Here is a 227530-nt window from a genome sequence, read left to right as displayed (position 1 = left end):
CGTCGCCGCCATAGCCTTCGGCTTCAAATACGGCTCCATCGACTACCGCATGGGCTTCCTCATGGGCCTCAAGGCGTTCACCGCCGCGGTCCTCGGCGGCATCGGCAACATCTACGGCGCCATGCTCGGCGGACTCGTCCTCGGCGTCGCCGAAACCCTCGCCTCCGCCTACATCGACGGCGTCCCCGGCATGCAACAACTCGGCGGCCAGACCTGGGGCAACGTCTGGGCCTTCTGCCTCCTCATCCTGGTCCTCCTCTTCCGACCACAAGGCCTGCTCGGCGAACGCGTCGCGGACAGGGCGTGACCACCATGACGAACACCACCGACACCATGACCACCACCAACGCCCCCACCCGCGGCCTCGTCCCCCTGCCACCCACCGCGGCCCGCGCCCTCCTCCTCGCCGGCGGCATCGCCACCGCCGCCTCCGCCTTCCTCGCCTGGACCTGGACCGCCGAATTCCCCGGCGACCTCACCATCACCGGCTACCCCGGCGGACTCCAGTGGCTCACCCTCATCGGCGGCGCCCTCGCCGCCCTCGTCGGCCTCGCCCACTACGGCACACCCGGCCTACGCGCCCTCACCACCAGCAACGCACCCGCCGCACTCACCGCACTCGGCGCCTTCGGCACCACCTGGTTCACCGCCATCGCCATCGCCGCCAAACTCGGCGGCCTCGCCAACCTCGAACCAGGCGCCTGGATCGCCGCCGTCGCCTCCCTCCTCCCCCTCCTCGGCGCCTTCGCCCTCCCCCAACAAGGAGCAGGCGAACACAGCACCAAGGAAACGTTCCGCGCCTACCTCGCCAAACCCGACATCCCCCCGGCGCCCCTCCCCACCCCCTGGATCCAGCGCCTCATCATCACCGCCGTCACCATCGTCGGCCTCTTCGTCTTCACCTACGGCATCGACACCGAATACGGCGAACTCTTCATCGGCTACCTCATCGTCGTCGTCTTCGCCGTCTGGGCCCTGCACACCGCAGGCCTCCTCGACCAGTTCTCCCGACTCGTCGCCAAAAACCGCAGCTTCACCCTCGCCATGGGCTTCGCCGCGGCCATCGCCTTCCCCTTCACCCAGACCGACGACCACTACGCCAACATCGGCGTCAACATCCTCATCTTCGGAACCGTCGCCCTCGGCCTCAACATCGTCGTCGGCCTCGCAGGCCTCCTCGACCTCGGCTACGTAGCCTTCCTCGGCGTCGGCGCCTACACCGCCGCCCTCGTCTCCGGCTCCGAATTCTCCCGCTTCTCCGGCGTCCAATTCCCCTTCTGGGCCGCCGCCCTGACCGGCGCCGCAGCCAGCCTCATCTTCGGCGTCCTCATCGGCGCCCCCACCCTCCGACTGCGCGGCGACTACCTCGCCATCGTCACCCTCGGCTTCGGAGAGATCTTCCGCATCGCCGTCAACAACATGGACGGCGACTCCGGACCCGACATCACCAACGGACCCAACGGCATCCCGTCGATCCCCGACCTCCACATCCTCGGCATCGACTTCAGCCAGTCCCACGACGTCGCCGGCTTCACCCTCGGACGCTTCGCCAACTACTACCTCCTGATGGTCCTCATCATGGCGATCGTCGTCCTCGTCTACACCCGCGCCGCCGACTCCCGCATCGGCCGCAGCTGGATCGCCATCCGCGAAGACGAAACCGCCGCCACCGCCATGGGCATCAACGGCTTCCGCGTCAAACTCGTCGCCTTCGCCCTCGGCGCCTCCCTCGCAGGCCTCGCCGGCACCGTCAGCGCCCACGTCACCTACAGCGTCGTCCCCAACCCCTACCAGTTCGCCGGCTCCACACCCCCGAACTCCGCATTCCTCCTCGCCGCCGTCGTCCTCGGCGGCATGGGCACCGTCTCCGGACCCCTCCTCGGCGCCGCCCTGCTCTACCTGCTCCCGGAAAAGCTCGTCTTCCTCCAGGACAAGTCACTCCTCGCCTTCGGCATCGCCCTCGTACTCCTCATGCGCTTCCGCCCCGAAGGCATCATCGCCAACCGCCGCCGCCAACTCGAATTCCACGAGACCGGCCAACTCGACGTACCAGAACAGAGACTGCCCGACGCCGACGAACCGGCCACCACCAAGGCGGGGGCGTGACCACCATGACCAACACCGTCCTCGAAGCAAGCGGCGTCACCATGCGCTTCGGCGGCCTCACCGCCGTCCGCTCCGTCGACCTCACCGTCAACACCGGAGAGATCGTCGGCCTCATCGGCCCCAACGGCGCAGGCAAAACCACCTTCTTCAACTGCCTCACCGGCCTCTACGTCCCCACCGAAGGCCGCGTCGCCTACAAAGGCACCGTCCTCCCACCCAAGCCCCATCTCGTCACCCAGGCCGGCATCGCCCGCACCTTCCAGAACATCCGGCTCTTCGCCAACATGACCGTCCTGGAAAACGTCCTCGTCGGCCGCCACACCCGCACCAAAGAAGGCCTCTGGTCCGCCCTCCTGCGCGGCCCCGGCTTCCGCAAAGCCGAGCGCCAGTCCGAAGAACGCGCCATGGAACTCCTCCAGTTCATCGGCCTCGACCACAAACGCGACCACCTCGCCCGCAACCTCCCCTACGGAGAACAGCGCAAGCTGGAAATCGCGCGCGCCATGGCCAGCGAACCCGGCCTGCTCCTCCTCGACGAGCCCACCGCCGGCATGAACCCCCAAGAAACCCGCGCCACCGAAGAACTCGTCTTCGCCATCCGCGACAAGGGCATCGCCGTCCTCGTCATCGAGCACGACATGCGCTTCATCTTCAACCTCTGCGACCGCGTCGCCGTCCTCGTCCAAGGCGAAAAACTCGTCGAAGGCACCAGCGACGTCGTCCAGGGCGACGAACGCGTCATCGCCGCCTACCTCGGCACCCCCTTCGAAGGCGCCCCCGAAGACGCCGCCATCGAAGACGTACAAGCGGCAGAAGCCCAGGCCGCCGGCACCACCGCGGAAAGGGACGCCCAGTGACCGCACTGCTCGAGGTCGAAGACCTCAAGGTCGCCTACGGCAAGATCGAAGCCGTCAAAGGCATCACCTTCAGCGTCGAAGAAGGACAGGTCGTCACCCTCATCGGCACCAACGGCGCCGGCAAGACCACGACCCTGCGCACCCTCTCGGGCCTGCTCAAACCACTCAGCGGCAAGATCACCTTCGGCGGCAAGCCCCTGACCTCCGTCCCCGCCCACAAGATCGTCGCCATGGGCCTCGCCCACTCCCCCGAAGGCCGACGCATCTTCCCCCGCCTGTCCATCGCGGAAAACCTCCAACTCGGCGCATTCCTCCGCAAAGACGTCGCAGGCATCGAAAAGGACATGCAGCGCGCCTACGACCTCTTCCCCATCCTGGGCGAACGAAGGAAGCAGGCAGCAGGCACCCTCTCCGGCGGCGAACAACAAATGCTCGCCATGGGCCGGGCCCTCATGTCCCAGCCCAAACTCCTCATGCTCGACGAACCCTCCATGGGCCTCTCCCCGATCATGATGCAGAAGATCATGGCCACCATCGCAGAGCTCAAGTCCCAGGGCACGACCATCCTCCTCGTCGAACAGAACGCCCAGGCCGCGCTCTCCCTGGCCGACCAGGGCCACGTCATGGAAGTCGGCTCCATCGTCCTGTCCGGCAGCGGCCAAGACCTCCTCCACGACGAATCCGTCCGCAAGGCCTACCTCGGCGAAGACTGAGCCCATACGTGAATGAGGCCCGCGCCCCTGATGGGGACGCGGGCCTCATTCACGTACCGACGGAAGGGCTTGATCAGCCCTTCGACGCCTTCTTCTCCTCGGCGTCCTCGATGACCGCCTCGGCCACCTGCTGCATCGACAGCCGACGGTCCATCGACGTCTTCTGAATCCAGCGGAACGCCGCCGGCTCCGTCAGCCCGTACTCCGTCTGCAGAATCGACTTCGCCCGGTCCACCAGCTTCCGCGTCTCCAGACGCTGAGTGAGGTCCGCGACCTCCTTCTCCAGCGTCTTCAGCTCCGTGAACCGCGAGACGGCCATCTCGATCGCCGGCACGACATCACTCTTGCTGAACGGCTTCACCAGGTACGCCATCGCACCGGCATCCCGCGCCCGCTCAACGAGGTCACGCTGCGAGAACGCCGTCAGCATCAGCACCGGAGCGATCGACTCCTCGGCGATCTTCTCCGCCGCACTGATGCCGTCCATCTTCGGCATCTTCACATCGAGGATCACCAGGTCGGGCCTGTGCTCACGGGCCAGCTCAATGGCCTGCTCACCGTCGCCGGCCTCGCCCACGACGGAGTAGCCCTCTTCCTCGAGCATCTCTTTGAGGTCGAGGCGGATCAGGGCCTCGTCCTCGGCGATGACGACACGGGTCGTCAGCGGCGGGACGTGCGACTTGTCGTCGTCGACGGCGTCGGCGGGCTGGGGCGACTCGGGGGCGGTCACGGGGGCGCTCCTTGGTTATGCAGGGCGGGGGTACTGCTCCCAAGAGCCTACCTAGCTGCGGTATGGTGGTCGGGCAGCGGGTCAGGGTTAACCTTCGATTCCGCGAGCCCCGGTAGCCCAATTGGCAGCAGGCAATGGATTCAAAACCCATACAGTGTCGGTTCGAGTCCGACTCGGGGCACTTTTCCTTCGAATCGAAGGTTGATCACCCATAGCGGATGCTCACGTTCTCGTGAACATCCGCTTTTTGCTGCGCGTCGCGCCGCGCAATCTCCCAGGCTGCCCACATGTACGACATGAGCACGCGCGAGCGAGCGTTGGCGCTGGTCGCCCAGGGACGCAGCCTGAACTCGGTCAGCAAGGAAACCGGGGTCTCACGCGCAGCGATCCGCGCCTGGCAGACACGTATCGAGCCGCTCCCCCGGATGCAGGGTCACGTACCGCCCTGCGTCAGATGCGCACCGGCCCCCGGGCTGCCGACCGACGAGGCGGCGTACAGCTACCTCCTGGGTCTCTATCTCGGCGACGGCTGCATCAGCCCGGGAATGCGATCTGGCTTCTACCTCAGGATTGCGTGCGCCGACGCCTATCCCGGCCTCATCGACGCATGCGCTGCCGCCTTGACGGCGATCAACCCGGTCAAGAAGTCCTATCGCGTCCAAGCCGTCGGATACGTCTCAGTCGTCGGATACAGCCGCCACTGGCCCTGCCTCTTCCCCCAGCACGGCCCCGGCAAGAAGCACAACCGCAAGATTGCCCTCGAACCATGGCAACAGGAGATCGTCGACGCCTACCCGTGGGAGTTCATCCGGGGCCTGATCCACTCGGACGGCTGCCGCATCACAAACTGGACGACCCGTGTCATCGGCGGCGAGCGCAAGCGCTACAAGTACCCCCGGTATTTCTTCACCAACAAGTCCGAGGACGTCCGGCGGCTCTACACCGACACCCTCGACAAACTCGGCGTCGCCTGGAAGCAAGCCAATCAGCACAACATTTCAGTCGCCCGCAAAGAAGCCGTAGCCCTCATGGACCTCCACGTGGGCCCCAAGCACTGACCCCGCAATATGACCCGTCACATCACCCCCACCCACCCCGTGGGACCTGCCCCAATATCCACGGGAAGCCTTGACCGCCCCTCCCGCCTCGGACGATGTTCAGGGTCGCAAGACCCACCCCGCCCACGTCGTCCGAAGAGGTACGCATGAGCCCCATCAACCGGCGCAGCTTCGTCGCCGCCGCGGCAGGTGCCGCCGCCGCGGCCGTGGCGGTGAGCCCCGAGTCCGCTGTCGCCTCGGAGAGACATGACGGCGGCTCGGGGAACGGCATCGGCGCGACGGGCGAGGGCGACTTGAACTACGACGACACCGCGGACTTCACCAACGCCGACAAGGGCTTCATCGCGGCGCTGACGCCGGGTGTCGTGAAGAACGCCGACGGCAAGGTGATCTGGGACAACGACGCTTACGGCTTCTTGAAGGGAGACGCGCCGAAGAGCGCGAGCAAGAGCCTGTGGCGGCAGTCCCAACTGGTCAGCAAGCAGGGCCTGTACAAGGTGACGGACCGTATCTATCAGGTCCGTGGGCTCGACCTGTCGAACATGACGATCGTCGAGGGTGACACGGGCATCATCGTGATCGACCCGCTGATCTCGGCGGAGACGGCGGCGGCCGCGCTGAAGCTGTACCGGGACAACCGGGGCGACAAGAAGGTGACCGCTCTCCTCTACACGCACCCGCACGTGGATCACTTCGGCGGCGCGTACGGGGTGCTGCCGGGCGGGGCGGGGGACGTACCCGTGGTCGCTCCGGACGGGTTCCTTGAGCACGCGGTCTCGGAGAACGTGTACGCGGGTACGGCGATGACGCGTCGGTCGTCGTACATGTACGGCGCGCATCTGCCCAAGTCGGCGAAGGGGCAGGTCGGTTGTGGCCTGGGGCAGAATGTCTCGCTCGGCTCTGTCGGGTTGATTCCGCCGACCAGGAGCATCTCGAAGACGGGTCAGGTCGAGACGTTCGACGGTGTGAAGATCGAGTTCCAGATGACGCCGGGGACCGAGGCTCCGGCCGAGATGAACTTCGTGTTCCCGGATCTGCGGGCCGCGTGCATGGCGGAGAACGCGACGCACACGATGCACAACATCATTACGTTGCGTGGTGCGCAGGTGCGTGACGCGCGGGAGTGGGCGCACTATCTGAACGAGTCGATCGACATTCTCGACGGTCGTGTCGATGTGGCGTTCGCGTCGCATCACTGGCCGACGTGGGGCGGCGAGGAAATCACTGAACTACTGGCCGTGCAGCGGGACTTGTACGCGTACATGCACGACCAGACCCTTCGGATGATCAACATCGGGATGACCGGTAAGGAGATCGCCGAGGAGATCAAGCTGCCGCCGGCTCTTGAGGTGTGGGCGAACCGTGGGTACTACGGGTCGTTGTCGCACAACGTGAAGGGGATCTACCAGCGGTACATGGGTTGGTTCGATGCGAACCCGGCTCATCTCTGGGAGCACACGCCGGTTGATGAGGCGAAGCGGTATGTGAAGGCGTTGGGTGGTCGTACGGCGACGATCGCCAAGGCGAAGGGGTTCGAGCGGGACGGGGATCTGCGGTTCGCGGCGACTCTTCTCAACCATGTGGTGTTCGCCGACCCGGACAACAAGGTGGCGAGGCGCGAACTGGCCGGGATCTACACCAAGTTGGGTTATGCGTCGGAGAACGCGGTGTGGCGGAACTTCTATCTCACGGGCGCCATGGAGTTGACCGGTGGCGTCAGGACGGGTGAGTCGACGACGGTGAGTCCGACGATGATGATGGCGCTGAGTGTCGATCAGCTCATCGATTCGGTGGCGATCCGGATCGATGGTCCGAAGGCGTGGGACCTGAAGATGCGGATGGACTGGAGTTTCCCGGCGTTGGGTGTGGTGTACCACTTGACGGTGCGGAACGGCGTGTTGACGTACAGGAGTGATGACGAGGCGGACAGTGGTGCCGGTGTCACGCTGACCATGTCCAAGGCGCAGTTGCTGGCGCTGCTGGGTGGCAAGGGGCTTGGGGACATCAAGGTCGAGGGTGATGCGTCGCTGTTGACGAAGTTGCTGGCTGTGGTCGACAAGCCGGATCCGAACTTCGCGATCGTGACCCCGTAGGTACGCGGACGAGGGCCGCACCCCATCGGCCTGGGTGCGGCCCTCAACTATTGATGTGTACCCGGCTACTTGGGGCTGTCGTCCTCGCCGATGTGGTGGACGCGTACGAGGTTTGTGGAGCCGGTGACGCCGGGCGGGGAGCCGGCGGTGATGACGACGATGTCGCCCTTCTGGCAGCGGCCGATCTTGAGGAGTTCTTCGTCGACCTGGGAGACCATGGCGTCGGTGGAGTCGACGTGCGGGCCGAGGAAGGTTTCGACGCCCCAGGTGAGGTTGAGTTGCGAGCGGGTCGCGGACTCGGGGGTGAAGGCGAGGAGCGGGATGGGTGAGCGGTAGCGGGAGAGGCGTTTGACGGTGTCGCCGGACTGGGTGAAGGCGACGAGGAATTTGGCGCCGAGGAAGTCGCCCATTTCGGCGGCTGCGCGGGCGACGGCGCCGCCTTGGGTGCGGGGTTTGTTGCGTTCGGTCAGGGGCGGGAGGCCTTTGGCGAGGATGTCTTCTTCTGCGGCTTCGACGATGCGGCCCATGACCTTGACGGTTTCGATGGGGTATTTGCCGACGCTGGTTTCGCCGGAGAGCATGACGGCGTCGGTGCCGTCGATGACGGCGTTGGCGACGTCGCTGGCTTCGGCTCTTGTCGGGCGGGAGTTGTCGATCATCGAGTCGAGCATTTGTGTGGCGACGATGACGGGTTTTGCGTTGCGCTTGGCGAGTTTGATGGCGCGTTTCTGGACGATCGGGACTTGTTCGAGGGGCATTTCGACGCCGAGGTCGCCGCGGGCGACCATGATGCCGTCGAATGCGGCGACGATGTCCTCGATGTTGTCGACCGCTTGGGGTTTTTCGACCTTGGCGATGACGGGGAGCCGGCGGCCTTCTTCGTCCATGATGCGGTGGACGTCTTCGATGTCGCGTCCGGTGCGTACGAAGGAGAGCGCGATGATGTCGGCTCCGGTGCGCAGGGCCCAGCGGAGGTCTGCTTCGTCCTTGTCGCTGAGGGCGGGGACGGAGACGGCGACGCCGGGGAGGTTGAGGCCCTTGTGGTCGGAGACCATGCCGCCTTCGACGACTTGGGTGTGGACGCGGGGGCCGTCGACTCCGGTGACTTGGAGGCTGACTTTGCCGTCGTCGACGAGGATGCGTTCGCCGGGGGTGACGTCTTCGGCGAGGCCGTTGTAGGTGGTTCCGCAGCGTTGGCGGTCGCCTTGGATGCCGTTTTCGACGGTGATGGTGAACGCGTCTCCGCGTTCAAGGAGTACGGGTCCTTCGCTGAAGCGGCCGAGGCGGATCTTCGGGCCTTGAAGGTCGGCGAGGATGCCGACGCTGCGGCCGGTCTCGTCGGAGGCCTTTCGCACGCGCTGGTAGCGCTCCTCGTGTTCGGCGTAGGTGCCGTGGCTGAGGTTGAGGCGGGCTACGTCCATTCCGGCTTCTACGAGTGCTTTGATCTGCTCGTACGAGTCGGTGGCGGGGCCCAAAGTACAGACGATCTTTGCTCGGCGCATGGTTCGAGCCTAGGCCCTACCGGCGGGTAGGGAATTGGATGGGTATGACTACTCAACGAGCTTTGCGTGAAGGGCTATTGACAAGAGTCGCCAAGTTTTGAATATGCGCGGCATTGCGCTCTGATGAGCAATCGGGAGGGGTGTCAGAGGCTCGTCGGCGGCTCGTCGGCGGCCCTTCAGAGGGTCGGGGGGTGAAGGGTGAAGCGGGCGTTGACGGCGGCGTGGATGTGTTGGCGTGCGGGTTCGAGGTCGAGGGTGGGGGCGGTGTCGTCGGCGGGGCCGGCGAATGCGGCGGAGGTGCGGACCATGGCGCGGTCGAACTGGGCGGTGCGGCCTTCGGCGCCGATGTCGGCGAGTTCGACGAGGGCGGCGAGGGTGGTGCCGAGGGCTTCGGCGTATTCGCGGGCGCGTTGGACGGCTTCGCGGACGGCTTGTTGGCGTGCTGCGGCGTGGACGGGCGAGGTGGGGCGCAGGGACCACCAGGGGCCGTCGACGCGGGTGAGTTCGAGGTCGGCGAGGCGGGTGGTGAGTTCGCCGAGTGCGGTGAAGTCGTTGAGTTCGGCGGTGAGGTGGACGGTGCCGTGGTAGGTGCGGACGCGTTCGCCGCGGCCGTGTTTGGTGAGTTCGGGGGTGAGGGTGAAGGTGCCGGTCTCGAGTGTGTCGACGGCGTCGCCGTAGGTCTTCACGAGGTCGAGGACGGCTGTGTTGCGGTGGGTGAGGTCGTCGAGGGCTGCGCGGCGGTCGGTGCCGCGGGCGTTGACGGTGATGCCGATGCGGGCGAGTTCGGGGTCGGCTTCGAGGTGGGCTTCGCCGCGGACGGCCAGGCGTGGTGCCTCAGGGGTTCCATAGGGCACGCTCAGGTTCTGGTCCTCGTGGGTCATGGGCCCCACTTTGGCATGGTTCGGGTTCGGTGGCAGGACACCAGATCGAAACCTGTGGGGCCTGTTGCGGGGTGGTGTTCCTGGGCCAGAATCTACGCGCGTTGCCAATGTTCCGAGTGTTCGTGTTCGTTGTCCGTAGGTCAGGAGCCTTTCCATGCCGTTGAACCGCAGATCCTTCCTGGGCAAGTCCGCCGCGACCGGTGCGGGTGTCGCGCTGGCCGGTGCGGTGGCCGCTCCGGCGGAGGCCGCTCCGGGTGAGCACGGGTCCAAGAAGCAGAAGCGGTACGCGTTCACCGTGATGGGGACGACGGATCTGCACGGGCACGTCTTCAACTGGGACTACTACAAGGACGCCGCGTACACGGACGCGGCGGGCAACGCGCAGGGTCTGTCGCGGATCTCGACGCTGGTGCAGCAGGTCCGTGAGGAGAAGGGGCGGCGCAACACGCTGCTCATCGACGCCGGTGACACGATCCAGGGCACGCCGCTGACGTACTACTTCGCGCGGGTGGACCCGATCACGGCGGCGAACGGGCCGGTGCATCCGATGGCGCAGGCGATGAACGCGATCGGTTACGACGCGGCGGCGCTCGGCAATCACGAGTTCAACTACGGCATCGACACGCTGCGCAAGTTCGAGTCGCAGCTGAACTTCCCGCTGCTTGGCGCGAACGCGGTGGACGCGAAGACGGAGAAGCCGGCTTTCAAGCCGTACGTGATCAAGAAGCTGCGCACGCCGCACGGCAAGGACGTGAAGGTGGCGATTCTGGGGCTGACGAACCCGGGTATCGCGATCTGGGACAAGGCTTATGTGCAGGGCGTGTTGAAGTTCCCGGGGCTTGAGGAGCAGGCCGCGCTGTGGGTGCCGAAGCTGCGGTCGATGGGTGCGGACGTCGTGATCATCTCGGCGCACTCGGGTGCGTCGGGGACGTCGTCGTGGGGTGACCAGTTGCCGTACGTGGAGAACGCGGCGGCGAGTGTGGCAGCGAAGGTGCCGGGCATCGACGCGATCCTGGTCGGGCACGCGCATGTGGAGATCGAGCAGCAGTTGGTGACGAACGAGAAGACGGGGAGGACGACGGTTCTGGCGGAGCCGTTGTGCTACGCGGAGCGGTTGGCGCTGTTCGACTTCGAGTTGGTGTGGGAGAAGGGCCGTTGGTCGGTCGAGTCGGTGTCGTCGAAGTTGCTGAACTCGGCTTCGGTGGCGGACGACCCGAAGATCACGAAGTTGTTGAAGGCGGACCACGATCTGGTCGTGACGTATGTGAACCAGGTGGTCGGGCAGGCGACGACGACGCTGACGACGGTGGATGCCCGGTACAAGGACGCGCCGATCATCGACCTGATCAACAAGGTGCAGGCCGATGTGGTGACGGAGGCGCTGAAGTCGACGGAGTACGCGTCGCTTCCGGTGTTGTCGCAGGCGTCGCCGTTCTCGCGTACGTCGCAGATCCCGGCCGGGGATGTGACGATCCGGGACCTGTCGAGTCTGTACGTGTACGACAACACGCTGGTGGCGAAGTTGATGACGGGTGCGCAGGTGCGGGCGTACCTGGAGTATTCGGCGGAGTACTTCGTGCAGACGGCGGCGGGTGCGGCGGTCGACGTGGAGAAGCTGACGAACGCGGGCAACCGTCCTGACTACAACTACGACTATGTGTCGGGGCTGGCGTACGACATCGACATCGCGCAGCCGGCGGGGTCGCGGATCAAGAACGTGACGTTCGGTGGTGCGGCTCTGGATGACGCGGCGCGGTTCGTGTTCGCGGTGAACAACTACCGGGCCAATGGTGGTGGCGCGTTCCCGCATGTGGCGAACGCGCAGGAGCTGTGGGCGGAGTCGATCGAGATCCGTACGCGGATCGCGGAGTGGGTGACGGCGAAGGGCGTCCTCGACCCGGCTGATTTCGCGTCGGTGGACTGGAAGTTGACGCGGGACGGGACGCCGGTGTTCTAAGCGGTCCGGTGTCGGCTAGCCCTGGAGTTTGACCATGGTGCCGCGCTCCCCTGCCCGGTTGTGCGCGGGGTGGGGGGCGCGGTGGTCGTGTGGGCCGGCGGGGTGCAGGCCGAAGCTGGTGAAGGCGGTGCGCTGCGGCTGCGGGTAGGGGTCTTTGCCCGTGAGGGAGTTGAGGATGGTGGCGCTGCGCCAGGCGGCGAGGCCGAGGTCGGGGGCGCCGACGCCGTGGGTGTGGCGTTCGGCGTTCTGTACGTAGATGTTGCCTGCGACGGAGTCGTCGAGGACGAGGCGGAAGTTCTCGTCGATGCGGGGGCGTTCGGTGCTGTCGCGGCGGATGTAGGGGTCGAGGCCGGCGAGCATGCGGTCGATGGGTCGTTCTTTGTAGCCGGTGGCGAGGATGACGGCGTCGGTGGTGAGGCGGGAGCGGGTGCCTTGCTGGCGGTGTTCCAGGTGGAGTTCGACCTTGGTGGTGGCGACGCGGCCGGCGGTGCGGACGCTGACGCCGGGGGTGAGGGTGGCGTCGGGCCAGCCGCCGTGCAGGGTGCGCTGGTAGAGCTCTTCGTGGATGGCGGCGATGGTGTCGGCGTCGATGCCCTTGTGGAGCTGCCATTGGTCGGGGACGAGGCGGTCGCGTTCGCGTTCGGGCAGGCCGTGGAAGTAGCGGGTGTAGTCGGGGGTGAAGTGTTCGAGGCCGAGTTTGCTGTATTCCATGGGTGCGAAGGCTTCGGTGCGGGCGAGCCAGTGGATCTTCTCGTGTCCGGCGGGGCGGTGCCTGAGGAGGTCGAGGAAGATCTCGGCGCCGGACTGGCCGCTGCCGATGACGGTGATGTGGTCGGCGGCGAGGAGCCGTTCGCGGTGGTCGAGGTAGTCGGCGGAGTGGATGACGGGCACGGTGGGTGCTTCGGCTAGGGGCCTGAGGGGTTCGGGGACGAAGGGTTCGGTGCCGACGCCGAGGGCGACGTTCTTCGTGTAGGTGCGGCCGAGGGCTTCGGCTTCTCCGTCGGCGTCGAGTTGGGTGAAGTCGACTTCGAACAGGGTGCGTTCGGGGTTCCAGCGGACGGCGTCGACCTGGTGGGAGAAGTGGAGTCCGGGGAGGTTCTCGCTGACCCAGCGGCAGTAGGCGTCGTATTCGGCGCGCTGGATGTGGAAGCGCTCGGCGAAGTAGAAGGGGAAGAGGCGTTCGCGGGTCTTGAGGTAGTTGAGGAAGGTCCAGTGGCTGGCCGGGTCGGCGAGGGTCACGAGGTCGGCGAGGAACGGGACTTGGAGGGTGGCGCCTTCGATGAGCAGGCCGGGGTGCCAGTGGAAGGCGGGGCGTTGTTCGTAGAAGGCGGTGTCGAGTTCGGTGAGGGGGTGGGTGAGGGCGGCGAGGGAGAGGTTGAAGGGGCCGATGCCGATGCCGACGAGGTCGCGGGGTGCTTCGGTGGTGGGCTGGCCGGCAGGGTGCGGGTCGGGCGCGGCGTTCATCGGGGGGTGTGTCCTTCCACCAGTTTCAGCAGTGCGGTGAGGTCGTCGGGGGTGGTGTGGGGGTTGAGCAGGGTGGCTTTGAGGTAGAGCTTTCCGTCCATGCGGGCGCGGCCGAGGACGGCGCGGCCTTCGGTGAGGAGGCTGCGGCGGACGGCGGCGAGGTGTTCGTCGGTGGCGCCGGTGGGCCGGAAGAGGACGGTGGAGAGGGTGGGGGTGTCGTAGAGCTCGAAGTCGGGGTGTACGTCGATGAGGCGGGCCAAGTGGTGGGCGAGGCCGATGACTTGGTCGACGAGGGTGGCGATGCCGGTGCGGCCGAGTGCCTTGAGGGTGACGGCGATCTTGAGGATGTCGGGGCGGCGGGTGGTGCGCAGGGAGCGGCCGAGGAGGTCGGGCAGCCCGGCTTCGGTGTCGTCGTCGGCGTTGAGGTAGTCGGCGGTGTGGGTGAGCTCGTCGAGGTCGGTCCGGTCGCGGACGGCGAGGAGTCCGGCGGCGACGGGCTGCCAGCCGAGTTTGTGCAGGTCGAGGGTGATGGTGTGGGCGCGGTCGAGGCCGTGGAGCTTGGGTGCGTGGCGGGCGCTGAACAGGAGTCCGGCTCCGTAGGCGGCGTCGATGTGGAGGCGGGCGCCGTGGTGGTCGCAGAGGTCGGCGATCTCGGGGAGCGGGTCGATGAGGCCCGCGTCGGTGGTGCCGGCGGTGGCGGCGACGAGTTTGGGTCCTGGCAGGTCGGTGAGGGCTTCGTCGAGGGCGGCCGGGTCGAGGGTGCCGGTGGGGGCGGGCACGGTGATCGGCTCGGGCAGGCCGAGGAGCCAGGTGGCGCGGGCGAGGCTGTGGTGGGCGTTCTCGCCGACGAGGAGTTGGACGGGCTCGGGGTGGGGGTTCGTCTCGCGGGCGAGGAGGACGGCGAGTTGGTTGGCCTCGGTGCCGCCGGTGGTGACGAGGGCGTCGGGGCGGGGGGCCTGGGGGTAGGCCTCGCGGGCGAGGGTGGTGGTGACGTCGGCTTCGAGGGCGGAGGCGGCGGGGGCCTGGTCCCAGGAGTCCATGGAGGGGTTGAGGGCGCTCGCGGCGAGGTCTGCGGCGGTGGCGACGGCGAGCGGCGGGCAGTGCAGGTGTGCGGCGCACAGCGGGTCGGCGGGGTCGGCGGCGCCGGCGGCGAGGGCGGTGACGAGGGTGCGGAGGGCTTCGTCGGCGCCGGTGCCGTGCTGGGGCAGCAACTCTCGTACGTGGTGGTGGAGTTCGGCGGTGACGGTGTCGGGTCCGCCGGCCGGGAGGGGGCCGCCGCGGCGGACGGCGCCCTCGTGCAGCGCGTCGAGGACGGTGTTGAGCAGGGGCCGTAGGGCGTCGGGGCCCTGGGCGCCTCCGGCTAGGGGCGGCAGCGTGCTCATGCGGGTCCTTCGGGGTGCGTGGCCGGTGCGTCGCGGCCAGGTGGCCGTGATGCACCAGATTCTGGCCCTATGGGAATGGGGCCAGTGGCAATTGCGGGAAGGGAACCCGAAAGAGGTACTGCTGTGCGGGGAAAGGGTGTTGGTGGTGTATAGGGGCGGGGGGAAGCGTCCCGTCAGGGGCGCGGGGAACTGCGCGGATCAGCCGCGACGGCTTCGCGGCCGCGGTTGATCCGCGCGCCCGTCCTGCTCAGCGGGGATTCAGGCTCCCCGCACCTTCAACGCCCTGGACAGGTCGTCCAGTTGGTCGGCGAGCTTGCGGCTCAGCGACGGTGTCGGGGCTCCCTCGGTGAGGCACTGCTCGCCGAGGCGGAGCGTGTCGGTGTCGATGGCGTACTCGGGGAACGCGTACCGGCCTGCGGCGGCGGCGATGGCGGGGCCGCGCCGCTCGGCGAGGGTGGGGGCGTCGGTGAAGTAGCGGGGGACGTAGGAGCGCAGGAGGTCGGCCTGTTCGGGTTGCCAGAAGCCCTGGGCGGTGGCGGTGAACAGGTAGTTGGACAGTTCGCCGCCGGTGTCGGGGGTGAACATGGCGTCCCAGGCGGCGGCCTTGGCCTGCGGGTCGGGCAGTGCGGCGTGGCAGCGGGCGGCGCCTTCCTGGCCGACGGCGCTGGGGTCGTGGGCGAGTTCGGCCTCGATGACGGCGTCGTCGACGGCGCCGAGGACGCTGAGCCGGCCGAGGATGCGCCAGCGCAGTTCGGGGTCGAGTTCGGGTCCGCCGGGGACGGCGCCGGAGTCGTACCAGTCGCGGATGACGTCGGCGTACTGGGCGGCGTCGACGAGGTGGCGTACGGCGGTCAGGCGCAGGCCGGGGTGGCTGCCGTCCTCGGTGCGGCGGATGAGGTCCTCGCACAGGCGGGTGATGAGGGTGAGGGCGGCGGGCCGGTCGGCGGGCGTGGTGTAGCGGTCGGCGACCTGGGTGTGGGCGAAGGCGAGGACGCCTTGGACGAGGGCGAGGTCGGTCTCGGCGCAGAGGTGGGCCTCGACGGTGGTGAGGTAGTCGGAGGGCGCCAGTTGGCCGTCGCGGACCATGTCGCGCAGCGTGTTCCACAGCAGGGCGCGGGTGAGGGGGTCGGGGACGCCGGAGAGGCCGCGCAGGGCGGCTTCCTCGGAGGTGGCGTCGAGGCGGACCTTGGCGTAGGTGAGGTCCTGGTCGTTGGGGACGATCAGGGCGGGGCGGGGGCCGTGGAAGGTGAGGGGCCCGCCGGGGACGTCGACGTCGAGGCGCTCGCGGAGCACGAAGGCGCGGCCGTCGACGGGGTCGCGGTCGTAGAGGCCGACGGCGACGCGGTGCGGGCGGCTGCCCTGTTGGTCGACGGTGAGGGTCCAGCCGTCGCCGGTCTCGACGCGGCCGGTGAGCGTGTCGACCCCCGTCGTGCGCAGCCAGGTGTCGGCCCAGGCGTGGACGTCGCGGTCGGTGCCGGAGGCTCCCGAGGACAGGGAGTCGATGAAGTCGGCGAGGGTGGCGTTGCCGAACTTGTGGCGCTGGAAGTGGGTGTTGATTCCGGCGAGGAAGTCCTTCTCGCCGAGCCAGGTGACGAGTTGGCGCAGTGCGGAGGCGCCCTTGGCGTAGGAGATGCCGTCGAAGTTGAGGAGGGCGGAGGCGGTGTCCTCGACGGCTTCGGGGGCGACGGGGTGGGTGGAGGGCCGCTGGTCGGCGTCGTAGCCCCAGGCCTTGCGGGCGACGCCGAAGTCGACCCAGGTGTCCTTGTAGGCGGTGGCTTCGGTGAGGGTCTGGTAGCCCATGTACTCGGCGAACGACTCGTTCAGCCAGATGTCGTCCCACCACTTGAGGGTGACGAGGTCGCCGAACCACATGTGGGCCATTTCGTGGGCGATGACCATGGCGCGGGTCTGGCGCTCGGTGTCGGTGACGGCGGAGCGGTAGACGAATTCGTCGCGGAAGGTGACGAGTCCGGGGTTCTCCATCGCGCCGGCGTTGAACTCGGGGACGAACGCCTGGTCGTAGGAGTCGAAGGGGTAGGGCTCGTCGAACTTCTCGTGGAAGCGGTCGAAGCAGGCGCGTGTGGCGTCGAGGATCTCGTCGGCGTCGGCGTCGAGGTGGGGGGCGAGGGAGCGGCGGCAGTGCAGGCCGAAGGGGAGGCCGCGGTGTTCGGTGCGGATGGAGTGCCAGGGGCCCGCGGCGACGGCGACGAGGTACGTCGACAGGAGGGGGGTGGTGGCGGCGCGCCACTTTCCTTCGCCGAGGTGTTCGGTGATGCCGTTGGCGAGGACGGTCCAGCCTTCGGGCGCGGTGACGGTGAGGTCGAAGCGTGCCTTGAGGTCGGGCTGGTCGAAGGCGGTGAAGGTGCGCTGCACGTCGTCCATGAACAGCTGTGTGTAGACGTACGTCTCGCCGTCGGTGGGGTCGGTGAAGCGGTGCATGCCCTCGCCGGTGTGCGAGTAGCGCATGGTGGCGTCGACGATCAGCTCGTGCTCGCCCTTGGTGAGGCCGGTGAGCGGGAGCCGGTTGTCGTCGAGGGCGGCGGGGTCGAGGGGCGTGCCGTCGAGGGTGGCGGTGCGCAGTTCGGCGGGCTTGAGCTCGACGAAGGTGTCTCCCGCGGTGCGGGCCGTGAACCGGATCGCGGTGCGGGAGTCGAACGTGTCGGGGCCGCGGTTCAGGTCGAGGTCGACGGTGTAGTGCGTCACGTCGATGAGCCGGGCTCGGGTCTGCGCTTCGTCGCGCGTCAGTACGGGCATGGGGCCATGCTGCCGTACGCCTCCGGCGGGGGGCCAGGGTGGTTGTTGTGCCCCGCCCGGGGTGCGGGGCGGCTCCGCCGGGGGGCGGGACCAGCCATGACGGTGCTGGACCCGGCAACGGTGCCGGGGTCATGGGGCTGCGCCCCGGGCCCCGCTCCTCAATCGCCGGAGGGGCTTACTTGTGCGGATCGGGACTTGAACCGGCCGCGATCTGCTCGTGGTGCCGGATGACCTCGCTGATGATGAAGTTCAGGAACTTCTCGGCGAAGGCGGGGTCCAGTTTCGCGTTCTCCGCGAGCTGGCGCAGCCGCTCGATCTGCCGGGCCTCGCGCGCCGGGTCCGCCGGGGGCAGCGCGTGCTCGGCCTTGAGGTGGCCGACCTGCTGCGTGCATTTGAAGCGCTCGGCGAGCATGTGGACGACGGCGGCGTCGATGTTGTCGATGCTGTCGCGCAGGCGGGCGAGCTCGGCGCGGACGGCGGGGTCGACTTCCGACTGGTGGGCGGGCTTGCTGGTGGTCATGACGGGTCAGCCTACGTGGAGCATGGGTGGGTCGTCAGGGTCGGGGATCTTGTCGGACCAGCCGCCGGGTACGGCGCGGCCCTGTTGTTCGCGGAAGCGGACGGGGGCGGTGCCGACGCGGCGGGTGAACAGGCGGGAGAAGTAGGCGGGGTCGTCGTAGCCGACGCGGCGGGCGACGGCGGCGACGGGCAGTTCGGTGGCGGCGAGGAGTTCCTTGGCGCGGCCGAGGCGGATGCCGAGGAGGTAGTCCTTGGGGCTGCAGCCGGCGCCGCGGCGGACGGCGGTGCGCAGTTCGGCGGGGGTCATGCCGTGCCGGGCGGCGTGTTCGGCGACGGACAGGGGCTGGAAGGCGTCGCGGGCGAGGGCCTGGAGGACGGGGTCGCCGTCGGGGGCCATGTCGGCGCGGGCGCGGCGCAGGGCGACGAGGAGTTCGTGGACGGCGGCGCCGGTCTCGACCTCGAGGAGGGGGTTGCCGCGGCGGGCGGCGCGGGCGATGCGGCCGACGGTGGCGCGGGCCTGGGCGGCGTCGGAGAGGGGGACGACGGGCCGCTCGGGGTCGATGTAGCCGAGTTCGGTGTACGTGGTGGTGGCGGGGCCGGTGAAGTCGACGAAGCACTCGTCCCAGCCGGTGTCGGGGTCGGCGCCGTAGTGGTGGGGGCGGCCGGGGGTGAGCCAGATGAGGGCGGGGGCGGTGAGGGTGGTGCGGCGGCCGTCGGGGTCCTGGTACCAGCCGCCGCCGGCGGTGATGACGACGGCGACGTGGTGGTCGAGGGTGCGGGGTCCGACGGCGGGGAGCAGGCCGTGCTGGAGTCCGACGCCGAGGCAGACCAGGCCGAGGCGGTGGTGGACCGGGCTGGGTGTGAAGTAGCGCATCCAGGTGTGGTATGCGGACATGTGTCCCCTCCTGTGGTGGTTCGCGCGGCCTTCCCGTCCCCCGAGGACGGCCCACCGAGAGCCGTCCAACAAGAGCTGATCTTTGTCCATGGACCGTGTCGTCCGCCAGAGGTGACAGTGGCGGCCTGATCGTGAGCGAGAGGGACGTGATGGCCGAGTTCAGGGTGGGCGAGGACGACTTCGAGGTGGACGGCCGGCCGGTGCGGCTGCTGTCGGGGGCGCTGCACTACTTCCGGGTGCACGAGGAGCAGTGGGCGCACCGGCTGCGGATGCTGAAGGCGATGGGCCTGAACTGTGTGGAGACGTACGTCCCGTGGAATCTGCACGAGCCGCGCCCCGGTGAGGTCGACGACGTCGCGGCGGTGGGGCGGTTCCTGGACGCGGCGCGGGAGGCGGGTCTTTGGGTGATCGCGCGGCCGGGCCCGTACATCTGTGCCGAGTGGGAGAACGGGGGGCTTCCGCACTGGCTGACGGGCCCCTTGGGGTCGCGGGTCCGGTCGCGGGACGCGGAGTTCATGGCTTGTGTGGAGCGCTGGTTCCGGGTGCTGCTGCCGCAGATCGTGGAGCGGCAGATCGACCGGGGCGGCTCGGTGATCATGGTGCAGGTGGAGAACGAGTACGGCAGTTTCGGCTCGGACCGTCTCTACTTGCGTGCTCTTGCCGACCTCCTGCTCGAACTGGGGGTGAAGGTGCCGCTGTTCACGTCGGACGGGCCCGAGGACCACATGCTGTCGGGCGGTTCGGTGCCGGGGATTCTGGCGACGGTGAATTTCGGCTCCCGTGCGCGCGAGGGCTTCGCGACGCTGCGCGGGCACCGGGCCAAGGGGCCGTTGATGTGTGCGGAGTTCTGGTGCGGCTGGTTCGACCACTGGGGTGCGGAGCACACGGTGCGCGACGCGCGGGACGCGGCGCGGGCGCTGGAGGAGATCCTGGAGTGCGGGGCGTCGGTGAACCTGTACATGGCGCACGGCGGGACGAGTTTCGGCGGCTGGGCGGGCGCGAACCGGGGCGGGGGCGCGCTGCACGACGGTGTGCTGCAGCCGGATGTCACGTCGTACGACTATGACGCCCCGATCGATGAGTTCGGCCGCCCCACGGAGAAGTTCTGGCTGTTCCGGGAGGTGCTGGGCCGGTACGCGGAGGGGCCGCTGCCGGAGGTGCCGGAGCAGCCGGCGGCGCTCGCGGCGCCCGTCTCGGCGCAGCTGACGTCGTTCACGCCGCTGGAGGGGGTGTTGGAGGCGTTGGGCGGGCCGGAGTCGGAGCACGCGCTGCCGCCGTCGTTCGAGGAGCTGGACGTGGACCGCGGTCTGGTGCGGTACGCGGTGACGGTGCCCGGGCCGCGGCGTGCCTATGAGCTGCGGGCGCGGGGGCTGCGGGATCTGGCGGTCGTGTACGTGGACGGCGAGCGGGCCGGGGTTCTCACCGAGGAGGAGCCGGTGCTGGGTGAGCCGGTGGCCGGGCACGCGCGCGTGGAGCTGTGGGTGGAGTCCCTGGGGCGGGTCAACTACGGGCCGTGTCTGGGTGAGCCGAAGGGAATCGTGGGCGGTCTGCTGCACGAGCGGCAGTTCGTGCACGGGGTGCGGGCGCGGGGGCTGCGCCTGGACGCGTTCACCTCCGGTGCGGTGGCGGAGCTTCCGGTGGCTCCGGCGGTGCCCGGGGCGGGGCGGCGCGGGCTGTACCGGGGGGTGTTCGAGGTGTCCGGGGCCGGGGACGCGGCGCTCGAACTGCCCGGCTGGGCGCGGGGGTTCGTGTGGGTGAACGGGTTCTGCCTGGGACGGTACTGGAGTGCCGGCCCGCAGGATTCCCTGTACGTTCCCGGGCCGGTGCTGCGCGAGGGGGCGAACGAGGTGTGGGTGCTGGAGTTGGACCGGGCTGCGGACGAGATGCGGGTCCACTTGTCCTAGGGAGCTGTGCGAGAGGCCCCGCCGGGCCCGCTGCCGCCGACGCACCGCACCGCACCGCACCCGGTGGACGTACAGGCGCGTGCTGTTCGGCAGCGGCAAGGTCGCCGTACGCTGAGCACGCCGGGTCCGGGGGCGGGCCCCGGGGAGACACGGCCCGGCGGCCCCGGGGGGTACGCGTGGGGAACGGCGGACCGGTGGTGCACGGTTACCCGCACCTGGAGACCGTGCGGTCGGCGATCACCGCGCTGTACAGGCGCCTGTCGTACGACACGGTGCACACGTTCGCGACGAGCGTCGCCCCGGCGGACGTGGCGTTCAGCGATCAGGACGATCTGCACATGGGGGCGCAGCGGGTGGCCCGCGAGCTGGTGCGGCACTATCGACTCCCGGACGCGCGGATGATCGTGAGCTTCCGCGAGATGGAGCACGCGGCGAGTGTCGAACTGGCGGCGGGCCCCGAGTACTTCATCGAGCTGAACGACCGGTTCCGGACGCACCGCAGGGACATCGGGGCGGCCCTGGCGCACGAGGTCATGCATGTGTATCTGCACCGCCTGGACCTGTCGTTCCCGGGGACGCGGGACAACGAGATCCTGACGGACACCGCGGCGACGTATCTGGGCGCGGGCTGGCTGCTCCTGGACGCGTACCGGGAGGACGCGGCGTCGTCGCAGAAGCTGGGCTATCTGACGCCTGAGGAGTTCGGGTACGTGCTGGCGAAGCGGTCGGTGGCGTTCGGCGAGGCGCCGGAGACGTGGTTCACCAGTGCGCAGGCGTACACGGCGTACACGAAGGGCCTGGCGCAGGTGCGCCGGGACGAGCAGCAGCCGCCGCTGACGGCGGCGGGGTGGGCGGGGCGGCGGCGCTATGCGAAGGACCGCCGCTATGCGCAGGACCACGGGATGCGGGGGCCCGCGCCGGCCGGTCCCTACTCGTTCTCGGCGGAGGGGCCGCAGGGGCGCGGCGGGCTGCGGGTGGCGTTCCCCTGCCCGACGTGCCATCAGCGGATCCGGGTGCCGGTGCGGGGGCGGGTTCGAGCACGGTGCGGGTTGTGCCGCACCGTGCTCGAGTGCGATACGTAGGTCGGCGTGTGCGGGCCGGGGCTCCTCGCGGATCAGGCCGAGAGGTGCCAGTCGTACGTGACCTGGTAGTGGCCGCCGTGGCCGTGGAAGCTCGTCTGCGCGGCCTCGGCGAGGGAGCGCGGGCCGCGTGGGCTCGGGCTCAGCGTGACCGGGCGGAAGGTGTCGTCGCCGAAGCGGGCCCTGAGCCGGTCGAAGACCGCGCCGACGACGGCGCACGCGGCACCGGGCACCCCTGGCTCGTCCTGGCCGAGGAGCGTGCCGAGCTTGCGGCGGGCCAGCGCGAACAGCCGCTCGACGTGGTCGGCGAGCGTCTCGCCGTCCCGGGCGCCCTGCGGGTCCTGCGTGGACAGGACGAGGAGGGCGAGCACCGGGTGCTGTCCGGCCTCCGGGATGCCGTGCCCGTCGGCGAGCGTGAAGCGGTGCAGTGGACGTGGCGGCGCGTAGGTGACCGTGTCCCCGTCGTTGAAACGGCCCGCCTCCAGCGGTTCGGTGCGGTGGGCGGCGCCGTCCGGGCCGAGGCAGACCGCCGCGAGCCGTACCGGGTCGGCGCCCCACTCATCGGTCTCGTCGCGGCACCACACGTGATGGATGCGCAGGTCGAGGTGGTGCAGGGGCGGCGCCGTGGTGACCGCGACGGGCGAGGGACCGCCCAACTCCCTTCCCGGGTGAGCGAGTTCGGGCGGTGGCGAGAGCCGGTGGGCCTGGGTCTCCACCGAAGCCGGGGAGCGCAGGTCGACGCCGGCGAGGTCGCCGAGACGCGCGGCGCGCCCCGGCCCGTCCGCGAGGTCGGCGAGTACGGCGGCCCCCGCCCGCTTCTTGCGGTCGTCCGGTACGTCGTAGAACCGCTCGGCGAGCAGGTGCTCGGGCGCCGAACGGTCCGTGGGAAACGGGTACGTGGCCGGATCCGCGTAGTGCGCGGCCACCTTGTCGGCGGCGAGGCCCAGCTCGCGCACGACGTGGTCGACGGCGGCGCGGACCCGTGGATCCGGGAGGCTGTCGGTGGCGGTGGCGGTGTGGTGGGCGTCAGGTGGCGCGTCGTGCTGGGCGTCGTGCGCCCAGGAACGGTCGTGCTGGTCCGGCTCGGTGGACGGTGATGGTCGGAGCGGCATGATGGTGTTTCCCCCGTTGTTCCCCCGTTTGTGCCCCGTGATGGTGCTGCTGTGCGACCGAACGTAGCGCGCGAAGGACGGCGGGCACCCCAGGGTGCGCCCTAGGGATGTCCCCGGTCGGCGCCGAGCCGATCGCGGCCCTCCAGGCGGGCGGCGAGGCGGGTGCGGGAGTCGACGCCGAGCTTCGCGTAGGTCCGGCCGAGGTGGTACTCGACGGTCTTGACGCTGATGACGAGGGCGCGCGCGACCTGCCGGTTGGTCAGACCGGCGGTGACCTGCCGGGCCACGGCCAGCTCCTGCGGCGTGAGCAGCGAGGTGGCGCCCTCGCCCGTCGCACGCTCCTGCCGTTCGCCGCCCGCGTCGCGCCCACAGGCCGCCAACTCCCTGGTGCAGCGCTCCAGATCGGGCCGCGCCGCCAGCGGTACGAGAAGGTTCCTGGCCCGGGTGAGCTGCTCGGCGGCGCGGGTGCGTTTGCCGGTGCGGCGCAGGAAGGCGCCGTACGCGAAGTGGGCGAGGGCACGGTCGAAGGGGGCCTCGACGTGCGGGGCGTACGTGAGGGCGCGGCGGTAGGCGCGGTCGGCGGCGGCCTGGTCGCCGCGGGCCGCCTCCAGGGTGCCGCGGGCCCGGGCCGCGCGCAGCAGGGCTCCGTGGTGGCCGCGCCGGGTGGCGATCACCTCGTACGGGGCGAGGGTCTCGGCGGCGCGCTTGTCCTCGCCGAGCGCGCTCCAGGCGTCGGCGAGCAGGTCCCGCCACGGGGTGAGGCCCGGTTCCTCGATGTCGCCGCGGCGGGCGAGGGCGGGGAGCGGCTCGAGGGCGAAGGCGACTTCTTCCGCGTCGCCGCGGGCGCGGGCGATGTGGGCCTCGGCGAGGGCCGACCACAGGACGGGGTTGGTGTGCCCGAACCGCGCGTACTCGGTGACCACTCGGGTGTGTGCCTCGGCTTTCGCGAACGTGCCCCGCGCCGCGTGCAGTTGGGCCGCCAGCATCCGGCAGAACAGGGCGACGTGCGGCTGGTCGGTGTCGGCCGCGAGGGTGAGGGCCTGGTCGATGTGGGCGAGGGCGTCGTCCCAGGCGCCGCAGCGGTGCTCGGCGGAGGCGAGGCAGGTCGCGGCGACCACCCGGAAGGAGGCGGCGCGGCCGCGGCCCGCCGCGTGCACCCCGGTCAGGTCGCTCACCGCACCGGTCAGATCGCCGACGGACTCGCGGAGCGTCCCGCGGCCGAGGAGTTCCTCCAGCTGGGCGGGCGAGGCGACCGCAGGGTCGGGCAGCGGGCCGAGAGCGTCGAGCGCGGCCCGGGCGCCGCCGCTCATGGCGAGACCGCTCAGGCGCAGATAGCGGATCATGTCGGTGGCGGTGTCCCGCGGGGCGAGGTGCAGGGCGAGCTCGGCCCACTCGGCCATGTCGGCGCCGCGCGCCATGCTCCCGTACAACGCGGCGAACTGGCCGGCGATACGGGCGCCGAGCACGGGTTCGTCGCTCGTGTCGCAGCGCTGCCACGCGTCGCGGAGCAGGGCCTCGGCCCGTCCCAGATCGAACAGGAACAGTCGCCCGAGCAGGTAGCTCCGCCACCCGCTCGCGGTGAACTCCCCTATCTCCGTGGCCACTTCGGCGACGTTCGCCACGTCTCCCGCGAGCAGGGCGCTCTCCACCGACTCCAGGGTGTACTGCTCGCGCCGGTCCCGGCGCGCCGTGAGCCGGGCGGCGTCGGCGAGCTGCCGGGTCGCGCTCGCCCAGGCACCGTGCGCCGCGAACTCCCGGCCCATCGCTGCCAGTTCCCCGGAAAGCCGCTCGTCCGTCCCCGCGGCGGCGAGCGCCCGGTGACGGAGCGCTGCCGCACGGTCCGGGAGGAGGTCGGCGGCGGCCCGGTGCAGTGCGGCGCGCCGGGCGGGGCCGAGCCGGTGGTAGACGGCGGCATGCACCAAGGGGTGCGGGAAGCGGATCTCTCCGGTGCCGGGCGGGGCGGTGAGCAGGCCCGCGGCGACGGCCTCCTCCAACGCGCCGAGCGCCTCCGGCGGGTGCGGGTGGGTGGAGGGCCGGTTCGCTCCTGGGCGGGTCGGGGGTGGTGGTGGCTCGCTGTCGGGTGTGGGCGCGGGTGCGAGTGCGGGCGCGGCGTGGCTGGTGGCGCTGTTCCCCGCGCCCCTTGGAGGCCCACTCGGCGTGGGGGCAGCGGGTGGGTCGTCGAGTGCGGGTGGAGCGTGGTCGCTCGCGCCGCTCCCCTCGCCCTCTGAAGGCTCGTTCGACCGGTTGCGGTGGGACGGTGGGAACGCCAGCTGGGCCGCTGTGGTGAAAGCGCAATGGCTGCCGAGGGCTCCGGCCGCGCTGACCAGTGCTTCCGTGTCCGCGCCGCAGTCGGCCAGGCGGGACAGGACCAGCGCGGTGAAGGACTTCGGGGCCGGGGGCGTGACATCCGGGCGCTCCAGTGCCTGGGCGAGCGTCTCGCCCTCCTGGGCCAGGAGCGCGAGGACGTGCAACGGGTTGCCGGCCGTGTGCGCGTGCAGCCGGACCGCCGCCCGCGCGGTGAGCCGCACGTCGCTCGCCCGCGCCGCCAGGCTGCGCAGTTCGTCGGGCCCGAGTCCATCGAGCCCGATCCGCACGGAGCCCGCCGCCGTGAACAACCGCCGTACCCCGTCCGGCACTTCGGCGTGCTGGAGGTCCCGGGCGACGAGGACGGCGACGACCCGGTCGGCCCGTAACCGCCGCACGGCGAACGCGAACGCGGTCAGCGAGGACGGGTCGGCCCACTGCGCGTCGTCGACGACCACGGCGACCACCCCCGCGTCACCGGGGCCCTGTGCCTCGTCCATCGCTTCGAGCAGAGCGGCCCCGGCCTCGACCGGGTCGGTCCACGCCCGCCCGCCGCGGCCTCCGAGGAGCTGCTCCACGACCCCGAACGCGAGCCCGCGCTCGGCCTCCTCGCCACTCGCGTACAGCACGCTGTCGACGTCGTCGAGGAACCGCCGCACCAGCGCGGTCTTGCCCACCCCGGCGACACCCTCGACGAGCAGCCGCTGCGGCGCCCCGCGCCCACCGTCCCGGCGGACCCGCTCCCACACCGCGAGCACGTCCCCCCGTCCCACCAACTCGAACCGCTCCCCGTCCACACCCCCAACCTAGGCCCGAACCCGACCCTCCGCGCCTCCTGAAGGGGCGCGGGAAACGGTGCGACCAGCCTCGACGCACCCCCACCCGAAAGCGAGCAGCCCGCCCCCCTGCTAGGCCCCGTACACCACCCCCGGCGCGACAGCCCGGCCCAGCAGCTCCCGAGCCGCGTCCCCCGCCCCGGACGGAGTCCACCGCTCGCCCTTGTCGACCGTGGGTCCGGCCCGCCATCCCTCCATCACCGTGATCCGTCCGGCCTCCACCTCGAACACCCGCCCCGTCACCCCGTCACTCGGCGCCCCGGAGCCGAGCCACACCACCAGCGGCGACACGTTCTCCGGGGCCATCGCGTCGAACCCGTCCCCTTCGGGCGCGGCCATGGTCGAGGCGAACGTGGCTTCCGTCATCCGGGTCCGCGCGGCCGGCGCGATCGCGTTGACCTGGACCCCGTACCGCCCCATCTCCGCGGAGGCCACCATCGTCAGACCGAGAATGCCCGCCTTGGCCGCGCTGTAGTTGCCCTGCCCCACGGACCCCAACAGGCCCGCCCCCGACGATGTGTTGACCACGCGGGCGACCGGCATCCGGCCCGCTTTCGCCTCGGCCCGCCAGTACGCGGCGGCATGCTTGAGCGGCAGGAAGTGTCCCTTGAGGTGGACCCGCATCACGGCGTCCCAGTCGTCCTCGTCCAGGTTCACCAGCATCCGGTCCCGCAGGAACCCCGCGTTGTTCACCAGCGTGTCCAGGCGGCCGAAGCCGTCGGCGGCAGCGGCGACCAGCGACGCGGCCCCTTCCGGTGTCGCTATGTCCCCGCCGTGCGCGACCGCCTCGCCGCCCGACGCCCGTATCTCCTCCACCACTTGGGCCGCCGGGCTGTCGGCCGCGGGTGCTCCGTCGAGCCCCACCCCCAGGTCGTTGACCACGACCTTGGCCCCCTCCGCCGCGTATGCGAGGGCGTGTGCCCGCCCGAGCCCCCGCCCGGCCCCGGTGACGGCCACCACCCGCCCCGCGCACAGCCCGCCCGCGCCCGCCGAAGCACCTGTTGCCGAAGTGCCCGTTGCCGAAAGGTCCGACCCCGAAGAATCCGTCATCTCACGCCTCCTTGTTGACCGTTGCCGCGTCCAGGAACGCGGGGCGCTCCCCGCCACCGTGCACGAGCAGGCTCGACCCGCTGATGTACGAGGCCGCGTCCGACGCCAGGAACACGGCCGCTTCGCCGATCTCGGGCGGCTCGGCCAGCCGGCCGAGCGGCACGGTGGCGCCGACCGCGGCGATACCGCCCTCGTCTCCGTAGTGCAGCGCGGAGAGTTCGGTGCGCACCATGCCGAGGACGAGCGTGTTCACCCGGATCTCCGGGGCCCACTCCACGGCCATGGACCGCGCCAGGTTCTCCAGGCCCGCCTTGGCCGCGCCGTACGCCGCGCTGCCGGGCGACGGACGCGTACCGCTGACGCTGCCGATCATCACGATCGAGCCGCGCGCGGCCGCGAGTTGCTCACGGGCGGCCAGCGAGGCGGTCAGCGGTGCCGTCAGGTTCAGCTCGATCACGCGGGCGTGCCGCTCGGCGTCGCTGTCGCCGAGCATCCGGTACGGCGTGCCGCCCGCGTTGTTGACGAGCACGTCCACGCGGTCGAGCCCCGCGAACATCTCCCGCACGGCCGCACCGTCGCGCAGGTCGACGGGTATGAACTCGCACCCTTCGAGGGGAACTTCAGGTGGTCTGCGCGCGCACACCACCACCTTCGCCCCGGCGCGGACGAACGCGCCGGCGATCCCCGCGCCCACTCCTCTCGTGCCGCCCGTGACCACGACGACCCGCCCGCCCATGTCCGCTCCACCCATCCCCGCACCCATTCCCTGGACTCGCGCCGCCTGCTACCGTCATCGTCGTACCAAACAAACGTTAGGTGGAAAGGTAGCTGAACGCCATGGGTGTCTCCACCTCCTCACCCGAAAAGGGGATCGCGGTCGTCACGGTCGACTTCCCTCCGGTCAACGCGCTGCCGGTGCGCGGCTGGTACGACCTGGCCGACGCGGTGCGAGCGGCGGGCCGCGACCCGGACGTCAACTGCGTGATGCTGACCGCGGCCGAGGGCAGCCGGGGGTTCAACGCGGGGGTGGACATCAAGGAAATGCAGCGCGAGAGCGCCGCCAGGCCCACCGGACCGGACGGAACCGGCGGTACCGGCGGGCACACGGCGCTCGTCGGCGCCAACCGCGGCTGCTACGAGGCGTTCTCGGCGGTGTACCAGTGCGAGGTCCCGGTCGTGGCCGCGGTCGCCGGGTTCTGCCTGGGCGGCGGGATCGGGCTCGTGGGGAACGCGGACGCGATCGTGGCGAGCGACGACGCCACGTTCGGCCTCCCCGAGCTGGACCGCGGCGCGCTCGGCGCCGCCACGCACCTGTCCCGGCTGGTCCCCCAGCACCTCATGCGCGCGCTCTTCTACACCTCGCGCACCGCCACCGCCGCCGAGCTGCACGCCCACGGGTCGGTGTGGAAGGTGGTCCCGCGGCCGCACCTGCATGACGCGGCCCTCGAACTGGCCCGCGAGATCGCCAGGAAGGACGGCTACCTCATCCGTCTCGCGAAGGCCGCCCTGAACGGAATCGACCCCGTCGATGTCCACCGCAGCTACCGCTTCGAGCAGGGCTTCACCTTCGAGGCGAACCTCAGCGGCGTCGCCGACCGCGTCCGCGACACCTTCGGCCAGGACCGACAGGAGACCGACTGACCATGTCCGACAAGACGATGACGCCCGAAGAGGTCGTCGGCCGGCTGCGCAGCGGCATGACGATCGGCATCGGCGGCTGGGGTTCGCGGCGTAAGCCCATGGCACTGGTGCGCGCGCTGCTGCGCAGCGATGTCACCGACCTGACCGTGGTCTCGTACGGCGGTCCCGACGTCGGACTGCTCGCCGCCGCCGGCCGGATCCGCAAGCTGATCGCCGCGTTCGCGACGCTCGACTCCATCCCTCTCGAACCGAACTTCCGGGCCGCACGCCAGCAGGGCGCCTTCGAGCTGATGGAGGTCGACGAGGCGATGTTCATGTGGGGCCTGCACGCGGCGGCGAACCGGCTGCCGTTCCTGCCGGTCCGCGCGGGCATCGGCTCGGACGTCATGCGGGTCAACCCGGCCCTGCGGACGGTCACTTCACCCTACGAGGACGGGGAGACGTTCGTCGCGATGCCCGCCCTGCGCCTGGACGCGGCCCTGGTCCACGTGAACCGCGCGGACCGCGCGGGCAACGGCCAGTACCTGGGCCCCGACCCGTACTTCGACGACCTGTTCTGCGAGGCGGCGGACACGGCGTACGTCTCCTGCGAGCGCCTCGTCGACGGTGCGGGCGGTTTCGGGAAGGACGTCGTACCGCAGTCGCTGCTCATCAAGCGGCACGCGGTGACCGGCGTGGTCGAGACGCCGAACGGGGCGCACTTCACGTCCTGCGTGCCCGACTACGACCGCGACGAGCCGTTCCAGAAGCTGTACGCGACGACGCCCTGGCCCGAGTTCGCCGCCCGTTTCCTGCCGCCGGACGGGGACGAGAAGCAGTACCGGTCCGCCGTACAGGCCTGGCACGAGGAGCAGAAGTGACCACCACACCGCGCACCCGGGTGAGCCGGGCCGAGTACTGCGTTCTGGCCTGCGCCGACGCCTGGCGGGACAACGGCGAGGTGCTCGCCAGCCCCATGGGCCTGATCCCGTCGATCGGGGCGCGGCTCGCCAAGCGGACCTTCTCCCCCGACCTGCTGCTCACCGACGGCGAGGCGATGCTGGTCGGCCTCGACGGATCGGCGGAGGGCTGGCTCCCGTACCGGCAGCACCTGGCGATGGTCACCGGCGGGGACCGGCACGTGATGATGGGCGCGAGCCAGCTCGACCGGTTCGGGAACCAGAACATCTCGTGCATCGGCGACTGGGACCGCCCCGACCGGCAACTGCTCGGGGTGCGTGGCGCCCCCGTCAACACCCTCAACAATCCGGTGAGTTACTGGGTGCCCAAGCACAGCACGCGCGTGTTCGTCGAGAAGGTCGACATGGTCAGCGGTGTCGGCTACGACAGCGCGGCCGCGGCCGGCCCCTCCGCCACCCGCTACCACCGGCTCCCCCGCGTCGTCACGAATCTGGCCGTCCTCGACTTCGCGACCCCCGACCACGCGATGCGGCTCGCCTCCGTGCACCCGGGCGTCACGGTCGAGGAGGTCCAGGGGGCGACGGGGTTCGCGCTCACGCTGCCGGAGGGCGGCGAGGTCCCGTTCACGCGCGAGCCGACCGCGGCGGAGCTGCGGCTGATCCGCGAGGTCATCGACCCGAAGACCCTGCGGGAGCGCGAGGTCAAGCCGGTATGAGCGACGACGTGAACGAAGGCAAAGGTGACGACGCCTTCACCCTGTCCACGCCCCTCACCAAGCTGATCGGCATCCGCCACCCCATCGTCCAGACCGGGATGGGGTGGGTGGCGGGCCCGCGGCTCGTCTCCGCGTCGGCGAACGCGGGCGCGCTCGGCATCCTCGCCTCCGCGACCATGACGGTCGACCAACTCCGGTCCGCGGTACGGGAGGTGAAGTCCCGCACCGACCAGCCCTTCGGGGTCAATCTGCGGGCCGACGCGGGGGACGCGCGCGAGCGGGTCAAGGTGATCGTCGCCGAGGGCGTGAAGGTGGCCTCGTTCGCGCTCGCCCCCTCGCGCGAGCTGATCGCCGAGCTGAAGGACGCGGGCGTCGTCGTCATCCCGTCCATCGGCGCGCGCCGGCACGCCGAGAAGGTCGCGGCGTGGGGCGCGGACGCGGTGATCGTGCAGGGCGGCGAGGGCGGCGGCCACACCGGTGACGTGGCGACGTCCGTGCTCCTGCCGCAGGTGGTCGACGCGGTCGACATACCCGTCGTCGGCGCGGGCGGCTTCCACGACGGGCGCGGCCTGGTCGCCGCGCTCGCCTACGGGGCGGCGGGGGTCGCCATGGGCACCCGTTTCCTGCTGACCTCCGACTCCACGGTGCCGGACGCGGTGAAGGCGAAGTACCTCGCGGCGAGCGTCAAGGACGTCACGGTGACGACCGCCGTCGACGGCCTGCCGCACCGCATGCTCCGTACGGAACTCGTCACTTCCCTGGAGGGCGCCGGCCGTTCACGTGCCCTGCTGCAGGCCGTCCGGCGCGCCGCGGGCTTCAGGAAGCTGTCCGGCCTGACCTGGTCGCAGATGGTGCGGGACGGGCTCGCCATGAAGCACGGCAAGGACCTCACCTGGAGCCAGGTCCTGCTCGCCGCCAACACCCCCATGCTCCTGAAGGCCTCCATGGTCGAGGGCCGCACCGACCTCGGCGTCATGGCGTCGGGCCAGGTCGCGGGGCTGATCGAGGACCTGCCCAGCTGCGAGGAACTCGTCGGCCGCGTGATGACCGAGGCCCGGCACGTGCTCGGCACCCTGCCGACACCAGGGTGATGCGCCCTTTCCGAGAGGGAGTTCACGAATGCCAGGCAGCACGCAGACGCACAGTGCCGCACGCGCGGCAGTGACACGTATCAACAGAGGGTCGCCCGAAGGCGTGGCCGCGCTCTCCCGGCGCCGCCTGCTCGGCGCGGCCCTCGGCTCCGCGCTCGGCACGGCCGCCCTGACCACGCTCGCCCCGGGCGCGGCCGCGGCACCGGGGCCGAGGTCGCCGATCCGGCACATCCCCCTCCAGGGCGGCGCGGTGAACGTCCGCGACATCGGCGGCCACCGCGCCGCGGGCGGCCGGGTCCGGTACGGGGCGGTCTACCGCGCCGACGCGCTCAGCAAGGTCACCGACGCGGACGTGACGACCCTCGCCGGGCTGCGGCTGCGCCAAGTGGTGGATTTCCGGATCCCGTTGGAGATCCGGTACGACGGCGCGGACCGGTTGCCCGCGGGGGTCACCGGCACGGCGCGCCCCGTCTCGGACAACGGCCTGTACGCGCAACTGCTCGGCGCGATCGCGGCCAAGGACCCGGTCAAGCAGGAGGAGATGCTGGGCGGCGGCAGGGCGGCCGCGTTCATGCGAAGCGTCTACCCGATGTTCGTGTCGGACGCCGCCAACCGGGCCCAGTTCGGGGCGACACTGCACGACATCGCGTACGGCGGCCGCGGCGCGCTCCTCTACCACTGCACCTCCGGCAAGGACCGCACCGGCTGGACGACGTACGTCCTGCTGCGCACGCTCGGCGTCGACCGGCGCACCGCCGTGGCCGACTACTTGGCGTCCAACACCTTCCGGGCCGCCTACGACGCGAAGGTCCGCGAGGCCCTCGCGCAGGCGGGCCAGATGCAGAACCCGGACCTGCTGATCCCGATCCAGGAGGTGCGCGTCGAGTACCTCGCGGCCGCCCTCGACCAGGTGCGCCACGACTACGGAAGCCTTGAGCGCTACGTCCGTGAAGGACTCGGCGTCGACCGGCGCACCCTCGCGCTCCTGCGGGCCGGACTGATCGAAAGGTAGGACGCCGGAAGGTCGGCCTTGCCCTCGCGTGCGCTCCAAGTCCTAGCGTTCCGGGCATGACCACCATCGCAGCACAGCACAGGATCGGCAGCGGTTTCGGGGCGCACAGCACCGCGGCCGAAGTCGTCGCCGGTATCGACCTGACCGGCAGAACGGCCCTCGTCACCGGCGGCTACTCGGGGCTCGGCCTGGAGACGACGCGCGCGCTCGTCGCGGCGGGCGCGCACGTGATCGTGCCCGCGCGCCGCCCCGAGGCGGCGCGCGAGGCGCTGAGCACCGTCCCCCGCACCGCGGTTGACGCGCTCGACCTGTCCGACCTGGAGAGCGTACGCAGCTTCGCCGACCGCTTCCTCGACTCGGGCCGCACCCTCGACCTGGTCGTCAACAACGCGGGCGTGATGGCGGTACCGGAGCAACGGGCCGGCCGGGACTGGGAGTTCCAGTTCGCGACGAACCACCTGGGTCACTACGCGCTGGTCAACCGCCTGCGCCCGGCGTTCGCGCCGGGCGGGACACGGGTCGTCGCGCTCACGTCCTCCGGCCACTTCCTGACCGGCATCCGCTGGGACGACCCGAACTTCCGTACGGGGTACGACCGTTGGCTGGCCTACGGGCAGGCGAAGACGGCCAACGCCCTGTTCGCGCTGCACCTGGACCGGCTCGGCGCGGCGAGCGGGGTGCGTGCGTACGCCGTGCACCCGGGCTCGATCCTGACGCCGCTGCAGCGGCACATCCCGCGCGAGGAGTGGGCAGGGCGTGGCTGGATCACGGAGACGGGTGAGCCGCCGGCCGGTTTCAAGACGCCGCAGCAGGGCGCGGCGACCACGCTCTGGGCGGCGACGTCACCGCTCCTCGACGCGCGCGAGGGCGCGTACGGGGGCGCCTACTGCCAGGACTGCGACCTGGCGGAATCCGTACCGGACGACGCCGACGACATGCTCGTCGGCGGGGTCAAGTCCTGGGCGCGCGACCCGGAGGCGGCGGCCCGGCTGTGGACCTTGTCGGCGGAGCTGACGGGCGTGGACGCCTTCGCCTGACAGCTCCGGTCGCCCCGCACCCCCACTCTGCCTTGTTACGCGGCGGCCTGGCGCGGCCCGCGCGGCCCGCGACCGCGGCGGTTGCCGGCGCCGACGGTGCTCGCGGCCGAGGCGGCAGCGGCGCCGCCACCACCGGAACGACGCCGTGCGCCACCCGTGCCCCCGCCCGTACCGGCCTTCGCGCCCGTACCGGCGGCCTTCGCCCCACCCGTCGTGGAGCGCGGCTGGCGCGGCTGGCGCTGCTGCTGGCCCTCACCGGCCGGCTTGCCCGCGCCACCGCCACTGCCCGCACCCCGCGAACGGCGCGAACGGCGCGGCTTGGAACCGGCGCCCGACGGGGCCGCCACGGGCTCCGGCACGGCGATGACCACGGCGACACCGGACGGCTCACGCGCGCCGGTGATCTTCACCAGCTCGTCGTCCGTGGAGCGGACCTGGGTGGTGCGCGGCTGGATGCCGGCGTGCCGCATCAGGCTCTGCACCTCCCGCTTCTGCTCGGGCAGGACCAGCGTGACGACGCTGCCGGACTCACCGGCGCGGGCGGTGCGGCCGCCACGGTGCAGGTAGTCCTTGTGCTCGGTGGGCGGGTCCACGTTCACGACGAGGTCGAGGTCGTCGACGTGGATGCCGCGCGCGGCGACGTTCGTGGCGACGAGGGCGGTGACCCGGCCGTCCTTGAACTGCTCCAGGGTGCGGTTGCGCTGCGGCTGGCTGCGGCCGCCGTGCAGCGGGGCCGCGTACACGCCGTCGGCGAGGAGCCGCTTGGCGAGCCGGTCGGCGGAACGCTTGGTGTCGACGAAGAGGATGACGCGCCCCTCGCGGGCGGCGATCCGGGCCGTGACGGCCTTCTTGTCGGTCTCGTCCAGGAGGTGCAGGACGTGGTGCTCCATCGTCGTGACGGCGCCGGCCGACGGGTCGACGGAGTGCACGACGGGGTCGGTGAGGAACTGCTTGACGAGCCGGTCCACGTTCCGGTCGAGCGTCGCCGAGAACAGCATGGTCTGGCCGCCGGCCTCGACCTGCTTGAGGAGCGCGGTGACCTGCGGCATGAAGCCCATGTCGGCCATCTGGTCGGCCTCGTCGAGGACCGTGATGCGGACCCGGGACAGGTCGCAGTCGCCCCGCTCGATGAGGTCCTTGAGGCGGCCCGGGGTGGCGACGACGACCTCGGCACCGCGGCGCAGCTGGCCCGCCTGCCGGGAGATCGACATGCCGCCGACGACGGTGGCCGTACGGAGGTGCAGCGAGGTCGCGTACGGGGCGAGGGCGTCGGTGACCTGCTGCGCGAGTTCACGCGTGGGCACGAGGACGAGGGCGAGCGGCGCCTTCGGCTCGGCCTTGCGGCCCGCGGTGCGGGCGAGCAGCGGGAGGCCGAAGGCGAGGGTCTTGCCGGAGCCCGTGCGGCCGCGGCCGAGCAGGTCGCGTCCGGCGAGGGAGTTGGGGAGCGTCGCGGCCTGGATGGGGAACGGCTCGGTGACGCCCTGCGCACCCAGCGTCTTCAGCAGGGCGGCGGGCATGTCGAGGTCGGCGAAGTCGGCGACCGGAGGCAGCGCGGGAGTGGTGTTCTCCGGCATGGTGAACTCGCGCGGCGGCGTGGGCTGTTGCCTGCGCTGCTGCTCGGGGGCGCGGCGCTTCCCACCGGCTGCGGGGCGGGACGGGCGACGGCGGGACGGGCGGGCTGAGCTGGCCATGCGGCATGCCTTCCGGAGGGACGGGAACAGCAGGAACCGGGGCCCGCACCGTCATCGGTGCGGACCCCGGCCCAGTGGTGCGCAATTAGGCGGGAACGATGTTCTCCGCCTGCGGGCCCTTCTGGCCCTGCGTCACGTCGAACGTGACCTTCTGGCCCTCCTGGAGCTCACGGAAGCCCGAGGTGGCGATGTTCGAGTAGTGGGCGAAGACGTCGGCGCCGCCGCCGTCCTGCTCGATGAAGCCGAAGCCCTTTTCCGAGTTGAACCACTTCACGGTACCGGTGGCCATGTCATTCTCCTTGAACAGGTAGCAGCCCCCATTCCGAGAACGTCCACGTGAACGCCGGATCCCGGGAGAATTCCCCGGAAAACAAAAAGCGCCTGAGGCGGAACATTCCCGTCAGGCGCACATATGTCTATGGGTACCAAAACTGCAACACAAAGACAGTATCACGCTCGGCTCGGGTCGTCGCACCGGAACCACGCGGAGACATCAGAAGTCACCCGGAGTCACTCCCGTCACGCTCACATCCGCACCGTTCCCTTGGCGGTCCGGAGTCCTGCCGGGCCGGTCGGTCCTCGGTCGCGCGAACCGGCCGGCCCCTTCGTCCGGACGGTCTCAGAGTCGCTCGACGATCGTCACGTTGGCCTGGCCGCCGCCCTCGCACATGGTCTGCAGGCCGAAGCGGCCGCCGGTGCGCTCCAGCTCGTGCAGCAGTGTCGTCATCAGCTTCACGCCGGTCGCGCCCAGCGGGTGGCCGAGGGCGATGGCGCCCCCGTTCACGTTCACCTTCGCCGGGTCGGCGCCGGTCTCCTTCAGCCAGGCGAGGACGACCGGCGCGAACGCCTCGTTGATCTCGACGAGGTCCATGTCGTCGATGGACATGCCGGACTTCTTGAGGGCGTACGCGGTCGCGGGGATCGGCGCGGACAGCATGCGGATGGGGTCCTCGCCGCGCACCGAGAGGTGGTGGACGCGGGCGCGGGGCGTCAGTCCGTGTTCCCGTACGGCCCGCTCGGAGGCCATGAGCAGGGCGGCCGCGCCGTCGGACACCTGCGAGGAGCACGCGGCGGTGATGGTGCCGCCCTCCATGACGGGCTTGAGCCCGGCCATCTTCTCCAGGGTGGTGTCCCGGCGCGGGCCCTCGTCGACGGTGACGTCCCCGAAGGCGACGGTCTCGCGGGTGAAGCGGCCCTCGTCGATGGCGCGCAGGGCGCGCTGGTGGGACTGGAGCGCCCATTCCTCCTGGTCGCGGCGGGTGATGCCCCACTTCTCGGCGATCAGTTCGGCGCCGTGGAACTGGTTGACCGGCCGGTCGCCGTAGCGGGCGCGCCAGCCCTCGCTGCCGGCGAACGGCCCTTCGGTGAGGCCGAGCGGCTCGGCGGCCTGCCGGGAGGCGAAGGCGATCGGGATCATCGACATGTTCTGCACGCCGCCCGCGACGACGAGGTCCTGGGTGCCGGACAGCACGCCCTGGGCGGCGAAGTGCAGGGCCTGCTGGGAGGAGCCGCACTGGCGGTCGACGGTCACGCCCGGCACCTCCTCGGGCAGGCCGGCCGCCAGCCAGCACGTCCGGGCGATGTCACCGGCCTGCGGGCCCACGGTGTCGAGGCAGCCGAGGACGACGTCCTCGACGGCTGCCGGGTCGATGCCGGTGCGGGCGACGAGTTCCTTGAGGACGTGCGCGCCCAGGTCGGCGGGGTGGACGGCCGAGAGGCCGCCCTTGCGCCGCCCGACGGGGGTGCGGACCGCTTCGACGATGTAGGCCTCGGCCATGACGGATCCCTCTCCTTGGGCTATGTCTCTCGTACGGCGATCCCGTCCAGCACCATCGACAGGTACTGGCGGGCGATCTCCTCCGGGCTGTGCTGTCCGCCGGGCCGGTACCAGGACGCGGCCACCCACACGGTGTCGCGCACGAACCGGTAGGTGAGGCGGATGTCGAGATCGGCGCGGAAGACCTCGTCCTCGACCCCGCGTTCCAGGGTCGTCAGCCAGGCCTTCTCGAACTTGCGCTGGGACGCCGCGAGGAACTCGAACCGCTCCTGCACGGCGAGGTGCTTGGACTCCTTCTGGTAGATCGCGACGGCGGCGCGGTGCCGGTCGATCTCCCGGAAGGACTCGGTGACGAGGGCCGCCAGGGTCTCCCGGGGGCCGAGGCCGGCGTCGAGCACGGAGTCGTAGCCGGCCCACAGCTCGTCGAGGAAGGACCGGAGGATCTCCTCGATCATCGACTCCTTGGAGTCGAAGTGGTAGTAGAGGCTGCCGGCGAGCATGCCCGCGTGGTCGGCGATCTTCCGGACGGTGGTGGCGTTGTAGCCCTGGGCGGCGAACACCTCGGCGGCCGTGTCGAGGAGTTCACGGCGCCGCTCGGGCGATGCGGTCACCTGGGGCTTCTTCTTCGTAGGCACGCGACCATTGTGGTCCCCGTCGGGTCGCTCATGGGTGCTGGCTGCTCACGGAGACGGTCTCGCCCGTCATGTAGGAGGAGTAGCCGGACGCGAGGAACACGATCACGTTGGCCACCTCCCACGGTTCGGCGTACCGCCCGAAGGCCTCCTTCTCGGTCAGCTCCGCGAGCAGTTCGGCGGAGGTGACCTTCACCAGGTGCGGGTGCATGGCGAGGCTCGGTGAGACCGCGTTGACCCTGACCCCGTACTCGGCTGCCTCCACGGCGGCGCATCGGGTGAGGGCCATGACGCCGGCCTTGGCGGCCGCGTAGTGCGCCTGTCCGGCCTGGGCGCGCCAGCCCACCACGGAGGCGTTGTTGACGACGACGCCTTGGCGGCCGGTGTCGCGGAAGGCGCGCAGGGCGGCTCTGGTGCAGCGGAACGTGCCGTTCAGCGTCACGTCCAGGACGCGGCCCCACTGCTCGTCGGACATGTCGACGAGGGCCGAAGTGCCGCCCAGTCCGGCGTTGTTGACGACGATGTCGAGTCCGCCGTGCCGTTCGTGGGCGAGCGCGAGGAGGGCGGCGACCTGCTCCTCGTCGGTCACGTCGCAGGGCAGTGACGCCACGCGCTCGGCGCCGAACTCCTGCGCGAGGGCCTGCTCGGACTCCTTGAGGCGGCGGGTGTGCGCGTCGCTGATCAGGACCCGTGCGCCCTCCTCCAGGAATCTGCGGGCGGTGGCGCCGCCGATCCCGGCCCCGGCGGCCGCGGTGATCACGGCGGTGCGGCCGGCGAGCAGATCGTGCCCGGGCACGTACGGGGGTGCGCTCTCGGGTCCGGTCATACGCACGCCTCCTGACTCCTCGACGCTGCTCATGCGGCTACGGTAACCTACCAAACACTTGTTAGGGAAGGATGATGCCCGATGCCCGCAGCACAGCCCGCAGCAGACTCCGCCTCCGAGCCGCCCGTGCTGTACGAGGCCAGGGGCCGGGTCGCGTACGTGACGATGAACCGGCCCCGGTATCGCAACGCGCAGAACTCGGCGATGACGTACGCCCTGGACGAGGCGTTCTATCGCGCGGCCGAGGACGGTGACGTGAAGGTCGTCGTGCTCGCGGGTGCGGGCGAGCACTTCTCCGCGGGGCACGACATCGGCACCCCGGAGCGGGACGCGCATCTGGCGTTCGAGCGGCGGGCCGGGCTGTGGTGGGACCACTCCGACAAGCGGGGCGCGGAGTCCCGGTTCGCGCGCGAGTCGGAGGTGTATCTGGGCATGTGCCGCCGGTGGCGCGAGCTGCCGAAGCCGGTGATCGCCTCGGTCCACGGGGCGTGCGTGGCGGGCGGATTGATGCTGGCGTGGGTGTGCGACCTGATCGTGGCGAGCGAGGACGCGTTCTTCGCGGACCCGGTGGTGCGGATGGGCATTCCGGGCGTCGAGTACTTCGCGCACCCCTGGGTGATGCCGCCGCGGATCGCGAAGGAGTTCCTGTTCACGGGCGACCGGATGAGCGCGCGGCGGGCGTACGAGGTGGGGATGGTGAACCGGGTGGTGGAGGACCGCGCCGAACTCGCCTCGGTGACGCGTGGGCTGGCGGAGCGCGTCGCCGACATGCCGCGCCTCGGGCTCGCGCTCACCAAGCGCGCGGTGAACCAGGCGGAGGACCTTCAGGGCCTGCACGCGGGCATGGACTCGGTGTTCGGCCTGCACCACCTGGCGCACGCGCACAACGCGGAGACGGCGGCCGACCCCCTGGGCGGCATGGACGTCCATGCCATGAAGAAGGCGGGTGCGTGATGGATCTGCAATTCACCCCGGACGAGGACGCGTTCCGCGCCGAGGCGCGGGAGTGGCTCGCGGCCCACGTGCCGGCCGAGCCGCTGCCGTCGCTGGAGACGGAGGAGGGCTTCGCCGCGCACCGCGCGTGGGAGGCCGAACTCTCCGCGGACCGCTGGTCGGTGGTGTCGTGGCCCGAGGAGTTCGGAGGCCGGGGCGTCGACATCTTCAGGTGGCTGGTCTTCGAGGAGGAGTACTACGCGGCGGGCGCCCCGGGCCGCGTCTCGCAGAACGGCATCAACCTCCTCGCCCCGACCCTGTTCGATCACGCGACGGACGAGCAGCGGGCGCGGGTCCTCCCGTCGATGGCGAGCGGCGAGGTGATCTGGGCGCAGGCCTGGTCGGAGCCGGAGGCGGGTTCGGACCTGGCCTCGCTGCGCTCGCGGGCGGTCCGCACGGACGGCGGCTGGCTGCTCAGCGGGCAGAAGACCTGGTCGTCGCGGGCGGCGTTCGCGGACCGGGCCTTCGGCATCTTCCGCACGGACCCGGACGCGCCCAAGCCGCACCAGGGGCTCACGTACCTGATGTTCGACCTGCGCGCGCCCGGTGTCACGGTCCGCCCCATCGGCCGCCTCGACGGCAGGCCGGCCTTCGCCGAGCTGTTCCTGGACGACGTGTTCGTGCCGGACGAGGACGTGATCGGGGAGCCCGGCAACGGCTGGCGGATCGCGATGTCGACGACGGGCAACGAGCGGGGGCTCACCCTGCGCTCCCCCGGCCGCTTCCTCGCCTCCGCCGACCGCCTCCACCGCCTGTGGCGGGAGCGTGGCGCGGATCCGGCGGTCCGGGACCGGGTGGCGGACGCGCTGGTCGGGGCGCGCGCGTACCAGCTGTTCACGTACGCCAACGCGTCGCGTTTCGCGGCGGGCGAGCGGATCGGCGCGGAGTCGAGCCTGAACAAGGTGTTCTGGTCCGAGTACGACATCGCGCTGCACGAGACGGCGCTGGAACTGCTGGGCGCGGACGGCGAGTCGGCGGCGGGCGAGTGGGCCGAGGGGTACGTCTTCTCGCTCGCCGGACCGATCTACGCGGGGACGAACGAGATCCAGCGCGACATCATCGCCGAGCGGCTGCTCGGCCTGCCGAAGGGACGCCGCTGATGAGGTTCCTCCTGGACGCGGAGCAGGCCGAGTTCGGCCGCACGCTCGACCGGATGCTGGGCGCGTCGGACACCCCTTCGGTGATCCGGGCGTGGGCGGACGGCGACCCGGCCCCGGGGCGGGCGCTGTGGTCGCGGATCGCCGGGACCGGGGTCTTCGCGCTCGCCGTCCCCGAGCCGTACGACGGGATGGGTCTGCTGCCGGTCGAACTGGCGGTGGCGTACGTCGAGTTGGGGCGGCACGCGGTGCCGGGTCCGCTCGTGGAGACGGCGGCGGTTGCCGCGCTGCTCGCCGGGTCGCCCCATGCCGCGGGGGCCGCCAAGGAGTGGCTGCCGCGGATCGCGGCCGGGGAGGCCGTGGTGACCCTCGGCGCGGGGGCGTACGCCCTGGACGCGGACGCGGCCGACGCGGTGTTCGTGGCGGAGGGCGGCACGGTGCGGCTGACCGGCGGTCACGGGCCGCTCACCGAGTCCGCCGATCCCGCCCGCCGTCTGTTCCGGCCGGACGGATCGGGCGAGGTGCTCGCCCGGGACGCGGCGGGAGCGGTGACCCGGGCGACGGATCTGGCCGCGCTGCTGACCGCCGCGCAGTCCCTCGGTGTCGGTCTGGAGCTGCTGCGCAGAACCGTCGCGTACGTGGGCCGGCGAAGGCAGTTCGGGGTGCCGATCGGCTCGTTCCAGGCGGTCAAGCACCGGCTCGCGGACGCGCTCCTGGGCCTGGAGTTCGCGCGGCCCCTGCTGTTCGGTGCGGCGCTGTCGATGACGTCGGCCGACATCGCGGCGGCCAAGCTCACGGCGGGCGAGGCGGCGTACGCGGCGGCGCGCGCCGCGCTCCAGCTGCACGGCGCGGTGGGTTACACCGCGGAGCTCGACCTGTCGCTGTGGCTCAGGAAGGCGCGGCCGCTGCGGGACGCGTGGGGGACGCCCGCGCAGTGCCGGGAGCGGGTGGCGTCAACGGCAAGGGGCCGGGCGCGGGCCAGGGCCTAGGCAAGGTCGAGGTATGGGCGTGGGCGCGGGAGGGTGCGGGCGTGGGCGAGGTGCGGTGCCTCACGCTCGTCGTCGGTGCGGCGACCGCTCACTCCGCCTGCTCTCCCCCTGGGCCTCCCAGTTCCCGCAGGTCCTTCAGCATCCCGTCCGCCAGGTCCCGCTCGGCCGCGTAGTACCGCTCGGCCCAGCGCAGCATCAGCTGCGGATAGCGCCACGCGGGCTCCCCCGCGGAGTCCCGTGCGTCGGCCTCGGCCTGTTCGCGCATCGTCTCCGCGTACGCGCGGTGCCGCTCCAGGACGTCCCGCGCCTGTTCGGCCTCCAGGAGGTGGCCGAGCCAGAGCCGCATCATCGGGTTGTGCTTCAGCACGGGCGGGTCGACCGGGGCCGTGCGCGCCCAGGTGCGCACGGCGTCCATGCCCTCGTCCGTGATCGTGTAGACGCGCTTGTCGCGGCTGCCGGTCTCCTGGGCGACCTGGCGCGAGGCGACGTAACCGACGCTCTCCAGACGCTTCAGCTCGCCGTAGATCTGGCTGAACGACGGGCTCCAGTAGATGAACCGGAGCGAGTAGTCGGCCCACTTCTTCAGGTCGTAGCCGGACAGTTCCTCACCGAACGACAGCAGCCCGAGCACCGCCCAGCCGGTGGCGGGCAGCGCCGGACGCCCGTCGGACTCCTCCCGCGCCACCGCCCGCGGCGCCTTCCGGACAACGGGCCTCTTCTCGTGCTCCGCCTTCTCAGCCACGGCGGCAGTCTACGAGCCCCTTCCTCCCTCCAGGTATGACTGCTAGACATACCTCCACTCGCGGAGGGGAGCCCTGCCAAGTGAGCACATCAGCACGGTCGTTGGACGGGAAAGTCGCGCTGATCACCGGTGCCGGGCGCGGCCAGGGCGCCGCCGAGGCCCGGCTGTTCGCCGAGGCCGGGGCGCGGGTCGTCCTCACCGACGTACGCGAGGAGGAGGGGCAGGAGGTCGCCAAGTCCCTCGATGGGCAGGGGGTGTTCGTACGGCACGACGTCACGTCCGCCGACGGCTGGGCCGCCGCCGTGCGCACCGCGCTCGACTCCTTCGGGCGGCTCGACGTCCTCGTGAACAACGCGGCGCTGTGGCGCACCGCCTCCGTCGAGGACGAGACGTACGAGAACTTCGAGACGCTGCTGCGGGTCAATCTGCTCGGCCCGTTCCTGGGGATCCAGGCCGTCGTGCCGGCCATGCGGTCCGTGGGCGGCGGGTCGATCGTGAACATCTCCTCGACGGCCGGGCTCGTCGGCATCAAGAACCACGCGGCGTACGGCTCGTCGAAGTTCGGCCTGCGCGGGCTCACCCGGTCCTCCGCGCTCGACCTCGCCCCGCACGGGATCCGGGTGAACTCCGTGCACCCGGGCGCGATCGACACCCCGATGGTGCGACGGACGGCCACCGGGCGCGACTGGTCGCACCTGCCGCTCGGCCGGATCGGCCGCCCGGACGAGGTCGGCGGACTGGTCCTGTTCCTCGCGTCGGACGCGGCGTCGTACGTCACGGGGGCGGAGTTCACGGTGGACGGCGGCTCGACCACCGGATGAGCGCACTCGCGGGCCCCGCCTAGCCTCGGGTGGCCGCCAGGATGCCGGTGAGGGAGGCCCGTGAGCCCTGGAGGTCCTCGATGCGCTCCTCGATCTCCCGCAGTCGGCCGAGGAGCACCGGCGTCAGGCACGGCTCCACCTCGGCCTCGCTGCCGCACACGCAGTCGAGGATCTCCCGGATGACACGGGTGGGCAGACCCGCGCCGAGGAAGGCCCGGATGCGGCGTACGGTGCGGGGCGCCCCGGCGTCGTACACGCGCTGTCCGCCGGCGGTGCGGCCCGCGGTGAGCAGGCCCTGTTCCTCGTAGTACCGCAACAGGCGCACGCTGACGCCGGTCTGTGCCGACAGCTCGCCGATCCTCATCGCCGCGGCCCCTGAACCATCCCCCGAGCTCAATGTGACTCCCCTCACAGGCACTTGAACCTCACATGTATGTGAGCTCATAGCGTCGCCGTCATGACGAACATGACGAACCTGACGCACACAACCTTCGCACTCGGCTCCGATCTTCCCGTCTCCCGTATCGGCTACGGGGCGATGCGCCTCACCGGCGCCCCGGCCGACCGCTCCGGCGCCGGCGCCCCGATCTGGCGGGCCCCCACCGACCGCGACGCCGCCGTCGCGCTGCTGCGCCGGGCCGCCGACCTCGGCGTCACCCTCTTCGACACGGCCGACGCGTACGCGCTCGGCGCGAACGAGGAGCTGATCGCCGAGGCGCTGCACCCGTACCGGGACGGCGTGACGATCGCCACCAAGGTCGGCGTCGTCCGCCCCTCCGTCGGCGAGTGGGTGCCGCTCGGCCACCCGGCCTACCTGCGCCAGCAGGCCGAACTCGCCCTGCGGCGGCTGAAGTCGGACCGGATCGATCTGCTCCAGCTGCACCGGATCGACCCGGAGTACCCCCTGGAGGAGCAGATCGGCGCGCTGCGGCAGCTTCAGGAGGAGGGCAAGGTCCGGCACATCGGGCTGTCCGAGGTGAGTGTCGAGCAGGTGACGGCGGCCGAGGCGATCGCGCCGATCGCGAGTGTGCAGAACATGTACAACCTGGCGACGCGGGAGCACGAGGCCGTCGTGGACCACACGGCCGCGCGCGGCATCGCGTTCCTGCCGTTCTTCCCGATCGCCATGGGTGAGCTCGCCGGACCGGACAGCCCTCTCGCGGCCGTGGCGGGCGAGCTGGGCGCGAGCCCGTCGCAGGTGGCGCTCGCCTGGCAGTTGCACCGCTCCCCGAACATCGTGCCCATCCCGGGCACGTCGTCCCCCGCTCATCTGGAGGAGAACGTGGCGGCGCTCCAACTCGCGCTGACGGAGGACCAGTTCAAGAGGATCAACGGGTAGCGGAGCCGACGGAGATCACGGCGGTGGGTCCCGCGGCACGGAGCGGCGCGGCGCCGGTGACGAGCACGGCGTCGTACCGTCCGAGCACCCGGCCCGCCACCTCCGCGCCCTCCTCGTCCAGCGCGACGACGAGGGAGCGGCCGGGCCCCAGGGGCAACCGGCCGCGCACCACGGCGACGGACGGCGGTACGGCGAGGGCGTCGCGCCGCCACATGACGTTGAGGTTGACGACGTTCCCGGCGCCCAGCAGGCGGCAGTCGGTGTCGACGTCACCGGCGAAGTCCCGTGGCACGTAAGGAGAGTCGACGAGGGCGGTCGTGCCGCCGACGGTCAGTTCCATGCCGTCGCCCTCGACCATGGTGAGAGTGCGGTCGACGCCGGGGAACGCGGAGAACGGCCCGTCGGCCGCGACCTCGGCGAGGCTCACCCGCCACTGGAAGTCCGCCATCCCCGCGCCCTGCGGACGGCAGAGGATCTCGCGGGTGACACCGCCGCCGTTCTTCCAGGGGACGGCGGTCCGGTCCGCGGCGGGCAGGTCCCGTACGTCGAGGTCGATCATGGACGTCGAGCGTACGGGACCGCGGAAGTACCGCTCAGAGGCGGACCCGCGGGCGGACTAGAAGTGGACCTCCACGCAGGCCCGGCCGCGCGGCTGCAGGCCGCCGCTCGTGTGCTCCCAGCCCTCGGCGCAGAGCACCGAGCCGTTGGGCGAGGACGGTGACCCACTCGGCGCTCAACTCCCTTATGGCTTGCGGCGGTGGGGACCCGAGCTCATCGCTCAGTCGTGCCAACGCTTCGTTGCTCACAGGACCTCCTGTGACCTCGAGGGCGGGAACGGCGGCCTCGGCCGAGCCTGACCCTCGTTTGACTTTCAGTCAATAGCGGGAGTGCGCTTACTGTGTGCCGCATGAAACGCGCCGGATGCCTGTTCCTCTCCTTCTTGGCCGTGGCCCCCGTGACCACGGCGGCGTTCTACTTCTTGTCGCCCGACGGCAAGGGCGACGCCTCCTCCGCCCGCCCGGATTCATCGGCGTCCGCGCAGCCGTACGACGACGACAAGTCGGCCGCGGAACGCAAGGCCGACGACGAGCTCATCGCGGACCTGCCGCCCGGCCTCGCCGCCCCGGCGAAGAAGGAGCTGGCCCAGCGGATCGTCGCGAGCGCCGAGAACTCCACTCTCGACTGGCGCAGCGCGTACGGCTACGTGGAGGACATCGGCGACGGTCAGGGCTACACGGCCGGCATCATCGGCTTCTGCACCGGCACCCACGACCTGCTGACCCTGGTCGAGCGCTACACGAAGGCCCACCCCGGCAACGCCCTCGCCGACTATCTCCCCGCCCTGCGCAAGGTCGACGGCACGGACTCCCACCAGGGCCTCGACCCCGGCTTCACCGCGGCCTGGAAGCAGGAGGCCACGCGCAAGGCGTTCCGCGACACCCAGGACGAGGAGCGCGACCGCGTCTACTTCGACCCGGCGGTCCGCCTCGCCAAGCTCGACGGACTCGGCACGCTGGGCCAGTTCATCTACTACGACGCGATGGTCTTCCACGGCCCCGGCACCGGCCCGACCGGCTTCTACGGCCTGCGCGAGGCGGCACTCAAGGAGGCGGACAGCCCGTCGGAGGGCGGCAAGGAGAAGGAGTACCTCGACATCTTCCTCGACATCCGCCGCAAGGCCATGAAGACGAAGAAGGCGGACATCGACACGTCCCGCATCGACACGGCCCAGCGCAGCTTCCTCTACGACGGGAATCTGTCGCTGAAGACGCCCCTGACGTGGCGGGTGTACGGGGAGACGTACCGGGTTCCGTAACTCGGGCCCACATGGCCCCTCGCGCGTACAACCAAACGTGAAGACGGTGTGTCCAACTCGTGCCACACACGTGTGCAACTGGCCTCCCACGCAAGCCCGTTAAGGAACCAACATGCAGATACGTCCGGCTCTGGCCGCCGCTTCCGTCGTCTCCGTCTCCGCGATGGCGGCCGTGGCCCTGCTGGCGGCCGCCCCCGCGTACGCGACCGAGTACAGCTCGGCGCTGAAGGTCCGCGGGGTCCAGTACGACGCCCCCGGCAGCGACGACAACCGCTGCTCCGGCGGCAACACGTACAAGGAGTACGTGACGATCAAGAACTACTCCAAGACCGCGACGGTGAACCTCAAGGGCTACGTGGTCAAGGACAAGACCGGCAACAGGTTCACGTTCACCAAGAGCCACAGCCTCCAGCCCGGTGACTACGTCCGCCTGCGCGGCGGGCGGGGCACGGACTCGGACGCGAAGAACGTCGTCTACCGCGCCAACTGCAACTTCATGTGGAACAACGACAAGGACACGATCTACCTGTACAAGCCGTCGGGCTCGCACGCGGACACCCACGCGTACACGAAGTCCGCCAACGACCGTGACGGCAACGGGTACATCAGCTTCCACAGCTGAGTCGGTACGGAAGCGAGGCGGGGGCCACCATGAACAGCGACAGCAGGACGGCGCGCACGCTGTCCCGGGCCGGTGCGGTCGTGGCCCTCGCCCTGCTCGCGGGCGGCTGCAGTCCGCCCGAACTCCCCCTCGTGGCCGTCGGCAAGGGCCCGGACGGGGACGTACGGGCGCTGCTGCGGCCCTGCTCGGACGACGCCCTCCGGGAGGTCGTGCTCCTCAGGATCGACGAGAAGGGCGACGAGGCGGACCCCGCGGCCCTGGACCACTGGTCGGCCCGGCCGCCCGGTACGGCCACCGGCGAACAGGAGCTCAGCCTCTTCCGCCTCCCGAAGGGGTGGCACGGCAAGGCGGGTTCCGCCACGAAGCTGGCGCCCGGCCGGGACTACTCGATGTGGTTCGTCGTCGGGCCGGACGACACCGTGCGCTACAAGGGCACCGTCGACTTCACACGCGCGGACGTCGAGGGTCTGGCGCCCGGGCGGTGGTGGGCCGACGGAAAGGCCATGAGCCGGACGGAGTTCCGGGCGCGGGCGGACGACGCCTGCTGATGAAACAGGGGAATCGATGCGCAAGGCCGTGATCGTGTCGAAGGCCGTGCTCGCGGTGCTGGGCACCTGGCTCGTGCTCGTGCTGGCGATCGCTCTCCCGGCGCTGCTTCCGGAGCGGTGGGAGCGCGTGGTGCTCTCGCCGGCCGGTGTGGGGCTGTGGCTGCTCGCGATGCTCGTGGGCCCCGTCGTGGTCTGCTGGTGGTTCAGCTCCTGGATCCGGACGGTCCCCGGCGATCCGCGGCGCGGGGACGCCTGACCCCGGACGCACCGCGACGCCCGCCCATGTCGTCCGGTCGGGGACTGTTCGGGCGAGCGTCGCGCTCTGTTCCGTACGCCGTTGTACGGGACGTCTATGGACGGAGCGTCACACCATGAGGGCGCGGTCCGTCGGCTTGATCGGGGCCGGCAGGTCCGAGGCACCGGTCAGGAACCGGTCCACCCCGCGGGCGGCCGAGCGGCCCTCCGCGATGGCCCAGACGATCAGGGACTGGCCGCGGCCGGCGTCGCCCGCCACGAAGACTCCCGGGACGTTCGTCTGGAAGTCGGCGTCGCGCTCGATGTTGCCGCGCGCGTCGAGCTCCAGGTCGAACTGGGAGACCAGGCCGTTCTCCTGGTCGGTGCCCGTGAAGCCCATGGCGAGGGTGACCAGCTGGGCGGGGATCTTGCGCTCGGTGCCGGGCTTCGGGGTCAGCTTGCCGTCGATGAACTCGACCTCGGTGAGGTGCAGCCACTGGACGTTGCCGTCCTCGTCGCCCTCGAAGTGGGTCGTCGAGACGGAGTAGACCCGCTCGCCGCCCTCCTCGTGCGCCGAGGTGACCTTGTAGAGCATCGGGAAGGTCGGCCACGGCTGCGAGACCGGGTTCCGGTCGTCGTTCGGGCGCGGCATGATCTCCAGCTGCGTGACCGAGGCGGCGCCCTGGCGGTGGGCGGTGCCCACGCAATCGGCGCCGGTGTCGCCGCCGCCGATGACGACGACGTGCTTGCCCTCGGCGGTGATCGGGGGCGTCACGAAGTCGCCCTCCTGCACCTTGTTGGAGAGCGGCAGGTACTCCATCGCGAAGTGGATGCCGTTCAGCTCACGGCCCGGGACCGGCAGGTCGCGGGAGATGGTGGCACCGGCGGCGACCACGACCGCGTCGTGGCGCTTGCGGAGCTTGCCCGCGTCTATGTCGCGGCCGATCTCCACGCCCGTACGGAACTTGGTGCCCTCCGCGCGCATCTGCTCGATGCGGCGGTTGATGTGGCGCTTCTCCATCTTGAACTCGGGGATGCCGTAGCGGAGCAGGCCGCCGATGCGGTCGGCGCGCTCGTAGACGACGACCGTGTGACCGGCCCGCGTCAGCTGCTGGGCGGCGGCGAGACCCGCCGGACCCGAGCCGATGACGGCGACGGTCTTGCCCGACAGGCGCTCCGGGACCTGCGGGGCGACGTCGCCCCGGTCCCACGCCTGGTCGATGATCGAGACCTCGACGTTCTTGATGGTCACGGCCGGCTGGTTGATGCCGAGCACGCACGCCGACTCACACGGAGCGGGGCACAGACGGCCCGTGAACTCCGGGAAGTTGTTCGTCGCGTGCAGGCGCTCCTGCGCGGCGGACCAGTCCTCGCGGTACGCGAAGTCGTTCCACTCGGGGATCAGGTTCCCGAGCGGGCAGCCGTTGTGGCAGAACGGGATGCCGCAGTCCATGCAGCGCGAGGCCTGCTTGCTGATGATGGGGAGCAGGGAGCCGGGAACGTAGACCTCGTTCCAGTCCTGCACCCGCTCGCCGACGGGGCGGGTCTTGGCGACCTCGCGCCCGTGGTTGAGAAAGCCCTTGGGATCAGCCATTGGTCGCCGCCTCCATCATCTTCTCGGTGATCTCGGTCTCCGAGAGACCGTCTCGCTCGGCGGCGTCCTTGGCGGCGAGCACTGCCTTGTACGTGCTGGGGATGATCTTGCTGAAGCGGTCGACCGCGACCGGCCACTCGGCGAGCAGCTTCTCGGCGACCGTCGAGCCGGTCTCCTCCGCGTGGCGGCGCACGACGTCGTGCAGCCACTGCTTGTCGGTGTCGTCGAGGGCCTCGACCGCGGACTGGCTCGCGCCGTTCACGTTGTCGGTGTCGAGGTCGATGACGTAGGCGACACCGCCCGACATGCCGGCCGCGAAGTTGCGGCCCGTCTCGCCGAGGACCACCGCGTGACCGCCGGTCATGTACTCGCAGCCGTGGTCGCCCACGCCCTCCGAGACGACCGTGGCACCGGAGTTGCGGACGCAGAAGCGCTCGCCGGTGCGGCCGCGCAGGAACAGCTCGCCGCCCGTCGCGCCGTACGCGATCGTGTTGCCGGCGATCGTCGAGTACTCGGCGAGGTGGTCGGCGCCGCGGTCCGGGCGGACCACGATGCGGCCGCCGGAGAGGCCCTTGCCGACGTAGTCGTTGGCGTCGCCCTCCAGGCGGAGGGTGACACCGCGTGGGACGAAGGCGCCGAAGGACTGGCCCGCCGAGCCGGTGAAGGTGATGTCGATGGTGTCGTCGGGCAGGCCCGCGCCACCGAACTTCTTCGTCACCTCGTGGCCGAGCATGGTGCCGACCGTGCGGTTGATGTTGCGGATGGCGACCTGGGCGCGGACCGGCTGGGCGTCCGTCTGGTCGTTGGCCGCGAGGGCGTCGGCGGCGAGCTTGATGAGCTCGTTGTCGAGCGCCTTCTCCAGGCCGTGGTCCTGGGTGATCAGCTGGTGGCGCACGGCGCCGTCCGGCAGCTCGGGGACGTAGAAGAGCGGCTCCAGGTCCAGGCCCTGCGCCTTCCAGTGGTCCACGGCCCGCTCGGTGTCGAGGAGTTCGGCGTGGCCGACGGCCTCCTCGATGGAGCGGAAGCCGAGCTCGGCGAGGAGCTCGCGGACTTCCTGGGCGATGAACTCGAAGAAGTTGACGACGTACTCGGCCTTGCCGGAGAACCGCTCGCGCAGCGTCGGGTTCTGGGTGGCGATGCCGACCGGGCAGGTGTCCAGGTGGCAGACGCGCATCATGACGCAGCCGGAGACGACGAGCGGCGCGGTCGCGAAACCGAACTCCTCGGCGCCGAGGAGCGCGGCGATGATGACGTCGCGGCCGGTCTTCAGCTGGCCGTCCGTCTGGACCACGATCCGGTCGCGCAGGCCGTTGAGCAGCAGCGTCTGCTGGGTCTCGGCGAGGCCGAGCTCCCAGGGACCGCCCGCGTGCTTCAGCGACGTGAGCGGCGAGGCGCCCGTGCCGCCGTCGTGGCCGGAGATCAGGACCACGTCCGCGTGCGCCTTGGAGACACCTGCGGCGACCGTGCCGACGCCGACCTCGGAGACCAGCTTCACGTGGATGCGGGCCTGCGGGTTGGCGTTCTTGAGGTCGTGGATCAGCTGAGCCAGGTCCTCGATGGAGTAGATGTCGTGGTGCGGCGGCGGGGAGATGAGGCCCACGCCCGGCGTCGAGTGACGCGTCTTCGCGACCCACGGGTAGACCTTGTGGCCGGGCAGCTGACCGCCCTCACCGGGCTTGGCGCCCTGAGCCATCTTGATCTGGATGTCGTCGGCGTTGACCAGGTACTCGCTCGTCACACCGAAGCGGCCGGAGGCGACCTGCTTGATGGAGGAGCGGCGCGCCGGGTCGTAGAGACGGTCGGCGTCCTCGCCGCCCTCACCGGTGTTGGACTTGCCGCCCAGCTGGTTCATGGCGATGGCGAGGGTCTCGTGGGCCTCGCGCGAGATGGAGCCGTACGACATGGCGCCGGTCGAGAACCGCTTGACGATCTCGGAGACCGGCTCGACCTCGTCGATCGAGATCGGGGCGCGGTCGTCCGCCTTGAAGCCGAACAGGCCGCGCAGCGTCATGAGGCGCTCGGACTGCTCGTTCACGCGGTCCGTGTACTTCTTGAAGATGTCGTAGCGGCGCGAGCGGGTCGCGTGCTGGAGGCGGAAGACCGTCTCCGGGTCGAACAGGTGCGGCTCGCCCTCGCGGCGCCACTGGTACTCGCCGCCGATCTCCAGGGCGCGGTGCGCCGGGGCGATGCCGGAGGCCGGGTACGCCTTGGCGTGCCGGGCGGCGACCTCGCCGGCGACGACGTCGAGACCGGCGCCGCCGATCTTGGTGACCGTGCCGTTGAAGTACTTCTCCACGAAGGCCTCGTCGAGGCCGACGGCCTCGAAGACCTGGGCGCCGCGGTAGGAGGCGACGGTGGAGATGCCCATCTTGGACATGACCTTGAGGACGCCCTTGCCGAGCGCGTAGATGAGGTTGCGGATGGCCTGCTCGGCCCCGCCCTCCTCGTCGGCGGGCAGGAAGGTGCCGGCGCGGACCAGGTCCTCGACCGACTCCATCGCCAGGTACGGGTTGACGGCCGCGGCACCGAAGCCGATGAGCAGCGCGACGTGGTGGACCTCGCGGACGTCACCGGCCTCGACGAGCAGGCCCACCTGGGTCCGCTTCTTCGTGCGGATGAGGTGGTGGTGAACGGCGGAGGTGAGCAGCAGCGACGGGATCGGCGCGTGCTCGGCGTCCGAGTGGCGGTCGGAGAGCACGAGGAGGTGGGCGCCGGCCTCGATGGCGGCGTCGACCTCGGCGCAGATCTCGTCGATGCGGGCGGCGAGGGCGTCGCCGCCGCCGGAGACCCGGTAGAGACCGGACAGCGTCGCGGCCTTCATGCCGGGCATGTCGCCGTCGGCGTTGATGTGGATGAGCTTGGCCAGCTCGTCGTTGTCGATCACCGGGAAGGGCAGGGTGACCGAGCGGCAGGAGGCGGCCGTGGGCTCCAGGAGGTTGCTGCCCGGGCCGAGCGAGGAGCGCAGCGAGGTGACGAGCTCCTCGCGGATGGCGTCCAGCGGCGGGTTCGTGACCTGGGCGAACAGCTGGGTGAAGTAGTCGAAGAGGAGCCGCGGGCGCGCCGAGAGGGCGGCGATCGGGGTGTCCGTGCCCATCGAGCCGATCGGCTCGGCGGCGGTCTTCGCCATCGGGGCGACGAGGATGCGCAGCTCTTCCTCGGTGTAGCCGAAGGTCTGCTGGCGGCGCGTGACGGAGGCGTGCGTGTGCACGATGTGCTCGCGCTCGGGCAGGTCGGAGAGCTCGATCTCGCCGGCTTCCAGCCAGTCGCCGTACGGCTGCTCGGCGGCGAGGCCGGCCTTGATCTCGTCGTCCTCGATGATGCGGTGCTCGGCGGTGTCCACGAGGAACATGCGGCCGGGCTGCAGGCGGCCCTTCTTGACGACCTTCGCCGGGTCGATGTCGAGGACGCCGACCTCGGAGCCGAGGACGACGAGGCCCTCGTCGGTGACCCAGTAGCGGCCGGGGCGCAGACCGTTGCGGTCGAGAACGGCGCCGACCTGGGTGCCGTCGGTGAAGGTGACACAGGCCGGGCCGTCCCAGGGCTCCATCATCGTGGAGTGGTACTGGTAGAAGGCGCGGCGGTCGGCGTCCATGGAGTCGTGGTTCTCCCACGCCTCCGGGATCATCATCAGGACGCTGTGCGGAAGCGAACGGCCACCGAGGTGCAGAAGTTCGAGCACCTCGTCGAAGGACGCGGAGTCCGAGGCGTCCGGCGTACAGATCGGGAAGATCCGCGCAAGGTCCTTGCCTTCCTCCGATCCGAAAAGCTCGGAGGCGAGCTGGGACTCGCGGGCACGCATCCAGTTGCGGTTGCCCTTGACGGTGTTGATCTCACCGTTGTGCGCGACGAAGCGGTACGGGTGCGCGAGCGGCCACGACGGGAAGGTGTTCGTGGAGAAGCGCGAGTGGACGAGCGCGATCGCCGACGCGAAGCGGCGGTCGGACAGGTCCGGGAAGAAGGGCTCCAGCTGGCCGGTGGTCAGCATGCCCTTGTAGACGATGGTGCGGGCGGAGAGCGACGGGAAGTACACGTCGGCCTCGCGCTCGGCACGCTTGCGCAGGACGAAGGCCTTGCGGTCGAGCGCGATGTCCTTCGCGGCACCGTCCGCGTCCGCCACGAAGATCTGCCGGAAGACCGGCATCGTCGAGCGGGCGGTGGCGCCGAGCAGCTGCGGGGCGACGGGGACCTCACGCCACCCGAGGACGTTCAGGCCCTCTTCACCGGCGATGGTCTCGAGCTGCGAGACGAAGGACTCGGTGTCGTTCTCCGGCAGGAAGGCGATACCGACGGCGTACGCACCGGCGTCGGGCAGGTCGAAGTCGACCGCCTCGCGCAGGAAGGCGTCCGGAACCTGGGACAGGATGCCCGCGCCGTCGCCCGAGTCGGGCTCGGAGCCGGTGGCACCGCGGTGTTCCAGATTGCGCAGAACGGTGAGCGCCTGCTCGACCAGCGTGTGGCTCGCCTCACCGGTGAGGGTGGCCACGAAACCGACGCCGCAGGCGTCGTGCTCGTTGCGCGGGTCGTACATACCCTGGGCGGCAGGGCGAGCATCCATGTGCGACCAGTTCTGGCCGGTGGAGTGCTGGGACGGCTGGCGCGGCGTACGCATCGGCTCTCCCGTCGTCGTCGTGGCATTTGCAAGTGCCGAGGGACGACGTTGGCCCTCTGCTGAGTACTGCGAAGTTCATGCTGCTGCAAAATTTCGTGCAGGTTACATGATGGAGCGATTCCCGAGAAGTGGATACTTCGTTCCAGCATGCGGACGCCGCGGTGGCGACGGAAGGAGACCCCGGCGGACAGATGGTGACCGGTGGGGGCCGACGTACCGATGTGCGCCGCGGGCCTCATTGCCCTCAGCGCTTACGGCTCATGCCCCGTGGTCAAGTATTCGAAACCGTCCGGTAACGACTACTTATGCAAGGCCCTGTATAGCCATCATCCGGCGGCCACCCGGCGACCGTCAACCTATTGCCGTGCCGAACAGGCTGCCCAGGAGATAGGTCACACCCGCCGCCGCGCCACCCAGGGCCAACTGCCGCAATCCGCTGAACCACCACGAGCGGGCCGTCACCTTGGCCACGACGGCCCCGCACGCGAAGAGCCCGACGAGCGCCAGGACGACGGCGGGCCACAGCGCACTCGCGCCGAGCAGATAGGGCAGTACGGGAATGAGGGCGCCCAGGGCGAACGAGCCGAAGGACGACACCGCGGCCACGGTCGGCGACGGCAGATCGCCCGGATCGATGCCGAGCTCCTCGCGCGCGTGGATCTCCAGGGCCTGCTCGGGGTCCTTGGAGAGCTGCCGGGCGACCTCCGCGGCCAGGCCGGGCTCGACGCCGCGCGACACGTACAGCTCGGCGAGCTCCTTCTCCTCGTCGGCCGGGTGCTTCTTCAACTCACGCCGCTCGACGTCGAGTTCGGCCTCGACCAGCTCACGCTGGGAGGCGACGGAGGTGTACTCGCCGGCCGCCATGGAGAAGGCGCCCGCGGCCAGGCCCGACAGGCCGGTGATGATGACGGTCTGCTGCGAGGCGGCGCCGCCCGCGACACCGGCCATGAGCGCGAAGTTGGAGACGAGGCCGTCCATCGCGCCGAACACCGCGGGGCGCAGCCAGCCGCCGTTCACGTCGCGGTGGGTGTGGTTGTCCCGGTGCGCGTCGTGGAGTGTCGCCTCGGTCTCGATGATGGCCATGCCAGTGATCCCCGTTCCCCTTTGTTCCTGCTTTCTACGGCCTCGAAAGTACGCGCGAAAAAACGCCGCCGCTAGCAAGGAAGGCCGTACTTACCTGCGGTTTTGCGCCCTGCGCAACACCCCCTGCGGTCCGTGACCTCCACCTTCCCGGACTCACCCGTGAGATGGATCACGTGATGCGTCCGTTGACGGTTCGGGAAACATGACCGCAACATCTGTAAACGTTTCCAGTTTCGGGAAACGTTTACAGATACCGGAAGTTCATGGACGTACGGGGGCAAAGAGATGGGCGCAGGAACCAGCACAGGGCAACCGACGATCGTCTCCATCGCCGAGCGCGCCGGAGTCTCCATCGCCTCCGTCTCGCGCGTCCTCAACGGCCTGGGCGCCCGCCGCGACACCGTCACCAAGGTCGAGCGCGCCGCCGCCGAACTGGGCTACGTGCCCAACGCGGTGGCCCGCTCCCTCAAGGGCGGCCGCACCCACCAGCTCACCTTCGCGATGCCCGACATCGGCAACCCGGTGTACGTGTCGATGGTCCGCGCCATCCAGTCCGTGGCGAAGGCGGCCGGATACCGGCTGCTGCTGCACTCCACGGACGCCGTCGTCGAGGACGAGCTCGCGGTCCTGCGCAGCCTCGGCGACCGCACCAGCGACGGCCTCATCCTGTGCCCCATCCGCATCACCGACGAGCACGTCGAGGCGCTGCGCACCGCCGCGGGCCCCGTCGTGGTCATAGGCTCCCTGCCCGACGGCGTACCCGTGGACAGTGTGCGCGCCGACTCCGTCGCGGGCGCCGCCCTCGCCGTACGCCATCTGCACGAGACGGGCCGCCGCCGCATCGCGTTCGTCAACGGCCCCTCGGACACCGTGCCGGGCCGCAACCGCGACGCGGGCTACCGCGAGGCGCTGGCCGGCTGCGGCCTCGTATACGACCCGGAGCTCGTCGTGCACACGGACTTCGGCATCGAGTCGGGCGCCGAGGCCACCGACCGCCTCCTCACGCGGGCCCGCCCCGACGCGGTGTTCTGCGCCAACGACCAGCTCGCGCTCGGCGCCGCCCGCGCCCTGCACGCCCGCGGGCTGCGCATACCCGAGGACGTCGCCGTCGCCGGCATGGACGACAGCGTCCTCGCACAGGCCGGCTGGCCCCCGCTGACCAGCGTCGACCTGGGCTCCACCGAACGCGGCCGGCGCGCCGCCGAACTGCTGCTCCACCGTCTCGACGCCCCCAGCGACACCCCCGCCGAGACACCCGCCCCCCGCAACACCACCGCCCCTCCCCGCCTCGTCGTCCGCGCCTCCACGGGCCGGACGGCGCCCGACAGTTGAGAGTCACGAGGTTCGCACCATGAGTCTCACAGCCTCCCGGGACAGCGCCGTCCCGGGCAGCCGCGGCACACCGCCGCCCCGCACCCCGGACCAGCGCAAGCGCGCGCTCGGTCTGGACCGGGGCGCGTGGTTCCTGCTGCTCCCCGCGCTGATCCCGATCCTGATACTCAGCGTGGGCCCCCTTCTGTACGGCGTCTCGCTGGCCTTCACGGACTCGCAGGCGGGCCGTACGTCGCCCACGCAGTTCGTCGGACTGGACAACTTCTTCGACCTGCGCCACGACGGGCTGTTCTGGGAGTCGTTCCGGATCGGCCTGATCTGGGCGGTCTGCGTCACGGCGCTGCAGTTCGTCCTGGCCCTCGGCCTCGCCCTGCTGCTCAACGAGAACCTGCGCTTCCGCTGGCTGGCCCGCACCCTGGCGCTCGTCCCCTGGGCGATGCCCGAGGTCGTGGTCGGCATCATGTGGCGCCTCGTCTACCACTCGGACGCGGGCGTCCTGAACAAGACGCTGACCCAGCTCGGCCTGATCCACGAGAACGTCGACTGGCTCTCCGACCTGTCCTACGCGCTCCCGGCGGTCATCGTCGTGGGCGTCTGGGCGGGCATGCCGCAGACGACGGTCGTGCTCCTGGCCGGCCTGCAGAACGTGCCGCACGAGCTGCGCGAAGCCGCCCAGCTGGACGGCGCCGGACTGTGGCGCCGCTTCACGACGGTGACGTGGCCGGCGCTCAAGCCCGTCGTCCTGGCCATCACCGCGCTCAACTTCATCTGGAACTTCAATTCCTTCGGCCTCGTGTACGTCCTGACGCAGGGCGGGCCCGGCGGCCAGACCCGGCTGCCGATGCTCTTCGCGTACGAGGAGGCCTTCAAGTACGGCCAGTTCGGCTACGCCGCCGCGATGGGACTCGTCATGGTCGCCGTGATCGCGGTGCTGCTGACCGTGTTCCTGCGCAAGAAGCTCAAGGAAGATGTGGAGGCAGCGGCATGAGCACTCCCCTCCCGCGGGTCGCCGGCCGGGCCGGTCAGTACCTGGCGCTGCTCTGCTACATGGTCTTCCTGGCCTTCCCGTTCCTCTGGCTGCTCTCCACGTCCTTCAAGTCCCCGCAGGAACTGGGCTCGATCGACCCGACCTGGATCCCGGTCCACCCGAGCCTGGACAACTACCGGACGGCCTTCGACGCCCAGCCGCTGCTCCACTCGGCGCTCAACAGCCTGATCGTCGCGGTCAGCGCCTCGCTGATCGCGGTGGCCATCGCGGTCCCGGCGGCGTACGTGATGGTCCGCTACAAGACGCGCGTGAGCCAGGCGGGCACGGCGTGGATCCTGGTCAGCCAGATGTTCCCGTTCGTCCTGGTGATCATCCCGCTGTTCCTGGTGCTGAAGAACCTGCACATGATCGACAGCATCCCGGGTCTGATCCTCGTCTACGTCGTGTGGAACCTGCCCTTCTCCCTGTGGATGCTCCAGGGCTACGTGAAGTCGGTGCCGGCCTCCCTGGAGGAGGCGGCGGCGATGGACGGGGCGAGCCGGCTGCGCACGCTCGTCAGCGTGGTGCTGCCGCTGCTGGCCCCCGGTCTGGTGGCCACGCTGATGTTCAGCTTCGTGACCGCCTGGAACGAGTTCTTCTTCGCCCTCGTGCTCCTCAAGTCCCCGGAGAACCAGACGATGTCGGTCATCCTCACCCGCTTCCTCGGCGCCGAGGGCGTCGCGGACCTCGGTCCGCTGGCGGCGGCCTCGGTCCTGGCCACGATCCCCAGCCTCGTCTTCTTCGCGCTGCTCCAGCGGCGCCTGGTCGGCGGCATGATGAGCGGGGCGGTGAAGGGCTGATGCGCAGGCGCACCTTCCTCACCGCCGCCGCGGCGGGCGTGGCCACCACCGTCGTCGCGGGCTGCGGCGGCTCGGACTCCGAGTCGGCCGACGGCACGATCACCCTCGAATTCCTGAGCCTGGCCTGGCAGAAGGAGTCGGTCGACGCCAACAAGGCGCTCGTGAAGCGGTGGAACGACAGCCACACCGAAGTCAAGGTCAAGTACGTCCAGGGCAGCTGGGACAACATCCACGACCAGCTCCTCACCTCGTTCGAGGGCGGCGAGGCGCCGGACATCTTCCACGACGACGCCTCCGACCTCACGGACTTCGGATACGGCGGCTACCTCGCGGACCTGGCCCCGTACCTGCCCGACTCCCTGAAGCAGGACATCCCGAAGGCCGCCTGGGCGACGACGACGTACGACGGCAAGGTGTACGGCATCCCGTTCCTCCAGGAGCCGCGCGTGATCATCGCGAACACCAAGCTGCTCAAGGAGTCCGGCGTCCGCGTCCCGACCGCCGAGAACCCGTGGACCTGGGACGAGTTCGAGCGCGTGTGCAAGAAGCTGACGCGCGGCAGGAACGCCTACGGCGTCGCCTGGTCCATGAAGGAGCCGGTCAGCCAGTCGGTGAACCTGTCCCTGTCCACCGGCGGCAGGATCTTCTACACGGACAAGGACGGCAAGAACGAGATCCGTTACGACGGCGCCGACTCGGCGATCGCGCAGCTGATCAACCGGCAGGTCAACCAGGACCGCACGGCCCCCAAGTCGGGCCTGGGCATGTCGGGTTCGGACACACTGCCCGGCTTCTTCGCGGGCCGCTACGCGATGCTGCCGCTCAACTTCTCCTACCGGCAGCAGGTCCAGCAGCAGGCGCCCAAGGGCTTCGACTGGACGGTCCTGCCCATGCCGAAGGGCGCGGGCGGCCTCGCCCAGGGCACCGCGCCGCAGACCCTCTCGGTCTCCGAGGACAGCCCCCACAAGAAGGAGGCGGCCGCCTTCATCGCGTACCTCACGCAGGCCAGGCACCAGGTCCAACTGGCGCGCGGCGACTGGCTGTTGCCCACGAGCACCGAGGCGCTCAAGGACCCGTCCCTCACCACCTCGAAGTACGGCTGGCGGACCGGTGCCGACATAGCGGCGTCCCTGCGCCCCTCCCCCGTCCTCGGGGTGCGCGGCTACGCCGAGTGGAAGGACAAGATCGCCACCCCGGCGTACCAGGAGTACTACAACGGCGCGATCGGCATCACCGAGCTCCGCAAGCGCCTCGCGGGGGACGGCAACCGCATTCTCGACCGCTACCAGCGCTGAGCAGCCGTACCGGCGCCGAGCACCCGCACCACCCGGCACGACCCCAGAAATGAGCACGAACACACCATGAGCGTCAGCGTCGACCCGGACCCGTCGGCCCGCAGGCTCCGCACGGTCCCGCAGCCCCCGCCCCCCGCCACCATCTCGCTGCGCGACCGGGCCCGCGGCGCGCTCCTCGGACTCGCCGTCGGCGACGCGCTCGGCGCCCCCGCCGAGAACATGAAGCCGTCCCAGATCCGGGAACGCTGGGGCCGCATCGAGGGGTTCGTGTCGGAGAACCCGGCCGGTACGGACGACACCGAGTACGCGATCTTCTCGGGTCTGCTGCTCGCGGAGCACGGGACCGGGCTCACGGTCAGCCACGTCGAGCGGGCGTGGCACACGTGGATCGCGGACCGCGACGAGGGCCCGTTCAAGGGCGCCGGCTTCAGCGAGCGCGGCACCCTGGAGAACCTGCGCCGGGGTCTCGCGGCCCCCATCTCGGCCCAGCACCGGCACGCGTGGAGCGACGGACTCGCGATGCGCGCGGCGCCGTTCGGTGTGTACGCGGCCGGACGCCCCGCCGAGGCGGCCCGCCTGGTCGCCATCGACGGCACGGTCAGCCACGACGGCGAGGGCATCCACGGCGGCCGGGCCGTGGCGGCGGGCGTCGCCGCGGCGATGGTCAGCCACAACCCGGACGCGGTGGTCCAGGCGGCGCTCTCCGTCGTCCCCGACGACTCCTGGACGGCCCGCTCCCTGCACCGCGCGGTGCAGGCGGCGCGCCGGGCCCGCCGCGACCCGGACGGCACCCAGCTCTCCATGGAACGCGCCGTGCGCAAGGCGGTCGTGATCGGCGGCTACCCCTGGACGGACCTGGCCCCCGAGGCCGTCGGTCTCGCCTTCGGCGCGTTCGCCGTGGCCCGCGGCGACTTCCGCGAGTCGGTCCTCACGGCGGTGAACATGGGCCGCGACGCGGACACCACGGCCGCGGTGGCCGGAGCCCTGGCCGGCGCCCTGCGCGGCGAGTCCGCGATCCCGCAGGCCTGGAACGCGGCGATCGGCCCGGTCCGCGGCAGCTGCCTCCCGTCCATGGCGGGCCGTCACATCCTCGACGTGGCCGACGAGTTGACGCCTACGCCGCCGGACCGCGCGGGGGCGGTGGCGTGATGGGCCAGGCATGCGCTTCGCGCGGCTTTCCCCTGAAGGCCGCAGGCCTTCCAGGGGCGCGGGGAACGGCGCGACCAGCCCCCACCGGAACCGCACCCGGCAACGAAACAGCACCCGGCAGACGCTCTCGAAAGGCCCACCCATGACACCCGACCGCATCGAGGGCCTCCTCCTCGGCATCGCCGCAGGAGACGCAGCCGGGTGGCCGTCGGGACGACACCGCGCGGCCCGCCTCCCCGACTGGACCCGCCGCCTCACCCGCGAGCTGGACACCTTCGCGGAGCAGAACGCGACGACGACGCTCCCCGTCCCGATCGCCCTGAACCAGCCCCCGGAGCCACTGCGCCTCGGCCCGTCCGACGACGCCGAGTGGGCCGCGTTCACGGCGCACTCCATCCTGTCGGCGCACGAGGCCGGCCTCGGCGACCTCCCGACCGACCACCGCGTCCGCTCCTCCCTCTCCCTGGCCTGGAACACCCTCGCCGACGAGATCGCGGCGGCCGCGGCCCGGGCCGACGAGATCGAGTCGGCCCAGATCCCGCTGCGCGCCCGCATCTCGGTGCGCGCGGGTCTCGGCAACCTGGCGGCGGGCCTGCGCCCTCCGGCCACCGGCCACGACAACCCGCACTACTTCGACGACGCGGCCTGCGTCCGGGCGGCGGTCCTCGCCGTCGTCCACCCGGGCAAGCCCGAAATGGCCGCCGATCTCGCCGAGTTCGACGCCCGCTACACCCAGGACGGCGACGGCGTGCACGGCGCCCGCGCGATCGCGGCGGCGGTCGCCGCGGCCCTCGGCGGCGCCGACGTGGACGCCTGCGTGGACGCGGCGCTCGCCCAGCTCCCCGAGGGCACCGAGATCCACCGCAACGCGCACAAGGCCGTCGACCTGGGCCGCGCCACGGCGGCCGCCCGCCCGGGCCTGCCCGGCAACGCCTTCGCCCTCGTGCCGGTCCTGGAGCACGAGATCGTCGACCACGTCTACAGCTACGGCATCGCGGCGGCGGAGACGGTCCCCGTGGCCCTCGCCGTGGCCACGGCCGCGGCGGGCGCGGTGACCGAGGCGGTGCCGTCCGCGGCCTGCCTGTCCCGCGTCGCGGACAGCGCGCCCGCCCTGGCCGGCGCCCTCACCGGCGCGCTCGGCGGCGCCGACGCCCTCCCGGACACCTGGCGGGACGCCTGCCGCACCCTCGCGGGCTGCGCCCTGCCCAGCCTCGCGGGCACCGACCTCATGGACCTGGCCGCACGCCTGGCCGACACCACTTCGCACCCCCACTCCCTCTCCGCAGAAGGAACTCCGGCATGAGCACCGAGACGACGGCCACCCTCACACTCGAAGACCGCACCACCGGCGCCCTGGTCGGCGCGGCCGTGGGCGACGCGCTCGGCGGCCCCGTCGAGGGCTGGACCCCGGAGGCCATCGCGGAGCGGCACGGCGGCCGGGTCCGCGGCATCGTGGAGCCGTTCTACAAGGACGACTGGAAGACGGCCCGGCCCATCGCCCCGTACCACAAGGGCGACGGGCACGTCACCGACGACACCCTCATGACGCACGCGCTGATCCGCGTCTACGAGAAGGTCCGCGACCACCTCGACGCGTACGCGGTCGCCGACCACCTGGTCCCCGACCTGATCACGACCCCCCGCTGGATCCCGGAGCTGGAGGCCGAGGCCCTCCCCCTCCAGCGCATCTTCCTCGCCGAGAAGTGGATCGTGGCGCGTATCCACTACGGCCACATCGACCCGCGCGAGGCGGGCGTCGGCAACATCGTGAACTGCGGCGCCGCGATGTACATGGCGCCGGTCGGCGCGGTCAACGCGGGCAACCCGCTGAAGGCCTACGAGGAGGCGCTCGACGTGGCGGGCGCGCACCAGAGCTCGTACGGCCGGGAGGCGGCCGGCGTGTTCGCGGCGGCCGTCGCGGCGGCGTACCGGCCGGGCGCGACGCCCGAGAGCGTCGTCGAGGACGTCCTGAAGCTCGCCAAGGACGGCACGAAGTCCGCGATCGAGGCGGTCTGCGAAGTCGCCGCCCGCTACGACGACTTCGAGGACGCGCTGAAGCCGCTGCGCGAGGCGGTCGCCCCCTTCGACACGGTCGGCCCGGAGTACCGCAAGCCGTCCCTCGGCGCCCGCCGCCCCTCCCGGCTGCACGCCATCGAGGAGCTCCCGGTGGCGCTCGGCATGCTCCTGGTCGGCCGCGGCGACTTCCGCCACACCGTGCTCGGCTCGGTCAACTACGGCCGCGACTGCGACTCGATCGCCACGATGAGCGGCGCGATCGTCGGCGCGCTGTACGGGGAGCAGGCCGTGCCCAAGGAGTGGAGCGCGGAGATCTCCCGGGCCAGCAAGCTGGACCTGCACGCCCCGGCGGCGTCGCTCGCCCAGATCACACGTGAGGTGTACGCCCGCGACCTGGAGCGCCGCCGCGCCCACGAGGCCACGTTCGCCACGATTGCGGGCCTGTGATGTTGCGTCTGACCTGGGTGCAGCCCGAGGACCTGGTCGGGCACGAGCTGCGTCAGGCGGCGCAGGACGGCCGTGACGCCGCCGCGGTCGAGCGGCGCTGGCTCGCGGCGGGCGGCCATCTGGCACCGGAGCGGGCGGGCGCGTCCGGGACTCCGGCCACACCCGAACTCCGCGCGCTCGCCGAGGAGTTGCTGGCCGAGCTGGCCGGCATGCCGTCCCCGCTCGCTGCGTCGGAACCGGCCGCGTACCGGTCCCCCGAGGCCGCCCCGGCGCCCCCCGCGCCCGGCGCCCCGGAGACGGAACTGTCCCGCCTGCACGCCGCCTGGCTCGGCCGGGCCGTCGGCTGTGTCCTGGGCAAGCCGGTCGAGAAGCTCCCGCTCACCGGCATCAGGGCGATCGCCCGCTCGACCGGCAACTGGCCGCTGACGACGTGGTTCACTGAACAGGGCCTGGACCCGGAGATCGCCGAGGCCTACCCCTGGAACCGCCGCTCCCGGCCCACCTCGCTCGCCGAGAACATCGACGGCATGCCGGAGGACGACGACCTCAACTACCCGCTGCTCGGGCTGCTGTTGCTGCAGCGCCACGGCCACGACTTCACCACGGAGAACGTGGCGCAGCTGTGGCTGGACGAGCTCCCCGCGGGCCGCACCTTCACCGCCGAACGCGTGGCGTACCGCAATCTGCTCGCGGGTCTGGAGCCGCCGCTCACGGCCACGTACCGCAATCCGTTCCGCGAGTGGATCGGCGCGCAGATCCGGGCCGACGTCTTCGGCTGGACGAACCCGGGCGACCCGGCCCGCGCGGCCGAACTGGCTTACCGGGACGCGACGTTGACCCACACGGCCAACGGCGTCTACGGCGAGATGTTCGTGGCGGCGGCGATCGCCCACGCGGCGGGCCCGGCGCCCACCACGGTCCACGACACGCTGCGCGCCGCACTCGTCCACGTCCCGCCGCACTCCCGCTACGCGCAGGCGATCCGCCTGGGTATCGAGACGGCGGCCGCCGAACCCACGAAGACCCCCGCGGGCTTCGCCGAGGTGGTGGACCTCCTGCACCACCACTACCGCGATCACCACTGGGTCCACGTCCTGCCCAACGCGGCGCTCCTCGCGGCGGCCCTCACGCACGCCGACGGCGACTTCGCGGGCTCCGTCACCCGCGTGGTGTCCGGCGGCTGGGACACCGACTCCAACGGCGCGACCGCCGGCTCGATCGCGGGTCTGCTCGCGGGACACCCGGACGCGCTCGGCGCGCGATGGACGGCCCCGCTGAAGAACCGCCTCGCCACCACGGTCGGTGGTTTCGACGGCATCGGTTTCGACGAACTGGCCCGGCTCACCCTGGAGGCCCGCGCATGACGAACCCTCACCAAGCAACCGCGAACGGCCCGTTGACGGGACTCCGGGTCCTCGACCTGGCCACCCTGTTCGCCGGCCCGATCTGCGCGACGATGCTCGGCGACTTCGGCGCCGAGGTCATCAAGATCGAGCACCCGCGCAGGCCGGACCCCTCGCGCGGCCACGGCCCGTCCAAGGACGGCGTCGGCCTGTGGTGGAAGACCCTCGGCCGCAACAAGCGGAACCTCACGCTCGACCTGTCCTCCCCCGGCGGCCGCGAGGTCCTCCTCAAACTGGCCGCCGAGTCGGACGTCATCGTCGAGAACTTCCGCCCCGGCACGCTGGAGAAGTGGAACCTCGGCTGGGACGAGCTGAGCGCCGCCAACCCGCGCCTGGTCCTGGCCCGCGTCACCGGCTTCGGCCAGTTCGGCCCGTACGCGCGCCGCCCCGGATTCGGCACGCTCGCCGAGGCCATGTCCGGCTTCGCGGCGATCACCGGCCAGCCGGACGGACCGCCGACCCTGCCGCCCTTCGGCCTCGCGGACTCCATCGCCGCGCTCGCCACCTCGTACGCGGTGATGGCGGCCCTGCGCGGCCGGGACACCACGGGCCGGGGCCAGGTCATCGACATGGCGATCATCGAGCCGATGCTGGCGATCCTCGGCCCGCAGGCCACCTGGTACGACCAGCTCGGCTACGTCCAGCCGCGCACCGGCAACCGCTCGACGAACAACGCGCCCCGCAACACGTACCGCACGAGCGACGACAAGTGGGTCGCGGTCTCCACCTCCGCCCAGTCGATCGCGGAACGCGTGATGCACCTGGTGGGCCGCCCCGAGTTCATCGACGAGGACTGGTTCGCGACCGGCGCGGGCCGGGCCGCCCACGCCGACGAGCTCGACGCGGCGGTCGGCGGCTGGATCGCCGGCCACACCCGGGACGAGGTGGTGTCGGCCTTCGAGAAGGCGGAGGCGGCCATCGCCCCGATCTACGACGTGCGCGACGTCATGGCCGACGAGCAGTACACGGCCCTGAACTCCATCACCGAACTGCCCGACCCGGACCTCGGCACGGTCAAGATGCAGAACGTGCTGTTCCGCCTCTCCGAGACGCCGGGCGCGATCCAGTGGACGGGCCGCCCGCACGGCTCGGACACGGACGAGATCCTGACCGGCCTCGGCCTCTCGGAGGCGGAAGTAGCCGACCTGCGGGAGGCTGGTGCGGTATGAGCAGCACGTACCTGACCTGGCTGTACGTTCCCGGGGACCGGCCCGACGTGGTCGCCAAGGCGCTCGGCTCGGGCGCCGACGTGGTCCTGGTCGACCTGGAGGACGCGGTCGCCCCCGACCGCAAGGCGTACGCCCTCGACGCGACCGCCGACCTCCTCGCCGACAAGCACGAGGTGCCGGTGCACGTCCGCGTCAACGCGCTGGACGGCCCGCTCGCCGAGCGGGAGGTGCGCCGTCTCGCCCCGCTCCCCGGCCTGGACGCGCTGCGCCTGCCGAAGGTGAACGGCCCGGCGGACCTGGACCGCATCGCCGATTGGGCGGCGGAAGTGCCGCCGCTGTACGCCCTGTTGGAGTCCGCGCTCGGCGTCGAGCGGGCCTACGACATCGCCTCCCACCCCGCCGTGCGCGGCATCGCCCTCGGCGAGGCGGACCTCCGCGCCGACCTGGGCGTCACCGACGCGACGGGCCTTTCCTGGGTACGCGGCCGGGCCGTGGTCGCCGCCCGCGCGGCCCAGCTGCCTCCCCCGCCCCAGTCCGTCTACCCGGACGTCCGCGACACGGCGGGCCTGGCCCGTTCCTGCGCCGAGGGCCGCGCGCTCGGCTTCCTGGGCCGCACGGCGATCCACCCGCGCCAGCTCCCGGTGATCGAGGAGGCGTTCCGCCCCACGGAGGCGGAGGTGGCGGCGGCCCGGGACATCGTCTCCGCGGCCGACCGCGATCCCGGCGCACTGGCTCTGCCGGACGGGCGGTTCGTGGACGCCGCGGTGGTGGCGGGGGCCCGGCGCACCCTGCAACTGGCTGAACGCTGACAGTTCGGCTGACGGCCGGTGGGGCTTCTCGCGCAGTTCCCCGCGCCCCTGAAGCATGCGCTTCGCGCAGCTTCCCCTGAAGCGAGCGGAGCTCGCTCTCAGGGGCGCGGGGAACTGCGCGACCAGCCCCCACCGGCCGTCAGCCGAACGACAACCGGACGTCAGCTCTTCTTGGCCCCTGCATCCTCGGACTCGGCGTCCTCGGACTGACCGGCGTCGGACTCACCGGCGTCGGATTCGGCACCCTCGGACGACGACCCGGGCTCACCCTTCTCCAGGTCAACGGCGGAGCCCTCCGCGCTGGGCTCGACAACCTCTTCACGCCCCGGCCGCACCTTGGCCGACACGACCAGATAGATCACGGCGAGCACGAAGACGAAGAGCGCGGTCCAGTTGTTGAGGCGCAGGCCCAGGATGTGGTGCGCGTCGTCGACCCGCATGTACTCGATCCAGAACCGGCCCACGCAGTACGAGGCGACGTAGAGCGCGAACGCCCGCCCGTGCCCGAGCTTGAACTTCCGGTCGGCCCAGATGACGAGCAGCGCGACGCCGATGCACCACAGCGACTCGTACAGGAACGTCGGGTGGTACGTGCCCGGGACCCGCCCGTCCGTGTCCGAGGTGATCTTCAGCGCCCACGGCACATCGGTCGCCCTGCCGTACAGCTCCTGGTTGAACCAGTTGCCCCAGCGGCCGATGGCCTGGGCGAGCGCGATACCGGGGGCGAGGGCGTCGGCCCAGGCCGGGAGCGGGATGCCACGGCGGCGGCAGCCGATCCAGGCGCCGACCGCGCCGAGCGCGATGGCGCCCCAGATACCGAGGCCGCCCTCCCAGATCTTGAAGGCGTCCACCCAGTCACGGCCCTCGCTGAAGTACAGCTCGTAGTCCGTGATCACGTGGTAGAGGCGCCCGCCGACCAGGCCGAACGGCACCGCCCAGACAGCGATGTCGGCGACCGTGCCGGCCCGCCCGCCACGGGCGATCCAGCGCCTGTTGCCGAGCCAGACGGCCACGAAGACGCCGATGATGATGCAGAACGCGTAGCCGCGCAGCGGGATCGGTCCGAGGTAGAGGACCCCGCGCGACGGGCTGGGAATGTAGGCAAGTTCCATGGCAGGGTCGACGCTACCGTGCCGGGCCGCACACGCATCGGGCAGCCCGGCAACGGCTCCATAACGGCCTACTTGGCGGCGTCCGCCACCTGCTGCTTCAGCTTGTCCGGCGTCAGCGAGTTCAGATCCAGGGTCTTGCCGTTCAGGATCACCGTCGGGGTGCCCGAGAGCTTGTCGTCCTGGAACTTCTTGTAGCTCTGCTGCACCCAGCTGTCGTGCGTGCCGTCGTTCACACACGACTTGAAGGTGTCCGTGACCAGCCCGTCGACCTTGCCGGCCAGGTCGATCAGCTTGCCGTTGCTCGCGAAGGCGTCGTCGGTCTCCTCCGGCTGGTTCTCGTACAGCACGTCGTGGTAGTCGCGGAACTTCCCGGCGTCCTGGGCGCAGCCCGCCGCGTTGGCCGCGCGCAGGGAGCCGGTGCCGCTCATGTTCGCGTCGATGAGCGTGACGAGGTGGTACTCGACCTTCAGCTGACCCGAGTCGGCCAGCTCGTGGATGGTCGAGCGGTACATGTCCTCGAAGGACTTGCACGCCGGGCAGCGGAAGTCCTCCCAGATCGTGAGGGTCGACTTGGCGCTGTCCTCTCCGACGGGGATCGCCAGCTTGTCGCTGCCGGCGGCACCCTTCGGCGCGGCGACCGGGCCGGACGACGTGTCGCTGTCGTCACCGCCGGAGTTGGCGGCGACCACGCCGATCACTGCGGCCAGGCCCAGCACGCAGACGACGGTCGCGCCCACGATCAACGTCCGGCGCCGCTTCTCAGCGGCCTTCTGCTTCTCGCGCTCCACGGCCAGTCGCTCGCGGGCGGTGCGCTTTCCCTCACGGTTCTTCTCACTCACACCCGCGCCAACGAAGCGGGGAGGCACCAGCGTGCCTCCCCGCGACGTATTCCACCCATATGGGGTACGTGACTGCGCGTTACTTCCTTACCCCTCGGGCGAGTTCACCGGCGAGCGCGCGGACCGCTTCGAGCCCGGCCTTCTCGTCCTCGGCGTCCAGCATCCGCTTCACGAACGCCGAGCCGACGATGACCCCGTCCGCGAAACCGGCGACCTCCTCGGCCTGGGTGGCGTTCGAGACGCCGAGGCCGACGCAGACCGGCAGGTCGGTGGTGGCCTTGGTGCGGCGCACCAGCTCCTGGGCCTGGTTGCCGACGGACGCGCGGGTGCCCGTGACGCCCATCAGCGAGGCCGCGTAGACGAAGCCGGAACCGGCCGCCGTGATGGTGGCCAGGCGCTCGTCCTTGCTGCTCGGCGCGACGACGAAGATGGTCGCGAGACCGTTCTTGTCCGCGTGCGCCCTCCACTCGGCCGACTCCTGCACCGGCAGGTCGGGCAGGATGCAGCCCGCGCCGCCCGCCTCGGCCAGCTCGGCGGTGAAGCGCTCGACGCCGTAGATGTAGATCGGGTTCCAGTACGTCATGACGAGCACCGGCTTGCCGGTCGCCTCGTACGCCTCGCGCACCGTGCGCATGACGTCCTTGATCTTGAGGCCGCCGCGCAGCGCGATGTCGTCGGCGGTCTGGATGACCGGACCGTCGAGCACCGGGTCGGAGTGCGGCAGGCCCACCTCGACGACGTCGGCGCCGCCGTCGAAGGCGGCCTTGATCGCCTCGATGCCGCCGTCGACCGACGGGAAGCCGGCGGGCAGGTAGGCGATGAGGGCGGCGCGGTCCTCGGCCCTGGCGGCGGCGAGGGTGTCGGACAGCAGCTGAATGTTCCCGCTCACTTGGAGTCCCCCTCGCTGGAACCGTCGTACAGGCCGAAGTAGCGGGCGGCGGTGTCCATGTCCTTGTCGCCGCGCCCGGACAGGTTGACGATGATCAGCGCGTCCTTGCCGAGCTCCTTGCCGACCTCGATCGCGCCCGCGAGGGCGTGCGCGGACTCGATGGCCGGGATGATGCCCTCGGTCTGCGACAGCAGGCGCAGCGCCTGCATCGCCCCGTCGTCGGTGACCGCGCGGTACTCGCCGCGGCCGCTGTCCTTGAGGTACGCGTGCTCGGGGCCGATGCCCGGGTAGTCCAGGCCCGCCGAGATCGAGTACGGCTCGGTGATCTGGCCCTCGTCGTCCTGGAGGACGTAGGAGCGGGAGCCGTGCAGGATGCCGGGCTCGCCCGCGGTCAGGGTCGCCGCGTGCTCGCCGGTGTCGACGCCGTGGCCGGCCGGCTCGCAGCCGATCAGGCGGACGTCGGCGTCCGGGATGAACGCGTGGAACAGGCCGATGGCGTTGGAGCCGCCGCCGACGCAGGCGATCGCGGCGTCGGGCAGCCGGCCCGCGCGCTCCAGGATCTGCCGCCGCGCCTCGACGCCGATGACGCGGTGGAAGTCGCGGACCATCGCCGGGAACGGGTGCGGTCCGGCCACCGTGCCGAAGAGGTAGTGCGTCTCGTCGACGTTGGCGACCCAGTCGCGGAACGCCTCGTTGATGGCGTCCTTGAGGGTGCGCGAGCCGGACGTGACGGCCTCGACCTCGGCGCCCAGCATGCGCATGCGGGCCACGTTGAGGGCCTGGCGCTGGGTGTCGATCTCGCCCATGTAGATCTTGCACTCGAGGCCGAGCAGCGCGCAGGCGGTGGCCGTGGCGACACCGTGCTGGCCCGCTCCGGTCTCGGCGATGACGCGGGTCTTGCCCATGCGCTTGGTGAGCAGGGCCTGGCCGAGCACGTTGTTGATCTTGTGCGAGCCGGTGTGGTTCAGGTCCTCGCGCTTGAGGAAGATCCGGGCGCCGCCGGCGTGCTCGGCGAACCGGGGCACCTCGGTGAGGGCGCTCGGGCGGCCCGTGTAGTGGACCAGGAGGTCGTCGAGCTCGCGGGCGAACTCGGGGTCGTTCTTGGCCTTGTCGTACTCGACGGCGACCTCGTCCACGGCGGCGACGAGGGCCTCCGGGATGAACTTGCCGCCGAACGCGCCGAAGTAGCCCTCGGCGCTGGGGATCTGACCGTCCGGGTCAGGAATGAAGTACTCGCTGGGCATGCGGAAACCTCACGGTGAGTCGGGTTGATGACCAATCGCCGTGGGGGCACAGGTGGTTACGCGGCCGTGAGCCGTTCGTGGTTGCTCTTGCCGTTCCCCGCGCCCCCGGAGGGGCGCTGCCATCGCATGCCGTTGACCTGACCCGGCTCGTCGCCGATCACGTACCGGACCCGCCTGCCGTGGACACGGCGTGCCGGCGCCCGGCAGCCGCGGGGGCGGCAGCCGGGTGCGAGGCGGGCGGAGATCGACATGGGTCGGGTCAGCCCCGTCCGTGGCGCAGCGCGGGGTGCGCGCCGGCGGCGACCAGGTCGGCGACGGCGGACTTCGGGTCGCGGCCGGTGACGAGGGACTCGCCGACCAGGACCGCGTCGGCGCCGGCGTTGGCGTACGCGATGAGGTCGTGCGGGCCGCGCACACCGGACTCGGCGACCTTGACGATGTGGTCCGGGATCTCGGGGGCGACGCGCTCGAAGGTGCCGCGGTCGACCGTGAGGTCCTTGAGGTTGCGGGTGTTGATGCCGATGATCTTGGCCCCGGCGTCCACCGCGCGCTCGACCTCGTCCTCGTCGTGCGCCTCGACGAGCGGCGTGAGCCCGATGGACTCGGCGCGCTCGATGAGGGACTCCAGGGCGGGCTGGTCGAGGGCGGCCACGATCAGCAGGGCGAGGTCGGCGCCGTACGCGCGGGCCTCCCACAGCTGGTACGAGGTGACGATGAAGTCCTTGCGCAGGACCGGGATGTCGACCTTGGCGCGGACCGCCTCGAGGTCGGCGAGGGAGCCGCCGAAGCGCCGCTGCTCGGTGAGGACGGAGATGACGGCGGCGCCGCCCGCCTCGTAGTCGGCGGCGAGGGCCGCCGGGTCGGCGATCATCGCGAGCGCGCCCTTGGAGGGGCTGGAGCGCTTGACCTCACAGATGACCTTGACGCCGTCACCGCGCAGCGCGGCGACACCGTCCTTGGCCGCGGGGGCCTTCGCCGCGCGCTCCTTGAGCTCGTCGAGGCTGACGCGCGCCTGCCGTTCCGCGAGGTCGGCACGGACTCCGTCGATGATCTCGTCGAGCACACTCACGCGAGCGGACCCCCTTCTGACAGTTCACTGGGCAACCTGCTGGTCACTCAAATGGTATCCGGAGCCGGGCTGAGGCTCCGCATCCGGTTGACGCTGATCCCACTACCTGGACACTTACGGCCGATCAAGGGTGGAGGAAGCCACCGAAGGACAGGTTCCGGACAACCGTGAAGGCGAGCACCACCACGCCCAGCGCCCAGAGGTGGACGCGGCCGAGGCGCAGGCCGAACGGGCTGCCGCGCCTGCCCCGCGCCGCCCGTACGACCCACACGGTCCAGCCCACCGCGAAGAGCGCGTAGGCGGCGACCGCCAGGGCGTTCGCGCCGAGCGCGGCCGTGACGTCGCCGTGCGCGATCGCGTGGGCACTGCGCAGTCCGCCGCAGCCGGGGCAGTAGATCCCGGCGACCTGGAGGAGCGGGCAGGCCGGGTAGTGGCCCGGCTGATTGGGGTCGACGGCACCGACGTAGGCGAAGGCCGCGACGACGCCACCGAGGAGGCCCAGCGGCACGGCGGTGCGGCGCAGCAGGCCTGGGGTGGCGGCGGTGCGGGCGGGCGCGGTGTCGGTCGTCTCGACGGTCACCCGTGAATTCTGCCCCGGAGGCCCGGGTTCCGCCCGCCGGAACGCGCGAGGGGCGGGGCCGCGACACTTTTCGCGGCCCCGCCCCTACGCACGTACGAGGATCAGGCCTCCGAGGTGGAGGGGCTCAGCTTCAGCTCGGCGCGCCGCGGCTTGCCCATGCCGGCCAGGTGCATCGCGCCGCCGACGACGGGGGCGACGACGAGCAGGCCGATGCCGATCCAGAAGCCGGGGATGTTGACGATCACCATGGCGCCGCCCGCGACGATGAAACCGATGAAGGCGATGATGACACCGGTCCAGGCGGCCGGGGTGTGTCCGTGGCTGCTGTCCGCCATGGCTTGCTCCTCGTTGCGTATCGCTCGCTGCTGAAACAGCGCGTTGCTAAGAGTGGTTACGGTTCATTGTCCCGTACCGGCGCGTCGGCCCGGCACGCGGGGTCAGGCCCCGGTAGGGTCCTCGCCGCGGTCGAGCGCCTTCCACAGGTCCTCGGGGCGGTCCGGGTCGATGGGCTTGGCCTTACGGGGCCGGGGGGCGCCCGAGCGCTCGTAGCGGCCGCCCATCGAGGGCCAGGCCGCGCCGTAGATCACGGCGAGGATCCCGGCGATCAGGATGAGGGCGCCGCCCGCCGCCGCGACGTAGGGCCAGGCGGTGTGGGACAGCGCGTCGATGGTGGTCGCGGCGTCGCCGGAGGCCTGGGCCGCCTTGTCGTCGAGGGCGGAGCTGTCGTCCGCGCCGAGGACGGCGGCGGCCACGGCGCCCGCTCCGGAGAGCGCGAGCAGGGCCGCGACCAGGATGCGGCCCGCCTTGCGGACGGCGAACACGGCGACGAGCGCGGCGAGGCCCACCACGGCCAGGGCGGCCGGTACGCCCGTCACGTCGCTGCCCTTGGCGGACAGCGGCAGTTCGCCGCCCGCGACGGCGGCGACGCCCGAGCACCATTCCTGGCGGGAGGCGAGCAGCGCGACCGCGGCGCCGACCGCCCCGAAGAGCAGCGCGATGCCCAGGCTGCGCCGGCTGCGCCTGGCGGCTTCGGCGGTCTCGCCGGACTCGGCGGACTCGGTACGGGGGTGCGGTACGGCAGTCACGTACTCCACTATCACCCCTCTGTACAGGTCCGTGTGCCCCGGGGGCGCGAGGCGTGCGTCACTTCACACGGCGTCGCGTCACCCGAGCCGGTTCGCGGTGTGGACGGCGCGCAGCACGGCGGCGGCCTTGTTGCGGCACTCGGTGTCCTCGGCGACCGGGTCGGAGTCGGCGACGACACCCGCGCCCGCCTGCACGTACGCGGTGCCGTCGCGCAGCAGGGCGGTGCGGATGGCGATCGCGGTGTCGGAGTCGCCGGCGAAGTCGAGGTAGCCGACGCAGCCGCCGTACAGACCGCGCCGGGACGGCTCCAGCTCGTCGATGATCTGCATCGCGCGCGGCTTGGGGGCACCGGAGAGGGTGCCCGCCGGGAAGCAGGCGGTGAGCACGTCGTAGGCGGAGCGCCCCTCGGCCACCTGTCCGGTCACGGTGGACACGATGTGCATGACGTGCGAGTACCGCTCGATGGACATGAAGTCGACGACCTCGACGGAACCGGGTTCGCAGACCCGGCCCAGGTCGTTGCGGCCGAGGTCGACGAGCATGAGGTGCTCGGCGCGCTCCTTGGGGTCGGCGATCAGTTCGTCGGCGTACGCCTGGTCGGCCTGCGGGGTCGCGCCGCGCGGGCGGGTGCCGGCGATGGGGTGGACCATGGCGCGGCCGTCCTCGACCTTGACGAGGGCCTCCGGGGACGAGCCGACCACGTCGAAGCCGTCGAACCGGAACAGGTACATGTACGGGGACGGGTTGGTCGCCCGCAGGACGCGGTAGACGTCCAACGCGCTTGCCGTGCAAGGGGTTTCGAAGCGCTGGGAGGGCACGACCTGGAAGGCCTCGCCCGCGCGGATGCGCTCCTTGATGTCCTCGACGGCTTCCTGGTACTGCTCGCCGCCCCACAGCGCGGTGAACTCGGGGAGCTCGGACGGCGGCAGCGCGGCGGGGGCGGAGTCGACCGCCTTGCCGAGGTCGGCCTCCATGGCGTCGAGCCGGGCGACGGCGTCGGCGTAGGCCTCGTCGACGCCCGTCTCCAGGTCGTTGTGGTTGATCGCGTTGGCGATCAGCAGGACCGAGCCGTCCCAGTGGTCGAGGACGGCGAGGTCGCTGGTGAGCAGCATCGTCAGCTCGGGCAGTTTCAGGTCGTCGCGCTCGCCGGGGCCGACCTTCTCCAGGCGGCGCACGATGTCGTAGCCGAGGTAGCCGACCATGCCGCCGGTGAACGGGGGCAGGCCCTCGTAGCGCGGGGTGTGCAGCGTCTCGACGGTGGCACGCAGCGCCGCGAGGGGGTCGCCGTCGACGGGGACGCCGACCGGCGGGGCGCCCAGCCAGTGCGCCTGTCCGTCGCGCTCGGTGAGCGTACCGGCCGAGCGGACGCCGACGAACGAATAGCGGGACCACAAGAACCCGGCGCGGCCGTTCTCCGCGGACTCCAGGAGGAACGTGCCGGGCCGTTCGGCGGCGAGCTTGCGGTACAGGCCGACGGGGGTGTCGCCGTCCGCGAGGAGCTTGCGGCTGACGGGGATCACTCGGCGGTCGGTCGCCAGCTTGCGGAAGGTCTCGAGATCCATGGCGGCCGACCCTACTGCTTCACGGGGAAGACGTCGGCGTCGAAGCAGGTCCGGGCGCCGGTGTGGCAGGCGGCGCCGACCTGGTCGACCTTGACGAGCACGGTGTCGGCGTCGCAGTCGAGCGCGACGGACTTCACGTGCTGGAAGTGGCCGGAGGTGTCGCCCTTGACCCAGTACTCCTGGCGGCTGCGCGACCAGTAGGTGCAGCGGCCGGTGGTCAGGGTGCGGTGCAGCGCCTCGTCGTCCATCCAGCCGAGCATCAGCACCTCGCCGGTGTCGTACTGCTGGGCGATGGCGGGGACCAGGCCGTCGGCGCTGCGCTTGAGGCGGGCGGCGATGGCCGGGTCGAGGTCGCTGGAGGGGGTTGCGCTGGTCATACGTGCCATTGTGCCGCGCCACTCGGGTCACTCCGGTCCGCGTCCACTGTCCGGACTGCCGGGGGCGGTCGTAGGCTGGCGGCCATGTCGACCCATGCCAAGCGTGAACGACTTCTTCTCGCGGACCTCCTGGAGGCGGCGGGCCCGCAGGCCCCCACTCTGTGCGAGGGCTGGACCACCCGCGATCTCGCGGCCCATGTGGTGGTGCGTGAGCGCCGCCCCGACGCGGCGGGCGGGCTCGTCATCAAGCAGCTCGCCTCCCGCCTGGACCGGGTGCAGGCGGAGTTCGCGGAGAAGCCGTACGAGGAGCTCATCCAGCTGATCAGGACCGGCCCGCCGCGGTTCTCGCCGTTCTCGTTGAAGCAGGTCGACGAGGCGTCGAACGCGGTGGAGTTCTACGTCCACACCGAGGACGTGCGCCGTGCGCAGCCCGACTGGTCGCCGCGGGAGCTCGACCCGGTCTTCTCGGACGCGCTGTGGTCGCGTCTCGAGCGGATGGCCCGGGTGATGGGCCGCAAGGCGCCGGTGGGCCTGGTCCTGCGCCGGCCCGACGGGCAGACCGCGGTGGCCCACAAGGGGACTCCGGTGGTCACGGTCACCGGCGAGCCGGCCGAGCTGCTGATGTTCGCGTTCGGCCGGCAGGACGCGGCGAACGTGGAGCTGGAGGGCGACAAGGCGGCGATCGAGCGGCTCAGTGAGACGAAGGCGCTCGGGCTGTAACGACCTTCACGGGTACGGGAGTTGTGGACGCGGCCGGGGCCCGGCGCGTCCACAGCAGGGCCCCCGCCGCGAGCCCGACCACGCCGGGCAGCCAGGCCGTCGCGCCGGGCGGCAGGGCGCCCGCGATCAACCCGCCGGTGGCACCGGCCAGTTGCAGGGCGAGTGACTGGACGGACAGGGTCGTGGCGCGGCCCGCGCTGTCGGTGCGGCGGTGCAGGAACTCGTTGACGCTGGGGCCTGCCGCGCCGATCCCCACGTAGATGAGCAGGTAGCCGAGGGCGGCCAGGACGGCCAGGTCCGTCGCCGCGGTGACGCAGAGCAGTACCGCGCCGAGCACCGCGGTCAACTCGCCTGCGAGGATGGCCCGTTCCCCGCTCTTGGCGAGGCGGGCGGCCAGGGGCGCGAGCCGGTTGCCGAAGGCGGTGCCGAAGAATCCGGCGCAGGACAGGACCGCGTAGAGGACCGCGCCGTCGGCGGCGGTTCCGCTGAGGTCGGCGGCGCGGCCGGGGGTGAGCAGTTCCACGACGCCGAGGGCGCTGCCGGTGGCGGCGGCGGTCAGCACCACGCGGCGGACGAGGCCGTCGCGGACGCTGAGCCTGATGCCGGCCGCGACGGTGCCGGGGATCCCGGTGAGGACGCCGCGCAGGGTGGCGGGCGGGCGCGGCGGTTCGGGCAGGGCGAGCAGGACGTAGCCGACGTAGAACGCGCTGACGACGGCGCCCGCGAGGAGCGGCAGCGCGAGCACCGGCACGCCGAGGGCCGCCTCGCCGTACCCGGCTCGGTCGAGCAGCCACGGGCCGAGCCCGCCGCACAGGGTGCCGACGGCGAGTGCCACGGCACCGGCGGCGCCGCCGCGGGCGAGGCCGGGGCGCAGTTCCGCGTCCGGTCCTTCGTGGGCGTGCACGGTGTCGACGTACCAGGCCTCCGCCGGGCCGCTGTTGAGGGCGCGGGCCGCGCCCTTGAGCACCATGGCCAGGGCGAAGACCCACACGGCGGTGCCGAACGCGGTCAGCGCGAGGGCGGCGACGGTCAGCACTCCGGAGGCGGCGAGGACGGCGCGGCGGCCGAGGACGTCGGAGAGTCCGCCGGTGGGCAGTTCGAGGGCCGCGGCCGTCAGGGAGTGCACGGCGAACAGGGCGGCGATCGTCGCGAGGGACACCCCGCGCTCGGTCAGCAGCAGCACCTGGACGGGTATGTAGAAGCCGGCCGGCAGCCAGAACAGGAACGAGACGGCGCAGTACCGTCTGCGTGCGGCGAGCGGGTCGAGGGTCACCGCGCTCACCCCCGGACCGGGAACGCGTACAGGTGCAGGGCGACGGTCTCGCGGTCCTCGGCGTCGCCCGCCGGGTCGGCGGCCTTGCCGTGTTCCACGTAGCGCAGGACGGTGGCGTGCAGTTCGGCGCTGAGTTCCTTGAGTTCGGCGGGGGTCAGGCGGGCGATGAAGTCGGAGGCGTCGTGGGCGTCCTGCCACTCCTCGCGCCAGCCGGGGCGCTGTTCCAGGAACTGGTGGTAGCGGTCGCGGCGCTCGTTGTCGATGACGCGTGAGAGCGAGGCGTGGGCGGCGGCGCCCTCCGGGGAGCCGCGGAAGTCGGCGCTGTCGAACCGCAGCGCCTCCTGGGCCGCCTGCCACCAGCGCTCCCGGCCGTCGCCGGCCTGCTCGGCCGGTTCGATGAGGCCGTGCTCGGCGAGTTTGCGCAGGTGGTAGCTGACCAGCGAGACGGCCGTGCCGTCGTCCAGGTCGTCCACCAGTTGGGATGCGGTGGCGGTACCGCGCAGCTTGAGGGCTCCGTAGAGCCGCATGCGCAGGGGGTGGCCGAAGGCCTTGAGGGTGGCGACGTCGGTGATCCGGCGTGACTCGGTCATGCTCCGACCATAGGTACGCAGGGAAAGTTGCGCAATATTTGTTGCGCAACTTTTCCTGCGTACTTTCTCGCGTACTTTCTCGGGGTGCGCCGGGTCAGCTCTGCCGCATCCGGTGCGCGCTCAGGGCGAGGCCGAGCTCCACGAGGTTGCTGGGGCGGGCCAGGCTCCGGCCGGTCAGCTGCTCGCAGCGGCGCAGCCGGTTCAGCACGGTGTTGCGGTGGCAGTAGAGGCGGGCCGCCGCCCGCTGCGCCGAGCCGTCGCAGTCCAGCCAGACCGTGAGGGTGTCGAGCAGGAGGTCGCGGTCGGTCGGGGGCAGGGCGAGCAGCGGACCGAGCACCCGATCGGCGAGGAGGCGGCCGAGCGCGGGCGCGGCGGCGACGAGGGCGGCGGGCAGATCGTCGTCGAGCAGGACGGTGCCGCCGGCGACGGGGCAGATCCGCAGGGCGGTCTCGGCGAGGCGCCGGGCCGCCCCGACCGCGGCGAGCCCGTCGACGGCGGGGCTGATACCGACCCGCACACCTCTCGTACGGTCCGTCAGTTCGCGGTAGGAAGCGGCCAGTTGGGCCGGTTCACGGTCCCCGAGGGCGACGATGGCCCGCTCCACGTCGGGCCCCGGCTGCCAGACCGCCCGCAGCGCGCCCGGCACCGGCTGCCGGACCCCGCGGCCGCCCGCCACCAGGACGACCGCGTACCGCCCCCGCTCGGGCAGTTCCAGCTCGGCGGCCGCGTCGGGCAGGTCGGCGATGCGGGTGGCGCCGTCGAGGAGGGCCGCGGCCATCAGGCGGCGCCGGTTCTCGCGCCGCCAGGTCAGTTCGCGTTCGGCCTGCCGGTAGGCGTCGGCCACGCGGGTGCAGTGCTCGTCGACGAAGCTCCACACGTCGGCGGCGAGATGGACCAGGAGGTGGGCGTCCTCGGGGTGCCGGGTCGTGACCTCGTCGACCAGCGCCTGCCAGATCAGGGCGCCACCGAGCCGGAAGGCGTGCAGCACGGCGTCGAGCGGGAGGCCCCGGGCCGCGCGTTCGGCGCCGATCCGGGCCGAGCAGGCCCGGGCGGCGGCGCGCGAGCGGGCCGGGTCGAGCAGCGAACCGACGCTGTGCCGCAGGGAGCGCTGGATCTCCTGGCGTACGTCGGCGGGGTCGGCCTCGATCGCGGCGCGGTAGGCCGGTTCCCGTTCCGCGAGTTCGGCCATCAGCCGCTCGGCGAGCAGGGGCAGCCGTCCCATGAGCGGGAGCGCCGCGGTGCGCAGCACGGCGACGGCGGCGGGCCCCGCGGGGGCGTCGGCGACCTGGGGGCGGGGGCGTGCGTGTACGAGGTGCGCGGGCATCGGTCCTCCACGGTTCGGCTCGCGCCGGGGCGCGACTGCCCCGCCCCGGGGCCCGAAGAATGGCATACCGTCTGGTCGGTCTCCAGCCCCCGGGAGGAAACGATGCCGTGCGGTGACCGGGCGAGATCTTGCTCAGGAGGCCGCGGCGGGCCGTTCCGCGCGGTGCACGAGGCGGGCGAGCTCGACGCGCGAACGCACGCCGAGCTGCGCGAACACATTGCGCAGATGGTGATCGACGGTGCGTGGGCTCACCGAGAGACGGCGCGCGACCTCGCGGTTGGTGTCACCCTCCGCGACGCAGCGGGCGATGCGCAACTGCTGCGGGGTCAACTCGGCCAGTTCGCCCGGCGGTTGGTGATGGTCGGGGGCCTCGCCGGTGGCCCGCAACTCGGCCGCGGTCTGCGCGGCCCAGACCGTGGCGCCGCACCGCTCGAAGGCGACGAGCGCGTCGCGCAGCAACGCCCGGGCGCGGGCGGGCCTGCGGGTGCGGCGCAGCCATTTGCCGTAGAGAGCGGCGGTGCGGGCCCGCTCGAAGTCGCCGCCGCCCGTGCTGTCGTGCCGGACGAGGGCCTCGGCGAACAGCTCGTCGGACGGGTTCAACAGGGCGTGGCAGCGCGCGAGTTGGGCCGGGGCCTGCGGGTCGTGGCCACGCTCGGTCCACACCGTGAACTCCGCGACGGCGCCCCGCGCCCCGCCTCGCCCGCCCGCCAGGACGGCCGCCTCGACGAAGCACGGCACGGCGAGCATCCGCACCGCGAAGTGCCCGCACCGCGGCCCGGACCCGACCAGCGGCCCGAGCCTGGCCACCGCCTCGGCCGCCAGGCCGCGCGCCAGATCGGTCCTGGCCAGGGCCCACTGGGCGAGGGTCGCGGCCTGTACGAGGCCGTGGCGGGCGGCGATGCCCTGCGCCACCCCGGCGTGCCGGGCGACCGTGTCGGCGTCGCAGTCGAGGGAGGCGACGAGGGCGAGGATCGCGTGCTGGTCGGCCATCAGATTGCGCTGCCCGGTGGCGTGGGCGGTGCGCAGCCCCTCTTCGGCGTGGGCCCGGGCCCGGGCGTGCCGCCCCGAGCGCAGCTCCCCGTACGCGAGCAGCTCCAGGGCCCGCGGCACCTCGGGCGCCGCGTCCCGGGCGCGGGCCGCGGCGAGCGCCCTGCTGCCGAGGCCACAGGCGGCCTCGACGTCACCCGCGACCAGGGCCGCGGCCCCGGCCCGCAGCAACCCGCCCACCTGGGGGTCCTCCGTGCCGCTCGCGGCGCGCTCGACGACCCGGGACAGGGCGGCGCGTCCCGCCAGGAACCGTTCGCCGAGCGAGGCGGACATGCCGAGCCGGTAGTCGAGGACGGTGCCGGGTCCCGGCGGGATCCCCTGTACGCCGACCACGTCCCGGTATCCCTCCGCGTCGCCGAGCGCCCACGCGGCCTCCGCCGCCGCGAGCCTGGCCTCGAGGGCCACCGGGTCCGGGGCGCAGAGGCGGGCGGCGAGCAGGAGGGAGGCGCGGGCGTCGGCCACCGGGCCGTCGCGCAGGGCGAGCAGCCCGTGGACGAGGGCGGCGCGCCCCCGCACCGGGTCCGGGACGGCCAACTCGACGAGGCCGTCGAGGAGTTCGCGGGCCCGTTCCGGCCGGCCCGCGCGCCGCGCGAGGTCCGCCGCGGCGACGAGCCGCTCCGCGCGGACCGCCGGGTCCGTGGCGAGGGCCGCGGCGAGGGCGAGGGCCGTGGCCCGCTCCCCCGTGGGCGGGCCCGGCTCCCCCGCCGCCGCGGCCAGCGCGGCGCCGAGCCGTTCGTCCGGGTACGGCTCCGCGAGCGCCCGGTGCAGCAGGCCCGCGGGCCGCTGCCGCTCCCCCGTGGCGGCCGCGGCCAGCAGGCGGTGCGCGGTTCTGCGGCGGTCCGGCGGCGCCGCCTCGTACACGGCCCGCGGGTCCGGCAGTCGCAGCCGCCCATCGGCGGTGCGTCGCAGGCCCGCCCGCTCGGCGTCGTCCAGGGCCTTGACGCCGAGCCCGGCCGCCGCCGCGGCCCGCAGGACGAGCGCCGCGTCGGCGCCGGACCCCTGCGGGTCGGCCTCGTACGCGGCGGCGGTCAGCAACAGGACGCTTCTACCGGTCACTTACGCCACGGTAGGCAGGAACCGCCTTACGCACAGTGCCGGTTGGGCAGAAACCCAACCGGCACCATGGGACGCTGTGTCACCGCACAGCACCCTCATGTCCCGGACGTCAGGACGTGTGCGGGCAGTTGCCCCGGTACTCGGCGATCGTGGTGCTCGCGCTCGGCAGCGGGCAGAGGAACTGCTCGTACCGGGTGTCGTTGTCGATGAAGCGCTTCAGCCAGGAGATCGAGTACTTGGCGATCGTGGTGTTGGAGGAGTTCGGGGTGAAGTGCGTGGCGCCCCGCAGCTCCAGGTACGCCTTGTCGAGCGAGCTCGGCAGGCTGCTGTAGAACGGCTCGGAGTGCGTGGCCACCGGCGCGATGGTGTCACCGTCGGCGCCCACCACGAGCGTCGGGGTCTTGATCTCGGGCCAGGTCTTGTCGGTGTTCCAGCCGGTCAGCGGGATCGCGGCCTGCAGCGAGGGCCGGCTCTTGGCGGCTTCGAGGGTGCCGCCGCCGCCCATGGAGTGGCCCATGACGCCGAGCCGGCTGGTGTCGATGCGGGTGCGCACCGAGCTCTGCTGGGTCAGGTAGTCCAGCGCGGACAGGAGTTGACGGCCGCGGCTGTCGGGCTGGTCGAGCGTGGTGTTGGTGTCGATGGTGAAGACGACGAAGCCCTGCGAGGCCAGGCGCGGGCCGAGCCAGGCGATCGACGACTGGTAGGCCGTGTAGCCGGGCGAGATCGCGACGGCGCCGAACGTGCCGTCGGCCGTCGACGTCGGGTAGTAGATGGTGCCGCCGCCGAATCCGCTGACGCTCAGCGAGGACACGGTGGTCTGCGAGACCGCGTAGGAGCCGCGGGACGCCTCGATGCTGGAGACGGTGGGGGCGGGCCCGCGCTCGTACGGGTTCTCGGCGGCCTGGGCGGTCACGGCCTGCGAGGTGGCGATGCCGCCGACGGCCAGGAGTGCGGCAAGTCCTGTACGTATCAGGCGGGTTCGTAGCTTCTGCACGACGTTCCCTTCGGGGGGAGGCGGCGCCGTCGTCCCGGGGCGCCGCGGGTGTCATGACGGTCCCCTGGGTGCGGGTTGTCGCGCATCGGCGAAATCACCGGTTCCGCCGGGGAGCTACGGGGGTTGTGTCATGCGTGCGGGCCGGTGGGGGCTTCTCGCGCAGTTCCCCGCGCCCCTGAAAGGCCTGCGGCCTTCAGGGGCGCGGGGAACTGCGCGGGAAGGCGATCAGCGCACGGGGTAAGCCGCGTCCCGGAGAGAAGACTTGACCTCGCCGATGCGGAGGTCGCCGAAGTGGAAGACGGACGCCGCGAGCACCGCGTCCGCGCCCGCCGCGACGGCGGGAGCGAAGTGCTCCAGCCGCCCCGCGCCACCCGACGCGATCACCGGCACGGACACGTGCTTGCGGACGGCCTCGATCATCTCGATGTCGTAGCCGTCCTTCGTCCCGTCCGCGTCCATCGAGTTCAGCAGGATCTCGCCCGCCCCCAACTCGGCCGCCCGGTGCGCCCATTCGACCGCGTCGATCCCGGCGGACCGCCGCCCCCCGTGCGTCGTCACCTCGAAGGACCCGGACGCGGTGCGCCGCGCGTCCACGGAAAGCACGAGCACCTGCCGGCCGAACCGCTCGGCGATCTCACGGATGAGCTCGGGCCGGGCGATCGCGGCGGTGTTCACCCCGACCTTGTCCGCGCCGGCGCGCAGCAGCTTGTCGACGTCCTCGGCGGTGCGCACACCGCCGCCCACCGTGAGCGGGATGAAGACCTGCTCGGCGGTGCGGCGCACCACGTCGTACGTGGTCTCGCGGTTTCCGGAGGACGCGGTGATGTCCAGGAACGTCAGCTCGTCGGCGCCCTCGGCGTCGTAGACCTTCGCCATCTCGACGGGGTCGCCCGCGTCGCGCAGGTTCTGGAAGTTGACGCCCTTGACGACACGGCCGTTGTCGACGTCGAGGCAGGGGATGACACGTACGGCGAGGGTCACTTGCCTTCGCCCCTTTCTTGGCGATACGCCTCGACCTCGACCTCGACGACCAGCGACGGGTCGACGAAACCGGAGACGATCAGCATGGACGCGGCGGGGCGCACGTCGTCGAACAGCTCCTTGTGGGCGCGCCCGACGTCGTCCACGTCCCGCGCGTGGGTGATGTACATGCGGGTGCGGACGACGTCCTCGCGGCCGAGTCCCAGCTTGCCGAGGGCCTCGAAGGCGACCCCGAAGGCGTTCATCGCCTGCTCGTACGGGCCGCCCTCGGAGATCACGCCGTTGACGACGGAGGTGCAGCCGGAGACCAGGACGAGTCCGCCCGGCAGCTCGACGGCGCGCGCGTACCCGAAGGTCTCCTCCCAGGAGACGTCGGACTGCACCCGGCGGACCTCGCCGCTCATACGGAGACCGCCTCCAGCGCCTCCTCGAGGGTGAACGCCTTCGCGTACAGCGCCTTGCCGACGATGGAGCCCTCGACGCCGAGCGGTACGAGCTCGGCGATGGCGCGCAGGTCGTCGAGGGAGGAGACGCCGCCGGAGGCGACGACCGGGCGGTCGGTGGCCGCGCAGACGTTCTTCAGGAGCTCCAGGTTCGGGCCCTGCAGCGTGCCGTCCTTGGCGATGTCGGTGACGACGTAGCGCGCGCAGCCCTCGGAGTTGAGGCGCTCCAGGGTCTCGTACAGGTCGCCGCCGTCACGGGTCCAGCCGCGGCCGCGCAGCGTCGTGCCGCGCACGTCGAGGCCGACGGCGATCTTGTCGCCGTGCTCGGCGATGACCTTGGCGACCCACTCGGGGGTCTCCAGCGCGGCGGTGCCGAGGTTGACGCGGGTGCAGCCGGTGGCGAGGGCGGCGGCGAGCGTGTCGTCGTCGCGGATGCCGCCGGAGAGTTCCACCTTGATGTCCATGGCGGCGGAGACCTCGGCGATCAGCGCGCGGTTGTCGCCCGTGCCGAACGCGGCGTCGAGGTCGACCAGGTGCAGCCACTCGGCGCCGGAGTTCTGCCAGGCGAGGGCGGCCTCCAGCGGGGAGCCGTAGGAGGTCTCGCTGCCGGACTCGCCATGGACAAGGCGGACCGCCTGGCCGTCACGGACGTCGACCGCGGGGAGGAGTTCGAGCTTGCTCATGGTTAAAGGGTTCCGATCCAGTTCTTCAGCAGCTGGGCTCCGGCGTCGCCGGACTTCTCGGGGTGGAACTGCGTCGCCCACAGCGCGCCGTTCTCCACGGCGGCCACGAACGGCTCGCCGTGGGTGGACCACGTCACCCTGGGCGCGCGGATGTGGGGGTTGTGGATCTCCATGTCCCAGTGCTGGACCGCGTACGAGTGCACGAAGTAGAAGCGCTCGTCGCTGCCGACGCCCGCGAACAGCTCACTGTCCTCGGGCGCGTCGACCGTGTTCCAGCCCATGTGCGGGACGACGTCGGCCTTCAGGGGTTCGACGACACCGGGCCACTCGTCGAGGCCCTCGGCCTCGACGCCGTGCTCGATGCCGCGCGCGAACAGGATCTGCATGCCGACGCAGATGCCCATCACGGGCCGTCCGCCGGACAGGCGGCGGCCGACGATCCAGTCGCCGCGCGCGTCGACGAGCCCCTTCATGCAGGCGGCGAAGGCGCCGACGCCGGGGACGAGGAGTCCGTCGGCGTTCATGGCCTTGTCGAAGTCGCGCGTTATCTCGACGTCGGCGCCCGCGCGGGCGAGGGCGCGCTCGGCGGAGCGCACGTTCCCGAAGCCGTAGTCGAAGACGACAACTTTCTTGTCACTCATGGCAGTTGGTCAGTTCCAGTAGTCGAGCCGCAGCACGCCCGCGACCAGGCAGAAGGCGGCGCTGATCGAGAGAAGCGTGATGAGGCTCTTGCCCATGCCCTGCTTGACGAACGAGATGACGCCGCCGATCAGGAAGAGGCCGATGAGGATGAGGACGGTCGCGAGGCCGTTCATGACTAGAGGGCACCCTTCGTGGACGGGAGGATGCCGGCCGCGCGCGGGTCGCGCTCGGAGGCGTACCGCAGGGCGCGGGCGAGGGCCTTGAACTGGCACTCCACGATGTGGTGCGCGTTGCGCCCGTACGGGACGTGGACGTGCAGGGCGATCTGCGCCTGCGCGACGAACGACTCCAGGATGTGCCGGGTCATCGTCGTGTCGTACTCGCCGATCATCGGCGCCATCTTCTCGGGCTCGGTGTGCACGAGGTACGGGCGGCCGGACAGGTCGACGGTCACCTGGGCGAGGGACTCGTCGAGCGGGACGGTGCAGTTGCCGAACCGGTAGATGCCGACCTTGTCGCCGAGCGCCTGCTTGAAGGCGGCGCCGAGGGCGAGGGCGGTGTCCTCGATGGTGTGGTGCGAGTCGATGTGCAGGTCGCCCTCGGTCTTGACCGTGAGGTCGAAGAGGCCGTGGCGGCCGAGCTGGTCGAGCATGTGGTCGTAGAAGCCGACGCCGGTCGACACGTCGACCTTGCCGCTCCCGTCGAGGTCGATCTCGACGAGGACCGAGGTCTCCTTCGTCACGCGCTCAATACGTCCTACGCGGCTCATGCGCCGAACTCCTTCTTCACTTCGCGGGCCGCGTCCAGGAACGCGTCGTTCTCTTCGGGGGTGCCGACCGACATGCGCAGCCGTCCCGGCACCCCGTTGTCACGGATCAGGACGCCGCGGTCGAGGATGAACCGCCAGACGGCGTGGGGGTCTTCGAAGACACCGAACTGGATGAAGTTGGCGTCGGCGACGGTGACGTCGAAGCCGAGGCCCGTCAACTCCGCGACCACCCGGTCGCGTTCGGCCTTCAGCTGCTCCACGTACTGGAGCAGGGTGTCGGTGTACTCCAGGGCGGCGAGGGCCGTCGCCTGGTTCACGGCCGACAAGTGGTACGGCAGGCGCACCAGTTGGACGGCGTCGACCACGGCCGGGTCGGCGGCCAGGTAGCCGAGGCGCAGTCCGGCGGCGCCGAACGCCTTGGACATGGTGCGCGAGACGATCAGGTTCGGGCGGCCCTCGATCAGTTCGAGCAGGGACGAGCCGTGGCTGAACTCGGTGTACGCCTCGTCGACGATCACCACCGCGTCCCGCCCGGCGGCCTCGTACAGCGCGAGGACGTCCTCGCGGGCGACCGCGTTGCCCGTCGGGTTGTTGGGGCTGGTGATGAAGACGACGCTCGGCCGGTGCGTGCGGATCGCCTCGACGGCGCCCGGGACGTCCAGCGAGAAGTCGTCGCGGCGCGGGGCGCTCACCCAGCCCGTGTTCGTGCCTCGGGCGAGCAGCGGGTGCATCGAGTACGAGGGCTCGAAGCCGAGCGCGGTGCGGCCGGGGCCGCCGAACGCCTGGAGGAGCTGCTGGAGGACCTCGTTCGACCCGTTGGCCGCCCACACCTGCTCGTAGGTGACCTCGTGGCCGGTGGTGCGCGTGAGGTACCGGGCGAGCTCCGTGCGCAGCTCGACCGCGTCCCGGTCCGGGTAGCGGTTGAGGTTGCGGGCCGCGTCCGCGACCCGCTCGGCGATGCGCGCGACGAGCGGCTCGGGCAGCGGGTACGGGTTCTCGTTCGTGTTCAGCCGGACGGCGACGTCCAACTGCGGTGCTCCGTACGGGGACTTGCCGCGCAGCTCGTCCCGTACGGGAAGGTCGTCGATGCTGGTCACTTGTCTCCCGGCACCTTCCACTCGAAGCGGGCCTTCAGCGCCGCTCCGTGCGCGGGCAGGTCCTCGGCCTCGGCGAGGGTCACCACGTGGCGGGTGATCTCGGCGAGCGCGTCGCGCGTGTAGTCGACGATGTGGATGCCGCGCAGGAAGGACTGCACGGACAGGCCCGAGGAGTGGCAGGCGCAGCCACCGGTGGGCAGGACGTGGTTGGAGCCCGCCGCGTAGTCGCCGAGGGAGACCGGGGACCAGGGGCCCACGAACACCGCGCCCGCGTTCCGCACCTTTTCGGCCAGGCCCGCGGCGTCGCGGGTCTGGATCTCCAGGTGCTCGGCCCCGTAGGCGTTGACGACCGCGAGGCCGTCCTCGACCGTGTCGACGAGGACGATCGCGGACTGCTCGCCCTTCAGCGCGGGCTCGATGCGCTCCTCGCGGTGCTTGCTCACCGCGACCTGCGCGGTGAGCTCCTGCTCGACCGCGGCGGCGAGCTCCTCGGAGTCGGTGACGAGGACGGAGGCGGCCAGCGGGTCGTGCTCGGCCTGGCTGATCAGGTCGGCCGCCACGTGCACGGCGTCCGCGGTGTCGTCGGCGAGAACGGCGATCTCGGTGGGACCGGCCTCCGCGTCGATGCCGATCTTTCCGGTGAAGTAACGCTTGGCGGCGGCCACCCAGATGTTGCCGGGCCCGGCCACCATGTTCGCCGGGGCGCAGGACTCGGTGCCGTGCGCGAACATCGCGACGGCGGTGGCGCCGCCGGCCGCGTACACCTCGTCGATGCCGAGCAGCGCGCAGGCCGCGAGGATCGTCGGGTGCGGCAGGCCGCCGAACTCCTTCTGCGGCGGGGAGGCCAGCGCGATGGAGGGCACTCCGGCCTCCTGCGCCGGGACCGTGTCCATGATCACGGAGGAGGGGTAGACGGCCCGGCCGCCGGGCGCGTACAGCCCGACGCGGTCGACCGCGACCCACTTCTCGGTGACGATGCCGCCGGGGGCGACCTCGGTGCGCTCGGTGGTCCTGCGCTGGGCCCGGTGCACGATCCGCGCGCGCCGGATGGACTCCTCCAGGGCGGCCCTGACCTCCGGGTCGAGCTGCTCCAGGGCGTCCGTCATGGCCTGGGCCGGGACCCGGACCTGGGTGAGGCGTACGCCGTCGAATTTCTCCCCGTACTCGATCAGCGCCGCGTCGCCGCGATGATGCACGTCCTCGCAGATCGGGCGCACCTTCTCCAGGGCGGCCGCGACGTCGAAGTCGGCACGGGGCAGCAGCGAGCGCAGGGCCTGACCCTCGGGGAGGGCGGCGCCGCGCAGATCGATTCGAGAGATCACGCGTCAATTCTCTCAGACGCTCGTTTGCCGTCGGCGGCCCGTATCAGTGACTGATACACGTCCGGTTTCAGCCGTTGTTCCGGCAACGGAGGATGACCTTCACCACTAGCGTTCAGGCAGTCACCCAGCGGGCATGAACGGTTGTACGAAACCCGCGGGTAGCGGATGCGTATGGGGCACACGGGGGAGGCAGGACAGTCGTGGTCGACGGGACGACGACCGGCAGCGGCAATGGCGACCTGCCGGACGGGCTGACCCCCGCAGAGGCCGGGATGTGGCAGGCGTTCCGCAACGGGACCGTGTACGACCTGCGCACCGGCGACCGGGAGGTGGACGACCCGCACGGCGGCCACCCCTGGGGGCCCGAGCGCAGCGTGCGCGCGCGGATCGTGGCGTGGCTGCTGCTCGACGGGCCGCCCGCCCTCGACGGCCGGGTCTCCTCCCTCAAGCTCCAGGGCGTGCAGATCACGAACGTGCTGGACCTCGCGGGCGGCACGATCGTCCCGTACCTGGAGATGAAGGGCTGCCGCTTCGAGAAGGAGGTGCTCCTCCCGGAGGCGCGCTTCACGACGGTCCGGCTCGTGGACTGCTCGGTGCCGCGCCTCGAAGGGGCCCGCGTGCACACCGAGGGCGACCTGCACTTCCCGCGCTGCCGCTTCCACAACGGCATGCGGCTCACCGACGCCCACATCGGCACGGACCTGCTGCTCAACCAGGCCGTGGTGTTCCGCGACCGGCGCGGCAAGTCGATCATGGCGGACGGGCTCTCGGTCGGGCAGGACCTCCAGGCCGAGCTCCTGGAGACGCACGGCGAGCTGAGCCTGCGCGGCGCGACGGTCGGCGTCTCGCTGTCCTTGCGCGGCAGCCGCCTGAGCAACACGCACGGGCGCCGTGCCCTGAACGCCCCGCAGCTCACGGTCGAGCGCACGCTGTACCTGACCCCCGCGGGCATCGGCAATCAGTTCCAGTCCAGCGGCACCCCGGCCCGCGGCACCCGCGTCCAGCGCTTCGAGTGCGTGGGCGGCATGCGTCTGGACGACGGCCGCTTCGGCGACGCCATCGACCTGGACTCGGCCCGCTTCACCATGGAGAACGACCAGGAGGTGTCGCTGCGCCGCGTCCAGACCCCCGAGCTGCGCTTCACCGGGGAGCGGCCGCAGCGCGGGCTGATCGTGCTGAACGGCATGAAGGTCGTCAACCTGGTCGACAAGTCGACGAGCTGGCCGGCCGCGGGACAGTTCCGGGTCAGCGGTTTCACGTACGAGAACCTGATCCCGATCGGCGCCTTCCCGCTCCACCGCCGCCTGGCCTGGCTCTCCGACGCCACCCCCGAGTACCGGCCCGAGCCGTACGAGCAGCTCGCCACCATCCTGCGCAACAGCGGCGAGGACGCCGACGCCCGCGAGGTGCTGCTCGCCAAGCAGCGCCGGCGCCGCGAGACGCTGCCGGTGGCCGCGAAGGTGTGGGGCTACGTCCAGGACTGGACGGTGGCCTACGGGTACCGGCCGGGCCGGGCCGCGGTCTGGATGGCGGTGCTCTGGGCGATCAGCGCGGTCGCCTTCAGCCACGCCGACCACCCGCCGCTCAAACAGGGCGAGGGACCGAACTGGGACTCGGCCCTCTTCGCCCTCGACCTGCTGCTCCCGGTGATCGACCTCGGCCAGGCGGGCAGCTGGCAACTGCGCGGCGGCTGGCAGTGGATGGCGGCGGTCCTGATCCTCCTGGGCTGGATCCTGGCGACCACCGTGGCAGCGGGCGCCACCCGCCTTTTGCGCCGCGGGTGACCCTCACCATCGGGCGCGGCGCCTCGCACGCGGCGGCGGGCCGGGGGGCTTCTCGCACAATTTCCCGCGCCCCTGAAGCCCGTGCGCTGTGCGAGCGACCCACCACCACCCGCACCTGCGCACGCACCCGCACCCGCGCGCCGAACCGCGACCCGGCAGACGCGAAGACCCCCGCACCAAACCGTTACCCGGCCATGAGCAACCATGGCCCCCCACAGCCCGTCATCCCACCGGACCAGCAGAAAAGGAGGGCGCGGCCCATGCCACTGCTCCGCGCTCTCATCCGCACCGCCCGCATGATCCGCCACACCCCCGCGCTCGCCGAGGGCCTGCCCCCGGACGACGAGGTCCTCCTCGACGCCCCGGACGAACGCCTCGCCCCCGCCCTGGTCGCCGCGGGCCACGCGGATCACGGCCCGGCCGCGAAGGTCCTGGCCCACACCCGCGAGGCGGCGGAGTGGGAGAACCGCGACCGCTACGTCCAGCGCCTCGCCGCGTTCGCCGCCGCCCGCCCCGAGTGGTTCAGGGCCTGGCAGCAGGCCGCCCCGCACGACCCGGACCTGCTCCTGGTCAAGGCGGAGGTGGCGGTCGCCCGCGCGTTCGCGTCCCCGGCCCGCGCCGAGCTCCTGCGCGAGGTCTCCCCGCTGATCCTGGCCGCGGCCGAGGCCGATCCCCGCGACCCGGTCCCCTGGCGCGTCGCCCTGGACCACGCCCGCGGCACGAACGCCCCGCACACTGCCTTCGAGGAGCTGTGGGCGCAGGCGGTGCGCCGCTCCCCGCACCACTACGGCTGCCACGTCTCGGCCCTGCAGTACCTGTCGGCCGCCTGGTACGGCTCGCACGCCGAGTGCTTCGACTTCGCCGAGCGCGCGGCGCAGGACGCGCTGCCCGGCTCGCTGCTCAAGGCGCTGCCGGTCCGCGCGGCCTTCGCGTACCTCACGGCGCAGTCCCCGCAGGGCGTCCCGCGCAGCCGCCTGGACGCGGCGGCCGACCTCGCCGTCGAGCTCTCGGCCACGTACGACACCGCGGACCCCTGGCCCGCGGAGGTGCGCAATCTGCTGGCCTGCGTCCTGATCCACCTGGAGCGCTGGCCGGACGCCCTGGAGCAGCTGCGGCGCATCGGCCCGTACGCGACGTCGTTCCCCTGGGACCGGATCGCGGACGACCCGCTGGGCGAGTTCCTGCACCTGCGCGACGGCGTCCGGCTTGAGGTCGCGGCGGCGCTCCCGCTGCTCGGCGGACCGGCTACCTCCGGCGACCATTACGCTTGAGCGTCGTGACCACCGTCCGGCTTCCGCTCTTCCCGCTCAACTCGGTGCTGTTCCCGGGACTCGTCCTCCCGCTGAACATCTTCGAGGAGCGCTATCGCGCCATGATGCGCGATCTGTTGAAGGATTCCCCCTCCGATCCGATGGACCCGGACGCCGACCCGGCCGTCTCCGACGAGCCGCGGAACTTCGTCGTCGTGGCGATCCGCGACGGCCACGAGGTCGCGCCGAGCGCCGCCGGCATGCCCGACGACGTCACGACGAAGGAGGCGGGCGCCGGCCCGGCCGCCGGGTTCGGCGACGACCCGATCGCCTCCTTCCACGCGGTCGGCTGCATCGCCGACGCCGCGACGATCCGGGAGCGCCCCGACGGCAGCTTCGAGGTCCTCGCCACCGGGACCCAGCGCGTGCGGCTGCACTCGGTGGACGCCTCGGGCGCGTACCTCACCGCCGAGGTGGAGGTGCTGCCCGAGGACCCGGAGGAGGCCGAGGACGCAGGGGCCGAGGAGGGTGACGGGTCGGCCGAGGCGGGGGCCCTGGCCGAAGGGGTGCTGCGCGCGTTCCGCTCGTACCAGAAGCGGCTCGCGGGCGCCCGCGAGCGGTCCCTGACGACGGGCGCGGAGCTGCCGGACGACCCGTCGGTCGTCTCGTACCTGGTGGCCGCGGCCGCCGTGCTCGACGTACCGACGAAGCAGCGTCTGCTGGAGTTCCCCGACGTGGCGTCCCGGCTGCGCGAGGAGCTGAAGCTGCTGCGCGCCGAGACGGCGATCATCCGGCATCTTCCGTCGCTGCCCGCGACGGACCTCACCAGACAGGCGACCAGCCTCAACTGAGCTGAAGGACACGGCACGTTGGCGAAGAAGCCCAAGAAGCAGCAGTCCGGGGGGACACCGGCGACCGTGGCCCTGACGGCCGCGGGCACCCCCTTCACGGTCCACTCCTACGAGCACGACCCGTCCCACCCCTCCTACGGCGAGGAGGCGGCCGAGGCGATGGGCGTGTCCCCCGACCGCGTCTTCAAGACGCTCGTCGCGGACGTGGACGGTCGGCTCACGGTCGCCGTCGTGCCGGTGGCGGGCCAGCTCGACCTGAAGGCACTCGCCGCGGCGGCCGGCGGCAAGCGCGCCACGATGGCCGACCCGGCGCTCGCCGAACGCACCACCGGGTACGTGCGGGGCGGCATCTCCCCGCTCGGCCAGCGCAAGAAGCTGCGTACGGTCATCGACGCGTCGGCCGGGGCGCACGCGACCATCTGCGTCTCGGCGGGCCGTCGCGGCCTCGAAGTCGAGCTGTCCGCACAGGACTTGGCGGCGCTCACGGACGCGGTCCTCGCTCCGATCGGCCGCGCCTGACCCCTCGACGGCCCGCCCCGCTTCGACTAAGCACCAAGGACATGTCGAAGAAGACGCGCAAGCGCAAGTGGCGGATCAAGAAGGGCAAGGCCAACCACGGGCACCGGCCCGCCTGAACGGACAGGATCTGACGGTCAGCGCCTGCTCAGCCGGCCGCGGATGTCGTCGAAGTGCTGATGCACGGCGGCCTCCGCGGCCTCGGCGTCCCCGGCCCGCACGGCGGCCACGATCCGCCCGTGCATCCGGGCCAGTTCGACGCCGTCCGCGTCCTCGGGGGACCGGCCGACGTCCTGCGCCCGCGACTGGTGGAAGGCGCTCCAGAACGCGTCGAGCAGCTCGCTGAGCAGCCGGTTGGCCAGCGGCCCGTACAGCGCGAGGTGGAACGCCCGGTCGGTGGCCGCGGCGATCGCCCCGTCCGCCGCGACCTCCTCGTGCATCCGCCGTACGAGCCCGTCGAGCTCGGCGAGTTCGTCCGCGCCGAGCTTCCCGACGAGGCTGCTCATCAGCCCCGCCTCCAACGCCTCGCGCAGCAGCAGGAGTTCGAGCAGACTGTCCTCTCCCCTGCGGTGCCCGACGACGGTGCGGAAGGCGAGCCCGTCGATCAGCGGTTCCAGGGACATCGACCCGACATACGTGCCGAAGCCGTGCCGGATCTCCACGATGCGCTGCGCCTGGAGCGACTTCAGCGCCTCCCGCAGCGAGTTCCGGCTGACCCCGAACCGCTCCATCAGCTCGGCCTCGGTGGGCAGCGGATCGCCGGGCCCGAGTCCGTGCTCGACGATGAGTTCCTTGATCCGCCGCTGCGCGTCCTGCGCGACCGGAGACCGCATCGCATCCTCCCCTTCAACCCTTGACATCGCTGTCATCGGTGGCGCACTGTCGCCCTTGGACATGGGACATCCTACGTCCTACGTCCGCCTCGCGCATGATCCCTGTGCGCCGCCGACCCGCACCACCGACCCGGGAGACCACCGCCATGCCTCTCCGCACCCCGCTCACCGCCCCGCTCCGCGGCGTCGTCCCGCCGCTGGTCACGCCGCTGACGTCGGAGGGCGAGGTGGACACGGTCTCGGTGCGCCGCCTCGCCACGCACCTCGTCGACGCCGGCGTGCACGGCCTGTTCCTGCTGGGCTCCAGCGGCGAGACGGCCTACCTCACGGACGCTCAGCGCCGCACGGCCCTGGAGGCCGCGGTGGAGGCCGCCGCGGGCCGGGTCCCGGTGCTCGCGGGCGTCATCGAGACGACCACACCCCGGGCCCTGGAGCGGGCGCGGGACGCGGTGAAGGCGGGCGCGGACGCGCTCGTGGCGACGGCGCCGTTCTACACGCGGACCCACCCGGCGGAGATCGCGGACCACTTCCGCCGGCTGCGCGCGGGCGCGGACCTCCCCCTGTTCGCGTACGACATCCCGGTCGCCGTGCACAGCAAGCTGGCCCGGGACACGATCCTGGCCCTGGCCGCCGACGGCACGCTCGCCGGGCTCAAGGACTCCAGCGGCGACGAGGGCTCCCTGCGCCGCCTGCTGGCCCCGCTGCGCGCCGGCACACCCGCCTTCTCCGTCCTCACCGGCTCCGAACTCACGGTGGACGGCGCCCTGCTGGCGGGCGTCGACGGCGTGGTGCCCGGACTCGGCAACGTCGACGCCCACGGCTACGTACGTCTCTACGAGGCCGCGCGGGCCGGCGACTGGGAGACGGCGCGGGCCGAACAGGACCGGCTCGCCGCCCTGTTCGCGATCGTGGACGCGGGAGACCCGGCCCGGATGGGCGGCTCCTCCTCCGCGCTCGGCGCGTTCAAGGCCGCCGTCCACCTCCAGGGCATCATCGACTGCCCGGCGACCGCGGCGCCCCAGATCCCGCTCGGCGAGGCCGAGTTCGCGTACGTGCGCGGCCTCCTGACCGAGGCGGGCCTGCTGTGACGACGTCCGCGCACGCCCCCTGGTACCGGGCGATAGGGCCCACCAGGTGGAAGGCCTTCTTCGCCGCGTGGATCGGCTACTTCCTCGACGGCTTCGACTTCGTCCTGATCACCCTGGTGCTGACCGAGATCGGCGACGACTTCGGCCTGTCGACCGTGGAGCAGGCGAGTCTCGTCTCGGGCGCGTTCATCACGCGCTGGCTGGGCGGCGCCGTGCTCGGCGCGCTCGGCGACCGGTTCGGCCGCAAGGCCGCGATGGTGGCGTCGATCGTCCTGTACTCCCTCGGCACCTTCGCGTGCGGCTTCGCGTGGGACTACACGAGCCTGTTCACCGCCCGCCTGCTGATCGGCATGGGCATGGCCGGTGAGTACAGCGCGAGCGCGACGTACGTCCTGGAGAGCTGGCCCGCGCAGCTGCGCAACCGCGCGTCCGGCTTCCTGATCTCCGGCTTCTCGCTCGGCGGGGTCCTGGCCGCCGAGGTCTACGAGCACGTCGTCCCCGGCCACGGCTGGCGCTGGCTGTTCTACATCGGCCTGTTCCCCGTGGCGATCGCCCTGTGGGTGCGGCGGGCGCTGCCGGAGGCGGAGGAGTGGCAGGAGCGGGTGGCCCGGGCCGGTGCGGGCGAGCGCCCCAACCCGTTCCGCCCGCTGTTCGCCACGCGCCGCCTGGCCATGGTCAACACGGTGCTGGTGGTCGTGGCGACGGCCGCCCTGTTCGCGGTGTTCACTCCGCTGGGCGACGGCGCGGTCCCGGTGCTCTCGGTGGTCGCCGCGGCCTGCCTGCTGGCCTTCGCGGTCCAGTTGGGCGGCCGAAAGCGCTGGCTGCTGTACGTCTCCCTGATCCTGACCGTGTTCTGCGCCTTCCTCTACAGCTGGCCGGTGCAGGCGCTGCTGCCGACCTACCTGAAGACGGAGCTGGGCTACTCCCCCTCGCAGGTCACCGACGCCCTCTTCTGGGCGGGCTTCGGCACGGCGTTCGGCTGCGTCGTGGCGGGCTTCGTCGGCGACCGCTTCGGCACGCGCCGCGCCTACGCGGTGACGCTGCTGATCGGCATCGCCTTCGTCTTCCCCGTGTTCGCGGTCCGCGACAGCCCGCTGGGCCTCGGCGTGCTCCTGTTCTGCATGCTCGCGTGCATGCAGGGCATCTCGGGGCTGCTGCCGAAGTTCATCGCGGGCCACTTCCCGACGGAGACGCGCGCCGCGTCCCTGGGCTTCACGTACAACGTGGGCGCGCTGGGCGGCGCGGTGGCCCCGGTCCTCGGCGCGAAGCTGGCCTCCGGGATGTCTCTGGGCCAGTCCCTGTCGATCCTGACGTTCGGGCTGACGCTGGTGGTCATCGTCCTGATCGGCTTCGACGTCCCGAACCGTCTGAGCCGCTTGGTGGACCCGGAGGGGACGGGCGATTACCTCGCGGAGGACGGAGCGCCCCGTCAGGGGCGCGGGGAACTGGGCGCTCAACCACCGACCAGGTGTCACCCGGCAGCGGACACCCGCCCCCGCGGCGACTAGCCCTCGGCCCCGGTCCCCTCCGCACCCTGCGGCGCGTAGTACTGCGCATAGGGATCGGGGTCCCGGGGCCCGAACAACCCCGTCAGCCCGAGGTGAACGGCCATCGCGGCCAGCGGCCACGCCAGCAGCGCCCCCTTGGCCTTCAGCTCCAGCGGCGCGTCGAACACCACGCCCTTGCCCACTTCCTTGGCGTGCGCGGCGACGTCCTGCGTCGGCCCGAGCCAGACCCCGAACCGCCAGGCGATCACCCCGCCGAGCAGCGCCCCGAGCGCGAGGGCCACCACGATCCCGATGCCTCCGCGCCTGCGCCACAGAAAGACGAGTGCGGCGGTCACGGCACCGAACGCGAGCCCGAGCAGCGTGAACGTTCCGTCTACACCGATGGCCTGCTCGCCCTCGGTGTCCTTGAGGTAGACGGCCGTACTGTCCGACACGAGCGGGACCCGGGGCGCGAGCCACAGCCACAGGGCGCCGAGGACCAGCCCGAACAGGGCGACCCCGACGAACACGACGGCGGCCTCACGCAGCTCGGCCCGCAGTCCGGGCCCGTCCTCCCGCGGCGTGGACGGCGGCGGCAGATGCCCGGCCATGGGGTCGGGGGCCTGCCACGGGTCACTGTGCCCGTTGTGGTTCGGGGGTTGATGAGGCGGCGTCAGCGGTGCGGTCACCCTGCCATCGTGCCAGGCGTCCCTGTCGGCCGCGTCACCGGACGGCCGCCCGGCGGTACGCCCACGTGGCGACGGCCAGCGAAGCGACCCCGACCGCGGCGCAGACGCCCAGGTCGAGCAGGACGACGGCCCAGTCGGGCCGGTCCCCGAAGGTCCGCGCGAAGGCCTCGACCCCGTACGTCGAGGGCAGCAGATCGCGCGCGTACTGCACGACCTCCGGCATCCGGTCCGCCGGCAGGACGCCGAGGAGCAGCGCCGCAGACATGCCCAACTGTCCGAGCAGCGTGGCCAGTTCCGGCCGCGGCGCGAGCAGCCCGAGCGCGGCCCCGAGCCCGGCGAGCGCGGCCCCGGCGAGCGGGATCACGGCGGCGAGCACCCACAGGTGGGTGAGCGGCAGATCGAACATCAGGCACCCGACGACCGCGGTGACCACGGTTCCCGGCACGGTGAACGAGGCGTACGCGCCCGCCGCCCCGAGGACCACGGACGCGGGCGGCACCGGCAGCGTCGCGTAGTGGTCGAGCCCTCCGGCGGCGCGCAGCTGCCCGAAGTACTGGGCCAGCAGGTTCAGCGCCACGAAGGCCACGACCAGCACGGCGGACCCGGCGACGACGGCCCGCGCCTCGCTGCCGCCCCGGTCGACGACGCCCCGCATCAGGATCATGATCCCGATGGACTGGAAGGTCGCGACGAAGAGCAGCGGGATGCGGGCCACGCGGGCCCGCGACAGCTGGGCGCGGTAGACGGCGGCGAGCGACGGCAGGAACCCGGCCCGCGGCGCGAGCGGCCCCTCGTCGGCGGCGGTGACGGCGGGCGGCTCCACGACCCGCACCGCGTCGGCGGACACGACACTCATGCCTTCACCAGGCCCTTCACGCTGCTGCGGCTCCCGCCGAGTGCCAGGTACACGTCCTCCAGGCTCGGTGTGGCGAGCGTGAAGTCGTCGAGATGATCGAAGGCCGGGCCGCCGGTGACGGTGGCGACGGCACGGCGGGCCTCGTCGGGCGCGAGCCGGAGCGACCAGCGCCGCCCGGACTCCACGGCGTGCTCCCGCAGCGCGGCGACCTCACTCAGCTCCATCGGCGCCTTCTCCCGCCACACCAGCTCGACCCGGACCTCTCCGGCGACGCGTTCCTTGAGCCCGGCCGGGGTGTCGCAGGCGATGACCCGCCCCTGGTCGATCACGGCAACCCGGTCGAGGACGGTCTCGGCCTCGATGACGTTGTGGGTGACGAGCAGCACGGTCGTCCCGCGCTCGGCCCTGCGCCGGTCCACGGCGGCCCACACGGCCCGCCGCGCGACGGGGTCCATCCCGGTGGTCGGCTCGTCGAGGACGAGCAGTTGCCGCTCGCCGACCAGCGCGGCGGCGAAACAGGCGAGCCGCCGCTGACCGCCCGAAAGCTTCTTGAGGGGCCGCCCGGCGAGCTCCGCGATCCCCAGTTCGTCGAGTACGTCGTCCCGCGCGTCCCGCGCGGCCTTGAGGCTGAGCCCGCGCAGCCGCCCGGTGGTCTCGGCGGCGAGGGAGACGGTGAGCTCGTCGAGGGCGGTCGACTCCTGCCCGAGATAGGCGAGGATCCGCGAGGCCCGCTCCGGGTACCGCACGATGTCGTGCCCGAGGATCTCCACGCTGCCGGCGTCGGGGCGCATCAGCCCGGTCAGCTGCCGTACGAGGGTGGACTTGCCCGCCCCGTTCGGCCCGAGCAGCCCGAAGATCTCCCCGCGCCGGATGTCGAGCCGCACATCGTCGGTGGCCCGCACTTCCGGCGTCCCGGGCGCTCCGCGCCGCCCGCGCGAGGCGGGGTACGTCTTGCGAAGCCCCCGCACCGAGCACACGACAGCACCCCTGCCATGCTCCATGGCGTCATCACCGGTGCGCGTACTCACGAGGAACGACTCTATAGGGCGTCCATGGTGTCCACCGAGGCACCCCAACGTCCAGAACGTCCGCGTTACTGGGTTTGCGTCCGCCATCACAGACTCAGCCTGTGAGAGAGGTGTGAGACGGGCGCACACGACGGCCCCCTGCCCGACATCACCGGGCAGGGGGCCTTTTGCGTTCCGCCTAACATCACTAGGCGGACGGCCGCACCGGCTCCACGGGCCACTGTGCAGCCGGAGCGCGCTCACCTTTGACGTACTTCGCGCACGGACACTCCGGGACGCAGCAACTGCGCGTGTTCGTGCTGTGCCGAGGTGACGAGTGTCCGCAGCTTGCGCAGTTCGGGATGCACGGAGGAAGCCACGGAGTAGCGATCCGATCTCCCGCCTCGATCACGGCGCGGATCGTCTCGACAGGATCAAGGTCACCGAACTCGAACCACTCTCCATGGGAGCGGATCGGGGCGAAGTGTCGGTGCAGCTTGTTCTCCAGGTCGAAGCTGCCAGGATGCGACCACCGAACCTCAAGCCGGACAGGGCACATCATCTGGATCTCGCGGAGCCGCTTAGCCAGGTCGCCTTCCGTAACGCCGACCTTGACCATGGAGCCGTGCGGTTCTCCGATGACGTAGACCCGGCCATGGTTCACGGCTTCACGCCCTCAACCTGCCAGAGGCCCGGAGCATAAACGTCCTCCCAGACTTCGAGTGGCCCCTCGTCGTCGTGGAAGGTGTTGACGAGCACGAGCACCGGAACGGCCGCGCCCTCCGGCACGTGGACGTCCAGCAGGTCGAGCTCGTTGCTCGACGCGTGGCGGGCCGTCCTCCTCTCGGGAGACTTCGTCGTCTGGTGCCCTGTGCGCTCCTTGTAGAACTCCTGCCAGAACCGGTCGAACGGCTGCGGCTGCAGAAGCTCGGGGACATGTGCGAGGGCCCGCATATGGATGACAGACAGAGCCGCTACGGCCGGCTTGCCGTCACGCAGAAACAGGCGACTACGCACGATGACCTCGTCGCCAAGCTCGACGCCGAGCAGTTCGGCGATCATCGGGTCCTGGCACGAGCGGAGTTCTGACGTGTGGTTGATGGAGGTCTCACCAGGGGCGTAGGCATTGCCAGTGCGCGCGATGCGTTCCAGCCGCGCCGCCGCCGTTGCTGCGACGCCCTGTCGGTCCGCGACAACCGTCTCCGCTCCCGGCCGGGGAGTGGTCAGGCCCTCACTCTTGAGCAGCCTGAAGGCCCGATTGACGGTCGTGATGCTGACGCCGAATTGGTCTTTGACCTGGCTCATCGGCGGCATGGTCGCGCCGGGCTGCAGGTCTCCGTCCTCGATGAGCTTGCGGAAGTGTGCGGCGATGTCGGCGTAGCCGGCGGTGCCCTTCTCAGCCATGGACTACTCCCCCTTCAGGTGTAGCGCTCCGGTTTGTTTCCACCGTACCCGGTAGAGCGCTTGACGTCGCAAGGTAGAGCGCTCTACCTTCTTCGTTGTCGGCACTTTCTGCAAGTGCCGCAGGTTCAGCTCTGCCCCACGAAGAAGGCCCCGACGGTTTCCCCCGGTGCTCGCAACACCGGGTCCGTCGAGGCCCACGCATCAGAGAGATTGGGTCTCCGAATGCAGCATGAGCTTACTGCGCCCGCTCCCGAGCAGGGCGCCTCTGGCGGACCGCTCAAGGTCAAGGACATCGCCGCAGCCTTGCGCGTCGACGCCACCACCATCTACCGCGAGATCAACACCGGTCAGCTCTCCTCGTACCGCATCGGTACCGGTCGCGGCACCATTCGCGTCTCCCGCTCCGCCTTCGCCCAGTACCTCGCCGACCGTGGCATCCCTGCCGCAGAGCTGGCGGTGGCGCTGTGACTGCCATCGTCCAGACACCCCCTGCGACCCGCCCCGGCTTCAAGCTGGTGCCGGCCACAATCGGCTCGCCCACGAAGGGCCAGGCCCTCGTCTACGTCGAGTGCCCCAACTGGTGCACCGAGGACCATGCCGACGAGTGGCAGCACTCCGTTGACGACGTCTCTCACTGGGGCGACTACTTCGGCGCGAGCATCCCGTCCTTCACTCAGGATGACGCCGCGCTGGACCTGTCGGCCCGCGTGTTCGCCGATCCCTACTCTGCGGACGCTCGTATGCGCGGGGCTCACGTCCTCGTCGAGACTGCGGCTGGTGACCGGCACCTCACCTCGCAAATGGCCGACGAGATCGCGGACGACCTCATCAAGCTGGCGGGGAAGATCCGCGAAGCCGCCCGGGTTGCCAGCCAGGCCAACGGCGACTCGGACCCGGACATGGACGAGGCTCTGCGCCGTGTCCGTCAGGGTGGTGTCGCCTGATGCCGCGCCGTAACCACAACGTCGTCACGAACCGCTGCCGGGTCACGCCCGACCAGCTGTCGAAGCGGGACGTTCGTCGTCTCTCCCGCAAGGGTCGCCGCGGGGGTGCCGCATGAGCGAGCTCCGCACGGTCGTCGTGCCGACGATCGACCACGGCACCGTTCGGTTCACCGAGCCGGTGTGGTGCCTCGGCAACCACCCGGCCGGGGGCTACCGCGAGGACATCCAGCACCAGGGCGCCGAGGTGCCACTGCTGCTCGACACGATCTGTCACGGCCAGGTGCAGACGCTCGCCGCCTCCTTGATGCAGCGGCCCTTCAGCACGCACGGCACCACGAGGCCGGTCGTGACCATCGAGACCGACGGCGACCACGAGTTCAACGCCGCGTCCCTCCGGGACGTCGTCGACGCGCTCGTCATCTACGGGCTCGGGCGACTGAAGGCACTCGCCCGCCAGCTGGAAGCCCTCGAAGAAGGGGGCGAGTCATGACCGCCACCGTGGCCCGCATGCCTGCGGACGCGTCCGACGACCTGCTGCGCAAGCTGCACGTCGAGCACGTCACGCAGGTGCCGGCCGAACGACGCTCCACCTGCGCGACCCATCTGCAGTGGCGCGACCTCTGCGCCCAGATGCACGAGCGGGGGGCAGCATGAGTTCCGACGAGACCCGTACATGGATCCGGCGCGCGTCGACCGGGGCCGGGCTGGCGTACACGGCGATCGCCGAGTACGAGCTGGCCCGCCGTCTCGGCGCCGAGCCGTACATCGCGGTCATGCTGCCCATGTCGATCGACTGCTACGTGATCGCGGCCCTGAAGTGGTTCAAGGCTCTCGACGTCGCGATGTCGCTGGTGCTGATGTGCGCGGCGCAGGTGGCCGCTCACGCCCTCGAAGCCGGGGTTGTGGAGGTAAGCCTCGACCTCGTGGTGGTCGTCTCCGTCCTCGTACCGGTGGCGCTGTGGCGTACCCACGCACTGGCCCGCGGCGAGGAAGACCACGCCGACCCGGAGCCTGCCGAGTACATGACGGTGCCCGAAGCCGAGCCCGTACCTGTGGCGCCGGACCCGGTGCGGCCCGTACCCGTGGCTGTACCTGACGGTGCCCGGCTGCTGCCGATCGTGGCTCGGCCGGCGCCCGCCGAGAAGGCGCTCGCACTCGCCGCCGAGGTGCAGCGTGCCCGCGCTGAGGTACGCGCCGAGTACGTACCTGAGGTCCCGCCGTGGGAGTCGTCCAAGCGCGAACTCGGGTGGGCTGCGATGCAGTTCCGTGACGAGATCCTCGGCGGTCAAGTCCCGTCCATCCGCGTCATCAAGGAGCGGCTCGGCGTGGGACAGGACAAGGCCAAGGAGTACCAGGACGGCTTCCGCGACGCCGTGAAGCAGCTGGCGGGGGCGACGCCGTGAGCGACATCGAGAAGGCGGCCCGGGATGCGGTGGCCGCCGCCGAGAACTCGGAAACGACCCGGCAGATCCTCGCGATCCTCGCTGCTCAGCAGCTGCTCAACGCACAGCAGCAGCCCGCCCAACCGCAGCCGGTGAAGCAGGAGTTCAACCCGACGAAGTGGCTCGTCATCGGCGGCGTGGTCGTGTCCGTCGGCCTGGTCGCCTCGCTGTTCGCCGTGGCCATCGCGATCGGCGCAACCTGCGCCACCGTCTGCCTGCTGATCCTGCGGAGCATCTGGCGCGACCTGCAGAGCAAGGGCTGACCTGCCCTTCCGTCCTCCGTGTGATGACTCCAATTGGAGTCATCGGCGGGGGTGCGGTGGGGCCGGCCAACCCGGCAGGCCACCGACCGAGGAGAGCCCCATGACGAGCCGGAAAGCCCTCAACCCGCCCCGCGGCCAGTGCAGGCGGTGCTGGTTCCACGCCTACGCCTCGAAGGAGGCGCACAAGGGCCTGGGGCCCGGCGAGGACTGCCAGGCGTGCATCAACTGCGCCGCCTCCCAGCACAAGGGCCAGATCGTCACCTGAGGAGAAGCACATGACCCGTGAACAGGCATTGATCGAGGCGGAGAACGCCGCGAAGAGCGCAGCCCAGCTCGCCGTCCGCGCCGAGGACTACGCCCGCAGCAGCAACCGCGACGACCAGTACCGCATCGAGCGGTACGCCGCGGCCGGCTCCCTGTGGGCCGACACCTCCCGCGCCTTCACCGCACTCGCCGACCAGCTGCCCGAGACCGCTGAGGAGACCAGCCGTGGCTAAGCCCAAGCCCAAGTACACCGCCACCGAGATCGCCTTGAACGGGCTCACGATCGGCGTCGCCATGGTGCGCGGCGGCAACCTCACCGACCGGCAGAAGCGGCGCCTGGAGCGCATCAAGGACAACGCCCAGCTGCGCGGCGAACGCGCCGCCGAGAAGTAGGTACGCCACGGGGCGGCCGTACCCGGCCAGGTACACCCGGCCGCCCCGTGCTCCCGATCACCCTGACGAGCAACCGGAGAGACCAGCATGACGGACACCTTCGTACCCGCCACTACCGAGCCCCCTGACACGCCCGTACTCGCCGTACCCGAAGCGGCGGAGACACCGAGTACGCCGGTACCCGTCGACAACCCGAACCTGCCCAAGCCTGGCGTCGTCAAGGAGAAGCGCCGGCCGATCCTGCCCGCATGGCTGAAGGGCCGCACCGAGTTCGCCGCAGCCGCCAAACACACCAGTGCGCGCGCCGGGTACGCCTCGCTGTACCACGGGCTGCGCCTGCCCTGGTACAGCCTCCAGTTGACCGCCATGTCGCCGCGTGGCGCCTGCCGGTTCGTGGCGTCGACGAACAGGTGGCTGTGGGACCGGGAAGCCGCACCGCTGCGCGACTACGCCGTGCGCAAGGAAGACGTCGACGACTACCTGCACCTGGCCCGCCTGCGCGGCAACCGGGTACGGCTGCGCGGCCTGGTCACGGTCGTCGCCATGATCTTCGGCCTCGGCTTCGCCCTGTTCCTGTACGTCATCGCCCCCGAGTTCCTGTGGGTGTTCGCCGCCGGCGGGGTGCTCACCCTCGGCTACTTCGGCCAGCAGCCCGACGCGCCCGTCATCGGCCCGGCCGTGATGCGCACCGAGCTGCAGAAGCTGACCGGCACGATCGTGCTGCGCGCCCTCGACAGCATCGGCAACCCGAAGGTCTCGGCCGCCATCAAGAGGGGCGGCGACATGGACGGGATGCGCTTCACCAGCGAAATCACCCGGGACGGGCCCGGCTACCGAGCCGACCTCGACCTGCCTTACGGCGTCACCCCCGACGACGTGATGGAGAAGCGGGAGCAGCTCGCTTCCGGTCTGCGCCGCAAGGTCGGCTGCGTGTGGCCGTCCGGCGACGAGGACGAGCACGAGGGGCGCCTCGTCCTGTGGGTCGGTGACAAGCCGATGAACGAGCAGTCGAAGCCGGCCTGGCCGCTGCTGAAGGACGGCCGCGTCGACCTGTTCAAGCCGGTCGTCTTCGGCAACGACCAGCGGATGCGGTGGGTTGAGGTCACCCTCATGTTCGCGTCGATTGTCATCGGCGCTGTCCCCCGCATGGGCAAGACGTTCCTGCTCAGGCTGCTGATGCTGATCTGCGCCCTCGACCCGCGGGCCGTGCTGCTGGCGTTCGACCTGAAAGGCACAGGCGACTTCGGCGCCCTGGAACCGGTCTGCCACCGCTACCGGGCGGGCGAGGAGGACGAGGACATCGAGTACATCCTGCACGCGCTGCGGGAGATCAAGGCCGAGCTGCGGCGCCGAGCGAAGGTCATCAAGAGCCTGCCGCGCTCCCGCTGCCCCGAGTCGAAGGTCACCCCGGCTCTGGCCAACGACAAGTCCCTCGGCCTGCACCCGATCGCCATCAGCATCGACGAGTGCCAGGTGCTGTTCGAGCACGACAAGTACGGCGCCGAGCTGGAATCCATCTGCACCGACATCACCAAGCGCGGCCCCGCGCTCGGCATCATCGGCATGTACGCCACCCAGCGCCCGGACGCGAAGTCACTGCCCACGGGCATCAGCGCGAACGCGATCCTGCGGTTCGCGCTCAAGGTCATGGGCCACACCGCGAACGACCTCATCCTCAGCACCGGCGCCTACAAGTCCGGTATCCGCGCCACCATGTTCAGCCGCCGAGACCTGGGCATCTGCTGGATGGCCGGCGAGGGCGACGAACCCCGCATCGTCTCGTCCGCGTTCATCGACGCCCCGAAGGCCGAACTGGTCGTCGCTCGAGCCCGGAAGATGCGCGAGGACTACGGCAACATCACCGGCCACGCTCTCGGCGAGGGGCCCGCGAAGGTGGCCGGCCTCGACGTCCTCGGCGACGTCCTCAAGTCCATCGGTGTCGACGAGAAGGCCGTCTGGTGCGAGCGCATCGCCGCCCGTCTCGCCGACCTGAGGCCGGACGTCTACGGCGAGTGGAAGGGCGAGAACGTCACGACCGCGCTCAAGCCGTGGGGCATCAAGACAGGCCAGGTGTGGGGGCAGACCGACGAAGGCGAGGGCGCCAACCGGCGCGGCATCCAGCGTGCCGACATCGCCGCCGCCATCACTCGCCGTGACGCCGACCGGAGCGCCGCATAGCCCAGTACGGCCGCTAGACCTAGCACCCCCACCCGCTAGGTCTAGCAGGCCCGCTAGCACCAAAAAGCGCCCCTGAACAGGCACCTAGCGTCTAGCAGGGGCGGCCCCAGGAAACGGGAAACACCCACTTCAGCAGGAGGACACCCATGTTCTGGCTCGCTATAGCCCTCGGCCTGACCGGATGGGCCGCTGGTTACGCAGTGTTGTGCTGGGTCAAGCCGTTCGCCCCGTGCCGCAAGTGCGAGGGCATCGGCAAGGTGCAGCGCCGCGGCAAGCTCCGCATGTGCTCGCGCTGCCACGACGCCAAGCTCCGGCTGCGCGTCGGCCGGCGGGCACACAACGCCTGGCGTCGCACCCGCGCCGACGGCATGCGCCTCACGCCGGACCGGTTCGGGGCAGACCACTGAGACCACCTGAGCTCGCCCCCAGGGCCCCGCCACGATCGCCGTGGCGGGGCCCTTCTTTGCGTTCAGGGTGGGGCGGTTCGGCTGTTGACGGTCTGCGCGCACGGGGCCTGTACTCGCTAATCCACTGAAGCCAGCGCCAGCGGATTAGCGGACGGGCGCCTTCAAGATCAGCTCAGCGTGCATCACGCAGAGTGACAGCCGCTAAATCGCTGGAGCCGAGCTCGCCGGATTAGCGGATGATTTTTGGCCGCGCAAAAAATCGGGCGAGAAGGGCGTTTGGGTCGCCCATCTGCACTCTTAAAAAGTGGTCCGGCTCTGCTCGGCGCCTCTCGTGTGCTTCCGCTCGACGGCGGACGCACCGACGACCCGCCACGCGTGGTGACGGGTCGTGATGTGGCAGGGCGCAGGCAGGTCATGGGCCTGGAAGCGGGCCTCACTGCCTTGCCGCGTGCGCTGACATCGCGGTTTGACGCCCTGCCGGGTCTAGAACACCGGGGGCACCAGGCCGGTTCCACCGATGACGCTGACGGCCTTGGGGTACCGCTCGGCGTGGATGGCCGCGTAGTTGAACACGCGCAGCAGCACGGACAGCTGGCCGGCCAGGGTCTCGCGGAAGGCTTCGGCCCTGAGCACGCCCTCGTACAGCAGCACGTCGTTGGTGCGCGCGACGATGATGCGGTCCTCGTTCGTGCCTGCTCCCAGGTTGGTGGGGATGTTGGGGTCGACGTAGACGGGCAGGCCCTGGAAGGTGCCGACGAACCCTTCGGAGACGACGTCGCCCATGGCGGCCAGGACGTTCTGCGGCATGTTCGCGGTGGGTACGACGAGCGGCCGGCCCTGGGTGTCGAGGCTGGCGGTGAACCAGGCCCACCGGCGGGGGTGCATGAACACCTTGTCGGGCGGCAGGAACCGCCCGGTGTGGATCTGCTGGATGGCGTCGGCACCCTTGGCGTACAGCTCGCCGACGGTGGGGGTGGCGTCGGTGTAGGTGATGGCGTTGATGCCGGACACGTTGAGGATGCCGCGCTTGTTCGCCGCGTTGTTGCTGATGACGAACGTGTCGAGCTTGACGGCGTAGTCGGCGACGAGGTCGGCGAGCAGGACGTCGTCCATGTTGACCGGGCTCTGGTCGAGGAGCTGCTGCGAGACGGTCTGCTTGCCCGCGATGGTCGCCACGTTGGCGCTCACGCTGTTCGTGGTCGCGTCGGTGTCCTGGACCGCGGTGTTCTGGCTGGCCTGCTCGGCGGTCGCGGTGCCGGTCGCGATGCGGGGAAGGCTGATCGTGTCGGTGCCCGGGGGCAGGGGCAGCTTGCGGACCTGGTCGGCGATGACGCGCCCGGCGCGGGCGAGGGTGACGGCTTCGTTGATGAGCCACAGCGGGGGCACGAACTCGCCGCCGGATCCGTCGGTCGTCGACAGGGCGCGGGTTTCCAGGGCGACTTCCCGCGTGTTGCGGTGCAGGCGGCCGGCCGCGTCGGCGTCGGCCCGCAGCGCCACGGCGGTCATGTCGCGCACCCAGGAGTGCCCGTGCACGTCGCCCTTGCGGTAGGTCGTCTCGTTGCTGGTGACGCTCAGGGAGGCCGTCTTGGGCGCGTACCGGGCGCGGAGCTCGGCCGCGGCGTCGGAGCGCTGCTCCGCGGCTTCTGCGCTCTCGATCTGCTCGTCGAGTGCGCGGATCTCGTCGCGCTTGGCGGAGAAGTCCGTCTGCTCGTCGGTGGAGAGGCTGGAGCGCTTCTCGGCCTCGACGGTCGCCAGGATGGCGTCCATGTCGGCCTTGGCCTGGGAGCGGGCGGCGCGGAGGTGGGGCAGGGAGACGTTGGGGGTCATGAGGTACGCCTTTCGGGAAGGGCGACGCAGCCCGCCTTGGGCGGGGCGTCGAATCTCAATCCCGGTAGGTGGTGGCCCAGGTGGTGGCGTGTAGCTCGTGCCCCGGCGTGGGCTCCGGCGTACCGGTGGCGGCCGTGTGCCGCCTCTTCTGTTGTGTGGTGCGACCCAGCACCGTTCCCATCAAGGGGAGTTGGTCACATAGTGCCACAAACTCCTACGGAGTAGGGCGTGTTCTGTGGGCGGGTGATCTAGCTGTCGGGGAGGCTGGCGAGTTCGCAGCCGAGGAAGCCGAGGACGACGTCGATGTCCGTGTCGGTGGCCGTGGCGAACAGAGACGCGATGCGCACCCCGAGGTAGGCGACGGCGCGCACGGCGTCCTGCGGGGTGTCTGCCCAGTGTTCTGTGGTGGTCTCGTCGACGAGGCGCGCGTACTGCGGGCCGGTGAGGCTGCCGTCGAGCATCTGGTGGGTGGCGGTCAGGAGGGCGAGGCCGGCGCGGAGTTCTGCGGGGCCGTCGATGTCGCGCAGGGTCACTGGGGGCTCCTCGGTGGGTGGGGTGAGGTGGGGGCACTGGCCGCCGTGTACGTCGTTGCAGGGCGGGGTGTGGGGTGTTCGGCAGAGGTGGGCGCCGCAGCCGCGCACGCACGGCCTGCCGCGCTTCCCGGGCAGGGGCCGGTCGCAGGTGGCGCAGCGGCGGCGGGCGGTCACGGCCGGCCGTCCTCGTCGGCCCAACTCATGTGATGGCCGGGCAGGTCGAACGCCCGGATGCCGTCTGGCCGTGTGCGTCCGGTGAGCGCGTAGTAGAGGTCGTGGCTGGCCTCGACGCGGTGCTCGTCGCAGACGGGGAGGCGGACGAGTTCCCCGCGGCCGTCGCGCTCGAATCGGAAGCCGATGGCGTCGCCCTCGTCGGTCACTTCGGCGAGCGCCACGGTCAGGAGGGTCGCTGATCGGGTGCATCCGTCGGGTTCGCCACAGCGGGTGCTGCGGAGACGGGCGGGGGCGCGCTCGATGCGGGTCTGCACGATGGCGTACCCGTGGTCGCGGACGTCGTCGGTGAGTGCGGCGAGCGGGCCAGGGGTGAGGGTGCGGTCAGGCATTGGTCCTCCTTCAGGCAGCGTCACGGCAAGCGCCGCAAAGGGGTGATCCGAGGGCGTTCCACTGCATTCGGCTGCAGCGCTCGCAGGGGGTCTGGGGGCGTAGTTCAGAGAGTGGGCGCATTTCAGCGTCCATAGCGTCCCCAGCGTCCATCAGCGCGGGAAAGCCCTGCTCAGACGGTGCGTCCGGGGTGGACGCTGAGAAGAGGGCAGCGTCCATGCCAGCGTCCACAGCGTCCATGTCCGGAGTGGGGGTGGACGCTGTAGCGTCCACCCCAGCGTCCACCCCGTTTCCGCTGGTCAGGCCCTCGTTTTCGTCCAGGGTGGACGCTGTGGACGCTGTCGCGCACCTTCTATCTGCTGTTGCCGTCAGCTTGTACAGGCGCTGCCGCTTCGGGGCGGGGCCGCGCTGGGAGTCGTCGACTTCGATGCCGATGGTCCGAAGCGCGGGGGCGAGCCGCTTCAACTGACCGCCGGCGCGCGTGGAGTCCTTCGGCCACTTCTTCGGGAGCTTGTCCGGGGTGTCGACGGTGTCGAGGATCTGCTGCGTTGTGAGCGTCAGCCCCTCCGGCCCAGCGCGGTCGACGAGCGCGACGACGGCCTGGGCGAACGGCTCGCCGTCGAGGACGTCTGCAACGGCGTCGCGTGCGCTGGCCCGGTAGCTCTCCATCGTGTTCCAGCCCTGCACCTGGTCGACCGCGGCAAGGACCCGCGCGAAGTCCGCCATGCGCGGGCGCTCGCTCAGCACGATGTCGGGCAGTACCTTCAGCACTCGGGCGAGCAGGTCGAACAGGGAGGCCAGGATGGATGCATGCGCCTCGGCATAGGCCGCATCCATCTCGTTCTCCTCGCGCCGCTTGGCGTCGGGGATGGTGTGCAGCTCGATGGTTACGAGGCGCTCGGCCAGGTCTCCCGCGAGCGCTCCGGCGTCGATGGTGGTCATGGCGAGGACACGCCGGAACTCCAGGACCACCACATCGTCGTCGGTGTACAGGGCGCGGTCGACGATGCCGTCTCCAGTCACCGCGCGGCACAGTGCGTCAGAAAGCCAATCTGGAATGATCGAGACGTTGTCGAGGCACAGGGCCCAGGAGTTGAACGCCTGCGTGGCCCACGCCTTGATGTCGCGCGGCGCGGTCCGCTTGGGTGCTCCGGACGGGTCGACGATGCCGATGACCATCTTGGCGGCGTAGGACTTGCCCGTGCCTTGCTCCCCACGGAACGTCAGGATCGGGTGGGGCAGATCAGGGATGAAGCAGGCGACCAGCCAGGCGACCAGGAGCTGAAAACCTTCCTCCCCGGTGTTGAGAAGGTCTTTCAGCTTGGCCAGCCCGTCGCCGTCGCTGATCGGTTCGGGCAGCGGCTTCATGGCTCCAGAGCGTCGGAACAGGACCGGTGACGATGCCTCCCGACGCCAGCCGTCCGGACCGATGGAGACGCAGCGGCCTTCGGGCGTCGCCAGGTCGACGACGATGCGCTCCTTGTGGCGGGCGACCCGGATGTGCAGCTGCTGCGGCTCGGCGTCGGCAGCGACGCCTTCCAGGACGGTCATAGCGTCGGTCAGCGCGGATTGGGAGGGGACGGACCCGCCGTGCGCGTCGGCGTACATGCGGGCCAGGTGAGAGCGAAGTCCGGCCCGGCCGCGGAGGGCGTACACGGTGTTCCCTCCGTCCTTCCTCACACCGTAGGGGCGACCGTCCTCGGACATGAACAGCTCGTACCGTTCACGCGCCAAGGCAGCGAGTTGGGACGCCTGAGAGGGCCCGCGGCCCTTCTCAACGTCGACTCCCGCGTCCTTCACGATGTCCTCGGCGCGGTCCTTAGTGGTCTTGCTGTCGTCGGTCATCAGGCGGCTCCCAGCACCTCGTCGCGGGCAGACCGGAGCGTCGCCTCGGCTTCCTTGTCCGGCAGGCCGATGTCGAAGGCGGCCCGGGTGAGGGCGTCCTCGGCCTGGTTGGCGTCGAGCCGTCCGGCTGCGGCGTGCTCGAACGCTTTGCATGCCGCCCAGTACAGGCGGTTGTTGCGCTGCCCCTCTGCGGCATCGAGGACGAACTTGACCAGCGCGACGAGGGCGCGGCCGCCGCTCGCCGGGGCCGCCGCTCGTGCGCCGACGATCCGGCGCGGCTGCTCCTTGGTTGCGGTCATCAGCGTGAGCAGCTGCTCGGGGATCGGGTGGACGGTGACGGCGTCGGGATCGGAGGCGAGCGTGTACAGGCCGCGCTCGCCGCGCGACCCGGGGCCGACGAGGTAGCCGCCCGAGTGCCGCACGTCGACCCCGGGGGCGATCTGTCCGGCCCGGTTGGGCACCTTCACATCGGATGGGCCGGTCCACCAGGCGTGATAGCCGCCGCGGGGGGTTCGGATGATGACGGTTCGGGGTACGGCGATGCCCTTACGGGCGCACAGCTTCCGCAGCTCCCATACGCCGTCGACCTGCTTTTCGGCGTCGCGATCGAGGTCGAGGCCAATCAGGTAGTGCGGCGGCCGGCCGCAGGCGATGCCGTAGCCGGTCGCGTGCCGCGCCGCCTCGAACATGGCGCGGATGCGGTCGGGGTCGCTGGTCGCGTCGTGCACGCCGTGCCCGAACCGCCCGCACTCACCACGGCACTTGGGCGTACCCGGAGGGTCGACCTTGTGCGGTGACGCGAGCGCCGGCAGCTTGCGCAGAGAGAGGGGGATGACGCCGAACTCGTGCGTGGCCGCGGCCTGTAGAGCGTTGTCGAGGGCGTTCTGCCAGTCACTCATGCCGCGGCCCCCTTCGCGCGTCGGGGCTGAAGGTCGTACTCGGTGCCGCAAGGGCCGGTGACCAGGCCGAGGTGTACGTGCCTGTGCCAGTCGGCGCAGCGGGGGCAGTGCGCCAGGAACTCGACGCGTCCGCGAGTGATGAGCACGAGCGGTCGGGCGACGGGAGTGCGCTCCTCGGCCGGGAACAGTCCGCCCTGGTGCGCCTCGTCGGCGTGGTGTGGCAAGCTGGCCGTAGTCGACCCGCTCGCCGCGGAGACTTTCTGAAACGCCCCGGATTCGGCCCGGGGCGTTTCTGCGTTCATGGTCATGCCGCTCCTTGCTCCTGCGCGGTCGCGGGGGGCTCTCCGGAGAGAAGCCGGATCAGGTCCGCAGTGACGACGACATGGCGTCGACCGAGCGGGAGGGTCTTGACGGGCGCTTCGCCCCGGTTGATGAGGTTGTGCAGGTGGGACCGACTGCAGCCGAGCGCGTTAGCGGCCTGGGTGACGGGCACCGTGGCGGGCCATGCCTTGCGGATGTCGGCGAGCGTGGGGCGCGAGGGCTTGGTCATGCCGCGCTCCGCGGTGTGACGGTGGCACTATCCAGCCACTTCTCGATTTCGGTGCGCCTGTAGAAGACGCGACCGGACCGCCCCTCAGCGGTCTTGATGTACGTCGGCCCATCCCCACGCCACCGACGCTCGGCCAGTGCGGCGACCGTGCCCAGCAGCGGGTACTCATCGGCGACTTGCTTGGGCGAAAGGAACTCGTCCCCCATCCCAACCTCCTTATGCGAACCATGCGTTGCTAATAAGGACCAAACGGTTCTATGCTGCACCCGTGAAGACCATAGCACTCAACACCGGCCCCACAACAAGGAGATCGCCGTTGCTTACGCTGTTGCCTATGACCGAGCACCAGCGCGGACGTCGCGCCATCGAGGTAGGACCGACCGGGCGCACTGTCGCGGAAAACATCGCCCGCCTGCGCGAGCGCTGCAGCATGACGACGCGCCAGCTGTCGGGGGCCCTGGAGCGCGCAGGGCGAGCCGTTCCCGCGTCGGGCATCACGCGCATGGAGAAGGCCGAGCGCGTCGTCACCGCTGACGAACTGGTCGCGCTTGCAGTCGTGTTCGGCGTGAGCCCGACGGCCCTCCTCCTGCCGCTCACGGATCGTCCGGGAACGATGGTTGAGGTGACCGGGGCCGGTGAAGTCGATGCCGCCGAGGCGTGGGATTGGGCAGAAGGGCGCCAGCCGCTCAAGAGCACGGGTCGCGATCCGCATGCTGCCGAGCTGGAATTCCTGGTGAACGGAGTGCCGCGCCTTCGCAGGATCTTGCGGCAGCATCCCGCCGGCCGCGCGCTCGCTGCTCTGCAGCAGCGCATTGATGCGCTCATCGCGCGCTCCGCGTACATCGACGACGGTGACGCCGAAGAAGTACAGGAAGTCGCGGAAGAGGCCCGCCGCGCTACCGAACGCGTCGTAGCCGAGGTGGATTACCTGAACGCGGCGAACGCCAAGGCGCGGCTGGCGCCGCGGGCAGGTGGCGGTGATGGCTGAGCCGAAGCGCATCGTCCTCCGGAGCGGGAAGGTGCGCTACCGCCTCATGGTGGACGCCGGCCGCGACGAGATGGGCAAGCGCAAACAACTGACGATCACGAAGGACACGGCGAAGGAGTGCCGGGCCGAACGAGACCGGATCATGCACCAGCGGTCGGCCGGGACGTACATCGCCCCAAACAAGATCACGCTTGCCGAGTGGCTGGATCAGTGGCTGAAGCACAAGGGGCGGGACGTCGAGGAGACGACGATCGCCAACTACCGCATGAGCCTGGTTCAGGTCTACGAGCGCCTGGGGCACGTGCGCCTTCAGGAGCTCACAGAGGAGATGGTGCAGGACTTCGTCGACTCCCTGGTCGCGGAGGGCCGGCGCAGAGGCGGCGTGCCAGGCACGCGCCTCGCGGTCTCCACGGTCGACGGCATCCTCCTTCGCCTGCGCAGCGCCCTCCGTCGCGCAGTCATCCGCAGGCTGATCCCCGTGAACGTGGCCGCCGAGGTGCGGCCGTCACTCGCCGACAAGAAGACCGACAAGCGGGAGCGGCAGCGGGCGAAGCCGTGGACTGTAGCCGAGGTGCAGACGTTCATCCGCGGCATCGCCGATGACCGTCTGTACGCGCCACTTCTGCTGAGCTTGATGGGGCTACGCCCCGCGGAGGTCTGCGGTCAGCGCTGGATCGACATCGACCTCGAGAAGCGTCTGCTGCTGATCGCGGTGACGCGGACCATGGTCGGCAATCGCCGGGTGCTGGAGAAGGACACGAAGACCGCGGCCGGGGAACGGGGCCTGCCGCTGCCGCGCGGCCCGTGGGAGGCGCTCGTGGCGTTCCGGGAGCTGCAGCGGGCGGAGAGCGAACGGGCGGGAGAGGGCTACACGCTCAGCGGGTACGTCGTCGTCGACGAGCTAGGCCGACCGATGAACACGCGGCAGCTGCGGGAGTACGCCTACCGCCTCATGGCGGATCTCGGGCTGCGGAAGGTGCGCCTGTACGACGCCCGTCACGCCGTGCTGAAGGCGCTCGCCCTCTCCGGGGTGCCTGACGTCATCCTGGCGGCTTGGGCGGGCCACACGAACGCGGCCTTCACGAAACGTAAGTACGTGTCCATCGAGCCGGAGGACATGCGGGGCGCCGCAGACGCTCTCGATGTCTTCCACGGCGTAGATCAAAAAGCCGTCCAGTGAGAAATTGTGAGATTTGATCTCCCGCAAGCGTTCCTAAATAGCGGTTGACCTGCACAAATACTGTCGCTGGTATAACAGAGGAACGAGAGTACGGGGTCAAGGCCCCAGCTTTGCGCCCGGGGCCGGACAAATGAGGCGACGCGCCGTCTCGGGCGCCCTCCGCAGCCCGGCCACCTGCGCCCTTCAGTCCCCCGCGGCAGCGTGCTCGACGCCGGTCCGCACACCGACCTCGCGCCAGAACCCGGCCCGGATCGCATACCGGTCGTGCTCGTCGATCTGATCGTCCTTATGGGCGAGCAGCCCGAACCGTGCCGCGTACCGGAGCAGCTCACCGTCGATCCGGTGCGGGACCCGCGGGTACATGGTCGACAGTTTCTGCAGCTCCGCCTGGTCGGCGAGCCGCTCCATCCACCTCCGCGCGAACACCTGACCCACCTCGTAGGGGTCACCGCCGACCGTGGTGATGTCCTCCTCCCGGTCGGCCCACCGCTGCTCGGCGGTGGTGAGCTGCGCCAGCGTCGGCAGCGAGGCCGACTCCGCGGTCTCCCCGCCGCCACCGGGGCGCTCGACCCACCCCTTGTCGGAGGACCACCGCAGCGTCGCGTTGGCCGGATGCTGGGTTGCCTGCGCGCCGGGCCCGCGCAGCGCGGCCAGGTCCTTCGGCGTGGGCACGCCCCTGCCCGCGCCCGACCGGTCCTCGGAGTCGCTCTCGGACCGCGCCGCGGGGGCGTGCTGCACCGGCGGCGCGTCCGCGGCCTCGTCGGCGGGGCGGCCCGCGGCGGCGAGCGCCGACTCGGGCAGCGGCGCGGAGAGGATCGCGGCGATCTCGGGGCGCGGTACGGGCGGCGGGGCGCAGATGCCGCCGAACTCCTTGGCGCGGACGGCCTTGGTGATCCAGGTCCGGTCGAGCACACGCCGCTCGTCGGCCTCGGCGACCAGGTCCTCGGACTGGTTGTAGTCCCCGTCGGCGGCCTGCACGGCCCACAGGTGGACGGCGACGCCGTGCTCCTTGGCGGCCATCATGCCGGGCAGCAGGTCCCCGTCGCCCGTGACGAGCACGACGTCCGAGCAGGCCCGGTTGCGCGCCAGCTCGGTCAGCTCGGCGTGCATGGCCGCGTCGACGCCCTTCTGCGCCCAGCGCCCGTCGGAGCGGGTCAGTGCGCCGAGCCGGACGGTGACGCGCGGCATGACGCGCAGCCTGCGGTGTTCGGGCTGCGGGACGCGGTCGGGGGCGCCGTCGAACCAGTAGATGCGCAGGAGCTGGCGCCCGGTCTCGGTCTCGGCGCGTTCGCGCAGCCCTTGGATGAGGGCGGCGTGGTCGACATGGATCCGGGACCGGGACGGCTCGCCCGCGAGGAGACTCGCGGCAGCACCCAGCAGATACCCGGCGTCCACCAGGACGATGCAACGGTCCACGCGATCCACCCTCTTTCGCCGACACGCCCGTGCGTTCGCTTCGGGTTTCCTTCGAGTCTGCCCGACAGCACGGGGCTTAACGGCCCGAACTCGATCTTCGGCGTGGCGGATGCCGTGAAGGAGGGACGAACACGGACCGATCCCCCTTGTTACTCACGGTAATTATCCGAAATGCGGTCTTGCGCACCCTATGTGAATCTGAATGCGGCCCTGGCCCCTAGTTCCCCCGCAGGAGGCAATCACCATGGCCAAGAACCGCAAGCAGAACCGCAATCAGCAGCAGAAGTCGGCGCAGGCTCAGGAAGAGGCCCGGTCGTCCGCCATGGAGGCCGAGGCGAAGTCGGCCGTCCAGGCCACGCCGGGGGATGTGGCCCGCAAGCACCGCGAGCGCCGCTTCGGTCACAACTGACCTATGGCGTAAGGCACATGACGCACGGCGAGGGCCGCACCCGGAATTCCGGGTGCGGCCCTCGCACATGGTCCGCCAGTCGCCGATGAGACCCGGCTCAGCCCGCCAGGCAGGACGGGCCGAGCAGCACCTTCAGGTCGCCGAAGAGCGCCGGGTCCGGCTTCACGCGGTGCCGGTCGAGCCGGAGCACCGTGGTCTTGCGCGGCCCCTGGAGCTTGATCCGCACCTCGCTGTCGCCCCGGTGGTGGCTCAGGATCTCGCCGAGGCGGCTGACCATCGGCGGGGTCACCTTCAGGGCGGGGATGGTGAGGATCACCGGCGCGTTGGTGCCCGCGTTCGACAGGTCGGGGACCTGCATCTCCATGGCGACCAGACGCGGCACGTCCTCGCGCTTGTCGAGGCGTCCCTTGACGAACACCACGGCGTCCTCGACGAGTTGGGTCGACACCAGCTGGTACGTCGCCGGGAAGAACATGCACTCGATGGAACCGGCGAGGTCCTCGACGGTCGCGATCGCCCACGCGTTGCCCTGCTTGGTCATCTTGCGCTGCAGGCCCGAGATGATGCCGCCCACGGTGACGACCGCGCCGTCCCCGAAGTCACCGCCGGTGAGCTGGCCGATACCGGCGTCGGCCTTGTCGCTGAGCACGTGCTCCAGGCCGAAGAGCGGGTGGTCGGAGACGTACAGGCCGAGCATCTCCCGCTCCTGGGCGAGCAGGTACGTCTTGTCCCACTCATCCGTGGAGAACTCGACGTCGAGCCCGAAGCCCGGGGCGTCGCTCTCCTCCTCGCCGCCGCCGAAGAGGTCGAACTGCCCCTCCGCTTCCTTCCTCTTGACCGCGACCACGTTGTCGATCATCGGCTCGTACTGCGCGGTGAGGCCCTTGCGGGTGTGTCCCATCGGGTCGAAGGCGCCCGCCTTGATGAGGGACTCGGTCGTCCTCTTGTTGCACGCCGCGGCCTCGACCTTGTCGAGGTAGTCGGGGAACGAGGTGTACTTCCCCTTGGCCTTGCGCGAGCGGATGATCGACTCGACCACGTTCGTGCCGACGTTGCGGACGGCCTCCAGGCCGAAGAGGATCACGTCGTCGCCCTGGGCGGCGAAGTTGTGCACCGACTCGTTCACGTCCGGCGGGAGGACCTTGATCTTCATGCGCCGGCACTCGTTGAGGTAGACGGCCGACTTGTCCTTGTCGTCCTTCACGGACGTCAGCAGCGCCGCCATGTACTCGGCCGGATAGTTCGCCTTCAGGTAGGCGGTCCAGTAGGTGACCAGGCCGTACGCGGAGGAGTGCGCCTTGTTGAACGCGTAGCCGGCGAACGGCACCAGCACGTCCCACAGGGCCTGGATCGCCGCGTCGGAGAAGCCGTTCCTGCGGGCGCCCTCCTGGAAGATGGTGAAGTTCTTCGCCAGTTCCTCGGGCTTCTTCTTGCCCATCACGCGGCGCAGGATGTCGGCCTCGCCGAGCGAGTACCCGGCGACGATCTGGGCGGCCTTCTGCACCTGCTCCTGGTACACGATGAGGCCGTAGGTCAGACCCAGCGTCTCCTTCAGGGGCTCTTCGAGCTCCGGGTGGATCGGCGTGATGTCCTGCCGGCCGTTCTTGCGCTCGGCGTAGTTCGTGTGCGAGTTCATGCCCATCGGGCCCGGCCGGTACAGGGCCGAGACGGCGGAAATGTCCTCGAAGTTGTCGGGCTGCATCTGGCGCAGCAGCGAACGCATCGGGCCGCCGTCGAACTGGAAGACGCCGAGCGTGTCACCGCGGCAGAGCAGTTCGAAGGTCTTCGGGTCGTCCAGCGGGAGCGACAGCATCTCCAGGTCGACGCCCTTGTTGGACCGCACCATCTTGACGGCGTCGTCCATGATCGTCAGGTTCCTGAGGCCCAGGAAGTCCATCTTGATCAGGCCGAGCGACTCGCACTGCGGGTAGTCCCACTGCGTGATGGTCACGCCGTCGGTGTGCCGGGTCCACAGCGGGGCGTGGTCGACGATCGGCTCGCTGGACATGATGACGCCGGCGGCGTGCACGCCCATCTGCCGGACCAGGCCCTCGACGCCCTTGGCGGTGTCGATGACCTTCTTGACGTCCGGCTCGTTCTCGTACATCCCGCGGATCTCGCCCGCCTCGCTGTAGCGGGGGTGCGAGGGGTCGGTGATGCCGGAGAGGTCGATGCCCTTGCCGAGGACGTCGGCGGGCATCGCCTTGGTGAGGCGGTCGCCCATCGCGTACGGGTAGCCGAGCACGCGCGCGGAGTCCTTGATCGCGTTCTTGGCCTTGATCTTTCCGTACGTGCCGATCATGGCGACCTTGTCGGCGCCGTACTTCTCGGTCACGTACCTGATCACTTCGACGCGCCTGCGCTCGTCGAAGTCGATGTCGACGTCGGGCATGGAGACGCGCTCGGGGTTGAGGAACCGCTCGAAGATCAGGCCGTGCGTGATCGGGTCGAGGTCGGTGATGCCCATGGCGTACGCGACGATCGAGCCGGCCGCGGAGCCTCGGCCCGGGCCCACCGCGATGCCGTTGTTCTTGGCCCACATGATGAAGTCGGCGACGACGAGGAAGTACCCCGGGAACCCCATCTGGATGATGATGTCCATCTCGTACTCGGCCTGCTTCTGCCGGTCGTCGGGGACACCGTCCGGGTAGCGCCGGTTCATGCCGCGGCGCACTTCCTCCTTGAACCAGGTGGTGTTGGTGTAGCCCTCTTCCGGGATGTCGAACTTCGGCATGAGGTCGCGCTTGTCGAACATGCCGGTGGTGTCGATCTGTTCGGCCACCAGGAGGGTGTTGCGGCAGCCCTCCTGCCAGGCGTCCGAGGAGTCGACGGCGTACATCTCGTCCGTCGACTTCAGGTAGTAGCCCGTGCCGTCGAACCGGAAGCGGTCCGGGTCGGAGAGGTTCTTGCCGGTCTGGATGCAGAGCAGGGCGTCGTGCGCGGTCGCCTCGTGGGCGTACGTGTAGTGCGAGTCGTTCGTCACCAGCGGCGGGATGCCGAGCTTCTTGCCGATCTCGAGGAGGCCGTCGCGGACCCGGCGCTCGATCTCGATGCCGTGGTCCATCAGCTCCAGGAAGTACCGGTCCTTGCCGAAGATGTCCTGGTACTCGGAGGCGGCCTTCAGGGCCTCGTCGAACTGGCCGAGGCGCAGCCGGGTCTGCAGCTCACCGGAGGGACAGCCGGTGGAGGCGATGAGGCCCTCGCTCCACTGGGAGATCGTCTCCTTGTCCATGCGCGGCCACTTCTGCAGCCAGCCCTCGGCGTACGCGTCCGAGGACAGCTTGAAGAGGTTGTGCAGGCCCGTCTTGTTCGCCGCCCAGATCGTCTTGTGTGTATAACCACCCGAACCGGACACGTCGTCGCGCTTCTGGTGCGGCTGGCCCCACTTGATCTTCCGCTTGTCGCGCCGCGACTCGGGGGCGACGTACGCCTCGATGCCGATGATCGGCGTGACGCCCGCGCTCTGCGCGGAGTGGAAGAAGTCGTACGCCCCGTGGAGGTTGCCGTGGTCGGACATGGCGATGTGCGTCATGCCCATCTCGTTGCACGCCTTGAACATGTCCTTCAGCCGCGCGGCACCGTCCAGCAGCGAGTACTGGGTGTGGACGTGCAGGTGCGTGAAGGGCGGCTTTGACACGGTTGGGGCCTCCGATGGAAAACGCGCGGCGACGGTCTGGGGACAGCTTGGAAGTCTACGGCCGACCGCTGACAACCGACGGGCACTCCGGAGTACGGTCGGGCGTTGGACAGGTCAGAACACCTGTCCTGCGTGTCACACAGCTCACGCACCATCCGCACCAGGAGGCACCCCGCGATGTCGGACCCGCAGCCCACCGCTGAGCAGCGCGGCGAGCAGATCCTCACCGTCTTCGACACCGCGTTCGGCGAGCTGCTGGCCGCGGACCCCGCCGCGTTCCGGGTGAAGTTCCGCAAGATGGCGGCCTCGGCGTTCGCGTTCTACCGCGGTACGGCGTGCCTCTTCTACCAGGACATCGAGCGCGAGCAGCACGGCGGCCCGTACCTGGACGACCGCACCAGCCGGGTGTGGATCCACGGCGACCTGCACGCGGAGAACTTCGGCACGTACATGGATGCGAACGGCCGGCTGGTCTTCAATGTGAACGACTTCGACGAGGCGTACGTCGGCCCCTTCACCTGGGACCTCAAGCGCCTCGCCGCCTCCTTGGCGCTGATCGGCTACGCCAAGGCGCTCAGTGACGAGCAGATCACCGACCTGGTGCGCACGTACGCGGCGGCCTACCGCGAGCGCATCCACTCCCTCGCCACCGGCGCCAAGAGCGACGAGGTGCCGCCCTTCACGCTGGACACGGCGCAGGGCCCGCTGATCGACGCGCTGCGCGACGCCCGTTCGCGCACCCGCTTCGAGCTGCTCGACTCCATGACGGAGATCCGCGACTTCGAGCGGCGCTTCGCGTCGGGCGGCGGCTCCGTCGAGCTGGACGCGGCGACGCGCTACAAGGTGCTGGCCGCCTTCGACGGCTACCTGGAGACGTTGCCGGAGTCGTCGCTGACCCGCCCGGACTCGTACCGGGTGAAGGACGTGGTGGGGCGCCGCGGCATCGGCATCGGCTCGGCGGGCCTGCCCTCGTACAACATCCTTCTCGAAGGCAACAGCGACGCCCTCGAGAACGACGTGATCATCTACATGAAGCAGGCCCAGACCCCGGCGGTCTCGCGGCACATCACGGACCCGGCGATCCGCGAGTACTTCCAGCACGAGGGGCACCGCACGGTCATCTCGCAGCGGGCGCTGCAGGCGCACGCCGACCCGTGGCTGGGCTGGACCGAGCTCGACGGCTCCGGGCAGCTGGTCGCCGAGGTCTCGCCGTACGCGGTGGACCTGGACTGGTCGGACATCGACGACACGGAGGAGATCGCGGCGGTCGTCGCCGACCTCGGCAGGGCCACCGCGACGATGCACGCGGCGGCCGACGACCAGTCCGGGGAGTCGCTGGTGCCGTTCTCCACGGAGCGCGCCATCGACGCGGCGATCGCCGCCGACGAGGACGGTTTCGCGGACCTTCTGGTCGATTTCGCGCACGAGTACGGCGCACGCGCGCGTGCCGACCACCAGATCTTCGTGGACCTCTTCCGCAACGGCCGGATTCCGGGCCTCTGACTCATAGCGACCCTTTAGGCATCGCTTACAGGAAGCCATGGCACACTCCTCGGCGATGGACGACATATCCGGGACCCAGCTCAGAGCCGTGCGCGCGGCGCTCTTCACGGCGGTTGTCGTGACGCTCTCCGCCGCGTCGCACGTGCTGCTGTCCCGGGTCCCGCTGCCGCTGCCGACGGTCGGCGCGATCGCCGCCGCCGTCTTCGTGATCGCGTACGCGCTCGCGGGGCGTGAGCGCGGCTTCGGGCGGATCGCGGCGCTGCTGATTCCGCTGGAACTGGCCGCGGACACGGTCTTCACCACCGGCCAGCACGTCTGTTACGGCGAGGCGGGCGGGCCGGTCGCCGGCACCCTGCGCTCGTTCGGCTTCGACGTGCTGTGCGCGGGCAACGTGGGCACGCCGCTGGCGCGGATGACCGGCGGCGGCACCGACCGGGCCGCCGCCCTGCTCGCCCACACCGACCCGGCGGCCTCCTGGCTGCTGCTCGGCGCGCACGTCACGGTCGGACTGGTCGCGGCCGTCTGGCTGCGCCGGGGCGAGCAGGCCCTGGCCCAACTGCTGCGCGCGGTGGCCGCGTTCGCGTTCCGGCCGCTGCTGATCGCCTGGGCCACGGTCACCGCCCACCTGGAGCCGGTGGCCCGCAGGCCGCGCCCCGCGGCCCGCGTACAGGCCGCGCACACCCGGATCTGGGTGCACTCCGTGGGACGGCGCGGACCGCCGTGCCCGGCCGCCTGAGCCCTCGTACAGCCGAGAGCCGCGGCCGCGAGCACGACAGTCCCCCGAACCACTTTCATCACCCCACGGAGTACAGATCATGAGCAAGCGCAACAGCCAGCAGGCGAAGACCGCGGCCCGCGAGCGGCTGCGCATCGAGCGCGAGCGCCAGGCCAAGAAGGCGAAGACGAAGCGGCAGGCGATCGTCGCGGGCTCCATCGTCGGTGTCCTCGCGGTGGTCGGCGTCGGCGGCTACCTCGTGGTGCAGGCCATGAAGCCCTCCCACTGGGAGACCGCGATGGACGCCAAGAGCGCCGACGTCGTGGCGCCCGCGAACACGTCGGGCACGAACGGCACCACCGTCACCATCGGCAAGGACAGCGCGAAGAAGACCCTGAAGCTGTACGAGGACTCGCGCTGCCCGGTCTGCGCCGCCTTCGAGCAGACGGTCGGTTCGACGGTCCACAAGGACGTCGAGGACGGCAAGTACAAGATCCAGTACATCGGTGCCACGTTCATCGACGGTGACGGCGGCGGCAAGGTCGGCACCAACGGCGAGGGCTCCAAGAACGCCCTCAGCGCGCTCGGCGCGGCCCTGAACGTGAGCCCGGACGCCTTCCTCGACTACAAGACCGCGCTCTACTCGAAGAAGTACCACCCCGAGGAGACCAAGGACGAGTTCAAGAGCGACGACTACCTGATCAAGGTCGCGAACACCGTCGACGCGCTCAAGGACAACAAGGCGTTCCAGAAGGCCGTCAGGAACGGCACCTATGACGACTGGGCGATGAAGATGTCCAAGACGTTCGACTCGAACAAGGACGACGTCACCGGCACGCCCAGCCTGGTCATGGACGGCAAGAAGCTGACCGGCTCGGACGGCCAGAACGCCCCGATGACGGTGGCCGAGTACCAGACCGCGATCGACAAGGCCCTCAAGGGCTGACTCGCCCGGCCCACCTGACGCGCCGCTGAAGGGCGGGCGAACTCTTCGGAGTTCGCCCGCCCTTTGCATGTACCGGTCAGTAGGGTGATCACCCGTGACCAGTCGACCTCTTTCCGTACCCTCAGAATCCCCGGCCCCCAGCCGCCGTACGGTCGTCAAGGCTGCGGCCGCCGGTGCCGCCCTCGCCGCGCCGCTGCTCGGCGCGCAGACCGCCCACGCGACCGAGGCGCCCGCCTTCCTGCACGGGGTCGCGTCCGGCGACCCGCTGCCCGACGGCGTCCTGCTGTGGACCCGCGTGACACCCACCGCCGAGGCCGTGCCCGGCTCCGGCAAGGGGCCCGACACGCAGGTGAGTTGGGAGCTGGCCGAGGACCAGGCGTTCCGCACCGTGGTGAGCCGGGGCAGCACGACCGCGAGCGCCGCCTCCGACCACACCGTGAAGGCGGATGTAAGGGGCTTACGCCCTGCGACCGCCTATTACTTCCGCTTCTCCGTGGGTGACACGTACTCGCCCACGGGACGCACCCGCACCACGCCCGCCGCCGACGCCCGCGAAGACCTGCGCTTCGGCGTCGTCTCCTGCGCCAACTGGGAGGCCGGCTACTTCTCCTCGTACCGGCATCTGGCGGCCCGCGGCGACCTGGACGCGGTCCTCCATCTCGGCGACTACCTCTACGAGTACAGGACGGGCGAGTACCCGGCCGCGCGGTACACCGTCCGGCAGCACCAGCCCGCCCACGAGATCGTCTCGCTCGCCGACTACCGGATCCGGCACGGCCTGCACAAGACGGACGACGACGTCCGGGCGATGCACGCCGCGCACCCGCTCGTCGCCATCTGGGACGACCACGAGTTCGCCAACGACGCCTGGTCGGGCGGCGCCGAGAACCACTCCCCCGACACCGAGGGCGACTGGGCGGCCCGCCAGCAGGCCGCCCAGCAGGCCTACTTCGAGTGGATGCCGGTACGGCCGTCCATCGCGGGCACGGTCTACCGGCGGCTTCGCTTCGGCGCGCTCGCCGATCTGCACCTGCTCGACCTCAGATCGTTCCGCTCCCAGCAGTCCGGCATCGGCGACGGCGCCGTGGACGACGCGGACCGTACGATCACGGGCCGCGCCCAGCTCGACTGGCTCAAGTCCGGGCTCGCCGCCTCCGACGCGCGCTGGAAGCTGGTCGGCACCTCGGTGATGATCTCGCCGGTCGCCTTCGGCTCGCTGCCCGCCCATCTCCTCGCTCCGCTGGCCGAGTTGCTGGGCCTGCCCCAGGAGGGTCTGGCCATCAACGTCGACCAGTGGGACGGCTACACGCACGACCGCAAGGAGCTCATCTCCCACCTGCGCGAGCGCGGCATCCGCGACACCGTCTTCCTGACCGGCGACATCCACATGGCGTGGGCCAACGACGTACCGGTGACGGCGGGCACGTACCCGCTCTCGCCGTCCGCCGCCACGGAGTTCGTGGTCACGTCGGTGACGTCGGACAACCTCGACGACATCCTGCACGTCGCGCCCGGCACCCTCTCCACGGTCGCCGAGGGCGCCGTCAGGGCCGCCAACCGGCACGTGAAGTGGCTGGACATGGACTCCCACGGCTACGGCGTCCTGGACGTCACGGCCGAGCGGGCGCAGATGGACTACTACGTGATCTCCGACCGCGCCGACAAGAACGCCACGGCCGCCTGGAAACGCTCGTACCGCACCCTCAGCGGCACCCAGAGGGTCGAGCGCGCCGAAGCGCCTGTGCGTTGAATTCCGGCCATCCGCAGGAACGTTAAGGGCGGATGACAGCGCTCACGGTGGGTGGTGCGCACGCGGACGGGCGCAAGCCCTAATGCGGACAACACCACCCGCCGCGACGACCGGTGCTGTTACGTCCGTGTCCCAAACTCCGGACGGGCACCGAATTTCTTCTCCCGCTTGCCCCGCTTTGCCGGGCACAACTCCGCGATCAACGCGGCCAGTTCACCGCTCTTCCCGGCATGGCATGACCACGTAATCTCCCCGCGGCGGCGAGGAAATCCCTCCCCGCCCGCATCCGCGAGGAGCCCCACCATGACCTCTTCCGCCCGTACGTCCCCCCTGGCCCCGCGCCTGCGCCGCCGCCTTCTCGGCACCGCGGTGATGGCCGGAACCCTGGCCCTGGTCCCGCTGTCCGCCCCCACCGGCAGCGCCGCCGCGAAGACCACGGCCGCGGAGAACTGCGCGACCGACGCGAACGCGGTGGCCCGCGTGAAGGAGGGCGCCCACACCGACAACGAGCCCAACCAGCTCAGCACGACGCAGGCCAAGGCCATGGACGCGGCCCTGCAGAAGAGACTCGACGCGATGCGCGCCGACGGCACCCTGCGCAAGGGCCTGGCCGCGGCCGCGTCGACGACGATCCCGGTGTACTTCCACGTCATCCACTCCGGCACCACCGGCAAGCTGTCGGCGTCGGCGATATCGGCGCAGATCAGTGTCCTGAACGCCGCCTACAGCGGTCAGGGCACCGGCAACAACGACTCGGGCTTCCAGTTCCAGCTGGCGGGAACCGACTACACGGACAACGCCTCCTGGTACAACGGCATCACCCCGGGCTCCTCCGCCGAGAAGTCCATGAAGTCCACGCTGCGCAAGGGCGGCGCGAACGCGCTGAACTTCTACACCGCCGACCTCGGCCAGGACCTGCTCGGCTGGGCGACCTTCCCGTCCTCGTACAAGTCGAACCCGTCCGACGACGGCGTGGTCGTCCTCGACACCTCGCTGCCCGGCGGATCGGCGACGAACTACAACGAGGGCGACACCGGCACCCATGAGATCGGCCACTGGATGGGGCTCTACCACACGTTCCAGGGCGGCTGTAACGGCAACGGCGACTACGTCTCCGACACCCCGGCCGAGAAGAGCGCCGCGTTCGAGTGCCCGACCGGGCGCGACACCTGCACCAACAAGACGGGCGTCGACCCGATCCACAACTTCATGGACTACACGTACGACTCCTGCATGTACCAGTTCACGGCGGGCCAGGTGACGCGCATGAAGGACAGCTGGACGGCCTACCGCGCGGGCTGACGTCCGGCTAGAGGGACTCGATGAAGCCGAGCGCCACCCGCCAGGTGGCCTCGGCGGCCTCCTCGTCGTAGTCGGGCAGGTCGGGGTCGGTGTAGAGGTGGCCGGCCCCGGCGTACCGGTAGACCTCGACGTCGGCGCCCGTGCGCCCCATCTGGAGGTACCAGGTGTTCAGCCAGTCGTCCGTCTCGAAGGCGTCGGGCGAGGCGACGTGCAGCTGGACGGGCAGCTCGTCCACGGACGCGCTCTCGGCGATGTCGGACGTCCCGTGCAGGAGCAGCAGACCACGCGCCTTCTCGTCACCCAGCGCGAGCGTCTGCGCGATCGAGGCGCCCAGCGAGAAGCCCGCGTACACGAGGCCGCGCTCGGAGTAGGGCGCGGCCGCCAGCACGGCCCGCTTGAGCAGTTCGTCCTTGCCGATCTCTTCCTTGTGGTCCATGCCCTCCTCGACGGTGTCGAAGGTGCGGCCCTCGTAGAGATCAGGGGTCCACACCTCGTGGCCGGCGGCGCGCAGCCGGTCGGCCGCGGCCTCCACCGCGGGCCGCAGACCGTACGACGAGTGGAAGAGCATGATGTTCATGGGGTCCATGGTGCCAGGAAGCTCTGAGGTTAGTCGTGGCCGATCCCGGTTACGGTCGAGAGCATGGAGATGGAGAACGTCCTGCGCCCACTGATCGTCGTCGGTGGCTCGGTCGTCATCACCCTGCTCGTCGGGTGGGGCGTCGACCGTCTGCTGCAGCGCGCCGACCGGCGACACCACGAGACGCCACTGTGGGGACTACTGCGCCGCTGCCGGCTGCCCCTCCAATTCGTGCTCTGCACGGCCTTGCTCCGGGGGTCGTACGACCAGACGAAGGTCGCCAAGGAGCACTCCGCCGGGATCGGCCAGACCCTCAGTCTGGTCCTCATCGGCGCCACCGCCTGGCTGGTCATCCGGATCGCCGCCGCCATCGTCGAGTCGTCCTACGCCCGTTACGCCAACGCCCACCGCGATCCGGCCCGGGTCCGCCGGGTGCGCACCCAGGTCACCCTGATCCAGCGGATCGTGACGGCGATCGTCGGCGTGGTGGCGGTGGCGGCGATGCTGCTGACGTTCCCCGAGATGCGCGCGGCCGGCGCCTCGCTGCTGGCCTCGGCCGGCATCCTCGGCATCGTCGCCGGTGTCGCCGCCCAGTCCACGCTCGGCAACCTCTTCGCCGGACTGCAGATCGCCTTCGGCGACATGGTGCGCATAGGGGACACCGTGGTCGTGGACGGCGAGTGGGGCACGGTCGAGGAGATCACTCTCACCTTCCTCGCCGTCCGCACCTGGGACGAGCGCCGGATCACGATGCCGGTGTCGTACTTCACGTCGAAGCCGTTCGAGAACTGGTCGCGCGGCGGCGTCCAGATGACCGGCACGGTCTTCTTCCACCTCGACCACAGCGCACCCGTCACCGAGATGCGCAAGAAGCTGCGCGACATCCTCGGCGAGTGCGCCGCCTGGGACGGCCGCGACTGGGGCCTGGCCGTCACCGACACCACGCCGTCCACGCTCCAGGTCCGCGCCCTGGTCACGGCCAAGGACGCGGACGACATCTGGACGGTCCGGGTCACGGTCCGCGAGCAGCTGATCCGCTGGCTGACCGATCAGCACCCGTACGCGCTGCCCCGGATCAACACCGCGCCGGCCCTGTCCGCGCCGGACGACGGCACGGTGTCCCTGTCCAGGGAAGGCCGCGCGCCGCGCACGGGTCGGGGCTAGCCCTTTCTCCTAGCGCCCCAGCATCTCCCCACCGTTGACCTGCACGATCTGTCCGGTGACATGCCCGGCGCCCGGGGATGCCAGCCACACCAGCGTGGCGGCGATGTCGTCGGGGGTTCCGGCACGGCCCGTCGGGATCGCGCCGACCCGGCGCCGGTACTCCTCCTGGGGCATGGACGGGCCGAAGAACTCGGTGTCCTCGACATAGCCGGGCGCGACGGCGTTCACCGTGATGCCGCGCGGCCCGAGGGCCTTGGCCAGGTCGAAGGTGTACGGGTGCAGGGCCGCCTTGGCGCCGCCGTACGCACCTGTGCCCGAGCCGCGCAGCGCGGCGACGGAGGACAGGAAGAGGATCCGGCCGCCGGGCGAGGTCAGATGCTCGCGCAGGGCCTCGGTCAGCAGGACCGAAGTGAGCGTGTTGATGCGGAAGTTGGTGGTCCAGGCGTGGGCGACGGCGTCGAGCGGATCGTCCCCGACGCCTTCGGCGGGTTCGAGCCGGCCGCTCCCGCCCGCGCTGTGCACCAGCACGTCGACCGTACCGCCGAACGCTTCGCGCGCGAACTCGGCGGCACCGCGCGCGCCCTGGACCGTACCGAGGTCGGCGGCATGGGTCAGGACGCCCGCCACATCAGCCTTCTGGAGCACCTCGGCTCGCCGCCCGACGATCAGTACCCGATCCCCTTCGGCCGCGAAGGCATGGGCCGCGGCGAGCCCGATTCCCGTACCGCCACCGGTGATGATCACATTGCGTGCCATATGCACGAGCCTAGATCATCGAGCGGGCCCGAACCATGGAATCCCCTAACGAAGGCTCCGCACGTCCAACTGCCGCAGCACCCGGTCCACCACCTCGGGATTGCCCCCGGGTTCGCTCCGCGCGGCCAGCACCTCGTGCCGCGCCGCCGACATCATCTCGGCCTGGATGCGCCGGATCCGCTTGATCCGCTTGTACCGCTTGGCCTGTGACTCGCGCCGCTCCTCGGCCCCCATCTCGGGGTTGATGCGCAGGCCGATGTCGTAGGCCCGGCGCAGCATCTGCTCCTGCACCTCCTCCGGCAGCTCCTCGACCTCCTCGATCTCCTTGAGCCGCCGCTTCGCGGCCTTCGCGGCGCGCAGGGCGAGATCCTTCTCGTACTCCTGCTCGGCCTCGGTGTCGGCGGTCACGTTCAGCTTCTTCACCAGCCAGGGCAGGCTCAGCCCCTGGAGCACGAGGGTCGCCATGATGACCCCGAAGGCGATGAAGACGATCTCGTCGCGGTCGGGGAACGGGGAGCCGTCGTCCATGGTCAGCGGAATGGCGAGGGCGAGCGCCACCGACGCCACCCCGCGCATCCCCGCCCACCACATGACGACGGTCTCGCGCCAGCTCACCGGGATCTCCTCCTCGACGTCGCGCCGCGCGTGCAGCCGTTGCGTCACCCAGGTCATCGGCAGCAGCCACAGCAGTCGTACGACGATGACGACGCCGACGACCGCGCCGGCCCAGCCGAGCATCTCGCCCCAGCGGCCCTCCGCCGTGCGCACCACGTTGTGCACCTCCAGGCCGATGAGGCCGAAGGCGACGCCGGTGACGAGTGTGTCGACGACGTCCCAGAAGGCACGTCCGGTGAGCCGGGTGAGCACGTCGTCGGCGTCGAAGGCGTGCTCGGCGAGGAAGATCGCCGTGGTCAGGACCGCGAGCACGCCCGAGCCCTTGAGCTCCTCGGCGAGGACGTAGGAGGCGTACGGGATGAGGAGGGTCATCCCGATCTGGAGGGTGGCGTCGCCGAGGTAGCTCATGAGCTTGTTGGCGGCCCAGCCGAGCGCGAGTCCGACGGCGACCGCGACGACCGCGGACAGGACGAGGTCGAGCGCGGCCCGCGGCAGCGAGAACGTACCGCTGACGGCGGCCGCGATGGCGACGTGGTACAGCACGATCGCGGTCACGTCGTTGAACAGACCCTCGCCCTCCAGGATCGACACCATGCGCCGGGGCAGCCCGAGTTGACCGGCGACGGCGGTCGCGGCGACCGGGTCGGGCGGCGCGACGAGCGCACCGAGCGCGACCGCGGCGGCGATCGGCAGCCCCGGCACGACAGCGTTCGCGACGACGGCGACGGCGGCCATGGTGACGAAGACGAGGGCGACGGCGAGCAGGAAGATCGGCCGCTTGTTCGCCGCGAACGACCGCCAGGACGTGCGGTGCACGGCCGCGTACAGGAGCGGCGGCAGGACGAGCGGCAGGATCAGATCAGGGTCGATGTCGACGTTCGGAACGGCCCGGATCAGGGCGAGGACGATGCCGAGCAGGGTCATCAGGACGGGCGCGGGCAGCTTGAGCCGGTCGCCGAGCGGCACGCTCAGGACAGCCCCGAGCAACAGCACGAACAGCAGGGCCAATTGATCCACGGGGGCTCCGACCGGGCTCGACGATCACGTACGTATCGCCCCCAGGGTGCCACGCGTTCCCGGGCAAATCGGTCTCTGCGGTCGGCCGCCCCTCCGACGTCCACGGCTTTTGTGACATCCGGCGCCGCTGCCGGCGGAGCTCAGTCGAGGCTCTTGCGCATCGCCCGGTGCGGAATCCCGGCATCCGGGAACTCGGGTCCGTAGACCACGTACCCTAGCCGCTCGTAGAACCCCAGCGCATGCGTCTGCGCGTGCAGATCGACGGCGGTGAGTCCGCGCTCGCGAGCCGCCTCCTCGATGGCCAGGACGAGCGCGGCGCCGACCCCGAGGCCCCGCGCGGCCTTGGCCACGGCGAGCCGGCCCAGGGCGCCGACGCCGGCGTCCCCGCCGTTCTTCACGGCGGCGGCGTCACCGGTCAGCAGCCGGCCGGTCCCGAGCGGCAGCCCGTCGTCCCGGACGGCCAGGACGTGCACGGCGCCCGGGTCGTACGCGTCGTACTCAAGCTCCTCCGGCACGCCCTGTTCCGCGACGAAGACGTCGCGCCGCACGGCGAAACAGGCCTCGCGGTCCGCGTCGGACTCGGCGACGCGGAGCACGAACGCGGCGCTCACGAGCTCTCCGCCCGCACCCGGTCGAGCGCCGTCTGCAGGTCCTCGGGGTACTCGCTCTCGAACTGCACCCACTGGCCGTCCGACGGGTGCTCGAACCCGAGCCGCACCGCGTGCAGCCACTGCCGGGTGAGCCCGAGCCGCTTGGCGATCGTCGGGTCGGCTCCGTAGGTCAGGTCGCCGACGCAGGGGTGCCGGTGCGCGGACATGTGCACCCGGATCTGGTGCGTGCGCCCGGTCTCCAGCTTGATGTCCAGCAAGGAGGCGGCGCGGAACGCCTCGATGAGGTCGTAGTGCGTGACGGACGGCTTGCCCTCGGCCGTGACCGCCCACTTGTAGTCATGGTTCGGATGCCGCCCGATGGGGGCGTCGATCGTCCCGCTCATCGGGTCGGGGTGCCCCTGGACCAGCGCGTGGTAGCGCTTGTCCGGGACGCGCTCCTTGAACTGGCGCTTCAGCGACGTGTACGCCCGCTCGGACTTGGCGACGACCATCAGACCCGACGTACCGACGTCGAGCCGGTGCACGATGCCCTGCCGCTCCGCGGCGCCCGACGTCGAGATCCGGTACCCGGCGGCGGCGAGGCCGCCGATCACGGTCGTCCCGGTCCACCCGGGGCTCGGGTGGGCGGCGACCCCGACGGGCTTCACGATGACGACGATGTCGTCGTCGTCGTGGACGATCTCCATGCCCTCGACGGGCTCGGCGACGATCTGGACGGGAGCGGCCGCCTGCGGCATCTCCACTTCCAGCCAGGCCCCGCCGTGCACCCGCTCGGACTTGCCCACGACCGAGCCGTCGACCGTGACCTTCCCGGCGGCGGCGAGCTCGGCGGCCTTGGTGCGGGAGAAGCCGAACATGCGGGAGATGGCGGCGTCGACGCGCTCGCCCTCCAGGCCGTCGGGCACGGGCAGGGTTCGGATCTCGGGAATCGTGCTCACCCGTCGAGTATGCAGGAGCGCACCGACACTCCCGAACCGCAGCCCCTCGCCCCGGGGGCGCTCAGTCCTTGTGGACGGTGCCGTCGGGGTCGATCCCGCGGAACGACAGCAGCACGATCAGGATGCCGCCGCACACGATCGCCGAGTCGGCCAGATTGAAGACCGGGTAGTGCTTCGGCGCGATGAAGTCGACGACCGCGCCCTCGAAGACCCCCGGCGCCCGGAAGATCCGGTCGGTCAGGTTGCCGAGGGCCCCGCCGAGCAGCAGCCCGAGCGCGATCGCCCAGGGCGTGCTGTAGAGCTTCTTCGCGAGCCGCACGATGACCACGATCACGGCCGCCGCGATCACGGTGAAGACGATCGTGAAGGCCTCGCCCATGCCCCAGGCGGCACCCGGGTTCCGGATCACCTCGAGCTGCAGCCAGTCGCCGAGGACCTGGATGGAGTCCCGGTGCTCCAGCTTCGCGACCACGATGAGCTTGCTGACGAGGTCGAGGGCGTACGCGAGCGCGGCCACCGCGAGCAGCACGACGAGCCGCCGCCTGCCCTTGGGCCGCTCGGCGACGGCCTCCTGCTCAGTGGCGGCCTCGTCGGCCTTCTCCGGCTCGACTGCGCCCGAATCAGGGGAATCCGGCGTACCGATGACGCGCTCCGCTTCTGCCACGTGAGTCCCTCAACCTAGGTACCTGACTGGGGACGAGAGTACGGCACGCGCGCGGGGCGGTACGAGGACGGTGCGGCCTGTACGGGCGGCGCACGGCCTTCAGTAACGGCGCTCCTGCTTCTGCTTGCACTCCACGCACAGGGTCGCCCGCGGGAAGGCCTGCATCCGTGCCTTGCCGATCGGGTTGCCGCAGTTCTCGCAGAGCCCGTAGGTGCCCGCGTCCAGCCGCTCCAGGGCGCGCTCGGTCTGGAGCAGCATCTCGCGCGCGTTGGCGGCCAGCGCCATCTCGTGCTCACGCGTGATGTTCTTCGTCCCGGTGTCCGCGTCGTCGTCGCCGGCCCCGTCCCCGGAGTCCCGCATCAGTCCGGCGAGCCCTTCCTCCGCCGTGGCGATCTCGCTGCCGAGCCGCAGCACCTCGCTCTGCAGCTCGGCGCGCGCCTCCTCGACCTCGTCCGGAGTCCAGGGGTCCTCGCCGGGGCGTACGGCCAGCTCGCCGGGTTCGGCGGCGGACACCCGCGCCTTGGGAACCGCGCCGGGCTTCTTCGCCGCCGTGGCCGTGCCCTGAGTCTTCTTCGCAACCACTGTCGTGGCTCCCGTCGTCTTCGCGGCCTCCGCCGCGTCCGCCTTCTTGGCCGCGCTCTTGCGCCCAGCGGCCTTCGTACCGGCACCGCGCTTCCCGGCGTCGTCCCCGTCACCGGTCTTCTTGCTCGTACGTTTCCCCGCCGCCGGCGCCTCGGCACCCTCGACGGCGCTCTCCCCCGCCGCTGCGTCCTCGCCCTCGGCGGACGCGGGCCGGCCGGCCGCGCGCTTTGCGGGCGCCCGCTCGGCGGTCGCGCCCTTCGGAGCCGCTGCCGTGCCTGCCGCGCCCACGGTCTCGGTGTCGTCGGCGCCCTTCTCGGCCGCGGCCTTCTTGGCCACGGCCTTCTTGGTCACAGCCTTCTTGGTCACAGCCTTCTTGGTCACAGCCTTCTTCGCCGGGCTCTTCTTCGCCGCCGGTGCGGCCTTCGAGGGCGCCGCGGCGCCCTCGGCCGTGACCGACTGAGTGCTCTTCTTGCCCCCCACGTCCTTCCCGGCACCGCCGGAGGCAGTGGCGCGGGCCGCCCCGCCGGAGGCACCCGCGCCCGTGGGTCTGTCGGACGTCGACTGCTGAACGGCGGTCTTTTTCGCCACCATGGCCGCGGCCCCTTCACAAATTGTGATCTTGCTCGCGAATCGTGCTGGGACGATAAATCGACTCACGGCCCGCGGCAACGGGACACCCGCCCCGATCCACCCCCTCGGCCCCGGCCCGGCCACCGCCGAGCGACGAACATGCAAGCGTTGTGCCCAGCTCCCCGCCCGGTTATCCGTCCCCCGCACGCCCTCCGGGGGCCCACCGCGCGACCAGGAGGGATCGGACACCGTACGTATCGCCATTCGGGTCACCGGACGCAGTCCCCGCCGCCCCTCACGGACCCCGGAAAAACCGGTCGGCCGCCCCCTCCCGGGCGCCGTACACTGGGCGGAGCGAGAAGCATGGATGGGGACGAGTAGCGGCGTACGCAGCCAGGAGCGACCCGGGGTCGGTGGAAGCCCGGGGGCGAGCGCGACGCGAAGATCACCCCGGAGCCGCCGGAAGAAAGCCGCAGCACACGCAGAGCGGCGAGTAGACCCGGCATCGCGACCCCAATGAGGGGGCTCACCGGAGCGCACCACGCGCCGGAGGGCCAAGGAGGGTGGTACCGCGGGAGCGCGCCGCACACGGCGTACAGCACGACAAAGGCTCTCGTCCCTCCGACGGAAGAAGGCACATCCGCCGGAGGAAGACTGATGACGCAGTACCGCCAGGTGCCCGCCCAGGTCGACCTGCCCGCCCTCGAGCACGCCGTGCTCGACTTCTGGAGCGAGCAGAAGATCTTCGCCAAGAGCCTGGAGCAGTCCGAAGGGCGCCCCGAGTGGGTGTTCTACGAGGGCCCGCCCACGGCCAACGGCATGCCGGGTGCCCACCACATCGAGGCCCGCGTCTTCAAGGACGTCTTCCCCCGCTTCCGCACCATGCGGGGCTACCACGTGGCCCGTAAGGCGGGCTGGGACTGCCACGGCCTCCCGGTGGAGCTGGCGGTCGAGAAGGAGCTCGGCTTCAACGGCAAGAAGGACATCGAGGCGTACGGCATCGCCGAGTTCAACGCCAAGTGCCGCGAGTCCGTGACCCGCCACACCGACGCCTTCACCGACCTGACGACCCGCATGGGCTACTGGGTCGACCTCGACGACGCGTACCGGACCATGGACCCCGAGTACGTCGAGTCCGTCTGGTGGTCCCTCAAGGAGATCTTCGACAAGGGTCTGCTGGTCCAGGACCACCGCGTCGCCCCCTGGTGCCCGCGCTGCGGCACCGGCCTCTCGGACCACGAGCTGGCGCAGGGCTACGAGACGGTCGTCGACCCCTCGGTCTATGTCCGTTTCCCCCTCACCTCCGGTCCGCTGGCGGGCCAGGCCGCGCTCCTGATCTGGACGACGACCCCCTGGACCCTGGTGTCCAACACGGCGGTCGCCGCGCACCCCGAGGTCCGCTACGTCGTCGTGTCGGACGGTACGGAGAAGCTGGTCGTCGCCGAGCCGCTCGTCGAGAAGGCGCTCGGCGAGGGCTGGGAGACGACCGGCGAGTCGTTCACCGGCGCCGAGATGGAGCGTTGGACGTATCAACGTCCGTTCGAGCTGGTGGAGTTCCCGGCCGGCGAGGCGCACTTCGTCGTGAACGCCGACTACGTGACGACCGAGGACGGCACCGGCCTCGTCCACCAGGCCCCGGCCTTCGGTGAGGACGACCTCAAGGTCTGCCGCTCGTACGGCATGCCGGTGGTGAACCCGGTGCTGCCCGACGGCACCTTCTCACCGGAGCTGGACCTCGTGGGCGGCGTCTTCTTCAAGAAGGCGGACGAAGCGCTCACCGAGGACCTCAAGACCCGCGGCCTGCTCTTCAAGCACCTCCCGTACGAGCACAGCTACCCGCACTGCTGGCGCTGCCACACGGCGCTCCTCTACTACGCGCAGCCGTCCTGGTACATCCGCACCACGGCCGTCAAGGACCGTCTCCTCCAGGAGAACGAGAAGACCAACTGGTTCCCGGAGACCGTGAAGCACGGCCGCTTCGGCGACTGGCTGAACAACAACATCGACTGGGCGCTCTCCCGCAACCGCTACTGGGGCACCCCGCTCCCGATCTGGCGCTGCGAGGAGAACCACCTCACGTGCGTCGGCTCCCGCGAGGAGCTGTCACGGCTGACGGGCACGGACCAGTCCCGGCTCGACCCGCACCGCCCGTTCATCGACGACGTCACCTTCACCTGCACCCACGAGGGCTGCACGGAAACGGCGACGCGCGTGCCCGAGGTCATCGACGCCTGGTACGACTCGGGTTCGATGCCGTTCGCGCAGTGGGGCTACCCGTACAAGAACAAGGAACTGTTCGAGTCCCGCTACCCGGCGCAGTTCATCTCCGAGGCCATCGACCAGACGCGCGGGTGGTTCTACACCCTCATGGCGATCGGCACCCTGGTCTTCGACAAGTCGTCCTACGAGAACGTGGTCTGCCTGGGCCACATCCTCGCCGAGGACGGCCGCAAGATGTCCAAGCACCTGGGCAACACCCTGGACCCGATCCCGCTGATGGACCGGCACGGGGCGGACGCGGTGCGCTGGTTCATGGCGGCCGGCGGCTCCCCGTGGGCGGCCCGCCGCGTCGGCCACGGCACCATCCAGGAGGTCGTCCGCAAGACGCTCCTCACGTACTGGAACACGGTCGCCTTCCAGGCCCTGTACGCCCGTACGTCGAACTGGGCGCCCAGCGCGGCGGACCCGGCCCCGGCCGACCGCACCGTCCTGGACCGCTGGCTGCTGTCCGAGCTGCACCAGCTCACGGACGAGGTCACCAAGTCCCTGGAGGCGTACGACACCCAGCGCGCCGGCAAGCTGCTGTCCGCGTTCGTCGACGACCTCTCGAACTGGTACGTGCGCCGCTCGCGCCGCCGCTTCTGGCAGGGCGACAAGGCCGCGCTGCGCACCCTGCACGACGTGGTGGTGACGATCACTCAGCTGATGGCGCCGCTCACGCCGTTCATCGCGGAGCGGGTCTGGCAGGACCTGGTCGTCCCGGTCACCCCGGACGCTCCGGAGTCGGTCCACCTGTCCGCGTGGCCCGAGGCCGACCTGTCGGCGATCGACCCGACCCTCTCCACGCAGATGGCGCTGGTCCGCCGCCTGGTCGAGCTGGGCCGTGCCACGCGCGCGGAGTCCGGCGTCAAGACCCGTCAGCCGCTGTCGCGCGCGCTGGTCGCGGCGTCCGGCTTCGAGACCCTCTCCCCCGAGCTGCACGCGCAGATCACGGAGGAGCTGAACGTCTCGTCGCTCGCCTCGCTCTCCGAGGTGGGCGGCTCCCTGGTCGACACGACGGCGAAGGCGAACTTCCGGGCGCTCGGCAAGCGCTTCGGCAAGCGCGTCCAGGACGTCGCGAAGGCGGTCGCCGGCGCGGACGCCGCGGCGCTCTCCCTGGCCCTGCGCGAGGGGAACGCCTCGGTGGAGGTCGACGGCGAGACGGTCACGCTCGCCCCCGACGAGGTCATCATCACCGAGACCCCGCGCGAGGGCTGGTCGGTGGCCTCCGACTCCGGCGCCACGGTCGCCCTGGACCTGGAGATCACGGAGGAGCTGCGCCAGGCGGGCCTGGCCCGCGACGCGATCCGCCTGATCCAGGAGGCCCGCAAGAACAGCGGCCTGGACGTCGCGGACCGGATCGCCCTGCGCTGGACGTCCACGGACCCGGCGGCGATCTCGGCCCTGTCCGAGCACGCGGGCCTGATCGCCGACGAGGTCCTCGCCACGGACTTCGCCCAGGGCGAGCCGGACACCACGTACGGCGAACCGTTCACGGACGAGGGCCTGAGCCTGGTGTTCCGCCTCCGCAAGGCGTAGGCACAGCCCACGAAGGGGTCGGCCCCCGCCGGAGGATTCCGGCGGGGGCCGACCCCTTCGGCATTGCGTCCGCGCACACACGCCCGCCACCCCGAAAACCCGTACGCAAAAGACCTCGGCCCGGATCGCAGAAACGATCCGGGCCGAGGCCTGAATGAATGCCGACGCCTAGCCAGTACTACCGGGCGCTACACGCAGACGCGCCGCTCAGTTGTCGTCCTCGTCGATGAGGAAGCCGCGCATCGGCGACGGGGCCTGGCCCATCGGCTGCGGGCCCTGGGGCCGCACCGGAGCCATCGGCTGCGTCATCGCGGGCGACATCTGCTGCTGGCCGCCGTACGACGGGCCGCTGGGGCCCTGGTTGCCACCCATGGTCTGGTTGCCGCCGTAGGACGGGGCACCAGCGCCGGCCGGGGCCATCGAAGGCGCCGGGGACGGCGGCAGCGAGGCGGTGGCCGGAGTGCGCGGCGGGGCCAGCGAGTCGTCGGCCTGGGTCTCCAGCTGGCGCAGCTGCGACTCCAGGTACGACTTCAGACGCGTGCGGTACTCGCGCTCGAAGCCGCGCAGGTCCTCGACCTTGCGCTCCAGCGTGGCGCGGGCGGACTCCAGGGAGCCCATCGCGACGCGGTGCTTCTCCTGCGCGTCCCGCTCCAGGGCGTCGGCCTTGGCACGGGCGTCACGCTCGAGACCCTCGGCGCGGCTGCGAGCCTCGCCGACGATCTTGTTGGCCTCGGAGCGGGCCTCGGCGATCGCCTGGTCGGCGGTCTGCTGGGCCAGCGAGAGCACACGGGCGGCGCTGTCGCCACCGGGGCCCTGACCGGGCTGGGGCATCTGCGGACCGCCGTGGCCGCCCATGGGGCCACCCATCGGGCCGCCGAGCTGCGGCTGCTGGCCCATCGAGCCCTGGCCCATCGGACCCTGGCCCATGGGGCCGGGACCCTGCGGGCCGCCCTGGGGACCGTGTCCACCGGGACCGGCCGGAAGCTGCGGGGCACCGCTCGGCAGCTGCGGCGGACCACCCATGGGGCCGCCCATCTGCTGCTGCGGCGGGCCCGATATCCCGGCGGGCACCGGGGCGCCCGGGCCTCGCATGCCCTGCGGGGGACCCTGCTGGTCCTGGGGGCCACCGGGGCCGTCCGGGCCACCGGGGCCCTTGCGCATGCCGCCCTGCTGCTGGTTCTGGGCAGCGGCGCGGGTGGCAGCGGCGAGCTTGGCTCGCAGGTCCTCGTTCTCACGCAGGAGACGGGTCAGTTCGGCTTCGACCTCATCGAGGAAGGCATCGACCTCGTCCTCGTCATAGCCTTCTCGGAGGCGGACGGTCGTGAACTGCTTGTTCCGCACGTCCTCGGGGGTCAGCGGCATCTCTTCACCTCAACGTTGTCGTCGGCATTCGGCAAGACCGTAGTTGACATCGCGCTCACAGCCGGCTCACGACGGAGATCAGGATGTAGACGATGATCATCAGTACGAAGAAGGACAGGTCGAGCGCCACGCCCCCGAGACGCAGCGGCGGAATGAACCGCCGCAGAAGCTTGAGCGGTGGATCAGTGACAGTGTAGGTGGCCTCCAGAACGACCACCATCGCCTTGCCGGGTTGCCACGAGCGGGCGAACTGGAAGACATAGTCCATGACCAGCCGGAAGATCAGCACGATGAGGAAACACATCAGCGCGATGTAGACCACATCAAAAACCACGCCCATGATCGGTGGTTCCCTCTCCCCTGTGTCTCGTGCCTTCGTGACTAGTACATAGCTAGCCGTTGAACTAGTGCTGCGTCTCAGCTCTGGTTGAAGAACCCGCCCTCTGCGATGCGGGCCTTGTCCTCCGCCGTGACATCGACGTTAGCAGGCGACAACAGGAACACCTTCTGAGTCACCCGCTCGATGCTGCCGTGAAGACCGAAGACGAGACCGGCGGCAAAGTCGACAAGTCGCTTCGCGTCGGTGTCGTCCATCTCCGTCAGATTCATGATCACCGGAGTGCCCTCGCGGAAGTGTTCCCCGATGGTACGGGCCTCGTTGTAGGTCCGGGGGTGCAACGTGGTGATGCGGTAGGGCTCCCGCTCGGACACGACCTTGGGCATGATCACCGGTGCGTTCTTCTCCAGGCTCTGACGTTCAGGTGTGATGGATGCCACGGGGGCGATTCGCGCCGGACGTCCGGATTCAGCGGGGAGCGAAGCGGGTGAGCGCACCGGCTCACGCTGTGCGGGCGGCTGCACCACTCGCACCGATTCGTCCTCTTCGGCCACCGAACGCGCATTGTGTGACTGATGTGACGGTTCATGCCGTCGGCGGTCACGCTCGGGCTCCGGGTCGAGCTCGGGTTCGAAGTCGTCGTCGGGGTCGAATCCCCGACCGTCGTACCCATCGTCCTCCACGAGGCCGAGGTAGACCGCCATCTTGCGCATCGCGCCGGCCATGCTCTGAGTCCTCCGCTCTGTGGTGGATCGGCTGACGTCAACCAAAGTGCCCGCGATCCACGTGGTCTCCCCGCCCATCAGCGAGAATGACCATATTTTCTGCTGTGGTCCGACTTCTTGGCGACGTTACCCGAGCCTGGGTCGGACTCCGAGTACCGCCGTACCGACGCGCACATGTGTCGCTCCGGCCGCCACAGCCTGCTCGAGGTCCGAACTCATCCCTGCCGAGACCATGTTCGCAGCCGGATGAGCCGCGCGCAGGGCAGTCGACAAATCCATGAGGCGCTCGAACGCCGCCTGTTGCCGCCCCGCGTAGGTCCCGGTGAGCGGCGCGACGGTCATCAGTCCGTCGAGCCGCAGCCCCGGGGCCTCGGCCACGCGTGCGGCCAACTCCTCCACCGCGCCCACTCCTACGCCACCGCGCTCGCCGCGCCCGTCCTCCTCGGCGTCGAGCGCGACCTGGATCAGGCACCCCAGCTCGCGCTCCGCGCGCACGGCGTCCTTGGACAGTGCCGTGACGAGCTTCGCCCGGTCCACGGACTGCACGACGTCGGCGTAACCGACCACGGAGCGCACCTTGTTGGTCTGCAACTGACCGACGAAGTGCCAGGTGAGGGGGAGGTCAGCGCAGTCCGCCGCCTTGGGGGCGGCGTCCTGGTCCCGGTTCTCGGCGACGTGCCGCACGCCGAGCTCGGACAGGATCCGCGTATCGCTCGCGGGGTAGGTCTTGGTGACCACGATGAGGGTCACGTCGTCCCGCTTGCGCCCGGCCGCCGCACAGGCGGCGGAGATACGTTCCTCCACCTGGGCCAGGTTCGCGGCGAGTTCGTCTCTGCGTCCTCGAAGGTCCTGAAGGTCCGTCATGTCGTTTCAGTCCAGCCAGACATAGCTCGCGAGGCGCCCCGTGGTGCGCTCGCGGCGGTACGAGAAGTGGTCGTGCGACTCGAGCGTGCACACCGGCGACTGCTGCCGGTCGCGCACCCCGAGCCTTTCCAGTTGCGCCTGCACACCGGCGGTCACATCGACGGCCGGAGTGCCCCAACTGGTCTCGGCGTACGCCGCGGGCTCGACCGCGGCGACGTCGGCGCGCATGTCGGCCGGCACTTCGTAGCAGCGCCCGCAGACCGCGGGTCCGGTACGGGCGACGATCCGCTCCGGCCGCGCGCCGAGCTTCACCATCGCCTCCACCGCGGCGGGCACGACCCCGGCGACCATGCCGGGCCGGCCCGCGTGTGCGGCGGCAACGACCTCGGCGACCGGGTCGGCGAGCAGTACGGGGGTGCAGTCCGCGGTGAGCACGGCGAGAGCGAGGCCCCGCCGTGCGGTGACGAGGGCGTCGACGCACGGAAGGTCGGTGTCCGTGGCCCACGGCCCGTCCACCACCGCGACGTCGGGCCCGTGCACCTGGTTCATCCAGACGACCTGGGTCGGGTCGAGGCCGAGCGCCTCGGCGGCCAGCTCCCGGTTGCGGAGCACGGCCTCGCGGTCGTCGCCCACCGCCCCGCCGAGATTGAGCTCCTCGTACGGAGCGGCGCTCACCCCGCCCCACCGGTCGGTGAAGGCGAAGTGCGCGCCGCTCACGTTGTTGCGCTGTCCTATCACTTCAGTGATCCGAACTTCTCCGTGATCACTTCAGGAAGTCCGGGACGTCCAGCTCCTCGGCCTGGCTGTCCGGGTAGGACGGCCGGGGAACCTGCGGCGGTGCGGTCGGCGCCGACGGCGCCTCGTTCACCGGCGCGGCCGGGGCCGGCTCCGGCTTGAGCTCCTCGCGCGGCGTGACGCTGCCGAGGCTGCCGAAGGTCGGGCGCGAGGGCTCGGGGGTCGGCGCGGGGCGCGATGCCGGTGCCGGTTCCTCGCGCTTGACCGACGACGAGCCGATCACGTTCTCCCGCTTGGCCGGCGGCTGTCCGCCGTCGAAGCCGGCGGCGATGACCGTGACCCGTACCTCGTCGCCCAGGGCGTCGTCGATGACGGCGCCGAAGATGATGTTCGCCTCGGGATGGGCGGCCTCACTGACCAGTTGCGCGGCCTCGTTGATCTCGAAGAGACCGAGGTCCGAGCCACCGGAGATGGAGAGCAGCACACCGCGCGCTCCGTCGATGGACGCTTCGAGCAGCGGCGAGGAGATCGCCATCTCGGCCGCGGCCACCGCGCGGTCGTCGCCGCGGGCCGAGCCGATACCCATGAGGGCCGAACCCGCCTCGGACATCACGGACTTGACGTCGGCGAAGTCGAGGTTGATGAGACCCGGGGTGGTGATGAGGTCGGTGATGCCCTGCACACCGCTCAGGAGCACCTGGTCGGCCGACTTGAAGGCGTCGAGCACGGAGACCTGGCGGTCCGAGATGGACAGGAGCCGGTCGTTCGGGATGACGATGAGGGTGTCGACCTCTTCGCGGAGCTCGGCGATGCCGTCCTCCGCCTGGTTGGCCCGGCGCCGTCCCTCGAAGGTGAACGGACGTGTGACCACGCCGATCGTGAGGGCGCCGAGCGAGCGCGCGATGTTGGCCACGACGGGTGCGCCGCCGGTGCCGGTGCCGCCACCTTCACCGGCGGTGACGAAGACCATGTCGGCCCCCTTGAGGACCTCCTCGATCTCCTCGCGGTGGTCCTCGGCCGCCTTGCGTCCGACGGCCGGATTGGCTCCGGCGCCGAGTCCGCGGGTGAGTTCACGGCCGACGTCGAGCTTGACGTCCGCGTCGCTCATCAACAGGGCTTGCGCGTCGGTGTTGATGGCGATGAACTCGACGCCCTTGAGACCGACCTCGATCATCCGGTTGATGGCATTGACACCACCGCCGCCGACACCGATGACTTTGATGACTGCGAGGTAGTTCTGCGGTGCTGCCACGTCGAAGGCCTCTCGCCTCGAGTTACGTGTCGTCGCCGCGCCTTCTGCGCCGCTACGACTGATGCCGAATTGGGACGGTCCGGACTACTAGTCGACTGCCGACCCGAACCCTAACGCTGAAGTTTAGGGTTACCAGTGTGTCTGTTTCCTGGACTCTTCCGAACCTGACACTAAGTCGACAAGTGGCGCCCGTTCAACGAACACGCCGAACCTCCCGTTTTTCTTTTCACCCTATGTGATCAGCCGTAGCGCTGCCCAACCAGGGTGCTGGCCTGCACTGATGCGCGTCAACTCCCCGCTGACGCAGGGGCGGTGGGAACACTCACGTCGAAGTGCCGTGCCTTTGGAGCGGCTTTCAGGAGAGCGGAGAGAGCACGAACCTTCTGGGCTCCCTGCTCGCCACTTCCCCAGTCGACGGTGCGTCCACCGGTGAGCTCCAGCGAGATGTCGTCGTACGAACGGACCTTGACGGTACGGGTGTCCCGCGCGACCGCCTTCGGGAGCCGGCCCGCCACCCGCACCGCTTCCCGGGTCAGCCGCTCGGGGCCGAATCGGCGCAGGCTGGCCGCCGCGCCGTTCCGATCGGGCGTCAATTCCAGTCGGGGAACGTCCTTCGGGGCCTTGTCGACGGTCGCGAAACGCACACCCTCGCGGTCGACTTCGACGAACTTGCCCGAATTTCGCTCGTCCTCGGCAATCAGAACCGGCTTGCGTTCCGTCACTTTCAACCCGATTCCGTGCGGCCAGGAACGCACCACGTCAACCGAGTCAATTCGGGGCAATTCCCGGCGGAGTCGGTCCTCAATGGCGCCTGTATCGACGGAAATCAGCGGAGCGCCGACCGGTACGGCGGCCGCGTCACGCACTTGAGCGGGCGTCAGAACGTCGGTCCCGGACGGCGTGACGCGCTCCACGCGCAGCCACTGCGATCCGTAGAACAACCAGATGCCGCCCGCCCCGATCAGGACGAGCAGCACTCCGGTCACGATGAGCGTGCGGATGCTCGGCATCCGGAAGCGGGGCGGGGGCGGGCCGGCCTCGGACTCCTCGGTGTCATCTCGGTCCGTCACAGCCGATCCGGCCACGCTCGCTCCTCTTTTTCGCGGCTCACTCGCCGCTACGTCACTGGTGACGCGAGTTGATCGCCTCGTACACCATGCCGACGAGCAGGTCGTCGGCGTCCCGGCGGCCGAACTCCGAGGCTGCGCGGGACATCTCGTACAGCCGGTGCGGGTCGGCGAGCACGGGCAGGACGTTGCCCTGGACCCACTCGGGGGTCAGCTCCGCGTCGTCGACCAGCAGGCCACCGCCGGCCTTGACCACCGGCTGGGCGTTGAGCCGCTGTTCGCCGTTGCCGATGGGCAGCGGGACGTACGCGGCCGGGAGCCCGACGGCGGAGAGTTCGGCGACGGTCATCGCGCCCGCGCGGCAGAGCATCATGTCGGCCGCGGCGTACGCGAGGTCCATCCGGTCCACGTACGGTACCGGGATGTAGGGGGGCATTCCCGGCATCTGCTGGACCTGCGGCAGTTCGTTCTTCGGGCCGACCACGTGCAGGATCTGGATGCCGGACTGCTGGAGCAGCGGCGCGACGCGAGTGACGACCTCGTTCAGGTGCCGGGCACCCTGCGAGCCCCCGGAGACGAGGAGCGTCGGCAGGTTCGGGTCGAGGCCGAACGCGGCGCGGGCCTCGGGTCGCATCTGCGCCCGGTCGAGCATCGCGATGGTGCGGCGCAGCGGGATGCCGATGTAGCGGGCGCCCCGCAGCTTGCTGTCCGGCGTGGAGACGGCGACCGCGGCCGCGTACCGCGAACCGATCTTGTTCGCGAGGCCCGGCCTGGCGTTGGCCTCGTGCACGATGATCGGCACCCCGAGCCGCTTGGCGGCCAGGTAGCCGGGCAGCGCCACGTACCCGCCGAAGCCCACGACGGCGTCGGCCTTCGTGCGCTCGAGGATCTGCTCGGCCGCCTTGATCGTGCCGCGCAGCCGCCCCGGGACGGTGATCAGTTCAGGGGTGGGCTTGCGCGGCAGGGGTACGGCGGGGATCAGCGCCAGATCGTAGCCACGCTCGGGTACGAGCCGCGTCTCGAGCCCCTTCTCCGTACCGAGGGCCGTGATGCCCACGGTCGGGTCCTGCCTGCGCAGGGCGTCCGCGAGGGCGAGCGCCGGCTCGATGTGGCCGGCGGTCCCCCCACCGGCGAGTACGACATGCACCGAAATTCACCGCTCTCCGGACGTACGCGCCGAGGCGCGCCGTCGCATCGTGTTCCATCTCATCCCGCGCTCCCCCAAGGTTCGCCGCATGGCGAGGGCCGCCCGCGCCGCCGGTTCGTCCCGCGCGAACGCGATCAGAAGTCCTACGGCGAACATGGTCGGCAGCAGTGCGGACCCCCCGTACGAGAACAGCGGGAGCGGGACGCCGGCGATCGGCAACAGGCCGAGCACCGCACCGATGTTGACCACGGCCTGCGCCGTGATCCAGGTCGTCACGCCACCCGCGGCGTATCGAACGAAGGGGTCCTCCGTGCGTCCGGCCACGCGGATACCCGCATAGCCTAGAGCCGCGAACAGGGCGAGCACCGACAGCGTCCCCGCCAGGCCCAGTTCCTCACCGGTGATGGCGAAGATGAAGTCGGTGTGCGCTTCGGGAAGTTGACCCCATTTTTCCACACTGGCCCCGAGGCCGGAACCGAAGAATCCGCCGGAGGCCAGGGCGTAGATCCCGTGCAGCCCCTGCCAGCACATGTCACCGGGCCCGGCGTCGGAGCTGCCGAGGCAGGCGAGGCGGGCCATGCGGTTCGGGCTGGTCTTGATGAGCATGACACCGATCGCGGCGGCGACGGACAGCACCCCGACGAAGAGCCGCGTGGGCGCCCCGGCGAGCCACAAAAGGCCGAAAAGGATGGCTGTCAGCAGGATCGCCGTGCCCATGTCGCCGCCGAGCATGATGAGCCCGAGCAGCAGGAAGGCGACCGGAACCAGCGGCACCAGCATGTGTTTCCACTGGGTCAGCAGGCGCTTGTCGTGTTTACGCGCCAGCAGATCGGCGCCCCACAGGATCAACGCCAGCTTCCCGAACTCACTGGGCTGCAGCATGAAGGGGCCGCCGAGCGAGATCCAGTTCTGGTTGCCGTTGATCGACACCCCTATCCCCGGCACCTGCACCAGGACCATCAGGAAGACGCTGCCGGCGAGGATCGGGTACGCGAGCGCGCGGTGCAGCTTGATCGGCATCCGCATCGCGACCAGGAGCAGGATCGTGCCGAGGACGGCCGCGACGAACTGCTTGCGGAAGAAGTACGAGCTCGAGAGGCCCATCTGGAGAGCCGTGATCATCGATGCCGAGTACACCATCACCAGGCCGAGGGCCGTGATGAGCAGTGCGGACCCGAGGATCAGGTAGTACGCGGTGAGCGGCCGGTCCCAGGCGCGGCGGGCCTGCGCGTACAGGCGGCGCACGGGATTGACGCGTGCCCGGTAGACCTTGCTGGTCTTCCTCGGCGGTGCGGCCGGGCGTTTGGTGGTGCTACCGGCCATCACGGACCCCCGCCCCGCAATCGGTATGCGCTGCCACGTTCCCCTCCCGAAGGGTGCCCGGCGTCACCGGGCACCCGCGGGTCCCCTCAGACGCTGGTGGCGCCGAGTTCGCGGACCGCTTCCGCGAACGCATCGCCACGCTTGTTGTAGTTGGTGAACATGTCCATCGACGCGCAGGCCGGGGCCATCAGTACGGTGTCCCCCGGGCGAGCGAGCCGCGCCGCCTCCTGGACCGCCGCCGACATCGCCCCAGTGTCGGTCCGCTCGAGGTCGACGACGGGTACTTCCGGGGCGTGTCGCTCCAGGGCTTCCCGGATCAGGCCACGGTCGGCGCCGATCAGGACGACCCCGCGCAGCCGCTTCGCCGCGCCCGAGACCAGCTCGTCGAAGGTAGCTCCCTTGGCGAGCCCGCCCGCGATCCACACGATCGACTCGTACGACGCCAACGATGCCTGTGCGGCATGGGTGTTGGTGGCCTTGGAGTCGTCGATGTACGCGACCTCGTGCACGTCGGCGACGTGCGCGATGCGGTGCGCGTCCGGCCTGAAGTTGCGCAGCCCCTCGCGTACGGCCTGCGGCTCGACGCCGAAGGCACGGGCGAGGGCGGCGGCGGCGAGGGCGTTGGCGATGTTGTGCGGCGCGGGCGGGTTGACGTCCGCGATCTCGGCCAGCTCCTGCGCGCTCTTCTGCCGGTTCTCGACGAAGGCGCGGTCCACGAGAATGCCGTCCACGACGCCGAGTTCGGAGGGTCCCGGCGTGCCGAGCGTGAAGCCGATGGCGCGGCAGCCCTCCTCGACGTCGGCCTCACGGACCAGGTTCTCGGTGGCCTTGTCGGCGACGTTGTAGACGCAGGCGACCTGATTGCCTTCGTAGATACGGCCCTTGTCGGCGGCGTACGCCTCCATGGAGCCGTGCCAGTCGAGGTGGTCGGGCGCCAGGTTGAGGACGGCACCGGAGTGGGCGCGCAGCGAGGGCGCCCAGTGCAGCTGGTACGAGGACAGCTCGACGGCGAACACGTCGTACGCGTCGTCGCCCTGGAGGACGACGTCGATGATCGGCGTACCGATGTTGCCGACGGCCGCGGTGCGCAGGCCCGCCGCCTCCAGGATCGACGCGAGCATCTGCGTGGTCGTGGTCTTGCCGTTGGTGCCGGTGATGGCGAGCCAGGGCGCCGCGTTCGGACCGCGCAGCAGCCAGGCGATCTCGACGTCGCCGACGACGTCGACGCCACGCGCGCGTGCCGCCTCGAACAGCGGGCTCTCCGGCTTCCAGCCCGGCGACGTGACGACGAGTTCCGTGCCGTCCGGCAGCGTGGCCGCGTCTCCGAGACGTACGGAAATGCCCGCCTCTTCAAGAAGGGCGGCCTTTTCGCGGTGGGTCTCGCTGTCGCCGCCGTCCACGACGGTGACCGACGCGCCGAGGCCGGCCAGGGCGCGGGCGGCGCTGAGGCCGCTCACGCCGAGACCGGCGACGGTGATGTTCTTGTCCTGCCAGGCGGGGGGCGTCGTCACTTCTTGGCTGCCCATCCTGCGTAGAAGAGGCCGAGTCCGACGATCACGCACATGCCCTGGATGATCCAGAACCGGACCACGACAAGGACTTCGGACCACCCCTTGAGTTCGAAGTGGTGCTGCAGTGGCGCCATGCGGAAGACGCGCTTGCCGGTCATCTTGAAGGAACCGACCTGGATGACCACCGACATGGTGATCATCACGAACAGACCGCCGAGCAGCGCGAGCAGCAACTCCGTGCGCGAGCAGATCGCGAGACCGGCGAGCGCGCCGCCGAGGGCCAGCGAGCCGGTGTCACCCATGAAGATCTTGGCCGGCGAGGTGTTCCACCACAGGAAGCCGAAGCAGGAGCCCATCAGGGCCGATGCGACCACCGCCAGGTCGAGTGGGTCTCTGACCTCGAAACAGGCGCCCGGGTTGGTGAGGGTCTGCGCGTTGGCGCAGGACTCCTGGAACTGCCAGACACCGATGAAGGTGTACGCGCCGAAGACCATCACGGAGGCGCCGGTGGCGAGGCCGTCGAGGCCGTCGGTGAGGTTCACGCCGTTCGACATCGCGAGAATCATGAACAGCGCCCAGACCACGAAGAGCACGGGGCCGATCGTCCAGCCGAAGTCCTCCACGAAGGAGAGCTTGGTGGAGGCCGGGGTGTTGCCCCGTACGTCCGCGAAGTTGATGGCGAGCAGCGCGAAGGCGACGCCGACGGTCAGCTGACCCGCCATCTTCGCCTTGGCGCGCAGACCGAGCGAGCGCCGCTTGACGATCTTGATGTAGTCGTCGAGGAAGCCGACCAGGCCCATGCCCGCCATCAGGCCGAGGACGAGCAGGCCCGACAGGGTCGGGGCCGCGCCGGTGATCAGCTTGCTGAGGAAGTACGCGATGAGGGTCGCCAGGATGAAGGCGATACCGCCCATCGTCGGCGTACCGCGCTTGGCATGGTGCTCGCGCGGGCCGTCGTCACGGATGTACTGCCCGTAGCCCTTGCGCGCAAGGAGCTTGATGAGCAGGGGCGTTCCGATCAGGGTCAGGAACAGACCGATGACGCCCGCGAAGAGGATCTGCTTCATCATCGGGCATCAGCCCCGCCCTCGATCAGCGCCTGTGCGACGCTCTCCAGGCCCACCGCCCTCGAGGCCTTCACGAGCACGACGTCTCCCGGGCGCAGCTCGCTGCGCAACAGGTCGACCGCCGCCTGTGCGTCGGACACGTGCACCGACTCCTCACCCCACGAACCCTCGTTATAGGCGCCCAGTTGCAACCAGGACGCTTCCCTGCCCCCGACTGCCACGAGCTTGCTGACGTTGAGCCGGACGGCGAGCCGTCCGACCGCGTCGTGCTCGGCCAGCGCATCGTCGCCGAGCTCGGCCATCTGGCCGAGCACCGCCCACGTACGACGCCCCTTGCCCATGGCCACGAGCGCCCGCAGGGCGGCTCGCATGGACTCGGGGTTCGCGTTGTAGGCGTCATTGACGATCGTGACGCCGTCCGGGCGCTCGGTGACCTCCATCCGCCAGCGGGACAGGGTGCCCGCCTCGGAGAGCGCGAGGGCGATCTCCTCCACGGACATGCCAAGGTCATGGGCGACGGCGGCCGCGGCGAGCGCGTTCGACACGTGGTGCTCACCGTACAGGCGCAAGGTCACTTCACTGCACCCGGAGGGTGTGTGAAGGCTGAAGGAGGGCTGCCCGTTCTCCGTGAGCCGGACATTCTCGGCACGTACGTCGGCGTCGGCGGCCTCTCCGAAGAAGAGCACCTTCGCCTTCGTGCGCGAGGCCATCGCCTTCACCAGCGGGTCGTCCGCGTTCAGGATCGCGGTGCCGTCGGCGGGCAGCGACTCGACCAGCTCGCCCTTCGCTTCCGCGATCTGCTCGCGGCCGCCGAACTCGCCGATGTGCGCGGTTCCTACGTTGAGGACGACGCCGACCTTCGGAGGCGTCAGGCCCGTCAGGTACCGGATGTGGCCGATGCCGCGGGCGCCCATCTCCAGGACGAGGAACTTCGTCTCGTCGGTGGCGGAGAGGGCCGTGAGCGGCAGGCCGATCTCGTTGTTGAACGACTCCGGCGTGAAGACCGTGGGCGCCGCGCGGCGCAGCACCTGTGCGGTCAGGTCCTTGGTGCTGGTCTTGCCGGCCGAGCCGGTCAGCGCGACGAGCGTGGCGCCGAGCCGCGCGACGACGTGCCGGGCGAGCGCGCCGAGCGCCGTCTGGACGTCGTCGACGACGATGGCGGGCACGCCGACGGGGCGGGACGCCAGCACGGCGGCCGCACCCTTTTCCACGACATCGCGCGCGTAGTCGTGGCCGTCCACGCGCTCGCCCACAAAGGCGGCGAACAGGCTGCCGGTCTCGACCTTGCGCGAGTCGATGACGACCGGCCCGGTGACGTGGACCTGCGGATCCGGTATGTCGTACGTCTGCCCGCCGACGACTGAGGCGATCTCGGCGAGGGAGAGGGCGATCACAACTTCATCCCTGGGTTTGCTCGATGGCTTCGCGAAGCACCAGGCGGTCGTCGAAGGGACGCACCACCCCGGCGATGTCCTGTCCCTGCTCGTGGCCCTTGCCCGCGACCAGCACGGTGTCGCCAGGTTCGGCGCGCGCGACGGCGGCGGCGATGGCGGCGGCCCGGTCCTCGAAGACGGCGACGTCGCCGCGCTCGTGCGCCGGCACGTCGGCCGCGCCCGCCAGCATCGTGGCGAGGATCGCGAGGGGGTCCTCGCCACGGGGGTTGTCGGAGGTGAGGATGGCCGTGTCGGCGAACCGGGCCGCGGCGGCACCCATCGGCATCCGCTTGGTCCTGTCCCGGTCGCCGCCGCAGCCGAGCACGATGTGCAGCTTGTTCTCGGTGACCTTGCGCAGCGCCTTGAGGACGGACTCGACGGCGTCGGTCTTGTGCGCGTAGTCGACGACGGCGAGGTAGTCCTGTCCGGCGTCCACGCGCTCCAGGCGGCCCGGCACGCCCGGCACGGCGGCGACGCCGTCGGCCGCGGTCTGCGGGTCGATCCCGGCGACGGCGAGGGTGACGATCGCGGCGAGGGTGTTCGCGACGTTGAAGGGGCCGGGCAGCGGCGCCTCGGCGGTGATCCGCTCGCCCTTGGGGCCGACGACGGTCAACGTCGAGCCGAGCGGCCCGACTTCGACGTCCTCGGCGCGCCAGTCGGCGTCCGGGTGGCCCTCGGCGGAGAAGGTGACGACGGGGTACCCCGAGGACGCCGACTCGTCGATCAGCCGACGTCCGTACTCGTCGTCGAAGTTCACGACGCCCTGTTTGCTGCGTGCGCGCGTGAACAGCTGCGCCTTCGCCCGGAAGTAGTCCTCCATGTCGGAGTGGAACTCCATGTGCTCCGGGCTGAGGTTGTTGAAGACGGCGACGTCGAAGACGCAGCCGTCGACCCGGCCGAGCACGAGGGCGTGGCTGGAGACCTCCATGGCGACGGCGTCCACGCCGCGCTCGCGCATGACCGCGAACAGGGCCTGGAGGTCGGTGGCTTCGGGGGTGGTCCGCTCGGACTTGATGCGCTCGTCGCCGATACGCATCTCGACCGTGCCGATCAGGCCGGTGGAACGTACCGACTTGAGACCGCCTTCCACGAGGTACGCGGTCGTCGTCTTGCCGGACGTACCCGTGATGCCGATCTGCAGCAGGTCCTTGCCGGGACGGCCGTAGATGGTGGCGGCCAGTTCGCCCATGCGTGCGCGCGGGTTCTCGACGACCAGGGGCACGAGCCCCGCCTCGGCGACGCGGTCGGCGCCCGCCGGGTCGGTGAGGGCGGCGACGGCCCCGAGGGTCGCGGCCTGCGCGGCGAAGTCTGCGCCGTGGGCGCGGGCTCCGGGCAGCGCCGCGTACAGGTCGCCGGGACGCACCGCACGGGAGTCGTGGGTGATGCCGGTGACCTCTACGGCCTTCTGGGGCGCGGGAACACCCAGCTGAACGGCGAGTTCCGCGAGGGGTGTGGCGGAGACCTCGGCCGGTCGCGGCGGCCCGGGATAGGTCACGGGTGCGCCCTTCTGGGTGGTTTGGGACTGATCAGCGTGTGGCACGGCGGTGAGCGTACCGGGCGCAGCCCCCGGCGGGCGAAGCGAGGGGCGTGGCGCGGGCTGGTTCCCTGGATCGGGGGTGATGGTTGTCACGAGCTCTTCAAGGTGTCTTCACTGTGTGTGGTGATCATGGTCACGGCTCGTCCGGCCGTCATGGCTTGAAAGAGACGGGCAGCTTGGCGGACTTGGCGCCCGTGGGCGGCACTTGAAGGGTCTTGAGGGCGAACTCCATGACCTTCTTGTAGATGGGGCCACAGATCTGGCCGCCGAAGTAACTCCCCTTCGTGGCGTTCTGGATGGCGCAGTAGACGGTGACCCGCGGCTTGTCCGCGGGTGCGAACCCGGCGAACGACGACGTGTAGCCCTTGTAGCGGCCGGTGGCCGGATCGACACGGTTGGCGGTGCCCGTCTTGCCGGCGACGCGGTAACCGGGGATGCGGGCCTTGGTGCCGGTCCCCTCCTCGTCGTCGACGACGGACTCCAGCATCTGCGCGACCGTCTTCGCGGTCTTCTCGCTGACGACGCGGGTCTGCTTGGGCTTCGGCGCGGCGGTGAACTTGCCGTCGGCGCCGGTGGAGCCGCGCACCAGCGTGGGTTCGACCCGTACGCCGCCGTTGGCGATGGTCGAGTACACGGAGGCCGCCTGCATCGCGTTGATGGAGAAGCCCTGGCCGAACGGGATCGTGTACTGCTGCGACGTCGACCACTTGTCCGGCGCCGCGAGGATCCCGGACGTCTCGCCGGGGAAGTCGAGTCCGCTCGCCGAGCCGATGCCGAACCTGCGCAAGTACGAGGAGAGCGTCCGGTTGGCCTCCGGCTGGGTCTTGCCGAGCTGGCCGGTCGCGAGGATGGTGCCGATGTTGCTGGACTTGGCGAGCACGCCGTTGAGCGTGAGGTGCCAGGTCTCGTGGTCGATGTCGTCCTGGAAGAGACGGTCGCCGCGGTGCAGCCGGTTGGGCACGGTGACGTGGGTCAGCGGCGTGGCCGCGTTCTCCTCAAGGACCGCCGCCATCGACATGACCTTGGCCGTGGAACCGGGCTCGTAGGCGTCCTGGAGCGCGGCGTTGCCGAGGGCCGCCGAGTTGGCGTGCGCCAGGTCGTTCGGGTCGAAGCCCGGCGCGTTCGCCATGGCCAGGACCTCGCCGGTCTGCGTGTCCTGCACTATCACGTAGCCGCGGTCGGCCCCGGACTTCTTGACCTGCTCGCTGATCGCGTTCTGCGCGGCCCACTGGATGTCGCGGTCGATGGTCAGCTCGACGTCGGAGCCGGGCGTCGCGGGCTGCTCGGTACTGCCCGCGGTCGGCACCTGCTGGCCGCCGGACTGGGCGTACCGGATCTTGCCGTCCTTGCCGGACAGCTCCTTGTTGAGCTTCTGCTCCACACCGCCGCCGCCCTTGCCGTCGGCGTTGACCCAGCCCAGTATCCCGGCCGCGAGATCGCCGTTCGGGTACACGCGCTTGCTGCTGGGGTCGGCGAGCACGCCGGAGAGCACGCTCGCCTCCCGGCCCTCGGCGTTGGCCTTGTCGTTCAGCGCGGACCTGAGGTCCTTGATCTGCTTCCAGACCTGCGGCGTCTGCCGTGCGGCGAGGCGCACGTACCGGGTGTTCCTGGTCTTCAGCTTCTTGGTGAGGGTGGCCGCGTCGACGCCGACGATCGGCGCCAGGAGCGCGGCGGCCTGCTCGGGCGCGTCCGGCACCTTGGTGGCCTTCCGGGTGAACAGCGTCGGGTCGGCCGTGATGTCGTACGCGTCCACGCTGGTCGCCAGCGCGACGCCGCCGCGGTCCGTGATCCGGCCGCGCTCGGCGGCGATGGTGTGGCTGACGTAGCGGTTCAGCTGGGCCTTGGCGGCGTACGCGCTCGCGTCGACGCCCTGCACCTGGAGGAGCCGCACGGTGAAGACCATGAGGACGAGCGTGAGGCCCAGACTCACCATCCGCAGGCGTGGCCGCGGGCTGCCCAGGCGCAGTGGTGCGGAGGCCTTCGGCGATGCGGGGCGCGGGCGCCGTGCGGCGGGGCGCGCGCCGGGGCCGGGGCGCCGCTGGGCCACGGGCCGGGCGGGCCGCGCCGTCCTGGCCGGACGCGCGGGGCCGGGCACGCGGCGGCGCGGGGGCTGCCTGTCGGTCATGGCGTCACCTGCCGGAGCTGGAAGGAGCGGGGGCCGTGGGGGTGGTGGAGGGCGCGGGCGGCGCGGGCTTCCCCGAGGTGAGGGGACTCGGCCGCCCGGACGGTCGGGCGGAGGGCCTGGCGTTCGCGGACGGGGTGGCGGTCGCGGAGGGGGTCGTACGCACCAGCTCCGGCTGCGGCGCCTGCTGACGCGGCGGCGCGGGCAGCGAGGCCGGGCTCGGCATGCCGCGGACGGTGCCGTCGGGGTTCAGGAACGCGGGGTCACCGCCGGGGACCATGCCGAGTTCACCGGCTCGCCGCTGGAGGGCGTCGGGCGCGGAGTAGGAGTCGACCTTGCGCTGGAGTTCCTGCTCGTCGTCGGTGAGCTCGGTGGTCTGCTTCCTGAGCTTGGTGAGCTTGAACGATCCTTCATTGAGCGAGGAGTTCAGCAGCAGCAGCGTGATGAGCCCGCCGCCGAGCAGGAGCACGACGAGGAGGACGAACGGGGTGCGCGCGGCCTGTGAGCCGCCGGAGGGCGTGACGGGGAAGAAGCGTGCGAACCGCGCCGCCCGGCCCCGTAGTTCGCCTTTGGTTCCCTGGGTTCCTTTCGAGCCGCCCTTGGCGCTCATGACCACCCCTCCACGCGCGCGTGCCTCACTCGAATTCGCCCCTCATCCGTTGACGTCCTCGCGGATGCGCTGTGCACCCCGCAGCCGTGCCGGGGCGGCCCGGCGGTTCTCGGCGACCTCTTCCTCCGTGGGGAGTTCGGCGCCGCGCGTGAGCAGCTTCAGGCGGGGCTGGTACTGCTCGGGGACGACGGGCAGGCCGGGCGGCGCCGTGGTGGCGGCGCCGGCCGCGAACACCTGCTTGACCAGGCGGTCCTCGAGCGACTGGTAGGACAGGACGGCGATCCGGCCGCCGACGGCCAGCGCCTTCACCGCGGCCGGAACGGCCCGCTCCAGGACGCTCAGCTCGCCGTTGACCTCGATGCGCAGGGCCTGGAAGGTGCGCTTGGCCGGGTTGCCGCCGGTGCGCTTGGCGGCCTGCGGCAGCGCGTCCCTGATCAGCTCGACGAGCCGGGCGCTGTTGCTGAACGGCTCCTTCTCGCGCTCGCGCACGACGGCCGAGACGATGCGCTTGGCCTGCTTCTCCTCGCCGTACTGGCGAAGGATCCGCACCAGCTCGCCCGCCGGGTACGTGTTGAGGACCTCGGCGGCGCTCATCCCGGTCGTCTGGTCCATGCGCATGTCGAGCGGCGCGTCCTGCGCGTACGCGAAGCCGCGGTCGGCCTCGTCGAGCTGCATGGAGGAGACGCCGAGGTCGAACAGCACGCCCTGGACGCGCGGGATGTCCAACCGGTCCAGGACCTCGGGCAGTTCGTCGTAGACGGCGTGCACCAGGGTGGCTCGGTCGCCGAAGGGAGCGAGGCGCTCGCCCGACAGGCGCAGCGCTTCCTTGTCGCGGTCGAGGGCGACGAGGCGGCAGGACGGGAAAGTGGAGAGCAGGGCCTCGCTGTGGCCGCCGAGGCCGAGCGTGCAGTCGACGACGACCGCGCCCGGCTGGGCGAGCGCGGGGGCCAACATGTCCAAGCAGCGCTGGAGCATGACCGGGACGTGTCGCTGGCTCAAGGGGCCCTCTCAGGTCCGGCGGCGGGCTCGCACGCACTGCCGGGTCCCCGCCCGCTCGTGAAGGGGATGGTGGTCCGTCGGCGCCGGGGAAGTGACGCCGGCCGACCGGAGCGGGAGGAGGCCGAGCCGTACGTACGCGCCGCGCACGCGGGGAGTGTCCGGCGGCGCCGGGATCTCCGTGTTGCTTCGTTCTTGGGGTTCGGCGTCACTTTAGTCCACCGTGACCCTCGGTCAATCAACCGGCCTGCGCGTCGCGGACCGCGTCTTGGCGAAGCCGCCCGCCCGCCGAATTCACCTGTTCGGACGCGGTCGCAACCCCCTGTGGGTTAGCTCACAACAAGGCCCGATGACGTTCTTTGTCCCGTCTCACAGCGGGCCACCGCACGCGGTGACCATTAACGTCATCACCATGACGACTTCCGCATCTCTCCCCTCCGAAGACGCCATATCGGCCGACGGCACGGTCACCGACCGCCTCGTCGAGGCGAACGGGCGATACGCAGCAGCCTTCACCGACCCCGGCATGGACGCCCGTCCCGTGCTGAAGGTCGCCGTCGTCGCGTGCATGGACGCCCGCCTCGACCTGCACGCCGCCCTCGGCCTCGAACTGGGCGACTGCCACACCATCCGCAACGCGGGTGGCGTCGTGACCGACGACGTGATCCGCTCGCTGACCATCAGCCAGCGCGCGCTCGGCACCCGCAGCGTGGTGCTCATCCACCACACGACGTGCGGCCTGGAGTCCCTCACCGAGGAGTTCCGGCACGAACTGGAGCTCGAGGTCGGACAGCGCCCGAGCTGGGCCGTCGAGGGCTTCCGTGACGTCGACCAGGACGTGCGGCAGTCGATAGAGAAGGTGCGCACCTCGCCCTTCCTGCTGCACACCGACGACGTGCGCGGTTTCGTCTTCGACGTGAAGACGGGTCTGCTGCGGGAGATCGCCCCGGCCTGATGGCCCGGCGGATCCCGTCGGCCCGGGGTTCCCGATCGATCAGCCTTCCCGTCAAAAGGTTGTAAGCCCCGACATATCGCGGCCAGTTATCCACAGGCGAGTGACACGAACCGGTAACGCCAACAAGAATGCGTGTGTGGCACCCCGCGCGAGCGACGGAACTTTTCGCGCGTGGTGTCCGTGTTTCGGGGTGGGCCGGTCCGCGTCACAGAGCGTCGGCCCGGAAAGTACGGGCCGAGGAGGGCCGGGTGACGACCTATGACGATCGAGCGAGCCTCACTGATCTGACCACCACTGCGGAGCGTGTCCGCAGGTCGGTGGAGGGTGTGATCGAGGGCAAGCCGGAGGTCGTACGGCTATCGCTGACGGTGCTCCTCGCCGAGGGGCACTTGCTCATCGAGGATGTGCCGGGCGTCGGCAAGACGATGCTCGCCAAGGCACTCGCGCGGTCCATCGACTGCTCGGTGCGCCGCATTCAGTTCACCCCCGACCTGCTGCCGTCGGACATCACCGGCGTGTCCATCTGGGACCAGCAGCGGCGGGACTTCGAGTTCAAGCCGGGGGCGATCTTCGCGCAGATCGTGATCGGCGACGAGATCAACCGCGCCTCGCCGAAGACGCAGTCCGCGCTCCTGGAGTCCATGGAGGAGCGCCAGGTCACCATCGACGGGAAGACGTACGAACTGCCCAGCCCCTTCATGGTGGTGGCGACGCAGAACCCGGTCGAGATGGAGGGCACGTACCCGCTGCCCGAGGCCCAGCGCGACCGCTTCATGGCCCGTGTCTCCATCGGCTATCCGAGCCCGGAGGCCGAGTTGCAGATGCTGGACGTCCACGGCGGGGTGTCGCCGCTCGACGACCTGCAGCCGGTGGCGCACGCGCACGACATCGTGAAGCTGGTCGACGCCGTGCGCACGGTCCACGTCGCCGAATCCGTACGGCGCTACGCGGTCGACCTGGTCGCCGCCACCCGCACCCACCCGGACCTCAGACTCGGCGCGTCCCCGCGCGCGACGCTGCACCTGCTGCGCGCGGCCAAGGCGTCGGCGGCCCTCAGCGGCCGTGAGTACGCGCTGCCGGACGACGTGCAGGCGCTGGCCGTCGCGGTCCTGGCGCACCGTCTGCTGCCCACGGCGCAGGCCCAGTTGAACCGCCGCACGGCCGAGCAGGTCGTCCTGGACATCCTGCAGCACACCGCGGTCCCGGCGGCCGAGTCCCGCGCGCCCCAGGGGTACAACAACGCGACGCCCCCGATGTACCCGCAGCAGCCGCCCGGCGCCCGGAGGCTATGATGGCCTCAGGGGGGTATTACGCGGCGGACCCGGGGGGCGGGTTCACGGACGGCGACGGCGCGACGAACGACAAGGGCGACAAGAGCGGAGTGCGCACCGCGCTGGCCGGTCTCACCACCCGAGGACGTTCGTTCCTCGCGGCCGGCATCGCGGCGGCCATCTGCGCGTACGTCCTGGGGCAGAGCGATCTGCTCCGGGTCGGCCTGCTGCTCGCGGTGCTGCCGCTGGTCTGCGCCGGCGTCCTGTACCGCACCCGCTACCGGGTGGCGGGCAGCCGCCGCCTCTCCCCCGCGCGCGTGCCCGCGAGTTCCGAGGCGCGCGTGCATCTGCGGATCGACAACATCTCCCGGCTGCCCACCGGCCTGCTGATGCTGCAGGACCGGGTGCCCTACGTGCTCGGGCCGCGGCCCCGCTTCGTCCTCGACCGGGTCGAGGCGGGCGGTCGCCGCGAGGTGTCCTACCGGGTCCGCTCGGACCTGCGCGGCCGCTATCCGCTGGGCCCGCTGCAGCTGCGCCTCACCGACCCGTTCGGCATGTGCGAACTGACCCGATCCTTCTCGACGTACGACACCCTGACGGTGATCCCGCGGGTGGAGCCGCTGCCTCCGGTGCGCCTGTCCGGGGAGGCCAAGGGGTACGGCGACGGGCGGCAGCGCTCGCTCGCGCTGGCCGGCGAGGACGACGTGATCCCACGCGGGTACCGCTACGGCGACGATCTGCGCCGCGTCCACTGGCGCTCGACCGCGCGCTACGGCGAGCTGATGGTGCGCCGCGAGGAGCAGCCGCAGCGGGCCCGGTGCACGGTGCTGCTCGACACCCGCGACGGCGCGTTCGCGGGCGCGGGTCCCGACTCGGCCTTCGAGTGGGCGGTGTCCGGCGCGGCCTCCGCGCTGGTGCACATGCTCGAACGAGGCTTCTCCGTAAGGCTGTTGACGGACACGGGCACCTCAGTGCCCGGTGAGGGCACCGACGGTTTCGCGGGCGCCAGCCAGGAGTCGGCGGACGCCGCGGGTCTGATGATGGACACGCTCGCCGTCGTCGACCACTCGGACATGGCGTCCCTCTCGTCCGCGTACGACGTGCTGCGCAGCGGGAACGAAGGACTGCTGATCGCCTTCTTCGGCGATCTGGACGAGGGGCAGGCCGCCGTGGCCGCCAAGATGCGTCAGCGCAGCGGCGGTGCGGTCGCGTTCGTGCTGGACAGCGAGACCTGGGCCCAGGGCCCCGGCATGCCGCCGACGCCGGGCTGTGAGGAGCGGCTGCGGATGCTCCAGGAGGCGGGCTGGACGGCGGTGGCCGTACCGGCGGGCGCGTCCCTGGTGGACGTGTGGCGGCAGGCGGACCGGGACCGCTCGGGGGCGCAGCCGTCGGGCACGAGTACGGGTGGGGGCTGGTCATGAGCGGCGGTGCCCGACTGTCGATCTGCGCGACGCTGGCCACGTTCCTGGCCTCGTGCGCCTTGCTGCCGCTGGTCGATAGATCCACGTGGCTGATCCAGGCCGCGATCCTGCTGGTGATCCAGGCGGGGGTGGGCGCGGCGGCCCGCAGGGTGCCGCTCGCCCGGCCGCTGACGATCGCCGTGCAGGCCCTGGTGTCGCTGCTGCTGCTCACGCTGATCTTCGCCCGCGAGCAGGCGCTCGGCGGGATCGTCCCCGGCCCGGAGGCCTTCCGGCACTTCGGTCTCCTCCTGGAGGCGGGCGGCGACGACGTCAGCCGGTTCGCCATCCCCGCGCCGCTGTCCCACGGCATCCGCCTGATGCTGGTGGGCGGCACGCTGGTCATCGGGCTCGCGGTGGACGCGCTGGCGGTGACGTTCCGCAGCGCCGCCCCGGCCGGGCTGCCGCTGCTCGCGCTGTACTCGGTCGCCGCCGGACTCTCCGAGGGCGGCGCCGACTGGCTGTGGTTCCTGCTCGCGGCCGGCGGCTATCTTCTGCTGCTGCTCGCCGAGGGGCGCGACCGGCTCTCCCAGTGGGGCCGGGTCTTCGGCGGCACCGGGCGCGGCTTCGGCAATGTGCCGGCCCCCGACGGTCCGGGCGGCGCGACCGCCCCGGTCCGCACCGGTCGCCGCATCGGGGCGGTGGCCCTGGGCATCGCCCTGGTGGTGCCGCTGGCCCTGCCCGCCCTGGACGGCGGCATCCTCGGCCCGTCCGGTACGGGGGTGGGCACGGGCACGGGCGGTGGCGGCATCATCTCCGCGGTCAACCCTCTGGTCTCGCTGCAGGACAGCCTGAACCAGCCGGAGGACCGGACGGTGATGACGTACCGGACGAACGCCGAGCAGACCTCCGAGCTGTATCTGCGGATCGTGGCGCTCGACGACTTCGACGGCACGGCCTGGCGTCCTACGGTGCGCAGCATCACCGACGTGCCCTCGCAGCTGCCGAACCCGCCGGGCCTCGGCTCGGACGTCCGCAGGACCGAGGTGCAGACCAACATCAAGGCGGCCGACTGGTACTCCCAGGACTGGCTGCCCATGCCGTACCCGGCGTCGCAGGTGTCGATCGACGGGCGCTGGCGTTACGAGGGGATCGGCCGGACGCTGGTGGGCGACCACGGGCAGACGACGCGGGGCAAGCAGTACAGCGTCAAGAGCCTGGTCGTGCAGCCGACGGCGCAGCAGCTGGCCAATGCCGGGCAGCCGCCCGACGACCTGGCGAAGGAGTTCACCAAGGTGCCCGCCTCGCTGCCGGACGTGGTGCGGACGACCGCGCTCCAGGTCACCGAGGGCGCGTCGAACAACTACGAGCGCGCGGTGAAGCTGCAGGACTACTTCGCGGTCAGCGGCGGCTTCACGTACAACACCGACGTGACGGCGGGCAGCGGTTCCGCCGCCATCGCCCGGTTCCTGAAGGAGAAGGAGGGCTTCTGCGTCCACTTCTCCTTCTCGATGGCGGCCATGGCCAGGACGCTGGGCATACCGGCGCGGGTCGCGGTCGGTTTCACCCCCGGCTCGCCCTCCGGCGACGGCACGTACACGGTGGGCCTCCGGGACGCGCACGCCTGGCCCGAGCTGTACTTCGAGGGCGTGGGCTGGACCCGCTTCGAGCCGACCCCGAACCGGGGTTACACCCCGGAGTACACACAGGACAACACCCCGGCGGGCGGCTCGACCGACCCGGCGGCGCCCAGCGAGTCCGCCTCGGCGCAGCCCTCGGCCTCGCAGCCGTCGGCGTCGGAGAGCTGCTCCGTGCAGCAGCGCAAGGAGGGCGGCTGCGGCAGCACGGCCCCCGCGCTCGTGACCGGTGCGGCGGACCACGGACCGCCGTTCGGCACGATCCTGCTGGTGGCGCTCGCGGTCCTGCTGATTCTGGTGGTGCCGCTGCTGCCGATGCTGTGGCGGCTGCGGACCAGGGCGCTGCGCCTCGGGTCCGGCGGGCGCACGGACGCCGACGTCGCCGGGCGCACGCTGGCGGCCTGGCGCGAGGTCACGGACACGGCGTGGGACCACGGCATCCTGCCGGACGACTCGCAGACCCCGCGCAAGGCGGCGGCCCGCATCGTGCGGCTCGGCCATCTGGAGACCGCTGCCGCCGAGTCGGTGCAGCGGGTGGCGGCGGCGGTGGAGCAGGTGCTGTACGCGCCGCGGCCGCAGCCCGCGGCGGGGCTCGGTGACGACGTACGGCGGCTGCACGCCGGGCTGCACGCGAAGGTGAGCCGGGCGACCAGGCTGCGGGCGACACTCGCGCCCCGCTCGGCCGTCCGGGTGGCCTGGGCCCTGGCGGAGCGCCGGGAGGCGTTCACGGCGGGGCTGCGGGCCCGCTGGACCGCGGCCCGCGCGGCTCGCTCCCGGCCGTCGGGCCAGGAGGGCTGAGGTTCACCGCACGGCCGAAGGCGCCGGTCCCCTCTCGGGGGCCGGCGCCTTCGTCGTCCGCGGCTTCTTCGTCCGTGCCTTCGTTCGCCGCCAAGGCCGTCAGCCGAGAGACCTGTTGGGCCCCGATCAGGACCGCTCACAACTCATCGCCCGCATTACGCACAAAGGGTGACCGCACGAAGCAGTCACCCTTCACACCTGTACGTACTACGGCTCGGCGCGGAGGCGCTCAGCGACCACCCTGCTCGTCGCGACGGCGCTGCCAGCGCTGCTCGATCCGGTCCATCATCGAGCGCTTCTGCTTGCTCTGCCGCCGGGCGGCGGCCCCACCGGGCACCGCTCCCGCCGGCTGTTCGCCGGGCTTGGGCGCTTTGCGCCATCCGGTGACTGCGAGCACGGCACACCCCAGCATGACGAGGAACCCCACCACACTGACCCAGATCTGCTTAGCGACCATTCCAGCCATGAGGAGCGCGATACCCACCAGGAAGCCGGCAACGGCCTGGTAGACCCGACGTCGGGTGTATGTACGCAGCCCGCTTCCCTCAAGCGCTGTCGCGAACTTGGGATCTTCGGCGTACAGCGCTCGCTCCATTTGCTCGAGCATTCGCTGCTCGTGCTCCGAGAGCGGCACGGAGTCCTCCTCATCGTGCAGTCGCCGGGGCGACCGGGGGTCCCCTTCAGGATAGGCAGGGAATCGCCCCCGTGAAACCCGCCCCTCTACGCCAACTTCACCATTCCGGACCGCGTCACGCCGCTCCGGCTCACTGAGGCGTCATTCCCCGGTGGCCGACCCGTCATGCCGGTTGGTCTACCCCGATCATACGGCGCCGGGCGCCGGATCGGGGGGCCTGTGGCGTACTCCATCTGCCGCTGCGCCGCTGATCAGCGGCGGATCCCGGCGGCCGCTCAGGACCCTTCGGGCACCTGCTTCTCGCCGAGCACATGCAGCTGGGTCGCCACGGAGTGGAAGGCGGGCAGTTCCGCGGCCGCCGCCTCCAGCTTCAGGAGCTCCTGAAGGGCGCCGGGCTCGGTGTCCACGAGGACGCCGGGGACCAGGTCGGCGAAGACCCGCACCCCGTGCACCGCGCCGACCTCCACACCGGCGTCCCCGACCAGCTGGGAGAGCTGATCGGCGGTGAAACGCCGGGGCACCGGGTCGCCCTCGCCCCAGCGTCCCGCCGGGTCGTCGAGCGCCTGCCGGGCCTCCTTGAAGTGGCCGGCGAGGGCCCGCGCGAGCACGGCGCCGCCGAGGCCCGCGGCGAGCAGGCTGAGCACTCCACCGGGACGCAGCGCGCCCACGGCGTTGCGCACGCCCTCGCCCGGCTCCTCGACGTACTCCAGGACGCCGTGGCACAGCACCGCGTCGTACGCGTCGCGCTCGGCGACGTCGAACAGGCCCGAGACATCGCCCTGGACCCCGCGCACCCGGTCGGCGACGCCGGCCTCTGCGGCGCGGCGCTCCAGCGCGAACAGCGCGTTCGGGCTGGGGTCGACCACGGTGACGTGGTGGCCGAGGCGGGCGACGGGCACCGCGAAGTTGCCGCTGCCGCCCCCGGTGTCGAGGACGTCGAGCGTCTGGCTCCCCGCGGCCTTGGCGCGACGGTCGAGGGCGTCCTTGAGGACCTCCCAGACCACAGCGGTACGGAGGGACGCTCGGGGGCGCATCGGGTCCGACACGGCGGCTGACTCCTCGGAGCGGCTCCGGCGGGCGTCCGGTCGGAGCGTGAACTGGTTCGGGCTCCTCCACCCTAATGGGCCCGGACGAGGGCCCATGCCAGCGCTCACCCGGCGTCGGGCACTCCTCGCTCCGCGTCCTCCTGACGCCGGTCCTGCCGCTGCTTGAGCCGCTCTTCCTGTCGGGGCCTCGGCAGGACCGGCTGCAGGACGAGCATGCGCTCGACGAGGCGCAGGAACATCGCCACGTCGCGCAGCAGATCGTCGGCGTCGCGGGCGCTGGCCGCGTCGCGTATGCCGGCCTCCGCGCGGGCCCGGCGGCCGGCTCCGGCGGCGAACAGGGCGCTCCACTCCGCGAGTTCGGGCGCTATCTCGGGGAGCACTTCCCAGGCGCTCCTGATCCGGGCGCGGCGCTTCGGTGTGGGCTCGGGGCGGCCGCGGGCGGCGAGGACGGCGGCGGCGGTGCGCAGGGCGGCGAGGTGGGCCGTCGCGTACCTCTCGTTCGCCGTCTCGAGCACCTCCGCCTCGTCGAGTCCGGCGCGGGCCTGGGCGAGCAGGTCGAGGGCGGCGGGTGGCGCCCCGGCCCGGCGCAGCACCGGGTGGACGTCGCTCGCCGGTCCGGTCGGTGAGGGGGCCGGGCCGGTGGCGGCGCGGCGGTGTGCGGCAGCGGCTGCGGTGGATGCGTGATGTCCAGCCATGACGAGCCTCCTGTCGTCTGCGTGACGGCGCAGTGGCCGTATGTGCCCATCGTGGAGTACGCCACTGACAATCGGCTCTGACCTGGGACTTTGCTTCGATCGAAGGTTCGGGCTAACTTTTTGCACTGACCAGTCAGTTTAAAAGAGGGGGTCCGTCGCGCAGGCGCCGGCGGGCCCGCCGAGGGGGAGGGCCATGGACGGGCCGGAGGGCGGCGCCGCCGTCGCCGTCGCGGGGTTCGGGGTGAAGGGGCCGCGGGGCTGGGCGTTCCGGGGTGTCGACGTCGACGCCGCGCCGGGCGCGCTCGTCGCGGTCGAGGGGCCGTCGGGCAGCGGCCGCACCTGTCTGCTGCTCGCGCTGACGGGACGGATGCGCCCGGCCGAGGGCGAGGCCCACGTGGCCGGTTTCCGGCTGCCGAAGCAGATGAGCGCCGTACGGCGGGTGAGCGCGCTCGCGCACGTGCCGGGGGTGACCGATCCGGATCCGGCGCTGACCGTCGCCGAGCATCTGCGGGAACGGGCGCTGCTGCAGCGGCGGTTCGACGGCTCGTGGCGCGGGCTGCTGCGACCGCGGGCCGAGCGCGCCGCCGAGGCGAAGCGGCGGATCGACGTGGCACTGGCCGGAGCGGGGCTCGACCTCGACGCCCTGCCCAAGCGCGCCCGCACCGCCGTGCGCGACCTGGAACGCGTCGAGGCGCTGCGCCTGTCCCTGGCCCTCGCCCTCATCGGCCGGCCGCGCCTGATCGCCGTCGACGACACCGACCTGAAGCTCTCGGACAGCGAACGGGCCCAAATCTGGGGCCAGTTGAGGGCCGTCGCCGACGCGGGCACCACGGTGGTGGCGGTGTGCAGCGAGGCGCCCGAGGGCGCGCTCGTCGTGTCCACCGCTCCCCCGCGGACCGCTGATCCGTCCACGACCGACAAGGAGACGGCCGATGCGTTCGCCGAAGCTGGCCGCGCTTGAGCTCAGGCGCTTCGGCAGGGGCAAGCTGCCGCGCGCCGCGCTCGTCGCCCTTCTGCTGCTGCCGCTGCTCTACGGGGCGCTGTACCTGTGGTCCTTCTGGGATCCGTACGGACGGCTCGACAAGATCCCCGTGGCACTCGTCAACGACGACAAGGGGGCGAGTGCCGCCGGGCGGAACATCACCGCGGGCGACGACATCACCGAGGGGCTCCACGACAGCCACACCTTCCAGTGGCACGAGGTCAGCTCCGCACAGGCCGCGAAGGGCGTGGAGGACGGCACGTACTACCTGTCGCTGACCATGCCGAAGGACTTCAGTGCGCGCATCGCGTCCAGTTCCGGCGACTCCCCCGAGACCGGCGCTCTTCAGGTGCGTACGAACGACGCGAACAACTACATCGTCGGGCAGATCTCCCGGACGGTGTTCTCCGAGGTGCGCTCCGCCGCGTCCACGAACGCGTCGCGTTCGTTCCTCGACAAGATATTCATCTCCTTCTCGGACATCCATGACGCGACCGAGAAGGCGGCCACGGGCGCGGACCAGCTCGAAGGGGGCATCGGCAAGGCGAAGAAGGGCTCGAAGGATCTGGCCGACGGCCTCAAGGACGCCAAGAAGGGCAGCGGTGACCTGGCGAGCGGCTTGAAGAAGCTCGACCAGGGGGCCGGCGACCTGGAGTCCGGGTCCCGGCAGGTCGCCGACGGCACGCAGTTGCTGGCCGGCAAGGTGAACGGTGCGGCCGATCAGGTGCTGCCCTTCCTGAAGGACAACAAGAAGGCGATCGGTGACACGGCGCGGTTCGTCGCCGACTCGGCGGCGGGCGTCCGGCACAACCTGGACGACCTGGTGAAGCTCGCGCCCACCGCGCGCGAGGGCGCCCACGCGGGTTCCGACATCCTTGCCGCGATCTACGAACGGCGCTGCGAGAAGGCGCTCATCGACGACCCGGCCTGTCCCGACCTGAAGAAGGCCAAGACGGCGGCCGCGGACGTCGCCACGGTCTCGGACGACCTGAACACGCTCATCCAGGACGAGAACGGCGACCTGGGTGCCATGGACCAGCATCTGGCGACGCTCCAGAAGCAGTCCGAGGCGCTGGCGGAGCGCGCCCCGACGCTCGACAAGGACGTCGCGAACGCCGTCGCCCGGATCAACCAGCTCGACAAGGGGGCCGGACAGGTCGCCGCGGGCGCCGCGAAGCTGCACACAGGGCTCGGGACGGCGTCGTCAGGTTCCACCGAACTCGACTCCGGTGTGGGCAGGTTGAAGACCGGGGCGAGCGACCTCAACGGCGGCATGTTCAAGCTGGCCGACGGTTCGGGCAAGCTCGCGGGCGGACTGCACGACGGGGTCGAGAAGATCCCCGACTACGACAAGAAGGACCGCGACCAGCGCACGAAGGTGATGGCGGACCCGGTCCGGCTCGCCTCCCAGTCGCTGCACCAGGCGCCCAACTACGGGACGGGCTTCGCCCCGTACTTCATCCCGCTCTCCTTGTGGGTGGGCGCGATGGTCGCCTACATGCTGATCGCGCCGCTCAACCGGCGGGCGCTCGCCGTGGGCGCCTCTTCCTGGCGCGTGGCGCTCGCGGGCTGGCTGCCCGTGGCCGCGCTCGGCCTCCTTCAGGTGGCGGCCCTGATGTCCGTACTGCACTGGGCCCTTGGCCTCCAGATGCTGCACGCGGCGGGCACCGTCGGCTTCCTGTGCCTGGTCACGGCGTGCTTCGCGGCCATCGTGCAGTGGCTGAACGCGCGCTTCGGGGCGGCGGGCCGCATTCTCGTCCTCGCCTTCCTGATGCTCCAGCTGACATCGGCTGGCGGCACGTATCCCGTGCAGACGAGTCCCGGCTTCTTCAACGCGATCCACCCGTTCCTGCCGATGAGCTACGTCGTCGAGGCGCTGCGCAGGCTGATCTCGGGCGGCGGGCTCGGGCCCGTGTGGCAGGCGTGCGCGGTGCTCGTGGCGTTCACGGCGGGCGCCCTCGCGCTCACCGCCCTGACCGCGCGGCGCAAGCAGGTGTGGACGCTGGACCGGCTGCACCCGGAGCTGAGCCTGTGACAGCGCCCACGGGGCGGCCTGTGAGAATCAGGGGCATGGAAAGCAGCACACGGCGCCAGGCCACCCGGCAGAAGCTCTACGAGGCCGCTGTCACGCTCATCGCGGAGCAGGGTTTCTCCGCGACGACGGTCGACGAGATCGCCGAGCGCGCCGGGGTCGCGAAGGGCACGGTCTACTACAACTTCGCCAGCAAGTCGGTCCTCTTCGAGGAGCTGCTCCGGCACGGCGTCGGGCTTCTCACCGCCTCCTTGCGGGATGCGGCACAGAAGGCCGACGAAAGAGGCGGCAGCAAGGTCGACGCCCTGGACGCGATGATCCGCGCGGGGCTCGTCTTCATCGACGAGTACCCGGCCTTCACGCAGCTGTACGTGGCCGAACTGTGGCGCACCAACCGTGCCTGGCAGTCCACGCTCGCCGTGGTCCGCCAGGAGGCGGTGGCCGTCGTGGAGGGTGTGCTGCGCGACGCCGTGGAGGGCGGCGAGCTGAGCGAGGAGATCGACGTACCGCTGACGGCGGCCGCCCTCGTGGGCATGGTGCTGGTGGCCGCCCTGGACTGGCAGGCGTTCCAGCCCGAGCGCTCCCTGGACGATGTGCACGCCGCGCTGTCGCTGCTGCTGCAGGGACGGGTGGGCGGCGGTCAGCCGCTGACCGGAAAAGCGTGACCCGTACGTGAAGCGCCGGTCCGGCGGGGCCTGTGGCTGTTCTCAGGCCTCACCGGACCGGCGCATCCCCCGTTGTTCCCCCGTTGGACCCCCGTCGGTCTCCCCCGGGTCCCCCGTGCCTCGCTCCCACCCTGGCGGGTGAGAGGAGCGGCCAAGGGCGCTGATTCCGTTCCGCCGCCCCGTGTCGGCGGTACCGGGCACCGCGCCCCTCTCCGTGGCCTCCACTCTTCCGTCTACGCAGGTAGAACCCCATCCGCGCATCTACTCATCTCCCTCCCTAGGTACGGATACTCAGACGTGCGCACTCACCCCCAGGCACGGAGAGTGCGCCACTGGTTACGATCATCCCCGTGTCCGTACTCCCCCTGGTCTTCACCAGTGGCTGGGCGAGCGGCATCAACGCGTACGCGGTGGTCCTGCTGCTCGGCATCTTCGGCGCGACCGGGCTGACCGACGAGGTCCCCGAGTCGCTGCAGCGCCCTGATGTGCTGATCGCGGCGGGAGTGCTCTTCCTGTGCGAGGCCGTCGCCGACAAGATCCCGTACGTGGACTCGGTGTGGGACTCGGTGCACACCGTGATCCGGCCGGTGTCGGGCGCCGTCGTGGGCGCGCTGCTCGCGGGACAGAGCGGTTCGCTGTCCGACCTGGCGGCGGGCGCGGTCGGTGGTTCGACGGCGCTGGCCAGCCATGCCGTGAAGGCCGGCACCCGGATGGCGATCAACACCTCGCCGGAACCGGCGTCGAACTTCGTGATGAGCACCGCCGAGGACCTCGGTGTCGCCGGCATCGTGACGTTCGCGATGTTCTATCCGGTGGCGGCCGCGGTGATCGCGGCGGTCCTGCTCGTTCTCGGCCTGGTGATACTGGTCTTCCTCATCCGGCGCATCCGCAGGTTCCTGCGCAGACAGGCGCAGCGCCGGGAGGAGAAGCGGATCGCCCGCGAGGCACAACCGCCTCCCTGACCTGGCGGCGGCGTTGTCGGTGGGGGCCGCTACAGTCCCTGACATGGCACGAATTGCGGTGATCGGCGCGGGGATGGGCGCCATGGCGGCCGCCGCTCGGCTGGCCGTGGCGGGCCACCGACCGGTGGTCCTCGAGCGCGCGTCGACGTACGGCGGGGCGGTGGGCCGTATCGAGCGCGACGGCTTCGCGTTCGACACGGGCCCGGCGCTGCTCCCCCTGCCCGCGGTCTACCGCGACTTGTTCATCAAGACCGGCAAGGAGCCCCTGGAGGACCTGGTCGGGCTCACGCAGGTGGAGCCCGCCGTGCGGCACGTCTTCGCGGACGGCACGACGACGGACCTGCCGAACGCCCGGCGTGCCGGGGTCGCCGAGGCACTGGACGCGGCGGTCGGCGCGGGCGCGGGCGCACGCTGGTCGGCGTTCATGAACCGGGCCCGGGAAGCCTGGGACCGCACCCGGCGCCCCCTGCTCGAAGAGCCCCTGTGGCCGAACTGGCAGGTGCTGGCCGACCGTGAGCCGTACCCCGCCGCCCCGCGGAAGCGGCTGCTGCGCGCGGCGCGCACGGCCACGACGCTCGCCGAGATCGGCGTCCTGGAGCTGGGCGGTGACCCGCGCCTGGTGGCGCTCCTGGAGCAGTACGCGCTCGCGTACGGCCTCGACCCCCGTACGGCACCGGCGAGCGCCGCCGTGTTGCCGTACATGGAGCAGACCTTCGGGACCTGGGCCGTGACGGGCGGCATGCGGGCGCTGGCGGACGCCGTGTACGCGCGCTGCCTGAAGCGGAAGGTCGAGTTCAGGTTCGGTGCCGAAGTCACCCGGATCGTGGAGAAGGACGGGCGCGCGGCAGGCGTCGAGCTGGCCGACGGTACGGTCGAGGACGCCGAGTTCGTGGTGGCGGGGGTCGCGCCCGGCGTGCTCGATCGGCTGCTGCCCGAGCGCTCCGTACAGGGCGAGGTACCGGCCCGGAGCGAAGCAGAGGTGCCCAGTCGGCTGACGGTGCACCTCGCGCTGCGCGGGGCGCGCCCCGAGGGGACACCGCACCGCACGGTCGTGCACGGGGCGGACCGGGGCGCCGAGTTGGCGTGGCTGTTCGACGGCGGCCCGCTCGCGCAGAGACCGACCGTCACGGTGCTGCGCTCCGGTGACGCGTCGCAGGTGCCGGATGCCGAGCACGAGGCGGTGTCGGTGACCGTCACGGTGCCTCCGCACGCGCGCGTGGCCGAGGGCGACGTCGAGCAGGTCCTCGCGGCGGCCGAGCGCGCCGTTCCCGGCCTGCGCGAGCGCCTTCTGTGGCACGAGGTCCGCACCCCGCGGGACATCGCCGAGGCGACCGGTGCGGACGGCGGCGCCGTGCCCGCGCCCGCCCTCGCGGCGGCCCGGGGAAATCTGCTGCAGGCGGCGAACCGGACGGCGTTGCCGGGCCTGTTCGCGGTCGGCGGCTGGTCGCACCCCGGCGGCGGGCTGCCGCACGCGGGCATGTCGGGGGCGCTGGTGGCCGGACTGATCGTGGAGGGGCCGGAGTTCCGCGGCTCTCAGTGAGCCGCGGTCACCCGGCGCCCCGGGCCCTCAGTACCGGTACTGCTGCTCCTGCTGGTACCCCGTGTCGTACCCGTTGTTCGGGTCGTGCTGCGGGTACGTGGGGTACGGCTGCTCGGGCGGCAGCTCTCCGCCGTACTCGTCGCCGTTGCGCTGCTGCGGCACCCAGACGCCCCCGGGCGGGGTCTCCGAGCCGTAGCCCGCGGCCGTCGCGTAGGGGTCGCCGTACTGCTGCTGGCCGGTGGCGTACGGGTCGCCGTACTGGGGCTGCTCGGGATACGACTGCGCACCGATGTACGGGTCCGAGTACGGAGCCGCGTACGGCTGCTGCCCGGTGTCGTAGCCATAGGTGTTCTGGTCGTAGCCGTAGGTGCCGGTGTCGTAGCCGTACCCCTGGGCGCCCTGCGCGGCCTGCGCGTACGCGGCGTCGCTGTAGACGCCGTACTGGCCGGTGTCGTCGGGCATCGGTTCCGGGGCGTACACCGAGGTCGTCTCGGCCGCGCTCTCCGGCATCGGTGGGTACGCGTCGGAGGCCGCGCCCTGCTCGTACTCCAGGTCGGAGACCTCGAGCGTGGGGTCCTGCTGGACCGGTTCCCGCTTGCGGCGCTTGCTGCCGCCGAGGTTCTCGCCGACCGAGCCGCCCTTGAGCGCCCAGCCCGCCGCGAACCCGCGGCGGAACGACAGCGTGACGTACGTCTGTCCGATCGCGAAGGCGATGGCGCCGGCCCCGATGACGTAGACCGACGGCATCAGGACGCCGAGGACCACCCCCAGGAAGCCGCCGAAGGCGAGCAGCCGCCAGCGCAGCCGTGCCTTGTACTGCAGCAGCACCTCACCGAGGAGCCACAGTGCCACCAGTCCGAACGCGACATAGAGGACCGCCCAGCCCATGTACGCCCCTCTCGTACGGCCGCGGCCCTCTGGGGGTACGGCGCATCAGGCCTGCTGATCGTGCAGGCCCAGGTTTTCGTAGATTTCCAGCGTCGCAGTGGAGTTGTTCAGCGTAATGAAGTGCAGACCGGGCACTCCCTCGTCAAGCAGCTTGGCGCAAAACTCCGTAGCGAACTCGATGCCAATGGAGCGTACAGCGGCTGGATCGTCTTTCGCTGTGAGGATCCGCTCTTTCAGCGCCGGAGGGAAGTCCGCGTTGCTCAGCTTGGGCAGCCGTTCGAGCATCCGCACACTCGTCACGGGCATGCATTCCGGGATGATCGGGGTGTCGCAGCCCGCGGCGGCGACGCGGTCGCGCAGTCGCAGGTACTCCTCCGGGTCGAAGAACATCTGCGTGATCGCGTAGTCGGCGCCCGCGCGGCACTTGTCGACGAAGTGCCGCACGTCGGTGTCCCAGTCCGCGGAGCGCGGGTGCATCGAGGGGAACGCGGCGACGCCGACGCAGAAGTCCCCGGACTCCTTGATCAGCTCGACGAGTTCGGCCGCGTAGGTGAGACCTTCGGGGTGCGCGATCCAGTCGCCCATCGGGTCGCCGGGCGGGTCGCCGCGGACCGCCAGCATGTTCCGGATCCCGGCGTCGGCGTACTGGCCGATGATGTTGCGCAGCTCGGCGATCGAGTGCTCGACGGCGGTGATGTGGGCGACCGGCGTGAGCGTCGTGTCGGCGACGATCTGCTGGGTCTCCTTGACGGTGCCCGCGCGTGTGGAGCCGCCCGCGCCGTACGTCACGGAGACGAAGTCGGGGGCGACGGCCTCGACCCTGCGCAGCGCGTTCCACAGGTTGCGCTCGCCCTTCGGGGTCTTCGGCGCGGAGAACTCGAACGAGTACGTCGTCTTGCCGGGCGCGAGCATGTCGCTCACCCGGCGGGCGCGATCAGTCCTGGTGGAAGCGGTGCCAAGGGCCATACCGGCAGGTTACTGACGGAATCCGGTAGTCCCTAATCCCCGTCCACCCTGCGGACAGCGGCCCGGCGAAGGACGGAACAGCTGTTCCCCGTGGGGTCAGAGTGACCGCACGCGCTTGGCGAACTCGGCTGCCGCGGCGCCCGGATCGTCGGCCTCGGTGATCGCCCGGACGACCACGACGCGGCGGGCGCCGGCCTCCAGGACCTCGTCCAGATTGCCGAGGTCGATGCCGCCGATGGCGAACCAGGGGCGGTCGGTGCCGAGGGCCGCGGTGTGCCGTACGAGGTCGAGGCCGGGCGCGTGGCGGCCGGGCTTGGTCGGCGTCGGCCAGCAGGGGCCCGTGCAGAAGTAATCCACGCCCTCCTGGACGGCGGCCGCCTCGGCCTCCGACTCGGCATGCGTGGAACGGCCGATGAGGACGTCCTCGCCGAGGACGGCGCGGGCCGCGGGCACGGGCAGGTCGCCCTGGCCCAGGTGCAGCACGTCCGAGCGGGTCGCGTGGGCGACGTCCGCCCGGTCGTTCACCGCGAACAGCTTGCCGTGGCGGCGGGCCGCCTCGGCGAACACCGCGAGGTGCTCCAGTTCCTCACCGGCCTCCATGCCCTTGTCGCGCAGCTGGACGATGTCCACGCCGTTCGCCAGCACGGTGTCGAGGAACTCCGGCAGGTCTCCCTGGCGCTTGCGCGCGTCGGTGCACAGGTACAGCCGCGCGTCGGCGAGCTGTGCGCGCTTCGGGTCTGCCATGGAAGTCCCCCCGTGGGTGGTGCGGTGTCGGTGGCGTGCGCGCCCCACGGGACGCGGGGCGCGCACGCCGGACGGTTGTCAGGTCAGACGGCGAGCGCCTGGGCGCGGCGCTTCACCTCCGTGCCGCGATTCTCGCTCAGGGCCTGCGCGGGCGTCCCCGGCAGGGTCGGGTCGGAGGTGAAGAGCCACTCCAGCATCTCTTCGTCGGAGAAGCCGTCGTCCCGCAGGACCGTCAGAAGGCCGACGAGGCCCTTGACGATCTTGTCGCCGTCGATGAAGGCGGCGGGCACGTGCAGTGCCCGGTTCTCCCCACGACGTACGGCGATCACCTGGCCGTCCTTCACCAGCTGGCGCACGCGTGTCACCTCGACATCCATCTGCTCGGCGATGTCGGGGAGGGTGAGCCACTCGGGGACGAGAGCATCGATCTTTGCGTCAATCTCGGTCACACGACAAGCGTGCCATCCCGGACTGACAGTCGGAAGCCGGGCCGGTCCGACCAGGTGTTCCACCCGGGCGGCAGCCCGTGTTCCGGACCCCGGTCAGGCCACGGCGGACTTCAGGGGGCGCGCGGGATCGGCCAGCTGGTCCGCGTTCAGCGGGGTTCCCGCCTCGATCAGCTTGCGTCCCTGGGCCAGGTCGCGGGGCTTGCCGACGGCCAGGACGGCCACCAGGGCGCCGTCGCGCAGCCAGCAGACCGACCAGGCCGCGCCCGCCGGGTCGCCGCGCCACACGGCGGTGTCGGCGCTCTCGTGGTGGCCCACGTACTGCACGAACCGGCCGAACTGCTCGGACCAGAAGTAGGGCACCGGGTCGTACACCGCGGGGGTCTCGCCGATGATGTTCGCCGCCACGGTGCGGGGGCCCTGCAGGGCGTTGTCCCAGTGGTGGACCATCAGGCGCTGCCCGTAGCGCGCCGAGGGGAACGACGAGCAGTCCCCCACCGCGTACACGCCGGGCACGGACGTGCGGAGCCTCTCGTCCGCCACGACTTCGCGGTGGGCGCCGAGTTCGACGCCCGAGCCGGCCAGCCAGCGGGTGGCGGGGCGGGCGCCGATGCCGACGACGACGGCCCCCGCGGGCAGCCGCGTCCCGTCGTCGAGGACCACGGCCCCCGGTTCGACGCGCTCCACGCGCGCGCGGGTGCGCAGTTGGGCCCCCGCGTCCGCGTACCAGGCCGCCATGGGGGCGGCTACCTCCGCGGGCAACGCCCCGGCCAGCGGCCGCTCGGCGGCCTCCACGACGGTGACCCGGCAGCCCGCCTCGCGGGCGGCGGTGGCGAACTCGGCGCCGATCCAGCCCGCGCCCACGACCACCACGTCGTGCTGCTCGGCCAGGACGGGCCGCAGCCGCTCGGCGTCGTCGAGGGTGCGCAGCAGGTGGACCCCGGGGACGGCCTCCGTGCCGGGCAGCCGCACCGGTTCGGCGCCGGTGGCGACGACCAGCACGTCGTACGGGACCGGCCCTTGGGCCGTGTCCAGTTCACGGTCGCCGGGTCGCAGGCCGGTCACCTCGCGGCCCAGCTCCAGGGTCACGCCGAGCGCCTCGAAGTCGATGTCGAAGGCGGAGCCCTCGGCCTTGCCGAGCAGCACCGCCTTGGACAGCGGCGGCCGGTCGTAGGGCTGGTGGGACTCCGCCCCGATCAGCGTGACGGTGCCGCCGAAGCCCTGTTCGCGCAGCGCCACCGCCGTCTGCACACCGGCCATGCCCGCGCCGACGATGACCACTTTCCCGCTCTGCTGCTCGCTCACAGGGATCACCTTAGGCATCTGATCTTGCGCGGGTCAGCGGCCCGGACCACTCCCGCGCCGTGACGTCCTGCACACGTGTCACCGGTTTAGCGATCAAGCCCCTTCCCGGAGCTCCTCGACCACGCTGGTGCCGTTGCCCGTCTGCGACTCCCACTCCCAGGTCTCGTCGAGCCGCACCCGGCCGTCGGGCAGCTCGGACACGACGGAGACGCAGTGCCCGGAGGAGGTGGTCCCGTCGGTCTTCAGTTGTACGTAGCGGAAGTCGAGCCGGTCGCCGGAACGCGTACCCACAAGGTGCCCCTGGACGACATCGCCGCCTTCGTAGTGGGCCCAGATCCGGTCGTCCTTCTCGTGGTACGCGAAGCGGGTCCGCGTACCGACCTGGCCCGGGGCCTGGTCGGCCACAGGGGCGAGAAAGAGTCCGTCCAACGAGCGGGTCACGGGCGAGGGCTCCCTTACTGGCGCTGAGGGCGAAGAGCTAGGGTGGCCAACGTAAAGCACTCGCGGGAGCCCGTACGCAGCGGGCTGAGAGGGAGGCTGGGACGGCCTCCGACCGTACGAACCTGATCCGGGTCATGCCGGCGAAGGGAGGGGCTGGACGCCCATGTCGCGTACGCCACCCGAAGCGTCACCCGAGGGACCCGAGACGCCCACGGCACCCACCACCGACGTCCTCGTCGTCGGGGGCGGCATCATCGGCCTGGTCACCGCGTGGAGGTCCGCGCAGCGCGGCCTGTCCGTCGCGGTCGTGGACCCCGAGCCGGGCGGCGGGGCCGCCCAGGTGGCGGCCGGAATGCTGGCCGCCGTCACCGAACTCCACTACGGCGAGCACACGTTGCTCGCCCTGAACGTCGAGTCCGCGCGCCGCTACCCGGACTTCGCGGCCGAGCTGTCCGAGGCCACGGGCCAGGACCTCGGCTACCGCGCGTGCGGCACGCTCGCCGTCGCGCTCGACGCGGACGACCGGGCGCACCTGCGGGAGCTGCACGCGCTGCAGACCAAGTCGGGCCTGGAGTCCGAGTGGCTGTCGGGCCGTGACTGCCGCCGCCTCGAACCGATGCTCGCGCCGGGCGTGCGCGGGGGCCTGCGGGTCGACGGTGACCACCAGATCGACCCGAGAAGGCTCGCGAGCGCGCTCGTGACGGCCTGCGAGCGCTCCGGCGTGACCTTCCACCGGACGTGGGCCGAACGGCTGTCCGTCGTACGGGACCGGGCGCGCGGCGTCGTCCTGGCCGACGGCACGGAGCTCGCCGCCGGTCAGGTCGTCCTGGCCGCGGGCAGCCGCAGCGGGCAGCTCGCGGGCGTCCCCGACGAGGTGCTGCCGCCCGTCCGCCCGGTCAAGGGCCAGGTGCTGCGGCTGACGGTGCCGAAGCGGTACGCGCCGTTCCTGAGCCGCACGGTGCGGGCCGTGGTCCGGGGCAGCCACGTCTACCTGGTGCCCCGCGTCAACGGCGAGCTCGTCGTCGGCGCCACCAGCGAGGAGCTCGGCTGGGACACCACGGTCACCGCGGGCGGCGTCTACGAGCTGTTGCGCGACGCCCACGAACTGGTGCCCGGCATCACGGAGTTGCCGCTGACCGAGACCCGGGCGGGCCTGCGCCCCGGCTCCCCCGACAACGCGCCGCTGCTCGGCCCGACCACGCTGCCGGGCCTGCATCTGGCCACCGGCCACTACCGCAACGGCGTGCTGCTCACTCCGGTCACCGGCGACGCCATGGCGCACGTCCTGGCCACGGGTGAACTCCCGGAAGAGGCAAGCCCGTTCACGCCCCGGCGCTTCGGCGCCGCCGCATCCGTGGAGCAGCCCGCATGAACGTGTCCCTCAACGGCGAGCCGCACACCGTGACCGCCGAGACCACCCTCGACGCCCTGGTGGCCACGCTCACCACCGCGCACTCGGGTGTCGCCGCCGCGCTCAACGAGACCGTGGTGCCGCGCGCCCAGTGGCCCCGTACCGCGCTCTCCGAAGGAGACCGCGTCGAAGTCCTCACCGCCGTACAAGGAGGCTGACTCATTCATGGCTGACGACGCTTTCGTCCTCGGCGGCACCACGTACTCCTCGCGCCTGATCATGGGCACCGGCGGTGCGCCGAGCCTCGACGTCCTCGAGCGCTCTCTCGTCGCCTCCGGCACCGAGCTCACCACGGTGGCCATGCGGCGCGTCGACGCCGACGTCCACGGTTCGGTCCTGTCGGTCCTCGAAAAGCTCGGCATTCAGGTGCTGCCGAACACCGCGGGCTGCTTCACCGCGGGAGAGGCGGTCCTCACGGCCCGCCTCGCGCGCGAGGCGCTCGGCACGGACCTGGTCAAGCTGGAGGTCATCGCCGACGAGCGCACGCTGCTGCCCGACCCCATCGAGCTGCTCGACGCCGCGGAGACGCTGGTGGACGACGGGTTCACGGTCCTCCCCTACACGAACGACGACCCCGTCCTGGCCCGCAAGCTGGAGGACGTGGGCTGCGCGGCGGTCATGCCGCTCGGCTCCCCCATCGGCTCCGGGCTCGGGATCCGCAACCCGCACAACTTCCAGCTGATCGTCGAGCACGCGCGCGTGCCGGTGATCCTGGACGCGGGCGCGGGCACCGCGTCGGATGTGGCGCTCGCCATGGAACTGGGCTGCGCAGGTGTGATGCTCGCCTCAGCCGTGACCCGGGCGCAGGAGCCGGTCCTCATGGCCGAGGGCATGCGGCACGCGGTGGAGGCGGGCCGGCTCGCACACCGCGCGGGACGCATCCCCAAGCGCCATTTCGCCGAGGCTTCCTCGCCCGTGCGGGGGCGCGCGCACCTCGATCCCGAGCGCCCCGCCTTCTGATCCGTCCGCCGGTCACAGGTCTGCTGCAGTACGGGTCCGGTCCCGTCGCACGGGACCGTGCTGTCGGTCGCTCCTCGTACACTCGCCTGCGTGGACACGACCCTTCAGGACCCGTTGCTCGGGCACGTGCTCGACGGCCGGTACCGCATCGACGCACGTATCGCGGTCGGCGGGATGGCCACGGTCTATCGGGCCGTGGACACCCGCCTCGACCGCGTGCTCGCGCTCAAGGTGATGCATCCCTCGCTGGCGGCCGACGTCTCGTTCGTCGACCGGTTCATCCGCGAGGCCAAGTCGGTGGCGCGTCTCTCCCACCCCAATGTGGTGGGGGTCTTCGACCAGGGCACCGACGGTCCGTACGTCTATCTCGCGATGGAGTACATCGCGGGCTGCACGCTCCGCGACGTGCTGCGCGACCGCGGGGCGCTGCGTCCGCGTGCGGCGCTCGACATCCTGGAGCCGGTCCTCGCCGCGCTCGGGGCGGCGCACCGCGCGGGCTTCGTGCACCGCGACATGAAGCCGGAGAACGTACTCATAGGGGACGACGGCCGCGTCAAGGTGGCGGACTTCGGCCTCGTACGAGCGGTGGACACGGTGACCAACACCACCGGGGCCGTCCTCGGCACGGTGTCGTACCTGGCGCCCGAGCAGATCGAGAACGGTACGGCGACACCCGCGGTGGACGTCTACGCGTGCGGGGTCGTCCTGTACGAGATGCTCACGGGCGGCAAGCCGCACTCGGGCGAGTCCCCGGCGCAGGTCCTCTACAAGCACCTCAACGAGGACGTGCCGCCGCCCTCGGCGGCCGTTCCCGGGCTGCCCTTCGAGCTCGACGAGCTGGTCGCCTCCGCGACGGCGCGCACCCCCGAGGTCCGGCCGTACGACGCGGTGGCCCTCCTCGGCCACGCCAGGGCGGCCAGGGCGACACTGACCGACGCCCAGCTGGACGCGGTGCCGCCGCAGGCCCACGAGGCGGAGCACGTGGGCGCCGACGACCGTACGAGCGTGATCCCGCGCGCGGTGCGCACGGACCCCGTACAGCTTCCGCTGCCGACGCAGGACGAGGAGCGGTTCCACCGCACGAGCCTGCTCGAGACCCCGCCGCCGCCACCGCACGCGCCCGGGCACCGCCCCGGTGGCAATCCGCGCCGCCGGCTGTTCGTGATCATCGCCGCGGTCGTGCTGGCCCTCGGGATCGGCACGGGCGTCTGGTACATCAACTCGGGCCAGTTCACGAAGGTACCGACGATCCTGAGCCAGCCGAAGGGCGAGGCCGAGCGTCGCATCGAGGCGGCGGGCCTGCGGGTCGGCGCGGTCACCGAGAAGTACAGCGACACGGTCGACCGGGGCGAGGTCATCGGCAGCGACCCGGACCCCGGCTCCCGCATCCGGGACAACGGCACGGTGACTCTGACCGTGTCCAAGGGCCCCGAGACCGTGAAGGTCCCCGATCTCAAGGGCACCGCGCTCGCCAAGGCGAAGAGCGAGCTCAAGGACGCCGGGCTCGAACCGGGCATGGTCACCAAGGCGTTCAGCGAGGAGATCCCCAAGGGCTCCGTGATCAGCACGGACCCGGGCGCGGGCACGACCCGCACGTCGGGTTCGGCGGTCGCCCTGGTCGTCTCCAAGGGCGCACCGGTCGACGTCCCCGATGTCACCGGCGAGTCCGAGCAGGACGCGATCGCCGACCTGGAGGACGCGGGCCTGAAGGCGAAGATCGCCTCGGCGCGGGTCAACTCCGACGAGGACAAGGGCGACGTGGCCAAGCAGTCCCCCGGTGAGGGCGCACAGCTCGCCGAGGGCGACACCGTGACGCTGACGATCTCCAAGGGCCCCGTGATGGTCGAGGTCCCGGACGTCACGGGCATGAAGGTCGACGAGGCCACGTCCACGCTTGAGGACGCCGGGTTCCAGGTCGACGAGGACCGCGGGCTGCTCGGACTGTTCGGCGACACCGTGAAGAGCCAGTCCGTGGAGGGCGGCGACGAGGCCCCCAAGGGCTCGACCGTCAAGATCACGATCCGCTAGGAGTCCGGGTCGAGAGGGGTTCCGGGCCGCGGTGCGGGACCCGTCCGGGCCGCATGGCACCCTTGCCCGGTGAACAGCAGCATCCGCAATCCGATCGGCGGCCATGTCCCCGTGGCCGGCGGCCTCGCCTCCATAGGGCTGTCCTACGCGCGTGAGCTCGAGGCCGAGACCGTGCAGGTCTTCGTGGCCAACCCGCGCGGCTGGGCCACGCCCACCGGCAACCCGAAGCAGGACGAGGAGTTCCGCGCCCGGTGCGCCGCCGAGAACATCCCGGCGTACGTCCACGCGCCGTACCTGATCAACTTCGGCTCGCACACCGAGGCCACCGTCGAGAGGTCCGTCGAGTCGATGCGGCACTCCCTGCGGCGCGGCCGGGAGATCGGCGCCCTGGGCGTCGTCGTGCACACCGGGTCCGCCACCGGCGGCCGTGAGCGGGCCGTCGCGCTCGCCCAGGTCCGCGCGCATCTGCTGCCGCTGCTCGACGAGCTGACCCACGACGACGACCCGTTCCTGCTCCTGGAGTCCACGGCCGGGCAGGGCTCGTCGCTCTGCTCCCGCACCTGGGACTTCGGGCCGTACTTCGACGCCCTCGACCACCACCCCAAGCTGGGTGTCTGCCTCGACACCTGCCACATCTTCGCCGCGGGCCACGACCTGACCGGGCCCGCCGGGATGAAGCAGACCCTCGACCTGCTGGTGGACACCGTCGGCGAGGGCCGCCTCAAGCTGATCCACGCCAATGACTCCAAGGATGTCGTCGGCGCCCACAAGGACCGCCACGAGAACATCGGCTCCGGCCACATCGGCGCCGACCCGTTCCGCGAGCTGATGGCCCATCCGGCGACCGAGAACGTGCCCCTGATCATCGAGACGCCCGGCGGCAAGGAAGGGCACGCCGCGGACGTGGCCCGCCTCAAGGAGCTGCGCGCGTAAGATCCCGACCCCATGAGGGAATACCCCTAGGGGGTATACGGTTCTCATCGATGACAGGAACCGCCCACCGAGGTTGGGGGACCCATGCGGCACGACGCGCACACCGAGCACCACACCCACCACCAGCACCACGGCACCACCAAGGTCAGCTGGTCCATGGCCGCGCAGGCGACCCTGCACTGCCTCACCGGGTGCGCCATCGGCGAGATCCTCGGCATGGTGATCGGCACCGCGCTCGGCTGGGGCAACGTACCGACGATGGTCCTGGCGATCGCGCTCGCGTTCGTCTTCGGCTACTCGCTCACGCTGCGCGGCGTCCTGAAGGCGGGCGTCGACTTCCGCACGGCGTTCCGGGTCGCGCTCGCCGCCGACACCCTCTCGATCGCCGTGATGGAGCTGATCGACAACGGGGTCATCGCCCTGTGGCCGGACGCCATGGACGCGCACCTCGACGACGCCCTGTTCTGGGGCGCCCTGGCCGCGTCGCTCGCGCTCGCCTTCGTGGTGACGACGCCGGTCAACCGCTGGATGATCGGCCGCGGCAAGGGACACGCGGTGGTGCACCGGTACCACCACTGACCCGGAGACCCGGGATGCCGGGAACCCAGGAACTAGAGCTCGGGGCCTTCCCCGGGCTCTTCCTGGTACGAGTAGCGCTGCTCGCGCCACGGGTCGCCCACGTTGTGGTACCCGCGCTCCTCCCAGAAGCCGCGGCGGTCCGCGGTCATGTACTCGACCCCGCGCACCCACTTCGGCCCTTTCCAGGCGTACAGGTGGGGCACCACGAGACGCAGCGGGAAGCCGTGCTCGGCGGTGAGCAGTTCACCGCCCTTGTGGGTGGCGAAGATCGTGCGGTCGGAGGCGAAGTCCGTCAGCCGCAGGTTCGAGCTGAAGCCGTACTCGGCCCAGACCATCACGTGCGTGACGCCCGGCGCGGGCGGGGCCAGCTCCAGGATCGTGGCGGCGCACACGCCGCCCCACTCGGCACCGAGCATGCTGAACTTGGTGACGCAGTGCAGGTCGCCTTCCACGGTCCCGTACGGCAGCGCCGAGAACTCCTCGTGGTTCCAGGTGTGCTTCTCGCCGTCGGCGGTGGCCCCGAAGACCCTGAACTCCCAGCGTTCGGGCCGGAACTTGGGGACCGGGCCGTAGTGGGTGACCGGCCATCCGCGCTGCAGGCGCTGCCCCGGCGGAAGCTCCGGTTGCACCGCTCCCCCAGACTCGCTACCCACCGGATGACCCATGCCTCCATCCTGACAGACCGGAAGCAGTGGACGTGACCACGTACGTCCCGGCCGGTCCCGATTCGGGCAACTCCTACTAAGCCTGCACTTACTGGACGCGTTTCGGCGCCGGTGCAAGGATGCGCGAAACCTGCCCAGTCACCCGCTTGGAAGGAGCCTCTGCGATGCAGGGCGACCCCGAGGTCATCGAATTTCTCAACGAGCAGCTGACCGCCGAGCTGACCGCCATCAACCAGTACTTTCTGCACGCGAAGATGCAGGAGAACTTCGGTTGGACCAAGCTCGCGAAGTACACGCGGTCCGAGTCGATCGACGAGATGAAGCACGCGGAGGTACTGACCGACCGGATCCTCTTCCTGGAAGGTCTGCCCAACTACCAGCGGCTCTTCCACGTCCAGGTCGGCCAGACGGTCACCGAGATGTTCCAGGCCGACCGGCAGATCGAGGTCGCGGCGATCGACCGGCTGAAGCGGGGCATCGAGGTGATGCGCGGCAAGGGCGACATCACGTCCGCGAACATCTTCGAGTCGATCCTCGAGGACGAGGAGCACCACATCGACTATCTCGACACGCAGCTGGAGCTGGTGGAGAAGCTGGGTGAGCCGCTCTACATCGCGCAGCTCATCGAGCAGCCGGAGAGCTAGACCGCGAGCGGGACCGAGAGCTAGGCCGCCTCGGGCAGCTCGACCCGCGGCGCGAGGGCCACAGCCGCCTCGCCCTGCTCGACGAGTTCCCGGCGGGGGCAGGCGCCCCTGCCGAGCAGCGCCTGAATGCGCCGCACGCACCCACCGCAGTCGGTGCCGGCCTTGCAGGCCGAGGCTATCTGCCGAGGAGTGCAGGCGCCGTCCGCCGCATGCTGCTTGACCTGGGCTTCGGTGACTCCGAAGCAGCTGCACACGAACATGCGGTCCACCTCCCCGGCGATGACGATCGGGATCGATAAGGGTTGCCTGTCCCGATTGATCGGTGAGGCTAGCCTAACCATACCCAAGTCGCCAGATGCACAAAAGTGCCGTGGGGCGCGGATCCTTGTGATCCGCGCCCCACGGCGTTTACCTACAGCGAGTGACGCCTACTGGTCGCGGTACATCTCCGCGACCAGGAACGCCAGGTCGAGGGACTGGCTGCGGTTCAGACGCGGGTCGCAGGCCGTCTCGTAGCGCTGGTGCAGATCGTCGACGAAGATCTCGTCGCCGCCGCCCACGCACTCGGTGACGTCGTCACCGGTGAGCTCGACGTGGATGCCGCCCGGGTGCGTGCCGAGCGCCTTGTGCACCTCGAAGAAGCCCTTGACCTCGTCGAGCACGTCGTCGAAGCGGCGCGTCTTGTGGCCGGAGGCCGCCTCGTACGTGTTGCCGTGCATCGGGTCGGTGATCCAGGCGACGGTCGCGCCGGACGCGGTGACCTTCTCGACCAGCTCGGGCAGCTTGTCGCGGACCTTGTCGGCGCCCATGCGGACGATGAAGGTCAGGCGGCCCGGCTCGCGGTCGGGGTCGAGGCGCTCGATGTACTGCAGCGCCTCCTCGGGCGTGGTCGTCGGGCCGAGCTTGATGCCGATCGGGTTGCGGATCTTGGACGCGAACTCGATGTGCGCGTGGTCGAGCTGGCGCGTGCGCTCGCCGATCCAGACCATGTGGCCCGAGACGTCGTACAGGTTGCCCGTACGCGAGTCGACGCGGGTCAGCGCCGACTCGTAGTCGAGCAGCAGCGCCTCGTGGGAGGCGTAGAACTCGACCGTCTGGAACTCGGCCGGGTCGGTGCCGCAGGCGCGCATGAAGTTCAGCGCGTTGTCGATCTCGCGGGCGAGCTGCTCGTAACGCTGGCCGGACGGGGACGACTTCACGAAGTCCTGGTTCCAGGCGTGCACCTGGCGCAGGTCCGCGTAGCCACCCGTGGTGAAGGCGCGTACGAGGTTCAGCGTCGAGGCGGACGCGTGGTACATCCGCTTCAGGCGCTCGGGGTCCGGGATCCGGGCGGCCTCGGTGAAGTCGAAGCCGTTGACGGAGTCGCCGCGGTAGGTCGGCAGCGTCACGCCGTCGCGGGTCTCGGTCGGCTTGGAGCGCGGCTTCGAGTACTGGCCGGCGATGCGGCCGACCTTCACGACCGGCACCGAGGCGGCGTACGTCAGCACGGCGCCCATCTGGAGCAGGGTCTTGAGCTTGTTCCGGATGTGATCTGCGGAGACGGCGTCGAAGGCCTCGGCGCAGTCGCCGCCCTGGAGGAGGAACGCCTCTCCCTTGGCGACGGCCGCCAGTCGGGCGCGCAGCTGGTCGCACTCGCCCGCGAAGACGAGCGGCGGATACGACTCGAGGTCCGCGATCACATCGCGCAGAGCCTCGGCATCGGGGTACTCGGGCTGCTGCGCCGCGGGCAGGTTTCGCCAGGTGTTGCCAGCGCTCGCGCTGGTCTTAGCGTTCACGGTCACCTCGCCAACATTACGGGGTCATGTCGCGCGTCCATTCCGCCGCTCATCTTTTGAGACGGAGTCGACACGGTTGAGCCACCCCTCGGGTATGGTTCCGCACATGTTCGCGCAGCTCGAGGAAATCAACACCCTCAACAACACCTGGTGGTGGACCGCACATCCGGCGGCCCACTGACTGCGCGTATCCGAATCCGCGAAGGCCGCCCGAGGGGCGGCCTTCAGTGTTTTCCGGCACCGGCTGTTCCTCCCCGAACGAACTCTGGAAGGAACAGCCGTGTTGGACACCGTGCTGGACACCCTGCTCACCGACGACCGCCCCTTCGCCCTTCTGCGCCGCCGCGCCCCCGGCCACGACCACGACACCGTCGAGGTCCTGATCGGGCGCGTCGGCGCGTACGAACGGCTCGCCGACATCCCGGAGGGCCTCGCCCTCGTCCCCTTCCGGCAGATCCGCGAGCGCGGCTTCGACGTCCGGGACGACGGCACGCCCCTCGCGGTGCTCACGCCCGAGGAGTCGTACGAGATCCCGCTCGCCGAGGCGCTCGCGCAGCTGCCGCGCCACGACGTCGACGTCCGTGACGGCGCCTTCGACGTCGACGACGACGCGTACGCGGAGATCGTGGGCCGGGTCCTGCGCGAGGAGATCGGGCAGGGCGAGGGCGCGAACTTCGTGATCCGGCGGACGTACGAGGGTGAGATCCCGGGGTTCTCACGGGCGGACGCCCTCGCGCTGTTCCGGCGACTGCTGGACGGTGAGCGGGGCGCGTACTGGACGTTCGTCGTGCACACGGGAGACCGGACGCTGGTCGGCGCGAGTCCCGAGGTCCACGTCCGCATGTCCGGCGGCACCGTCGTCATGAACCCGATCAGCGGGACCTACCGCTATCCGGCCGCCGGCCCCACCCCCGACGACCTGCTCGACTTCCTCGCCGACGGCAAGGAGATCGAGGAGCTGTCGATGGTCGTCGACGAGGAGCTCAAGATGATGTGCACCGTCGGCGACATGGGCGGCGTCGTGATCGGGCCGCGGCTCAAGGAGATGGCGCATCTCGCGCACACCGAGTACGAGCTGCGCGGCAGGTCCTCCCTCGATGTGCGGGACGTGCTGAGGGAGACCATGTTCGCCGCGACCGTCACCGGGTCGCCCGTGCAGAACGCGTGCCGGGTGATCGAGCGGCACGAAGTGGGCGGGCGCGGGTACTACGCGGGGGCCCTGGCACTCGTCGGGCGGGACGCCGGCGGGGCCCAGACGCTCGACTCGCCGATCCTGATCCGGACCGCCGACATCGACGCCGCCGGGCGGCTGCGCGTCCCGGTCGGCGCGACGCTCGTACGGGGCTCGGACCCGAGGAGCGAGGTCGCCGAGACGCACGCGAAGGCCGCCGGGGTGCTGGCCGCTCTGGGGGTACGTCCCTCGCGGCCGCGCGACGAGGGCACCCGGCCCGCGCTGGCCGACGACCCGCGGGTGCGGGCGGCGCTCGACGGGCGCCGGGCGGCCCTGGCCCCGTTCTGGCTGCGGATGCAGGACCGCGGCGACCAGTTGGAGGGGCACGCGCTGGTGGTCGACGGCGAGGACACGTTCACCGCGATGCTGGCGCATGTGCTGCGGTCCTCGGGGCTCGACGTGACCGTGCGGCGCTACGACGAGGAGGGGCTGCGGGAGGCCGTGCTCGGGCACGAGGGGCCCGTCGTGCTCGGTCCCGGTCCCGGCGATCCGTCCGACGTCGGCGACCCGAAGATGCGGTTCCTGCGCGCTCTGGCCGCCGACGTGATCCGGACGCACGAGCACGGCGTGCTCGGGGTGTGCCTGGGGCACGAGCTGATCGCGGCGGAGCTGGGCCTGGAGATCGTGCGCAAGGACGTGCCGCACCAGGGGGCGCAGACCGGCATCGAGATGTTCGGGCGGGCCGAGACCGTCGGGTTCTACAACAGCTTCGTGGCGCGCTGCGACGACGCCACGGCGCGCGAGCTGGCCGCGCACGACGTGGAGGTCAGCCGGGACGCGGCGGGCGGCGAGGTGCACGCCCTGCGCGGCCCGGGCTTCGCGGGGGTCCAGTTCCACCCGGAGTCGGTGCTGTCGCTGCGCGGCGCCGGGATCGTACGGGAGCTGCTGGCTCAGCTCGTCGGCGGAGCCGCCGGGACCAGGACGTTCTCGGAGCGGCGGCCCGCCTGATAGTCCAGGACGTTGTTGACCGTGGTCTCGATGATCTGGCCGACCGCGTCCACGGTGTAGTACGCCTGGTGGGACGTGACCATCACGTTCGGGAAGGTGACGAGGCGGGCCAGGGTGTCGTCGTCGACGATCTCCAGGGACTTGTCGAGGAAGAACAGGCCCGCCTCGGCCTCGTAGACGTCGAGGCCGACGCCCGTGAAGCGGCCCTCGCGGAGCTCGGCGACCAGCGCCTTGGTGTCGATGAGGCCACCGCGGCTGGAGTTGACCAGGATCGCGTCGTCCTTCATCGAGCGCAGCGCCACGGCGTCGACGATGTGCTCGGTGGTGGGGAGCAGCGGGACGTGGAGACTGATCAGGTCCGCCTCCGCGAAGAGCTGCTCCTTGTCCACGTACTTCATGCCGAGGGCCGCGCAGTTCGGGTTCTCCGCGACGTCCCAGCCGAGCAGGTTCATGCCGAAGCCGTGCGCGATACGGGTGAAGGCCTCGCCGATCTTGCCGGTGCCGAGGACGCCGACCGTGCGGCCGCGCATGTCGCGGCCCATCAGGCCGTCGAGGCGGAAGTCGAAGTCGCGGGTGCGGGTGGAGGCGCGGACGATGCGGCGGTTGACGGCCATCGCGAGGGTCCAGGCGAACTCCGCCACGGAGTACGGCGAGTAGTACGAGACCCGGGCGACCGTGAGGCCCAGGCGCTCGGCCACCTCCAGGTCGATGTTGTTGAAGCCGGTGGAGCGCTGGGCGATCATCTGCGTGCCGCCGGCCGCGAGGGTCTGCAGGACGCGGTTGTTCAGGGTCGCGTTGACGCTGGTGGAGACGATCTCGTAGCCCGCCGCGATGGGGGCCGTGTCCTCGTTGAGGAAGACGTCCAGGCAGCGGACGTCGAGGTGGCCCTCGAAGGCCTTCTCGATGAGGGGCTTCTCGTCGGATTGCACGCCGAACGCGAGGATCTCCATGGCTGGAGTTTATGTACGGCTTCGCGCCCCGGCACTCCGAACCGGACGGGTCCGGGGCACGCGGCCCGGGACCTCAGCCGAAGAAGACCCCCACCTCCCGGTACAGAGCCGGGTCCACGGTCTTCAAGCGGGCCGTCGCCTCCGCGATGGGCACGCGCACGATGTCCGTGCCGCGCAGGGCGACCATCTTGCCCCAGTCCCCGTCCCGTACCGCGTCGATCGCGTGCAGGCCGAAGCGGGTGGCCAGCCAGCGGTCGAAGGCCGAGGGGGTGCCGCCGCGCTGGATGTGGCCGAGGACCGTGGTGCGGGCCTCCTTGCCGGTGCGCTTCTCGATCTGTTTCGCGAGCCATTCGCCGACGCCGGAGAGGCGGACGTGGCCGAAGGAGTCCAGGGACTCGTCCTTGAGGACCATGTCGCCGTCGCGCGGCATCGCGCCCTCGGCGATCACCACGATCGGGGCGTACGACGCCTTGAAGCGGGAGGTGATCCAGGCGCAGACCTGGTCCACGTCGAAGCGCTGTTCCGGGATGAGGATGACGTTGGCGCCGCCGGCCAGGCCGGAGTGGAGGGCGATCCAGCCCGCGTGGCGGCCCATGACCTCGCAGACGAGGACCCGCATGTGCGACTCGGCCGTGGTGTGCAGCCGGTCGATGGCCTCGGTGGCGATGCCGACGGCCGTGTCGAAGCCGAAGGTGTAGTCGGTGGCGGAGAGGTCGTTGTCGATGGTCTTCGGCACCCCGACGGCCTTGATGCCGTACTCGTCGGTGAGGGTGGCCGCGACGCCGAGGGTGTCCTCGCCGCCGATCACTATGAGCGCGTCGACGTCCTGCTGGGTGAGGTTCTCCTTGACGCGGCGGATCCCGTTCTCCGCCTGGAGAGGGTTGGTACGGGAGGAGCCGAGGATGGTGCCGCCGCGGGGCAGGATGCCGCGTACCGCGGAGATGTCGAGACGGACGGTGTCGTTCTCCAGGGGGCCTCGCCAGCCGTCCCGGAAGCCTACGAAGTCGTAGCCGTACTCCTGCACGCCCTTGCGGACGATGCCCCGGATGACGGCGTTGAGCCCGGGGCAGTCGCCGCCGCCGGTCAGTACTCCGACCCTCATCGCGTAACTCCCTTGTCACGGTGAGCAGTTGGGGCAACTGTCCCGCGCGGGGTCACTCGTCGTCCAGACCCCGCTCGATCGCGTACCGGACGAGCTCGACGCGGTTGTGCAGCTGGAGCTTGCCGAGGGTGTTCTGCACGTGGTTCTGGACCGTGCGGTGCGAGATGACCAGCCGCTCGGCGATCTGCTTGTAGCTCAGCCCCTTGGCGACGAGCCGGAGCACCTCGGTCTCGCGGTCGGTGAGTTCCGGCGCCTTCGGCTCGTCGGCGCCGGCGGCGGGCGCCGGCTCCGAGGCGAGGCGGCGGTACTCGCCGAGGACGAGACCCGCGAGGCCCGGGGTGAACACCGGGTCGCCGACGGCCGTCCGGCGCACCGCGTCGATCAGCTCGTCCGTGGACGCGGACTTGAGGAGGTAGCCGGTCGCGCCGGACTTCACGGCCTCCAGGACGTCCGCGTGCTCGCCGCTCGCGGAGAGCACCAGGACCCGCAGCGCCGGGAAGGCGGCGACGAGTTCCTTGCAGACCTGGACGCCGGGCTTGGCCGGCAGGTTCAGGTCCAGGACGAGGACGTCGGGGGCCGCGGCCCGCGCTCGGCGCACCGCCTGCTCGCCGTCGCCCGCCGTGGCCACGACGTCGAAGCCGGCGGCCGCCAGGTCGCGGGCGACGGCGTCCCGCCACATCGGGTGGTCGTCGACCACCATGACCCGGATCGCGGCCGCCCCGCTCTCGGTCTGCTGTTCACTCATCGCTGTCCTGCCTTCCCCCGTGCGGCCCGGCTCGCGGGCCGCCTCACCACTTCTTCGGTACGTGCAGTTCGACCTCGGTGCCCTGGCCGGGAACCGAGATCAGCTCGGCGGTGCCGCCGATGTCGCGCAGTCTGCCCCGGATGGACAGGGCGACACCGAGCCGGCCCTCGCCCTCGGCCTGGGCGAGACGGCCCTCCGGGATGCCGGGTCCGTCGTCCCGTACGGTCACGATCACCTCGCCCGGCTCGTCCTCCACCAGGATCCACGCGTGCGCGTCCGCGCCCGCGTGCCGCCGCACGTTGTCCAGGGCGGCGCCGACGGCGGCGGCCAGTTCGCGGGCCGCGTCGGACGGCATCGGGACCGGGGTGCCGGGCGCGGCGAAGGTGACCTGGGCGGTCGCGTGCCGGGACAGCAGGGGGCGCAGGTCGCCGCGCCCGGCGTAGGTGCCGTCCGCCTCGTCGAGGTCCACGGCCCGGACGACCGCGCCCTGCGAGGCGTCCTCCGACGCGTGGGAGGGCAGCGTCAGGCCCTCGGCGACCAGGGTGCGCAGCGCGATCTCCTGCTCGCCCGCCATCCGGCCGAGCTCGGCCGCCTCGCCGCCCAGGGCGGTGCCGCGCCGCTGCACCATGGCGAGGACCTGGAGCACGCTGTCGTGGATGTCGCGGGCCAGGCGCTCCCGCTCCCGGGTGGCGGCCTCGATCTCCAGGGCGCGGGCGAGGGTGCGCTCGGAGGCGCGGGCCACCTCGACGACGTAGCCGATGGCGATGCCGGCGATGGTCACCAGGAGGAGGTTGTGCATCAGGCTGCGGCTGAGCGAGGCGCGCTGCACCACGTTGGCGACGCCGATGATCAGGGACGCGGAGGCCGCCCACCGCCAGCCGCCCTTGAGGGCCCAGGCGAGGACCGCGCCCGCCGTCCAGATCGACGGCAGCGTGGAGCCGCCGGTGACGGCGCGCTCGTGCCCGGCGACCGGGGAGAGCAGGATGCCGACGACCGCGACGGTGAGGTCGAGGGTGAGGAACCGCTTGGTGCAGCGCCGGGCGCCCGACACCTGCGGCAGCGTCGCGAGCGTCCAGGCGGTCAGGACGACGCAGTAGGCGATGCCGACCCAGGGGCGCTCGTAGAGGTCGTACGCGGAGGCGAAGAGCCCGATCGCGTACAGCATCGTCAGGATGCGGTAGCCCGTCAGGGCGCGCCACAGCGGCTGCTCCACCGACATCCGCACGACGCGTTCCCGCCGGGTCGCGTTCCCCATGTCCCCCACCCCCTGGCCCCCCACAAGGACGACGCGGCTACGTGCCGCTGCGTTCCTTGTCCCTCTCGGCGTCCTTCTCGGCCGCCTTCTGCGCTTCCTTCTGAGCTTCCTTCTCGGCCTTCGCCGCGTCCGCGAGCTGCCGCTTGGCGGCGGTCGCGTACATGTCGACGTACTCCTGGCCGGAGAGCTTCATGATCTCGTACATGACCTCGTCGGTCACCGCCCGCAGCACGAACCGGTCGCCCTCCATGCCCTGGTAGCGGCTGAAGTCGAGCGGCTTGCCGATGCGGATGCCGGGGCGCATGAGCTTCGGCAGCACCTTGCCGGGAGGCTGGATCTTCTCCGTGTCGATCATGGCGACCGGGATGACGGGGGCGCCGGTGGCGAGCGCCACGCGCGCGAGGCCGCCCGGCTTGCCGCGGTAGAGCCGTCCGTCGGGCGAGCGCGTGCCCTCCGGGTAGATGCCGAAGAGCTCGCCGCGCTCCAGGACCTCGATGCCGCTCTTGATGGCGGCCTCGCCCGCGCCGCGCGAACCGGAGCGGTCCACCGGGAGCTGTCCGACGCCCTTGAAGAAGGCGGCCGTCAGCTTGCCCTTCACGCCGGGCGTGGTGAAGTACTCGGCCTTCGCGATGAAGGTGACCTTGCGGTCCAGCATCGTCGGCAGGAAGAACGAGTCCGAGAAGGAGAGGTGGTTGCTGGCGAGAATCGCCGGTCCGGTGTCCGGAATGTTCTCCAGACCCTCCACCCACGGCCGGAAGCCGAGCTTCAGCGGCCCTCCGATGGCCACCTTCATTGCGCCGTAGATCAACCCTCTGCCTTCCCTCGTGCTCGGACCCGTACGCGGACCACGTACACGGGTCGGCCCGCCGTTCAGTCCGAGGATCAGACCTTAACCCGCAGGGCCGGTACCGGGCCCGACGACCCTGGTCGGTGTCAGTCCGGTCGCGTACGGTGAGGACCACATCCCATGCCCCTTTCGTACCCACGAACAGGAGACCGAAGGTGCCGGTCCTTCCTGGAGCCGAGCCGTACCGCCACGAAGGCGGCGAGGTCGGCGTCCTCCTCTGTCACGGCTTCACCGGAACGCCCCAGTCGCTGCGCCCCTGGGCGGAGTACCTGGCCGAGCGCGGTCTGACGGTCTCGCTCCCGCTGCTGCCCGGACACGGCACCCGCTGGGAGGATCTGGCGGTCACCGCGTGGCAGGACTGGTACGCGGAGGTGGACCGCGCCCTGCGCGACCTCACCGGCCGCTGCTCCCAGGTCTTCGTCTTCGGCCTGTCGATGGGCGGCGCGCTCGCGCTGCGCCTCGCGGCGCGGCACGGGGACGAGGTGGCGGGCCTCGTCCTGGTGAACCCGGGGAACAAGGTGCACGGCGTGGCCGCGCACGCGCTCCCCGTCGCCCGGCATCTGGTCCGCACGGTCAAGGGCATCGCCAGTGACATCGCCAAGGAGGGCTCGGAAGAGGTCGGCTACGACCGGGTGCCGCTGCACGCGGCGCACCAGCTGCGCGGCTTCTTCCGCGTCGTGGACCGTGAACTGCCGCAGGTGACACAGCCGTTGATGGTGCTGCACAGCGTGCAGGACCATGTGGTGCCGCCCGCCGACTCCGCGCGCGTGCTCAGCCGCGTCTCGTCCCGGGACGTCACGGAGATCCTGCTGGAACAGAGTTACCACGTCGCGACGTTGGACCATGACGCGGACCGGATCTTCGACGAGAGCCATGCGTTCATCGACCGGCTCGCCCCCAGTGTCGGCAAGACTCCCAGCGAGGGCGTGACCAGCCCCGGCGAGGGCGCGGAAGGGACGGGCAGCGGTGGCTGAGCAGGAGGAGCGGCGGGAGCCCGAGAATCCCGAACCGCACGAGCCGGAGCAGCCGGACCAGGCGGGCACCGATCCCGTGCTGCCGGTCGACGAGGACGCGGTCTGGGCCGCGATCGTCGCCGGGTACGGGGACGAGCCGCCGGACCCGCCGGGCGCGAAGCCGTTCAAGTCGGTGGAGGACCTGGCGCTCCTGGACCCGGAGACCAACGACTCCCCGGACACCGAGACGCCGCAGCGGAGCGGGGAGCAGGAGCAGTCCAAAGGCGCCCTCGGCTCCTCGGTCTCCTTCGCCCCCGGGGTCGCCGCGGCCCCGGGCCCGCGCGACTACACGGCGCCCGAGCCCGCGGACGACGACCTCGGGGACGACGACGAGGGCCACTTCGTGCCGCCGGACCCGGAGCTCCCGGAGGCCGATGTCACGGCCAAGTTCGCCTGGCTGGCCGTGGTCGGCGGCCCGGTGCTGCTGCTCCTCGCGGTGCTGCTCGGCTGGGACATGACGTGGTGGCTGGCGACGCTCTGCATCGGCGGCTTCCTCGGCGGCTTCGCGACGCTGATCGCCCGGATGAAGCCGAGTGACGACGAGGACGACGACCCGGGGCGCGGCGCGGTCGTCTGACAGCGCGTACGTCCATACGTCTGTACGTCCATCAGGGCCCGGCCGGAATCCTCCGGCCGGGCCCGACGCACGCACGGGCAGGGAACCCGATCGTGGGCAACGGCGAAGTACCGGTGAACCGACCCAAGCCTTCAAGGCGTTCATACGGACGAAAGGAGCCCCGATGACCGTCAGACCCCGGGAGCACCTCGGCGAGAGCGACACCCGGGCGATCGAGCGGTCGCGGGAGGAGCCCGAGCATTTCGCCGCCCTCTTCAACCGGTACGCCGACGCCGTGCACCACTACGCGGCGCGGCGGCTGGGCCCCGAGGCGGCGGAGGATCTGACGGCGGAGACCTTCACCACCGCCTTCAAGCAGCGCCACCGTTACGACCTGAGCAGGGCCGACGCCCGCCCGTGGCTCTTCGGGATCGCCACCAACCTCATCGGCCGGCATCGCAGGGCGGAGGCGCGTCGCTTCAAGGCGCTGTCCCGCATACCGGGGCCGGTCGAGCACGAGGAGCCGGTGGCCGATCGCGCGGTGTCCCGGGCGGGTGCGCACGGCCTGCGCACGGAGCTGGCGGCGGCGCTCGCCGCCCTGCCGGCGCGGCAGCGGGACGTGGTGCTGCTCGTGGCCTGGACCGACCTCAGCTACGAGGAGGCGGCCGAGGCCCTGGGGGTGCCGGTGGGCACGGTCAGGTCCCGACTGAGCCGGGCTCGCAGCGCATTGCGTGAAGCACTGGGTGGTACCGATCCGACCGCTCCGACCGCCCTCCGGGAGGCACACGCCCATGACTGACCGCATCATCGACGACCGCGAACTCGACCCTGTACTGCGGGAGTTGAGCGCCTGGGACGACACCCGGCCGCTCGACCCCGGCGCCCGTCACCGTGCCCGTACCCGCCTGCTGTCCGCGATGGAGGGCCGCCGTCGCCCGCTGTGGCAGTGTCCGGGGCTGCGCATCGCCGCGTCGGGCCTCGCCACGGCGGCGATCGCCGCGACCGTCCTGGTGGCGGTGCGCGAGGACGGCGGCTCGGCCACGGCGCAGCAGCCGGCGCGCGCGGTGACCGCCAGCACGGTGCTGGCCGAGGCGGCGGCCTACGACCGCGAGCACCCGCAGCCGGTCACGACGCCGCCGCGCGACGACCAGTTCATCTACACGAAGGAGATCATCAAGGAGACGAACAGGGCGACGGGCGAGACCAAGGCGTACGTCGACGAGAACTGGCATTCGGTGGACGGCAAGCAGCGGTCCTGGGTGATGGAGGTCGGCAAGGGCTGGTGGTCGCCGCCCCTCGCCAAGAACGAGGCCAAGTGGCCGACCCAGGAGTGGGCGAGTCTGAAGAAGCTGCCGACCGAGCCGAAGCAGTTGATCTTGGCGATGGCGAGTCCGTTCGGCTCGGCGAAGATCCACTCGCTCGACAAGCTCACGGACCAGGACTGGTGGATGGCCCAGACCAGTCTCACCAGCCTGCTCAAGTCGATCCCCGTGCTGCCCGACGGCCTGCGCGCCGCCGCGTACGAGGCGCTCGGCATGATCCCGGGAGTGAAGGCGGTGCCGGGCGAGCAGGACGCAAAGGGCCGCACCGGTGTGGCGATCGTCTGCACCCTGCACCCGGACGGCGGCCGGACCGACGGCCACCTGGCGTTCATCTTCGACCCGAAGACCTACGAGTTCCTGGGCTTCCGGGACGTACGCACCTCGGGTGACGGCGCGAAGAAGAAGACGTACACCCAGCTCTCCTACCTGGACAGCTGGGCGATCACCGACAAGGTGAAGCAGCGCCCGTAGTCACACGGCGGGAATCCTGAGGGCGGCCAGGACCGGCAGATGGTCCGTGGCCGCCCTCAGTTCGTCCTCGTCCAGGAAGGGCGGCACCCCGCAGCCGAGCACCTCGATCCCCTTGGTCGCCAGGATCGCGTCGATCCGTTGATGCGGGTCGTCCGGCGTGGACGTGTACTCGCCGCCCCAGGGTCTGCTCGCCCAGCAGTCGGTCAGCACGCCCGCGAGCCGCCGGAACGTCCGCCCGCCCGGCCGCTCGTTGAGGTCGCCACCGGCGACGACGTGCTCCACGCCCATCCCTGCGACCCGGTCGAGCAGCATCCCGCCCTGCGCGTACCGCTCGTCCTTCTGCAGGCTCAGGTGGCAGCTGACGACGCCCAGCCGTGGGCCTTGTGCGCCGCCGAACCGGACCACCGCGGTCGCGAAGCCGCGCCGGTGCAGCCCGGGCGTGAGCGGCAGGAGGACGTCCTCGGTACGTTCGACGGTCGCGCGCAGGGAGCACAGCAGCGCGGGCCCGGCCGCACTGCCGCCGCCGGAGAGGATCACCAGGTCCGCGGCGCGGGCGAGCCGGGCGAGCTGCTTGCGCCAGCGGAAGAACCGGGGCGCCTCCTGGATCAGCACCAGGTCGGGGGCGCAGGCCTTCATCACCCGGGCGAGGGCGACCGGGCTGTCCCGCATCGAGCGGATGTTGTAGCTGAGGACGCGGATGACGGCCGAACCGTCGGATTCGGTGCGGGAGTTGGGGAGTTCGGTGAGCGAGCCGGAGTCCATGACGATCAAGATACGCCGATGCCCGCCGCCCCCGAGGGGAACGACGGGCACCTGACACGTATCGGTGTCACATCACCGGGTCGGGCTCCCGCGCCAGGTCGGCGGCGCCGACCATGCCCGCCTTGTTGCCCAGCTGGGCCGCGATGACGTCCGCGACCGGCCGCCAGTTCCCGCCGACCAGCCAGCGCTTGTACGACTTGCGGATGGGGTCGAGAACCAGCTCGCCCTCGTCCGAGAGGCCGCCGCCGACGATGAACGCCGACGGGTCGAAGAGCGAGGCCAGGTCGGCCAGGCCCGCACCGGCCCAGCGGGCCAGCTCCCGGTAGGAGTCGACAGCCACCAGGTCGCCCTGACGGGCGGCCATGGAGATGTGCTTGCCCTCGATGCCCTCGGGGGTGCCGTCGCCGAGCGACAGCAGGTACTCGGCGTTCTCCGGCGTGGCGTTGGCCCGCTGCATCGCGTAGCGCACGAGCGCGCGGCCCGAGGCGTACTGCTCCCAGCAGCCCTGCGAACCGCAGCCGCACAGCAGCCCGTCCGGCACCATGCGGATGTGACCGAACTCGGCGGCGACGCCGAAGTGGCCGCGGCGCAGCTTGTTGCCGATGATGATGCCGCCGCCGAGGCCGGTGCCGAGCGTGATGCAGATGACGTTGCGGTGGCCCTTGCCCGCGCCGAACTTGTACTCGCCCCAGGCCGCCGCGTTCGCGTCGTTCTCGACGACGACGGGCAGGTCGACGCGTCCCTCGACCTTCTCCTTGAGCGGTTCCTGGCGCCAGTCGATGTTCGGCGCGAAGTAGACGGTGGAGCGCTGACGGTTGACGTAGCCGGCCGCACCGATGCCCACGCCCACGATCTCGTGCCCGGCCCTGGCACCTTCCACGGCCGAGGCGATCGCGTCGACGATCCCGTCAGGCGTGGAAGGCGTCGGCACCTTGAACGTGGAGAGGATGTTGCCTTCCTCGTCGACCACGCCCGCCGCGATCTTCGTGCCGCCGATATCGACGCCGATGGTGAGTCCCATGAATCCCTCAGTTCGGTCGAGCCCCGCTAGGGCCCACCGTACCCGAGGGTGGTTCAGTCCAGGTCGATGTGCTCCCCGCCGGGGCCTTCGTCCCCGGGCTTGCGGGGCTCGGGAGGCGTCGCCTCCTGGGAGCCCTGGGTCCAGCGGCGCTCCTGCTGCTCGACCGCCGAGCGGTAGGCGGCGAGCAGCTCGGACCCGGCGGCGGCCAGGTGGTCGAAGACGTCCGCGTTGCGCTCGATGACCGGCTCGACGACGCTGCGGACCTGCCGGACGACCTGCTTGGCGGCCTGCTCGGCGGTGCCCTGCGCGACGGCGCCCAGGAACGGGGCCTGCACGGAGGAGAGCTTGTCCGTGACCGCGTCGACGAGCTTCTTCAGCTCCTCGGCGGCCGAGCCGGGCGGCGGCCCGTACCGGGCACGGCGGCGGGCCTTCTCCTCCGCGAGATCCTCGGCGCACGCCGTCTCCCACGCGTCGGCGTCTACGGGCTTCTCGGTGGCGTCGCTCATGGCGGCTGACTCCTGCGGAGAGCTGAGGTTTCCTGAACCGGTTGCACCTTCGACGTTACCCGAACGGGTGCAGATGCTTCACCGTGCTTGCGGCCACAGATCCGGGTCGGGCGCGAACCGCACGCACAGTTCGCCCTCGACGAGGCCGGCCCCGGCCACGGTGCAGCGCCGTGGCGCGGAGGGCAGCGGCACGATGCGGCGGAACGGTCCCGCGCCGACGACGAGTTCGTCGCCGCGCCGCACCAGGCTCAGCTCCTCGCGCACGGCGCCGGGCAGCGGGATCCGCCAGACCAGGACCCCGTCGTCGGCGAGCCGGTCGTCGACGGGCCAGGGCGCGGGGCGTACGGGTTCCGCGGGCGCCGGCACGTCGAGGTCGCCGGCGCGCGGATCACGCCCCAGGTGCGCGATCTCGTACGTCGGGTGCTCCCACTCGGCGATCACCTTGCGCTGCCGGACCGCGGCGTCGGCCAGCCACGGGTCGGTGGAGCCGTCGGGCAGGACCCGGTTGGCGAGCACGGACTCGACCGTGAGCCCGTGCAGGGCGAGCCCGGCGACGGTGGTGCGCAGGTTCTCGGCGGCGGCCGCGGTGGGTTCGGCGACGAGTCGTACGGAGGTGGTGGGGGCGTCGATCACGGCCTGTGCGGCGGCGAGTTCGGTGTCCCAGCGGGCCGCGGTCTCGTACAGCCACTCCGCGGGCATCGGCACTCCGGCGAGGCGGCCGAGGACGGGCCGCAGCGCCCGCGCGGCCTGCCGCTCGGCGGGCAGCATCCGGCGCAGATAGCGGCGCAGCTGCTCGGGCAGGGCGAGGACACGGACGGCGCGCGGGGTGGCCGGCAGATCGACGACGACCACGTCGTACCCCCCCTGCGCGCTGTCCCGCAGCGCCCGCAGCAGGGCCAGCTCCTCGGCTCCGGGCAGCGGGGTCAGCTCGTCCCCGTCGAGCCGCGAGGCGCCGAGCAGGTCGAGCCCGGTGGCGGCCCGCTCCTGCAGCGCGAGCAGATCGTCACGGAAGTCGTCGGCCGGGGTGAGCCGGGCGACGGCGACACCGGGCAGCTCGTCCACGGCGTCCGCGCTGATGAGGAGCGTGCGCGACCCGTCCCGGGCGGCCTGGAGGGCGGTGGCGGAGGCGACGGCCGTCTTGCCGGAGCCACCGGGGCCGGTGACGAGAAGGGTGCGCATGGGGCGCCAGGCTACTTGGCGCCCGACTCCACCCACTTCTTCAGGCCGGCCAGCGCACGGTCCGTGATGACCTTCTCGGCCTTGCGCTTGATCATTCCGAGCAGCGGGATCTTCACGTCCACGGTCAGGGAGTACGTGACCTCGGTGCCCGTCCCGGTGGGCTTCAGCACGTAGGACCCGTCGAGCGAGCGCAGCATCTGCGACTTCACGAGGGACCACGACACCTCGTTCTCCCCGGCCCAGGTGTACTTCAGCACCTGGTCGTCCTTGATCGCACCGGCGTCCATGACGAGGCGGACCTGCTCGGCGCGGCCGGCGTCGTCGGAGCTGAGGACCTCGGCCTCCTTCACCTCGCCGGTCCAGTCCGGGTAGCGGGCGAAGTCGGCGATCACCCCCATGACGTCGGCCGGTGCCGCCTCGATCGTGATGCTCGAGCTGGTGTGTTCCGCCATCGCCGTGGCTCCTCCGGATACCGGTCAGGGGTAGGTGCGCCGTGCTTACGTGCGTGCATACGTGCGTGTCGCGTGCAGGCTATCGCGCATGAGCGGCCGCGCCGTCACCACTCCAGGGCCCAGGGCCTGCCCGATCCCGCGAAATGGCCGACGTTGACGCATTCCGTGGCACCGATCCGCATGCGCCGGGCGAGCGGCTGGTGGACGTGGCCGAACAGCGAGTACCTGGGACGTGTCCGGCGAATCGCGTCGAGCAGGGCCCGGCTGCCGCGCTCGAAGCGCCGCGCCACGGTGTCGTACACCAGCTCGGGGACCTCTGGCGGAATGTGGGTGCACAGCACGTCCACCTCCCCCACGGCCTCGATCTTGGCGGCGTACTCCTCGTCGTCGATCTCGTACGGGGTCCGCATCGGGGTGCGCAGGCCGCCGCCGACGAATCCGAAGACGCGGCCGCCGATCTCGACCCGCTGGCCGTCGAGCACGGTGGTGCCCGGTCCCGCGTACTCGTTCCACAGCTGGGGCATGTCGACGTTGCCGTACGTCGCGTACGTAGGAGTGGGGAACGCGGCGAACATCTCCGAGTACTGCTTGCGCACTGCTTTTTCGATGGCCGGTCCGCGGTCGATGCCCGCCCACAGTCGCGCCCCGAAGGACCGCGCCTCCTCGAAACGGCGGGCGGTGCGCAGCTCGACGATGCGCGTGGCGTTCTCCTTTCCGAACAAGTCGGGGAAAATGCCGCGCGAGTGATCCGCGTAATCGAGGAAGAGCACCAGGTCACCGAGGCAGACGAGAGCGTCGGCTCCGTCGCCGGCCCGTGCGAGGTCGGTGGAGTTTCCGTGCACATCGCTGACTACGTGTACGCGCATGCGGATCACCCTAGGACGACCGGCCTAAGGTGGGTAGAGCCCGCCGGACCTGCAGTTACTTCCGCGTCGGGAAATGCCTGGACTACTGTGCGCAGAGCACCGCCGTGACGTGTGACGCAGCGAACATCTGGCCGGGACCCCCTACCGAAAAAGCAGTACCGGTGGGTAACGTCCGGGCAGTCCAGTCGTGCTCAGTTCAATCAATCAGGCGCTGAGCACCTGCCCGATCTTGGACCGCACCGACGCAGCACACAGAGTCGTGGCGCCGGCGCCCTACGAGGAGCAGCAGTCTTGCGCGAGTTCAGCCTTCCGGCTTTGTACGAGGTCCCAGCGGACGGCAATCTGACCGACATCGTCCGCAGAAACGCCGCGCAGCATCCTGACGTCGCCGTCATCGGCCGCAAGATCAACGGCACCTGGCAGGACGTCACCTCGACCGTCTTCCTCGCCGAGGTGCGCGCGGCGGCCAAGGGTCTGATCGCCTCCGGCGTGCAGCCGGGCGACCGCGTCGGCCTCATGTCCCGTACGCGCTACGAGTGGACGCTGCTCGACTTCGCGATCTGGAGCGCGGGCGCGGTCACCGTCCCCGTCTACGAGACCAGCTCGCCGGAGCAGATCCAGTGGATCCTCGGCGACTCCGGCGCCGTCGCGATCCTGATCGAGTCGGACGTGCACGCCGCGGCCGTCGAGTCCGTGCGCGGCGGGCTGCCGCACCTCACGCACGTCTGGCAGATCGACGCCGGCGGTGTCGAGGAGCTGAACCGCACCGGCGCGCAGGTCCCCGACGAGACCGTCGACGAGCGCAGCGCGTCGGCCAAGGCCGACGACCCGGCGACGATCGTCTACACCTCCGGCACGACGGGCCGCCCCAAGGGCTGTGTCCTCACGCACCGCAGCTTCTTCGCGGAGTGCGGCAACGTGGTGGAGCGCCTGAAGCCGCTGTTCCGCACCGGCGAGTGCTCGGTCCTCCTCTTCCTGCCGGTGGCGCACGTCTTCGGCCGCCTGGTGGAGGTGGCCTCGCTGATGGCCCCCATCAAGCTGGGCCACGCCCCCGACATCAAGAACCTGACGGACGAACTCGCCGCCTTCCGGCCCACGTTGATCCTCGGCGTCCCGCGCGTCTTCGAGAAGGTCTACAACTCGGCGCGCGCCAAGGCCCAGGCCGACGGCAAGGGCAAGATCTTCGACAAGGCCGCGGACACGGCGATCGAGTACAGCCGCGCGCTCGACACCCCCAAGGGTCCCTCGCTCGCCCTCAAGCTGAAGTACAAGACGTTCGACAAGCTCGTCTACAGCAAGCTGCGCGCGGTCCTCGGCGGGCGCGGCGAGTACGCGATCTCCGGTGGCGCCCCGCTCGGTGAGCGCCTCGGTCACTTCTTCCGCGGCATCGGCTTCACGGTCCTGGAGGGCTACGGCCTGACCGAGTCCTGCGCCGCGACCGCCTTCAACCCGTGGGACCGGCAGAAGATCGGCACGGTCGGCCAGCCGCTGCCCGGCTCGGTCGTCCGGATCGCCGACGACGGTGAAGTCCTGCTGCACGGCGAGCACTTGTTCACCGGGTACTGGAACAACGAGGGCGCGACCGAGGAGGCGCTGGCCGACGGCTGGTTCCACACCGGCGACATCGGCACCCTCGACGAGGACGGCTACCTCCGGATCACCGGCCGCAAGAAGGAGATCATCGTGACGGCGGGCGGCAAGAACGTCGCCCCGGCCGTCATCGAGGACCGCATCCGCGCGCACGCGCTGGTCGCCGAGTGCATGGTGGTCGGCGACGGCCGCCCGTTCGTCGGCGCGCTGGTCACGATCGACGAGGAGTTCCTCGCGAAGTGGCTCGCCGACCACGGGAAGCCGGCGGGCGCCTCACCGGCGTCGCTGCGGGAGGACCCCGATCTTCTGGCGGCGATCCAGTCCGCGGTCGACGACGGGAACGCGGCCGTCTCCAAGGCCGAGTCGGTGCGCAAGTTCCGCATCCTGGGCGCCCAGTTCACCGAGGAGTCGGGACATCTGACTCCGTCGTTGAAGCTGAAGCGGAACGTCGTGGCGAAGGACTACACGGACGAGATCGAGGCGATCTACCGGGGCTGATCGCGCCTCGGCGCCGTAGGGGCTGTTGTGCGTGGGCGACTGCGGGTGCGTCGTGGTTGCTCGCGCAGTTCCCCGCGCCCCTGTGCGCTGCGCGCAGCTTCCCCTGGGCGAGCGAAGCTCGCATCCAGGGGCGCGGGGAACTGCGCGACCAGCCCCCACCCACCCGCGGCCGCCCGACAAGCGCCCCCCGGCACCCCGCTGGGCGCTACAGCAACCCCCGCAACCGCTCAGCCAGCAGATCCCAGCGCCAGCGCTCCTCGACCCACTCCCGGCCGCGCTCCCCCATGCGTCGCCGCAGCTCCGGGTCCAGCAACAGCGGCACCACGCGATCCGCCGCCTCCTCGGGGGACCCGCCGCGGACGACCCAGCCGGTCTCCCCGTCGAGCACCGCGTCCGGCGCGCCACCGGAGTCCCCGGCGACCACGGGCAGCCCCGTGGCGGAGGCCTCCAGGTACACGATGCCGAGCCCCTCGACGTCCAGACCCCCGCGGCGCGTCCGGCACGGCATGGCGAAGACGTCCCCGGCCCCGTAGTGCGCGGGCAGCTCCTCCCACGGCACGGACCCGGTGAAGCGCACGGAGTCGCCGACCCCGGTGTCCTCGGCGAGCCTGCGCAGGTCCTTCTCGTACGGCCCGCCGCCCACGATCAGCAGCACCGCGTCCGGCACCGAGGCGAGGATCCGCGGCATCGCGAGGATCAGCGTGTCCTGCCCCTTGCGCGGCACGAGCCGCGAGACGCACACCACGACCGGCCGGTCGGAGAGCCCGAGCCGCGCCCGCACCGCCTCCCCGCCGGAACCGGGATGGAAGGTCTTCTCGTCGACCCCCGGCGGGAGCTGGACCATCCGCGCCGCCGCGTCGGGCGTGAGCGCGGCCGCGATCCGGGACCGCGTGTACTCCCCCAGATACGTGATGGTGTCGGTCGACTCGCCGATCCTGCGCAGCAGTTGGCGGGACGCGGGCAGCTGCGCCCACCCCGCCTCGTGCCCGTGAGTCGTGGCGACGAGCCGCTCCGCGCCCGCCTTGCGCAGCGCGGAACCCATCAGCCCGAGCGGCGCGGCCGCCCCGAACCACACCGACGTACAGCCGTGCTCCTTCAGGAGGCCCACCGCGCGCCGGGTCACGCGCGGCGTCGGCAGCAGCATCGTCGTACGGTCGCGTACGACGGTGAACGGCTGCTCCGCGTCGAAAGCCGCAGTCGCCTCGGCGCCCTCCCGGCCGCGCTTCCAGGTCGAGGCGTACACGACGATCTGCTCGGGATCGAGCCGCAGCGCCATGTTGTGCAGAAATGCCTGGATGCCGCCGGGGCGGGGCGGGAAGTCGTTGGTCACAATCAAGGTCCTGTGCATCGCCGCAGACAGTACCGAACCCTCCCAACGGGACGCGCCACGCCGCCTCGGTCCATGGCCAGGGCACAGTTCTCCCCGGCATGATGAGTCGAATGAAGACGCGAAACCCCGCACTCCTGCTCACCTGGGCCCTGACCAGGACCCTGCTCCTGCTGTGCGTCTTCAAGGTCGTCGTGGTCCCCGGACCCGACGTGACCAGCGACGTCTCGGTGATCTACCACGGCTGGTTCGACGTCCTGCGCACCGGAACGTTCCCTCTGGACGACGTGACGTGGCAGTACCCGCCGGCCGCGGCGGTCGCGATCCTCTCCCCGGTCCTGCTGCTCCCCTTCCTCTCCTACACCTCCGCCTTCTTCCTGCTCGCCTTCCTGGCCGACGCGGTCGTCTTCCTGATGCTGCTCCACGTGTCCGACCGCCAGGACACGTCACGGCGCGGCGTGTGGGTGTGGGTCGCCGGTCTGCCGCTGCTCGGGCAGACGGTCTACGCGCGCTACGACGTGATGGTCACCGCCGTCGCGGTCGCCGCGCTGCTGGCCGCCGCCCGGCACCCGAAGGCGGCGGGCGTCATGGCCGCGATCGGCGCGATGCTGAAGGTGTGGCCCGCGCTGCTGCTGCTCGGCACCCGGCGCGGCCGGGCCACCCTGGAGTCGTGGGGCGCGGCCGCGCTGACCGCGGGCGGGCTGCTCGTCGCCTTCACCGTCGCGATGCCGGGCGCCCTGGCCTTCCTGACGTTCCAGCGGGACCGGGGCACGGAGGTCGAGTCGCTCGGCTCGCTCGTCTTCCATGTGGCGCGGCAGTTCGGCTGGTCGGGCACGGTGCAGCTGAACTACGGCTCGGTGGAGTTCCTCGGCCCGTACGTGGACGTGGTGAGCCTGTTCGCGCAGGTGCTGACCGCGCTCGCCCTCGGCTGGCTGGTGCTGTGGCGGCTGAGGGCGCGGGCCTGGGGACCGAGCACGGTCGCCGACGCGGCCCTGACCGCGGTGCTCCTGTTCACGACGACCAGCCGGGTCATCAGCCCGCAGTACATGCTGTGGCTGGTCGGCCTCGCGGCGGTCTCCCTGCTGTTCCGCGACAGCCGGATGACGCTGCCCACGTGGCTGGTGCTCGCGGCGACGTTCGTGACCTTCCTCGAGTTCCCGATCTGGTTCTCGCACGTGGTCGCCAGCGACTCGCTGGGCCTGGCCCTGCTGCTCGTCCGCAACGGCCTGCTGGTCGTGGCGTCGCTGTCCGCCTGCCGCCGCCTGTGGCGGGCGACGGTGACCGAACCGCGCCTGGCCGAGCGCCGGCCGGTCCCCTTTCAGGCCGCCCGCGAGAACTCGGTGATCGGTTCCTGAGCGACGGCCCGCCGCGCCAGGAGCACCAGCGCCGCGCACTGCACGGCCATGGCAGCCCCCAGCGCGGCGCACACCCCGGCGAGCCCCCACAGCCCTGACAGCCAGTAGGCGCACGGCAGTTGGAGCGCCGTGCCGAGCAGCGTCACGCGCAGCACCCGGCCCGCGCCCCCGCTGCCCTCGAAGGCACCGCCGAGCGCGATGAATCCGGCCAGGAGCACCAGGTAGGGGCCCACGCAGCGCAGGAACAGGGCTCCCTGCGCGGTCACGTCGTCCGGCGCCCCGAACGCCCGCATCAGCCACGGTGCGAGGGCGAGGAAGAGCCCGGCGGCGGCGAGCCCCGCCGCCCCGGCCACCAGGACCGCCTGCCGCCCGACGGCGCCGCGCTCGTCGTGGCCCGCGCCGCGGCGGTGCGCGGTGTGGATGGAAGCGGCCTGGCGCACCGCGTAGAAGGCCATCGTCGCCACGTAGAGGACCTTGTACGCGACGGCGTAGGCGGCCACCGCCGTCACCCCGAGCCGCGCCACCACAGCGACCGTCGCGAGGGCCCCCGCCTGCCGCACGGTGAAGTCGGCGGACATGGGCAGACCGGTGCGCAGGGTGCGCCGCACGGAGACGCGCAGCCGCTCTCCGCGGCCGCGGCCCGCCGCCGCGCGCAGTACGGGGTTCCGCCGCGTCACCCACACCCCGACGCCCAGGGCGACCAGCCGCGCCGCCACCGTCGAGACGGCGGCGCCCACCACGCCGTACGCGTGGATGAGCAACGGGTCGAGGGCGAGGATCAGCCCGTTCGCGAGGAGCGCGAGCCGCATCGGGGTGCGGGTGTCGCCCGCGCCCTTGAGGATCCCGTCGACGAGCTGCTGCGCGAAGAAGACGGCCGTGCCGGGCATGGAGACGGCGAAGTACGAGACGGCGAGCCGCAGCGCCCCCTCGTCGCCCCCGCCGAGCACGAGCCGCGCCACGTCCGCCCGCAGCAGCCAGCCGCCGGCCACGACGACCGGCACGACGAGCGCGCACAGGCCCAGGCCGCCGCGCACAGCGGCCCGCACCGCGCCCGGGTCCTCGGCGCCGCGCGCGTGCGCGACCAGCACCGTCGTGCCGGAGCCGAAGACGAGGGCCACGCCGAGCAGCAGGTTCTCCACGTTCGTGGCGACGGCCACGGCCGCGACGGCGTCACCCCCGAGCCGGGCGACCCACACCGTGTTGATGATCCCGGCCGCCACGGAGGCGAGCAGCGAGAAGTAGACCGGCCGTGCCAGCCCGATGAGCGTCCTGCGGTGTTCGGCGCCTGTCATGTCCGACCACTCCCCCATGCCTCGATTCGAGGTACTCAGTACCTCGAAAAGAGGTAGCATGGCGTCGCCCGCCCCGCAAGCCCCTGGAGCCCGCATGCTGGAGCTGCCGATCCTCGGCTTCCTCTACGAACAGCCGCTGCACGGCTATGAGTTGAAAGAGCGCATCAAGGCGCTCAGCGGGCACGTCCGCCCGGTCAGCGACGGCGCGCTCTACCCGGCGATCACCCGCCTCGTGAAGGCCCGCAAGCTCGACGAGCACGCGGCACCGGGCGCGCGAGCGGCCCAGCGCCGCGTCCTCACGCTCACGTACGCGGGCCGCACCGATCTCCTCGACCACCTGCGCCGGCCGAAGGACATCGAGATCACCGACCAGACCCGCTTCAACACGGTCCTGGCGTTCCTGCGCCATCTGTCCGACCCGGCCGAGCAGGCCGCGGTGCTGCGCCGCCGCCTCGACTTCCTGGAGACCCCGGCCAGCTTCTTCTACGACGGGGAGGGCAGGCCGGTACGCGCGGAGGAGCCCGCCGACCTGTTCCGGCAGGGCATGCTGCGGGTGGCGCGGGCGACGGGACAGGCCGAACGGGCCTGGCTGCGGGAGGCGCTCGCCGAGCTCGGCGAGCGGTGAACCCGGTTCAGCTCAACTGGTCCCGCACATAGGCACGCCAGCGCGCCAGGAACTCCTGCTCGTCGATGCCGAGGACGCTCTGCAGCGCGCCGTCGACGGCCCCGGACCGCTGCTGGTGCCCGCCGACCGCCTTGTAGAAGGCGTTGAGCTTGGCCTCGCCCCAGTTGTCGGCGATCATCCGGCAGGCCAGCCATCCACTCTCGTACGCCTGTGCCAGCCGGGCCGAGTCCCCGCTGAAGCCGAAGTCGGCGTCCTCCGGCAGCCGGGCGGGCGCGGAGCCCGACCGCACCGAACGCTGCAGCTCAGGGGCCGCCTGCCCCGCCGAACGGCCGCTCCCCCGGTACCCCGCCCAGTCCGCGTACCCCTCCGAGAGCCACAGCGGGGTCGCCGCCGAGGTGACCGCCCGCGTCGCCACGTGCGCGGTCTCGTGGGTGAGGACCACCTGCTTGCCGAACCAGCCGAGCACGGCGTAGGCCTCGGGGTTGATGATCACCCGGTCCGCGGGCGCGGTCCGCGAACCGCCCGCCTCGCCCGTCGTCACGGCCGCGATCCCCTGGTAGCCGGAGGCCGGCGCACCCAGCAACTCCCCCATGCCGTCGAGCGACTTGGGCACCAGGACGACCACGCGCCGCGCCCAGTCGGTGCCCCACGCGCTCTCCACCGCGGGCACCGCGTCGTCGGCGTCGTCGGCGTAGGAGCGGAGCGTGGACCGCTGCTGCCCGACACCGAGGACGAGACTGTGCGCGCCCTTCACCGCCGTCACCTTCCCCTGCTCCCACAACTGCTCGACGGACTTCTCGGCGGGCCGGTCATCGGTGACGTACCAGCGTCCGCCCTTCTTCCGGAGCTTCAGGGTGCGCTCGGTGACGACGGGGGCCTTGTCGTAGCCGTCGACGCGGTAGCGCAGTTCGGCGGTGGCGCTCGCCCGTGCCCCTTCCGTGCGGCCGAGGCGGGTGAGCCTGTACGTCCAGGAGTCGAGCGGCACCTCGGCGAGGTCGGACAGGAGCGTCGGGTCCGCGCCGCCGGTGGCCCGGTACGCCGAGGCGTCCCGGGCGAGGACCGCGTCCGCCCGCCGGTCCAGGACGCGCTGCACGGCCGACGAGCGGGAGTCCACCGGCATTTTGTCCGTGCCGCACCCGGACAGGCCGACGAGCAGGGCGCCGAGCGCCACGAAGGACCCCGCCCTGCTCATCGCACGCCGTCGACCAGCCATCTTTCCGATCGTACGGCGCACCGCACGAAAGGTACCTAGGGCCTGGTCACCGATGAGACGGGCATCATGCCCACGGGGTCGTAACGGACCGGTGCGCCGGGGTAGGGCGCGTGGATCACCTGGCCGTTGCCCGCGTAGATGCCGATGTGGCTGGCGTCGTCCCGGTAGGTGACCAGGTCGCCGGGCCGGGCCTGGGAGAGGGACACCTGCTGCCCCGCGTACCGCTGGGCCTGCGAGGTGCGCGGCAGGCCGACGCCCGCCTGTGCGTACGACCACTGGGTCAGGCCCGAGCAGTCGAAACCGGAGGGGCCGTTGGCGCCCCAGATGTAGGGCTTGCCGAGCGCGGACTGCGCGGCGGCGAGGGCCGCGGCGGCGCGCGAGGAGGACGCGGGGCCCGCGCCCGCGAGGTCGGGGCGTTCACCGGAGCGCGAGGCCCGCTCGTACGCCGCCCGCTCGGGGGCAGCCATCGAGTTGAGCAGCCGCCGCGCCTTGGCCAGCTTCGTCTCGACCGTGCGCTTGTGCTGGGCGACGGCCTTGCGGCTCTTCTCCAGCTCGGCGAGCTTGCGCTGGGCCTCGGCCCGCTGCTGCGCCAACTGCCGCTGGGCGTCCTGCAGGTCGCTCAGCTCACCGGCCTGCCGCGCGCTGATCCGGTCCATCGTGCTGGCCCGGTCGAGATAGCCGTCCGGGTCGGAGGAGAGCATCAGGGCCAGCGAGGGGTCCAGGCCGCCGGAGCGGTACTGGGCGCCGGCCACCATGCCGAGCGCCTGCCGCATCCGGTTGATCCGCTCCTGCCCGCGGGCCACCTCGTCCTGGGTCCTGGCGAGGTCCTCGCGGAGCCGGTCGGCGCGCTCGTCGGCCTTGTTGAACGACTCGGTGGCCTGCTCCGCCTGCTCGTAGAGGCGGTCCACCTCGGCCTTGGTGTCGGCCGGCTTGTCCTGCGGCGCGGCGCCCGCAGGGGCGGCGCCGAGAGCCGCGGCGGCTCCCGCCGCGGCCACGGTCAGGACGGTTGCGCGCGTGCCCAGGTCACGCCCTGAGTGCGCGATACGGCGATGGGACCCCACGGGTGGCCGCTCTCCCTTCCGCTGACGATCCCCCAGCTCGTGCTCGGGGGAATGCGGGCCGACAGTAGCCGCGCGACCACCCCCCGGCCAACGACCGTTCAGGGGACGCACACACCTGCGCCCCGCCTATGACGCAGGTCATGGGCGGGGCGGAGGGTCAGCGAAGGATGCCGGAATTCGCCCGAACGGGCGCGTTTCCCGATGCCGTTGGTACGAGGATCGGATACCGGCGCGATCAGCCCGCGATGCGGACGCCGAACTGGAAGCTGCCGATGGTGCTCATCGACTCGTACCGGACGACGGCGCCGGGGTGCGGGGCGTGCAGCACCTGGCCGTTGCCGGCGTACAGGCCCACGTGCGCCAGGTTGTTGAAGAAGACGAGGTCGCCGGGCTTGAGCTGGCTCATGCCGATCTTGGTGCCGTCGTTCTGCTGGGTGTAGGTGGTCCGGGTGATCCCGACGCCGGCCTGGTTGTACGCGTACTGCGTCAGACCCGAGCAGTCGTAGGAGTTGGGGCCCGTGCCGCCGGAGACGTACGGCTTGTTGAGCTGGGTGGCGGCGGCGCTCAGGGCGGCGGCACCGAACCGGGAGGCGGCCACCTCGTTGCCGAGGTCGACACGGCTCGCGGAGGAGCGGCTGGCGCGCGCGTCGGCGGCGGCCATCTCCTGACGCTCGGCGGCGGTCAGGGAGTTGAGCAGCTTCTGCGCCTTGCTGAGCTTGCTCTGGACTTCCTTCTTCTTCTTGCCGAGCTCGGTGCGCGTGTCGGCGAGGTCCTTGAGCTTCTCGGAGGCCTCGGAGCGCTCCTGGGCCAGCTCGCGCTGCTTCGCCTGGACCTTCTTCAGCGACTCCAGCTGCTGCGCGGAGAGCGCGTCGAGGGTGGACGCCTTGTCGAGGTAGTCGTCCGGGTCGGAGGAGAGGAAGAGCTGGACCGAGGAGTCGATGCCGCCGGAGCGGTACTGCTCGCTGGCCATCGTGCCGATGCCCGTGCGCAGTTCGTTGAGCTCGTCCTGCTCGCGGGCGACCTTGTCCTGAAGGTCGCCTATCTCCTTCTCGAGCTTCTTCTGCTTCTCCTTGGCCCCGTTGTAGAGGTCGGTGGCCTTCCCCGCCTCTTCGTAGAGCTTGTCGACCTTGGCCTTGACCTCGCTCTTGTCCGGCTTGGGCGCGGCGCTGGCCGCCTGCGAGGTGAGAGCCACGGCAGCGGCTGCGGTCGCGGTGAGCACGGTCACACGGGTGCGGCTCGGCTGCTTGGGTCGACGGTGGGACGCCACGAAGGCGAGCTCCTTCTTCCTCCAGCCGCCCACGTGAACACCCGGTGGGCGGTGACCCTCCACCGTCACTCACCTCATGTGAGTGATCACCCGAGCGGAGGTTCGAGGCTCGACCCTAGTGACCTTCTTGTGATCAGTTCAAATCCTGACGGGAAAAATCTCGGTCACCCACTGCATTCTTTGCACTCAACTCACATGCAGTGATGTCCCTTTGACGCTACGTTGCGTGAAGGTTTCGCCAATTCGGGCAAGTGGAACGGAGGTTGCGGTTCCGTCAAACCGGACATTAGCCGTGAGAGAGCCGCTTCAGGAGCATCACGGACGCAACCGGACGCGCGCCCGCCTTCGCGACGCCGTCGGCGACCTCCCGGTCCGTCGAGACCACGATCACCGGCCGGCCCGGCGGCTCGGCGCGCACCAGCTGACGGATCAACTCGTCGGCCGTGACACCGGCCTTGGAGAACAGCACCCGCACCCCGCGCGGCGGCGCGAGCAGCACCGGCGCCGCCAGCTCGGCCCCGTCGAAGACACAGGTCACCTCGGCGCCCGTCTGCGCCGCGAGCTGCGACAGCGAGCCGAGGAGCCGGAGCCGCTGCTTCTCCAGCGGCATCGTCGGATACCCGGTCTTGGTCACGTTGTAGCCGTCGACCACGAGGTGGGCCTGCGGCAGCGCGAGCAACTGGTCGAGGATGGCCGGGTCGTGCTCGTGCAGGGCGCGCGCCGCGATGTCCTTCGGCGTCATCCTGCCCGGCTCGACGGCGTCCACGGAGTCGGCCGGCCGCGCGGACACCGGCGGCAACGCCAGCTCCCTGCGCAGCCCCTGGGCCGCGTCGAGCACGGTGTCCAGCAGCAGCCGTACGCGCATGTCCTCGACGCTGCGCCCTTCGCGGGCCGCCCGCCGGGACGCCTCCAGAGCCGCCTCCGCCTCGCCGAGCCGCCCCTTGAGCCGGCGCGTCTCGCTCTCCGCGGCGGACACCTGCGCCTGCGCGTCGGCCCGTACGGACTCGATCTCGGCCTGCGCCTTGCGCACGGCGGCCTCACCGCGCTTCACGTCGCTCACGGCGGACCGCAACTTGCGCTGCGTGGCGTCGGTCTCGCGCCGGGCGGCCTCCAGCTCCGTGCGCAACCGTTCCGTCTCGGCCCTGGTCTGTGCCTGCGCCTCGGCGAGCTGCGCGCGCAGCCGGTCCAGCTCGGCCCGGGTCTCCTCGTCGGCGCGCTCGGCGTCGGCCCGCTGCGCCTCCTCGCCCGCGGCGGCGACGAGCTTGACCCACCCCGCGGGCCGCAGCACGTACGCGGCGGCGGCGACGTCCAGCGGATCGGCGGCGGGCGGCGGCGAGCCGGCCTCCAGGGCGCCCGCCAACTCGGGCTGCGCCTCCCGGAACCGCTCGGCGATCCGCTGCCGGAAGAGCGTGTCGCTCTCCACGGCGGCAGCCATGGCGTTACCGGCGAACTTGGTGCGCCGCGTGGGGGTGAAACGGGCGTACTGCCGCAACTGGGGAGGAAGTTCGCCCACCGTCAGGCCGCCGAAGCCGTCCGAGACGATCTGCACGACCCGCCGCCGTACGCCTTCGGGCAACGGCCGGTCGAGCACCTCGGCGGCGGCCTGCTCAGCGTCTGTGGCCTCCCCGCCCGTGCTCTCCACCATCCGTCACCCCAAAGTCTGTGGGGCCCGCTCCCTCAGGAGTCGGAGCCCGGCCTGTCCACGAGTTCCACCTGATCCACGGCGTTGCACCAGCGGCAGCGCACCGACTCGATGGTCTCACTGACCACGTCGCGTTCCTCGACCTTCGGCTCACCGGCCAGGTCGAGGTGAACGTACTCGACGACCTTCGAGGAGCGCGTCACGTCGAACCGCGTCAGATTGCCGCACAGCGTGCAGCGCCAGCGGGTGGTGGCGGTCGGCAGGGGAACCGTCATCTCAGAGCGTCTCTTCCTCGCGTGCACGGCGTGGTCCGTGGTGCTTGCTGTATTGCCCGTAACCCTACGGCCTGCCGTACGCCGCCCGCTCCCCGCCTTGCGTCATGCTCTCCCCATGATCGGCAACGGGCGCGACACGACCGGAAAAATCGGCAAAGTGACCGCATTCCTCAAGAGCCACCCCGCCCCGGTCACGTACGGACTCATCACGGTGTGCTGCGTGGTCTTCGTACTCTCCCCCGCCTCGGGCCTGAACCCCGCTTACGGCACCGGCCCCCGCCTGCTCACCGCGCAGACCGCCTACTTCGACCACTGGGGCGTGATCCCCGCCGAACTCTTCGCGGGATCCCCGCGGGCCCTGCTCACCCCGTTCACGGCCCTGTTCGTGCACGGCAGCTGGCTGCACCTGCTGGGCAACATGCTCTTCCTCTACGTCTTCGGGGCGATGGTCGAAGAGCGCATGGGCCGCGTCCCGTACGCGCTGTTCTATCTGATCAGCGGCTACCTCGCGCTGCTCGCCTACGCGGCCGCGCACTCCGACTCCGGCCAGAGCCTGGTCGGCGCGTCGGGAGCGATCTCGGCGGTCCTCGGCGCCTTCCTGTACCTGTTCCCCGGAGCGCGCGTGACGAGCGTGTTCCCGTTCCTTTTCTTCCTGCCCCTGCGCTTCCCCGCGTGGGTGGTGCTCCCGTTCTGGGTGGCACTGCAGTGGGCGGCGGCGGGCCAGGACACCCAGGGTCCCGCGGTGGCGTACCTGGCCCACCTGGTCGGGTTCTCGGTGGGCTTCCTCTACGCGTGGGCCCGGTACCGGGGCCGGGCTAAGGTTGAGGCGACCCATGCCACGGCCACCGAGGGAGACAGCCAGCCGTGATCACCGCGATCGTGCTCATCAAGACCAGCGTGGACCGGATCCCCGAGATCGCCGAGTCGATCGCGGCGCTGGAGAGCGTCAGCGAGGTCTTCTCCGTCACCGGTACCTACGACCTGATCGCCATGGTCCGCGTCGCCCGCCACGACGACCTGGCGGACATCATCCCGGGCAGCATCAGCAAGATCCCGGGCGTCGAGGCGACGGACACGCACGTCGCCTTCCGCACGTACTCGCAGCACGACCTGGAGGCCGCGTTCGCGATCGGCCTCGACGGCTGACCTCTCGGTCGGGCCGCGACGGGCGCGTCAGACGGCGGGAACGCAACGCCCTTCCTCGGTGCGGTAGTTCCACTTCGCGCCGTCCTTGACGAGCTCCGTCACCGCGGACACGAACCGCTCCACGTGCTCGTCGGGCGTACCGGCGCCGAAGCTGACCCGGATCGCGTTCAGCGACTTCTCGCCCGGCGCCGCCTCCGGCGCCCCGCACTCGCCCTGCGTCTGCGGGTCGGAGCCGAGCAGCGTACGCACCAGCGGGTGGGCGCAGAACAGGCCGTCGCGGACACCGATGCCGTACTCGGCGGAGAGCGCGGCGGCGAAGTGCGAGGAGTTCCAGCCCTCGACCACGAAGGAAATGACGCCGACGCGCGGGGCGTCGTCCCCGAACAGGGAGAGCACCTTCACCTCGGGCACGGCGGCGAGGCCCTCGCGCACCTTGCGGATCAGGTACTGCTCACGGGCGACGAGGCTGTCGAACCCGGCCTCGGTGAGCGCCTTGCAGGCGGAGGCGATGGAGTAGACGCCGATGACGTTCGGCGAGCCCGCCTCGTGCCGGGCGGCGGTGGTGTGCCACTCCACGTCGACGCCGCCGTCGGCGCGCCGCGCGACCTTCCGGGAGGCGCCGCCACCGGCGAGGTACGGCTCGGCCTCCGTCAGCCAGTCGGAGCGGCCCGCGAGGACGCCGGAGCCGAACGGCGCGTACAGCTTGTGGCCGGAGAAGGCGACCCAGTCGACGTCCAACTCCTGGACGGAGACGGGGTGGTGGGGCGCGAGCTGGGCGGCGTCGAGCACGATGCGGGCACCGTGCGCGTGAGCGGCCGCCGCCAGCTCGCGCACCGGCCAGAGCTCACCGGTGACGTTCGAGGCGCCGGTGACGCAGACGAGGGCGGGGCCGTGGGGGTCACGGTCGGCGAGGGCGCACTCCAGGGTGGCGACGGCCTCGTCGGGGGTGCGCGGCGCGTTCAGGTAGGTGACGCGGGCGTCGCGCCACGGAAGCAGCGAGGCGTGGTGCTCGGTCTCGAAGACGAAGACCTGGCAGTCGGCGGGGAGGGCGTCGGCGAGCAGGTTCAGCGAGTCGGTCGTCGACCGGGTGAAGACGACCTGGTCGCCCTCGCGGCAGTCGAGGAACTCGGCGACGGCGACCCGGGAGTTCTCGAAGAGATCGGTCGACAGCTGCGAGAGGTACCCGGCGCCGCGGTGCACGCTGCCGTAGTACGGGGCGTACGCGGCGACGTCGTCCCACACCCGCTGCAGGGCCGGCGCGCTGGCGGCGTAGTCGAGGGCCGCGTAGGTCACTTCACCACCGGTGACGAGCGGGACGGTGACGTCCCGGCCGAGCACGGGCAGCGGGGCCGCGATGCCGGAAGGGGTCGAGGTACAGGTGGCGGCGTCGACGGAAACAGACATGAGTGAACTCCCTGGCGAGTCAAGCGAATTGACCATGCCGAAGCCACGACCGACCGCTACGGGACAGGGCTCGACGGCATGGAAAGAAAGATGAAACGGGTACGCAGAGGCGGGGCCGAAACGCCCTATCGCATTCGCTTGCTCACGAGACTGCTCCCTTGAGGACCAGGACCCCAGGGTGTGCAGGGGTCCGCGCTTGCCATGAGCCTTGCTGCTCACGGCCTGGTCTTCACCCAGGGCACCCCGCCACGGACGGAGGGTTGCCGGACAGCGGGCTGGGGCCTCGATCGCTGTCACTCATGACCTTGAAAAGCATCCTGCCACAGGATCCGGATACGGCAAGGGCGCAGTCCACGTTCTGGACTGCGCCCTGCGTCACATCTGCCGTACCGTCACCGGTTGCTGGCGAGGACCCACCGCTCCAGGGTGGCCTTGGCCGCGCCGGAGTCGATCGACTCCGCGGCCCGCTCCATACCGGCCCTGATCTGCTCGACGAGCGTCCCGCTGCCGGGCCGTACGGCGACGAGTGCGGCGGCCGAGTTCAGCAGGACGGCGTCACGGACCGGCCCCCGCTCCCCGTCGAGGAGCCGCCGCGCGACCTCGGCGTTGAACGACGGGTCGCCGCCGCGCAGCGCCTCGATGCCGACCGGCTCGATGCCGACGTCGCGCGGGTCGAAGACCTCCTCGCGCACGGCACCGTCCCGCACGACCCAGACCCGGGACGTCCCGGTGATGGTCAGCTCGTCGAGTCCGTCGTCGCCGCGGAACACCAGGGAGGAGTTGCCGCGCTCGGCGAAGACCCCGGCCACGACGGGCGCCATCCGCGGGTCGGCGACCCCGACGGCCTGGGCGCGGACCCGGGCCGGGTTGGTCAGCGGACCGAGCAGGTTGAACACGGTCCGGATGCCGATCTGGCCGCGGGCCGCGCCCGCGTACCGCAGCGCCGGGTGGAACTTGATCGCGAAGCAGAAGGTGATGCCGGCTTCCTCGGCCACCTGGGGGACGCGGGCCGGCGACAGGTCCAGGTTGACGCCCAGCTTCTCCAGGACGTCCGAGGAGCCCGAGGCGGACGAGGCGGCCCGGTTGCCGTGCTTGACGACCTTGGCGCCCGCACCGGCGATCACGATGGCGGACATGGTGGAGATGTTGACGGTCTTCGCGCCGTCCCCGCCGGTGCCCACGATGTCGACGGTCTCGCCGGGCACCTCGATGACGTTCGCGTGCTCGTACATCGTCCGGACGAGTCCGGTGACCTCGTCGACGGTCTCGCCCTTGGCCCGCAGCGCGACCACGAACGCGGCGATCTGCGCGTCGGTCGCCGCGCCGCTCATGATGCGGTCCATCGCCCACGCGGTGTCGTCGGCGCTCTGGTCGCGGCCCTCCAGCAGGCCGTTCAGCACGACGGGCCAGGAACGCGCCGCCGCGGTGTCGCCTCCAGCGGGGGTCAAAGCGCTCATGGCCGCTCCTGTTGTCGTCCGTGGGAAGTCCGCGCGAGAAAACCGCGCGACCCCACCTTATCGAGCCCCGGGGACGGCAAAGAGCCCCCGTCCAGTGCCTGGACGAGGGCTCCTGCCGTGGCGAACAGCGTCAGAGTTCGAACCTCAGAGATCAGTGATGGCCGTGGCCGCTGGTGATCTCCTTGTACTCCTCGGCGGTGGGCTTGGGGATCTGGTTGTTCTCCCCGTAGTAGCCCTTCGACAGCTTGGCGCGCAGCTTCTGCGCACGCGACACCTTGCGCTCCACCCCGTTCTCGTCGACCGACGGGCCGATCTCGGCGGGCTGGTACTGCTCGTGCGCGGTGAGCGTGTGCAGGGCCTCCGCGTCGAGCGGCTCGTGGACCTCGATGAACTCACCGTGCGGCAGGCGCTTGATGATGCCGGACTCGCGTCCGTGCAGCACCTTGTCCTTGTCGCGGCGCTGGAGGCCGAGGCAGATCCGCTTGGTGGCGATGAACACGAGGATCGGCACGACGAAGAAGCCGACCCGGACGAACCAGGTGATCGTGTTGATCGACAGGTGGAAGTGCGTGGCCCAGAGGTCGTTTCCACCACCCACGAGGAGGACCAGGTACCAGCTGATCCACGCGGCACCGAACGCGGTACGCGTCGGGGCGTTGCGCGGGCGGTCCAGGATGTGGTGCTCGCGCTTGTCGCCGGTGACCCAGGACTCGATGAACGGGTAGACGGCGATGGTCGCGAGGACCAGCGGGAAGATCACCAGCGGGATGAACACACCCAGGACGAGCGTGTGGCCCCAGAGGTTGATCTCCCAACCCGGCATGACACGGATCAGGCCTTCGGAGAAGCCCATGTACCAGTCGGGCTGGGCACCGGTGGACACCTGGTCCGGGCGGTACGGGCCGATGGCCCAGATCGGGTTGATCGAGGCGATCGCCGCGACGATCGCGATGACACCGAAGACCAGGAAGAAGAAGCCACCCGCCTTGGCCATGTAGACCGGGAGCAGGGGCATGCCCACGACGTTCTTGTTGGTCTTGCCGGCACCCGCGAACTGCGTGTGCTTGTGGTAGAAGACCAGGATCAGGTGGGCCACCATCAGGCCGAGCATGATGCCCGGCAGCAGCAGGATGTGGACCGAGTAGAACCGCGCGACGAAGTCGCCGCCCGGGAACTCTCCGCCGAAGAGGAAGAACGACAGGTACGTGCCGACGATCGGCACGGACAGGATCGCGCCCTCCATGAAGCGGACACCGGTTCCGGAGAGCAGGTCGTCCGGGAGCGAGTAACCGGTGAAGCCGGTGAACATGCCCAGGACGAACAGCAGGAAGCCGAACAGCCAGTTGACCTCACGCGGCTTGCGGAACGCACCCGTGAAGAACACGCGCATCATGTGCACGAACATGCCGGCGAGGAAGATCAGCGCGGCCCAGTGGTGGATCTGCCGGATCAGCAGACCACCGCGCACATCGAAGGAGATGTGCATGGTCGAGTTGAACGCCTCGGACATCAGCTGTCCCTGCAGCGGGACGTAGCTGCCGTGGTACTCCACCTCGTTCATCGACGGGTGGAAGAACAGCGTCAGGTACACACCCGTGAGGATGATGATGATGAAGCTGTACATGCAGATCTCGCCGAGCATGAAGGACCAGTGGTCCGGAAAGATCTTGCGCATGTTGGACTTGGCCAGGGAGTAGATCCCGAGGCGTCCGTCCGCCCAGTCGGCGACGCGCTCGCCGGCCGGTGCCTTCTCGCGAGAAGGCGCGTCGTTCGTGGTTGCAGTACTCATCCGCGCTCCCAGAAGGCAGGACCGACGGGCTCCGCGAAGTCGCCCTGCGCCACGAGGTAACCCTCTTCGTCAGCGGCGATGCGCAGCTGCGGAAGGGCGTGACCGGCGGGGCCGAAGATGACCCGGGCACCGTCGGAGAGGTCGAAGGTGGACTGGTGGCAGGGGCAGAGCACGTGGTGCGTCTGCTGCTCGTACAGGGAGATCGGGCAACCGACGTGGGTGCAGATCTTCGAGTACGCGACCACACCTTCGTGCGACCACTCGAGCTCCTGCTTGTCCTTGATGTTGTCCGGCTGGATACGGACCAGCATCAGAGCCGCCTTCGCGATCTCCTTCTGGAAGTCCTCGTCGTGCTCCTCCAGGCCCTCGGGCTTGGCGAAGGTGAGCGAACCGACCGCGATGTCCGAAGCACGCAGCGGCTCGTTCGTGTTCATGTTGACGAGCTTCAGGCCCTTCTTCCAGGCCGTGGTGCGCAGTTTCTTCTCGGGCAGCGGACCCAGGTCACGGAGAAGGACGACGCCGGAGAGCGGCACCAGGGCCAGCGCGCCGAACATCGTGTTGCGGATCAGCTTGCGGCGGCCGAACTGCGACTCCCGCGCACCGTCCGCGAAGTCGGCCAGAACCTTGGCCTTGACCTCGGGCTCGGCCTCGATCGGGTGACGCTCGGCAGCGACCTCGACGTCCGACATCAGGGTGCGGGCCCAGTGGACCGCGCCCGCGCCGATGCAGAACAGGGCCACACCGAGCGTGGTGCCCAGAGCGAAGTTCAGCCCGCTGATGTGACCCAGCGGGAAGATGTAGACGCTCTTGTGGGGGTCGATCGCCACGTACGAGGCGATGAAGCCGACGGTGGCCAGCATCGAGACCGTGAACAGCATGGCAACGACGCGCTCGGACCGCCGGGCGGCCCGCTCGTCGATGTCCTGGATCCGGTGCTCGTGCGGCGGCAGGCCGGGGTCGGCGAAGGGGTTGTCCTTCGTCGGCTCGACGGAACCGTGTCCGTCACCCTGCTCAGCGGGCAGGTTCTCTTCTGGAATGTCTTGGCTACTCATGACTTCTTGGCCTTTGCGGTCCGAGCGGCGACCCAGATGGCGGCGGCGATCAGCGCGCCGAGACCGAAGATCCAGGCGAACAGACCCTCACTGACCGGGCCGAGCCCGCCCAGCTTGAGACCGCCGGGGCTCTCGGTCTTGTCGCCGTTGACCGCGTCGAGGTACGCGATGATGTCCTTCTTGTTCTGCTTGGTCATCGTCGTGTCCGGGAAGGACGGCATGTTCTGCGGGCCGGTCTGCATGGCCTCGTAGATGTGCTTCGGGTCGACGCCCTCGAGGCTCGGCGCGAACTTGCCGTGCGTCAGCGCGCCACCTTCACCGGTGAAGTTGTGGCACTGCGCGCAGTTGGTGCGGAACAGTTCGCCACCCTTCGCGATGTCGGCGCCGTTCGGGTCGTAGTCCTCCTTGGTCGGTGCGACCGGACCGGCACCGAGGGAGGCGATGTACGCGGCGAGCTGGTCGATCTCGGCCTGCGAGTAGATGACCTTCTTCTTCGGGACCTGAGCGCCCGGCTGCTGGGCCGGCATACGTCCGGTGCCGACCTGGAAGTCGACGGCGGCGGAGCCGACGCCCACGAGGCTCGGCCCGTCGGTGGTGCCCTGACCGCCGGTTCCGTGGCAGCTGGCGCAGCCGACGGAATAGAGCTTCTTGCCCTCGTCGATGGCGAGGGACTGGGCGGTTTCATCGGCCTGCGCCTTGCTCGCGGGCGCGAACGCGGCGTACAGCCCCCCGGTGGCCGCCAGCGCGAGGAGTAGGACGACGACCGCCGCCAGCGGATGGCGTCGTCGTGCGGAGAGCTTTTTCACGGATTACCCCGGTGTCAGGATCTTCTGCGTCGGTGCTACGGGAATGTTTCGGGTGCTTCGCCCGATGCTGCGATCTGCGAACTACTTGATCAGGTAGATCGTGGCGAAGAGGCCGATCCATACGACATCGACGAAGTGCCAGTAGTAGGACACGACGATGGCCGCGGTCGCCTGCTCGTGAGTGAACTTCCGGGCCGCGTACGTCCTGCCGAGGACGAACAGGAAGGCGATGAGGCCACCTGTCACGTGCATGCCGTGGAAGCCGGTGGTCAGGTAGAACACCGAGCCGTACGGGTCGGAGGAGAGCGAAAGCCCGTCCTTCTTGACCAGCTCGGTGTACTCGAAGACCTGACCGCCGATGAAGATCGCACCCATGATGAAGGTGACGATGAACCACATCCGGAGCTTCTTCACGTCCCCGCGCTCGGCGGCGAACACGCCGAGCTGACAGGTCAGTGAGGAGAGCACCAGGATCGTGGTGTTCGTCGCGGAGAACGGAAGGTTCAGGCTGGACGCCATTTCCTTCCAGTGATCCGGTCCTGTCACCGATCGCAGGGTGAAGTACATCGCGAAGAGGGCCGCGAAGAACATCAGCTCGGAACTCAGCCAGATGATGGTTCCGACGCTGGTGAGGTTCGGTCGATTGACCGACGGGTGCGCGTGCCCGGTTTCTACTGTCGTTGCTGTCGCCACGACCGACATTATGTCGGTCGCTTATCTCGCCCTCACTCCGGGGGGTGCCGTTCGGAGTGTCTGAGGGGTGTGTCCAGCCCATATGGCCCATCGGAGCCGTGCGCGAACCGGTGTTGACGGGGTGTCGGGAGGAGTAGGCTCCGCGCCAACGACGCCCTACAGACACTGATGTCTCGGAGGAACGATGCAGTCGACCGCGACGGTCCTGGTCTACAGCGACGACGCCAACACTCGTGAGCAGGTCCGGCTCGCGACCGGACGCAGGCCCGCATCCGACGCCCCCGAGGTCCAGTTCATCGAGTGCGCGACGCTCCCGGCGGTCCTCAAGGAGCTGGACCGCGGCGGCATCGACGTCTGCGTCCTGGACGGCGAGGCCGTGCCGGCCGGGGGCATGGGGGTCTGCCGCCAGATCAAGGACGAGATCTTCCGCTGCCCGCCGGTGCTGCTCCTGATCGGCCGCCCCCAGGACGCCTGGCTGGCCACGTGGAGCCGCGCGGAGGCCGCGGTGACGCTTCCGGTCGAACCGGTCGAATTCGCGGACGCACTGGCGTCCCTGCTGCGTTCACGGCTCGCCGTGCGGGCCTGACACGCGCCGACTCCCGTACGTGGATCACGTACGGGAGTCGGAAGTCTCACACTCGGTGCGCTCAGATCTCGGGGCTGAGCCTTGCCTGCTGCACCGGATCGACCTTCTTGGAGTCGGTGAGGGCGCTGCCCTCGCGCCACTCCTTCCAGCCGACGTTCCAGTCGCCGAACCCGTTCCCGAACGGGTCCATGTCCTCGCCGTAACTGTTGACGACCTTGACGATGTCGCCCTTGCGGAAGGTGTCGAAGAACCACTCGGCGTTCCCGGTGCTCATGCCGGTGCAGCCGTGGCTGACGTTCTCGTAGCCCTGGGAGCCCGTGGACCACGGGGCGGCGTGCACGTATTCACCACTCCAGGTGACGCGCGTCGCGTAGTAGACGGGCAGGTTGTACGAGTCCGAGGACCCCTCGGCGATGCCGATGCTGGTGCCCCGCATGCGGACGTAGTACTCCTGGCCGAGGACCACCTTGGTGCCGTTGCGGGTCTCGAAGCCCGCCTTCCCGGTGGTGATCGGGATGGAGTTGATCTCCTCGTTGTTGCGGTAGACCGTCATGTAGTGCGAGCCGGCGTCGGTGATGGCCACCATGCGGTCGCCGGTGGTGAGGGTGAGCGGCTTGGACGCGCCGCCCCACAGCCGGTCGGTGACCTTGATGCCCTGCAGGGTGCTGCGGGCCGTGATGGTGGCGTGGGCGGGCCAGTACTCCTTGGGGCGGTAGTGGAGTTCCTTGCTGTCCACCCAGTGCCAGGAGCCCGACACGGCGGGCTTGGACTCGACCTTCAGGGCGCGCTCGACGATGGCGCGGGCCTTCTTGTCCTTGACGGGCTTGTTCAGGGTGGCGACCAGGGGCTGGCCCACGCCGTACTTGCCCGCGTCGGGGCCGAAGGTGACCTTGAGGGCCTTCTGGTCCCGCGGGTTGCCGGTCTCGAAGTTGAGGACCTTGCGGCCCGGCGCCCCGTCCCCGTCCTCGGTGCTGACGCGGACCGTGTACTGGGCCTCTGCGGCCAGCGGGGCGGTGGAGTGCCATCTGCGTCCGTCGGCGGCGAGTTCGCCCGCGACGTAGCGCCCCATGGCGTCCGTGGCGGTCACGTCGGTGATGCGGGCTTCGTCACCCTGCGCGGTGACTTCCAGAGGCTTGTCCGGATCCGCCTTCTTGGCTCCCACGGGCCCGCTGAAGGTGATCTGTCCCGCCGCGTCGTACGGCTTGGCGGAGAGCGGGTGGGAGGAGCTTCCGCAGGCCGTCAGGCCCGCACCGAGGGACGCCACCAGGAGGGTGCAGCCCAGAACCGTACGGATGCGCGGTGAGTGGTTCATGAACAGAACCGTATGAAGGTTCATCAGGTCCGGCGCGGTGAGTAGGCCGCACGGGGCATGTCGAACACACGAAAGGGCCCGGACGCTCCCTCAGGAGTGTCCGGGCCCTTCGGCGTACGGAAGTTCAGAACCAGGGTTGCGCTACTGGGTCTGGTTCTCGCCGCGGTAGTACTCGAAGACCCAGCCCCACAGGCCGAACATGATGATCGGGGCCGAGAAGTACAGCAGCCACCAGCCGATCGCGATCGACAGGAACGCGAGCGCGCCACCGACGGCCAGCGAGAGCGGCTGCCAGGAGTGCGGGCTGAAGAAGCCCACCTCGCCGGCGTCGTCCGCGACGTCGGCCTCCTTGTTGTCCTGCGCACCGGTGTCGACCCGCCGGGCCGTGAAGGCCAGGTAGTAGCCGATCATGATGCACAGGCCGAACGCCAGGAAGAGCGCCGTCGTACCGGCGGGCTCCTTCGACCACACGCCGTAGACACCGGCCATGATCAGGACGAAGAGGCTCAGCCAGATGAACATCTTGCCTTGGACCTTCACTTGCCGGCCTCCTTGCCGCCAGCGAGGGCTGTGTCGCCCTTGGCCCCGTGCCCAGCGTTCTCCAGCTGGTCGAGGGCCGCGATCTCAGGGTGATGCAGGTCGAACGCCGGCGATTCCGAGCGGATGCGCGGCAGGGTGAGGAAGTTGTGCCGCGGCGGCGGGCAGGAGGTCGCCCACTCGAGCGAACGGCCGTAGCCCCACGGGTCGTCGACCTCGATCTTCTTGCCGTACTTGGCGGTCTTCCAGATGTTGTAGAAGAACGGCAGGATCGACAGACCGAGCACGAAGGACGAGATCGTCGAGATCGTGTTCAGGGCGGTGAAGCCGTCGGCCGCGAGGTAGTCCGCGTAACGACGCGGCATGCCCTCGACGCCCAGCCAGTGCTGCACCAGGAACGTGCCGTGGAAGCCGCAGAACAGCGTCCAGAAGGTGATCTTGCCCAGGCGCTCGTCCAGCATCTTGCCGGTGAACTTCGGCCACCAGAAGTGGAAGCCGGAGAACATCGCGAAGACGACCGTTCCGAAGACGACGTAGTGGAAGTGCGCCACCACGAAGTACGAGTCGGAGATGTGGAAGTCCAGCGGCGGGGCCGCCAGGATCACGCCGGTCAGACCACCGAAGGTGAAGGTGATCAGGAAGCCGATCGCCCAGAGCATCGGTGTCTCGAAGGACAACGAGCCCTTCCACATCGTTCCGATCCAGTTGAAGAACTTCACGCCTGTTGGGACGGCGATGAGGAACGTCATGAAGGAGAAGAACGGCAGAAGCACGCCACCGGTCACGTACATGTGGTGCGCCCACACGGTCACGGAGAGACCGGCGATGGCGATCGTCGCGCCGATGAGGCCCGAGTAGCCGAACATCGGCTTTCTCGAGAACACCGGGATCACTTCGGAAATGATTCCGAAGAATGGCAGGGCGATGATGTACACCTCTGGGTGTCCGAAGAACCAGAAGAGGTGTTGCCATAGGAGCGCGCCACCATTTGCGGCGTCGAATACATGGGCACCGAACTTGCGGTCCGCCTCCAGGGCGAACAGCGCGGCCGCGAGGACCGGGAAGGCCAGCAGGACCAGGACACCGGTCAGCAGGACGTTCCACACGAAGATCGGCATACGGAACATCGTCATGCCCGGAGCGCGCATGCAGATGATCGTGGTGATGAAGTTGACCGAGCCGAGGATCGTGCCGAAGCCGGAGAAGGCCAGACCCATGATCCACATGTCGGCGCCGATGCCCGGCGAGCGGACGGCGTCCGACAGCGGGCTGTAGGCGAACCAGCCGAAGTCGGCGGCGCCCTGCGGGGTGAGGAAGCCACCCACCGCGATCAGCGAGCCGAACAGGTACAGCCAGTAGGCGAACATGTTCAGTCGCGGGAACGCGACGTCGGGGGCGCCGATCTGCAGCGGCATGATCCAGTTCGCGAAGCCCGCGAACAGCGGCGTCGCGAACATCAGCAGCATGATCGTGCCGTGCATCGTGAACGCCTGGTTGAACTGCTCGTTCGACATGATCTGCATGCCGGGACGGGCCAGCTCGGCGCGCATGAAGAGCGCCATCAGACCGCCGATGCAGAAGAACGCGAACGACGTGGCCAGGTACAGCGTGCCGATCGTCTTGTGGTCAGTGGTGGTGAGCCACTTGATCACGGTCGCGCCGGGGCGCTTGGGCCGCGCCGGCAGCTCGTTCTCGTACGAGTCGTCAGCTGCGGCGGCACCCTGGGGTTCGTTGAGGATGCTCACAGGTTGTTCGTCTCCCGGTTCTTCTCGTGTTCCGTCTGGGCGATGCCAGCCGGGACGTAACCGGTCTGCCCCTTCTTGGCCAGCTTCTCCAGGTGCTTCTGGTAAGCATCGGGAGAGACGACCTTCACGTTGAAGAGCATCCGGGAGTGGTCGACGCCGCACAGCTCGGCGCACTTGCCCAGGAAGGTCCCCTCGTGGTTGGGGGTCACCTCGAAGGCGTTGGTGTGGCCCGGAACGACGTCCTGCTTCATCAGGAACGGCACCACCCAGAAGGAGTGGATGACGTCACGCGAGGTCAGGACGAAGCGGACCTTCTCGCCCTTGGGGAGCCAGAGGGTCGGACCCGGGTTGTTGGTGTCCGGGTTCCGCTCGCCGGGCGTGCCGACCTCGTAGACACCACCGGCGTCGGCCGGGAAGTCGTCCTTGAAGCGCTGCGGGATCGCGGAGAGCTCCTTGGAGGTCTTCGCGTCACCGGAGACACCGGGCACGTTCTCGACGTAGTTGAAGCCCCAGCTCCACTGGTAGCCGACCACGTTGATGGTGTGCGCGGGCTTGTCGTCGAGCTTCAGGAGCTTCGACTCGTCGCGCGCGGTGAAGTAGAAGAGGACCGACACGATGATGAGCGGAACCACCGTGTAGAGGGCCTCGAGCGGCATGTTGTACCGCGTCTGCGTCGGTACCTCGATCTTGGTGCGGCTGCGCCGGTGGAAGATGACACTCCACAGGATCAGACCCCACACCAGCACGCCCGTGGCGAGCGCTGCCGCCCACGAGCCCTGCCAGAGGGAGAGGATCCTAGGGGCCTCCTCCGTCACCGGGGTGGGCATACCAAGACGAGGGAAGTCCTTGTATGTGCAACCGGTAGCGGTTACCAGGATCAGGCCCGCAGTCAGCACCTGCGGCAGCTTCCGCCGCATCGGGCGCCGCGACGAGCGGTCGGAGCCGTTGGGACTCACGTAGCGCCTTCCCGAGAGTCTCGCCCGCGCTCTTTGGTTGGCTACGGCCGTCGTCTCGCTGGTCGCTCGCCGCCCTGGCACACGGGCAGGGGTTTGGATGTTTATGCGGACCAAACCCTACTGGACGCTATTTGGGGTCGCGCGGGGAGGGTGCCTAACGCGCCGCGGGTCACTCCGAAGGGTGGGATGTGCCTGCTCCGGGGGGTTTCTGACGGGGGGTCGGGGGCGCCATCTGGAGTGGGGTGGTTTGTCCGTTTGCGGGTACGGGTTTCGTCGTGGTTGCTCACGCAGTTCCCCGCGCCCCTGAGGGGCGCTTCCCCCGGGCCGCGTTCTAGCCTCGCCGTGTGTCGTACTTCGATGTGGCCTCGTCCGCTCCCCTTCATCCCGTTGCCCGGCAGGCCCTGCAGGCCTCCCTTGACGAAGGGTGGGCCGATCCTTCGCGGTTGTACCGGGAAGGGCGACGGGCGCGGCTGCTGCTTGACGCCGCCCGGGAGGCGGCCGCCGACGCGGTGGGATGCCGGGTCGACGAGCTGGTCTTCACCCCCTCCGGAACGGCCGCCGTGCACTCCGGGATCGCCGGCGCACTCGCGGGACGTCGGCGTGTCGGACGGAACTTGGTGGTATCGGCGGTGGAGCACTCGGCCGTGCTCCATTCGGCGGCGGCCCACGAGCGCGTCGGCGGTTCGGTGCGCGAGGTCGGCGTGGGGCGGTCGGGCGCCGTCGACGTGGACGCGTACCGGAACGCCCTGCGGGACGACACCGCGCTGGCCTGTCTGCAGTCCGCCAACCACGAGGTGGGGACCGTGCAGCCGGTCGAGGAGGTCGCCGAGGTCTGCCGGGCCGCCGGGGTGCCGCTGTTCGTGGACGCCGCGCAGTCGCTCGGGTGGGGGCCGGTGGCCGGCGCCTGGTCACTGCTGGCCGGGAGCGCCCACAAGTGGGGCGGACCGGCGGGGGTCGGCCTGCTCGTCGTACGTAAAGGGGTGCGGTTCGCCCCTCAAGGGCCCGCTGACGAGCGGGAGTCGGGGCGGGCGCCCGGCTTCGAGAACATTCCGGGCATCGTGGCGGCCGCGGCGTCGCTCCGCGCGGTGCGGGCCGAGGCCGACGCGGAGGCGGCGCGGCTGCGGGAGTTGACGGACCTGGTGCGGGCGCGGGTGCCGGAGCTGGTGCCGGACGTGGACGTCGTCGGGGATCCGGGGCGGCGGCTTCCGCATCTGGTGACGTTCTCGTGCCTGTACGTGGACGGGGAGAGCGTGCTGCACGGGCTGGACCGGGCCGGGTTCTCGGTGTCCTCCGGGTCGTCGTGCACCAGCAGCACGCTGACGCCCAGCCATGTGCTGCGCGCGATGGGCGTGGTGAGCGAGGGGAACGTGCGGGTTTCGCTGCCGCTGGGCGTTCCGGCGGCGGAGGTCGAGCGCTTCCTGGAGGTGCTGCCGGGGGTGGTGCGCGAGGTGCGCGAGAAGCTCGGGGTGACGGTGGCGGGGGGTGCCGGGGACGCCGACGCCGTCACCGTGGACGCCCTGGGGATGACCTGTCCGCAGCCCGTCATCGAGCTGGCCCGGGCCATCGGGCGGGTGCGGGTGGGGGGCGTGGTGACGGTGGTCGCCGATGACGAGGTCGCCGCCGTCGACATCCCCGCGTGGTGCTTCACGCAGGGCCATGAGTACGTGGGGGCGTCCCCGAGGCCCGACGGAGCCGCCGCGTACGAGGTGCGGAGGGGTCACTAGGGCCTGTCTTCACACTCCCGTCGTCGCCCGGAGGGCGGCCTCGCGGCGTCAATGGGGTCTCCCCTGCTCGAACGGAGTTGAGAGCTTGGGGAAGCGTGCTCTCGGCGTGCCGGGTGCACGACACCCACGATGGACCGGACGCACTTGGCCTTGTGCCCGGTGCGGCGAGAGCGGGTGCCAGGCGTCGCGGGGCAGACGGGAGTTTGAAGCCAGGCCCTAGGGGTGCGGGGAACTGTGCAGCTCCCCGCGCCCCCGGACCGGCCTCAGCTCAGGTAGGACTCGACCTCGGCGGCCGCCTCGTCGCCGTACGCCTTGCGGAAGCGGTCCATGAACGGGGCCCGGCGCAGCTCGTACTCCTGGGTGCCCAGGGTCTCGATGACCAGGGTGGCGAGCATGCAGCCGACCTGCGCCGCACGCTCCAGGGAGACGCCCCAGGACAGGCCGGACAGGAAGCCCGCGCGGAACGCGTCGCCGACGCCGGTCGGGTCGACCTTGGCGTCCTCCTCCGGGCAGCCGACCTCGATCGGCTCGTCGCCGACCCGCTCGATGCGCACGCCGCGCGAGCCGAGCGTGGTGACGCGGTGGCCGACCTTGCCGAGGATCTCGGCGTCGGTCCAGCCGGTCTTCGACTCGATGAGGCCCTTCTCGTACTCGTTCGAGAAGAGGTACGTGGCGCCTTCGAGGAGCGTGCGGATCTCCTCGCCGTCCATGCGCGCGATCTGCTGCGAGAAGTCGGCGGCGAACGGGATGGACCGGCTCCGGCACTCCTCGGTGTGGCGGAGCATCCCCTCCGGGTCGTCCGCGCCGATGAGGACCAGGTCGAGGCCGCCCACGCGGTCGGCGACGGTCTTCAGCTCGATGAGGCGGGCCTCGCTCATCGCGCCCGTGTAGAAGGAGCCGATCTGGTTGTGGTCGGCGTCCGTGGTGCACACGAAGCGGGCGGTGTGGAGCGTTTCGGAGATGCGGACCGACTCGGTGTCCACGCCGTGGCGGTCGAGCCAGGCGCGGTACTCGCCGAAGTCGAAGCCGGCCGAGCCGACCAGGACCGGGCCGGTGCCCAGCTGGCCCATGCCGAAGGCGATGTTGGCGCCGACGCCGCCCCGGCGCACGTCGAGGTTGTCGACGAGGAAGGAGAGGGAGACCGTGTGCAGCTGATCGGCGACGAGTTGGTCGGCGAAGCGGCCGGGGAAGGTCATCAGGTGGTCGGTGGCGATGGAGCCGGTGACTGCGATTCGCACGGCGTGAGCACGCTTCCTGAGTGGAGGGGATTGACAGTTCACGCTACCCGGTCCAGGCCCCTGCGCT

At 70.9% G+C, this 227530-nt stretch carries 217 protein-coding genes, 1 tRNA gene and 2 riboswitches (1 of these 220 running past the window's edge); of the genes, 91 read left to right on the top strand and 127 right to left on the bottom strand.

Annotated elements, in window-relative coordinates:
- The 4 genes in view from B072_RS0127610 to B072_RS0127595 are tightly spaced (at most 5 nt apart) and all read left to right on the top strand, a layout consistent with a single transcriptional unit that may run on beyond the window.
- On the top strand, positions 1-307 hold the 3' portion of the coding sequence (locus B072_RS0127610; RefSeq protein ID WP_018533193.1) for a branched-chain amino acid ABC transporter permease. Its footprint begins 620 nt before the window's first position; the window shows 307 of its 927 coding nt (coding positions 621-927); its start codon lies beyond the left edge, outside the window; its stop codon occupies positions 305-307.
- A 5-nt stretch (positions 308-312) separates the two neighbouring features.
- Positions 313-2106, top strand: a complete 1794-nt coding sequence (locus tag B072_RS0127605) for a branched-chain amino acid ABC transporter permease (RefSeq protein WP_026246363.1) — start codon at positions 313-315, stop codon at positions 2104-2106.
- 5 nt (positions 2107-2111) lie between these two features.
- A complete protein-coding gene (locus tag B072_RS0127600) occupies positions 2112-2963 on the top strand; it encodes an ABC transporter ATP-binding protein (protein ID WP_043244863.1) in 852 nt (283 codons plus the stop codon).
- Positions 2960-3676 (top strand): ABC transporter ATP-binding protein, encoded by a 717-nt coding sequence (locus tag B072_RS0127595; protein ID WP_018533190.1) that lies wholly within the window; start codon positions 2960-2962, stop codon positions 3674-3676. The genes B072_RS0127600 and B072_RS0127595 overlap by 4 nt, the downstream gene beginning before the upstream one ends.
- A gap of 73 nt (positions 3677-3749) precedes the next feature.
- Here the strand turns inward: B072_RS0127595 and B072_RS0127590 are convergent, their stop codons facing one another.
- Positions 3750-4406, bottom strand: coding sequence for an ANTAR domain-containing response regulator (locus B072_RS0127590; protein ID WP_018533189.1), 657 nt, complete (start codon positions 4404-4406; stop codon positions 3750-3752).
- Positions 4407-4512: 106 nt separating this feature from the next.
- On the opposite strand from B072_RS0127590, the gene B072_RS0127585 reads away from it, so the two are divergent.
- The 3 genes from B072_RS0127585 to B072_RS0127575 all read left to right on the top strand — a co-directional run bounded on the left by B072_RS0127585 (position 4513) and on the right by B072_RS0127575 (position 7557).
- Positions 4513-4587: transfer RNA gene (locus B072_RS0127585), tRNA-Leu, on the top strand.
- A 106-nt stretch (positions 4588-4693) separates the two neighbouring features.
- On the top strand, positions 4694-5464 hold the full coding sequence (locus B072_RS0127580; RefSeq protein WP_026246362.1) for a helix-turn-helix domain-containing protein: 771 nt from the start codon (positions 4694-4696) through the stop codon (positions 5462-5464).
- Positions 5465-5610: 146 nt separating this feature from the next.
- Complete coding sequence (locus tag B072_RS0127575) at positions 5611-7557, top strand: alkyl/aryl-sulfatase (RefSeq protein WP_018533187.1); 1947 nt, start codon at positions 5611-5613, stop codon at positions 7555-7557.
- Positions 7558-7622: 65 nt separating this feature from the next.
- Here the strand turns inward: B072_RS0127575 and pyk are convergent, their stop codons facing one another.
- On the bottom strand, positions 7623-9059 hold the full coding sequence (gene pyk, locus B072_RS0127570; RefSeq protein WP_026246361.1) for a pyruvate kinase: 1437 nt from the start codon (positions 9057-9059) through the stop codon (positions 7623-7625).
- A 176-nt stretch (positions 9060-9235) separates the two neighbouring features.
- Positions 9236-9940 carry an SIMPL domain-containing protein gene (locus tag B072_RS0127565; RefSeq protein ID WP_018533185.1) on the bottom strand — a complete coding sequence of 235 codons (705 nt, stop codon included), beginning with the start codon at positions 9938-9940 and terminating at the stop codon, positions 9236-9238.
- Positions 9941-10094: 154 nt separating this feature from the next.
- Here B072_RS0127565 and B072_RS0127560 point away from each other — a divergent pair, with 154 nt between their 5' ends.
- Entirely contained in the window at positions 10095-11897 is a 1803-nt protein-coding gene (locus tag B072_RS0127560; RefSeq protein WP_018533184.1) for a bifunctional metallophosphatase/5'-nucleotidase, read from the top strand.
- 15 nt (positions 11898-11912) lie between these two features.
- On the opposite strand, the gene B072_RS44205 is transcribed toward B072_RS0127560, so the two are convergent.
- The 5 genes from B072_RS44205 to B072_RS0127535 form a co-directional block, all read right to left on the bottom strand.
- Positions 11913-13361, bottom strand: a complete 1449-nt coding sequence (locus tag B072_RS44205) for a lysine N(6)-hydroxylase/L-ornithine N(5)-oxygenase family protein (RefSeq protein ID WP_018533183.1) — start codon at positions 13359-13361, stop codon at positions 11913-11915.
- Entirely contained in the window at positions 13358-14743 is a 1386-nt protein-coding gene (locus B072_RS0127550) for a pyridoxal phosphate-dependent decarboxylase family protein (protein ID WP_018533182.1), read from the bottom strand. The genes B072_RS44205 and B072_RS0127550 overlap by 4 nt, the downstream gene beginning before the upstream one ends.
- A gap of 258 nt (positions 14744-15001) precedes the next feature.
- Positions 15002-17497, bottom strand: a complete 2496-nt coding sequence (pepN, locus tag B072_RS0127545) for an aminopeptidase N (protein ID WP_018533181.1) — start codon at positions 17495-17497, stop codon at positions 15002-15004.
- A 175-nt stretch (positions 17498-17672) separates the two neighbouring features.
- On the bottom strand, positions 17673-18017 hold the full coding sequence (locus B072_RS0127540) for a chorismate mutase (protein WP_018533180.1): 345 nt from the start codon (positions 18015-18017) through the stop codon (positions 17673-17675).
- A 6-nt stretch (positions 18018-18023) separates the two neighbouring features.
- Positions 18024-18911: a helix-turn-helix domain-containing protein gene (locus tag B072_RS0127535; protein ID WP_018533179.1), complete on the bottom strand. Its 888-nt coding sequence runs from the start codon at positions 18909-18911 to the stop codon at positions 18024-18026.
- Positions 18912-19060: 149 nt separating this feature from the next.
- On the opposite strand from B072_RS0127535, the gene B072_RS44200 reads away from it, so the two are divergent.
- Entirely contained in the window at positions 19061-20815 is a 1755-nt protein-coding gene (locus B072_RS44200; RefSeq protein ID WP_018533178.1) for a glycoside hydrolase family 35 protein, read from the top strand.
- Between the two features lie 176 nt (positions 20816-20991).
- The gene (locus B072_RS0127525) at positions 20992-21897 is read left to right on the top strand and encodes a hypothetical protein (protein ID WP_026246360.1); all 906 of its coding nucleotides are present in this window, start codon (positions 20992-20994) and stop codon (positions 21895-21897) included.
- Positions 21898-21929: 32 nt separating this feature from the next.
- Here the strand turns inward: B072_RS0127525 and B072_RS0127520 are convergent, their stop codons facing one another.
- The 4 genes from B072_RS0127520 to B072_RS0127505 form a co-directional block, all read right to left on the bottom strand.
- A complete protein-coding gene (locus tag B072_RS0127520) occupies positions 21930-23006 on the bottom strand; it encodes a hypothetical protein (protein WP_018533176.1) in 1077 nt (358 codons plus the stop codon).
- A 101-nt stretch (positions 23007-23107) separates the two neighbouring features.
- Positions 23108-26107: a LuxR C-terminal-related transcriptional regulator gene (locus B072_RS49665; protein ID WP_018533175.1), complete on the bottom strand. Its 3000-nt coding sequence runs from the start codon at positions 26105-26107 to the stop codon at positions 23108-23110.
- A 111-nt stretch (positions 26108-26218) separates the two neighbouring features.
- Positions 26219-27196, bottom strand: coding sequence for an SDR family oxidoreductase (locus B072_RS0127510; protein WP_078506599.1), 978 nt, complete (start codon positions 27194-27196; stop codon positions 26219-26221).
- 1 nt (position 27197) lies between these two features.
- Entirely contained in the window at positions 27198-27947 is a 750-nt protein-coding gene (locus B072_RS0127505; protein WP_234018930.1) for an SDR family oxidoreductase, read from the bottom strand.
- Positions 27948-28033: 86 nt separating this feature from the next.
- Between B072_RS0127505 and B072_RS0127500 the strand changes: the two genes are divergently transcribed.
- The 6 genes from B072_RS0127500 (at position 28034) to B072_RS0127475 (ending at position 33592) form a co-directional block, all read left to right on the top strand.
- On the top strand, positions 28034-28837 hold the full coding sequence (locus B072_RS0127500) for an enoyl-CoA hydratase family protein (RefSeq protein WP_018533172.1): 804 nt from the start codon (positions 28034-28036) through the stop codon (positions 28835-28837).
- A gap of 2 nt (positions 28838-28839) precedes the next feature.
- Positions 28840-29697: a CoA transferase subunit A gene (locus B072_RS0127495; RefSeq protein ID WP_018533171.1), complete on the top strand. Its 858-nt coding sequence runs from the start codon at positions 28840-28842 to the stop codon at positions 29695-29697.
- Positions 29694-30452 carry a CoA-transferase subunit beta gene (locus B072_RS0127490; RefSeq protein ID WP_018533170.1) on the top strand — a complete coding sequence of 253 codons (759 nt, stop codon included), beginning with the start codon at positions 29694-29696 and terminating at the stop codon, positions 30450-30452. The genes B072_RS0127495 and B072_RS0127490 overlap by 4 nt, the downstream gene beginning before the upstream one ends.
- Before the next feature lie 41 nt (positions 30453-30493).
- Positions 30494-31543 (top strand): NAD(P)H-dependent flavin oxidoreductase, encoded by a 1050-nt coding sequence (locus tag B072_RS0127485; RefSeq protein WP_043244861.1) that lies wholly within the window; start codon positions 30494-30496, stop codon positions 31541-31543.
- Between the two features lie 103 nt (positions 31544-31646).
- The gene (locus B072_RS0127480) at positions 31647-32555 is read left to right on the top strand and encodes a tyrosine-protein phosphatase (protein ID WP_018533168.1); all 909 of its coding nucleotides are present in this window, start codon (positions 31647-31649) and stop codon (positions 32553-32555) included.
- A gap of 56 nt (positions 32556-32611) precedes the next feature.
- A complete protein-coding gene (locus tag B072_RS0127475) occupies positions 32612-33592 on the top strand; it encodes an SDR family NAD(P)-dependent oxidoreductase (protein WP_018533167.1) in 981 nt (326 codons plus the stop codon).
- 35 nt (positions 33593-33627) lie between these two features.
- Here the strand turns inward: B072_RS0127475 and B072_RS0127470 are convergent, their stop codons facing one another.
- The 5 genes from B072_RS0127470 to B072_RS0127450 form a co-directional block, all read right to left on the bottom strand.
- Positions 33628-35283: a DEAD/DEAH box helicase gene (locus B072_RS0127470; RefSeq protein WP_026246359.1), complete on the bottom strand. Its 1656-nt coding sequence runs from the start codon at positions 35281-35283 to the stop codon at positions 33628-33630.
- A gap of 85 nt (positions 35284-35368) precedes the next feature.
- Positions 35369-35572 (bottom strand): cold-shock protein, encoded by a 204-nt coding sequence (locus tag B072_RS0127465; RefSeq protein WP_004985680.1) that lies wholly within the window; start codon positions 35570-35572, stop codon positions 35369-35371.
- A gap of 330 nt (positions 35573-35902) precedes the next feature.
- A complete protein-coding gene (locus tag B072_RS0127460; protein ID WP_018533165.1) occupies positions 35903-37060 on the bottom strand; it encodes an acetyl-CoA C-acetyltransferase in 1158 nt (385 codons plus the stop codon).
- Between the two features lie 20 nt (positions 37061-37080).
- Positions 37081-37695 carry a TetR/AcrR family transcriptional regulator gene (locus tag B072_RS0127455; protein WP_018533164.1) on the bottom strand — a complete coding sequence of 205 codons (615 nt, stop codon included), beginning with the start codon at positions 37693-37695 and terminating at the stop codon, positions 37081-37083.
- A 28-nt stretch (positions 37696-37723) separates the two neighbouring features.
- Positions 37724-38518 carry an SDR family oxidoreductase gene (locus B072_RS0127450; RefSeq protein ID WP_018533163.1) on the bottom strand — a complete coding sequence of 265 codons (795 nt, stop codon included), beginning with the start codon at positions 38516-38518 and terminating at the stop codon, positions 37724-37726.
- Between the two features lie 81 nt (positions 38519-38599).
- Between B072_RS0127450 and B072_RS0127445 the strand changes: the two genes are divergently transcribed.
- Genes B072_RS0127445 through B072_RS0127435 form a run of 3 tightly spaced genes read left to right on the top strand, consistent with a single transcriptional unit; the run spans position 38600 to position 41597 of the window.
- Positions 38600-39472, top strand: coding sequence for an enoyl-CoA hydratase (locus B072_RS0127445; protein WP_018533162.1), 873 nt, complete (start codon positions 38600-38602; stop codon positions 39470-39472).
- Complete coding sequence (locus B072_RS0127440; RefSeq protein ID WP_018533161.1) at positions 39472-40611, top strand: acyl-CoA dehydrogenase family protein; 1140 nt, start codon at positions 39472-39474, stop codon at positions 40609-40611. The genes B072_RS0127445 and B072_RS0127440 overlap by 1 nt, the downstream gene beginning before the upstream one ends.
- Complete coding sequence (locus B072_RS0127435) at positions 40611-41597, top strand: acyl-CoA dehydrogenase family protein (protein ID WP_018533160.1); 987 nt, start codon at positions 40611-40613, stop codon at positions 41595-41597. The genes B072_RS0127440 and B072_RS0127435 overlap by 1 nt, the downstream gene beginning before the upstream one ends.
- 88 nt (positions 41598-41685) lie before the next feature.
- Here B072_RS0127435 and B072_RS0127430 read toward each other — a convergent pair whose 3' ends face one another.
- Positions 41686-42339, bottom strand: a complete 654-nt coding sequence (locus tag B072_RS0127430) for a PadR family transcriptional regulator (RefSeq protein ID WP_018533159.1) — start codon at positions 42337-42339, stop codon at positions 41686-41688.
- A gap of 80 nt (positions 42340-42419) precedes the next feature.
- Between B072_RS0127430 and B072_RS0127425 the strand changes: the two genes are divergently transcribed.
- Positions 42420-43160, top strand: a complete 741-nt coding sequence (locus B072_RS0127425; protein ID WP_051127306.1) for an SDR family NAD(P)-dependent oxidoreductase — start codon at positions 42420-42422, stop codon at positions 43158-43160.
- A gap of 19 nt (positions 43161-43179) precedes the next feature.
- On the opposite strand, the gene B072_RS0127420 is transcribed toward B072_RS0127425, so the two are convergent.
- On the bottom strand, positions 43180-43524 hold the full coding sequence (locus B072_RS0127420; RefSeq protein WP_018533157.1) for a MerR family transcriptional regulator: 345 nt from the start codon (positions 43522-43524) through the stop codon (positions 43180-43182).
- 93 nt (positions 43525-43617) lie between these two features.
- Here B072_RS0127420 and B072_RS0127415 point away from each other — a divergent pair, with 93 nt between their 5' ends.
- Positions 43618-44499 carry an aldo/keto reductase gene (locus tag B072_RS0127415; RefSeq protein ID WP_018533156.1) on the top strand — a complete coding sequence of 294 codons (882 nt, stop codon included), beginning with the start codon at positions 43618-43620 and terminating at the stop codon, positions 44497-44499.
- On the opposite strand, the gene B072_RS0127410 is transcribed toward B072_RS0127415, so the two are convergent.
- Positions 44489-45058, bottom strand: coding sequence for a HutD family protein (locus B072_RS0127410; RefSeq protein ID WP_018533155.1), 570 nt, complete (start codon positions 45056-45058; stop codon positions 44489-44491). The two genes, B072_RS0127415 and B072_RS0127410, sit on opposite strands and share 11 nt — an antisense overlap.
- 348 nt (positions 45059-45406) lie before the next feature.
- Here B072_RS0127410 and B072_RS0127405 point away from each other — a divergent pair, with 348 nt between their 5' ends.
- The 4 genes from B072_RS0127405 to B072_RS0127390 all read left to right on the top strand — a co-directional run bounded on the left by B072_RS0127405 (position 45407) and on the right by B072_RS0127390 (position 47741).
- A complete protein-coding gene (locus tag B072_RS0127405; protein WP_018533154.1) occupies positions 45407-46315 on the top strand; it encodes a chitosanase in 909 nt (302 codons plus the stop codon).
- Between the two features lie 112 nt (positions 46316-46427).
- Positions 46428-46937, top strand: coding sequence for a lamin tail domain-containing protein (locus B072_RS0127400; RefSeq protein WP_018533153.1), 510 nt, complete (start codon positions 46428-46430; stop codon positions 46935-46937).
- Positions 46938-46966: 29 nt separating this feature from the next.
- Positions 46967-47485, top strand: a complete 519-nt coding sequence (locus B072_RS0127395) for a hypothetical protein (RefSeq protein ID WP_018533152.1) — start codon at positions 46967-46969, stop codon at positions 47483-47485.
- 16 nt (positions 47486-47501) lie between these two features.
- Positions 47502-47741: a hypothetical protein gene (locus B072_RS0127390; RefSeq protein WP_018533151.1), complete on the top strand. Its 240-nt coding sequence runs from the start codon at positions 47502-47504 to the stop codon at positions 47739-47741.
- Positions 47742-47849: 108 nt separating this feature from the next.
- Here the strand turns inward: B072_RS0127390 and B072_RS0127385 are convergent, their stop codons facing one another.
- The 3 genes from B072_RS0127385 to B072_RS0127375 all read right to left on the bottom strand — a co-directional run bounded on the left by B072_RS0127385 (position 47850) and on the right by B072_RS0127375 (position 55005).
- Entirely contained in the window at positions 47850-49313 is a 1464-nt protein-coding gene (locus B072_RS0127385; protein WP_018533150.1) for a glutamate synthase subunit beta, read from the bottom strand.
- Positions 49306-53922 carry a glutamate synthase large subunit gene (gltB, locus tag B072_RS0127380; protein ID WP_078506597.1) on the bottom strand — a complete coding sequence of 1539 codons (4617 nt, stop codon included), beginning with the start codon at positions 53920-53922 and terminating at the stop codon, positions 49306-49308. Before gltB ends, B072_RS0127385 begins: the two co-directional genes overlap by 8 nt.
- 351 nt (positions 53923-54273) lie before the next feature.
- Positions 54274-55005 carry a VIT1/CCC1 transporter family protein gene (locus tag B072_RS0127375; RefSeq protein WP_018533148.1) on the bottom strand — a complete coding sequence of 244 codons (732 nt, stop codon included), beginning with the start codon at positions 55003-55005 and terminating at the stop codon, positions 54274-54276.
- 285 nt (positions 55006-55290) lie between these two features.
- Here B072_RS0127375 and B072_RS0127370 point away from each other — a divergent pair, with 285 nt between their 5' ends.
- The 10 genes from B072_RS0127370 to B072_RS0127325 all read left to right on the top strand — a co-directional run bounded on the left by B072_RS0127370 (position 55291) and on the right by B072_RS0127325 (position 66452).
- Positions 55291-56337 carry a LacI family DNA-binding transcriptional regulator gene (locus B072_RS0127370; protein ID WP_018533147.1) on the top strand — a complete coding sequence of 349 codons (1047 nt, stop codon included), beginning with the start codon at positions 55291-55293 and terminating at the stop codon, positions 56335-56337.
- 19 nt (positions 56338-56356) lie between these two features.
- On the top strand, positions 56357-57325 hold the full coding sequence (locus tag B072_RS0127365) for a carbohydrate ABC transporter permease (protein ID WP_018533146.1): 969 nt from the start codon (positions 56357-56359) through the stop codon (positions 57323-57325).
- Positions 57322-58164: a carbohydrate ABC transporter permease gene (locus B072_RS0127360; protein WP_018533145.1), complete on the top strand. Its 843-nt coding sequence runs from the start codon at positions 57322-57324 to the stop codon at positions 58162-58164. The genes B072_RS0127365 and B072_RS0127360 overlap by 4 nt, the downstream gene beginning before the upstream one ends.
- On the top strand, positions 58164-59459 hold the full coding sequence (locus B072_RS0127355) for an ABC transporter substrate-binding protein (RefSeq protein WP_018533144.1): 1296 nt from the start codon (positions 58164-58166) through the stop codon (positions 59457-59459). Before B072_RS0127360 ends, B072_RS0127355 begins: the two co-directional genes overlap by 1 nt.
- 66 nt (positions 59460-59525) lie before the next feature.
- Positions 59526-60608, top strand: a complete 1083-nt coding sequence (locus tag B072_RS0127350) for an ADP-ribosylglycohydrolase family protein (protein WP_018533143.1) — start codon at positions 59526-59528, stop codon at positions 60606-60608.
- Between the two features lie 142 nt (positions 60609-60750).
- Positions 60751-61911, top strand: coding sequence for an ADP-ribosylglycohydrolase family protein (locus B072_RS0127345; RefSeq protein WP_018533142.1), 1161 nt, complete (start codon positions 60751-60753; stop codon positions 61909-61911).
- Complete coding sequence (locus B072_RS0127340) at positions 61908-63071, top strand: ADP-ribosylglycohydrolase family protein (protein WP_018533141.1); 1164 nt, start codon at positions 61908-61910, stop codon at positions 63069-63071. Before B072_RS0127345 ends, B072_RS0127340 begins: the two co-directional genes overlap by 4 nt.
- Entirely contained in the window at positions 63071-64435 is a 1365-nt protein-coding gene (locus tag B072_RS0127335; protein WP_018533140.1) for an ADP-ribosylglycohydrolase family protein, read from the top strand. Before B072_RS0127340 ends, B072_RS0127335 begins: the two co-directional genes overlap by 1 nt.
- The gene (locus tag B072_RS0127330) at positions 64432-65643 is read left to right on the top strand and encodes a CaiB/BaiF CoA transferase family protein (protein ID WP_018533139.1); all 1212 of its coding nucleotides are present in this window, start codon (positions 64432-64434) and stop codon (positions 65641-65643) included. Before B072_RS0127335 ends, B072_RS0127330 begins: the two co-directional genes overlap by 4 nt.
- Entirely contained in the window at positions 65640-66452 is an 813-nt protein-coding gene (locus tag B072_RS0127325; protein WP_018533138.1) for an HpcH/HpaI aldolase/citrate lyase family protein, read from the top strand. The genes B072_RS0127330 and B072_RS0127325 overlap by 4 nt, the downstream gene beginning before the upstream one ends.
- Before the next feature lie 161 nt (positions 66453-66613).
- Here the strand turns inward: B072_RS0127325 and lgt are convergent, their stop codons facing one another.
- The 11 genes from lgt to hisI form a co-directional block, all read right to left on the bottom strand.
- Complete coding sequence (lgt, locus tag B072_RS0127320; protein ID WP_018533137.1) at positions 66614-67564, bottom strand: prolipoprotein diacylglyceryl transferase; 951 nt, start codon at positions 67562-67564, stop codon at positions 66614-66616.
- A gap of 68 nt (positions 67565-67632) precedes the next feature.
- On the bottom strand, positions 67633-68403 hold the full coding sequence (locus tag B072_RS0127315; protein WP_018533136.1) for a DsbA family protein: 771 nt from the start codon (positions 68401-68403) through the stop codon (positions 67633-67635).
- 79 nt (positions 68404-68482) lie between these two features.
- Positions 68483-69292: a tryptophan synthase subunit alpha gene (gene trpA / locus B072_RS0127310; protein ID WP_018533135.1), complete on the bottom strand. Its 810-nt coding sequence runs from the start codon at positions 69290-69292 to the stop codon at positions 68483-68485.
- Complete coding sequence (gene trpB, locus B072_RS0127305; protein ID WP_018533134.1) at positions 69289-70536, bottom strand: tryptophan synthase subunit beta; 1248 nt, start codon at positions 70534-70536, stop codon at positions 69289-69291. The genes trpA and trpB overlap by 4 nt, the downstream gene beginning before the upstream one ends.
- Before the next feature lie 56 nt (positions 70537-70592).
- On the bottom strand, positions 70593-70787 hold the full coding sequence (trpM, locus tag B072_RS45735) for a tryptophan biosynthesis modulator TrpM (protein WP_018533133.1): 195 nt from the start codon (positions 70785-70787) through the stop codon (positions 70593-70595).
- Between the two features lie 8 nt (positions 70788-70795).
- Entirely contained in the window at positions 70796-71605 is an 810-nt protein-coding gene (gene trpC / locus B072_RS0127295; RefSeq protein ID WP_018533132.1) for an indole-3-glycerol phosphate synthase TrpC, read from the bottom strand.
- A 124-nt stretch (positions 71606-71729) separates the two neighbouring features.
- Complete coding sequence (locus B072_RS0127290) at positions 71730-72185, bottom strand: DUF2752 domain-containing protein (RefSeq protein WP_018533131.1); 456 nt, start codon at positions 72183-72185, stop codon at positions 71730-71732.
- A gap of 101 nt (positions 72186-72286) precedes the next feature.
- The gene (locus tag B072_RS0127285; RefSeq protein WP_018533130.1) at positions 72287-72520 is read right to left on the bottom strand and encodes an HGxxPAAW family protein; all 234 of its coding nucleotides are present in this window, start codon (positions 72518-72520) and stop codon (positions 72287-72289) included.
- Positions 72521-72622: 102 nt separating this feature from the next.
- A complete protein-coding gene (locus tag B072_RS0127280; protein WP_018533129.1) occupies positions 72623-73279 on the bottom strand; it encodes a TIGR02234 family membrane protein in 657 nt (218 codons plus the stop codon).
- Between the two features lie 69 nt (positions 73280-73348).
- On the bottom strand, positions 73349-74833 hold the full coding sequence (locus B072_RS0127275; protein WP_018533128.1) for an anthranilate synthase component I: 1485 nt from the start codon (positions 74831-74833) through the stop codon (positions 73349-73351).
- 11 nt (positions 74834-74844) lie between these two features.
- Positions 74845-75219, bottom strand: coding sequence for a phosphoribosyl-AMP cyclohydrolase (gene hisI, locus B072_RS0127270; RefSeq protein WP_420707579.1), 375 nt, complete (start codon positions 75217-75219; stop codon positions 74845-74847).
- Between the two features lie 75 nt (positions 75220-75294).
- Here hisI and B072_RS0127265 point away from each other — a divergent pair, with 75 nt between their 5' ends.
- Entirely contained in the window at positions 75295-75930 is a 636-nt protein-coding gene (locus B072_RS0127265; RefSeq protein WP_018533126.1) for a TIGR03085 family metal-binding protein, read from the top strand.
- On the opposite strand, the gene B072_RS44195 is transcribed toward B072_RS0127265, so the two are convergent.
- From B072_RS44195 to hisD, 13 genes are all read right to left on the bottom strand, one after another.
- A complete protein-coding gene (locus tag B072_RS44195; protein WP_018533125.1) occupies positions 75902-77203 on the bottom strand; it encodes an MFS transporter in 1302 nt (433 codons plus the stop codon). The genes B072_RS0127265 and B072_RS44195 overlap by 29 nt on opposite strands.
- 5 nt (positions 77204-77208) lie before the next feature.
- Positions 77209-77793 carry an ArsR/SmtB family transcription factor gene (locus B072_RS0127255; RefSeq protein ID WP_018533124.1) on the bottom strand — a complete coding sequence of 195 codons (585 nt, stop codon included), beginning with the start codon at positions 77791-77793 and terminating at the stop codon, positions 77209-77211.
- A gap of 94 nt (positions 77794-77887) precedes the next feature.
- Positions 77888-79117 (bottom strand): PucR family transcriptional regulator, encoded by a 1230-nt coding sequence (locus B072_RS0127250; RefSeq protein ID WP_018533123.1) that lies wholly within the window; start codon positions 79115-79117, stop codon positions 77888-77890.
- A gap of 132 nt (positions 79118-79249) precedes the next feature.
- The gene (locus tag B072_RS44190; RefSeq protein ID WP_158689251.1) at positions 79250-81220 is read right to left on the bottom strand and encodes a helix-turn-helix domain-containing protein; all 1971 of its coding nucleotides are present in this window, start codon (positions 81218-81220) and stop codon (positions 79250-79252) included.
- Positions 81221-81329: 109 nt separating this feature from the next.
- Complete coding sequence (locus B072_RS0127240) at positions 81330-82214, bottom strand: dienelactone hydrolase family protein (RefSeq protein ID WP_018533121.1); 885 nt, start codon at positions 82212-82214, stop codon at positions 81330-81332.
- 225 nt (positions 82215-82439) lie between these two features.
- Positions 82440-83195: an imidazole glycerol phosphate synthase subunit HisF gene (hisF, locus tag B072_RS0127235; RefSeq protein ID WP_018533120.1), complete on the bottom strand. Its 756-nt coding sequence runs from the start codon at positions 83193-83195 to the stop codon at positions 82440-82442.
- Positions 83192-83599, bottom strand: a complete 408-nt coding sequence (locus B072_RS0127230) for a RidA family protein (protein ID WP_018533119.1) — start codon at positions 83597-83599, stop codon at positions 83192-83194. Before B072_RS0127230 ends, hisF begins: the two co-directional genes overlap by 4 nt.
- A complete protein-coding gene (gene priA, locus B072_RS0127225) occupies positions 83596-84321 on the bottom strand; it encodes a bifunctional 1-(5-phosphoribosyl)-5-((5-phosphoribosylamino)methylideneamino)imidazole-4-carboxamide isomerase/phosphoribosylanthranilate isomerase PriA (protein WP_018533118.1) in 726 nt (241 codons plus the stop codon). The genes B072_RS0127230 and priA overlap by 4 nt, the downstream gene beginning before the upstream one ends.
- A 2-nt stretch (positions 84322-84323) precedes the next feature.
- Positions 84324-84962, bottom strand: a complete 639-nt coding sequence (hisH, locus tag B072_RS0127220; protein ID WP_018533117.1) for an imidazole glycerol phosphate synthase subunit HisH — start codon at positions 84960-84962, stop codon at positions 84324-84326.
- A gap of 9 nt (positions 84963-84971) precedes the next feature.
- The gene (locus tag B072_RS48795; RefSeq protein ID WP_018533116.1) at positions 84972-85136 is read right to left on the bottom strand and encodes a hypothetical protein; all 165 of its coding nucleotides are present in this window, start codon (positions 85134-85136) and stop codon (positions 84972-84974) included.
- Positions 85137-85138: 2 nt separating this feature from the next.
- Positions 85139-85732: an imidazoleglycerol-phosphate dehydratase HisB gene (gene hisB, locus B072_RS0127210; RefSeq protein ID WP_026246354.1), complete on the bottom strand. Its 594-nt coding sequence runs from the start codon at positions 85730-85732 to the stop codon at positions 85139-85141.
- On the bottom strand, positions 85729-86829 hold the full coding sequence (locus tag B072_RS0127205; RefSeq protein WP_018533114.1) for a histidinol-phosphate transaminase: 1101 nt from the start codon (positions 86827-86829) through the stop codon (positions 85729-85731). The genes hisB and B072_RS0127205 overlap by 4 nt, the downstream gene beginning before the upstream one ends.
- Positions 86826-88151 carry a histidinol dehydrogenase gene (gene hisD, locus B072_RS0127200; RefSeq protein WP_018533113.1) on the bottom strand — a complete coding sequence of 442 codons (1326 nt, stop codon included), beginning with the start codon at positions 88149-88151 and terminating at the stop codon, positions 86826-86828. The genes B072_RS0127205 and hisD overlap by 4 nt, the downstream gene beginning before the upstream one ends.
- A 272-nt stretch (positions 88152-88423) precedes the next feature.
- On the opposite strand from hisD, the gene B072_RS0127195 reads away from it, so the two are divergent.
- The 4 genes from B072_RS0127195 (at position 88424) to ybaK (ending at position 92555) form a co-directional block, all read left to right on the top strand.
- Positions 88424-89935, top strand: a complete 1512-nt coding sequence (locus B072_RS0127195; protein ID WP_051127309.1) for a hypothetical protein — start codon at positions 88424-88426, stop codon at positions 89933-89935.
- 260 nt (positions 89936-90195) lie between these two features.
- Positions 90196-91206, top strand: a complete 1011-nt coding sequence (locus B072_RS0127190) for a hypothetical protein (protein WP_018533111.1) — start codon at positions 90196-90198, stop codon at positions 91204-91206.
- 5 nt (positions 91207-91211) lie between these two features.
- Entirely contained in the window at positions 91212-92036 is an 825-nt protein-coding gene (locus tag B072_RS0127185) for an LON peptidase substrate-binding domain-containing protein (protein WP_018533110.1), read from the top strand.
- An 18-nt stretch (positions 92037-92054) separates the two neighbouring features.
- Entirely contained in the window at positions 92055-92555 is a 501-nt protein-coding gene (gene ybaK / locus B072_RS0127180) for a Cys-tRNA(Pro) deacylase (RefSeq protein WP_018533109.1), read from the top strand.
- A 134-nt stretch (positions 92556-92689) separates the two neighbouring features.
- On the opposite strand, the gene B072_RS0127175 is transcribed toward ybaK, so the two are convergent.
- Positions 92690-93385, bottom strand: a complete 696-nt coding sequence (locus B072_RS0127175) for a FadR/GntR family transcriptional regulator (RefSeq protein ID WP_018533108.1) — start codon at positions 93383-93385, stop codon at positions 92690-92692.
- 146 nt (positions 93386-93531) lie between these two features.
- Here B072_RS0127175 and B072_RS0127170 point away from each other — a divergent pair, with 146 nt between their 5' ends.
- Positions 93532-94473, top strand: a complete 942-nt coding sequence (locus B072_RS0127170) for a dihydrodipicolinate synthase family protein (protein ID WP_018533107.1) — start codon at positions 93532-93534, stop codon at positions 94471-94473.
- Positions 94470-95981, top strand: coding sequence for a sialate:H+ symport family MFS transporter (locus B072_RS0127165; protein ID WP_018533106.1), 1512 nt, complete (start codon positions 94470-94472; stop codon positions 95979-95981). Before B072_RS0127170 ends, B072_RS0127165 begins: the two co-directional genes overlap by 4 nt.
- On the opposite strand, the gene B072_RS44185 is transcribed toward B072_RS0127165, so the two are convergent.
- The 5 genes from B072_RS44185 to B072_RS0127145 form a co-directional block, all read right to left on the bottom strand.
- Positions 95978-96649 (bottom strand): DUF2567 domain-containing protein, encoded by a 672-nt coding sequence (locus B072_RS44185; protein ID WP_078506596.1) that lies wholly within the window; start codon positions 96647-96649, stop codon positions 95978-95980. The genes B072_RS0127165 and B072_RS44185 overlap by 4 nt on opposite strands.
- Positions 96650-96683: 34 nt before the next feature.
- Positions 96684-97505, bottom strand: a complete 822-nt coding sequence (locus B072_RS0127155) for an ABC transporter permease (protein WP_018533104.1) — start codon at positions 97503-97505, stop codon at positions 96684-96686.
- On the bottom strand, positions 97502-98506 hold the full coding sequence (locus tag B072_RS0127150; RefSeq protein WP_199791105.1) for an ABC transporter ATP-binding protein: 1005 nt from the start codon (positions 98504-98506) through the stop codon (positions 97502-97504). The genes B072_RS0127155 and B072_RS0127150 overlap by 4 nt, the downstream gene beginning before the upstream one ends.
- A 214-nt stretch (positions 98507-98720) precedes the next feature.
- Entirely contained in the window at positions 98721-99176 is a 456-nt protein-coding gene (locus B072_RS50000; RefSeq protein WP_078506595.1) for a GIY-YIG nuclease family protein, read from the bottom strand.
- Positions 99173-99916, bottom strand: a complete 744-nt coding sequence (locus B072_RS0127145) for a GntR family transcriptional regulator (RefSeq protein ID WP_018533102.1) — start codon at positions 99914-99916, stop codon at positions 99173-99175. The genes B072_RS50000 and B072_RS0127145 overlap by 4 nt, the downstream gene beginning before the upstream one ends.
- Before the next feature lie 222 nt (positions 99917-100138).
- On the opposite strand from B072_RS0127145, the gene B072_RS46850 reads away from it, so the two are divergent.
- From B072_RS46850 to B072_RS0127090, 11 genes are all read left to right on the top strand, one after another.
- The gene (locus B072_RS46850) at positions 100139-100384 is read left to right on the top strand and encodes a helix-turn-helix domain-containing protein (RefSeq protein WP_078506594.1); all 246 of its coding nucleotides are present in this window, start codon (positions 100139-100141) and stop codon (positions 100382-100384) included.
- The gene (locus B072_RS0127135) at positions 100381-100860 is read left to right on the top strand and encodes a DUF6907 domain-containing protein (protein WP_018533100.1); all 480 of its coding nucleotides are present in this window, start codon (positions 100381-100383) and stop codon (positions 100858-100860) included. Before B072_RS46850 ends, B072_RS0127135 begins: the two co-directional genes overlap by 4 nt.
- A gap of 112 nt (positions 100861-100972) precedes the next feature.
- Positions 100973-101350, top strand: coding sequence for a DUF6907 domain-containing protein (locus B072_RS0127130; protein WP_018533099.1), 378 nt, complete (start codon positions 100973-100975; stop codon positions 101348-101350).
- Positions 101347-101514 (top strand): hypothetical protein, encoded by a 168-nt coding sequence (locus tag B072_RS48370; RefSeq protein WP_018533098.1) that lies wholly within the window; start codon positions 101347-101349, stop codon positions 101512-101514. Before B072_RS0127130 ends, B072_RS48370 begins: the two co-directional genes overlap by 4 nt.
- Entirely contained in the window at positions 101511-102263 is a 753-nt protein-coding gene (locus tag B072_RS0127120) for a hypothetical protein (protein WP_018533097.1), read from the top strand. Before B072_RS48370 ends, B072_RS0127120 begins: the two co-directional genes overlap by 4 nt.
- Positions 102260-102565, top strand: a complete 306-nt coding sequence (locus B072_RS0127115; RefSeq protein ID WP_018533096.1) for a hypothetical protein — start codon at positions 102260-102262, stop codon at positions 102563-102565. Before B072_RS0127120 ends, B072_RS0127115 begins: the two co-directional genes overlap by 4 nt.
- A gap of 100 nt (positions 102566-102665) precedes the next feature.
- Complete coding sequence (locus tag B072_RS0127110; protein WP_018533095.1) at positions 102666-102830, top strand: hypothetical protein; 165 nt, start codon at positions 102666-102668, stop codon at positions 102828-102830.
- 10 nt (positions 102831-102840) lie between these two features.
- The gene (locus B072_RS0127105; RefSeq protein WP_018533094.1) at positions 102841-103062 is read left to right on the top strand and encodes a hypothetical protein; all 222 of its coding nucleotides are present in this window, start codon (positions 102841-102843) and stop codon (positions 103060-103062) included.
- A complete protein-coding gene (locus B072_RS48365) occupies positions 103055-103222 on the top strand; it encodes a hypothetical protein (RefSeq protein WP_018533093.1) in 168 nt (55 codons plus the stop codon). The genes B072_RS0127105 and B072_RS48365 overlap by 8 nt, the downstream gene beginning before the upstream one ends.
- A gap of 87 nt (positions 103223-103309) precedes the next feature.
- Positions 103310-105400: an FtsK/SpoIIIE domain-containing protein gene (locus B072_RS0127095; RefSeq protein ID WP_018533092.1), complete on the top strand. Its 2091-nt coding sequence runs from the start codon at positions 103310-103312 to the stop codon at positions 105398-105400.
- 146 nt (positions 105401-105546) lie between these two features.
- Positions 105547-105807 (top strand): hypothetical protein, encoded by a 261-nt coding sequence (locus tag B072_RS0127090; RefSeq protein ID WP_018533091.1) that lies wholly within the window; start codon positions 105547-105549, stop codon positions 105805-105807.
- A 483-nt stretch (positions 105808-106290) separates the two neighbouring features.
- Here the strand turns inward: B072_RS0127090 and B072_RS0127085 are convergent, their stop codons facing one another.
- From B072_RS0127085 to B072_RS0127050, 8 genes are all read right to left on the bottom strand, one after another.
- The gene (locus B072_RS0127085) at positions 106291-107634 is read right to left on the bottom strand and encodes a phage major capsid protein (RefSeq protein ID WP_018533090.1); all 1344 of its coding nucleotides are present in this window, start codon (positions 107632-107634) and stop codon (positions 106291-106293) included.
- Positions 107635-107882: 248 nt separating this feature from the next.
- A complete protein-coding gene (locus tag B072_RS0127080; RefSeq protein WP_018533089.1) occupies positions 107883-108167 on the bottom strand; it encodes a hypothetical protein in 285 nt (94 codons plus the stop codon).
- Between the two features lie 170 nt (positions 108168-108337).
- Positions 108338-108730, bottom strand: coding sequence for a hypothetical protein (locus tag B072_RS0127075; protein WP_018533088.1), 393 nt, complete (start codon positions 108728-108730; stop codon positions 108338-108340).
- A 10-nt stretch (positions 108731-108740) separates the two neighbouring features.
- Entirely contained in the window at positions 108741-110573 is a 1833-nt protein-coding gene (locus tag B072_RS0127070; protein ID WP_018533087.1) for a hypothetical protein, read from the bottom strand.
- Complete coding sequence (locus B072_RS0127065) at positions 110573-111472, bottom strand: bifunctional DNA primase/polymerase (protein WP_018533086.1); 900 nt, start codon at positions 111470-111472, stop codon at positions 110573-110575. The genes B072_RS0127070 and B072_RS0127065 overlap by 1 nt, the downstream gene beginning before the upstream one ends.
- Positions 111469-111696: a hypothetical protein gene (locus B072_RS0127060; RefSeq protein ID WP_158689250.1), complete on the bottom strand. Its 228-nt coding sequence runs from the start codon at positions 111694-111696 to the stop codon at positions 111469-111471. Before B072_RS0127060 ends, B072_RS0127065 begins: the two co-directional genes overlap by 4 nt.
- A gap of 80 nt (positions 111697-111776) precedes the next feature.
- The gene (locus tag B072_RS44175; protein WP_018533084.1) at positions 111777-112022 is read right to left on the bottom strand and encodes a helix-turn-helix transcriptional regulator; all 246 of its coding nucleotides are present in this window, start codon (positions 112020-112022) and stop codon (positions 111777-111779) included.
- Complete coding sequence (locus B072_RS0127050) at positions 112019-112228, bottom strand: hypothetical protein (protein WP_018533083.1); 210 nt, start codon at positions 112226-112228, stop codon at positions 112019-112021. Before B072_RS0127050 ends, B072_RS44175 begins: the two co-directional genes overlap by 4 nt.
- Positions 112229-112356: 128 nt before the next feature.
- Here B072_RS0127050 and B072_RS45730 point away from each other — a divergent pair, with 128 nt between their 5' ends.
- On the top strand, positions 112357-113010 hold the full coding sequence (locus tag B072_RS45730; protein ID WP_018533082.1) for a helix-turn-helix domain-containing protein: 654 nt from the start codon (positions 112357-112359) through the stop codon (positions 113008-113010).
- On the top strand, positions 113003-114190 hold the full coding sequence (locus B072_RS0127040; RefSeq protein ID WP_018533081.1) for a site-specific integrase: 1188 nt from the start codon (positions 113003-113005) through the stop codon (positions 114188-114190). Before B072_RS45730 ends, B072_RS0127040 begins: the two co-directional genes overlap by 8 nt.
- A gap of 183 nt (positions 114191-114373) precedes the next feature.
- On the opposite strand, the gene B072_RS0127035 is transcribed toward B072_RS0127040, so the two are convergent.
- Complete coding sequence (locus B072_RS0127035; RefSeq protein WP_018533080.1) at positions 114374-115606, bottom strand: NYN domain-containing protein; 1233 nt, start codon at positions 115604-115606, stop codon at positions 114374-114376.
- A gap of 244 nt (positions 115607-115850) precedes the next feature.
- Between B072_RS0127035 and B072_RS48790 the strand changes: the two genes are divergently transcribed.
- Complete coding sequence (locus B072_RS48790) at positions 115851-116015, top strand: hypothetical protein (RefSeq protein WP_018533079.1); 165 nt, start codon at positions 115851-115853, stop codon at positions 116013-116015.
- A 97-nt stretch (positions 116016-116112) separates the two neighbouring features.
- Here B072_RS48790 and dnaE read toward each other — a convergent pair whose 3' ends face one another.
- Positions 116113-119652, bottom strand: a complete 3540-nt coding sequence (gene dnaE / locus B072_RS0127025; protein WP_018533078.1) for a DNA polymerase III subunit alpha — start codon at positions 119650-119652, stop codon at positions 116113-116115.
- Between the two features lie 177 nt (positions 119653-119829).
- Here dnaE and B072_RS0127020 point away from each other — a divergent pair, with 177 nt between their 5' ends.
- The 5 genes from B072_RS0127020 (at position 119830) to B072_RS0127000 (ending at position 125868) form a co-directional block, all read left to right on the top strand.
- Complete coding sequence (locus B072_RS0127020) at positions 119830-121155, top strand: DUF2252 domain-containing protein (protein WP_018533077.1); 1326 nt, start codon at positions 119830-119832, stop codon at positions 121153-121155.
- 55 nt (positions 121156-121210) lie between these two features.
- A complete protein-coding gene (locus B072_RS0127015) occupies positions 121211-121891 on the top strand; it encodes a hypothetical protein (RefSeq protein ID WP_043244850.1) in 681 nt (226 codons plus the stop codon).
- Positions 121892-121970: 79 nt separating this feature from the next.
- On the top strand, positions 121971-122816 hold the full coding sequence (locus B072_RS0127010; protein ID WP_018533075.1) for a DsbA family protein: 846 nt from the start codon (positions 121971-121973) through the stop codon (positions 122814-122816).
- Positions 122817-122910: 94 nt separating this feature from the next.
- Positions 122911-124566, top strand: coding sequence for an alkaline phosphatase D family protein (locus B072_RS0127005; RefSeq protein ID WP_018533074.1), 1656 nt, complete (start codon positions 122911-122913; stop codon positions 124564-124566).
- 303 nt (positions 124567-124869) lie between these two features.
- The gene (locus B072_RS0127000) at positions 124870-125868 is read left to right on the top strand and encodes a zinc metalloprotease (protein ID WP_018533073.1); all 999 of its coding nucleotides are present in this window, start codon (positions 124870-124872) and stop codon (positions 125866-125868) included.
- A 7-nt stretch (positions 125869-125875) separates the two neighbouring features.
- Here the strand turns inward: B072_RS0127000 and B072_RS0126995 are convergent, their stop codons facing one another.
- Positions 125876-126445, bottom strand: a complete 570-nt coding sequence (locus B072_RS0126995; RefSeq protein WP_018533072.1) for a dienelactone hydrolase family protein — start codon at positions 126443-126445, stop codon at positions 125876-125878.
- A 69-nt stretch (positions 126446-126514) separates the two neighbouring features.
- Here B072_RS0126995 and B072_RS0126990 point away from each other — a divergent pair, with 69 nt between their 5' ends.
- Positions 126515-127609 carry a mechanosensitive ion channel family protein gene (locus B072_RS0126990; RefSeq protein WP_043244847.1) on the top strand — a complete coding sequence of 365 codons (1095 nt, stop codon included), beginning with the start codon at positions 126515-126517 and terminating at the stop codon, positions 127607-127609.
- Between the two features lie 9 nt (positions 127610-127618).
- Here B072_RS0126990 and B072_RS0126985 read toward each other — a convergent pair whose 3' ends face one another.
- From B072_RS0126985 to B072_RS0126960, 6 genes are all read right to left on the bottom strand, one after another.
- Positions 127619-128365 (bottom strand): SDR family NAD(P)-dependent oxidoreductase, encoded by a 747-nt coding sequence (locus B072_RS0126985; protein WP_018533070.1) that lies wholly within the window; start codon positions 128363-128365, stop codon positions 127619-127621.
- A gap of 45 nt (positions 128366-128410) precedes the next feature.
- Positions 128411-129997 carry a Na+/H+ antiporter gene (locus B072_RS0126980; RefSeq protein ID WP_026246352.1) on the bottom strand — a complete coding sequence of 529 codons (1587 nt, stop codon included), beginning with the start codon at positions 129995-129997 and terminating at the stop codon, positions 128411-128413.
- Positions 129998-130137: 140 nt separating this feature from the next.
- Positions 130138-130608 carry a GNAT family N-acetyltransferase gene (locus tag B072_RS0126975; protein ID WP_018533068.1) on the bottom strand — a complete coding sequence of 157 codons (471 nt, stop codon included), beginning with the start codon at positions 130606-130608 and terminating at the stop codon, positions 130138-130140.
- Positions 130605-131546 carry an RluA family pseudouridine synthase gene (locus B072_RS0126970; protein WP_018533067.1) on the bottom strand — a complete coding sequence of 314 codons (942 nt, stop codon included), beginning with the start codon at positions 131544-131546 and terminating at the stop codon, positions 130605-130607. The genes B072_RS0126975 and B072_RS0126970 overlap by 4 nt, the downstream gene beginning before the upstream one ends.
- A 61-nt stretch (positions 131547-131607) precedes the next feature.
- Positions 131608-132210, bottom strand: coding sequence for a signal peptidase II (gene lspA, locus B072_RS0126965; protein WP_018533066.1), 603 nt, complete (start codon positions 132208-132210; stop codon positions 131608-131610).
- Positions 132211-132309: 99 nt separating this feature from the next.
- The gene (locus tag B072_RS0126960; protein ID WP_018533065.1) at positions 132310-133383 is read right to left on the bottom strand and encodes a TraR/DksA family transcriptional regulator; all 1074 of its coding nucleotides are present in this window, start codon (positions 133381-133383) and stop codon (positions 132310-132312) included.
- A 636-nt stretch (positions 133384-134019) separates the two neighbouring features.
- On the opposite strand from B072_RS0126960, the gene ileS reads away from it, so the two are divergent.
- Positions 134020-137160: an isoleucine--tRNA ligase gene (gene ileS / locus B072_RS0126955; protein WP_018533064.1), complete on the top strand. Its 3141-nt coding sequence runs from the start codon at positions 134020-134022 to the stop codon at positions 137158-137160.
- Positions 137161-137367: 207 nt separating this feature from the next.
- Here the strand turns inward: ileS and B072_RS0126950 are convergent, their stop codons facing one another.
- From B072_RS0126950 to rsmH, 16 genes are all read right to left on the bottom strand, one after another.
- A complete protein-coding gene (locus B072_RS0126950) occupies positions 137368-138522 on the bottom strand; it encodes a DivIVA domain-containing protein (protein ID WP_018533063.1) in 1155 nt (384 codons plus the stop codon).
- A 55-nt stretch (positions 138523-138577) separates the two neighbouring features.
- Entirely contained in the window at positions 138578-138862 is a 285-nt protein-coding gene (locus B072_RS0126945) for a YggT family protein (RefSeq protein ID WP_026246351.1), read from the bottom strand.
- Between the two features lie 77 nt (positions 138863-138939).
- Positions 138940-139584: a cell division protein SepF gene (locus B072_RS0126940; RefSeq protein ID WP_018533061.1), complete on the bottom strand. Its 645-nt coding sequence runs from the start codon at positions 139582-139584 to the stop codon at positions 138940-138942.
- 126 nt (positions 139585-139710) lie between these two features.
- Complete coding sequence (locus tag B072_RS0126935) at positions 139711-140448, bottom strand: YggS family pyridoxal phosphate-dependent enzyme (protein ID WP_018533060.1); 738 nt, start codon at positions 140446-140448, stop codon at positions 139711-139713.
- A gap of 6 nt (positions 140449-140454) precedes the next feature.
- A complete protein-coding gene (gene pgeF / locus B072_RS0126930) occupies positions 140455-141186 on the bottom strand; it encodes a peptidoglycan editing factor PgeF (RefSeq protein ID WP_026246350.1) in 732 nt (243 codons plus the stop codon).
- Positions 141187-141211: 25 nt separating this feature from the next.
- Positions 141212-142435: a cell division protein FtsZ gene (gene ftsZ, locus B072_RS0126925; RefSeq protein ID WP_018533058.1), complete on the bottom strand. Its 1224-nt coding sequence runs from the start codon at positions 142433-142435 to the stop codon at positions 141212-141214.
- Between the two features lie 287 nt (positions 142436-142722).
- Positions 142723-143445: a cell division protein FtsQ/DivIB gene (locus B072_RS0126920; RefSeq protein WP_086020413.1), complete on the bottom strand. Its 723-nt coding sequence runs from the start codon at positions 143443-143445 to the stop codon at positions 142723-142725.
- A gap of 112 nt (positions 143446-143557) precedes the next feature.
- Positions 143558-144649, bottom strand: a complete 1092-nt coding sequence (gene murG / locus B072_RS0126915) for an undecaprenyldiphospho-muramoylpentapeptide beta-N-acetylglucosaminyltransferase (RefSeq protein WP_018533056.1) — start codon at positions 144647-144649, stop codon at positions 143558-143560.
- 6 nt (positions 144650-144655) lie between these two features.
- Positions 144656-145972: a putative lipid II flippase FtsW gene (ftsW, locus tag B072_RS0126910; RefSeq protein ID WP_026246348.1), complete on the bottom strand. Its 1317-nt coding sequence runs from the start codon at positions 145970-145972 to the stop codon at positions 144656-144658.
- 86 nt (positions 145973-146058) lie between these two features.
- Positions 146059-147498, bottom strand: a complete 1440-nt coding sequence (gene murD / locus B072_RS0126905; protein ID WP_043244786.1) for a UDP-N-acetylmuramoyl-L-alanine--D-glutamate ligase — start codon at positions 147496-147498, stop codon at positions 146059-146061.
- On the bottom strand, positions 147480-148553 hold the full coding sequence (gene mraY / locus B072_RS0126900) for a phospho-N-acetylmuramoyl-pentapeptide-transferase (protein ID WP_026246347.1): 1074 nt from the start codon (positions 148551-148553) through the stop codon (positions 147480-147482). Before mraY ends, murD begins: the two co-directional genes overlap by 19 nt.
- Positions 148550-149944: a UDP-N-acetylmuramoyl-tripeptide--D-alanyl-D-alanine ligase gene (locus B072_RS0126895; RefSeq protein ID WP_018533052.1), complete on the bottom strand. Its 1395-nt coding sequence runs from the start codon at positions 149942-149944 to the stop codon at positions 148550-148552. The genes mraY and B072_RS0126895 overlap by 4 nt, the downstream gene beginning before the upstream one ends.
- A 4-nt stretch (positions 149945-149948) precedes the next feature.
- Entirely contained in the window at positions 149949-151613 is a 1665-nt protein-coding gene (locus tag B072_RS0126890; RefSeq protein ID WP_078506593.1) for a UDP-N-acetylmuramoyl-L-alanyl-D-glutamate--2,6-diaminopimelate ligase, read from the bottom strand.
- 58 nt (positions 151614-151671) lie between these two features.
- Positions 151672-153645 carry a peptidoglycan D,D-transpeptidase FtsI family protein gene (locus tag B072_RS0126885; RefSeq protein WP_026246346.1) on the bottom strand — a complete coding sequence of 658 codons (1974 nt, stop codon included), beginning with the start codon at positions 153643-153645 and terminating at the stop codon, positions 151672-151674.
- Between the two features lie 4 nt (positions 153646-153649).
- Entirely contained in the window at positions 153650-154252 is a 603-nt protein-coding gene (locus tag B072_RS0126880) for a hypothetical protein (protein WP_018533049.1), read from the bottom strand.
- Positions 154253-154294: 42 nt separating this feature from the next.
- The gene (gene rsmH / locus B072_RS0126875; RefSeq protein WP_078506592.1) at positions 154295-155251 is read right to left on the bottom strand and encodes a 16S rRNA (cytosine(1402)-N(4))-methyltransferase RsmH; all 957 of its coding nucleotides are present in this window, start codon (positions 155249-155251) and stop codon (positions 154295-154297) included.
- Between the two features lie 346 nt (positions 155252-155597).
- Between rsmH and B072_RS0126870 the strand changes: the two genes are divergently transcribed.
- The 4 genes from B072_RS0126870 to B072_RS0126855 all read left to right on the top strand — a co-directional run bounded on the left by B072_RS0126870 (position 155598) and on the right by B072_RS0126855 (position 161306).
- A complete protein-coding gene (locus B072_RS0126870; RefSeq protein WP_078506591.1) occupies positions 155598-156203 on the top strand; it encodes a beta-class carbonic anhydrase in 606 nt (201 codons plus the stop codon).
- A gap of 248 nt (positions 156204-156451) precedes the next feature.
- A complete protein-coding gene (locus tag B072_RS0126865) occupies positions 156452-157495 on the top strand; it encodes an AAA family ATPase (protein ID WP_026246345.1) in 1044 nt (347 codons plus the stop codon).
- Positions 157495-158895 (top strand): DUF58 domain-containing protein, encoded by a 1401-nt coding sequence (locus B072_RS0126860; RefSeq protein ID WP_018533045.1) that lies wholly within the window; start codon positions 157495-157497, stop codon positions 158893-158895. The genes B072_RS0126865 and B072_RS0126860 overlap by 1 nt, the downstream gene beginning before the upstream one ends.
- Positions 158892-161306 carry a transglutaminase TgpA family protein gene (locus B072_RS0126855; protein ID WP_026246344.1) on the top strand — a complete coding sequence of 805 codons (2415 nt, stop codon included), beginning with the start codon at positions 158892-158894 and terminating at the stop codon, positions 161304-161306. The genes B072_RS0126860 and B072_RS0126855 overlap by 4 nt, the downstream gene beginning before the upstream one ends.
- A gap of 229 nt (positions 161307-161535) precedes the next feature.
- Here B072_RS0126855 and B072_RS0126850 read toward each other — a convergent pair whose 3' ends face one another.
- The 3 genes from B072_RS0126850 to B072_RS0126840 form a co-directional block, all read right to left on the bottom strand.
- A complete protein-coding gene (locus B072_RS0126850) occupies positions 161536-161940 on the bottom strand; it encodes a DUF3040 domain-containing protein (RefSeq protein WP_018533043.1) in 405 nt (134 codons plus the stop codon).
- Positions 161941-162215: 275 nt separating this feature from the next.
- A complete protein-coding gene (locus B072_RS0126845) occupies positions 162216-162986 on the bottom strand; it encodes a methyltransferase (RefSeq protein WP_018533042.1) in 771 nt (256 codons plus the stop codon).
- Between the two features lie 104 nt (positions 162987-163090).
- Positions 163091-163681 (bottom strand): SAV_6107 family HEPN domain-containing protein, encoded by a 591-nt coding sequence (locus B072_RS0126840; protein ID WP_026246343.1) that lies wholly within the window; start codon positions 163679-163681, stop codon positions 163091-163093.
- A gap of 193 nt (positions 163682-163874) precedes the next feature.
- On the opposite strand from B072_RS0126840, the gene B072_RS0126835 reads away from it, so the two are divergent.
- The 5 genes from B072_RS0126835 to B072_RS0126815 all read left to right on the top strand — a co-directional run bounded on the left by B072_RS0126835 (position 163875) and on the right by B072_RS0126815 (position 169862).
- A complete protein-coding gene (locus tag B072_RS0126835) occupies positions 163875-164642 on the top strand; it encodes an ATP-binding cassette domain-containing protein (protein ID WP_018533040.1) in 768 nt (255 codons plus the stop codon).
- A complete protein-coding gene (locus B072_RS0126830; RefSeq protein ID WP_018533039.1) occupies positions 164614-166698 on the top strand; it encodes a YhgE/Pip family protein in 2085 nt (694 codons plus the stop codon). Before B072_RS0126835 ends, B072_RS0126830 begins: the two co-directional genes overlap by 29 nt.
- A 35-nt stretch (positions 166699-166733) precedes the next feature.
- Positions 166734-167360 (top strand): TetR/AcrR family transcriptional regulator, encoded by a 627-nt coding sequence (locus tag B072_RS0126825; protein WP_018533038.1) that lies wholly within the window; start codon positions 166734-166736, stop codon positions 167358-167360.
- A gap of 350 nt (positions 167361-167710) precedes the next feature.
- On the top strand, positions 167711-168322 hold the full coding sequence (locus B072_RS0126820; protein WP_018533037.1) for a DUF4126 domain-containing protein: 612 nt from the start codon (positions 167711-167713) through the stop codon (positions 168320-168322).
- A gap of 43 nt (positions 168323-168365) precedes the next feature.
- Positions 168366-169862 carry a phytoene desaturase family protein gene (locus tag B072_RS0126815; RefSeq protein WP_026246342.1) on the top strand — a complete coding sequence of 499 codons (1497 nt, stop codon included), beginning with the start codon at positions 168366-168368 and terminating at the stop codon, positions 169860-169862.
- A gap of 27 nt (positions 169863-169889) precedes the next feature.
- On the opposite strand, the gene B072_RS0126810 is transcribed toward B072_RS0126815, so the two are convergent.
- From B072_RS0126810 to B072_RS0126785, 6 genes are all read right to left on the bottom strand, one after another.
- The gene (locus B072_RS0126810; RefSeq protein ID WP_018533035.1) at positions 169890-170750 is read right to left on the bottom strand and encodes a hypothetical protein; all 861 of its coding nucleotides are present in this window, start codon (positions 170748-170750) and stop codon (positions 169890-169892) included.
- Between the two features lie 45 nt (positions 170751-170795).
- Complete coding sequence (metF, locus tag B072_RS0126805; RefSeq protein ID WP_051127304.1) at positions 170796-171716, bottom strand: methylenetetrahydrofolate reductase [NAD(P)H]; 921 nt, start codon at positions 171714-171716, stop codon at positions 170796-170798.
- A 96-nt stretch (positions 171717-171812) separates the two neighbouring features.
- On the bottom strand, positions 171813-172460 hold the full coding sequence (gene thiE, locus B072_RS0126800) for a thiamine phosphate synthase (RefSeq protein WP_018533033.1): 648 nt from the start codon (positions 172458-172460) through the stop codon (positions 171813-171815).
- Between the two features lie 83 nt (positions 172461-172543).
- Positions 172544-172909 carry an Rv2175c family DNA-binding protein gene (locus tag B072_RS0126795; RefSeq protein WP_018533032.1) on the bottom strand — a complete coding sequence of 122 codons (366 nt, stop codon included), beginning with the start codon at positions 172907-172909 and terminating at the stop codon, positions 172544-172546.
- Positions 172910-173002: 93 nt separating this feature from the next.
- The gene (locus B072_RS0126790; RefSeq protein WP_199791101.1) at positions 173003-174229 is read right to left on the bottom strand and encodes an NAD(P)/FAD-dependent oxidoreductase; all 1227 of its coding nucleotides are present in this window, start codon (positions 174227-174229) and stop codon (positions 173003-173005) included.
- Between the two features lie 75 nt (positions 174230-174304).
- A complete protein-coding gene (locus B072_RS0126785) occupies positions 174305-174652 on the bottom strand; it encodes a hypothetical protein (RefSeq protein ID WP_018533030.1) in 348 nt (115 codons plus the stop codon).
- 52 nt (positions 174653-174704) lie between these two features.
- A riboswitch (TPP riboswitch) is annotated at positions 174705-174818 on the top strand.
- Here B072_RS0126785 and thiO point away from each other — a divergent pair.
- The 6 genes from thiO to B072_RS0126755 all read left to right on the top strand — a co-directional run bounded on the left by thiO (position 174816) and on the right by B072_RS0126755 (position 180563).
- Positions 174816-176024 carry a glycine oxidase ThiO gene (gene thiO / locus B072_RS0126780; RefSeq protein WP_018533029.1) on the top strand — a complete coding sequence of 403 codons (1209 nt, stop codon included), beginning with the start codon at positions 174816-174818 and terminating at the stop codon, positions 176022-176024. Its footprint overlaps the riboswitch before it by 3 nt.
- Positions 176021-176221: a sulfur carrier protein ThiS gene (gene thiS / locus B072_RS0126775; RefSeq protein ID WP_018533028.1), complete on the top strand. Its 201-nt coding sequence runs from the start codon at positions 176021-176023 to the stop codon at positions 176219-176221. Before thiO ends, thiS begins: the two co-directional genes overlap by 4 nt.
- Before the next feature lie 7 nt (positions 176222-176228).
- On the top strand, positions 176229-177023 hold the full coding sequence (locus B072_RS0126770; RefSeq protein ID WP_018533027.1) for a thiazole synthase: 795 nt from the start codon (positions 176229-176231) through the stop codon (positions 177021-177023).
- Positions 177024-177113: 90 nt separating this feature from the next.
- Positions 177114-179051, top strand: a complete 1938-nt coding sequence (gene pknB, locus B072_RS0126765; protein WP_018533026.1) for a Stk1 family PASTA domain-containing Ser/Thr kinase — start codon at positions 177114-177116, stop codon at positions 179049-179051.
- Between the two features lie 69 nt (positions 179052-179120).
- Positions 179121-179984 carry a deoxyribonuclease IV gene (locus B072_RS0126760; RefSeq protein WP_018533025.1) on the top strand — a complete coding sequence of 288 codons (864 nt, stop codon included), beginning with the start codon at positions 179121-179123 and terminating at the stop codon, positions 179982-179984.
- Positions 179985-180068: 84 nt separating this feature from the next.
- Positions 180069-180563 (top strand): DUF4396 domain-containing protein, encoded by a 495-nt coding sequence (locus tag B072_RS0126755; protein ID WP_018533024.1) that lies wholly within the window; start codon positions 180069-180071, stop codon positions 180561-180563.
- A gap of 32 nt (positions 180564-180595) precedes the next feature.
- On the opposite strand, the gene B072_RS0126750 is transcribed toward B072_RS0126755, so the two are convergent.
- On the bottom strand, positions 180596-181228 hold the full coding sequence (locus B072_RS0126750) for a sulfite oxidase-like oxidoreductase (protein ID WP_026246341.1): 633 nt from the start codon (positions 181226-181228) through the stop codon (positions 180596-180598).
- Positions 181229-181392: 164 nt separating this feature from the next.
- Here B072_RS0126750 and bfr point away from each other — a divergent pair, with 164 nt between their 5' ends.
- Positions 181393-181872: a bacterioferritin gene (bfr, locus tag B072_RS0126745; protein WP_018533022.1), complete on the top strand. Its 480-nt coding sequence runs from the start codon at positions 181393-181395 to the stop codon at positions 181870-181872.
- 20 nt (positions 181873-181892) lie between these two features.
- Here the strand turns inward: bfr and B072_RS0126740 are convergent, their stop codons facing one another.
- Together B072_RS0126740 and B072_RS0126735 are read right to left on the bottom strand one after the other, a co-directional pair.
- Complete coding sequence (locus tag B072_RS0126740; protein WP_043244838.1) at positions 181893-182132, bottom strand: (2Fe-2S)-binding protein; 240 nt, start codon at positions 182130-182132, stop codon at positions 181893-181895.
- Positions 182133-182300: 168 nt separating this feature from the next.
- Positions 182301-183653 carry a class II 3-deoxy-7-phosphoheptulonate synthase gene (locus B072_RS0126735; RefSeq protein WP_018533020.1) on the bottom strand — a complete coding sequence of 451 codons (1353 nt, stop codon included), beginning with the start codon at positions 183651-183653 and terminating at the stop codon, positions 182301-182303.
- 277 nt (positions 183654-183930) lie between these two features.
- Between B072_RS0126735 and B072_RS0126725 the strand changes: the two genes are divergently transcribed.
- Complete coding sequence (locus B072_RS0126725) at positions 183931-185826, top strand: anthranilate synthase family protein (protein ID WP_018533019.1); 1896 nt, start codon at positions 183931-183933, stop codon at positions 185824-185826.
- Here B072_RS0126725 and B072_RS0126720 read toward each other — a convergent pair.
- The 5 genes from B072_RS0126720 to B072_RS0126700 all read right to left on the bottom strand — a co-directional run bounded on the left by B072_RS0126720 (position 185769) and on the right by B072_RS0126700 (position 190683).
- Entirely contained in the window at positions 185769-186776 is a 1008-nt protein-coding gene (locus tag B072_RS0126720; RefSeq protein WP_018533018.1) for a 2-hydroxyacid dehydrogenase, read from the bottom strand. The genes B072_RS0126725 and B072_RS0126720 overlap by 58 nt on opposite strands.
- A gap of 73 nt (positions 186777-186849) precedes the next feature.
- Positions 186850-187878, bottom strand: coding sequence for a 6-phosphofructokinase (locus B072_RS0126715; RefSeq protein WP_018533017.1), 1029 nt, complete (start codon positions 187876-187878; stop codon positions 186850-186852).
- A 52-nt stretch (positions 187879-187930) separates the two neighbouring features.
- On the bottom strand, positions 187931-188623 hold the full coding sequence (locus B072_RS0126710; RefSeq protein ID WP_018533016.1) for a response regulator: 693 nt from the start codon (positions 188621-188623) through the stop codon (positions 187931-187933).
- Between the two features lie 43 nt (positions 188624-188666).
- Positions 188667-189878: a MacS family sensor histidine kinase gene (gene macS / locus B072_RS0126705; protein WP_018533015.1), complete on the bottom strand. Its 1212-nt coding sequence runs from the start codon at positions 189876-189878 to the stop codon at positions 188667-188669.
- A gap of 37 nt (positions 189879-189915) precedes the next feature.
- Positions 189916-190683: a lysophospholipid acyltransferase family protein gene (locus B072_RS0126700; RefSeq protein ID WP_078506615.1), complete on the bottom strand. Its 768-nt coding sequence runs from the start codon at positions 190681-190683 to the stop codon at positions 189916-189918.
- A 197-nt stretch (positions 190684-190880) separates the two neighbouring features.
- Here B072_RS0126700 and B072_RS0126695 point away from each other — a divergent pair, with 197 nt between their 5' ends.
- The 4 genes from B072_RS0126695 to B072_RS0126680 all read left to right on the top strand — a co-directional run bounded on the left by B072_RS0126695 (position 190881) and on the right by B072_RS0126680 (position 194087).
- Positions 190881-191699 (top strand): alpha/beta hydrolase, encoded by an 819-nt coding sequence (locus B072_RS0126695; protein ID WP_018533013.1) that lies wholly within the window; start codon positions 190881-190883, stop codon positions 191697-191699.
- Entirely contained in the window at positions 191692-192315 is a 624-nt protein-coding gene (locus B072_RS0126690) for a hypothetical protein (RefSeq protein WP_018533012.1), read from the top strand. The genes B072_RS0126695 and B072_RS0126690 overlap by 8 nt, the downstream gene beginning before the upstream one ends.
- A gap of 163 nt (positions 192316-192478) precedes the next feature.
- A complete protein-coding gene (locus tag B072_RS0126685) occupies positions 192479-193093 on the top strand; it encodes an RNA polymerase sigma factor (protein WP_018533011.1) in 615 nt (204 codons plus the stop codon).
- Positions 193086-194087, top strand: coding sequence for a CU044_5270 family protein (locus B072_RS0126680; protein ID WP_018533010.1), 1002 nt, complete (start codon positions 193086-193088; stop codon positions 194085-194087). Before B072_RS0126685 ends, B072_RS0126680 begins: the two co-directional genes overlap by 8 nt.
- On the opposite strand, the gene B072_RS0126675 is transcribed toward B072_RS0126680, so the two are convergent.
- The 6 genes from B072_RS0126675 to B072_RS0126650 form a co-directional block, all read right to left on the bottom strand.
- Positions 194088-194849 carry an endonuclease/exonuclease/phosphatase family protein gene (locus B072_RS0126675; RefSeq protein ID WP_018533009.1) on the bottom strand — a complete coding sequence of 254 codons (762 nt, stop codon included), beginning with the start codon at positions 194847-194849 and terminating at the stop codon, positions 194088-194090. It abuts the gene before it with no gap.
- Positions 194850-194916: 67 nt separating this feature from the next.
- Positions 194917-195870 (bottom strand): ROK family glucokinase, encoded by a 954-nt coding sequence (locus B072_RS0126670; protein ID WP_018533008.1) that lies wholly within the window; start codon positions 195868-195870, stop codon positions 194917-194919.
- Positions 195871-195923: 53 nt separating this feature from the next.
- Complete coding sequence (locus B072_RS0126665; RefSeq protein WP_018533007.1) at positions 195924-196376, bottom strand: DUF5304 domain-containing protein; 453 nt, start codon at positions 196374-196376, stop codon at positions 195924-195926.
- A 78-nt stretch (positions 196377-196454) separates the two neighbouring features.
- Entirely contained in the window at positions 196455-197555 is a 1101-nt protein-coding gene (locus B072_RS0126660) for an ArsA family ATPase (protein WP_018533006.1), read from the bottom strand.
- A gap of 11 nt (positions 197556-197566) precedes the next feature.
- Positions 197567-198007, bottom strand: a complete 441-nt coding sequence (locus B072_RS0126655; RefSeq protein WP_018533005.1) for an SRPBCC family protein — start codon at positions 198005-198007, stop codon at positions 197567-197569.
- A 104-nt stretch (positions 198008-198111) separates the two neighbouring features.
- Positions 198112-198873, bottom strand: a complete 762-nt coding sequence (locus B072_RS0126650) for a metallophosphoesterase family protein (protein ID WP_018533004.1) — start codon at positions 198871-198873, stop codon at positions 198112-198114.
- 291 nt (positions 198874-199164) lie between these two features.
- On the opposite strand from B072_RS0126650, the gene B072_RS0126645 reads away from it, so the two are divergent.
- Entirely contained in the window at positions 199165-200961 is a 1797-nt protein-coding gene (locus tag B072_RS0126645) for an AMP-dependent synthetase/ligase (protein ID WP_026246337.1), read from the top strand.
- A 205-nt stretch (positions 200962-201166) separates the two neighbouring features.
- On the opposite strand, the gene B072_RS0126640 is transcribed toward B072_RS0126645, so the two are convergent.
- Positions 201167-202309, bottom strand: a complete 1143-nt coding sequence (locus B072_RS0126640) for a glycosyltransferase family 4 protein (protein ID WP_026246336.1) — start codon at positions 202307-202309, stop codon at positions 201167-201169.
- A 92-nt stretch (positions 202310-202401) separates the two neighbouring features.
- On the opposite strand from B072_RS0126640, the gene B072_RS0126635 reads away from it, so the two are divergent.
- Entirely contained in the window at positions 202402-203643 is a 1242-nt protein-coding gene (locus B072_RS0126635; protein ID WP_018533001.1) for a glycosyltransferase family 87 protein, read from the top strand.
- Here B072_RS0126635 and B072_RS0126630 read toward each other — a convergent pair.
- Entirely contained in the window at positions 203607-204935 is a 1329-nt protein-coding gene (locus tag B072_RS0126630) for an MATE family efflux transporter (protein ID WP_043244784.1), read from the bottom strand. The genes B072_RS0126635 and B072_RS0126630 overlap by 37 nt on opposite strands.
- 94 nt (positions 204936-205029) lie before the next feature.
- On the opposite strand from B072_RS0126630, the gene B072_RS0126625 reads away from it, so the two are divergent.
- Positions 205030-205560, top strand: coding sequence for a PadR family transcriptional regulator (locus B072_RS0126625; RefSeq protein WP_018532999.1), 531 nt, complete (start codon positions 205030-205032; stop codon positions 205558-205560).
- Positions 205561-205567: 7 nt separating this feature from the next.
- Here B072_RS0126625 and B072_RS0126620 read toward each other — a convergent pair whose 3' ends face one another.
- The 5 genes from B072_RS0126620 to B072_RS0126600 form a co-directional block, all read right to left on the bottom strand.
- Entirely contained in the window at positions 205568-206773 is a 1206-nt protein-coding gene (locus tag B072_RS0126620) for a hypothetical protein (RefSeq protein ID WP_026246334.1), read from the bottom strand.
- A gap of 35 nt (positions 206774-206808) precedes the next feature.
- On the bottom strand, positions 206809-207834 hold the full coding sequence (locus B072_RS0126615) for a C40 family peptidase (RefSeq protein ID WP_018532997.1): 1026 nt from the start codon (positions 207832-207834) through the stop codon (positions 206809-206811).
- A gap of 235 nt (positions 207835-208069) precedes the next feature.
- On the bottom strand, positions 208070-209101 hold the full coding sequence (locus tag B072_RS0126610; RefSeq protein ID WP_026246333.1) for an NlpC/P60 family protein: 1032 nt from the start codon (positions 209099-209101) through the stop codon (positions 208070-208072).
- 286 nt (positions 209102-209387) lie between these two features.
- Positions 209388-210746, bottom strand: a complete 1359-nt coding sequence (locus B072_RS0126605; protein WP_018532995.1) for an NYN domain-containing protein — start codon at positions 210744-210746, stop codon at positions 209388-209390.
- 32 nt (positions 210747-210778) lie between these two features.
- Entirely contained in the window at positions 210779-211018 is a 240-nt protein-coding gene (locus tag B072_RS0126600; protein WP_018532994.1) for a hypothetical protein, read from the bottom strand.
- 115 nt (positions 211019-211133) lie between these two features.
- Here B072_RS0126600 and B072_RS0126595 point away from each other — a divergent pair, with 115 nt between their 5' ends.
- Together B072_RS0126595 and B072_RS0126590 are read left to right on the top strand one after the other, a co-directional pair.
- The gene (locus B072_RS0126595) at positions 211134-211886 is read left to right on the top strand and encodes a rhomboid family intramembrane serine protease (protein ID WP_051127302.1); all 753 of its coding nucleotides are present in this window, start codon (positions 211134-211136) and stop codon (positions 211884-211886) included.
- A complete protein-coding gene (locus B072_RS0126590) occupies positions 211883-212164 on the top strand; it encodes an Lrp/AsnC family transcriptional regulator (RefSeq protein WP_018532992.1) in 282 nt (93 codons plus the stop codon). Before B072_RS0126595 ends, B072_RS0126590 begins: the two co-directional genes overlap by 4 nt.
- Before the next feature lie 27 nt (positions 212165-212191).
- Here B072_RS0126590 and B072_RS0126585 read toward each other — a convergent pair whose 3' ends face one another.
- The 6 genes from B072_RS0126585 to B072_RS0126560 all read right to left on the bottom strand — a co-directional run bounded on the left by B072_RS0126585 (position 212192) and on the right by B072_RS0126560 (position 219374).
- A complete protein-coding gene (locus tag B072_RS0126585; RefSeq protein WP_018532991.1) occupies positions 212192-213568 on the bottom strand; it encodes an aminotransferase class V-fold PLP-dependent enzyme in 1377 nt (458 codons plus the stop codon).
- 187 nt (positions 213569-213755) lie between these two features.
- Positions 213756-213873: riboswitch (SAM riboswitch) on the bottom strand.
- An 87-nt stretch (positions 213874-213960) separates the two neighbouring features.
- Positions 213961-215025, bottom strand: coding sequence for an anthranilate phosphoribosyltransferase (gene trpD, locus B072_RS0126580; RefSeq protein WP_018532990.1), 1065 nt, complete (start codon positions 215023-215025; stop codon positions 213961-213963).
- 151 nt (positions 215026-215176) lie between these two features.
- A complete protein-coding gene (locus tag B072_RS0126575; protein WP_018532989.1) occupies positions 215177-216814 on the bottom strand; it encodes a cytochrome b in 1638 nt (545 codons plus the stop codon).
- Positions 216811-217866, bottom strand: coding sequence for a ubiquinol-cytochrome c reductase iron-sulfur subunit (locus B072_RS0126570; RefSeq protein ID WP_018532988.1), 1056 nt, complete (start codon positions 217864-217866; stop codon positions 216811-216813). Before B072_RS0126570 ends, B072_RS0126575 begins: the two co-directional genes overlap by 4 nt.
- The gene (locus B072_RS0126565) at positions 217863-218672 is read right to left on the bottom strand and encodes a c-type cytochrome (RefSeq protein WP_018532987.1); all 810 of its coding nucleotides are present in this window, start codon (positions 218670-218672) and stop codon (positions 217863-217865) included. Before B072_RS0126565 ends, B072_RS0126570 begins: the two co-directional genes overlap by 4 nt.
- 81 nt (positions 218673-218753) lie before the next feature.
- Positions 218754-219374 (bottom strand): cytochrome c oxidase subunit 3, encoded by a 621-nt coding sequence (locus tag B072_RS0126560; protein ID WP_026246331.1) that lies wholly within the window; start codon positions 219372-219374, stop codon positions 218754-218756.
- Between the two features lie 175 nt (positions 219375-219549).
- Here B072_RS0126560 and B072_RS0126555 point away from each other — a divergent pair, with 175 nt between their 5' ends.
- Positions 219550-219951 (top strand): hypothetical protein, encoded by a 402-nt coding sequence (locus B072_RS0126555; RefSeq protein ID WP_018532985.1) that lies wholly within the window; start codon positions 219550-219552, stop codon positions 219949-219951.
- Positions 219952-220012: 61 nt separating this feature from the next.
- On the opposite strand, the gene B072_RS0126550 is transcribed toward B072_RS0126555, so the two are convergent.
- The 4 genes from B072_RS0126550 to coxB all read right to left on the bottom strand — a co-directional run bounded on the left by B072_RS0126550 (position 220013) and on the right by coxB (position 224501).
- Positions 220013-221263 (bottom strand): L,D-transpeptidase, encoded by a 1251-nt coding sequence (locus B072_RS0126550; RefSeq protein ID WP_018532984.1) that lies wholly within the window; start codon positions 221261-221263, stop codon positions 220013-220015.
- Between the two features lie 141 nt (positions 221264-221404).
- Entirely contained in the window at positions 221405-221803 is a 399-nt protein-coding gene (locus B072_RS0126545) for a cytochrome c oxidase subunit 4 (RefSeq protein ID WP_018532983.1), read from the bottom strand.
- Positions 221800-223545, bottom strand: a complete 1746-nt coding sequence (ctaD, locus tag B072_RS0126540; protein ID WP_018532982.1) for a cytochrome c oxidase subunit I — start codon at positions 223543-223545, stop codon at positions 221800-221802. Before ctaD ends, B072_RS0126545 begins: the two co-directional genes overlap by 4 nt.
- The gene (gene coxB, locus B072_RS0126535; protein ID WP_026246330.1) at positions 223542-224501 is read right to left on the bottom strand and encodes a cytochrome c oxidase subunit II; all 960 of its coding nucleotides are present in this window, start codon (positions 224499-224501) and stop codon (positions 223542-223544) included. The genes ctaD and coxB overlap by 4 nt, the downstream gene beginning before the upstream one ends.
- Positions 224502-224845: 344 nt before the next feature.
- Here coxB and B072_RS0126530 point away from each other — a divergent pair, with 344 nt between their 5' ends.
- A complete protein-coding gene (locus tag B072_RS0126530) occupies positions 224846-226225 on the top strand; it encodes a cysteine desulfurase/sulfurtransferase TusA family protein (protein ID WP_026246329.1) in 1380 nt (459 codons plus the stop codon).
- A gap of 263 nt (positions 226226-226488) precedes the next feature.
- Here B072_RS0126530 and B072_RS0126525 read toward each other — a convergent pair whose 3' ends face one another.
- A complete protein-coding gene (locus B072_RS0126525; protein ID WP_018532979.1) occupies positions 226489-227463 on the bottom strand; it encodes a carbohydrate kinase family protein in 975 nt (324 codons plus the stop codon).
- Between the last annotated feature and the right edge of the window lie 67 nt (positions 227464-227530).

Origin of the sequence: Streptomyces sp. HmicA12, from assembly GCF_000373565.1 — a bacterium.
Classification (GTDB): domain Bacteria; phylum Actinomycetota; class Actinomycetes; order Streptomycetales; family Streptomycetaceae; genus Streptomyces.
Note: the sequence above shows the minus strand (reverse complement) of the source record. Positions and strands in the feature narration are given on the sequence as shown.

What these genes read in the sequence shown, in the direction of transcription:
- B072_RS0127605 (WP_026246363.1), top strand. Translation starts at nt 313, where the DNA reads ATGACGAACACCACCGACACCATGACCACCACCAACGCCCCCACCCGC.
- B072_RS0127600 (WP_043244863.1), top strand. Translation starts at nt 2,112, where the DNA reads ATGACCAACACCGTCCTCGAAGCAAGCGGCGTCACCATGCGCTTCGGC.
- B072_RS0127580 (WP_026246362.1), top strand. Translation starts at nt 4,694, where the DNA reads ATGTACGACATGAGCACGCGCGAGCGAGCGTTGGCGCTGGTCGCCCAG.
- B072_RS0127575 (WP_018533187.1), top strand. Translation starts at nt 5,611, where the DNA reads ATGAGCCCCATCAACCGGCGCAGCTTCGTCGCCGCCGCGGCAGGTGCC.
- pyk (WP_026246361.1), bottom strand. Translation starts at nt 9,059, where the DNA reads ATGCGCCGAGCAAAGATCGTCTGTACTTTGGGCCCCGCCACCGACTCG.
- B072_RS0127565 (WP_018533185.1), bottom strand. Translation starts at nt 9,940, where the DNA reads ATGACCCACGAGGACCAGAACCTGAGCGTGCCCTATGGAACCCCTGAG.
- B072_RS0127560 (WP_018533184.1), top strand. Translation starts at nt 10,095, where the DNA reads ATGCCGTTGAACCGCAGATCCTTCCTGGGCAAGTCCGCCGCGACCGGT.
- B072_RS44205 (WP_018533183.1), bottom strand. Translation starts at nt 13,361, where the DNA reads ATGAACGCCGCGCCCGACCCGCACCCTGCCGGCCAGCCCACCACCGAA.
- B072_RS0127550 (WP_018533182.1), bottom strand. Translation starts at nt 14,743, where the DNA reads ATGAGCACGCTGCCGCCCCTAGCCGGAGGCGCCCAGGGCCCCGACGCC.
- pepN (WP_018533181.1), bottom strand. Translation starts at nt 17,497, where the DNA reads ATGCCCGTACTGACGCGCGACGAAGCGCAGACCCGAGCCCGGCTCATC.
- B072_RS0127540 (WP_018533180.1), bottom strand. Translation starts at nt 18,017, where the DNA reads ATGACCACCAGCAAGCCCGCCCACCAGTCGGAAGTCGACCCCGCCGTC.
- B072_RS0127535 (WP_018533179.1), bottom strand. Translation starts at nt 18,911, where the DNA reads ATGTCCGCATACCACACCTGGATGCGCTACTTCACACCCAGCCCGGTC.
- B072_RS44200 (WP_018533178.1), top strand. Translation starts at nt 19,061, where the DNA reads ATGGCCGAGTTCAGGGTGGGCGAGGACGACTTCGAGGTGGACGGCCGG.
- B072_RS0127520 (WP_018533176.1), bottom strand. Translation starts at nt 23,006, where the DNA reads ATGCCGCTCCGACCATCACCGTCCACCGAGCCGGACCAGCACGACCGT.
- B072_RS0127510 (WP_078506599.1), bottom strand. Translation starts at nt 27,196, where the DNA reads ATGACGGATTCTTCGGGGTCGGACCTTTCGGCAACGGGCACTTCGGCA.
- B072_RS0127505 (WP_234018930.1), bottom strand. Translation starts at nt 27,947, where the DNA reads ATGGGTGGAGCGGACATGGGCGGGCGGGTCGTCGTGGTCACGGGCGGC.
- B072_RS0127500 (WP_018533172.1), top strand. Translation starts at nt 28,034, where the DNA reads ATGGGTGTCTCCACCTCCTCACCCGAAAAGGGGATCGCGGTCGTCACG.
- B072_RS0127495 (WP_018533171.1), top strand. Translation starts at nt 28,840, where the DNA reads ATGTCCGACAAGACGATGACGCCCGAAGAGGTCGTCGGCCGGCTGCGC.
- B072_RS0127475 (WP_018533167.1), top strand. Translation starts at nt 32,612, where the DNA reads ATGACCACCATCGCAGCACAGCACAGGATCGGCAGCGGTTTCGGGGCG.
- B072_RS0127470 (WP_026246359.1), bottom strand. Translation starts at nt 35,283, where the DNA reads ATGGCCAGCTCAGCCCGCCCGTCCCGCCGTCGCCCGTCCCGCCCCGCA.
- B072_RS0127465 (WP_004985680.1), bottom strand. Translation starts at nt 35,572, where the DNA reads ATGGCCACCGGTACCGTGAAGTGGTTCAACTCGGAAAAGGGCTTCGGC.
- B072_RS0127460 (WP_018533165.1), bottom strand. Translation starts at nt 37,060, where the DNA reads ATGGCCGAGGCCTACATCGTCGAAGCGGTCCGCACCCCCGTCGGGCGG.
- B072_RS0127450 (WP_018533163.1), bottom strand. Translation starts at nt 38,518, where the DNA reads ATGACCGGACCCGAGAGCGCACCCCCGTACGTGCCCGGGCACGATCTG.
- B072_RS0127445 (WP_018533162.1), top strand. Translation starts at nt 38,600, where the DNA reads ATGCCCGCAGCACAGCCCGCAGCAGACTCCGCCTCCGAGCCGCCCGTG.
- B072_RS0127440 (WP_018533161.1), top strand. Translation starts at nt 39,472, where the DNA reads ATGGATCTGCAATTCACCCCGGACGAGGACGCGTTCCGCGCCGAGGCG.
- B072_RS0127435 (WP_018533160.1), top strand. Translation starts at nt 40,611, where the DNA reads ATGAGGTTCCTCCTGGACGCGGAGCAGGCCGAGTTCGGCCGCACGCTC.
- B072_RS0127420 (WP_018533157.1), bottom strand. Translation starts at nt 43,524, where the DNA reads ATGAGGATCGGCGAGCTGTCGGCACAGACCGGCGTCAGCGTGCGCCTG.
- B072_RS0127415 (WP_018533156.1), top strand. Translation starts at nt 43,618, where the DNA reads ATGACGAACATGACGAACCTGACGCACACAACCTTCGCACTCGGCTCC.
- B072_RS0127410 (WP_018533155.1), bottom strand. Translation starts at nt 45,058, where the DNA reads ATGATCGACCTCGACGTACGGGACCTGCCCGCCGCGGACCGGACCGCC.
- B072_RS0127405 (WP_018533154.1), top strand. Translation starts at nt 45,407, where the DNA reads ATGAAACGCGCCGGATGCCTGTTCCTCTCCTTCTTGGCCGTGGCCCCC.
- B072_RS0127400 (WP_018533153.1), top strand. Translation starts at nt 46,428, where the DNA reads ATGCAGATACGTCCGGCTCTGGCCGCCGCTTCCGTCGTCTCCGTCTCC.
- B072_RS0127395 (WP_018533152.1), top strand. Translation starts at nt 46,967, where the DNA reads ATGAACAGCGACAGCAGGACGGCGCGCACGCTGTCCCGGGCCGGTGCG.
- B072_RS0127390 (WP_018533151.1), top strand. Translation starts at nt 47,502, where the DNA reads ATGCGCAAGGCCGTGATCGTGTCGAAGGCCGTGCTCGCGGTGCTGGGC.
- B072_RS0127385 (WP_018533150.1), bottom strand. Translation starts at nt 49,313, where the DNA reads ATGGCTGATCCCAAGGGCTTTCTCAACCACGGGCGCGAGGTCGCCAAG.
- gltB (WP_078506597.1), bottom strand. Translation starts at nt 53,922, where the DNA reads ATGCGTACGCCGCGCCAGCCGTCCCAGCACTCCACCGGCCAGAACTGG.
- B072_RS0127375 (WP_018533148.1), bottom strand. Translation starts at nt 55,005, where the DNA reads ATGGCCATCATCGAGACCGAGGCGACACTCCACGACGCGCACCGGGAC.
- B072_RS0127370 (WP_018533147.1), top strand. Translation starts at nt 55,291, where the DNA reads ATGGGCGCAGGAACCAGCACAGGGCAACCGACGATCGTCTCCATCGCC.
- B072_RS0127365 (WP_018533146.1), top strand. Translation starts at nt 56,357, where the DNA reads ATGAGTCTCACAGCCTCCCGGGACAGCGCCGTCCCGGGCAGCCGCGGC.
- B072_RS0127360 (WP_018533145.1), top strand. Translation starts at nt 57,322, where the DNA reads ATGAGCACTCCCCTCCCGCGGGTCGCCGGCCGGGCCGGTCAGTACCTG.
- B072_RS0127355 (WP_018533144.1), top strand. Translation starts at nt 58,164, where the DNA reads ATGCGCAGGCGCACCTTCCTCACCGCCGCCGCGGCGGGCGTGGCCACC.
- B072_RS0127350 (WP_018533143.1), top strand. Translation starts at nt 59,526, where the DNA reads ATGAGCGTCAGCGTCGACCCGGACCCGTCGGCCCGCAGGCTCCGCACG.
- B072_RS0127345 (WP_018533142.1), top strand. Translation starts at nt 60,751, where the DNA reads ATGACACCCGACCGCATCGAGGGCCTCCTCCTCGGCATCGCCGCAGGA.
- B072_RS0127340 (WP_018533141.1), top strand. Translation starts at nt 61,908, where the DNA reads ATGAGCACCGAGACGACGGCCACCCTCACACTCGAAGACCGCACCACC.
- B072_RS0127335 (WP_018533140.1), top strand. Translation starts at nt 63,071, where the DNA reads ATGTTGCGTCTGACCTGGGTGCAGCCCGAGGACCTGGTCGGGCACGAG.
- B072_RS0127330 (WP_018533139.1), top strand. Translation starts at nt 64,432, where the DNA reads ATGACGAACCCTCACCAAGCAACCGCGAACGGCCCGTTGACGGGACTC.
- B072_RS0127325 (WP_018533138.1), top strand. Translation starts at nt 65,640, where the DNA reads ATGAGCAGCACGTACCTGACCTGGCTGTACGTTCCCGGGGACCGGCCC.
- lgt (WP_018533137.1), bottom strand. Translation starts at nt 67,564, where the DNA reads ATGGAACTTGCCTACATTCCCAGCCCGTCGCGCGGGGTCCTCTACCTC.
- trpB (WP_018533134.1), bottom strand. Translation starts at nt 70,536, where the DNA reads ATGCCCAGCGAGTACTTCATTCCTGACCCGGACGGTCAGATCCCCAGC.
- trpM (WP_018533133.1), bottom strand. Translation starts at nt 70,787, where the DNA reads ATGTCGATCTCCGCCCGCCTCGCACCCGGCTGCCGCCCCCGCGGCTGC.
- B072_RS0127285 (WP_018533130.1), bottom strand. Translation starts at nt 72,520, where the DNA reads ATGGCGGACAGCAGCCACGGACACACCCCGGCCGCCTGGACCGGTGTC.
- B072_RS0127275 (WP_018533128.1), bottom strand. Translation starts at nt 74,833, where the DNA reads ATGGATCTCGAGACCTTCCGCAAGCTGGCGACCGACCGCCGAGTGATC.
- hisI (WP_420707579.1), bottom strand. Translation starts at nt 75,219, where the DNA reads ATGGCACGTATGACCAGCGCAACCCCCTCCAGCGACCTCGACCCGGCC.
- B072_RS0127265 (WP_018533126.1), top strand. Translation starts at nt 75,295, where the DNA reads ATGTCGACCCATGCCAAGCGTGAACGACTTCTTCTCGCGGACCTCCTG.
- B072_RS0127255 (WP_018533124.1), bottom strand. Translation starts at nt 77,793, where the DNA reads ATGACCGAGTCACGCCGGATCACCGACGTCGCCACCCTCAAGGCCTTC.
- B072_RS0127250 (WP_018533123.1), bottom strand. Translation starts at nt 79,117, where the DNA reads ATGCCCGCGCACCTCGTACACGCACGCCCCCGCCCCCAGGTCGCCGAC.
- B072_RS0127230 (WP_018533119.1), bottom strand. Translation starts at nt 83,599, where the DNA reads ATGAGCGGCGAGGTCCGCCGGGTGCAGTCCGACGTCTCCTGGGAGGAG.
- priA (WP_018533118.1), bottom strand. Translation starts at nt 84,321, where the DNA reads ATGAGCAAGCTCGAACTCCTCCCCGCGGTCGACGTCCGTGACGGCCAG.
- hisH (WP_018533117.1), bottom strand. Translation starts at nt 84,962, where the DNA reads ATGAGTGACAAGAAAGTTGTCGTCTTCGACTACGGCTTCGGGAACGTG.
- B072_RS48795 (WP_018533116.1), bottom strand. Translation starts at nt 85,136, where the DNA reads ATGAACGGCCTCGCGACCGTCCTCATCCTCATCGGCCTCTTCCTGATC.
- hisB (WP_026246354.1), bottom strand. Translation starts at nt 85,732, where the DNA reads ATGAGCCGCGTAGGACGTATTGAGCGCGTGACGAAGGAGACCTCGGTC.
- B072_RS0127195 (WP_051127309.1), top strand. Translation starts at nt 88,424, where the DNA reads ATGTGGCAGGCGTTCCGCAACGGGACCGTGTACGACCTGCGCACCGGC.
- B072_RS0127190 (WP_018533111.1), top strand. Translation starts at nt 90,196, where the DNA reads ATGCCACTGCTCCGCGCTCTCATCCGCACCGCCCGCATGATCCGCCAC.
- B072_RS0127175 (WP_018533108.1), bottom strand. Translation starts at nt 93,385, where the DNA reads ATGCGGTCTCCGGTCGCGCAGGACGCGCAGCGGCGGATCAAGGAACTC.
- B072_RS0127170 (WP_018533107.1), top strand. Translation starts at nt 93,532, where the DNA reads ATGCCTCTCCGCACCCCGCTCACCGCCCCGCTCCGCGGCGTCGTCCCG.
- B072_RS0127155 (WP_018533104.1), bottom strand. Translation starts at nt 97,505, where the DNA reads ATGAGTGTCGTGTCCGCCGACGCGGTGCGGGTCGTGGAGCCGCCCGCC.
- B072_RS0127150 (WP_199791105.1), bottom strand. Translation starts at nt 98,506, where the DNA reads ATGGAGCATGGCAGGGGTGCTGTCGTGTGCTCGGTGCGGGGGCTTCGC.
- B072_RS0127145 (WP_018533102.1), bottom strand. Translation starts at nt 99,916, where the DNA reads ATGGCTGAGAAGGGCACCGCCGGCTACGCCGACATCGCCGCACACTTC.
- B072_RS46850 (WP_078506594.1), top strand. Translation starts at nt 100,139, where the DNA reads ATGCAGCATGAGCTTACTGCGCCCGCTCCCGAGCAGGGCGCCTCTGGC.
- B072_RS0127130 (WP_018533099.1), top strand. Translation starts at nt 100,973, where the DNA reads ATGAGCGAGCTCCGCACGGTCGTCGTGCCGACGATCGACCACGGCACC.
- B072_RS48370 (WP_018533098.1), top strand. Translation starts at nt 101,347, where the DNA reads ATGACCGCCACCGTGGCCCGCATGCCTGCGGACGCGTCCGACGACCTG.
- B072_RS0127120 (WP_018533097.1), top strand. Translation starts at nt 101,511, where the DNA reads ATGAGTTCCGACGAGACCCGTACATGGATCCGGCGCGCGTCGACCGGG.
- B072_RS0127110 (WP_018533095.1), top strand. Translation starts at nt 102,666, where the DNA reads ATGACGAGCCGGAAAGCCCTCAACCCGCCCCGCGGCCAGTGCAGGCGG.
- B072_RS0127105 (WP_018533094.1), top strand. Translation starts at nt 102,841, where the DNA reads ATGACCCGTGAACAGGCATTGATCGAGGCGGAGAACGCCGCGAAGAGC.
- B072_RS0127095 (WP_018533092.1), top strand. Translation starts at nt 103,310, where the DNA reads ATGACGGACACCTTCGTACCCGCCACTACCGAGCCCCCTGACACGCCC.
- B072_RS0127090 (WP_018533091.1), top strand. Translation starts at nt 105,547, where the DNA reads ATGTTCTGGCTCGCTATAGCCCTCGGCCTGACCGGATGGGCCGCTGGT.
- B072_RS0127085 (WP_018533090.1), bottom strand. Translation starts at nt 107,634, where the DNA reads ATGACCCCCAACGTCTCCCTGCCCCACCTCCGCGCCGCCCGCTCCCAG.
- B072_RS0127075 (WP_018533088.1), bottom strand. Translation starts at nt 108,730, where the DNA reads ATGCCTGACCGCACCCTCACCCCTGGCCCGCTCGCCGCACTCACCGAC.
- B072_RS0127070 (WP_018533087.1), bottom strand. Translation starts at nt 110,573, where the DNA reads ATGACCGACGACAGCAAGACCACTAAGGACCGCGCCGAGGACATCGTG.
- B072_RS0127065 (WP_018533086.1), bottom strand. Translation starts at nt 111,472, where the DNA reads ATGAGTGACTGGCAGAACGCCCTCGACAACGCTCTACAGGCCGCGGCC.
- B072_RS44175 (WP_018533084.1), bottom strand. Translation starts at nt 112,022, where the DNA reads ATGACCAAGCCCTCGCGCCCCACGCTCGCCGACATCCGCAAGGCATGG.
- B072_RS0127050 (WP_018533083.1), bottom strand. Translation starts at nt 112,228, where the DNA reads ATGGGGGACGAGTTCCTTTCGCCCAAGCAAGTCGCCGATGAGTACCCG.
- B072_RS45730 (WP_018533082.1), top strand. Translation starts at nt 112,357, where the DNA reads ATGACCGAGCACCAGCGCGGACGTCGCGCCATCGAGGTAGGACCGACC.
- B072_RS0127040 (WP_018533081.1), top strand. Translation starts at nt 113,003, where the DNA reads ATGGCTGAGCCGAAGCGCATCGTCCTCCGGAGCGGGAAGGTGCGCTAC.
- B072_RS48790 (WP_018533079.1), top strand. Translation starts at nt 115,851, where the DNA reads ATGGCCAAGAACCGCAAGCAGAACCGCAATCAGCAGCAGAAGTCGGCG.
- B072_RS0127020 (WP_018533077.1), top strand. Translation starts at nt 119,830, where the DNA reads ATGTCGGACCCGCAGCCCACCGCTGAGCAGCGCGGCGAGCAGATCCTC.
- B072_RS0127015 (WP_043244850.1), top strand. Translation starts at nt 121,211, where the DNA reads ATGGACGACATATCCGGGACCCAGCTCAGAGCCGTGCGCGCGGCGCTC.
- B072_RS0127010 (WP_018533075.1), top strand. Translation starts at nt 121,971, where the DNA reads ATGAGCAAGCGCAACAGCCAGCAGGCGAAGACCGCGGCCCGCGAGCGG.
- B072_RS0127000 (WP_018533073.1), top strand. Translation starts at nt 124,870, where the DNA reads ATGACCTCTTCCGCCCGTACGTCCCCCCTGGCCCCGCGCCTGCGCCGC.
- B072_RS0126995 (WP_018533072.1), bottom strand. Translation starts at nt 126,445, where the DNA reads ATGAACATCATGCTCTTCCACTCGTCGTACGGTCTGCGGCCCGCGGTG.
- B072_RS0126990 (WP_043244847.1), top strand. Translation starts at nt 126,515, where the DNA reads ATGGAGAACGTCCTGCGCCCACTGATCGTCGTCGGTGGCTCGGTCGTC.
- B072_RS0126985 (WP_018533070.1), bottom strand. Translation starts at nt 128,365, where the DNA reads ATGGCACGCAATGTGATCATCACCGGTGGCGGTACGGGAATCGGGCTC.
- B072_RS0126960 (WP_018533065.1), bottom strand. Translation starts at nt 133,383, where the DNA reads ATGGTGGCGAAAAAGACCGCCGTTCAGCAGTCGACGTCCGACAGACCC.
- ileS (WP_018533064.1), top strand. Translation starts at nt 134,020, where the DNA reads ATGACGCAGTACCGCCAGGTGCCCGCCCAGGTCGACCTGCCCGCCCTC.
- B072_RS0126950 (WP_018533063.1), bottom strand. Translation starts at nt 138,522, where the DNA reads ATGCCGCTGACCCCCGAGGACGTGCGGAACAAGCAGTTCACGACCGTC.
- B072_RS0126945 (WP_026246351.1), bottom strand. Translation starts at nt 138,862, where the DNA reads ATGGGCGTGGTTTTTGATGTGGTCTACATCGCGCTGATGTGTTTCCTC.
- B072_RS0126940 (WP_018533061.1), bottom strand. Translation starts at nt 139,584, where the DNA reads ATGGCCGGCGCGATGCGCAAGATGGCGGTCTACCTCGGCCTCGTGGAG.
- B072_RS0126935 (WP_018533060.1), bottom strand. Translation starts at nt 140,448, where the DNA reads ATGACGGACCTTCAGGACCTTCGAGGACGCAGAGACGAACTCGCCGCG.
- B072_RS0126920 (WP_086020413.1), bottom strand. Translation starts at nt 143,445, where the DNA reads ATGCCGAGCATCCGCACGCTCATCGTGACCGGAGTGCTGCTCGTCCTG.
- ftsW (WP_026246348.1), bottom strand. Translation starts at nt 145,972, where the DNA reads ATGGCCGGTAGCACCACCAAACGCCCGGCCGCACCGCCGAGGAAGACC.
- murD (WP_043244786.1), bottom strand. Translation starts at nt 147,498, where the DNA reads ATGGGCAGCCAAGAAGTGACGACGCCCCCCGCCTGGCAGGACAAGAAC.
- mraY (WP_026246347.1), bottom strand. Translation starts at nt 148,553, where the DNA reads ATGATGAAGCAGATCCTCTTCGCGGGCGTCATCGGTCTGTTCCTGACC.
- B072_RS0126885 (WP_026246346.1), bottom strand. Translation starts at nt 153,645, where the DNA reads ATGACCGACAGGCAGCCCCCGCGCCGCCGCGTGCCCGGCCCCGCGCGT.
- B072_RS0126880 (WP_018533049.1), bottom strand. Translation starts at nt 154,252, where the DNA reads ATGAGCGCCAAGGGCGGCTCGAAAGGAACCCAGGGAACCAAAGGCGAA.
- B072_RS0126870 (WP_078506591.1), top strand. Translation starts at nt 155,598, where the DNA reads ATGACGTTCTTTGTCCCGTCTCACAGCGGGCCACCGCACGCGGTGACC.
- B072_RS0126860 (WP_018533045.1), top strand. Translation starts at nt 157,495, where the DNA reads ATGGCCTCAGGGGGGTATTACGCGGCGGACCCGGGGGGCGGGTTCACG.
- B072_RS0126855 (WP_026246344.1), top strand. Translation starts at nt 158,892, where the DNA reads ATGAGCGGCGGTGCCCGACTGTCGATCTGCGCGACGCTGGCCACGTTC.
- B072_RS0126840 (WP_026246343.1), bottom strand. Translation starts at nt 163,681, where the DNA reads ATGGCTGGACATCACGCATCCACCGCAGCCGCTGCCGCACACCGCCGC.
- B072_RS0126835 (WP_018533040.1), top strand. Translation starts at nt 163,875, where the DNA reads ATGGACGGGCCGGAGGGCGGCGCCGCCGTCGCCGTCGCGGGGTTCGGG.
- B072_RS0126830 (WP_018533039.1), top strand. Translation starts at nt 164,614, where the DNA reads ATGCGTTCGCCGAAGCTGGCCGCGCTTGAGCTCAGGCGCTTCGGCAGG.
- B072_RS0126825 (WP_018533038.1), top strand. Translation starts at nt 166,734, where the DNA reads ATGGAAAGCAGCACACGGCGCCAGGCCACCCGGCAGAAGCTCTACGAG.
- B072_RS0126815 (WP_026246342.1), top strand. Translation starts at nt 168,366, where the DNA reads ATGGCACGAATTGCGGTGATCGGCGCGGGGATGGGCGCCATGGCGGCC.
- B072_RS0126810 (WP_018533035.1), bottom strand. Translation starts at nt 170,750, where the DNA reads ATGGGCTGGGCGGTCCTCTATGTCGCGTTCGGACTGGTGGCACTGTGG.
- metF (WP_051127304.1), bottom strand. Translation starts at nt 171,716, where the DNA reads ATGGCCCTTGGCACCGCTTCCACCAGGACTGATCGCGCCCGCCGGGTG.
- thiE (WP_018533033.1), bottom strand. Translation starts at nt 172,460, where the DNA reads ATGGCAGACCCGAAGCGCGCACAGCTCGCCGACGCGCGGCTGTACCTG.
- B072_RS0126790 (WP_199791101.1), bottom strand. Translation starts at nt 174,229, where the DNA reads ATGCCTAAGGTGATCCCTGTGAGCGAGCAGCAGAGCGGGAAAGTGGTC.
- thiO (WP_018533029.1), top strand. Translation starts at nt 174,816, where the DNA reads ATGTCGCGTACGCCACCCGAAGCGTCACCCGAGGGACCCGAGACGCCC.
- thiS (WP_018533028.1), top strand. Translation starts at nt 176,021, where the DNA reads ATGAACGTGTCCCTCAACGGCGAGCCGCACACCGTGACCGCCGAGACC.
- B072_RS0126770 (WP_018533027.1), top strand. Translation starts at nt 176,229, where the DNA reads ATGGCTGACGACGCTTTCGTCCTCGGCGGCACCACGTACTCCTCGCGC.
- B072_RS0126755 (WP_018533024.1), top strand. Translation starts at nt 180,069, where the DNA reads ATGCGGCACGACGCGCACACCGAGCACCACACCCACCACCAGCACCAC.
- B072_RS0126750 (WP_026246341.1), bottom strand. Translation starts at nt 181,228, where the DNA reads ATGGGTCATCCGGTGGGTAGCGAGTCTGGGGGAGCGGTGCAACCGGAG.
- bfr (WP_018533022.1), top strand. Translation starts at nt 181,393, where the DNA reads ATGCAGGGCGACCCCGAGGTCATCGAATTTCTCAACGAGCAGCTGACC.
- B072_RS0126740 (WP_043244838.1), bottom strand. Translation starts at nt 182,132, where the DNA reads ATGTTCGTGTGCAGCTGCTTCGGAGTCACCGAAGCCCAGGTCAAGCAG.
- B072_RS0126720 (WP_018533018.1), bottom strand. Translation starts at nt 186,776, where the DNA reads ATGGAGATCCTCGCGTTCGGCGTGCAATCCGACGAGAAGCCCCTCATC.
- B072_RS0126715 (WP_018533017.1), bottom strand. Translation starts at nt 187,878, where the DNA reads ATGAGGGTCGGAGTACTGACCGGCGGCGGCGACTGCCCCGGGCTCAAC.
- B072_RS0126710 (WP_018533016.1), bottom strand. Translation starts at nt 188,623, where the DNA reads ATGAGTGAACAGCAGACCGAGAGCGGGGCGGCCGCGATCCGGGTCATG.
- macS (WP_018533015.1), bottom strand. Translation starts at nt 189,878, where the DNA reads ATGGGGAACGCGACCCGGCGGGAACGCGTCGTGCGGATGTCGGTGGAG.
- B072_RS0126685 (WP_018533011.1), top strand. Translation starts at nt 192,479, where the DNA reads ATGACCGTCAGACCCCGGGAGCACCTCGGCGAGAGCGACACCCGGGCG.
- B072_RS0126680 (WP_018533010.1), top strand. Translation starts at nt 193,086, where the DNA reads ATGACTGACCGCATCATCGACGACCGCGAACTCGACCCTGTACTGCGG.
- B072_RS0126675 (WP_018533009.1), bottom strand. Translation starts at nt 194,849, where the DNA reads ATGGACTCCGGCTCGCTCACCGAACTCCCCAACTCCCGCACCGAATCC.
- B072_RS0126670 (WP_018533008.1), bottom strand. Translation starts at nt 195,870, where the DNA reads ATGGGACTCACCATCGGCGTCGATATCGGCGGCACGAAGATCGCGGCG.
- B072_RS0126665 (WP_018533007.1), bottom strand. Translation starts at nt 196,376, where the DNA reads ATGAGCGACGCCACCGAGAAGCCCGTAGACGCCGACGCGTGGGAGACG.
- B072_RS0126660 (WP_018533006.1), bottom strand. Translation starts at nt 197,555, where the DNA reads ATGCGCACCCTTCTCGTCACCGGCCCCGGTGGCTCCGGCAAGACGGCC.
- B072_RS0126655 (WP_018533005.1), bottom strand. Translation starts at nt 198,007, where the DNA reads ATGGCGGAACACACCAGCTCGAGCATCACGATCGAGGCGGCACCGGCC.
- B072_RS0126650 (WP_018533004.1), bottom strand. Translation starts at nt 198,873, where the DNA reads ATGCGCGTACACGTAGTCAGCGATGTGCACGGAAACTCCACCGACCTC.
- B072_RS0126640 (WP_026246336.1), bottom strand. Translation starts at nt 202,309, where the DNA reads ATGCACAGGACCTTGATTGTGACCAACGACTTCCCGCCCCGCCCCGGC.
- B072_RS0126635 (WP_018533001.1), top strand. Translation starts at nt 202,402, where the DNA reads ATGAAGACGCGAAACCCCGCACTCCTGCTCACCTGGGCCCTGACCAGG.
- B072_RS0126630 (WP_043244784.1), bottom strand. Translation starts at nt 204,935, where the DNA reads ATGACAGGCGCCGAACACCGCAGGACGCTCATCGGGCTGGCACGGCCG.
- B072_RS0126625 (WP_018532999.1), top strand. Translation starts at nt 205,030, where the DNA reads ATGCTGGAGCTGCCGATCCTCGGCTTCCTCTACGAACAGCCGCTGCAC.
- B072_RS0126620 (WP_026246334.1), bottom strand. Translation starts at nt 206,773, where the DNA reads ATGGCTGGTCGACGGCGTGCGATGAGCAGGGCGGGGTCCTTCGTGGCG.
- B072_RS0126605 (WP_018532995.1), bottom strand. Translation starts at nt 210,746, where the DNA reads ATGGTGGAGAGCACGGGCGGGGAGGCCACAGACGCTGAGCAGGCCGCC.
- B072_RS0126600 (WP_018532994.1), bottom strand. Translation starts at nt 211,018, where the DNA reads ATGACGGTTCCCCTGCCGACCGCCACCACCCGCTGGCGCTGCACGCTG.
- B072_RS0126595 (WP_051127302.1), top strand. Translation starts at nt 211,134, where the DNA reads ATGATCGGCAACGGGCGCGACACGACCGGAAAAATCGGCAAAGTGACC.
- B072_RS0126585 (WP_018532991.1), bottom strand. Translation starts at nt 213,568, where the DNA reads ATGTCTGTTTCCGTCGACGCCGCCACCTGTACCTCGACCCCTTCCGGC.
- trpD (WP_018532990.1), bottom strand. Translation starts at nt 215,025, where the DNA reads ATGAGCGCTTTGACCCCCGCTGGAGGCGACACCGCGGCGGCGCGTTCC.
- B072_RS0126575 (WP_018532989.1), bottom strand. Translation starts at nt 216,814, where the DNA reads ATGAGTACTGCAACCACGAACGACGCGCCTTCTCGCGAGAAGGCACCG.
- B072_RS0126570 (WP_018532988.1), bottom strand. Translation starts at nt 217,866, where the DNA reads ATGAGTAGCCAAGACATTCCAGAAGAGAACCTGCCCGCTGAGCAGGGT.
- B072_RS0126560 (WP_026246331.1), bottom strand. Translation starts at nt 219,374, where the DNA reads ATGTCGGTCGTGGCGACAGCAACGACAGTAGAAACCGGGCACGCGCAC.
- B072_RS0126555 (WP_018532985.1), top strand. Translation starts at nt 219,550, where the DNA reads ATGCAGTCGACCGCGACGGTCCTGGTCTACAGCGACGACGCCAACACT.
- B072_RS0126550 (WP_018532984.1), bottom strand. Translation starts at nt 221,263, where the DNA reads ATGAACCACTCACCGCGCATCCGTACGGTTCTGGGCTGCACCCTCCTG.